This window comes from Thalassotalea sp. PLHSN55 (genome assembly GCF_052030545.1).
Classification (GTDB): domain Bacteria; phylum Pseudomonadota; class Gammaproteobacteria; order Enterobacterales; family Alteromonadaceae; genus CANMXU01.
In genome coordinates this window covers 266,192-496,877 of record NZ_JBPDIH010000004.1, presented here as the reverse complement: position 1 = coordinate 496,877, position 230,686 = coordinate 266,192, and the positions used below count along the sequence as shown (strand labels likewise).

Annotated in this window: 184 protein-coding genes and 3 tRNA genes; 133 read left to right on the top strand and 54 right to left on the bottom strand. The window is 40.0% G+C overall.

What is annotated here, in order from left to right; translation table 11 throughout:
• Window positions 1–19 precede the first annotated feature (19 nt).
• The 3 genes from ACRRSQ_RS10645 to radA form a co-directional block, all read right to left on the bottom strand.
• A complete protein-coding gene (locus ACRRSQ_RS10645; RefSeq protein ID WP_440875714.1) occupies window positions 20–2,245 on the bottom strand; it encodes a patatin-like phospholipase family protein in 2,226 nt (741 codons plus the stop codon).
• A gap of 74 nt (window positions 2,246–2,319) precedes the next feature.
• On the bottom strand, window positions 2,320–4,584 hold the full coding sequence (locus ACRRSQ_RS10640; protein ID WP_440875713.1) for a DPP IV N-terminal domain-containing protein: 2,265 nt from the start codon (window positions 4,582–4,584) through the stop codon (window positions 2,320–2,322).
• 239 nt (window positions 4,585–4,823) lie between these two features.
• Window positions 4,824–6,212: a DNA repair protein RadA gene (gene radA / locus ACRRSQ_RS10635; RefSeq protein ID WP_440875712.1), complete on the bottom strand. Its 1,389-nt coding sequence runs from the start codon at window positions 6,210–6,212 to the stop codon at window positions 4,824–4,826.
• 197 nt (window positions 6,213–6,409) lie between these two features.
• Here radA and ACRRSQ_RS10630 point away from each other — a divergent pair, with 197 nt between their 5' ends.
• Window positions 6,410–8,860 carry a PilZ domain-containing protein gene (locus tag ACRRSQ_RS10630; RefSeq protein ID WP_440875711.1) on the top strand — a complete coding sequence of 817 codons (2,451 nt, stop codon included), beginning with the start codon at window positions 6,410–6,412 and terminating at the stop codon, window positions 8,858–8,860.
• Here ACRRSQ_RS10630 and ACRRSQ_RS10625 read toward each other — a convergent pair.
• On the bottom strand, window positions 8,857–9,726 hold the full coding sequence (locus tag ACRRSQ_RS10625; protein WP_440875710.1) for an AraC family transcriptional regulator N-terminal domain-containing protein: 870 nt from the start codon (window positions 9,724–9,726) through the stop codon (window positions 8,857–8,859). The genes ACRRSQ_RS10630 and ACRRSQ_RS10625 overlap by 4 nt on opposite strands.
• A gap of 181 nt (window positions 9,727–9,907) precedes the next feature.
• Between ACRRSQ_RS10625 and ACRRSQ_RS10620 the strand changes: the two genes are divergently transcribed.
• Window positions 9,908–11,065: an iron-containing alcohol dehydrogenase gene (locus ACRRSQ_RS10620; protein ID WP_440875709.1), complete on the top strand. Its 1,158-nt coding sequence runs from the start codon at window positions 9,908–9,910 to the stop codon at window positions 11,063–11,065.
• Between the two features lie 109 nt (window positions 11,066–11,174).
• Here ACRRSQ_RS10620 and serB read toward each other — a convergent pair whose 3' ends face one another.
• Window positions 11,175–12,239, bottom strand: coding sequence for a phosphoserine phosphatase SerB (gene serB, locus ACRRSQ_RS10615; RefSeq protein ID WP_440875708.1), 1,065 nt, complete (start codon window positions 12,237–12,239; stop codon window positions 11,175–11,177).
• Window positions 12,240–12,350: 111 nt separating this feature from the next.
• Between serB and ACRRSQ_RS10610 the strand changes: the two genes are divergently transcribed.
• A complete protein-coding gene (locus tag ACRRSQ_RS10610) occupies window positions 12,351–12,977 on the top strand; it encodes an AhpA/YtjB family protein (protein ID WP_440875707.1) in 627 nt (208 codons plus the stop codon).
• A 120-nt stretch (window positions 12,978–13,097) separates the two neighbouring features.
• Here ACRRSQ_RS10610 and ACRRSQ_RS10605 read toward each other — a convergent pair whose 3' ends face one another.
• Complete coding sequence (locus ACRRSQ_RS10605; protein WP_440875706.1) at window positions 13,098–13,910, bottom strand: TatD family hydrolase; 813 nt, start codon at window positions 13,908–13,910, stop codon at window positions 13,098–13,100.
• A gap of 437 nt (window positions 13,911–14,347) precedes the next feature.
• On the opposite strand from ACRRSQ_RS10605, the gene ACRRSQ_RS10600 reads away from it, so the two are divergent.
• The 5 genes from ACRRSQ_RS10600 (at window position 14,348) to ACRRSQ_RS10580 (ending at window position 19,591) form a co-directional block, all read left to right on the top strand.
• On the top strand, window positions 14,348–15,961 hold the full coding sequence (locus ACRRSQ_RS10600; protein WP_440875705.1) for an ABC transporter substrate-binding protein: 1,614 nt from the start codon (window positions 14,348–14,350) through the stop codon (window positions 15,959–15,961).
• Window positions 15,958–16,899, top strand: a complete 942-nt coding sequence (locus tag ACRRSQ_RS10595; protein WP_440875704.1) for an ABC transporter permease — start codon at window positions 15,958–15,960, stop codon at window positions 16,897–16,899. Before ACRRSQ_RS10600 ends, ACRRSQ_RS10595 begins: the two co-directional genes overlap by 4 nt.
• Window positions 16,893–17,708 carry an ABC transporter permease gene (locus ACRRSQ_RS10590; protein ID WP_440875703.1) on the top strand — a complete coding sequence of 272 codons (816 nt, stop codon included), beginning with the start codon at window positions 16,893–16,895 and terminating at the stop codon, window positions 17,706–17,708. Before ACRRSQ_RS10595 ends, ACRRSQ_RS10590 begins: the two co-directional genes overlap by 7 nt.
• On the top strand, window positions 17,705–19,189 hold the full coding sequence (locus ACRRSQ_RS10585; protein WP_440875702.1) for an ABC transporter ATP-binding protein: 1,485 nt from the start codon (window positions 17,705–17,707) through the stop codon (window positions 19,187–19,189). The genes ACRRSQ_RS10590 and ACRRSQ_RS10585 overlap by 4 nt, the downstream gene beginning before the upstream one ends.
• A 216-nt stretch (window positions 19,190–19,405) precedes the next feature.
• Window positions 19,406–19,591 (top strand): hypothetical protein, encoded by a 186-nt coding sequence (locus ACRRSQ_RS10580; protein ID WP_440875701.1) that lies wholly within the window; start codon window positions 19,406–19,408, stop codon window positions 19,589–19,591.
• 158 nt (window positions 19,592–19,749) lie between these two features.
• On the opposite strand, the gene argS is transcribed toward ACRRSQ_RS10580, so the two are convergent.
• Together argS and prfC are read right to left on the bottom strand one after the other, a co-directional pair.
• Window positions 19,750–21,501 (bottom strand): arginine--tRNA ligase, encoded by a 1,752-nt coding sequence (argS, locus tag ACRRSQ_RS10575; protein WP_440875700.1) that lies wholly within the window; start codon window positions 21,499–21,501, stop codon window positions 19,750–19,752.
• Window positions 21,502–21,798: 297 nt separating this feature from the next.
• Window positions 21,799–23,379, bottom strand: a complete 1,581-nt coding sequence (gene prfC / locus ACRRSQ_RS10570; RefSeq protein WP_440875699.1) for a peptide chain release factor 3 — start codon at window positions 23,377–23,379, stop codon at window positions 21,799–21,801.
• Between the two features lie 293 nt (window positions 23,380–23,672).
• Here prfC and ACRRSQ_RS10565 point away from each other — a divergent pair, with 293 nt between their 5' ends.
• From ACRRSQ_RS10565 to ACRRSQ_RS10555, 3 genes are all read left to right on the top strand, one after another.
• Window positions 23,673–24,809 (top strand): DUF418 domain-containing protein, encoded by a 1,137-nt coding sequence (locus tag ACRRSQ_RS10565; protein ID WP_440875698.1) that lies wholly within the window; start codon window positions 23,673–23,675, stop codon window positions 24,807–24,809.
• Between the two features lie 138 nt (window positions 24,810–24,947).
• Window positions 24,948–25,424, top strand: a complete 477-nt coding sequence (locus ACRRSQ_RS10560) for an LEA type 2 family protein (protein ID WP_440875697.1) — start codon at window positions 24,948–24,950, stop codon at window positions 25,422–25,424.
• Window positions 25,425–25,550: 126 nt separating this feature from the next.
• A complete protein-coding gene (locus tag ACRRSQ_RS10555; RefSeq protein ID WP_440875696.1) occupies window positions 25,551–26,861 on the top strand; it encodes a DEAD/DEAH box helicase in 1,311 nt (436 codons plus the stop codon).
• Between the two features lie 120 nt (window positions 26,862–26,981).
• Here ACRRSQ_RS10555 and ACRRSQ_RS10550 read toward each other — a convergent pair whose 3' ends face one another.
• Window positions 26,982–27,236 (bottom strand): hypothetical protein, encoded by a 255-nt coding sequence (locus ACRRSQ_RS10550; RefSeq protein WP_440875695.1) that lies wholly within the window; start codon window positions 27,234–27,236, stop codon window positions 26,982–26,984.
• Between the two features lie 349 nt (window positions 27,237–27,585).
• On the opposite strand from ACRRSQ_RS10550, the gene ACRRSQ_RS10545 reads away from it, so the two are divergent.
• On the top strand, window positions 27,586–29,223 hold the full coding sequence (locus ACRRSQ_RS10545) for a M28 family metallopeptidase (RefSeq protein ID WP_440875694.1): 1,638 nt from the start codon (window positions 27,586–27,588) through the stop codon (window positions 29,221–29,223).
• A gap of 294 nt (window positions 29,224–29,517) precedes the next feature.
• On the top strand, window positions 29,518–30,321 hold the full coding sequence (locus ACRRSQ_RS10540) for a hypothetical protein (RefSeq protein WP_440875693.1): 804 nt from the start codon (window positions 29,518–29,520) through the stop codon (window positions 30,319–30,321).
• Window positions 30,322–30,368: 47 nt separating this feature from the next.
• Here ACRRSQ_RS10540 and ACRRSQ_RS10535 read toward each other — a convergent pair whose 3' ends face one another.
• Entirely contained in the window at window positions 30,369–31,187 is an 819-nt protein-coding gene (locus ACRRSQ_RS10535) for a hypothetical protein (protein WP_440875692.1), read from the bottom strand.
• Window positions 31,188–31,359: 172 nt separating this feature from the next.
• Between ACRRSQ_RS10535 and ACRRSQ_RS10530 the strand changes: the two genes are divergently transcribed.
• Entirely contained in the window at window positions 31,360–31,854 is a 495-nt protein-coding gene (locus ACRRSQ_RS10530; protein WP_440875691.1) for a cupin domain-containing protein, read from the top strand.
• Between the two features lie 37 nt (window positions 31,855–31,891).
• Window positions 31,892–32,869, top strand: coding sequence for a Kelch repeat-containing protein (locus tag ACRRSQ_RS10525; RefSeq protein ID WP_440875690.1), 978 nt, complete (start codon window positions 31,892–31,894; stop codon window positions 32,867–32,869).
• An 89-nt stretch (window positions 32,870–32,958) separates the two neighbouring features.
• On the opposite strand, the gene trhO is transcribed toward ACRRSQ_RS10525, so the two are convergent.
• The 5 genes from trhO to ACRRSQ_RS10500 form a co-directional block, all read right to left on the bottom strand.
• Window positions 32,959–33,966: an oxygen-dependent tRNA uridine(34) hydroxylase TrhO gene (gene trhO, locus ACRRSQ_RS10520; protein ID WP_440875689.1), complete on the bottom strand. Its 1,008-nt coding sequence runs from the start codon at window positions 33,964–33,966 to the stop codon at window positions 32,959–32,961.
• 259 nt (window positions 33,967–34,225) lie between these two features.
• Window positions 34,226–35,818, bottom strand: coding sequence for a protein adenylyltransferase SelO (locus ACRRSQ_RS10515; protein WP_440875688.1), 1,593 nt, complete (start codon window positions 35,816–35,818; stop codon window positions 34,226–34,228).
• A 1,687-nt stretch (window positions 35,819–37,505) separates the two neighbouring features.
• Window positions 37,506–37,751 (bottom strand): hypothetical protein, encoded by a 246-nt coding sequence (locus tag ACRRSQ_RS10510; RefSeq protein WP_440875687.1) that lies wholly within the window; start codon window positions 37,749–37,751, stop codon window positions 37,506–37,508.
• 113 nt (window positions 37,752–37,864) lie between these two features.
• Window positions 37,865–38,317 (bottom strand): ribosomal protein S18-alanine N-acetyltransferase, encoded by a 453-nt coding sequence (gene rimI / locus ACRRSQ_RS10505; RefSeq protein WP_440875686.1) that lies wholly within the window; start codon window positions 38,315–38,317, stop codon window positions 37,865–37,867.
• 1 nt (window position 38,318) lies between these two features.
• Window positions 38,319–38,690 carry a DNA polymerase III subunit psi gene (locus ACRRSQ_RS10500; protein WP_440875685.1) on the bottom strand — a complete coding sequence of 124 codons (372 nt, stop codon included), beginning with the start codon at window positions 38,688–38,690 and terminating at the stop codon, window positions 38,319–38,321.
• Between the two features lie 495 nt (window positions 38,691–39,185).
• Here ACRRSQ_RS10500 and ACRRSQ_RS10495 point away from each other — a divergent pair, with 495 nt between their 5' ends.
• The gene (locus ACRRSQ_RS10495) at window positions 39,186–40,031 is read left to right on the top strand and encodes a hypothetical protein (RefSeq protein WP_440875684.1); all 846 of its coding nucleotides are present in this window, start codon (window positions 39,186–39,188) and stop codon (window positions 40,029–40,031) included.
• 718 nt (window positions 40,032–40,749) lie between these two features.
• Here ACRRSQ_RS10495 and ACRRSQ_RS10490 read toward each other — a convergent pair.
• Window positions 40,750–40,826 (bottom strand) — tRNA-Trp (locus ACRRSQ_RS10490).
• A gap of 197 nt (window positions 40,827–41,023) precedes the next feature.
• Window positions 41,024–42,751: a bifunctional isocitrate dehydrogenase kinase/phosphatase gene (gene aceK, locus ACRRSQ_RS10485; RefSeq protein ID WP_440875683.1), complete on the bottom strand. Its 1,728-nt coding sequence runs from the start codon at window positions 42,749–42,751 to the stop codon at window positions 41,024–41,026.
• A gap of 275 nt (window positions 42,752–43,026) precedes the next feature.
• On the opposite strand from aceK, the gene queA reads away from it, so the two are divergent.
• From queA to secF, 5 genes are all read left to right on the top strand, one after another.
• Window positions 43,027–44,076, top strand: a complete 1,050-nt coding sequence (gene queA / locus ACRRSQ_RS10480) for a tRNA preQ1(34) S-adenosylmethionine ribosyltransferase-isomerase QueA (RefSeq protein WP_440875682.1) — start codon at window positions 43,027–43,029, stop codon at window positions 44,074–44,076.
• Window positions 44,077–44,193: 117 nt separating this feature from the next.
• Window positions 44,194–45,321 (top strand): tRNA guanosine(34) transglycosylase Tgt, encoded by a 1,128-nt coding sequence (tgt, locus tag ACRRSQ_RS10475; protein WP_440875795.1) that lies wholly within the window; start codon window positions 44,194–44,196, stop codon window positions 45,319–45,321.
• Between the two features lie 71 nt (window positions 45,322–45,392).
• The gene (yajC, locus tag ACRRSQ_RS10470; RefSeq protein WP_440875681.1) at window positions 45,393–45,728 is read left to right on the top strand and encodes a preprotein translocase subunit YajC; all 336 of its coding nucleotides are present in this window, start codon (window positions 45,393–45,395) and stop codon (window positions 45,726–45,728) included.
• 79 nt (window positions 45,729–45,807) lie between these two features.
• Window positions 45,808–47,655, top strand: coding sequence for a protein translocase subunit SecD (gene secD / locus ACRRSQ_RS10465; RefSeq protein WP_440875680.1), 1,848 nt, complete (start codon window positions 45,808–45,810; stop codon window positions 47,653–47,655).
• Window positions 47,656–47,668: 13 nt separating this feature from the next.
• On the top strand, window positions 47,669–48,616 hold the full coding sequence (gene secF / locus ACRRSQ_RS10460) for a protein translocase subunit SecF (RefSeq protein WP_440875679.1): 948 nt from the start codon (window positions 47,669–47,671) through the stop codon (window positions 48,614–48,616).
• A 141-nt stretch (window positions 48,617–48,757) separates the two neighbouring features.
• Here the strand turns inward: secF and ACRRSQ_RS10455 are convergent, their stop codons facing one another.
• The 6 genes from ACRRSQ_RS10455 to ACRRSQ_RS10430 form a co-directional block, all read right to left on the bottom strand.
• Window positions 48,758–49,039: a peptidylprolyl isomerase gene (locus ACRRSQ_RS10455; protein ID WP_440875678.1), complete on the bottom strand. Its 282-nt coding sequence runs from the start codon at window positions 49,037–49,039 to the stop codon at window positions 48,758–48,760.
• 296 nt (window positions 49,040–49,335) lie between these two features.
• Window positions 49,336–49,776, bottom strand: coding sequence for a hypothetical protein (locus tag ACRRSQ_RS10450; RefSeq protein ID WP_440875677.1), 441 nt, complete (start codon window positions 49,774–49,776; stop codon window positions 49,336–49,338).
• Between the two features lie 336 nt (window positions 49,777–50,112).
• Window positions 50,113–52,278, bottom strand: a complete 2,166-nt coding sequence (locus ACRRSQ_RS10445) for a malate synthase G (RefSeq protein ID WP_440875676.1) — start codon at window positions 52,276–52,278, stop codon at window positions 50,113–50,115.
• 307 nt (window positions 52,279–52,585) lie between these two features.
• Complete coding sequence (locus ACRRSQ_RS10440; protein WP_440875675.1) at window positions 52,586–53,299, bottom strand: LrgB family protein; 714 nt, start codon at window positions 53,297–53,299, stop codon at window positions 52,586–52,588.
• Window positions 53,289–53,675 (bottom strand): CidA/LrgA family protein, encoded by a 387-nt coding sequence (locus ACRRSQ_RS10435; protein WP_440875674.1) that lies wholly within the window; start codon window positions 53,673–53,675, stop codon window positions 53,289–53,291. Before ACRRSQ_RS10435 ends, ACRRSQ_RS10440 begins: the two co-directional genes overlap by 11 nt.
• Window positions 53,676–53,696: 21 nt before the next feature.
• On the bottom strand, window positions 53,697–54,635 hold the full coding sequence (locus ACRRSQ_RS10430) for a LysR family transcriptional regulator (RefSeq protein WP_440875673.1): 939 nt from the start codon (window positions 54,633–54,635) through the stop codon (window positions 53,697–53,699).
• Window positions 54,636–54,973: 338 nt separating this feature from the next.
• On the opposite strand from ACRRSQ_RS10430, the gene ACRRSQ_RS10425 reads away from it, so the two are divergent.
• Window positions 54,974–56,569 carry an isocitrate lyase gene (locus tag ACRRSQ_RS10425; protein ID WP_440875672.1) on the top strand — a complete coding sequence of 532 codons (1,596 nt, stop codon included), beginning with the start codon at window positions 54,974–54,976 and terminating at the stop codon, window positions 56,567–56,569.
• Window positions 56,570–57,057: 488 nt separating this feature from the next.
• On the opposite strand, the gene ACRRSQ_RS10420 is transcribed toward ACRRSQ_RS10425, so the two are convergent.
• The 6 genes from ACRRSQ_RS10420 to tkt form a co-directional block, all read right to left on the bottom strand.
• Entirely contained in the window at window positions 57,058–57,834 is a 777-nt protein-coding gene (locus ACRRSQ_RS10420; protein WP_440875671.1) for a DUF481 domain-containing protein, read from the bottom strand.
• Window positions 57,824–58,654, bottom strand: a complete 831-nt coding sequence (locus ACRRSQ_RS10415) for a mechanosensitive ion channel family protein (protein WP_440875670.1) — start codon at window positions 58,652–58,654, stop codon at window positions 57,824–57,826. The genes ACRRSQ_RS10420 and ACRRSQ_RS10415 overlap by 11 nt, the downstream gene beginning before the upstream one ends.
• 184 nt (window positions 58,655–58,838) lie before the next feature.
• Window positions 58,839–59,903 (bottom strand): class II fructose-bisphosphate aldolase, encoded by a 1,065-nt coding sequence (fba, locus tag ACRRSQ_RS10410; protein ID WP_440875669.1) that lies wholly within the window; start codon window positions 59,901–59,903, stop codon window positions 58,839–58,841.
• 439 nt (window positions 59,904–60,342) lie between these two features.
• A complete protein-coding gene (locus ACRRSQ_RS10405) occupies window positions 60,343–61,515 on the bottom strand; it encodes a phosphoglycerate kinase (protein WP_440875668.1) in 1,173 nt (390 codons plus the stop codon).
• A gap of 96 nt (window positions 61,516–61,611) precedes the next feature.
• Entirely contained in the window at window positions 61,612–62,625 is a 1,014-nt protein-coding gene (epd, locus tag ACRRSQ_RS10400) for an erythrose-4-phosphate dehydrogenase (RefSeq protein ID WP_440875667.1), read from the bottom strand.
• A 105-nt stretch (window positions 62,626–62,730) separates the two neighbouring features.
• Complete coding sequence (gene tkt, locus ACRRSQ_RS10395; protein WP_440875666.1) at window positions 62,731–64,719, bottom strand: transketolase; 1,989 nt, start codon at window positions 64,717–64,719, stop codon at window positions 62,731–62,733.
• Between the two features lie 336 nt (window positions 64,720–65,055).
• Here tkt and ACRRSQ_RS10390 point away from each other — a divergent pair, with 336 nt between their 5' ends.
• Window positions 65,056–67,764, top strand: coding sequence for a CHASE domain-containing protein (locus ACRRSQ_RS10390; protein ID WP_440875665.1), 2,709 nt, complete (start codon window positions 65,056–65,058; stop codon window positions 67,762–67,764).
• Between the two features lie 227 nt (window positions 67,765–67,991).
• A complete protein-coding gene (locus ACRRSQ_RS10385) occupies window positions 67,992–68,144 on the top strand; it encodes a hypothetical protein (RefSeq protein ID WP_440875664.1) in 153 nt (50 codons plus the stop codon).
• A gap of 101 nt (window positions 68,145–68,245) precedes the next feature.
• On the opposite strand, the gene ACRRSQ_RS10380 is transcribed toward ACRRSQ_RS10385, so the two are convergent.
• The gene (locus ACRRSQ_RS10380; protein WP_440875663.1) at window positions 68,246–69,649 is read right to left on the bottom strand and encodes an MFS transporter; all 1,404 of its coding nucleotides are present in this window, start codon (window positions 69,647–69,649) and stop codon (window positions 68,246–68,248) included.
• A gap of 159 nt (window positions 69,650–69,808) precedes the next feature.
• On the opposite strand from ACRRSQ_RS10380, the gene ACRRSQ_RS10375 reads away from it, so the two are divergent.
• The 9 genes from ACRRSQ_RS10375 (at window position 69,809) to ACRRSQ_RS10335 (ending at window position 85,840) form a co-directional block, all read left to right on the top strand.
• On the top strand, window positions 69,809–70,834 hold the full coding sequence (locus ACRRSQ_RS10375; RefSeq protein ID WP_440875662.1) for a LacI family DNA-binding transcriptional regulator: 1,026 nt from the start codon (window positions 69,809–69,811) through the stop codon (window positions 70,832–70,834).
• A 406-nt stretch (window positions 70,835–71,240) separates the two neighbouring features.
• Window positions 71,241–73,754 (top strand): glycoside hydrolase family 2 TIM barrel-domain containing protein, encoded by a 2,514-nt coding sequence (locus tag ACRRSQ_RS10370; protein ID WP_440875661.1) that lies wholly within the window; start codon window positions 71,241–71,243, stop codon window positions 73,752–73,754.
• A 10-nt stretch (window positions 73,755–73,764) separates the two neighbouring features.
• Window positions 73,765–75,282, top strand: coding sequence for an arylsulfatase (locus ACRRSQ_RS10365; RefSeq protein ID WP_440875660.1), 1,518 nt, complete (start codon window positions 73,765–73,767; stop codon window positions 75,280–75,282).
• A 127-nt stretch (window positions 75,283–75,409) separates the two neighbouring features.
• Window positions 75,410–77,008, top strand: coding sequence for a sulfatase family protein (locus ACRRSQ_RS10360; protein WP_440875659.1), 1,599 nt, complete (start codon window positions 75,410–75,412; stop codon window positions 77,006–77,008).
• Window positions 77,009–77,268: 260 nt separating this feature from the next.
• Entirely contained in the window at window positions 77,269–79,074 is a 1,806-nt protein-coding gene (locus tag ACRRSQ_RS10355) for an alpha-1,3-galactosidase-related protein (protein ID WP_440875658.1), read from the top strand.
• A gap of 108 nt (window positions 79,075–79,182) precedes the next feature.
• The gene (locus ACRRSQ_RS10350) at window positions 79,183–81,039 is read left to right on the top strand and encodes an alpha-1,3-galactosidase-related protein (protein ID WP_440875657.1); all 1,857 of its coding nucleotides are present in this window, start codon (window positions 79,183–79,185) and stop codon (window positions 81,037–81,039) included.
• Between the two features lie 8 nt (window positions 81,040–81,047).
• On the top strand, window positions 81,048–82,463 hold the full coding sequence (locus ACRRSQ_RS10345; protein ID WP_440875656.1) for a sulfatase: 1,416 nt from the start codon (window positions 81,048–81,050) through the stop codon (window positions 82,461–82,463).
• Window positions 82,464–82,472: 9 nt separating this feature from the next.
• Window positions 82,473–85,166: a hypothetical protein gene (locus tag ACRRSQ_RS10340; protein WP_440875655.1), complete on the top strand. Its 2,694-nt coding sequence runs from the start codon at window positions 82,473–82,475 to the stop codon at window positions 85,164–85,166.
• 305 nt (window positions 85,167–85,471) lie between these two features.
• Window positions 85,472–85,840: an STAS/SEC14 domain-containing protein gene (locus ACRRSQ_RS10335; protein WP_440875654.1), complete on the top strand. Its 369-nt coding sequence runs from the start codon at window positions 85,472–85,474 to the stop codon at window positions 85,838–85,840.
• Window positions 85,841–86,070: 230 nt separating this feature from the next.
• Here the strand turns inward: ACRRSQ_RS10335 and ACRRSQ_RS10330 are convergent, their stop codons facing one another.
• From ACRRSQ_RS10330 to ACRRSQ_RS10320, 3 genes are all read right to left on the bottom strand, one after another.
• Window positions 86,071–88,896 carry a hypothetical protein gene (locus ACRRSQ_RS10330; protein WP_440875653.1) on the bottom strand — a complete coding sequence of 942 codons (2,826 nt, stop codon included), beginning with the start codon at window positions 88,894–88,896 and terminating at the stop codon, window positions 86,071–86,073.
• Between the two features lie 115 nt (window positions 88,897–89,011).
• Window positions 89,012–89,557, bottom strand: coding sequence for a PEP-CTERM sorting domain-containing protein (locus tag ACRRSQ_RS10325; protein WP_440875652.1), 546 nt, complete (start codon window positions 89,555–89,557; stop codon window positions 89,012–89,014).
• Window positions 89,557–92,910, bottom strand: a complete 3,354-nt coding sequence (locus ACRRSQ_RS10320; protein ID WP_440875651.1) for a hypothetical protein — start codon at window positions 92,908–92,910, stop codon at window positions 89,557–89,559. The genes ACRRSQ_RS10325 and ACRRSQ_RS10320 overlap by 1 nt, the downstream gene beginning before the upstream one ends.
• Before the next feature lie 349 nt (window positions 92,911–93,259).
• Here ACRRSQ_RS10320 and ACRRSQ_RS10315 point away from each other — a divergent pair, with 349 nt between their 5' ends.
• A complete protein-coding gene (locus ACRRSQ_RS10315; RefSeq protein WP_440875650.1) occupies window positions 93,260–95,212 on the top strand; it encodes a sulfatase family protein in 1,953 nt (650 codons plus the stop codon).
• A 93-nt stretch (window positions 95,213–95,305) separates the two neighbouring features.
• On the opposite strand, the gene ACRRSQ_RS10310 is transcribed toward ACRRSQ_RS10315, so the two are convergent.
• The 5 genes from ACRRSQ_RS10310 to ACRRSQ_RS10290 all read right to left on the bottom strand — a co-directional run bounded on the left by ACRRSQ_RS10310 (window position 95,306) and on the right by ACRRSQ_RS10290 (window position 101,726).
• Window positions 95,306–95,908, bottom strand: a complete 603-nt coding sequence (locus tag ACRRSQ_RS10310) for a glutathione S-transferase N-terminal domain-containing protein (RefSeq protein ID WP_440875649.1) — start codon at window positions 95,906–95,908, stop codon at window positions 95,306–95,308.
• A 185-nt stretch (window positions 95,909–96,093) separates the two neighbouring features.
• Window positions 96,094–97,050: a sialate O-acetylesterase gene (locus tag ACRRSQ_RS10305; protein ID WP_440875648.1), complete on the bottom strand. Its 957-nt coding sequence runs from the start codon at window positions 97,048–97,050 to the stop codon at window positions 96,094–96,096.
• 65 nt (window positions 97,051–97,115) lie between these two features.
• Entirely contained in the window at window positions 97,116–98,729 is a 1,614-nt protein-coding gene (locus ACRRSQ_RS10300; protein WP_440875647.1) for a sulfatase family protein, read from the bottom strand.
• Between the two features lies 1 nt (window position 98,730).
• The gene (locus ACRRSQ_RS10295) at window positions 98,731–100,323 is read right to left on the bottom strand and encodes a sulfatase family protein (RefSeq protein ID WP_440875646.1); all 1,593 of its coding nucleotides are present in this window, start codon (window positions 100,321–100,323) and stop codon (window positions 98,731–98,733) included.
• Window positions 100,324–100,325: 2 nt separating this feature from the next.
• A complete protein-coding gene (locus tag ACRRSQ_RS10290; RefSeq protein ID WP_440875645.1) occupies window positions 100,326–101,726 on the bottom strand; it encodes a sulfatase-like hydrolase/transferase in 1,401 nt (466 codons plus the stop codon).
• Window positions 101,727–102,134: 408 nt separating this feature from the next.
• Between ACRRSQ_RS10290 and ACRRSQ_RS10285 the strand changes: the two genes are divergently transcribed.
• From ACRRSQ_RS10285 to ACRRSQ_RS10270, 4 genes are all read left to right on the top strand, one after another.
• The gene (locus tag ACRRSQ_RS10285) at window positions 102,135–105,842 is read left to right on the top strand and encodes a TonB-dependent receptor (RefSeq protein WP_440875644.1); all 3,708 of its coding nucleotides are present in this window, start codon (window positions 102,135–102,137) and stop codon (window positions 105,840–105,842) included.
• A gap of 63 nt (window positions 105,843–105,905) precedes the next feature.
• A complete protein-coding gene (locus ACRRSQ_RS10280) occupies window positions 105,906–107,702 on the top strand; it encodes a hypothetical protein (protein ID WP_440875643.1) in 1,797 nt (598 codons plus the stop codon).
• 192 nt (window positions 107,703–107,894) lie between these two features.
• Window positions 107,895–109,442, top strand: a complete 1,548-nt coding sequence (locus ACRRSQ_RS10275; protein ID WP_440875642.1) for a sulfatase family protein — start codon at window positions 107,895–107,897, stop codon at window positions 109,440–109,442.
• Between the two features lie 61 nt (window positions 109,443–109,503).
• Window positions 109,504–110,664 (top strand): aldose epimerase family protein, encoded by a 1,161-nt coding sequence (locus tag ACRRSQ_RS10270; protein WP_440875641.1) that lies wholly within the window; start codon window positions 109,504–109,506, stop codon window positions 110,662–110,664.
• Window positions 110,665–110,719: 55 nt separating this feature from the next.
• On the opposite strand, the gene ACRRSQ_RS10265 is transcribed toward ACRRSQ_RS10270, so the two are convergent.
• Window positions 110,720–110,796: transfer RNA gene (locus ACRRSQ_RS10265), tRNA-Arg, on the bottom strand.
• Window positions 110,797–111,119: 323 nt separating this feature from the next.
• Here ACRRSQ_RS10265 and nirB point away from each other — a divergent pair.
• The 7 genes from nirB (at window position 111,120) to ACRRSQ_RS10230 (ending at window position 119,359) form a co-directional block, all read left to right on the top strand.
• Entirely contained in the window at window positions 111,120–113,648 is a 2,529-nt protein-coding gene (nirB, locus tag ACRRSQ_RS10260) for a nitrite reductase large subunit NirB (RefSeq protein ID WP_440875640.1), read from the top strand.
• Between the two features lie 86 nt (window positions 113,649–113,734).
• Window positions 113,735–114,076, top strand: a complete 342-nt coding sequence (gene nirD / locus ACRRSQ_RS10255) for a nitrite reductase small subunit NirD (RefSeq protein WP_440875639.1) — start codon at window positions 113,735–113,737, stop codon at window positions 114,074–114,076.
• Between the two features lie 347 nt (window positions 114,077–114,423).
• Window positions 114,424–115,953, top strand: a complete 1,530-nt coding sequence (locus ACRRSQ_RS10250) for a SulP family inorganic anion transporter (protein ID WP_440875638.1) — start codon at window positions 114,424–114,426, stop codon at window positions 115,951–115,953.
• 63 nt (window positions 115,954–116,016) lie between these two features.
• The gene (locus ACRRSQ_RS10245) at window positions 116,017–116,319 is read left to right on the top strand and encodes a DUF1289 domain-containing protein (protein WP_440875637.1); all 303 of its coding nucleotides are present in this window, start codon (window positions 116,017–116,019) and stop codon (window positions 116,317–116,319) included.
• A 576-nt stretch (window positions 116,320–116,895) separates the two neighbouring features.
• Window positions 116,896–116,971, top strand: a tRNA-Phe gene (locus tag ACRRSQ_RS10240).
• A gap of 152 nt (window positions 116,972–117,123) precedes the next feature.
• Window positions 117,124–118,878 carry a flagellinolysin gene (locus ACRRSQ_RS10235; protein ID WP_440875636.1) on the top strand — a complete coding sequence of 585 codons (1,755 nt, stop codon included), beginning with the start codon at window positions 117,124–117,126 and terminating at the stop codon, window positions 118,876–118,878.
• Window positions 118,879–119,014: 136 nt separating this feature from the next.
• Window positions 119,015–119,359 (top strand): HopJ type III effector protein, encoded by a 345-nt coding sequence (locus tag ACRRSQ_RS10230; RefSeq protein ID WP_440875635.1) that lies wholly within the window; start codon window positions 119,015–119,017, stop codon window positions 119,357–119,359.
• Between the two features lie 104 nt (window positions 119,360–119,463).
• On the opposite strand, the gene ACRRSQ_RS10225 is transcribed toward ACRRSQ_RS10230, so the two are convergent.
• From ACRRSQ_RS10225 to ACRRSQ_RS10215, 3 genes are all read right to left on the bottom strand, one after another.
• Window positions 119,464–120,015 carry a PEP-CTERM sorting domain-containing protein gene (locus tag ACRRSQ_RS10225; protein WP_440875634.1) on the bottom strand — a complete coding sequence of 184 codons (552 nt, stop codon included), beginning with the start codon at window positions 120,013–120,015 and terminating at the stop codon, window positions 119,464–119,466.
• 200 nt (window positions 120,016–120,215) lie between these two features.
• Window positions 120,216–120,854 (bottom strand): PAQR family membrane homeostasis protein TrhA, encoded by a 639-nt coding sequence (gene trhA, locus ACRRSQ_RS10220; RefSeq protein ID WP_440875633.1) that lies wholly within the window; start codon window positions 120,852–120,854, stop codon window positions 120,216–120,218.
• A gap of 71 nt (window positions 120,855–120,925) precedes the next feature.
• On the bottom strand, window positions 120,926–122,059 hold the full coding sequence (locus tag ACRRSQ_RS10215) for a flagellar assembly protein T N-terminal domain-containing protein (RefSeq protein WP_440875632.1): 1,134 nt from the start codon (window positions 122,057–122,059) through the stop codon (window positions 120,926–120,928).
• Window positions 122,060–122,305: 246 nt separating this feature from the next.
• Here ACRRSQ_RS10215 and ACRRSQ_RS10210 point away from each other — a divergent pair, with 246 nt between their 5' ends.
• Window positions 122,306–122,950: a FlgO family outer membrane protein gene (locus tag ACRRSQ_RS10210; protein WP_440875631.1), complete on the top strand. Its 645-nt coding sequence runs from the start codon at window positions 122,306–122,308 to the stop codon at window positions 122,948–122,950.
• 11 nt (window positions 122,951–122,961) lie between these two features.
• The gene (locus tag ACRRSQ_RS10205) at window positions 122,962–123,435 is read left to right on the top strand and encodes an LPP20 family lipoprotein (protein WP_440875630.1); all 474 of its coding nucleotides are present in this window, start codon (window positions 122,962–122,964) and stop codon (window positions 123,433–123,435) included.
• Window positions 123,436–123,613: 178 nt separating this feature from the next.
• On the opposite strand, the gene ACRRSQ_RS10200 is transcribed toward ACRRSQ_RS10205, so the two are convergent.
• From ACRRSQ_RS10200 to flgA, 3 genes are all read right to left on the bottom strand, one after another.
• The gene (locus tag ACRRSQ_RS10200) at window positions 123,614–124,042 is read right to left on the bottom strand and encodes a flagella synthesis protein FlgN (RefSeq protein WP_440875629.1); all 429 of its coding nucleotides are present in this window, start codon (window positions 124,040–124,042) and stop codon (window positions 123,614–123,616) included.
• A 9-nt stretch (window positions 124,043–124,051) separates the two neighbouring features.
• Window positions 124,052–124,372 (bottom strand): flagellar biosynthesis anti-sigma factor FlgM, encoded by a 321-nt coding sequence (gene flgM, locus ACRRSQ_RS10195; RefSeq protein WP_440875628.1) that lies wholly within the window; start codon window positions 124,370–124,372, stop codon window positions 124,052–124,054.
• 72 nt (window positions 124,373–124,444) lie between these two features.
• Window positions 124,445–125,137 (bottom strand): flagellar basal body P-ring formation chaperone FlgA, encoded by a 693-nt coding sequence (gene flgA, locus ACRRSQ_RS10190; RefSeq protein ID WP_440875627.1) that lies wholly within the window; start codon window positions 125,135–125,137, stop codon window positions 124,445–124,447.
• A 168-nt stretch (window positions 125,138–125,305) separates the two neighbouring features.
• Here flgA and ACRRSQ_RS10185 point away from each other — a divergent pair, with 168 nt between their 5' ends.
• From ACRRSQ_RS10185 to fliD, 18 genes are all read left to right on the top strand, one after another.
• On the top strand, window positions 125,306–126,232 hold the full coding sequence (locus ACRRSQ_RS10185) for a chemotaxis protein (protein ID WP_440875626.1): 927 nt from the start codon (window positions 125,306–125,308) through the stop codon (window positions 126,230–126,232).
• Window positions 126,233–126,290: 58 nt separating this feature from the next.
• Entirely contained in the window at window positions 126,291–127,118 is an 828-nt protein-coding gene (locus ACRRSQ_RS10180) for a CheR family methyltransferase (RefSeq protein ID WP_440875625.1), read from the top strand.
• A 95-nt stretch (window positions 127,119–127,213) separates the two neighbouring features.
• Window positions 127,214–127,615, top strand: coding sequence for a flagellar basal body rod protein FlgB (flgB, locus tag ACRRSQ_RS10175; RefSeq protein WP_440875624.1), 402 nt, complete (start codon window positions 127,214–127,216; stop codon window positions 127,613–127,615).
• On the top strand, window positions 127,615–128,031 hold the full coding sequence (gene flgC / locus ACRRSQ_RS10170; protein ID WP_440875623.1) for a flagellar basal body rod protein FlgC: 417 nt from the start codon (window positions 127,615–127,617) through the stop codon (window positions 128,029–128,031). The genes flgB and flgC overlap by 1 nt, the downstream gene beginning before the upstream one ends.
• Before the next feature lie 13 nt (window positions 128,032–128,044).
• Complete coding sequence (locus ACRRSQ_RS10165) at window positions 128,045–128,731, top strand: flagellar hook assembly protein FlgD (RefSeq protein ID WP_440875622.1); 687 nt, start codon at window positions 128,045–128,047, stop codon at window positions 128,729–128,731.
• A 53-nt stretch (window positions 128,732–128,784) separates the two neighbouring features.
• On the top strand, window positions 128,785–130,167 hold the full coding sequence (gene flgE, locus ACRRSQ_RS10160; protein WP_440875621.1) for a flagellar hook protein FlgE: 1,383 nt from the start codon (window positions 128,785–128,787) through the stop codon (window positions 130,165–130,167).
• A 257-nt stretch (window positions 130,168–130,424) separates the two neighbouring features.
• Window positions 130,425–131,168 carry a flagellar basal-body rod protein FlgF gene (flgF, locus tag ACRRSQ_RS10155; protein ID WP_440875620.1) on the top strand — a complete coding sequence of 248 codons (744 nt, stop codon included), beginning with the start codon at window positions 130,425–130,427 and terminating at the stop codon, window positions 131,166–131,168.
• A gap of 21 nt (window positions 131,169–131,189) precedes the next feature.
• The gene (flgG, locus tag ACRRSQ_RS10150; RefSeq protein WP_440875619.1) at window positions 131,190–131,978 is read left to right on the top strand and encodes a flagellar basal-body rod protein FlgG; all 789 of its coding nucleotides are present in this window, start codon (window positions 131,190–131,192) and stop codon (window positions 131,976–131,978) included.
• 16 nt (window positions 131,979–131,994) lie between these two features.
• Window positions 131,995–132,675, top strand: coding sequence for a flagellar basal body L-ring protein FlgH (gene flgH, locus ACRRSQ_RS10145; protein ID WP_440875794.1), 681 nt, complete (start codon window positions 131,995–131,997; stop codon window positions 132,673–132,675).
• 30 nt (window positions 132,676–132,705) lie between these two features.
• Window positions 132,706–133,788, top strand: a complete 1,083-nt coding sequence (locus ACRRSQ_RS10140; RefSeq protein ID WP_440875793.1) for a flagellar basal body P-ring protein FlgI — start codon at window positions 132,706–132,708, stop codon at window positions 133,786–133,788.
• Between the two features lie 11 nt (window positions 133,789–133,799).
• On the top strand, window positions 133,800–134,786 hold the full coding sequence (gene flgJ / locus ACRRSQ_RS10135) for a flagellar assembly peptidoglycan hydrolase FlgJ (protein WP_440875618.1): 987 nt from the start codon (window positions 133,800–133,802) through the stop codon (window positions 134,784–134,786).
• 52 nt (window positions 134,787–134,838) lie between these two features.
• Complete coding sequence (gene flgK, locus ACRRSQ_RS10130; RefSeq protein WP_440875617.1) at window positions 134,839–136,809, top strand: flagellar hook-associated protein FlgK; 1,971 nt, start codon at window positions 134,839–134,841, stop codon at window positions 136,807–136,809.
• Window positions 136,810–136,825: 16 nt separating this feature from the next.
• A complete protein-coding gene (flgL, locus tag ACRRSQ_RS10125) occupies window positions 136,826–138,043 on the top strand; it encodes a flagellar hook-associated protein FlgL (protein ID WP_440875616.1) in 1,218 nt (405 codons plus the stop codon).
• 167 nt (window positions 138,044–138,210) lie between these two features.
• On the top strand, window positions 138,211–139,677 hold the full coding sequence (locus tag ACRRSQ_RS10120; RefSeq protein WP_440875615.1) for a flagellin: 1,467 nt from the start codon (window positions 138,211–138,213) through the stop codon (window positions 139,675–139,677).
• 72 nt (window positions 139,678–139,749) lie between these two features.
• Window positions 139,750–141,192, top strand: a complete 1,443-nt coding sequence (locus tag ACRRSQ_RS10115) for a tetratricopeptide repeat protein (RefSeq protein ID WP_440875614.1) — start codon at window positions 139,750–139,752, stop codon at window positions 141,190–141,192.
• 138 nt (window positions 141,193–141,330) lie between these two features.
• On the top strand, window positions 141,331–142,794 hold the full coding sequence (locus ACRRSQ_RS10110; RefSeq protein WP_440875613.1) for a flagellin: 1,464 nt from the start codon (window positions 141,331–141,333) through the stop codon (window positions 142,792–142,794).
• A gap of 121 nt (window positions 142,795–142,915) precedes the next feature.
• The gene (locus ACRRSQ_RS10105; protein ID WP_440875612.1) at window positions 142,916–143,311 is read left to right on the top strand and encodes a flagellar protein FlaG; all 396 of its coding nucleotides are present in this window, start codon (window positions 142,916–142,918) and stop codon (window positions 143,309–143,311) included.
• 28 nt (window positions 143,312–143,339) lie between these two features.
• Entirely contained in the window at window positions 143,340–144,764 is a 1,425-nt protein-coding gene (gene fliD / locus ACRRSQ_RS10100; protein WP_440875611.1) for a flagellar filament capping protein FliD, read from the top strand.
• 45 nt (window positions 144,765–144,809) lie between these two features.
• Here fliD and ACRRSQ_RS10095 read toward each other — a convergent pair whose 3' ends face one another.
• The 3 genes from ACRRSQ_RS10095 to fliS form a co-directional block, all read right to left on the bottom strand.
• A complete protein-coding gene (locus ACRRSQ_RS10095; RefSeq protein WP_440875610.1) occupies window positions 144,810–145,124 on the bottom strand; it encodes a hypothetical protein in 315 nt (104 codons plus the stop codon).
• A 130-nt stretch (window positions 145,125–145,254) separates the two neighbouring features.
• Window positions 145,255–145,587 (bottom strand): hypothetical protein, encoded by a 333-nt coding sequence (locus tag ACRRSQ_RS10090; RefSeq protein WP_440875609.1) that lies wholly within the window; start codon window positions 145,585–145,587, stop codon window positions 145,255–145,257.
• Window positions 145,588–145,986 carry a flagellar export chaperone FliS gene (gene fliS / locus ACRRSQ_RS10085; protein WP_440875608.1) on the bottom strand — a complete coding sequence of 133 codons (399 nt, stop codon included), beginning with the start codon at window positions 145,984–145,986 and terminating at the stop codon, window positions 145,588–145,590.
• A gap of 373 nt (window positions 145,987–146,359) precedes the next feature.
• On the opposite strand from fliS, the gene ACRRSQ_RS10080 reads away from it, so the two are divergent.
• Window positions 146,360–147,823, top strand: a complete 1,464-nt coding sequence (locus tag ACRRSQ_RS10080) for a sigma-54 dependent transcriptional regulator (RefSeq protein WP_440875607.1) — start codon at window positions 146,360–146,362, stop codon at window positions 147,821–147,823.
• Between the two features lie 104 nt (window positions 147,824–147,927).
• Here ACRRSQ_RS10080 and ACRRSQ_RS10075 read toward each other — a convergent pair whose 3' ends face one another.
• Window positions 147,928–148,506: a YfaZ family outer membrane protein gene (locus ACRRSQ_RS10075; RefSeq protein ID WP_440875606.1), complete on the bottom strand. Its 579-nt coding sequence runs from the start codon at window positions 148,504–148,506 to the stop codon at window positions 147,928–147,930.
• A gap of 362 nt (window positions 148,507–148,868) precedes the next feature.
• On the opposite strand from ACRRSQ_RS10075, the gene ACRRSQ_RS10070 reads away from it, so the two are divergent.
• From ACRRSQ_RS10070 to ACRRSQ_RS09915, 32 genes are all read left to right on the top strand, one after another.
• Window positions 148,869–150,041 carry a sensor histidine kinase gene (locus ACRRSQ_RS10070; RefSeq protein WP_440875605.1) on the top strand — a complete coding sequence of 391 codons (1,173 nt, stop codon included), beginning with the start codon at window positions 148,869–148,871 and terminating at the stop codon, window positions 150,039–150,041.
• Entirely contained in the window at window positions 150,038–151,378 is a 1,341-nt protein-coding gene (locus tag ACRRSQ_RS10065) for a sigma-54-dependent transcriptional regulator (RefSeq protein ID WP_440875604.1), read from the top strand. The genes ACRRSQ_RS10070 and ACRRSQ_RS10065 overlap by 4 nt, the downstream gene beginning before the upstream one ends.
• A gap of 200 nt (window positions 151,379–151,578) precedes the next feature.
• A complete protein-coding gene (gene fliE, locus ACRRSQ_RS10060; RefSeq protein WP_440875603.1) occupies window positions 151,579–151,902 on the top strand; it encodes a flagellar hook-basal body complex protein FliE in 324 nt (107 codons plus the stop codon).
• Between the two features lie 66 nt (window positions 151,903–151,968).
• Window positions 151,969–153,666: a flagellar basal-body MS-ring/collar protein FliF gene (gene fliF, locus ACRRSQ_RS10055; protein ID WP_440875792.1), complete on the top strand. Its 1,698-nt coding sequence runs from the start codon at window positions 151,969–151,971 to the stop codon at window positions 153,664–153,666.
• Window positions 153,659–154,708 carry a flagellar motor switch protein FliG gene (gene fliG, locus ACRRSQ_RS10050; RefSeq protein ID WP_440875602.1) on the top strand — a complete coding sequence of 350 codons (1,050 nt, stop codon included), beginning with the start codon at window positions 153,659–153,661 and terminating at the stop codon, window positions 154,706–154,708. The genes fliF and fliG overlap by 8 nt, the downstream gene beginning before the upstream one ends.
• Window positions 154,709–154,763: 55 nt before the next feature.
• Window positions 154,764–155,558 (top strand): flagellar assembly protein FliH, encoded by a 795-nt coding sequence (gene fliH / locus ACRRSQ_RS10045; RefSeq protein ID WP_440875601.1) that lies wholly within the window; start codon window positions 154,764–154,766, stop codon window positions 155,556–155,558.
• Window positions 155,559–155,587: 29 nt separating this feature from the next.
• Window positions 155,588–156,952 (top strand): flagellar protein export ATPase FliI, encoded by a 1,365-nt coding sequence (fliI, locus tag ACRRSQ_RS10040; RefSeq protein ID WP_440875600.1) that lies wholly within the window; start codon window positions 155,588–155,590, stop codon window positions 156,950–156,952.
• Between the two features lie 30 nt (window positions 156,953–156,982).
• On the top strand, window positions 156,983–157,423 hold the full coding sequence (gene fliJ / locus ACRRSQ_RS10035; RefSeq protein WP_440875599.1) for a flagellar export protein FliJ: 441 nt from the start codon (window positions 156,983–156,985) through the stop codon (window positions 157,421–157,423).
• A 125-nt stretch (window positions 157,424–157,548) separates the two neighbouring features.
• Window positions 157,549–159,678 carry a flagellar hook-length control protein FliK gene (locus ACRRSQ_RS10030; protein ID WP_440875598.1) on the top strand — a complete coding sequence of 710 codons (2,130 nt, stop codon included), beginning with the start codon at window positions 157,549–157,551 and terminating at the stop codon, window positions 159,676–159,678.
• Between the two features lie 80 nt (window positions 159,679–159,758).
• The gene (gene fliL, locus ACRRSQ_RS10025; RefSeq protein WP_440875597.1) at window positions 159,759–160,295 is read left to right on the top strand and encodes a flagellar basal body-associated protein FliL; all 537 of its coding nucleotides are present in this window, start codon (window positions 159,759–159,761) and stop codon (window positions 160,293–160,295) included.
• A 38-nt stretch (window positions 160,296–160,333) separates the two neighbouring features.
• Window positions 160,334–161,398, top strand: coding sequence for a flagellar motor switch protein FliM (gene fliM / locus ACRRSQ_RS10020; protein ID WP_440875596.1), 1,065 nt, complete (start codon window positions 160,334–160,336; stop codon window positions 161,396–161,398).
• A gap of 22 nt (window positions 161,399–161,420) precedes the next feature.
• Complete coding sequence (gene fliN, locus ACRRSQ_RS10015; protein WP_440875595.1) at window positions 161,421–161,813, top strand: flagellar motor switch protein FliN; 393 nt, start codon at window positions 161,421–161,423, stop codon at window positions 161,811–161,813.
• Between the two features lie 9 nt (window positions 161,814–161,822).
• Complete coding sequence (gene fliO / locus ACRRSQ_RS10010) at window positions 161,823–162,263, top strand: flagellar biosynthetic protein FliO (RefSeq protein WP_440875594.1); 441 nt, start codon at window positions 161,823–161,825, stop codon at window positions 162,261–162,263.
• Between the two features lie 41 nt (window positions 162,264–162,304).
• A complete protein-coding gene (fliP, locus tag ACRRSQ_RS10005) occupies window positions 162,305–163,063 on the top strand; it encodes a flagellar type III secretion system pore protein FliP (protein ID WP_440875791.1) in 759 nt (252 codons plus the stop codon).
• A 2-nt stretch (window positions 163,064–163,065) separates the two neighbouring features.
• Window positions 163,066–163,335, top strand: coding sequence for a flagellar biosynthesis protein FliQ (gene fliQ, locus ACRRSQ_RS10000; RefSeq protein WP_440875593.1), 270 nt, complete (start codon window positions 163,066–163,068; stop codon window positions 163,333–163,335).
• A 2-nt stretch (window positions 163,336–163,337) separates the two neighbouring features.
• Window positions 163,338–164,120 (top strand): flagellar biosynthetic protein FliR, encoded by a 783-nt coding sequence (fliR, locus tag ACRRSQ_RS09995; protein ID WP_440875592.1) that lies wholly within the window; start codon window positions 163,338–163,340, stop codon window positions 164,118–164,120.
• On the top strand, window positions 164,121–165,251 hold the full coding sequence (gene flhB / locus ACRRSQ_RS09990; protein WP_440875591.1) for a flagellar biosynthesis protein FlhB: 1,131 nt from the start codon (window positions 164,121–164,123) through the stop codon (window positions 165,249–165,251).
• Window positions 165,252–165,380: 129 nt separating this feature from the next.
• On the top strand, window positions 165,381–167,483 hold the full coding sequence (flhA, locus tag ACRRSQ_RS09985; protein WP_440875590.1) for a flagellar biosynthesis protein FlhA: 2,103 nt from the start codon (window positions 165,381–165,383) through the stop codon (window positions 167,481–167,483).
• A gap of 71 nt (window positions 167,484–167,554) precedes the next feature.
• Window positions 167,555–169,132, top strand: a complete 1,578-nt coding sequence (gene flhF / locus ACRRSQ_RS09980; protein ID WP_440875589.1) for a flagellar biosynthesis protein FlhF — start codon at window positions 167,555–167,557, stop codon at window positions 169,130–169,132.
• A 90-nt stretch (window positions 169,133–169,222) separates the two neighbouring features.
• Entirely contained in the window at window positions 169,223–170,065 is an 843-nt protein-coding gene (locus tag ACRRSQ_RS09975; protein WP_440875588.1) for a MinD/ParA family protein, read from the top strand.
• A 93-nt stretch (window positions 170,066–170,158) separates the two neighbouring features.
• On the top strand, window positions 170,159–170,842 hold the full coding sequence (locus tag ACRRSQ_RS09970; RefSeq protein WP_440875790.1) for an RNA polymerase sigma factor FliA: 684 nt from the start codon (window positions 170,159–170,161) through the stop codon (window positions 170,840–170,842).
• 115 nt (window positions 170,843–170,957) lie between these two features.
• Window positions 170,958–171,341, top strand: a complete 384-nt coding sequence (gene cheY, locus ACRRSQ_RS09965) for a chemotaxis response regulator CheY (protein ID WP_440875587.1) — start codon at window positions 170,958–170,960, stop codon at window positions 171,339–171,341.
• Window positions 171,342–171,373: 32 nt separating this feature from the next.
• Window positions 171,374–172,120 (top strand): protein phosphatase CheZ, encoded by a 747-nt coding sequence (locus ACRRSQ_RS09960; RefSeq protein WP_440875586.1) that lies wholly within the window; start codon window positions 171,374–171,376, stop codon window positions 172,118–172,120.
• Between the two features lie 13 nt (window positions 172,121–172,133).
• Window positions 172,134–174,251 (top strand): chemotaxis protein CheA, encoded by a 2,118-nt coding sequence (locus ACRRSQ_RS09955; RefSeq protein WP_440875585.1) that lies wholly within the window; start codon window positions 172,134–172,136, stop codon window positions 174,249–174,251.
• Window positions 174,252–174,303: 52 nt separating this feature from the next.
• Complete coding sequence (locus tag ACRRSQ_RS09950) at window positions 174,304–175,428, top strand: protein-glutamate methylesterase/protein-glutamine glutaminase (RefSeq protein ID WP_440875584.1); 1,125 nt, start codon at window positions 174,304–174,306, stop codon at window positions 175,426–175,428.
• On the top strand, window positions 175,421–176,167 hold the full coding sequence (locus ACRRSQ_RS09945) for a flagellar motor protein (RefSeq protein ID WP_440875583.1): 747 nt from the start codon (window positions 175,421–175,423) through the stop codon (window positions 176,165–176,167). The genes ACRRSQ_RS09950 and ACRRSQ_RS09945 overlap by 8 nt, the downstream gene beginning before the upstream one ends.
• Window positions 176,164–177,123, top strand: coding sequence for a flagellar motor protein MotB (locus ACRRSQ_RS09940; RefSeq protein ID WP_440875582.1), 960 nt, complete (start codon window positions 176,164–176,166; stop codon window positions 177,121–177,123). The genes ACRRSQ_RS09945 and ACRRSQ_RS09940 overlap by 4 nt, the downstream gene beginning before the upstream one ends.
• A 26-nt stretch (window positions 177,124–177,149) precedes the next feature.
• Window positions 177,150–177,926: a ParA family protein gene (locus tag ACRRSQ_RS09935; RefSeq protein WP_440875581.1), complete on the top strand. Its 777-nt coding sequence runs from the start codon at window positions 177,150–177,152 to the stop codon at window positions 177,924–177,926.
• Window positions 177,927–178,712, top strand: a complete 786-nt coding sequence (locus ACRRSQ_RS09930; RefSeq protein WP_440875580.1) for a chemotaxis protein CheW — start codon at window positions 177,927–177,929, stop codon at window positions 178,710–178,712.
• 101 nt (window positions 178,713–178,813) lie between these two features.
• Window positions 178,814–179,299: a chemotaxis protein CheW gene (locus ACRRSQ_RS09925; RefSeq protein WP_440875579.1), complete on the top strand. Its 486-nt coding sequence runs from the start codon at window positions 178,814–178,816 to the stop codon at window positions 179,297–179,299.
• A gap of 60 nt (window positions 179,300–179,359) precedes the next feature.
• Complete coding sequence (locus ACRRSQ_RS09920; protein WP_440875578.1) at window positions 179,360–179,821, top strand: DUF2802 domain-containing protein; 462 nt, start codon at window positions 179,360–179,362, stop codon at window positions 179,819–179,821.
• Between the two features lie 121 nt (window positions 179,822–179,942).
• Window positions 179,943–180,839: an MlaA family lipoprotein gene (locus ACRRSQ_RS09915; RefSeq protein ID WP_440875577.1), complete on the top strand. Its 897-nt coding sequence runs from the start codon at window positions 179,943–179,945 to the stop codon at window positions 180,837–180,839.
• A 74-nt stretch (window positions 180,840–180,913) separates the two neighbouring features.
• On the opposite strand, the gene ACRRSQ_RS09910 is transcribed toward ACRRSQ_RS09915, so the two are convergent.
• A complete protein-coding gene (locus tag ACRRSQ_RS09910; protein WP_440875576.1) occupies window positions 180,914–181,213 on the bottom strand; it encodes a DUF6170 family protein in 300 nt (99 codons plus the stop codon).
• Between the two features lie 556 nt (window positions 181,214–181,769).
• Here ACRRSQ_RS09910 and ribH point away from each other — a divergent pair.
• The 4 genes from ribH to ACRRSQ_RS09890 are packed head-to-tail and all read left to right on the top strand — an operon-like array spanning window position 181,770 to window position 184,131.
• Window positions 181,770–182,234 (top strand): 6,7-dimethyl-8-ribityllumazine synthase, encoded by a 465-nt coding sequence (gene ribH / locus ACRRSQ_RS09905; protein WP_440875575.1) that lies wholly within the window; start codon window positions 181,770–181,772, stop codon window positions 182,232–182,234.
• Between the two features lie 13 nt (window positions 182,235–182,247).
• On the top strand, window positions 182,248–182,664 hold the full coding sequence (gene nusB, locus ACRRSQ_RS09900) for a transcription antitermination factor NusB (protein WP_440875574.1): 417 nt from the start codon (window positions 182,248–182,250) through the stop codon (window positions 182,662–182,664).
• A gap of 29 nt (window positions 182,665–182,693) precedes the next feature.
• Window positions 182,694–183,665, top strand: coding sequence for a thiamine-phosphate kinase (thiL, locus tag ACRRSQ_RS09895; RefSeq protein WP_440875573.1), 972 nt, complete (start codon window positions 182,694–182,696; stop codon window positions 183,663–183,665).
• Complete coding sequence (locus ACRRSQ_RS09890) at window positions 183,658–184,131, top strand: phosphatidylglycerophosphatase A family protein (protein ID WP_440875572.1); 474 nt, start codon at window positions 183,658–183,660, stop codon at window positions 184,129–184,131. The genes thiL and ACRRSQ_RS09890 overlap by 8 nt, the downstream gene beginning before the upstream one ends.
• Before the next feature lie 125 nt (window positions 184,132–184,256).
• Here ACRRSQ_RS09890 and serA read toward each other — a convergent pair whose 3' ends face one another.
• The 4 genes from serA to ACRRSQ_RS09870 all read right to left on the bottom strand — a co-directional run bounded on the left by serA (window position 184,257) and on the right by ACRRSQ_RS09870 (window position 188,742).
• The gene (gene serA, locus ACRRSQ_RS09885) at window positions 184,257–185,486 is read right to left on the bottom strand and encodes a phosphoglycerate dehydrogenase (RefSeq protein WP_440875571.1); all 1,230 of its coding nucleotides are present in this window, start codon (window positions 185,484–185,486) and stop codon (window positions 184,257–184,259) included.
• Between the two features lie 99 nt (window positions 185,487–185,585).
• Complete coding sequence (gene rpiA / locus ACRRSQ_RS09880; protein ID WP_440875570.1) at window positions 185,586–186,245, bottom strand: ribose-5-phosphate isomerase RpiA; 660 nt, start codon at window positions 186,243–186,245, stop codon at window positions 185,586–185,588.
• A 218-nt stretch (window positions 186,246–186,463) separates the two neighbouring features.
• Complete coding sequence (locus tag ACRRSQ_RS09875; protein ID WP_440875569.1) at window positions 186,464–187,075, bottom strand: 5-formyltetrahydrofolate cyclo-ligase; 612 nt, start codon at window positions 187,073–187,075, stop codon at window positions 186,464–186,466.
• 212 nt (window positions 187,076–187,287) lie between these two features.
• Window positions 187,288–188,742, bottom strand: coding sequence for a peptide MFS transporter (locus ACRRSQ_RS09870; protein WP_440875568.1), 1,455 nt, complete (start codon window positions 188,740–188,742; stop codon window positions 187,288–187,290).
• Window positions 188,743–189,205: 463 nt separating this feature from the next.
• On the opposite strand from ACRRSQ_RS09870, the gene ACRRSQ_RS09865 reads away from it, so the two are divergent.
• From ACRRSQ_RS09865 to ACRRSQ_RS09715, 31 genes are all read left to right on the top strand, one after another.
• Window positions 189,206–191,935 (top strand): SLBB domain-containing protein, encoded by a 2,730-nt coding sequence (locus ACRRSQ_RS09865; protein ID WP_440875567.1) that lies wholly within the window; start codon window positions 189,206–189,208, stop codon window positions 191,933–191,935.
• 305 nt (window positions 191,936–192,240) lie between these two features.
• Window positions 192,241–194,706: an SLBB domain-containing protein gene (locus ACRRSQ_RS09860; protein ID WP_440875566.1), complete on the top strand. Its 2,466-nt coding sequence runs from the start codon at window positions 192,241–192,243 to the stop codon at window positions 194,704–194,706.
• Window positions 194,707–195,322: 616 nt separating this feature from the next.
• Window positions 195,323–196,030 (top strand): hypothetical protein, encoded by a 708-nt coding sequence (locus ACRRSQ_RS09855; RefSeq protein WP_440875565.1) that lies wholly within the window; start codon window positions 195,323–195,325, stop codon window positions 196,028–196,030.
• 157 nt (window positions 196,031–196,187) lie between these two features.
• Window positions 196,188–196,508, top strand: a complete 321-nt coding sequence (locus ACRRSQ_RS09850; RefSeq protein WP_440875564.1) for a GIY-YIG nuclease family protein — start codon at window positions 196,188–196,190, stop codon at window positions 196,506–196,508.
• Window positions 196,509–196,607: 99 nt separating this feature from the next.
• The gene (locus ACRRSQ_RS09845) at window positions 196,608–196,772 is read left to right on the top strand and encodes a hypothetical protein (RefSeq protein WP_440875563.1); all 165 of its coding nucleotides are present in this window, start codon (window positions 196,608–196,610) and stop codon (window positions 196,770–196,772) included.
• A 56-nt stretch (window positions 196,773–196,828) separates the two neighbouring features.
• Window positions 196,829–197,110 carry a DUF1778 domain-containing protein gene (locus ACRRSQ_RS09840; protein WP_440875562.1) on the top strand — a complete coding sequence of 94 codons (282 nt, stop codon included), beginning with the start codon at window positions 196,829–196,831 and terminating at the stop codon, window positions 197,108–197,110.
• Window positions 197,100–197,627, top strand: a complete 528-nt coding sequence (locus ACRRSQ_RS09835; protein WP_440875561.1) for a GNAT family N-acetyltransferase — start codon at window positions 197,100–197,102, stop codon at window positions 197,625–197,627. Before ACRRSQ_RS09840 ends, ACRRSQ_RS09835 begins: the two co-directional genes overlap by 11 nt.
• 702 nt (window positions 197,628–198,329) lie before the next feature.
• On the top strand, window positions 198,330–198,722 hold the full coding sequence (mntA, locus tag ACRRSQ_RS09830; RefSeq protein WP_440875560.1) for a type VII toxin-antitoxin system MntA family adenylyltransferase antitoxin: 393 nt from the start codon (window positions 198,330–198,332) through the stop codon (window positions 198,720–198,722).
• Window positions 198,715–199,131 carry a type VII toxin-antitoxin system HepT family RNase toxin gene (gene hepT, locus ACRRSQ_RS09825; RefSeq protein WP_440875559.1) on the top strand — a complete coding sequence of 139 codons (417 nt, stop codon included), beginning with the start codon at window positions 198,715–198,717 and terminating at the stop codon, window positions 199,129–199,131. The genes mntA and hepT overlap by 8 nt, the downstream gene beginning before the upstream one ends.
• A 757-nt stretch (window positions 199,132–199,888) precedes the next feature.
• Window positions 199,889–200,932: a Wzz/FepE/Etk N-terminal domain-containing protein gene (locus ACRRSQ_RS09820; RefSeq protein WP_440875558.1), complete on the top strand. Its 1,044-nt coding sequence runs from the start codon at window positions 199,889–199,891 to the stop codon at window positions 200,930–200,932.
• Between the two features lie 17 nt (window positions 200,933–200,949).
• Window positions 200,950–201,987, top strand: a complete 1,038-nt coding sequence (gene wecA / locus ACRRSQ_RS09815; RefSeq protein WP_440875557.1) for a UDP-N-acetylglucosamine--undecaprenyl-phosphate N-acetylglucosaminephosphotransferase — start codon at window positions 200,950–200,952, stop codon at window positions 201,985–201,987.
• A gap of 40 nt (window positions 201,988–202,027) precedes the next feature.
• Complete coding sequence (gene wecB / locus ACRRSQ_RS09810) at window positions 202,028–203,149, top strand: non-hydrolyzing UDP-N-acetylglucosamine 2-epimerase (RefSeq protein ID WP_440875556.1); 1,122 nt, start codon at window positions 202,028–202,030, stop codon at window positions 203,147–203,149.
• 116 nt (window positions 203,150–203,265) lie between these two features.
• Window positions 203,266–204,540, top strand: a complete 1,275-nt coding sequence (gene wecC / locus ACRRSQ_RS09805; protein ID WP_440875555.1) for a UDP-N-acetyl-D-mannosamine dehydrogenase — start codon at window positions 203,266–203,268, stop codon at window positions 204,538–204,540.
• A gap of 6 nt (window positions 204,541–204,546) precedes the next feature.
• Window positions 204,547–206,466 (top strand): heparinase II/III domain-containing protein, encoded by a 1,920-nt coding sequence (locus tag ACRRSQ_RS09800; RefSeq protein ID WP_440875554.1) that lies wholly within the window; start codon window positions 204,547–204,549, stop codon window positions 206,464–206,466.
• Window positions 206,467–206,489: 23 nt separating this feature from the next.
• A complete protein-coding gene (locus ACRRSQ_RS09795) occupies window positions 206,490–207,704 on the top strand; it encodes an O-antigen ligase family protein (RefSeq protein ID WP_440875553.1) in 1,215 nt (404 codons plus the stop codon).
• Window positions 207,697–208,842 (top strand): hypothetical protein, encoded by a 1,146-nt coding sequence (locus ACRRSQ_RS09790; protein WP_440875552.1) that lies wholly within the window; start codon window positions 207,697–207,699, stop codon window positions 208,840–208,842. Before ACRRSQ_RS09795 ends, ACRRSQ_RS09790 begins: the two co-directional genes overlap by 8 nt.
• 60 nt (window positions 208,843–208,902) lie before the next feature.
• Window positions 208,903–209,952, top strand: a complete 1,050-nt coding sequence (locus ACRRSQ_RS09785) for a glycosyltransferase (protein WP_440875551.1) — start codon at window positions 208,903–208,905, stop codon at window positions 209,950–209,952.
• Between the two features lie 3 nt (window positions 209,953–209,955).
• Window positions 209,956–211,107, top strand: coding sequence for a Gfo/Idh/MocA family protein (locus ACRRSQ_RS09780; RefSeq protein WP_440875550.1), 1,152 nt, complete (start codon window positions 209,956–209,958; stop codon window positions 211,105–211,107).
• The gene (locus ACRRSQ_RS09775; RefSeq protein ID WP_440875549.1) at window positions 211,107–213,227 is read left to right on the top strand and encodes a bi-domain-containing oxidoreductase; all 2,121 of its coding nucleotides are present in this window, start codon (window positions 211,107–211,109) and stop codon (window positions 213,225–213,227) included. The genes ACRRSQ_RS09780 and ACRRSQ_RS09775 overlap by 1 nt, the downstream gene beginning before the upstream one ends.
• Before the next feature lie 89 nt (window positions 213,228–213,316).
• Entirely contained in the window at window positions 213,317–214,987 is a 1,671-nt protein-coding gene (locus ACRRSQ_RS09770; RefSeq protein ID WP_440875548.1) for a heparinase II/III family protein, read from the top strand.
• Between the two features lie 2 nt (window positions 214,988–214,989).
• Window positions 214,990–216,213, top strand: coding sequence for a glycosyltransferase family 4 protein (locus ACRRSQ_RS09765; protein WP_440875547.1), 1,224 nt, complete (start codon window positions 214,990–214,992; stop codon window positions 216,211–216,213).
• 32 nt (window positions 216,214–216,245) lie between these two features.
• Window positions 216,246–217,346 carry a dTDP-glucose 4,6-dehydratase gene (rfbB, locus tag ACRRSQ_RS09760; RefSeq protein ID WP_440875546.1) on the top strand — a complete coding sequence of 367 codons (1,101 nt, stop codon included), beginning with the start codon at window positions 216,246–216,248 and terminating at the stop codon, window positions 217,344–217,346.
• Between the two features lie 118 nt (window positions 217,347–217,464).
• Window positions 217,465–219,162 carry a mannose-1-phosphate guanylyltransferase/mannose-6-phosphate isomerase gene (locus ACRRSQ_RS09755; RefSeq protein ID WP_440875545.1) on the top strand — a complete coding sequence of 566 codons (1,698 nt, stop codon included), beginning with the start codon at window positions 217,465–217,467 and terminating at the stop codon, window positions 219,160–219,162.
• Window positions 219,163–219,164: 2 nt separating this feature from the next.
• Window positions 219,165–220,613, top strand: coding sequence for a phosphomannomutase (locus ACRRSQ_RS09750; RefSeq protein WP_440875789.1), 1,449 nt, complete (start codon window positions 219,165–219,167; stop codon window positions 220,611–220,613).
• A gap of 634 nt (window positions 220,614–221,247) precedes the next feature.
• A complete protein-coding gene (locus ACRRSQ_RS09745) occupies window positions 221,248–222,414 on the top strand; it encodes a nucleotide sugar dehydrogenase (RefSeq protein ID WP_440875544.1) in 1,167 nt (388 codons plus the stop codon).
• Between the two features lie 178 nt (window positions 222,415–222,592).
• Complete coding sequence (gene galU, locus ACRRSQ_RS09740; RefSeq protein ID WP_440875543.1) at window positions 222,593–223,492, top strand: UTP--glucose-1-phosphate uridylyltransferase GalU; 900 nt, start codon at window positions 222,593–222,595, stop codon at window positions 223,490–223,492.
• Window positions 223,493–224,098: 606 nt separating this feature from the next.
• Window positions 224,099–225,709: a glucose-6-phosphate isomerase gene (gene pgi / locus ACRRSQ_RS09735; RefSeq protein WP_440875542.1), complete on the top strand. Its 1,611-nt coding sequence runs from the start codon at window positions 224,099–224,101 to the stop codon at window positions 225,707–225,709.
• 154 nt (window positions 225,710–225,863) lie between these two features.
• Window positions 225,864–226,763 carry a sulfate adenylyltransferase subunit CysD gene (gene cysD, locus ACRRSQ_RS09730; RefSeq protein ID WP_440875541.1) on the top strand — a complete coding sequence of 300 codons (900 nt, stop codon included), beginning with the start codon at window positions 225,864–225,866 and terminating at the stop codon, window positions 226,761–226,763.
• Window positions 226,764–226,817: 54 nt separating this feature from the next.
• Window positions 226,818–227,162 (top strand): four helix bundle protein, encoded by a 345-nt coding sequence (locus tag ACRRSQ_RS09725; protein WP_440875540.1) that lies wholly within the window; start codon window positions 226,818–226,820, stop codon window positions 227,160–227,162.
• A 57-nt stretch (window positions 227,163–227,219) separates the two neighbouring features.
• Window positions 227,220–228,629 carry a sulfate adenylyltransferase subunit CysN gene (cysN, locus tag ACRRSQ_RS09720; protein WP_440875539.1) on the top strand — a complete coding sequence of 470 codons (1,410 nt, stop codon included), beginning with the start codon at window positions 227,220–227,222 and terminating at the stop codon, window positions 228,627–228,629.
• Between the two features lie 58 nt (window positions 228,630–228,687).
• Window positions 228,688–230,415: an SLC13 family permease gene (locus ACRRSQ_RS09715; protein WP_440875538.1), complete on the top strand. Its 1,728-nt coding sequence runs from the start codon at window positions 228,688–228,690 to the stop codon at window positions 230,413–230,415.
• Window positions 230,416–230,686: the final 271 nt, after the last annotated feature.

The window sequence follows — 230,686 nt, the reverse complement described above, 5'->3', positions numbered from 1 at the left end:
TGAGCTGTTCGACTTTTTACTACCAGCTTTTGCCAATAGATAAGAAAAAGGAATTTTGACCTTTTTCAGCATAACCAAAACCTAAGGCGACCGGGCCCATACTGGTATCTGTGCCTAAAAACAAACTACTGCTATAAATTACATCGTCGACATTAATATGCTCTGCAAGCGTCCAGACATTACCTGCCTCTAAGCTGGTGCCTAAATACAGCGGAAAATCCGTTAAACCTAAGGTATCGCGTCCTAAGTCATAGTGATAAACCAAAGCGCCAAACAGTTTATGAGCGCCAACCAGTTCATTACGCTGATACGCTGAAAGGTTAAGAAATCCGCCTAGTTCAGAAACATGTACGGTATAGTTATTTTCACTGTTCACTTTCGCGTATGAAGCTATTCCCACTAAAGTGTGGTGTTCTAGTGAGATAGCGCCGCGCCAATTAATGTCATATTTAATGGATTTATCGGTGTTGGCATCAAAATAAAACTGGTCGTATTGATCATTACCAAGGCGTAAATCAAACGATAATTGATTGCCTGAAGTCGGGAAATTAATGCTATTTAAGTTGTCGTAACCTAAATGAAAGAAAAAACCGTACGAGGCAAAGTCCGCTTCGTCATCTGTCCAGTTCTTATAGGAAATATTACCTTTTTCGGCAATTAAACCGAGCTCGGCAATGCCATTGTCGAAAATGTTGTAACCTAAACTCATGCTCGCTTCGAGCGAGCGTTTAACGAGTTCATCGCTTAAACCTTCTTGGTTTTCACCGCCCCAGTCATGCTGATAAAATTGCAAACGTGCGCGTGAGAAAAAGCTATGTTCAATGTCGAGTGGTTGATAAAACTCGGTCGCAAATTTCTTTTCGTAGCCTATGGTTAAGTCGTTACGCCAACTACCGCCATTGATGGTAATATCGGTTAATACATAGGAGAAATCGAGTAATACTGTGGTGTCTTGTGAAAAGTTGTCTTGCATACTAAAGCCAACATTAATGTAGTTGGGGCCCCACGATTTTGCTCGGGTAATTAATGTTAGCACGCGACCGTTTTCGTCGTCGGTAAATTCAGCGTCAACGTATTCAAATTTATCTAGTGCGTAAACGCGATCAATAGCTGCTTTTAGTGCTTGCTGATTTAACACTTGACCAACTTCAACGGCAAAGCTGTTTTTAATAATGGTATTATTTACTTTTGACTGGTTAGCAAAATGAATAGCGGTAATTGGTTTTTCAATGGGGGAAAACCATTTTAAGCTGCGTTGTTTTTTCTTCGCTTGGTATTGCGCGAATGCTTCATCAGATAGGCTAAGTGCTTGCAATTGTTTGCTATGCAATAAGGCGGCTTGTTCACCTAAGACTAATGCCTGTGGCAAAATCGACCAGTCGGTGGTACTTAATTGGCCAACATCGGGTCTTATTAGTATATCGCCTGGTTGTAATAGCTTTTTCTGCGCTTCCGATGTGGCATTGGTCAAAAATGTCGATAATTGATTCAATACGTCGATGGTCATCTTGATTTGATCTTTTGAACTCAATGAAGAGCCAATATCAACGGCAATAACGATATCTGCGCCCATTGCCTTAACCACATCAATAGGCATGTTATTAGCTAAGCCACCATCAACTAACATCATGCCGTTAATATCTATGGGTTGAACAGCGCCAGGTACTGCAGCAGAGGCGCGCATGGCATCAACTATGCTGCCTGAGTCTAAAACAACCGCTAAACTGGTTACCAGATCGGTTGCTACGGCGCGATAGGGGATCGCGAGGTTGTCGAAGCTGTCGAATTCAGCAACCAGATCAGTCGACTCTTTTAGTAATTGCGCTACAGTTTGACCAACTAAAAAACCACTGGTTGTTTTTAATTCTTCCTCGCTATAACCAAACTTTAACGGAATGTTGTATTGATCTTTACGTTGCTTTTCTTCGTAATGCAGCGACTCACGTGGAATAGTGTCTGAATAGCCTGCATCCCAATCAAGCGTGAGCATGCGTTTTTCAATTTCTTCAACAGAGTAGCCAAGTGCGTACATGCCGCCCACATAGGCGCCAATACTGGTGCCGGTAATGTAATCGACGGCAATATTATGCTGTTCGAGCACTTTTAAAACGCCAATATGGGCAGAGCCTTTAGCACCACCGCCACTAAGTACCAAGCCTATTTTGGGCGGCGTGTTGGCATAAGTTACCTGACTAATTAATAAGCATATTAAAGCGAGAAAATATCGGTGTAATGGCATGGTCATATCGGTTTTATTGGTTTATTTATCGATAAAAAAACGATCCGCAAGGGATCGTTTTCGTTAAAGTTTTTACTGTGTTATCGACTGATTTGCTCTTCGTCGACAGTTAGCTTTTCATTTTTAAAGTGGCGGTCAAAAAAGCTCATAATGGTATTGTTTAAATGAACTTTGACTTTTTTACCACGCATACTGTGTTTGCTGCCGGGATAAGTCATTAATTCAAATTGCTTATTTTGATCTTGCATTGCTTTGATCAACTTAGTGGTATTGGTAAACAAGACGTTATCGTCTGCCATGCCATGATAAACCATCAACGGACCTTGCAAGTCTTTAATGTAAGGGAATACGCTGCTGCTTTGGTAACCGTCGGCATTTTTTTCTGGATGATTTAAATAACGCTCGGTGTAGTGGGTGTCATATAACATCCAGTCGGTCACTGGGGCACCAGAAACACCAGCTTTAAAATATTCACCCGCTTTGAACATATTCATTAGCGCCATGTAGCCGCCATAAGAGTGACCAAAAATGCCAATACGCTCTGGGTCTACATAAGGCAAGCTATGTAAAAACTTCACGCCGCTTATTTGGTCGTCAACCTCAACCGTTGCTAAATTTTGATAAATTGGAAATTCAAATGCTGTGCCGCGATAATTAGAGCCACGGTTATCTAACTGAAATACCACGTAACCTTGTTGCGCCATATATTGCATCATATCGCCACCTTGCCAGCGGTTGGTAACGCGCTGAGCATGTGGTCCGCCATAGACTTTGACGATCACAGGGTATTTTTTACCCGGCTGCATATTGCTAGGTTTATACAACTTGTAATATAAATTTGTACTATTGTCGTCGCTTTTTATTGACCCAAACTCTGGTTGGATCAACTGTTCAAAAAATGGTTTGATTGGGTGACTATCGTTAACGGCATTTTCTTCTAGCCAAGTCAGTTGTTCACCACTGCTAGCGTGCAGGCTGACTTGTGTTGGGGTATTTATATTCGAGAACTTGTCGATATAGCTGTTGCTGTCTTTTGAAAATACAATGCTATGAGTACCATTTCTTTTTGAAACACGCACGACATTTTCTGGAGATTTACCAGTTAACGGTACTTTATACAGATGACGCTCAAGTGGCGTATCGGCACGGCCAGTAAAGTAGAGCCAACCGTTTTCTTCATCAATATTTTCAATTTTATCAACGACCCAAGCGCCTTTGGTGAGTTGACTGATCAACTCTCCGTTTTTATTAAATCGATATAGGTGTTTAAAGCCATCGCGCTCTGAAGCCCAAATAAAGTCACCGTTGTCGAGAAAGTACAAATCGTTGTGAAGATTTATCCAATAATCAGATTGCTCGGTAAGTAATGTTTTTTGCTTACGAGATTTTAGCGAATATTCATTAAGCTTTAATGTTTGTTGGTTGCGGCTTTGCCATTGGTAACTGAGTTTATCGCCTTTAGGTAACCACTGTACCCGTGGTAGATAAATGTCTTTGTCTTCGCCAGTATCAATAAAGCGAATCTTTTTACTTTTTAGTTCAACCGTCGCTAACTTAATATCAACATTGTTAGTGCCTGTTGCCGGGTAGCGCTGCTCGATAAGCTTAATTTCTTCTGCATAAATTTCATTGCGAATAACAACGTCGACCGGGCTTTCATCGACCTTTAAAAACGCGATGTGTTTTTCATTTGGTGACCACCAATAACCTGTCATGCGATCCATTTCTTCTTGCGCGACAAATTCAGACATGCCATTTTTGATGACACCGCCGCCATCAGTGGTTAATTGCAGCTCTTTTCCGCTGTCAATGTTCAAGGCATACAAGTTTTGTTCACGAATATATGACACATAGTTGCCTTTCGGAGAGAACTTACTATCCGTTTCAAATGCTGGCGTATTGGTTAAACGCTTAGCGCTTTGCTGAGCCAAATTGTAATAAAACAAATCGCCATTGATTGGGAACAGCAAAGCACTGCCATCGGCAGAAAATTGATATTCCATAATGCCAGAGCCGTATACACGTTGACGCTCGCGACGTGCTTTTTCTTCGTCTGACAATTGCTCGGTGCCACTGAATATATCAAGGGAGTCGACCAAGAGTTTGTTTTCTTTTTCCGCTAAATTATATTCCCATAAATCGTATTGATTGAGGTTGTCTTTTTTAGCTTGTAAATAAGTGACGCGGCTGCCGTCGGGTGAAAACTTTAACGACTTTGGTGTACTGCCATTTAACGAAGGCGCGCTGAATATTCGATCAATGGATAATTGCTCTGTAGCCGCGGCAAAAGGAGAAGCGATAATAGCGAGTACGGGGATTAATAGTGGTTTAAGTAGTAATTTCATTAAGCGCCTATTACTTGAAAATTAGGGTATAAATGCCGTGTGGCACATTTGTATCATAATGTTAGCAATACTAACATGCTGTAATTCATTACGGGGATTTTTTGTTTTACTTGTGTCGTTTTTTAAAGGGTAAATGCGCACAATTTTTGTAACATACTTTGTGCGCCTAGTAACACCAGTATTGGTAAATATGTCAGTCACTGGTTTAGCGACTATGCGCACAAATAGATGTTTAAACTTTACCTGATCAGTTCAATAAGCTCGTGAATGGTTTTTACTGGCGTAATTTTGGCGCCAAGTCCTTCCATCGATTTGTGATAATTTCGATAAGGAATAAATATTTCATCAAAGCCATGTTGCGCCGCTTCTTTAACACGAGGCACACCACTGTCTATAGGGCGCACATCACCATTAAGGCTTAACTCACCCATAATGCATGTAGTACGTGGCACAACAAATTCATTTAAACTACTCAGTAGCGCGGTGACTAAGGCTAAATCAATACAGGTTTCCGACTCATCAATTTTTAAACCGCCAACAATATTAAAAAAGGTATCGTGAAAAATTTTGGTTTTGGTGTGCTTACGTAATATGCCGGTTAGCATTTTAATGCGATTCATATTTAGGCCTACACAAACACGCTGCGGAAATTCCGCTTCAGTTTCTGTGGTTAAACACTGAATTTCTAACAATAAATTTCGGTTGCCTTTGCGAATACAGGTAATAGCTGAGCCGGGTGAATCTGTGGTTGAGCCAGATAAAAATATCTCGCTTGGGTTATCAACACTGAGCATGCCTCGCTCGCACATTTTAAATATGCCCACGGTGTCGATATCACCAAAACGGTTCTTATTAGCGCGTAAGGTGCGAATTTGTCCGTCGTTAGTATCAATATGCAAAAGCGCGTCAACAATATGCACTAAGGTTTGTGGGCCGGCAATTTCATTATTTTTATTAACATGGGCGATAATGAACATAGTGACATTATTTTGCTTACAATATTGCGTTAACGCCTGCGCGGCACTTTTAACTTGTGACGGAGAGCCGGGGCTACCATTGGCATTTTCGGTCACTACCGCTTGAATTGAATCGATAACTGCAAATTTGATTTTGTGAGCATCAAGTTCTTCTATAATCGCTTCGACACTGGTTTCTGATAACAAATATAAATTATCTTCGTTGTATTCTAGCTTTAAGCGCTGCACACGGTTTTTAAACTGCGATAAAGACTCTTCTGCCGTACAGTAAAGCGAGGCTTTTTCTTGCGACATTCGTGCGACCAAATCAGACAATAACGTGGTTTTACCTGCACCTGGGTCACCTGAAATAATGTTAACTGAGCCCGTGGTAACGCCACCACTTAATACTCGGTCAAGTTCGCCAATGCCGGTTAAGTTTTTTTCTGCTTCGGTACTGGTGACATCATGAATCTTTTTAGAACCACCACCAACGCCGCCAGCATAACCTGCAGTTGCCGTTCGTGTTGACGCTGTTGTTTTGCTTTTACTGGCTGATATTTTCATTTCTGCCAGTGTGTTCCATGCGCCACATCGACATTGACCTTGCCAGCGGGTGTAATTCATACCGCAATCGGTACAGACAAATTCTATTTTTGGTGCTTTTGCCATGGGGCTATTTACTCGTTTCAAGGTACTGCGTTATTTTGGGTATAATAATTGCTTTCATTTTATAAATGAAATTTATTGCTAACTTATTGGCGAAAATCATATAAATGTAATCGAATTGTTGTGTCAAAAATAGAATTCGATTAGGTTAACATTATCTTATTTTTATTTAGCGTTATTGTAGTGACATATAGGTTTAAATGACTAAAGATTTTTCACAACATCAGGAAATTATTTCTAAGTTCAGGGGGCAGGTTTCAAAAAGTGATTTTGAAGCTAAATTTGCTACTGCGACTAAGAAAATCCCTAAAACGGAACGTTTTTTGTTGAAGATGGAACTTAAACGATTAGCGGGCGAGTGTACACGCTTAGTTGATTTGCGCGGTCATGTTGATGGTGATTGTCGTGCGTATGAGCATGACAGCCGAGTACATTATCTTGACGATGTCGCCATTAAAGCTTTTGAAACTAATATTAAAGCCTACGGTAGTTATACGTTTGGTGTTTATGAAGCGGTCATGAATACTGAGAATAATTTTCGGGTGATTTATCAACGAGAAAAAGCGGGTGTTAAAACTCCGGCAACTGCTGATAACCCGAAAGTGTATGAGAAAACCCAATACCCGGCAAAGCTTTACGAATTTGGTCATTATTTTGACCGCAGTGAAGAGCGAATGAATTTTGCCATTGCTGTTTTAGTGGCTGACGGCAACTTTAAAGAAGTTGAGGCCGTAAGCTCTGATATTAGTATTAATGGCTGCCGTTTGCGCCTAAAAGGGTTTTCTGAGGTGAAAATAGGGCAAGTATTAGACATTCAGTTTACTGGCTTTGCTCAAGAATTTGAGTTTGGCAAACAAAATACCTTCAGTTATGAAGTACGTAATTTTCAAAATTTAGAAGGTATTCAGCTTGTTGGCTTGCAACGCGTTTATACCGGTAATAGCCAAAACGACGCCTTTAAGCGCTTTTTAAAAGGCTACATTCAAGGCAATAAACGCCGATATAAAATTAATCTTGATAATACCATTGCGGCATTGCAGTCGAGACACCTAGAAACATTCACCATCGCCAAACTTAATGAATTACCTGTTTTTATTGAACAACAAGGTAAATTATTGGCGGCTAAATATGCGCTGACTTGTTCAAATAATCAAAATGTATTTCAGTATTGGCAAAATGAGAAACGACATTCAACCTTAAGTTATTTGATCAGCCCAGAACGAATTGAAAAGCTACTTAAAGCGAGGCGTTTAGGGCGCTCATTTATTGTCTATAGCTTTGTTCATGAAAGCCAAGGAAAAAGTTATTTTTATAGTGCTGACGAAGTAGAGCTTAAAGAAGATAAAGCCTTTATGTCGCAATTTTTGGGCTTTGCTGCATCGAAACCTAATTTTGCCATTTTTGATTTAAGCCTAATCGATGTGCAACCAAGTGATGCGCATTCACCGTTAACTTTGTCCGATACCTTAACTAAGAAAAATGAATATTTAAATACGCCGCCTTCTGAAGAAGTTAAACAGCTATTAGCTAAAATTCCTTACATCGTGGTAGTGCAAGATATTACCCATCCGCAACTGTTGGAAAATTATCAAGCGTTTGCTTTTGAAGACATTAATATCAATCGCATAAAACGCTTTGGACATAAACCGGTGGAGAGTCTGCCAAGGGTAGATGAAGTCGGCATCAATTATAAGAACCAACGCCAAGAGCCGCGCTTTAAATATAATACCCCTGTGGTTGCCACCTCTGACGGCGTGCAATGGACCGGACGTTCACATGATTTTTCAACATCAGGTTTAAAAATTGAAATTGATAAATCAACAGTGTTAAAAAAAGGCGACGTGGTTAACTTAACGTTTCCTAATTTGCAGAAAATCACGTCATCTTTTGAACTCAAAGATTTGCCCTATGAAGTGATGCGGATCAACCGTAAAAAAACCATTGTCAATTTACGTGTGATTGTTGAACAACATCAGCATATTGGTCGCTCGTTTTTTAGGTTGCTTATTGATAAAAATCGCGACAAATTAACGCCAGATGAATATGCCTTGATCACACCAGGTATGGCCAAAGCACTGCGTAATATTTATAGCGCGAGTTTAAATATTGCCAGTTTTATTGTGCAAACCAGTGGTAGCCGTTATAAAACGGAATGTATTACTGGCAGGGGAGAGCACGGTAAGTTATTACCCACTTTACAAGGTTTAAGTGATAAACGTGGCCATTATAATTTGTATCCGTTTTTTGGTGAGCAGAGCCTGCAAAATCAAATTATGACCAGCTTGAAGAAAATGCAGCCAAGCGATTTTCCTGAAAACTACATTGTTTATATCGCTATCGACCATAGCCAAGAAGAATTAGAAGATAAAGTCAGTGTTCGAACCGACAGCCAGTTAAAAACCTTAAAGTTACAACAAATGTTTATTTCAACGGCATTGAAAAAAGGTGACTTTTTTGCGGTGCAGTTAAAAATGTCGCGTGCTGATGAGCCTGATATGGATCATTTAAACCCTGAACTTAGCTATATTAGTTCTTATGCGATTCACCGCGGTAAGCAAATAGAGAAAGACATTTGGAGTGTCGCGGGCATTATCGAGCTTTACGACATTACCCACGAAGTTTTGTTAAGGCGACAAGCACAGCAACATTAGCTGCGATGGAGCTCGCTGGGTGTTTGACCAAAGTATCGACTAAACTCGCGACTAAATTGGGTTGGGCTTTCATAGCCCACCTGCGCTGCAGCTTGTTTTACTTTTAACCCTTGATCTAATAATAATTCTCTGGCGCGATTTAGGCGTATTTTCTTAATGTACTGTATTGGCGACGATGCCGTTACCTGTTTAAAAACGCGATGAAACGTTGAGCTGCTCATGTTCGCCATACTGGCAAGTTGTTCTACGTCGATGCTATTCTCATAATGAATGTGCAAATGTTTCAACACTCGCTCCATTTTAGATAAATGCGTATTGTGGGCAACGAGCGCAAATAACGGCGCGGCGTGTTGGCCTTGCAATACATGAAAAAACAACTCTCTCACTAAACCTTTACCAATCACTTCACACTCAATTGTGCTCGTCAAACAATCGGCCAGTCTGCTAACAACACAGGCAAAGGCTTCGCTGCCTTGGCTAACAAACAAGCCTTTATTATCAGCAATATTATTATGCTGATTCACATAGCCATGATCGTCGAATATGCGTACTAGCTCATTTAACATCGCTAAATCAAAATCGACAATAAGTGATAATAAAGGCTCGCCGGGTGTCACTATGGTTTCGCATTCCGCCGCAAGCGGCAAGGTTAACACTAAGTAGTTATTGGCGTTGTAGTCGTAGCTTTGTTTATTAAAAAACACCCGCTTATGACCTTGCACAACGATAATAATGCCTTGGCTATAGCATAGTGGAATTCGGCCAGTTGAGTGGCTAGCCTTAAAAACCTTTACACCGTTTAAAGGTGTGTTGTTAATACCTTCGTTAAGTGCAAGTTTTTTTATATGTGTAATTAAACTATTCACCGGTAATTTCCATCGCGTATTAATGAACTATTATCAATGGAGCAAAGTATAACTATTTATATAAGCTAGATCTTGTCTTTTTGTTAATGGTGATAGTTTTAGGCATGATATTGCGGCTTTTGTTTGTTTTATAGTGTATTTGGTTTGGTAAAATGTACCCATATTAACACGAGGGCAAATTATGCAAGATTTTGATTATTACAACCCAACTCATATTGTTTTTGGGCAAGACCGTTTAGCCGAGTTAGATAAATTAATTCCTGAAAATGCCAAAGTGATGGTGTTATACGGTGGTGGTAGTGTTAAGCGTTTTGGCACGCTTGAAAAAGTTACCAAGCAATTAGGTGACCGTCAGGTGATTGAATTTGGTGGCATTGAAGCTAACCCTGAATTTGACACCTTAATGAAAGCGGTTGCAGTGGCAAAAGCTGAACAGGTAGACTTTTTACTAGCTGTTGGCGGTGGCTCGGTAATGGACGGCACTAAATTTATCTCGCTAGCTGCGACTATTGATAGCGATCATAGCAGTTTATTGTTTCATGGTTTTAACCCAGTACCACTTAGTAGCGCTATACCGCTTGGCTGTATTGCTACTTTACCGGCCACAGGCTCTGAAATGAATAGCTTTGGTGTTGTTACTTTTAATGAGCAAAAATACCCATTTACCACGCCGCTGGTGTTTCCTAAGTTTTCATTATTAGATGCAAACTTTACCTTTACCTTGCCAAAAGAGCAGATAGCTAATGGTGTTGCAGATGCCTTTATCCATGTTATCGAGCAATATTTAACGTACCCAGTGAATGCTAAAATTCAAGACCGTTTTTCTGAAGGTATTTTAAAAACCTTAATTGAAGACGGCATTGTCACTTATCAAGATAACGATAATGTTGAAGCTCGCAAAAACTTTATCTGGTCGGCAACATCGGCATTAAATGGCTTGATCGGTATGGGGGTGCCACAAGATTGGTCTACTCATATGATAGGTCATGAATTAACGGCAAGTTTTGGTATTGCTCATGGTCGTACATTGGCGATTATTTTGCCAAGCTTATTACGGGAAAGAAAAGCGCATAAACAGGCAAAACTGGTGCAATTTGCTGAACGTGTTTGGGATATTGATGAAGGTAGTGATGATGAGAAAATTGATTTAGCGATAAATAAAACTGAACAGTTTTTTAATTCGCTTGATATTGTCACGTCACTTAGCCATTACGGTATCGATGATAGCGGTATCGACAAAGTAGTGAACAATATGGAAAAAATGGGGCTAACTCAGCTTTCAGAAAGTGGCGATTTAACCTTAGACGTGGTGCGTAAAATTTTAGTCGCCGCGAAGTAAAACGGCATTAATGGTTAAGTAACACTTTAGCCTGACAAATAAAAAGCCCTGCTTGGTTTAACCGAGCAGGGCTTTTAAATTTTCTATACGGGTTTTAGCCTATGCTAGCCTAAGCTAGCCAATGCAACATACAATCCAGTCCTACGTGGCTAATACTGGTGTCTGCTTGTTCAAGTACAATTGGTTTCGCGTGATACGCGACGCCTAAATAAGCGGCGGCCATCATTACTAAATCATTGGCGCCGTCGCCCATGGCAACAGTTTGATTATGCGCAATACCATATTGCTCACTTAAAATGGCTAAGCTGTCGGCTTTGGCTTGAGCGTCAACCACGTCACCTAATACCTTACCGGTAAGTTTGCCGTCGATAATTTCTAACTGGTTGGCAAAGGTGCGGTCAAGGTCAAGCATGCTTTTTAAATGTTCAGAAAAATAGGTAAAACCGCCAGAGGCTATCGCCACTTTCCAGTTATTTTCTTTTAATACTTTGATGAGCGGTTTTAGGCCGGGCATTAACGGGATGTCTTTAGCTACTGCGGCTAATATTGATTCAGGCGCATCTTTTAAGGTGGCAACACGCTGATGTAAACTTTGCGCAAAGTCGAGTTTACCTTGCATGGCTAGCTCGGTAACTTCAGCAACTTCTTCACCAACACCAGCAAGGGCGGCAATTTCATCGATACATTCAATTTCAATGGTGGTTGAGTCCATATCCATGACCAATAAACCCGGCTGTGCAAGCTTAGGTGCATTTTCCAATAAAGCTGCTTCAATATTATTCGCTAACGTAAAACCTGCTAATGCGGCACGTGCTTGGCTAAGATCAGCAACCGACACTTCAAAACGAATACTAGTTTGTTGATTGCGCAGGTTAATCGCGTTAATTGCTGAAACCGTTAACTGACAGTGCTTCGTTAATTCAATGAATGTTTCAACTGTGATGGTGTCAAAAACCACTAAGGCAATATTTTCTTGAGCATTAAGCTCAGCCACTTTGTCTAGTGTGGCAACTTCGGCGACATTACATGGCAATTTGCTATCAATAAGTAGCTCGTCATTATTGATTTGACAAAAATACGGAAAAGCTGATTTGGCTTCTGCGATTGAAAATGTTTGTGCTAGGCTCAAGCTATTAACTTCAGCAATGGCTATTTTTTGAACGCTGGTCGACACGTGAAATCCTTGAAAATCATTAATATAAGTAATTAACTGCATGCCAGCATTTAAAAAAAACGTATAAAGCTCTATAGTGACAGTATATGTAGCTTAATAAACACTGTTTTCATGACGCAATCAGAACAGCCTTTATACCCTAAACTATCGTCGATTTATAATAAAATTATGCAATTAGCTATAGCAATTGCGTTGATCATCGTTTTGCTCAGCATTTTAGTTTTTAACCAGCAAAGCAATAGCGACAATATTGAACAACACTTTAACCATGTTGCTCATGAATATAGCGGCCAAGCGGCCTTGGCAATATCGGCTTTATTAGTTAAGAAAGACAACCAGGCATTGCAAGATTATATTGATGAACTGGCGTTATCATCAGAGGTGATCCACAACGTTCATATTTATGGCGTTTCAGGGCAATTATTATTTAGCTCAGATGCTGCGCAGTCTATCCGTGCGCTTTATGGCATTGAGCAGCACAAAATTAACAACGGCGAATTATATATTCCGTTTGTTGAAGAGTTACGTGCGGACAATTTGCAAGGCTATTTACGCTTAACCCTAGTGAAAGAGCAGCTAGTGACTCGGCTTAATCATGCTAATAATGAATCATCAGAGATGTTTCGCATTATGCTAGCTCTAGCGGGCATTGTTGGTTTTTTACTAACCCGTGGTTTAAATCGTTTTAGTCGTCAAGGTTATCGTTTAGCAAAAGAAACGACTAACAAGGCAACTTAGTTGTATTGGCCTTGTGTGTCGCTTAGCTAATACCTTTTAGCTAATACCTTTTAACTAATACCTTTTAGCTAATGCCATTTAACGAATACCGTTTAACTAATGTCGTAAAATTATCGTGATTTACGCGCCCGCAAAAAATAGCTGCTCAATGTTTTGCTCAATTATCGCGGCTATTTCTTCTTTCGACTCGGGTCTTATTTGGCATAGCTGCTCAAAAATATTAATTAACCTGAGCGGTGAATTACTTTGTCCTTGAAAACCAAACAGCGGCATTGATGGCGCATCGGTTTCTAATACTAAACTTTCCAGCGGTAACCGTTTTATCGCTTTAAGGGTTTTTTCGGCTCTTGGGTAGGTAATTGTGCCGCCAATGCCAAGTTTAAAACCTAAATCTATATACTGACACCCTTGTTGGTAACTGCCTGAAAAAGCGTGAATTATGCCGCCTTTTGATAATTGTGCTTTTTTTAACATCGGCATAATGTTTTGATGTGATCTGCGATGATGCACAATGATTGGCAAGTGATACTGCTTAGCAAGCTGCAGCTGATAGTCAAAGAAAGTGATTTGCTGAGCAAGGTTATCTTGTTCTTTTACGATTACGCCATCGATACCGGCTTCACCAATGGCCACGAGCTTATGGCTATTTTGAGCAACTTTATCGCTTAGTTTTTCAAGCGCCTGCTGCGTTAAATCTTTTAAATACCAAGGATGAATACCTAACGCCGCATAACATTGAGCTTTTTTTACTTTTGGTGTTGGTTCTACAACGTCATTGGCGTTGCAGAAGTTAAGCACACTTTGCCAATTATCGGGAGATACAGACGGTACGATAATTTTATCAATATGCTGTTGATAGCATTGTTCAAGTAACTGCTCGTCACTGGCAAGTTGCTCAAAATCAATATGGCAGTGGCTGTCGGTAAAGTTCATCAAAGTGTCATACTGTCCATGTTGTTATCGCGCTAGTGTTATTGTAATTAAAACATAATAGAAAAAATTCTTCAGTTAAGGGAACTAAATTATAAAATTTATCTCTATAAGCTGCTTGTCATTACTTTTCCTCGATGCTTCGCCTAATTTTGATGTGAGTTGTATTTTACATCACTGCAATTTTAAAAATAGAGTTACATTTGCTTTGATTTTGTTATTAACACAAAATCAGTGGCTTACGTGTAAATGTAAAAGGCGTAGTTACATTTTAAAACGCATTTCAACGCTTGCTTACAGATAGTTTTGCTAAGGCTAGTTACAATTTGCACAAGTAAATTTATTGATATTTTTTCGAGCCAAATGAGCTTTAGCATCAGCTAGCCATTACCTTGTTGACAATATTGGTAGTAGCCTTTGTATTTAGTGAGTAGCCTACTATGACTAAACCAGTAAGACCTTCTTTTAAAAAGAAAACCAGTATCAAGAGAAAAATTGGCATGATCGTCGGCATTGTTGCTGTTGCAACCGCTGCTTTTCTGAACAGCCTGCCTGCCAGCGACAACCCCCTTGCTGAAGACAACCTTCCGAGCAAAGCTAATACCATTTCGGTGGCTGGAACGTTTGAATTTACCAGCCAAGACCCGTCGCTACATGGCTATGTTTATACTCGCATGCAAGTGATGGAAACCTTATTAAATGTTGATAAGTATGGCCAGTTAACCGCAGGCTTAGCAAACAGCTGGCAGGTCAGCGAAGATGCGCTTACCTGGACATTGAATTTACGCCAAGATGTGAAATTTCACGATGGCACGGCAATGAATGCACAAACGGTGCAAAATAGTTTGTTATTTGCTATTGCCAAACACGGTCCGATTAACAATGCACCGATCAATGACGTAATCGTTAATGATGAATTTAGCCTGTCTATTACTCTTGAAAAACCTTACAGCTCATTAGGAAGTTTACTCGCGCATTACTCGACGTCAGTATTAGCTCAAGCCTCTTTTAATATGCAAGGTTATGTAAATCATGCCATTGCCACTGGCCCTTACCAAGTATTTGAATTTGCGCCACCTCATAAACTTGTTGTGGAGCGTTTTAATGATTATTGGGGCGAAGTCGCACACGTAAAATATGCCAGCTTTTTAACCGGACATCGCGCAGAAAGCCGTGTTTTACAAGCCAAAAGTGGTCAAGCAGATATCGTTATTGTGCTCGATCCGGCAAGCCTTGAGCAACTTGATAACGCCAGTAATGTTAATGTGCATACCGATGTAATTCCTCGCGCCATTGCTTTGAAATTAAACAGTGGTCATCAATTTTTAAATGAATTAAATGCCCGTAAAGCGCTCAGTTTAGCCCTTGATAGAACCGGCATTGCCGAGTCGATTTTCCGCACGCCAGGTATTGAAGCTTATCAATTATTACCGGAGTCGATGAGTAACTGGCATTTAGCTAATTTACCGAAAAAAACGCAGTCAATTTCAAAAGCCAAGCAACTGTTAGCCGATTTAGGTTGGCAAAAAAATGCCGATGATATTTTACAGCGTGGTGATGAATTATTTGAGTTAACCTTAGTCACCTACGCTGACCGCCCAGAATTAGGCATTGTCGCCACTGCAGTACAAGCACAATGGGCTGAGCTTGGTGTAAAACTTAACATCGATATGGCCAATTCAAGTGCTATTCCAATGCAGCACCAAGATGACAGCTTAGAAGTTGGCTTAATTTCAAGAAACTACGGCTTTTTATCTGAACCTTTAGCAACCATTACTAGCGATTTCGGTGAAGAAAGAGGTGGTGATTGGGGCGCAATGAACTTTACCGATGCGCAACTTGTACAAAACCTTAATCGATTACAAAGCGTGGTTGAACGCAATGAATATCGACGTTTGGCTCAACAGGTGGCAGAGATTATTTATCAAAGTCATTCGGTTTTACCTGTGGTGTCTTATACCCAGCAAACGGCTGTAAATGAACGCATTACCGGTTTTAGATTTGACCCATTTGAGCGCAGTTACTTTTTAAATGAGATGGACTTTAAAAAATGATCAAAGACTTATTAATTAAACGGCTGATCCAGCTAGTTACGGTTATTTGGGGCGTAGGCACCTTAACCTTTATTATTATGCGTAACTTACCCGGCGATATGGCGTACCGCATTGCGGCAGGTCGTTATGGTTACGACAATGTTAACCAAGAGGCGGCGGCGTTAGTTACGCAAGAGCTTGGCCTTGATAAAAGTGCTTTTAGCGCGTATTTAAACTGGTTTGCGGATTTACTGCAGTTTAACTTTGGTAACTCGTTAGTGAGCGGCGAACCTGTGATTGACGTGGTTCAGCATCAATTAGGCCATTCAGTTATCTTAGCTTTTGTTGGTTTGTTTGTTTCGTTATTTATTGCCATTCCATTAGGGCTAATGGCCGCACGTGGCAGTAAACGCCTAGATAACTTTTTATTGGTACTATCAACGTCGGTTAGAGCAATGCCGGTATTTGTGATTGGCTTGGTGCTTATTCTCATTTTTTCACTTGAGCTTAACTGGTTTCCTGTGGCTGGCTTTGGCAGTGCCTCACACGTGGTATTACCGGCATTTACCTTAGCGTTATGTCTTGCGGCGACATCAAGTCGGGTTATTCGTGACGCGGCTAAAAAGGTATTTAACGCCTCGTTTTATCAATTTTCTAAAGTCAAAGGCTTAAGTAATAAAGCCACTTTTTTCCGTCATGGCGTACGCAATATTACCGTACCGGTATTGGCTTTTATGGGCATTCAACTGGTGACCATGATCGAAGGCATCGTGATGATCGAGTCGTTATTTTCATGGCCGGGTATAGGGCACGGTTTAGCGCATGCTATTTTTGCTCGCGATATCCCAGTTATTCAAGGAGCCGCGCTTTGTATGGGCTTTATGTTTGTGGTGCTAAATACCTTAATTGATTTAGCTTGTGCCAAGGTTGACCCGCGCTCAGGAGTTGAAAAATGCTAACCGCTCTTATTTCAAATAACTTTTTAAACAAGCTTAAAACTGGCCAGAAAATTGGCTTGTGCATTTTAGTAAGCTTAGTGATTTTTGCCGGCGTTGAACCGTTTATTTCAACTTTGTCACCTTATACTCAAAACCTAGATCAAGTATTAATGGCCCCAGGGAGTGAACATCTTTTAGGCACCGATCATTACGGTCGTAGCATGCTTAGCCGCATGGGTGATGCTGTGCGTTTATCCTTTATGCTCGGTGTTATTAGCGTGGTAACGGCAGCCGTTATTGGCACAACGCTAGGCGTGTGGGCTGCGTGGGGCAATGCCCGTGTTGCCCAAGGTTTAGACATTATTGTTAATATTTTATTAGCGCTACCGGGTCTTGTTGTGGTGTTGATGTTTACCGCGATTGTACCGGGTTCATTTTTAATGATTTATATCGCTATTGCGCTGGTGCAGTGGATTGAATATTTTCGCGTAGTGCGCGCTATTAGCCAAACGGTTATTCATAGTCCGCAGCTGCAATCGTCAGCCATGATGGGATTTGGTCGTTGGTATTTATTTAAACGCCATATCTGGCCAGAAGTATCGGGGTCGGTATTAACCTTAGCCGCCTTTGGCGCTGCCCATGCCATTTTAACTATGGCCAGTTTAAGCTTTGTTTATGTGGGATTACAGCCGCCAACCGCTGAGCTTGGCATTATGATTGTGGAATTATTTCCGTATTACCAAGAAGCGCCGTGGGCATTGGCTCAGCCGCTAATTGTGGTCGCGTTAATGGTATTAGGCTTTCACCTGTTAGCGGGAGAAAAATCATGAGTGTATTAATTAAAATTGAAAATTTAAGCATCTTTGCCAAAGTAGAGAGTGCCAAAGTAGGAAGTGCAAAAACAGAAGGTGCTGATAGTAAGGATACCTTACTTGTTGAAGGTTTATCACTTGAAGTATTTCAAGATCGCCCACTGACTATTTTAGGGGAAACCGGCGCAGGCAAAAGCCTATTAGCACAAGCGATTATGGGCTTATTACCAGAAGGATTATACGCCACGGGTAAAGTCTGGCTTTACGGACAGTTGCTTGATGATTTATCTGCCGATGCGATGCGTGGTTTTTGGGGCAAACAAATGGTGATGTTGCCGCAAGAACCGTGGAATTCCCTTGACCCATTAATGCAAAGCGGTCAGCAAGTGGCAGAAGTACATGAACTGGTTCACGGTTTAGCGCCGCACCTTGCTAGTGAAAAAGCGTATGACGAGTTAACTGAGCTCGACCTTGAAGCCAGTTATTTTAAGCGCTCTGGGCAATTATCTGGCGGCATGGCACAACGTGTTGCAATAAGCGCGGCAACGGCAGGTGGCGCAAATTTAATTTTAGCTGACGAGCCAACTAAAGGTCTTGATGTTAACCGCCGCGATACCGTGGTTGATTTATTACTTAAGCGTAGCGCCGGTGGCGCGTTATTAACTATTACGCATGACGTTGATGTTGCCAAGCAAATTGGCGGCGACTTAATGGTCATGAAAAAAGGTTTATTGGTTGAGCAGGGCAGTTGTGAAGATATTTTAGCGACGCCAAAACATGATTATACACAGGCATTAATTAATGCTGACCCGAGTCAGTGGCAAGCAAGTGCTAGCCAAACAAGCCAAGCAAAGTCGCCACAAGATGAAATACTCGCGGTTGAAAACTTAACCCTGCGCCGCGGCAATCAACAGCTATTTCAAAACTTATCATTTAACTTACACAAAGGCGAAGTACTTGGTGTAGTGGGTGATAGCGGTAGCGGAAAAAGCTCGTTAGGCGATATCATTTTAGGTTTATTACCTTATCAAAAAGGTCAAATTAAACGCACGGTTAACTCTACTAAAGCGTCTAATTCAGCTGGAGCAGGAAACCATCAATGGCTTAAGTTATTTCAAGATCCGCCGTCGGCGTTTTCTAAAGCGGTAACCTTAGGCACCTTATTAGAAGACTTGGTTGAACTTCATCATATTGATCGCAGCCGAATTTCGCCATTAATGGCGCGCTTAAAATTACCTGAGCAAATTTTAACGCGCTTTTGCACTGAAGTATCTGGCGGCGAATTACAACGCTTTGCCATTTTACGAGCGCTTTTACTTGATCCGGTATTTTTATTTGCTGATGAGCCAACCTCAAGGCTTGATCCGATCACCGCACAAGAAGTGATTAATTTATTAATTGAACTCGCGCAAGAGCAGGGCTGCGGCGTATTGCTAGTGAGCCATCACCCTGAGCTAGTGAATAAAGTTTGCGACAGAGTGATAACGATTGCAGCATAGCTAGGAGATTTGATAAACAAACAAGTAACAATACTTGCCGCTGTTCGCTACGCGATAGCGGTATGATGGGCAAGGAGTAGCTAATTGATAAAGGACTAACAAGTGCAGCGATATTTAAGATTAATTAACACTGTTTGGTTAATAGTGTTAATTTATTGGCCATTTTCATGGTCGATTGGCTTTTTTTTGACTGATGATATGACAAGCAATCATTTCTTGTGGTTTTATTTAAAGTGGTCGGCATATTTATATCCAGGCTACTACTTTATCAGTTTATTTGCGGGAGCTAAATTAGCCAAAGCATCTGCGCCAGTATGGGTAAAAGTATTTATTTCACTGCTACCAATGCTGAGCTTTACTCCTTATACCGCGTTATTTTTGTTTTTTGCTTTTAGCTCGTAAATCAAATTATTAAGACATTAAAAAAGCCGATATTATTAAGATAATATCGGCTTTTTAATGTTTGCTTGTCGCCTGAAGCTTTTAGCTTGTTACTTACAACTTCCCGCTTTTAGCTTGTTACTTGTAGCTTTTAACTTACAGCTTGCAACTTTTATTAGCTACATTCTTTCCATCACTTCAATGCCTAAAATATCTAAACCTTGCTTTAAGGTGTCAGAAATTAAGGCGCAAAGCGCTAAACGTGATTGCTTAACATCATCAGAAATGCCGTCTTTTAAAATTGGGCAGGCTTCGTAGAAGGTCATGTATAAGCTAGCAAGTTCGTATAAGTAGTTACATAACAAGTTAGGCGTACATTCGCTGATCACAGCATCAATAACATCTTCAAGTTGTAATAACTTTAACGCGAGCGCTTTTTCTTGTGGTTCAACTATCGAGATAACACCCGTGCTGTTGGTATCAAATTCAGCTTTGGTGAAGATACTTTGAATACGAGAATAGGCGTATTGTAAGTAAGGGGCGGTAGCGCCTTCAAAGCTCAGCATGGTTTTCCAGTTGAAAATATAATCGCTGGTACGGTTTTTTGATAAATCGGCAAATTTCACCGCGCCAATACCGACTTTCTCAGCAATTTCGCTTAATTTTTCAGGGCTGTAATCTGGATTTTTCTCAGCAATTAAATCGCTAGCACGGCTCACTGCTTCATCTAATAATTCTGCCAGTTTAATGGTGCCGCCAGTACGAGTTTTAAATGGCTTACCGTCGTCACCCATCATCATGCCAAACGGGCAGTGATCGTAACCAACGCGCTCTGGTAAGAAACCTGCTTTACGAGCAACCATTTCAACTTGTTGGAAATGCAGCGCTTGGCGAGCATCGGTGAAAATAATAATGCGATCAGCATTTAATTCACCGCTACGGTAACGACAGGCTGATAAATCGGTAGTGGCATATAAATAGCCGCCGCCAGATTTTTGCACGATAAATACCGAAGGGTCGCCATTTTTGTTGGCCATTTCTTCAATGAAAACTACGCGTGCGCCTTGATCTTCAACGGCGATATTTTTTGCCATTAACTCGTCAATCACTTTTGGCAAGTCAGGGTTGTAGGCACTTTCACCCATAATGTCGTCACGAGTTAAGGTAACATTTAACTTTTCGTAAATGTCTTCGCTGTGCTTGATAGAAATGTCGATGAACAGTTTCCACAATACTAAACAGTCTTTATCGCCGCCTTGCAGTTTTACGACAAAATCACGGGCGCGATCGGCAAAGCCTTCTTCGTCGTCAAAACGAATTTTAGCTTCACGGTAGAAGTTTTCTAAATCAGCTAATGCCGTTTCAGCTACTTCATTGGTGCTTAACTTGTCGCTTAAATGCGCGAGTAACATACCAAATTGTGTGCCCCAATCGCCCATGTGGTTTTGACGAATAACCTTATCGCCACGAAACTCTAAGGCGCGCACAACTGCGTCACCAATAATGGTGGAACGTAAATGGCCGACGTGCATTTCTTTAGCAAGGTTTGGCGCAGAGTAGTCAACCACGACGTTTTGAGCTTTGGCTTGGCCTTCAGACCCGCGCTGAGCAACACCTAATTTTTCATCGCCGCGAATATTGGCTAACTGAGCAGCTAACCAGCTTTGATCAAGGTGAATATTAATAAAACCAGGACCTGCCAATTCAACTTTTTCAGCAATGCCGTCTAAGTCTAGGTTTTCAACAACCTTGGTAGCTAATTCGCGTGGGTTAGTTTTTAATTTTTTCGCCGCGCCCATTACGCCATTGGCTTGGTAATCACCAAAGTTTGGTCGGCTAGAAAGGCTAACCGCAGGGTTAGTATCTTCTGGTAAACCGGCTGCAACCATGGCAGCAACGACTCTTTCGGCAAGTATTTCTTTAATATTCATTTCAATAACTCTTTTTCATTGTTATTTGGCCCAAACTTCGCATCAGTAATACTCACATGCCGTGCATGCTCCGTGTTACTTCTTTAAGTTTGAACCAACTAACTGCGACAAAGAAGTTATTTCGCAGCTAGTTATAAAATTTAATTTTTGTCTTTATAAAAGTACTTTATATCATTTGGCTAAGTAAATGATGTTTTAGCAAAGCATTTTAATATTTTTGTGTAGGAGCTTAGTTCACTAAGTGACAAACAAAAAGATTAAAATAATGCCGATAAAACGAAATTTACAACGCCAAATTTAGTGCTCACGTGTTTTGTGGAAAGTGATGTCAGGATGACGCTCCTGCGCCAACGACAAATTCACCATAGTTGGCGCAATATAAGTTAAGTTATCACCACCATCTAACGCTAAGTTATCAGACGCTTTCTTCTTAAACTGATCTAAGGTGCGTTCATCATCACAGGTACACCAGCGCGCTGTTGCCACACTTATCGGCTCGTAAATCGCATCAACGTTATATTCTGTTTTTAAGCGCTGAACAACTACTTCAAACTGCAATACACCAACGGCGCCAACGATCATGTCGTTATTGGCCATTGGACGAAATACTTGCACGGCACCTTCTTCTGATAACTGAATCAAACCTTTTTGCAATTGCTTGGCTTTTAACGGGTCGCGCAGGCGAATACGGCGGAACATTTCAGGGGCAAAGTTTGGAATGCCGCTAAATTTCATATTTTCACCGGCGGTAAAGGTATCGCCAATTTGAATACTGCCGTGGTTATGTAAACCAATAATATCACCCGCAAAGGCTTGTTCTACGTTAGAACGATCGCCGGCCATAAAGGTAACCGCATCGGCTATTTTTACGTCTTTGCCAATGCGTACTTGTTTCATTTTCATGCCTTTTTCATACTTGCCCGAACAAATACGCATGAAAGCAATACGGTCACGATGTTTCGGATCCATATTGGCTTGAATTTTAAAGACAAAACCTGAGAACTTTTCTTCTTCAGCTTTTACTTCGCGGGTATCAGTCATACGCGGTAATGGCTTAGGTGCCCACTTTGTTAAACCATCTAGCATATGGTCTACGCCAAAGTTACCTAATGCGGTACCAAAAAATACCGGCGTTAATTCACCTTTTAAAAACTCATCAAGGTCAAATTCATGAGAAGCGCCTTGCACAAGCTCTAACTCTTCACGAAAATCGTCGGCGTAATTACCAATCGCTTCATCAAGCTCTGGATTATCAATGCCTTTAATAACACGCTTTTCTTGAATGGTGTGGCCTTGGCCGGTTGCGTATAAAATGGTTTCGTCGGTTAATAAGTTGTACACGCCTTTAAATTCTTTACCCATGCCAATTGGCCAAGTAATAGGGGCACACTTAATTTTTAATACGTCTTCAACTTCGTCCATTACTTCCATCGGATCACGCACATCGCGGTCCATTTTGTTCATGAAAGTAATAATGGGCGTATCACGCAAGCGAGTAACTTCCATTAATTTAATGGTACGTGCTTCAACACCTTTTGCTACGTCAATCACCATTAAGCATGAGTCTACCGCGGTTAAGGTACGGTAAGTATCTTCCGAGAAATCTTCATGGCCTGGAGTATCAAGTAGGTTCACTAAACAGTCGTTGTAAGGGAACTGCATGACCGAGGTGGTAATTGAAATACCACGGTCTTTTTCCATTTCCATCCAGTCAGACTTGGCATGTTGGCCTGATTTTTTACCTTTTACCGTACCGGCTTTTTGCAAAGCTTGACCAAAAAGTAATACCTTCTCGGTAATGGTGGTTTTACCCGCATCCGGGTGAGAAATAATCGCAAACGTTCTACGTAAGTCGACTTCCTGCTGTTGTACAGACATGCTAGTTACCTGTTGAAACTGGAGTTAGTGGCTATTCGCTTGATAAGTTTATTATGCTAAGCAAACGCGGAAAAATTAAAGCGCGATATTATAGCGAACTATTCGCTTAAAGTAATGAGCCGAGGGCGATTTAATTGAAATTGTTTTTAGTGATTGTGATAGCTTTTGTTTCAGTACTGGCAAAGCGCTGACAGCTTATATTTTGTATCTCAATCGACCAAGGCTGCTCGGCAGTTGATTAATGCACCTATTTGATTTATGTTGCATAACTCAAATAATTACAAAGGCTTAGTATGGAAGCTCTCCAGCCTATTGAACGCCCCCGATTACCCTATTTAGATTTTCTTAGAGGCATTGCGGTACTTGGTTTGTTAACCATGAACCTTGCTTATATGGGCTTATTAGATCCTGAAGCGCCATTTCCGGTCGATTCTACTTTTGATGATTGGGTATTAGCACTACAAGCGGTATTACTTGATGGCAGGTTTCGCAGTTTGTTTTGTTTGCTTTTTGGCATCGGCTTGTATTTACAGTTTACCCGTTATCAACAGCGAGGTTTGAATGCTGTATTGACCTTAAAATCGCGATTACATTGGTTACTCGTGTTTGGTCTTAGTCATTGTATTTTTATTTGGTCGGGCGATATTTTGATCCTTTATGCGTTAGCCGGGCTAGTGGTGATAAAACGCCTTGAAAATAGCACTGAACAGTTATTTAAACGAGGCTGTGTATATTTTGCTATTGGCATGATAATTCAAATTTTACTGGAGCTGCTTTTATGGTGGGTGACGACATACTATCCGGAAGATGAAAGCCTTGTCGCTATACTTAGCTTGCAAGATGTGTATGCACAAAACATCGGTTATGCCTTCATTTATATTATTACTTTTCCATTGTTATCTATGTTTTATATTTGTGGGCTAATGTACATCGGCATAGCTTTGTATAGGCAAGGTGCCCTGCAGCATGGCTTTAGTAAAAAGCAGCTTATAAATTTAATGTTGGCAACGTTCGTATTTTCTTTGGCGGATTTGTTAGTGACACTTGATGTATTTACTACCGGAATTATGACCGATGTTTTGTCGTCAATTTCTGGGCTGGCGATGGCCTTGTTATTTTGGCATTGGTTGCTTAAATCAAAATACTATATCAGCGCGAGTTGGCTGGTGCAGTCGGTTTCGGCATTAGGCCGTAAAGCGCTGACTTTTTATATCTTTCAATCGTTAGTGATGACGACGTTATTGCGTTTTATTTTTCCACAGTGGAATAACGAATTTGCTTTGGCGCATTACTTCTTATTAGCGCTGGCATTTATTCCTGTGCAATTGGCACTTGCTTATTATATTGATAAATTTTTCAGCCAAGGACCACTCGAGTTTTATTGGCGATACTTGGTTACTAGAAAATCACATAAGATTGAAGCTCAGTAAATGTGTCGATTTCCTTTTCCATTTTCTTTTCGATTTTAGGGGAAGCACTTTGATGGAAAAGAATACTAATTGCTTTATTTATACGTTAAATTGAAGGCGATAATTAAAGCGAATTAACATCAGTTTAAGGAATAAAAAATGCCCCTAGCTAAAACATTGGTTCTCGTTTGCTATGTTGTTATATCACTGTGGATATTAAGTGGCTGCGCGTCGATGAACTTAGACTATAAAGAGCCTAGTGTTGAGGTAACTTCATTTAAAATGCTGCCCGCTAATGGCTTTGAACAAAACTTTGAAATTGGCCTAAAGCTGACCAATCCTAATAATTTTGAATTGCCGATTAATGGTATTAGTTATCAATTAAATGTTGCCGGTGAAAGTTTAGCGCATGGCGTCGCTGCTGATATTCCCACCGCAGCAGCCTTTGGTGAGTCGCGTTTTGTTGTGCCAGTTTCCACCAGTTTATTTGGTGGTTTTAAAGTGCTGCGCTCGCTAATGTCTAAACAAGGGCAAGATATTTCGTATCAATTAAAAGCTGATATTGATATCGATATTCCGTTTATGCCAACCATTACCGTGACCGAAGACGGAGCGATCCCGCTAGGTAAAAAATAAGCTAAAAGTCATTTGGAAATAAAAGTTAATCACTGATACCGACACTTTCGAACGATTTAATTAACGTAATGGCAGCGAAACACGCTAAAATAGCGACCACTATTTTTGCTTTTAACGTTGTGATTAATGACTTCTGACCCTACTGTAAATAAATCGCCTGCCAGTTTTAACGAGCTTGGACTTATTGAACCCTTGCTAGCGCGATTAACAGAACTTAACTATCAACAACCAACGCCGATTCAAGCGCAAGCCATTCCTGGCGTATTAGCTGGCCGTGATTTAATTGCCGGTGCCAATACCGGCTCAGGTAAAACGGCGACTTTTGCTTTACCTTTGTTGCAACAGATAGATAAATTATCAGCGCGCCAAAAAGCTACCGATAAAACTGATAAAGGCAATTATGTTACTGGACTTGTTTTAGTGCCTACACGTGAACTGGCCAAGCAAGTGGCTGATAGCATTAAATCTTATGCGGTTCATTTTAACGGCGCGATTAAAACTTTGGCGGTGTTTGGCGGGGTATCAACTAATAAACAAATGTTAGCGTTACGCGGTGGTGCCGACATTGTTGTTGCAACGCCGGGTCGTTTACTTGATTTAATTTCAAGTAACGCTGTTAAACTCGATAACGTAAAAACCTTAGTGCTTGATGAAGCAGATCGCATGTTAAGTTTAGGTTTTACCGAAGAGCTAACAGAGCTTTTGGCTTTGCTACCCAATGCTAAACAAACGCTATTGTTTTCAGCTACTTTTCCAGAAAAAGTTAGTGCATTAACACAAAACTTACTCAATAACCCGCTTGAAGTTCAGGTGCAAAGTCGTGATGCTAGCACGCTGGTACAACGTGCTTTCACAGTAAATAAAGGGGAGAAAACACAAGTACTTGCCCATTTAATTCAAACCAATTTATGGCGACAAGCGCTTATTTTTGTGAATGCGAAAAATAGCTGTAAACACCTTGCTGAAAAACTGGCAAAACGCGGCATTATCGCAGAAGTTTTTCATGGCGATAAAGGCCAAGGCGCACGAAGCAGGGTGCTTGATGGTTTCAAATCAGGGGAAATTGACGTACTTATCGCCACCGATATCGCTGCCCGTGGTTTAGATATTGAAAAATTACCTGTGGTGATCAACTTTGATTTACCACGCAGCCCGTCTGATTACATGCACCGCATTGGCCGAAGTGGCCGTGCTGGTGAAGTTGGCCTAGCCATTTCATTACTTGATTATGAAGACTATAATCATTTTAAAGTGATTGAAAAGAAAAATAAAATTCGCCTTGAACGCGAGCAAGTTGAAGGTTTTGAAGTGGATGAAATAATCACGGCAGAGCTTTTAAAAGCGCTTAAACCTATGGCAAAACCTGAAGGTAGCGGTAAGAAAAAACGTAAAAACTTAAGCCAAGCAAATATCGATATTTGGTTAAACAAATCTTAAGTCGTCTCTTCGTGCTGAGCCTAGTTTACCTGAGCTAAGTTATCCCGAGCCTAGTTAATCCGAGCTAAGTTAACCCTAGCTGAGTTAACTAAGCTAGGGTTTATTGTTAAACCATTAACGTTAATGACTGTTTTTCTTTCTTAACGCTATTTTTGCGGTAAAGGTTAATACCACCCCGGCAACAAGTGATAACATCGCGATGCCAAACATCGCATTATCATGACCTTGAAAAGCTAACAGAGCAATACTTAACAAAATACAAAACACACCTATACCTATGAATGCTTGTGGATGTGAAGAAATCATTCCCGGCTGTTTTTCAACTTTCACATGATGATGAGCTGTAGCTTTGCGTTTGTGTTTAGTCGTTGGCATAGTTCATTCCTTTTACCGTAATGCGCCTTTAAATTGGCTGATCATATATCGTTAACATAGCAAGTAAAATGAAACAAACCAAGTGAGTAAACTTGTTAAATGTTATTGCTATTTATCAATAACATTTAACCGCTAAATCAATGTTACTTCTATGATATCAATCAATTATTGTATGTTACCTTGTGCGAAAGCTAAGGTAAGCGAAGTGATTTTACTTGTGTGCCTGTAAAGCTGAGTTTGCGGCTAATGGCGTTTGTGACACGAGTATAACAACTGAAAGTATTAAAACCACAAAATATTCGTTTATACTCATTACCTTCACGTTAACTAGAATTAAAGCATCAATATAATGAAAAAAATTATAAGTTTATCTTTGCTTGCAACTGCAGCGTTAACAGGTTGTGGCGCGGGCGATACCACCGTAAGCCAAAACAGCGCGGCTGACATTACTGCAAGCTATAACAGCATTAACAAAGAGCAACTTGCTGAGCACATTAAAGTGCTTGCTTCAGACGAATTTGAAGGGCGCGCACCTTCAAGTAAAGGCGAAGAGCTAACGCTTGATTATTTAACCAAACAATTAACGGCAGTTGGTTTTGAGCCGGGCAATGGCGATAGCTTTTTGCAAGCCGTGCCTATGGTATCAATTGAAGCATCACCTGATATGACGTTATCTATTGGCGGTAAAGACTATCAATATGGTCCTGAAATGGTGATGGGCTCTAGCCGCATTAGCGAATTCGAACAGCTAAAAGATTCAGAATTAGTCTTTGTTGGCTACGGTGTTAACGCACCAGAGTATAACTGGAATGACTACCAAGGCTTAGATGTAAAAGGTAAAACCGTGGTGATGTTAGTTAACGACCCAGGTTTTGCTACCGAAGATCCAGCTATCTTTAATGGTAAAGCGATGACCTACTATGGCCGCTGGACCTACAAATATGAAGAAGCTAGCCGCCAAGGCGCAGAAGGTGCGATTATTATTCATGAAACCGCGCCAGCTTCTTATGGTTGGGGCGTGGTTGAAAATTCGTGGAGTGGCGCGCAATTTGGTTTTGTTCGTGAAGATAAAAACAAAGGTCGCGTTGCTGTTGAAGGTTGGGTAAATAGCGATGTTGCCAAAGAGTTATTTGCTAAAGCGGGTTTGAACTTTGAACAAGCCAAAGCCAAAGCCGCCCAAGGCAGTTACCATGTTGATATGGGCGATTTAACTGCATCGGTTACCGTGAAAAACACGGTAAAAGAGTCGGTATCATACAATGTTATTGCTACTTTACCGGGCAGTAAAAAAGCGGATGAACACATTATTTATACTGCCCATTGGGATCACCTAGGTATAGATAAAAGCTTAACCGGCGATCAAATTTATAACGGCGCAGTCGATAACGCCTCAGGTACGGCAGCGTTAATTGAAGTGGCTGAAGCGTTTGCAAAACTGCCGGTACGCCCAGAGCGTTCAATTACCGTATTAGCGGTAACGGCTGAAGAGCAAGGTTTGTTAGGTTCTAAGTTTTATGCCGCTAACCCGATTATTCCAGCTGCAAAAACCGTGGCTAATTTGAACATGGATGCCTTAAATGTTGATGGCGCCAGTAAAGATGTCTCTGTTTATGGTTTAGGACAATCAGAGCTTGATAACTACTTAACGGTTGCTGCAGAAAAACAAGGTCGTGTGATTGCTGGCGACCCTCGTCCTGCAGCCGGTATTTATTATCGTTCTGATCACTTTGCTTTTGCTAATATTGGCATTCCAGCCCTTTATGCTAAAAGCGGTAAAACGCCTGCCGATGAAGCGACAAAAGTGCTGCGCGAAAAAATAGGTGCCCGTTTAGCTAAGTGTTATCACAACCTATGTGATGAATACAGTGACGACTGGGACTTATCAGGTGCGGTGCAAGATATGCAGGCATTTTTTGAAATTGGCTATGAGCTTTCAAAAGAAAATGTGTGGCCTAAGTGGAGCGAAAGCTCTGAATTTAGTCGCTAAATTAGAAGCCTCAAGCTGCAAGCGAAAAGCCTTAAGTTATAAGCCATAAGTTTGAAGCTGCAAGTTCAAAGCTAGCTGATGCAATATTAGCTAGCTTTTTATTATCTTTCATTCCTTTTAAACACGGCAATTACCCTTCAAATTATTAAGCAGCGCTCTTTCATTCATATTTGCTAACGTTTTAAATAGAAATACTAATTATTCGCATGCTACTCTCTTGTTTATGCTTTAAAGGCTCATGCTTATAGAGCTTATACACAGCAAAAATTGAATAATAACGACAGCAGGCGGTTTATGAAAAAAGCATGTGCAAATTTACTTACCTTAACCACGTTTTCGCTAATTTTTAGTGCAGGTGCTGTTGCCGATGGATTAACAGATTTACAGTCAGCATTAACAAAATTAACCGGCACTGTGCCGGTTTCAGCTGAACTTGAGTCAGCCTTTACCAGGCACAGCGGTAAAGCCAAAAAACTTAAAACCACCAGCGGTTTTGTGCAAGTGGCATTAACCGACAATGCCAATGGCTTACAAATAAACTATTCCAATCAAACCATAAATGCAATTGAGCAAGAAGCTAACGCCAAAGAAAACGACGAAGAGGTAAATACCCCGACGTTAAATGCTCTTGACGGTATTCAAGCGAGCAATTTACGTAATATGTTATCGGCAGCAAATGATGTCGCCCGAACATTAAAAAAAGCAGAATTTATTAGTGAGCAACCAACAACTACACCTGATGGTAAACTTGCCCGCTTGCTCAACTTTACTCTGCCATTAGAAGCAATTGTTGATAATAAAGAAGTGCGTGGTTACGTCGATGATTTTACTGGTAATTATAGCGTCACTATCGATGAAAACGGTGTACCGCTTAGCGCGCAGTTATCGTTTGAAGGCAGCGGCAGGGCCTATATTATTTTCTCCTTAGACATTGCTCAAACCAATACCGCGCAATATCAAGTTGTTGGCGATAGGTTGATTAAAGTGCATGAAGAGTTCGATCGAAAACAAAATTCCACTTTTGGAAAACGTGACTCATCAGGCTATAAAACCTTAACCTTAAAACCTGATGAATCGTTAGTGGCGTTTCAGCCCTAATTTATTCGTTTATTAGTTGAGTAGCGGCACAATTTATCTCAGCTTATTTATGAATCGCTATTAAGCCATAGTGTGAAACTATTGATGTCAGTTACTTCATCTATGGCTAAGATCCAAATTAATTCACTGGTGTCTGAAAAATCGAGGCCGTCATCAGCAATGACTTTATTTAAATAGCGACCATTTAATCCGTTATATTTATTCGCTATTTCAATGGCGAGCTGCCAACTTCTTCCCCACGTGTTATGTTTTTTAAGTGTTTCTAACGCAGTTCTGTTCACTTTATTAAAACCGGCACTACCATTATTTGTTGCGTTACCGTCAGGAATTTTTTGATAACTGGTCGCGTGTTTCACAAACGCTAAACTGGCTTTTCCAGTATGCTTTTCGTTCCATTGGCTATGTTGAATAACATGCACACGTGATTTAATTAATTCAGGTGTTACATGCTCGCTTATCGCTAAAATCCAAGCAGCGGTAAAGTCTGATTGCCCCGCTTCCATTACCCAAACACTGCCGCCTTTATTTAACTGATGTGTGACTTTATCGGCAACATTGCTAACAGCGTGCTGATAATGCTTATGCGCATCAAGCCAGTTTTTGCCAAAAGCACTGTTAAATAATGCTGGCGATGGCACATAAAGCCCATTTTGCGTGCCGTAAGCACCGGCAACAGCAAGATAATTAATTTTAAGGTGATCTAAGCGCGCCAGAATACTATGGGTTGCGGCAATGGTGTGAAGATCGTCAACATCGGTTTTACTGTCAAATTGCAGCAACAGTAAGTCTTCTTTTGCATTAAAAGTGTTTGCTAAGCTAACGGTTGAAATAAAGCTTAACAGTATAATTTTAATTAAAAATTTCATTATTATTGACCTAATTATTATCTTGAATGGGCATACAAAATGCTCTCTGTTAGTGCCTAGTTAAACCATCTATTAATGTATTTGTCAAGTTGACAATAAGGTGGGTTGGGGATACTTTATCAATCGAAGTAAAAATACCTTCGAGCAACGACAGATAATTTATGGAGTAAAAATGAGCCTACACAAAGCGATAGTTTTAATGTTTATTTGGCTAATAACGATAAACTGTTACGCGTTTACAGAAAATGTTAATCAGGTGAAAGTGAGCCAGGCGAAGCTGTCCCAGGAGCAGTTGATCCAGACAAAGGTAGTTCCAGCAAAAGAGGCACATGTTACTCATTATCAGGGCAGTCACTTTCTAACCTATTTTATTGGCGAAACGCTTGGTACAAAAAATGCGATTGCTGGTGTGGCAACTATTGAGCCGAACAATGAAATTCACCCTGCCCATCGTCATAATGAAGAGGAGTATTTAATGATCCTTGAAGGAAGTGGGCTATGGACAATTAACGATGAAACGTTTGCAGCCAATGCTGGCGATATTTTATATGCGGCTCCCGGGGATTTACACGGCTTGTTTAATAATGGTACAAAAACAATGAAATTTGTTGTTTTTAAATATCAGGCAAAACCAATACCTAAAACCAAGGCTGAGCCTAAGCGCTAAAACAAGTACTAAAACATGCACTACAACAGGAAAAATAATGAAAACTATTTTGGGATGTATAACATTAATTTTGTCACTTGCTGCGAATGCTCAGTGGCAAATGATCGAAACACAAAATGCGGCAACTCCGCGGCATGAAAATGGTTTTGTTGCTCATAATAAAACGCTTTACTTAATTGGTGGCAGAGGTGACAAACCCGTTGAGCAATTTGATATTGCGCAGCGCTCGTGGTTAAAAAAAGCGAATACACCGCTTGAAATGCACCATATTACGCCGGTGTCGTTTGGCGAAAGTATATTTGTAGTGACAGGTTTAACAGGTAAGTATCCTGTAGAAAGTCCGTTAGCCTATGTTTATCAGTATCAACCTAAAACAGATACTTGGTCGATGCCATTTGAAATACCGCTAGAGCGTCGTCGCGGCGGCGCGGGTGTCGTGGTACATAATGACAAAATCTATATTGTTGGCGGTATTACCAATGGGCATACCAGCGGCACCAGTAAATTATTTGATGTGTATGATCCTAAAAACAATACCTGGCATGTATTAACCGATGCGCCTAATATTCGCGATCATGCAAATGCGGTGATTTTATCGGGTAAATTACTCGCTTTAGGCGGGCGAAATACCAGCTATCATGAACCGGATAACTTTACTGCTTTTATGGATAAAGTAAGCAATAAAGTCGATGTTTATAATTTTGATAAAAAAGCGTGGCACACATTAGACGTTAATTTACCTGTGCCCACAGGCGGTGGTGGCGCGGCAGTACTTAATAATACCCTTTATTATACGGGCGGAGAAACCGGTGCATTGCCTGCTAATCATAAAACTGTTTCATTTAGTTTTAATAACATGCGCTGGCAAGACGAAGCGCCACTTAATCGAGGTCGTCACGGCAGTAATTTAGTTGTTGTTGATAACAAATTATATATTGCCGCAGGTAGCGGGCAACGAGGTGGTAAGCCTGAATTAAGCTCAATTGAAGTTTTCCAAAAAGGCGTTAAAAAATAACAGGTGCTTTGATTTTTAAAATACCCTGTAACGCATTTAAAATATTTGCGTTACAGGGGCTTACTTTACAGTGTTTTGGCGAGCAAAGCTTATTTATTACCCGCTTGCGCTTTTTCACGTTGCAGTTTTTTCTGCTCGCGCTTTTTCTCTAGTGCGACTTTAATGTCGCCACCAATATGTTCATCACCACGAGCTTTCGCTAAGTCGATTTGGCGTTGACGCTCAGCAAAACGGGCTTTTTGTTCATCACTCATTTTGTCATGACATTTAGGGCAGCTAATGCCTTTAATGTAGTGCTCACTTTGCTTTTCTTCTTCGGTTATTGGGAATCGACAAGCAAAACATTGGTCGTACTGGCCTTTTTCTAAGTCGTGATTAACCGCAACGCGACCGTCAAACACAAAGCATTCACCTTCCCATAAGGTTTCTTCTTTTGGTACTTCTTCAAGGTATTTTAAAATACCGCCTTCGAGGTGATAAACCTCTTCAAACCCTTGCTCTTTCATGTAAGCGGTCGATTTTTCACAGCGAATGCCGCCAGTACAATACATGGCAACTTTTTTGTGTTTGGTTTTATCTAGGTTTTGTTCAACGTATTCTGGGAATTGACGAAAGTTTTCGGTATTTGGATTAACCGCATTTTTAAAGGTGCCAATTTCAATTTCGTAGTCGTTACGGGTATCAACTAATAAAACTTCAGGATCTGAAATTAACGCGTTCCAGTCTTTCGGTTTTACATAAGTCCCCACCACTTGCAGTGGGTCGATACCTTCAACGCCCATGGTGACAATTTCTTTTTTCAATTTCACTTTGGTGCGTTGAAAAGGGTTTTCTTGATGATAAGAAAATTTATATGAAATAGGGTTTAAGCGTTCATCGTTTTGTAAAAACTCAAGCACTGAGTCAATCGCTTTTTGGCTACCGGCAATGGTGCCGTTGATGCCTTCGCTTGCTAGTAAAAGTGTGCCTTTTACGCTTTGGCTTTCCATATGAGCTAATAATGGCGCTTTAAGATCTTGGTAATTGTCGAGACGGACAAATTTATATAGTGCACAAACGACGGTTTGTTTGCTGTGTTGCTGATGTTGTGTTGTCATTTTTTACCCATTGAGCTGTCCGTAACGTAAATACGGCGCTGTAGATTAAGTGGTTATTGTAATGTTTATTTATCGTTCAAACGTACTTAATTGATGCTTGAGCAATAATTCGCCGCGCATTCTAGCAACAAATGTGAAATAAGTCACATTTGTTGCTTTTGGCTCTTAACTTTTAATTTTCAACTTGTGGCTTTTGACTTAAAGCTTCTCGCTTGTAGCTTTAACTTTCAGCTTAAAGCTTCTTGCTTGTAGCTCGTTATTAAGAGCTACACGAGAGCATAGAGCAGCCGGCTTTATTTCTAGCCCAATCAGGGCGCTTTTGTGCGTAGCGTTCAAATTCTGGCTGTTCATCGTATGGGCGTTTTAACAGTGCTTGCAAGGTATGAAGTTCGCTGTAATCACCTTGCTCTGCTTTGTCGATAGCTTGCTGAGATAGATAGTTTCTAAGCACATATTTAGGGTTAACTGCATTCATTTTGGCGATGCGTTTGCTGTTATCAAAACCTTGCTGGGTGAGTAAGCGCTCGCAATAAGCATTTAACCAAGTGGCTAATTCTGCTTTGTACTCAGGCGTTATTTGCTCACTCTGATAATAACAATCGGCAAAATGAAGCGCTGGCTGTTCAAGGGCTTTTTCGCTGATGTTGATCGTGGCCAGTTTTCGGTAAAACAAGGTCATGTCAGTTTCTATGCTTGCCAGTAACTCTTCAAGCTGGCTAAAAATCGCTTGGTCAGAGGCCTCAACATACTCATTAAAACCGAGCTTTTCAGCCATCATCTCTGCCCATTGTTGTTGATAATTGTCACTAAATTCATCGATGCATTGCTGCAGTGGTTTAGCATCATTAATTAATGGGTAAATGGCATTGGCGAGTTGGCATAAGTTCCAACGACAAACTTGCGCTTGCGCGCCAAAACGATAGCGTTTTCCTTGCGCGTCGGTGGTATTGGGTGTCCAGTCGGGGTCAAAATCATCAACCCAACCATACGGGCCAAAGTCGATGGTTTCACCTAATATTGACATGTTGTCGGTATTTAATACGCCATGGACAAAACCGATACGCATCCAGTGCACTACTAATTTGCAAGTGCGTTGGCACACTTCATTAAACCAATTAGCATACACCTCAGGCGAAAACGTTTGTGTTTGGTCGAGTAAATGCGGGAAGTCGGTTTTGATGCAATATTGCGCTTGTGCTTGTAATAAAGCGCCGTCGCTGCGCGCTGATGGTAATTGAAAACTACCAAAACGGGTAAAAGAAGACGATACTCGGCACACCACAGCGCCTAGTTCATATTTTGCGTTGCCATCGTAAAACATATCACGACGAACATTATCGCCGGTTAAACATAAACTTAATGCTCGCGTGGTTGGTACACCTAAATGATACATCGCCTCAGAGCATAAAAACTCGCGTATTGACGAGCGCAGCACGGCTAAACCATCGGCAGTTCTTGAATACGGGGTAGGGCCAGCGCCTTTAAGTTGTATGGTTTTATGACCAAAGTTTTTAGTTTGAATATCACCTAAATTAATTGCACGACCGTCGCCTAATTGGCCAGCCCAACCACCAAATTGATGGCCGCCATAGCACATCGCATATGGCTGCATGCTTGTTGTAAGCTGGTTGCCGGTAAGTAGCTGCGCAAGTTCATCTTCATCGTGCTCACTAAAAGAAAAATCGAGTTCATTGGCAACATCGTCATTAAAGGCAATTAACTTTGGCGCAGCAACACTTTTTGGCGTCGCAAAAGAGTAGGCGGCATGTTCAACCTGACGCGGATAATTTTCAGCTAAGCTGTCGCCCGGCAAATGACTAATATATTGATTTACAAAGGTAAGGTTTAACATGATAACAGTAAGCGCGCTTAATGATTAAATGAGAATAACAATCATTTTATGGCATTTGCTGAAATTAAGACATCATTGATTTGCGCCAATTTTTTCTTACTTATCGTTAAAAGCTATGTTGCGCCTGAGGATTTTATATTTTAAGAGGTTATTTTGGGCTGAATTAACGTTTACGTCTTTTAATTCCCTATGCTTCGACAAGCTCAGCATGAACGGGAATTATTGGAAAACTGGGGTCGGTGACAAAAAATAAGGAAGAAAGTAGTCGGCATTTGCCATTTGTATAAATGTCACCGACCCCTTTTCCAAACAAACGGAAATTATTGCGCATGGACTCATTTAGATAAATTCACCGCCAAACCGCTAGTCCTGAGCCTGTCGAAGGAAGCTTGTCGAAGGAAGCGCGAAGCGTCTATAACATCACAGGGGGCGGTGACAAAAAATAAGGAAGAAAGTAGTCGGAATTTGCCATTTGTATAAATGTCACCGACCCCTTTTCCAAACAAACGGAAATTATTACGCATGGACTCATTTAGATAAATTCACCGCCATGCCGTTCGTCCTGAGCTTGTCGAAGGAAGCTTGTCGAAGGAAGCTTGTCGAAGGAAGCGCAAAGCAGTCGAAGTAACCTACGTTCTGCAGGCTTCACTCTTTTTCATCCATGAAATCGTGACTATAGGCCGACGTTTATTTTCGTCCATCAAACTAAGCAACCGAGCATCCTGAGCGCGAAGCAGTCGAAGGAACCTACGTCCTATAGGCTTCACTCTTTTTCATCCATGAAATCGTGAATTACCTATTTCCTATAGGCAAAAAAAAGCGCATTCAAATGAATGCGCTAAAAAAACATGAAACACTAAGGGGATTAAAACTCTCGTAAAGTAAGAGCGGCTGGTTTTGATTTAGTTCAAATTTATTTTAATTTTGATGAATTTAATTTGAAAAGCATCGTTCGGGAGAGCATGGGGGCGGTGATAAAAGAAGCAAGAAGATCTGCGGGATTAACCGTATGTACATGTTATCGAACCAGTTTCAGCTCAAAAGCAGAGAAAGATAGTTCACATAATTTCCTATACTTCGACAAGCTCAGCATGAACGGAAATTATTGCGCGTGGACTAATTTAGATAAATTCGCCACCAAACCGTTCGTCCTGAGCTTGTCGAAGAAAGCTTGTTGAAGGAAGCGCGCAGCACCTAAAAAAACACTGGGGACGGTGACAAAAATAAGGAAGAAAGTAGTATAGATTAGCCATTTGTTTAAATGTCACCGGCCCCTTTCTACAGATGAATTCAACTTCAAACCGCTCGTCCTGAGCTTGTCGAAGGAAGCTTGTCGTACTTCGACGGTCGACTCGTTCCTCATCTGCTCAGTACGGACGGGAAAATAACAAGTGCTGTTTATCCTGAGCCTGTCGAAGGGCCTATAGGTCTGCGTTTATTTTCATCCATCAAACTAAGCAACCGAGCATCCTGAGCGCGAAGTAGTCGAAGGAACCTATTTCCTATAGGCTTCACTCTTTTTCATCCATGAAATCGTGAATTACCTATTTCCTATAGGCAAAAAAAAGCGCATTCAAATGAATGCGCTATAAAAACATGAAACACTAAGGGAAACAAAACTCTCACTTACTATGAGTGGTGTTTACTTGATTAGTTCAAATTAATTTAAATAAATTAAAAGTATTTGTTAGTTTTCTTTGAAAAGCTGACCAATAAAGTCAGTTTCATGGTGAGTAATAATGTCGTTAACATTAGAAGCTGGTGCTTTCGTCTCCGTAGAGCCAATTAGCTGTTGTTTAACTAATTTTTCACAAGCGTTCTGGGCCAGCCCTGTTAATTGTGCAATGTGTGCAATAGCTTCCGCCATAACTAATTGTGTTATGTCTTGTGCGGTTATTTCAGTCTCTGTGGGTAATGTAAGTTGGCTGAACATAAATCACCAAAGCTATTGATTAATAATGGTGATTAAATATTAGTCGTTAATTGTGCAGTAAAATAGCAAGATGGTGTTGCTAAATGTATAACTTTGTAACCAAGTGGCGAAAGTTAGCTTAATACAAGCGACATAACAATCGCATCTTCATAGCCAAAGCCAGAAGCACTAGGGTAATAACCCGTTCTGCGGCTAATTTCACAAAAACCGTGGTTCATATAAAGCATTTGAGCACTAATGTTTTTTGCCCTAACTTCAAGAAATACTTTGTTGTTATTTAGCTTTTTACTTTGATTAATAAAGTGGCTGAGTAACTTATTACCGTAACCTTTGCCTTGATGCTCAGGTGCGACACAAATATCCATCAATGTCGCTTCACCGGCAACATGTTCACCAATATAAAAGCCGACAATGTCATCTTCAATTTTTAAATAAAACCCAAAATACCGACCGCCGATGCAGCTACTAAAGGTTTTTTCTGTCCAAGGGTGTGAATGACAGGCGTTTTCTATCGCCATTAAATGGCTGACGTCTGCATGACTTACAGGTTCAAAGGTAAAACTCATCTTAATGATTACTATAAAGGTTGTGTTCGCAAAAAATTTGCCACAGTTGTTGCTTGAGCTTTGGGGATTTTTGCAATGTGTTAAGTGAAGGTGTGGTTAATAAATTATTGTTGAAATTAATTCCATTGTCTTTGCCAAACTGCCAATTGAATAAACCCAAATTTAATTGCTGCTCACTATAAGTGACTTCACCAATTGATAGGTTTAGACAGATTAAAATATCTGAAAATAATGTTAACTGGCTAACTTCATCAAAATGAATGTTTTCACAAGGTGTCTGTGTCTCTGAAGTATTATCGAGCTTAGCTTTTGAGCACCATAAGTTAATGCCCATTTCGGTTAAATAATCAAATTGTCGAGTTGATAATGGCATGATGAAAATTAAGTGCGCAATGATACAACTATGATGACAGAAATAGATGAAAACTGGAACCTCGCAACAATGTCTTACCGGTATTTTTTAATGAGTAAGGTTCTAGCTTGATTAAAAGTGTAGTTAAAGGGTTAACCAATGACGTAGTTAAAACATGCAGTCAAAAAGTAGGGTTAAAAAAGTAGTTGAAAGGCGTTTACAAACGGCTTTGATTATCTCTAGCGTTTGGTAAGCTGATGATTAATAAAGATAAATTTAATGAGGTAATGTTTGTAATCTAAGCTTGGTTTGTATCTACTAATAAGTTTTACCTCAGATAAATACCGCCAACATTGTTAACTATTATTTAACATTCGTGGCAATATTGATACAAATCCCCGCACGAATTAAACACGTCTCTACTTTATAGTTATTCCAATAACCAATATGCATTACGAACATTACATTTGTAGCTAAGCCTTTAGCTTGATGTGAAATTAAAAGTAGGAATATACCATGAAAAAAAGTATGAATTTAGCCTTAGTGCTTACACTAATGTCAGCGACTGCATTTGCTGCAAATGAAGCTCCTGAAGCACCAGTAAAATCTGAAGCTGCACAAGAAGAGCAAGAAATTCAGGATATGTCTGATCCTCTTGCCATTTTTACTCAAGTAGGTGCAGGTGTAACTGATCGTGGTATCAACCTTAAAGTTGGCCAAACCTACGATACAGGTGAAGATACTACTGCTGGCATGAATGTTTATGAAATTAAAGGCATTCAAGGTGAAAACTTAGGTTTTAGTGACTCGCCTGCGCGTGATAACTCGATTGACTTTTTACGTTTAAGACAATTCGAAGTAGACCTAACCAATGGCCGTGGTAAGCAACTTGATATTAACGTTAACTTTGATGGTACTCATTTTGCTGATCAAACAATTGATGCTTCTTATTCAATAATCCAAGCGCTTCCTAAAATGGGGCCGGTAAACTTATTCCCATTAGCGGGTGTTGGTGCAACCTTTGGTAATAACGTTGTTGACAGCTTTGAAAATGAGCAACCTGTGATTGATGATGGTTTCTCAGGCTTTGGTGCATACACAATTATTGGTATGTATTCAAAATTAGCCATTACCGACAAGTTATGGTTAAACTACAACCCGTTCTACTTACAAAGTTTAGGTGGTTCTGATTTATATAAAGCACATGCTTTTGGTATTGAAACAGACAGCGTATTGTTACACGAATTCGCAGTTAACTACCAAATTTCGCCACGCTTAAATGTTCGTTACTTTGCTAACTGGACTGAAAATGTAGACTTTAAAGACGGTGAACACCGCATTGAATTTAACTACCAATTATAGTAGTTAAACGCTAACGAATTGATGAAAAATGGAAGCCTAGCTTCCATTTTTTTTACCCTTGAATTTATTGTTTTGGCATAAACACTATTATGCTTTTATGGGAGGGTTACCGTATGATCTGTCCTATGAACATACCTAGCTACACCCTAAGGCTCCCTTTTAGCCATATCTAAATTTTTTCAATTAAACTTTAACGACCACTACCCGTGATATTTCAAACCTTGGTGTGCTGTTTTAGCTCCGTATCAATATATTACATTCGAAAGATATAGCCGCCATCGTTAGGCTTTGTTCTGTAATTTTTATTTGATGGCTTTTGTTTATGAATATTAGTTAGGGGGAATCGAGCTAGCGTAAATAAGCGTAGGCGTTTTATACTAAACTGATGAATAATATGATCAACTCAGCGCTATTTTATCGGTGCAAGAACTCGCTAAATCTTTACTTGGATAGTCATTCTATATCAGAGAATTTTACACTGTAACTAGGGCGTTGTTACTTATTTTTGAAAGGGAATAGCCTTGCTAAAAACAAGCGTCTTACACTAAAGCGTTTTATCTCAAGCTAAGTGTTCATTTATTTAATCAAACTGGTATTACACGTGCTTTTAAATAAACAACAAGCTGACGTTCTGTGAAAGTAGCACAATACTGGTGATGTAATAATTGATAAATAAGATAATAACTTGGGATATATAAAACGAGGCATAGAAAAGAAATGGCAGGGGTGGAGAGATTCGAACTCCCAACCGTCGGTTTTGGAGACCGCTGTTCTACCAATTGGAACTACACCCCTGCAACGGATTCGAATTATACTGATGAACGCCCAAAGGTAAAGGGTTAATTTAAAAAAAAAGTTTGTTCGCACATTTATTGCGCAAAAGGCGTTAAAAACACCCATTGCGCAATGTTTGCAAGTAAATGTTCGCTAGTAAATGTTCGCTAGTTTTAGTTGCCTGCTAATTCATTGCTACAGTAGCTACTTTAGATGTATTAGCTCGCATGTAAATTACAAAAGCGTATTTCATCCGGGTAGGGATAAACATCTTCAAATACACCGTCAGCAACATTTTTCTGACATTGCTGCCAGTATGAAGCTTCTAACAGTTCAGGGTGATGTTTTAAAAATGCTTTACGATATTTTGGATTCGCTAAGGCAAAAGTGGCTAACTCTTCCGGAAACATATCGCCGGGCTCAACCGAATACCAAGGCTCGGCTGCGTAAATTTGCTCTTCGGTTTTTGGTTCGGGTTTTACCCTGAAATTCACTTCATCCATGTAGGTAATTTCATCGTAATCATAGAAAATGACGCGGCCATGGCGAGTAACACCAAAGTTCTTCAACAGCATGTCTCCAGGGAATATATCAGCGGCGATCAGTTGTTTAATTGCTTTGCCATATCCGTACATGGCATTGTCGAGATCTTCTTCGTTAGCATCGGCTAAGTATATGTTTAATGGCACCATGCGGCGTTCGATATACATGTGTTCTATGATCACTAAATTGTCTTCAAAGCGGATAATTGACGGTGCAACTGTGGTGAGCTCTTCTAATAGTTCATCAGAGAATCTGTCGCGTGGAAAAGCCACTTCTGAATATTCCATCGTATCAGCCATACGGCCGACGCGGTCGTGTAATTTCACCAAACGGTATTTGCCTTTAACATCTTTTTTGGTCATGTTTTTACTAGGCGCAAATTTATCTTTAATAATTTTAAAAACATACGGGTAAGACGGCAGAGTAAATACCGACATCACCATGCCTTTAATACCTGCAGCAAGTTCAAGTTTATCGTCGCTATTGGCCAAGTGATGTAAAAAGTCGCGATAAAATTGTGTTTTCCCTTGTTTGTGAAAACCAATGGCGGAATATAAGTCGGCAGTCGTTTTATGCGGAATAAGGCGCTGTAAAAAATTCACCAATGCATGTGGGTGTTGGCAATCTACAAAGAAATAAGCACGGGCAAAACCAAAAACAACTGCCATACTCTCGCTGTCTGAAATAAGCGCGTCGATGTATAAGCCGCCTTTTTCATTGTTTAATACGGTCACTATGAATGGGGTTTCGCCACCTGGCGATAAAACCCTGCCGATAATATAAGCGCCTTTATTTCGGTAAAAAACAAAGTTCAGAATATCGAATTGTAACTCTTCTAAGCGATATAAGGTTTTGTGAGCTTGCTTGCGAAATACTTTAATGAGTGTAGCAACATCACGTCTTAAGTCTTGATATGGCACGTCCATTTTATGGCTTAACATGATCTCCATAATGGTTTGTGCCAAGCCTTTTTCAGCCGGATTATAGCTAGTAAATATTTCAGCAGGATGATCGTTCAATCGATCAGCGGTGCTTTCAACAAAAATAAAGTCGTTATGGTAGTACTTACGTTCAAATAGCTGACAGAAAATTGAGTTGTAAAAGCTTTCTGCTAACTCGGGTTGGTTGTGGGTTGATAAAAGATCAACATAATATTGTTTCACTTCACGCCACAGCCTGTCGTCAAGTGAACCTACGTAAAAGTCTTGCTTAATTTTGGCTAATGCTTCAGCGACACGTTTGTCGTAAAAGTCGGTACGTGCCTTGGCAGCTTTTTGTACTTCACTCCACTGACACTGCTCAAAACGTTGTTTGGCCGACTGGGTAATTTCAGCATACAAATTTATATGGTGTTCAAAGCCATTTAAAATAGTTCTAGCGATGGCAAAAGCAAGATTATCCATAGTAGTCACTTCTTAATAAACATTTGATCAGCATACGATAAAAATTGAATTTTGTAAGGACATTTTTGGGAAATGACCAACATAATTTAACTAAATAATGATCAAGCGCATGTCACTAAAATTGCAAATAATTGGTAATCGTAAAAGTTGTAGTGAAATATGAACGCTAAAGCTTGGCCTCTGGGCGAGTTTTTACTTGCTATTAAGGCGCCTCAGCACTAGAATTGCGCGGTTATTTTAGCCTAAATTGTTACCTTCAAAATAGACCATCAAAAATGCGTGTAGCCGACTTCTCATTTAACTTGCCCGAAGAGCTTATAGCTCGTTACCCAAAATCAGACCGCACCGCCAGTCGTTTAATGACCTTAAATGGCGATAGCGGCGAAATTACTGATAGCCAATTTTTAGCGATTGAGCAGCAGCTTAATACTGGCGATTTGCTGGTATTTAATAATACGCGAGTGATCCCTGCACGTATGTTTGGGCAAAAAGCCAGTGGCGGAAAAGTGGAAGTATTAGTTGAACGTTTATTAGATGAACACAGCGTACTTGCCCATATTCGCGCCAGTAAATCACCAAAAGTGGGCAATGAAATTACCCTAGAAGGGAAAGTTAAGGCGACCATGGTGGCTAGACACGGTGCTTTATTTGAACTTAAATTTCACGGCGAACAATCGGTGTTACAAGTGCTTGAAGACGTTGGCCATATGCCATTACCGCCTTATATTGACCGCCCTGATGAAGACAGCGATCGTGAACGTTATCAAACCGTTTACAATGAAAAGCCGGGGGCGGTTGCTGCACCTACCGCAGGCCTGCATTTTGACGATGCGTTACTTGAACGATTAAAAGCGAAAGGCGTCGAGCTTGCTTTTGTTACCTTGCACGTTGGCGCAGGCACCTTTCAGCCGGTAAAAGTGGATGAAATTGCCGATCACATTATGCACGCGGAATACGTAGAAGTGCCTGATGAAGTGGTGGAGCAAATCAATCGCACTAAAGCTAAAGGCGGGCGAGTAGTGGCTGTTGGCACAACATCAGTTCGTTCAATTGAAAGCGCAGCAAAAGTGGCAAAAGCCAAAGGGCAAGCCTTTGCAAGCTTTTATGGCGATACTGACATTTTTATTACCCCAGGCTATGAATTTGAAATTATCGACGCGTTAATTACTAATTTTCATTTATCTGAGTCAACCTTATTAATGTTAGTCAGTGCATTTTCAGGCTATGAAAATATTATGAACGCATATCAACATGCTGTTACTGAAAAATACCGTTTTTTCAGTTATGGTGATGCGATGTTCTTAACAAAAAAATCAGCAAGTTAATGACTATTTTTTGTAAGTAGTCGTTATTTATTTAGAAAAAGCCGCTAGCCTGTTTCGCTAGTGGGCGCAGGAAATCTTATGACAGAGACAAAAAAAGCAGATGATAGCCGCAGTAGAATGAAGTTTGAGCTACTTGGCAATGACGGCAAAGCTCGTCGTGGTCGTATTACCTTTGACCGTGGCACGATTGAAACACCAGCTTTTATGCCGGTTGGTACTTACGGTACGGTGAAAGGCATTAAAACTGAAGAAGTAAAAGAAATTGGCGCTGAAATTATTCTTGGCAATACTTTTCATTTAATGCTGCGCCCCGGCACTGAAATTATTGAGCAACACGGTAGTTTGCATGGTTTTATGAACTGGGATAAGCCAATCTTAACTGACTCAGGCGGCTTCCAAGTTTTTAGTTTAGGCAAAATGCGTAAAATTACCGAAGAGGGCGTTAAGTTTAGCTCGCCGGTAAATGGCGAAAAAATCATGTTAACGCCTGAACGTTCAATCGATGTTCAACGTAGCTTAGGTTCAGATATTGTGATGATATTTGACGAATGTACGCCTTATCCTGCAACGCACCAAGAATCAAAAGAGTCGATGGAGTTATCACTTCGTTGGGCACAGCGCTCTAAAGACGCACATGGCGATAACCCATCAGCTTTATTCGGCATTGTGCAAGGCGGCATGTATGAAGACCTGCGTGAAGTATCTGCTGCAGGCCTTCGAGCGATTGAATTTGATGGTTACGCCATTGGTGGATTATCGGTCGGCGAGCCAAAAGAAGATATGATCAGAATATTAGATCATACTACCCCCTTGATCCCTGAAAATAAGCCCCGATATTTGATGGGAGTAGGCAAGCCTGAAGATTTAGTAGAAGGTGTGCGCCGTGGTATCGACATGTTTGATTGTGTTATGCCAACGCGTAATGCCCGAAATGGTCATTTATTTGTTAATAACGGCGTGATTAAAATTCGTAATGCCCGTCATAAAACAGATACCGGACCATTAGATAGTGAATGTGATTGTTACACCTGTAAAAATTATTCACGTGCTTATTTGCATCATTTAGATAAGTGTAATGAAATTTTAGGTTCACAGTTAAATACAATACATAACTTACGTTTTTATCAAAAAGTTATGCAAGGTTTGCGTGATGCGATTGCAGCAGGTAAATTAGATGACTTTGTTAGTGACTTTTACGCTTTGCGTGATTTACCTGTACCGCCATTAGCTGGTAGTAACGAGTAAATTTAGTGTTTTTGAACCGCGTATTGGTTCGTAATTTATAGCAGTTTTTCAATATATAATAAGAGGATTTTATGAGTTTATTCATTAGTAATGCACATGCTGCAGCAGCGCCAGCTCAACAAGGTGGTGGTATGGAAATGATCATCATGCTATTGGTATTTGGTTTGGTTTTCTATTTCATGATTTACCGTCCACAAGCTAAGCGTGTAAAAGAGCATAAAAGCTTAATGTCTGAATTATCAAAAGGTGATGAAGTATTAACGCAAGGCGGCATTGTTGGTAAAATCGTAAAAGTATCTGACGAGAAAGATTTCATTGTAGTGAGTCTTGCTGAAAATACTGAAGTAACGCTGCAAAAAGCTGCGGTTTCAGCTGTATTACCAAAAGGCACAATGAAAAACCTTTAGTAATTTATCGCCTGTTTATCTTGTATAAACAGGCGATTTGCTTTTAGGTAGTTGATAAATTAAATAGTAGGATGACATTGTGTTAAACAAATATCCCCTTTGGAAATCACTGATGGTACTTTTTATAGTTGCCTTCGGTGCTTTATACGCCTCGCCAAATTTGTATGGTGAAGATCCAGCGGTACAAATTTCAGGTCTCAGAGGGGTTGAAATTACTGAAACCTCTTTAGATTCAGTAAAATCGCAATTAGACCAAGAAAGTATTACTTATCAAAGTATTGCTCTTGAAAACGGACAATTATTGGTGCGTTTTCAAAACACAGAATCACAACTTAAAGCGCGTGACTTACTTGATGAGTCGTTGGGCGATAAATATTCTGTAGCCTTAAACTTAACACCTGCAACGCCAGACTGGCTTGCAAGTCTTGGTGGTACACCAATGAAGTTAGGTTTAGATTTAAGTGGCGGTGTGCATTTCTTAATGGAAGTGAACATGAACGAAGCCATTATAAAAGCACAAGACGGTATGGTTGGCGATTTTCGTAACGACCTACGCGGCGAAAAAATTCGCTACCGTAGCGTGAAAAAAACCTCAGACGCTATTGTTGTTCAGCTACGTAATGAAGAAGACCTTGCTAAAGCTGAAAGCTTTTTAAGTAAACGCTACCGTGATTTCTTATTTGACGACGATAGCGACAGCTTAACGCTTAAAGCGAGCATGACCGAGCAAAAGCTAAAAGAAATTCGTGAATACGCACTTCAACAAAACATTACCATTATTCGTAATCGTGTTAATGAATTAGGTGTAGCAGAGCCATTGGTGCAGCGCCAAGGTCAAAAACACATTGTGATTGAATTGCCAGGTGTTCAAGACACAGCAAAAGCGAAAGAAATTCTAAACGCAACAGCAACTATTGAATTTAGAATGGTTGACCAAGAAAATGACATTAGCAATGCCTTAAATGGTCGTGTACCTGCGAGTTCACAGTTATTGTCAGACAGAGATGGTCGTCCATACTTAGTGAAAAAGCGTATTATGCTTACTGGTGATCACATCATTGATGCTAACTCAGGCTTTGATGAAAACGGCCGTTCACAAGTTAATATTACCTTAGACTCGCCAGGCGGCACAAAATTCTCTAATGCGACCAAATCAAATATTGGCAAGCCAATGGCGTCGGTATTTATTGAATACAAGCCAACGGATCGTAAAGACCCGCAGGGCAATACCATATTTGAAAAACAAGAAGAAATTATCTCAGTGGCGACCATTCAAGCTCGCTTAGGTAAAAGCTTCCGTATTACTGGATCAGATTCTCCTGCTGAAGCACATAATTTAGCGTTATTATTACGTGCGGGTGCCTTGATTGCGCCAATTCAAATTGTTGAAGAGCGTACAGTTGGTCCAACGTTAGGTGCTGAAAATGTCCAGTTAGGCTTTCAAGCTATCTTGATGGGCTTTGGATTAGTCTTTGTTTTCATGATTGTTTACTACCGCGCTTTTGGTATTGTGGCTAATTTAGCACTTGGTGCTAACTTGGTATTAATTGTTGGTGTAATGTCGATGATCCCAGGCGCTACCTTAACGTTACCAGGCATGGCGGGTATTGTTTTAACTGTTGGTATGGCGGTTGATGCCAACGTACTTATATTTGAACGTATTCGTGAAGAAATGCGCGCAGGTAAATCCGTTCAGCAATCGATTCACCAAGGTTACGACGCAGCATTCTCAACTATTATTGATGCAAACATTACAACGTTAATTGCCGCTTTAATACTATTTGCTGTTGGTACTGGCCCTATCAAAGGTTTTGCCGTAACACTTTCTATCGGTATTCTTACCTCAATGTTTACTGCTGTCATTGGTACACGTACAGTTGTTAACGCCGTTTGGGGCGGTAAACGTCTCGATAAATTATCGATATAAGGTTGATTAAATTATGCAAATTTTACAATTGAAAAAAACAGTCGACTTTATGAACTATCGCAAGATAGCCATGATATTTAGTATGTTATTAATGGCCGCGTCTATTGCGTCATTAGCGGTAAATAAATTAAATTTCGGTTTAGACTTTACCGGCGGTACTTTGATTGAAGTAGGCTTTGAACAAGCGGCTGACTTAACCAAAATCCGTCAAGTTATGGACACTAACGGCTTTGAAGATGCGGTTGTGCAGCTTTATGGTAGCTCACGTGATGTCGTGATTCGTTTAGCGCAGCGCGATGGTGTTGAAGCGAAAATGATCGGTAACCAAGTACTGGAAGTATTAGAACAAGGTACTGGTCAAGCGGTTGATATGCGCCGTATTGAGTTTGTTGGTGCAAGTGTTGGTGACGAATTAGCGGAGCAGGGCGGCTTAGCCATGCTAACTGCGTTAATTTGTATCTTAGTTTATGTTGCATTTCGCTTTGAATGGCGCTTTGCTTTAGGCTCTGTATTCGCACTATTTCACGATGTACTGCTGACCCTTGGTTTATTCTCTGTTTTACAATTAGAGTTCGATTTAACCGTACTAGCTGCAATACTGGCGGTAATTGGTTATTCACTTAACGATACGATTGTTGTCTCGGATCGAATTCGTGAGAACTTTCGAAAAATACGAGAAGGTGGTCCGGCTGAGATAATTAATATTTCGTTGTCACAAACCTTAAGCCGTACCTTTATTACCTCAATTACAACGCTATTGGTATTGGCGGCATTATTCTTTAAAGGTGGCGCATTAATTCATGGTTTTGCCACTGCATTACTATTAGGTGTTTTTGTTGGTACCTATTCTTCGATCTACGTAGCAAGTTCAATTGCCTTGTCGTTAGGTATTTCAAAAGAAGACCTGATCCCTGAAGTGATTGAAAAAGAAGGCGCTGATCAAGAAGCAATGATGCCATAATGACCTAGCTACAAGCTACAAGCTACAAGCTACAAGCTACAAGCTACAAGCTACAAAAAAGCGCTTCAAATTGAAGCGCTTCAAATTGAAGCGCTTTTTTTATGTCTATTGCGTACTGTTTTTATAATGATATAAAGCGGTTTACTCGGTACGGTTAGTGACTTCTACTAAGTGATAACCAAATTGTGTTTTTACCGGTCCTTGTACTTTATTTAGCTCAGCGCTAAATACTACTTGATCAAATTCTTTAACCATTTGACCTCGACCAAATGAACCTAATGCGCCACCTTGCGCTTTTGATGGGCAGTTTGAATGCTGTTTTGCTATTTCTGCAAAATCGGCACCTGACTCAATTTCTGTTTTTAAATCTAAACATGCTTGTTCAGTGTCTACTAAAATATGACGTGCTGATGCTGTTACCATGTAATTTTCTCTACCTATTGTGGGAATCTACGCCAACAGTAAACTAATTTTTAATGACTTTGAAGCAAGAATTTTAAATTTCTTACTTGTGTTAAGAACTTGTTAATGCTGTGTGAGCAATATGTTTTTTAAATAGTTATGGAACAGATTGGTAGGTGTTGTTGATAACGTATCAAGAGAAATGAATGAGCTGTGAAATAGGGGTAAGAGGTGTTGCTGTATTATCAAGAATGGGGAATAAACGGCAATCACTGGAGCGAGCTGAATTCAATAAACTCAAACTATTTATGAATGTACTAGTTGATCACTTTGCAGTTATCTACGCTCGCAACATTATTGTTTTGATCCATTACTTTTGCCGTTTCTGCGTGGGCATTGCTAAAGATGAATCGTGAAAATGCAGCAAGAAATTGCTGTAACTTATCATTAAAAATAATGGCTATGTCAAAGATATTGTTGTGCGTTTGACCATCACCTTTTACTTGGTGCGGCTTTTCTGCTGGGGTATGTAGATCAGGCTGCTGGTTAGTTTTTATGACAACTTGTTGTGTCACAAAGTTGGGAGAAATATCAGATATACCTGTGTATACCACCGCTATGGTAGCGTTATAAGAACTTGTTTGCGCAGCTTGAGCCGGTTGGACATTGACTTTAGTCCAAGCAGGAAGCGCCGTACAGCTAACAGCAATTAGACCAGATAAAGTTAAAACTTTTAATGATTTTGCTAGTTTGTTCATAATAACTCCACACTTAATCCGTTGCCTGTGATGAAACAATTCTCATTTGTAACCAAATTGTACGAATGTTAACTATATGTTGCAAGCTATTTAACGTCGAGTTTAATAAGCCGGAATGTCAAATTTTTGCGTTAAGCTGCTGCATTTCGAATAAATGAGCCGAAATATTGCCATTCTTGCTAATTTAAAACTCGCTTAAAAAGCCAATAGTAAAAACATATAAAAATAAGAACGGATGAAGTTATAATAACTTTCATCCGTTACTTAATATATTGTTACGAATATTAGCACTGATAGGTTATTTATGTGCTTACTTGTATAGTTCACTAACTAAAACTAGCTCGCCTTTTTGTCTATACGGTATTGATGTAATAAAGGTTCAGTATAGCCATTAGGTTGAACATCACCTAAAAACACCAAATCGCATGCGGCTTTAAAAGCGATGCTGTTGTCAAAATTTTCAGACATTGCTTGATATAATGGATCACCAGCATTTTGTTGATCAACAATTGCTGCCATTTTCTTCATACTCGCCATCACTTGCTCTTTAGTGCAGATGTTATGCTCAAGCCAGTTAGCTAAATGTTGACTAGATATGCGCAAGGTCGCTCTATCTTCCATTAAACCGACATCATTAATATCAGGTACTTTTGAACAACCGATGCCTTGGTCAATCCAGCGTACAACATACCCTAAAATACCTTGTGCATTATTATCTAGCTCTTGGCTTATTTCTTCCGCACTCCAATTTGTATCTGGTGCTAGCGGTATGGTTAAAATATCATCAATATTGGCTGTGGTGCGAGTTTTTAATTCTTGTTGTAGACTGAATACGTCAACGCGATGGTAATGTAATGCATGCAGTACTGCCGCTGTTGGTGATGGTACCCAAGCAGTATTTGCACCGGCTTCCACGTGGTTAATTTTGGTGGCTAACATGTTCGACATTTGATCTGGAATTGGCCACATGCCTTTACCGATTTGTGCTTTACCGCTAAAACCACATGCTAAACCAATATCAACATTATTGTCTTCATATGCACCAATCCAAGGTGTTAACTTTATATCGGCTTTACGCGCCATTGGGCCGGCTTTCATTGAGGTATGAATTTCATCACCGGTGCGATCTAAAAATCCGGTATTAATAAATACCACGCGATTTTTTGCGCTGTTAATACAGGCTTTTAAGTTAACACTGGTGCGGCGCTCTTCATCCATAATGCCCATTTTTATGGTATTGGTTGCTAAATTAAGCGCTTGCTCGACACGTGCAAATAATTTGTCGGCAAAGGCCACTTCATCTGGGCCATGCATTTTAGGTTTTACGATATAAATCGAGCCTTGGGCGCTGTTGCCTTGGGTACCTTTTTGCAGATCGTGCAATGAAATGAGTGACGTGATCATCGCATCCATTATGCCTTCAGGCACTTCATTACCGTCTTTATCTAAAATCGCGTTGTTTGTCATTAAATGACCAACATTTCGCACGAACATTAAACTTCGCCCTTTAACTGACAAGGTTTGGCCACTTACGTTGTGATATTGGCGATCGGGGTTCATGGTACGATCGAATTGTTTACCACCTTTATTAATGGTTTCTTTTAGGTCGCCTTTGATTAAGCCCAACCAATTTTTATAGGCAATCACTTTATCTTGGGCATCAACAGCGGCGACTGAGTCTTCACAATCCATAATCGTTGTCAGTGCCGCTTCAATGATAATATCGCTAACGCCTGCTTTATCAGCTTTTGCGATAGTGCTGCTTGGATCAAAAGCCACTTCAAAGTGCAAGCCGTTGTGTTTAAAGAGTAAACCAGTAGGCTGGTTAATATCACCACTAAAGCCGATGAAAGCGGCAGGGGATAGCAGTTGTGTTTGTTGACCATTTTCTAATTCAACGATCAAGGTTTGGTCGATAATTTTATATTGATTTGCATTAACGTGAGAGCCAGACTGTAACGGAATACTTTGGTCTAAAAAGTCTCGGGCAAATGCAATAACTTTTGCACCACGCACTGGGTTATATTGACTACCTTGCTCTGCGCCACCTTCATCGCTGATAGCATCGCTACCATATAATGCATCATATAAGCTTCCCCAACGCGCATTTACTGCATTTAACGCAAATCGTGCATTCATTACCGGTACAACTAGTTGTGGACCTGCCATAGTGGCTAGTTCGGCGTCAACGTTATTTGTGGTAATACTGAAGTCTTCTACTTCAGGTACGATATAATTAATGTCTTTTAAAAAGCTTTTGTAGGTAGCAAAATCAAAATTTTCACCTTGGTTTTGAGTATGCCATTGGTCGATTTGTTGCTGCAGTTGATCGCGAGTGGCTAACAAACTCTTATTCTCAGGACTTAGCTGGTGAACAATTTGTGAAAACTCGTTCCAAAAATGGTGAGTGTCAATACCGCTGTTAGGTAATACCTCTTGCTCAATAAAGTTATAAAGGCAGGTAGATACACGTAAATCAGCTATTTCAATTCGTTGACTCATAAATCCCTCGAATATTATGTATAGGTTGGTAAAAGTTTTCATTATGGAAAACTTGTTTATTAAGATGAAATGTATTGCCTAAAAGTCGTTGTTGCAATAGCGCCATAACGCCTAGTTGGCGACAAAAGGAATATTAGTCGTATAAAACAGCCATATAACTCTAGGTTCTTTTGAGTAATATTCTTAAATAACAATTAGTTAGTTTGTTGTTATTTTTCAAATTAATACAGGATTATAAAAATATTGTAAATAGTGATAGTAGGTATAGTTTTAGTGAATGGTAGGTCGGTGGTGGTATTGGTAGTATTTATGTGGCCGTTGCGTAATAAAGTACTAAATTATCGACAATTAGTGGACCGATAAGCGCAGTTATTACCGCCGATACAATTAATGCAAGCGAGCCATATGCGCCATGCTCGTAGCTGATTTTACTAATGCTTGATGTACCAAGGGCATGACTACCTGCGCCAATGGCAAGGCCTTGTGCTTTGGCTGAGGTTACACCGATATGCGTTAGCCAGCTTGGCCCTAATAATGCGCCAAATAATCCGGCAAGAATAATGGCGAAAGCTGTTATTGCACTGTTGCCGCCCGAGGCGTCGGTAAGCGCAATGCCTATTGGTGTCGTGACTGATTTATATGACAAAGCAATAGCCACTTCAGGAATATAAAAGAGCGCCATACTGAGAATGAAACTGACCAGAATAACAATGATCACGCCTAGCGTTAAAACGCTAGCAAACATTTTCCAATGATATCGAATGGTTTTTAAATGTTGATATAAGGGGTATCCAAGCGCAACAACTGCTGGCTCTAATAAATTGCTAAGCGCTTGAGTATGTTTGAAATAAAATTCAAATGACGTGCCTTGCCAGAGCATTATTGGAATAATAACCGCAATAGCAACTAGCATAGGATTTAACCAAAGTGCTGCTACCTTTCGTTGTATAACTACCGCAATTTGATATATTGCGATGGTTGAAATAATAAGCAGGGCAGAGGTTAAAATATCAGTCAACATGTGCTGACCTGATACTCTTAGCTTCACACTTTTGTACTGCGAAGCCGACGAAGGTGATCAAAACCATAGTGCTGATGAAAATAACGCTAACGATAGCAAGACCATGTTTAGCGACTAAGTCAAAATGGTTAATAATACCAACGCCTGCGGGCACAAAACACACACCCATATTTTGAATCACCCATTCAATTGTCGCTTTTATTCTATATTGGTCGACTAACTGAAAATATAACAAGAGGTTTAAAACAATCATGCCGTACAAGCTACCGGGCAGTCCACCAAAATAATGGTATATTGCCTTGCCAATAGCTAAACACAGCATGATCGCTAAAATGCTATAGATAATGTCGATGTAAACTCGTTTTGCTTTGCTCATAACCTAGCTAAATAGTGTTAGTTAACGAGTTGCGTTTGCTGTTTCGACGACAAGTTGTCTAAACCAAATGTGACTCGCGTCGTGGTGTAACAGCGGGCTCCAAATCATTTTTAATTCGATATCTGGAATGTCAAAAGGCGGTTTCAAAATTGTATAATTTGGATCGTGTTCATGAAGCATAGCAGCGCGTGTAGGCAATGTGGCGATCAAACCATCTTCATAAGCCAGTTGCATGGCAACATGGTAGTTTCGACTGAATACTTTTATATCACGCTTTTTGCCTAATCGTGCAAGTGCTTCATCTACCCAGCCTAGCTTTTGTACGTCTTTAGGATCCATTCCAACACCAACACCAAAGCCGGTTTTAGATACCCAAACATGTTTAGAAGAAAGGTATGAATTTAAATTAAACTTAGATACCACAGGGTTGTCAGCACTTAACAAACAGGAAAACGAATCACGCCATACCGTTTTTTGGTGGAAAGACTGCGGTAGCTCGTCAAAACGGTTAATGGCCATATCAATTTTACCGGCTTCTACGTCATGAAAGGTAACGTCTGAAGGTGTCATAATGTCGATAGTGACATTAGGCGCTATTTGATTAATGCGTTTAAGTAGGCCTGGAAGTAGGGTGGAGGCAGCATAATCACTGGCCATTAAACGAAATACACGTTGGCTATTTTGTTCATTAAACTCTTCTTCACCTTGCAGTGCCTCTTCAAGTTCCAATAATATTTTTCTGATCACCGGTGACAAGCTTCTTGCTCGTTCAGTTGGCACCATGCCGTCAGAAGTTCGTACTAATATAGGATCATTAAACAGGGTACGCAGGCGTTTTAAGCCATTACTCATTGCTGGTTGGGTAATGTTAAGTTGGCTTGCCGCGCGTGTAACATTCTTTTCTCTTAATAAAACATCTAGATAAATAAGTAGGTTAAGGTCAACTTTAGAAATATTCATGAGTTTAATGAATCCCTTGAAAGGTATAATTGAAATATATATAAGCTAAATTATGAACTTGTTCAACCGTTTTTATTAATTAGTATTACTTTAAAAAATAGTTTTGTAGGTTGCTGTTTGTTTATCTTGCTGAATTTGTTGTTAAAAATATTATTTTTACGATTGTTTTTGACCGTTTTCTCTTAGTATTTCCTGTGTGAATGTCGGTAATAGTAATTATATATTTACTAAATACTGGGTGGTTGTACTATTATTTTTGTTGTTCGGTATGACAGCTTACTTAACGACTTTCATACTTAAATTATAAACACAGTGACACAACATTCTTGGAGAGCGATATGTCTAACTATCAAAGCGCAATAGAAGCAGTTAAAGCAATTAAAGAAAAAGCAGGAAGTTCTTGGGATGCGATTAGCCCTGAATCTGTCGCTCGTATGCGAGCTCAAAATAAATTCAAAACTGGTCTAGAAATCGCTCAATATACAGCCGATATTATGCGCGCTGATATGGACGCATTTGATGCTGATAAAACGAAGTACACCCAATCACTTGGTTGTTGGCATGGTTTTGTTGGTCAGCAAAAACTGATTTCAATTAAAAAGCATTTTGGTAGTACTAAAGGTCGTTACTTATACCTTTCTGGTTGGATGGTTGCAGCGCTACGTTCTGAGTTTGGTCCACTTCCTGATCAGTCTATGCACGAAAAAACAGCCGTTGCTTCATTAGTTGAAGAGCTTTACACCTTCCTTCGCCAAGCCGATGCGCGTGAATTAGGTATTTTATTTGGCGAGTTAGACAAAGCAAACGAAGCTGACGATCAAGCTAAAGCGAAAGAAATTCAAACCGCTATCGACAACTTCGAAACACATGTTGTGCCAATTGTTGCAGATATCGATGCTGGTTTTGGTAATGCTGAAGCAACTTACTTAATGGCTAAGCAAATGATCGAAGCGGGTGCTTGTGCACTGCAAATTGAAAACCAAGTAGCAGATGAAAAACAATGTGGTCACCAAGACGGTAAGGTGACTGTTCCACATGCAGATTTTCACGCGAAAATTCGTGCATTACGTCATGCATTCCTAGAGTTAGGCATTGATAACGGTATTATCGTTGCACGTACTGACTCTGAAGGTGCAGGTCTTACAAAAGAAATTGCTGTGGTAAAAGAGCCAGGTGATGAAGGTGATATTTACAATTCATATTTAGATGTTGAAGAAATTGATGTATCTGAAATGCGTGAAGGTGATGTTTGTTTAAATCGCGATGGCAAGCTAGTTCGTCCTAAGCGTTTACCTTCAGGTTTATATCAATTCCGTGAAGGCACTGGCCATCAGCGTTGTGTATTCGATTGTATCGGTGCACTAAATGCAGGCGCAGATTTACTTTGGATTGAAACAGCCGTTCCTACTGTTCATGAAATTAAAGGTATGATGGATGATGTTCGCAAAGTACATCCTAATGCGAAACTGGTTTATAACAATTCACCATCATTTAACTGGACGCTTAACTTCCGTCAACAAGCTTATGATGCTTGGGCTGAAGCAGGTAAAGACGTATCGGCTTATGAGCGCGCTGACTTAATGAATGCGAAGTATGATGATTCTGAATTATCGGCAGAAGCAGACGAGCGTGTACGTACCTTCCAAGCGGATACTTCACGTGAAGCGAATGTATTCCATCACTTAATTACGTTACCAACTTACCATACAACGGCGTTATCGGTAGATAACTTAGCAAAAGAATACTTTGGTGAAGCAGGTATGCTTGGTTATGTTAAAGGTGTACAACGTCAAGAAATTCGTCAAGGTATTGCCTGTGTTAAACATCAAAACATGTCAGGCTCTGACATTGGTGATGCGCATAAAGAATACTTTGCTGGTGAAAATGCACTTAAAGCTGGTGGCGCGAAAAACACCTCTAACCAGTTCTCATAATGTAGACTCGGAACTGATTGCAAAAGCCGCTTAATTGCGGCTTTTTTGTGCGTGATTGAATTAGTTACAAGTTACAAGCGGCAAGTAATCAGCGGAAAGTTACAAGCGATAAGTAGCAAGCGGTAAGTAGCAAGCTATAAGTTACAAGCGGTAAGTAATAAGCGGAAAGTAATAAGCGGTAAGCGGTAAGCAGCAAGCGGAAAGTGACAAGTGGTAAGTAATCAGCGGTAAGTGACAAGCGGTAAGTAATCAGCGGTAAGTGACAAGCGGTCAGTAATCAGCAGTCAGTAATCAGCGGTCAGCCTCAGGGATGCGTTTTACATGGTAAAAAGAAGATAAACTGAAGAGGAAAAGTAAGCTGTATGATTGGTTAACAGATACAGCCTAGAGCTATCACTTTATCTATGTGAAAAACGGCATAAAAAAACCAGTAACTAAGTTACTGGTTTTTTTCTTTTCCTATCAGAAGTATTTAACTAACCCAATAATTAAAAACCGTACACAAGCGTTACCGCTGTTTGTGTATCTGTATTTTCAGTATCGTCATCAACTTCAGTATTGTAATCAACCGTAAAAGAGAACTTTAACTGTAATGTTGAGATCAGTTTAGTGGTAATGCTAGATTCAGCTTTATAAATGCTGTTTTCATCACTTCTTACCGCATACTTAGCACTGAACGTTTGTTTAAACTCAACATTTTCATTTAGTTTACGTAGGTATAATGCTTGCGCCTGAATAATGAAAGCTGACTGAGTGTGCTCAGCTACAGTATCGGTAGCTTTAACGACATCACGTTTATAACCCGGACCAATATCAGCCCATAATGACGCTTTCTCATTTTTATACCAATGACGACCCCAACCTGCTGAGAACGAGCTTTGGTTGTTGAAGCTATTAAAGTCATTATCTTCATACCAAATATTACCGTACATGTAGTTCTTTTCACCTTCTAAGGTGTAGTTAGTTTGTGAGGTAATATTCCATTTTTGGTCTGTCGTTATAAAGTGCGTTTCACCTTCGGCATCTTTTACATCGCTCTTCTTTTTCAAGAAGTTAAAATCGAGAAGGCTTAACCATTTACCTTCTTCATAACGTAAATCAAAACCTGTTTTTAAATCGCCGCTATGAGTATTACCTGTTTTATATAACAAGCCTAACTCTGCAGAGCCGGTTAAGTTTGATTTTTCTTCTTCAACGGCTGCATCTTCCGCAAATACTGATAGTGGAAGAGCTAAAAGCCCGGCTATGGCTAGCTTACGATTCATGATTTTCCTCTTTGTTTACATGTAAAGATAATTGTGGATATGGTATTTCGATATTATTTTCATCAAGTGTCACTTTAATTTGTTCAAGTAAATCAAAGTACACAGGCCAGTAATCTGATGATTTAACCCAAGGGCGCACAACTAAGTTAACTGAGCTGTCTGCTAATTCGCTTACGCCAATAGTGGTAGTTTCGTCTTGTAATACCAACGCGTGGTTACTGGTAATGGTTGTTAAAATTTCTTTAGTTTTTGCTAGATCGGCATCATAGCTAACGCCAATGACTAAATCGATACGGCGTTTTGGCTTAGTAGAGTAGTTGGTGATACTGCTACTGGTAATTGAATTGTTTGGCACGATAACTGTTTTATTGTCACCCGTTCTAAACTTAGTTGAAAAGATATGGATCTCTTCAATTATGCCCGCAACACCAGCAACTTCGACAAAGTCGCCATTTTTAAAGGGTTTTAAAATAATTAATAGCACGCCAGAGGCAAAGTTAGATAATGAACCTTGTAAGGCTAAGCCTATCGCTAAACCGGCGGCACCGACGATTGCAACAAGAGATGATGTATTAAAACCTAAGTGTGAAATCGCGGCGATAATGGCGACAAAAAAGGCAATACCGTAAACGATACTTGAGATAAAACTGATAACGGCAGGATCAACATTCTTATGTGCCATTACTTTTGCCGTTGTGCTACTAATTAATCGAGCGACAAGCTTACCGACGATAATTATTACAATAGCGATAGCAAATTTAATTAAAAAGTTTTGGATCATATCTTGGTTGTCAGAAAACCATGACACTATAGCGTCCATAAATCCCCCTGGATTATATTGAGTTACATAATGTTGCGTAAAAACACATTATATAAAACATTTTTAGCTTAACCCAGTGAAAAATTAATAATGTTATAAAAATGTAAAATAATTAGGAGGGGGGAAATAAAAAAGGAGCCGAGGCTCCTTTATAAAAATGATGTCATTTTGTTGTGCACTAGTGCTACTTTATCAGCGCATTTAACTTACCAGCTTCGTATAAGTTGAACATTTTCTCTAACGAAATTGGTTTAATTTTACTCGCATTACCTGCGGTGTTAAAAGCTTCATAACGATCTTTACAGATGCCGTACATGGCTTCAGTCGTTTTGGCTAAATATTTACGAGGATCAAATTCACTGGTGTTTTGCGCTAAAAATCGACGAACAGCACCTGTTGACGCCAAACGTAAATCAGTATCAATATTGACTTTACGCACACCATTTTTGATGCCTTCTTGAATTTGTTCGACAGGTACACCATAAGTTTCTGGAATTTCACCACCAAACTCATTAATAACCGCTAACCAATCTTGTGGTACTGAAGACGAACCATGCATCACTAAATGCGTATTTGGAATTCGTTGATGAATTGCCTTAATGCGATCAATAGCAAGAATATCGCCGGTAGGCGGGCGGGTAAATTTATAAGCACCATGTGAGGTGCCACAAGCAATTGCTAAAGCGTCAACTTGGGTTTTGTTAACAAAGTCTGCTGCTTCTTCAGGATCGGTTAGCATTTGATCTAACGTGAGTTTGCCAACCGCGCCAATACCATCTTCTTCACCCGCTTCCCCGGTTTCTAAAGATCCCAAACAACCTAGTTCACCTTCAACTGAAACTCCACAAGCGTGCGCCATTTCTACCGTGCGGCGTGTTACATCGACATTATATTCATAACTTGAAGGCGTTTTACCGTCTTCACCTAAAGAGCCGTCCATCATTACTGACGAGAAGCCAAGTTGAATAGAGCGTTGGCAAACGCTTGGTGAAGTACCGTGATCTTGATGCATTACCACTGGGATATGTGGGAATTCTTCAATGGCTGCTAATATAAGGTGACGTAAAAAAGGAGCACCAGCATAAGTGCGAGCACCTGCACTTGCCTGCAAAATAACCGGACTATCGGTATCATTTGCTGCCATCATAATGGCTCTAACTTGCTCTAAGTTATTCACATTAAAAGCTGGAATGCCGTAACCAAACTCAGCCGCATGATCAAGCATTTGTCGCATAGAAACCAATGCCATAAAACTACTCCTAGTAAAAATTTTAAGTAATGAATTTGTTAAATATTGAAAGCTTTTGTTGCTGTGTGTGAAAGCTTTCTTGTCTCTTTCTGTATTGTAGCAGGGAATTTAAACGAAATGCACCGATTAAAAGCCAATTGCTGACTTTTATTTACTTTGACGTCAATATGAAAGCTAATAACGAAAATTAATAACAACGAGATATGTGAAGGTGAATTGTTTGCTATTAAATTGTTTGGTTGTTGGTTTTATCTTATTGATTTTTATGTTTTAAAATTGAATTTTGTTTGTTTATGAAGTTTTTGTGGCAGATTTGTCTATCTAGTGAGGGAAGTCTTATTTTAGTAAAGTAACTTCAAGTGCGAAAAATTAAATTCTCGCACTTGGAGCTAATTTTACAGATTTGTACGTTTTTGAGCTGGTAAGCGCCTTTGAAAGTTTACTTGGCGCGTTGCTCTAAAATTTCGACAGCAGGTAATACTTTGCCTTCTAAAAACTCTAAGAAAGCGCCACCACCGGTTGAAATATAAGAAACTTTATCAGCAATGTTGTACTTATCTACTGCCGCTAAAGTATCGCCACCGCCTGCGATAGAAAAGGCATCGCTTTCTGCGATTGCATGAGAAATAACTTTGGTGCCTTTGGCAAACGCGTCGATTTCAAATACGCCACAAGGACCATTCCATAAAATGGTTTTTGCTGACTTCAAAATTTCAGCCACTTTTGCCGCACTTTCTGGACCGTAATCAATAATATCATCGTCAGCTGAAATATCTTTAAGCTGCTTAATTTCTGTTGCTGAGTCATGTTTCCAGTCACTAAAACCGACCTTGGTCACGGTTACGTCTTGTGCAAATACCACGTCTGTTTCTTTACATAAACGCTGTGCTTCTGGAATAAGATCAGCTTCATATAATGAATTACCCACTTCGTAGCCCGCAGAGGCAACAAAGGTATTTGAAATTCCACCACCAACAACTAAGGTATCAGCAATTTTTGATAATGAGTCGAGTACCGTTAATTTAGTTGATACTTTAGAGCCACCCACCATCGCAACTAATGGACGGGCTGGGTTATCAAGCGCTTTGGTTAATGCGGCAAGCTCAGCTGATAATAATGGTCCAGCAGCGGCAACAGGGGCAAACTTAGCTACGCCGTGAGTACTCGCTTGTGCGCGGTGAGCTGTGCCAAATGCGTCCATAACGTAGATGTCACATAATGCCGCTAATTTTTTCGAAAGCGCATCGTCGTTTTTCTTTTCGCCAACGTTAAAGCGAATGTTTTCAAATACCACTAATTCGCCTGCTGCTACATCTACACCATCAAGGTAATCGGCAACTAATCTTACAGGGTAGTTTAAAGCTGCGCTTAAATAGTCGACTACTGGCTGCATTGAGAAGTCAGCGTTAAATTCACCTTCGGTCGGGCGTCCAAGGTGAGACATCACCATCACTTTAGCACCGGCTTCTAAGGCAATTTTTAATGTAGGTAATGCTGCACGTAAGCGCGCATCAGAAGTGATTTTACCTTCTTGAATAGGTACGTTCAGATCTTCACGGATCAATACACGTTGTTCGGCTAATGCCAAATCGGTCATTTTAATTACAGACATTTTGATTCTCCCTTAAGAGCGTTATCATTTTTAAACTTAATTGATGTCATATTTATAACATCAATTTATTATGAGTTATTTAAGCAAGGTTGTTATTTACGATGCCTTGTGCATTGCTACGGCAGTATCTAGCATGCGGTTGGCAAATCCCCATTCATTGTCACACCAAATAAGTGTTTTGATTAATCGTTTATGGCTAACACGAGTTTGACTGCCATCAACGATGCAAGAATGCGGATCGTGGTTAAAGTCGACCGAAACTAGTGGCTCTTCGGTATAATCGAGTATGCCATTTAGGCCATTGTTTTTAGCCGCAACAATGGCCTGATTAACCTTTTGTATATCTACTTCACAATTAATGGTGAGGCTTAAATCCATAGCCGTAACATTAATTGTTGGTACACGCACCGCGATGGCCTCAAATCGCCCAGAAAATTGCGGTAAAATTCGCTCTATACCTTGTGCGAGTTTTGTATCGACAGGAATGATCGATTGACTCGCTGCACGTGTTCTACGCAAGTCACTATGGTAAGCGTCGATGACTTGTTGATCATGCATTGATGAATGTATGGTGGTAATTGTGCCACTTTCAACGCCAAAAGCGTCATCTAATGCTTTGATCACAGGAACAATACAGTTAGTTGTGCAAGAGCCGTTGGATACGACGATGTCTTCACTTGTTAAACTTTGGTGATTAACGCCATAAATAATGGTTGCATCAACATCAGAGGCACCAGGGTGGGAAAACAATACCTTTTTGGCACCTTGCTTAATATGGGTTAAACCTTCACTTTTACTACCAAACATGCCAGTACAGTCTAGTACTAAATCAATTTGATGTGCTTGCCACGGCATTTGATGCAAGTGTTTTTCATGGCTTAGTACGATCTCGTCTTCGCCAATTAACAGGTTGCCACCTTTTAAACTTACTGGATATTTAAAGCGACCATGAGCGGTATCGTATTTCAATAAATGAGCGATGCCCTCGGGCGATGCAAGCTCATTAATAGCAACGACTTTTATTTCGTCACGATAGTTATTTTCATATAAAGCGCGAACGACATTACGGCCTATGCGGCCAAAGCCATTGAGTGCGATTCTTATTGTCATCTTAAAACTATCATTTTAGATTGTATCTTTTTATTAGGGGTTATTAAAAACAAAAACAGCCGAGCGAACCTTGTTCACTCAGCTGTAATTTATTAACCGGCTAAATTATAGGCTGTTTACTGTGTCTATTACGTTTTCTACCGTAAAGCCAAAGTGTTCCATAAGTTTTCCACCAGGTGCTGATTCGCCAAATGTTGTCATACCAACAACTTTGCCTGCAAAACCAACGTATTTGCACCAGAAATCGACATGAGCGGCTTCAATTGCGACACGTTTAGTAATACTTGAAGGTAATACAGACTCTTTGTATTCAGCAGACTGAGCATCAAAGGTATTGGTTGAAGGCATAGAAACAACACGTACGTTTTTGCCCGCTTCTGTTAGTGCCGCTGCAGATTTAACTGCTAGCTCAACTTCTGAACCCGTTGCAATTAAAATCACGTCAGGAGTTGCTGCACAATCAACTAATACATAACCGCCTTTGGCGATATCAGCAACTTGCGCTTCAGTACGAGGCATAGCCGGTAAACCTTGGCGTGAAAATACTAAAGAAGTAGGTCCTGTTTTACGCTCAACCGCTGACTTCCAAGAAACAGCAGATTCGGTTGCATCACATGGACGCCATGTATCCATATTTGGCGTAGTACGAAGGTTGGTTAATTGCTCAATCGGTTGGTGAGTTGGGCCATCTTCGCCTTGACCAATTGAATCATGAGTGTAAACAAAAATATTTTGAATACCCATTAGTGCCGACATACGTACAGCGTTACGCGCGTATTCCATGAACATCATGAAAGTTGCGCCATAATTAATGAAACCACCATGTAGAGAAACACCATTCATGATGCCGCTCATACCAAATTCACGTACACCGTAGAAAATGTAGTTACCGGCAGGATCGGTTTCAATGCCTTTTGAACCCGACCATAAGGTTAGGTTAGAGCCGGCTAAATCGGCTGAACCACCTAGCAGTTCTGGTAAAATGCTACCGAAGGCTTCAATGGTATTTTGTGATGCTTTACGCGAGGCGATGTTCTCACCTTTTGCTTGGCTTTCTAAAATAAAGGCATTGGCTTTTTCTTCAAAATCACTTGGTAAGTCGCCTTTAATGACACGACGTTCATATTCAGCGGCAAGCTCAGGATGCGCTTGTTGGTAAGCGGCAAATTTTTCAGCCCAAGTTGCTTGGCTTTGTTGACCTTTTTCTTTTTGATCCCACTGTGCGTAAACATCTTCAGGCACTTCAAAAGGCGCATGTGGCCAGTTTAAAAATTCACGTGTTGCTGCCACTTCGTCATCACCTAATGGTGCACCGTGACAATCGTGAGAACCTGATTTATTTGGTGAACCAAAACCGATAATGGTTTTACAACAAATCATACTTGGCTTGTCGGTTACCGCTTTTGCTGCTGCAATTGCAGCGCTAATTGCTTCAGGATCATGTCCGTCAACACTAATGACGTGCCAACCGTAAGACTCAAATCGTTTTGGTGTATCGTCGGTAAACCAACCTTCAACATGGCCATCAATTGAAATGCCATTGTCATCCCAAAACGCAATTAACTTGCCTAAGCCTAATGTACCCGCTAAAGAACAAGCTTCATGCGAAATACCTTCCATCAAACAACCGTCACCTAAGAAGCAGTAAGTGTTGTGATCAACAATTTCGTGACCGTCACGGTTAAATTGTGCCGCTAAGGTTTTTTCAGCAATTGCCATACCTACTGCGTTAGAGATACCTGCGCCTAGAGGACCTGTGGTTGTTTCAACGCCTGGTGTGTAACCATATTCTGGGTGACCTGGTGTTTTTGAATGAAGCTGGCGGAAATTAGCTATCTCTTCAATCGGTAAATCGTAACCACTTAAATGTAACAATGAATAAATTAGCATTGAACCATGACCATTTGACAAAATAAAACGGTCACGATCAGCCCAGTTAGGGTCTGTTGGATTGTGTTTTAAGAAATCACGCCATAGTACCTCAGCGATATCTGCCATGCCCATAGGGGCGCCAGGGTGTCCAGACTTTGCTTTTTGCACGGCGTCCATGCTTAAAGCTCTTATGGCATTTGCCAAATGTTTACGCGAAGGCATAACTGCTCCAAATATTGTTGTAAGAAAAGGGGTCCAGTGACAAATAATACTGTAACTGCTTGCGACTAAGCAGGCTAAATTATAGTTATTTTTGTATTAGAAATTATGTGTCGGTATTTTCACCTAGACAGCACCTTAACTGCAAATTTTTTCTGTTATTTCTTATTATTTTTTATGATTTAACAAACATTGTTCATTTTTCCGTAGTTATCTTGGTAGTATAGAAATGTTAAAGTGACTTAACAGACTGTCTTGTGTAGTTAATTTAACTTTAACCTTGTTATTAAAATAATTTCAATAATGTCCAGTATTGTAAAATAAAGGTTTAGCCTGTTTATGCCATTTCGGATGAGTCAATTCTTCATTGCAGTTTGCCTGTATTTAGCAATATGTATTATTGCCAGTACAGCAATTGAACCATTTTCGATTGTCAATTATGTTGGCCCAGCAGCAGGTGTTACTGGCGCGTTAATTTTATTATGGGGCGCGAGCTCTTTATTAGCGGTGTTACTAGGCACGATACTCTTTAATTGTTTTGTGTATTTCTACTTTGACTACCAAGTCGAGCTAGCGATCACTCTAATTAGTTTTTTAGCGATAACCTTACAAGCGTTTTGGACCAAACAGCTTACTTATAAATACGTTTATAACCAACAATGGCTTAATAGTCGTGCCTTGTTGTTTGTTTTTCTTGCTAAAATTGGTCCGCTAGCCGGGCTAGTTTCTGCTAGTGCCACAATATTGGTTGCCGTGTTAGATGCAAAAATATTAGCCGGTTCGCTTATTTATGCATTTTTTAGCAGTTGGGCAGGCAGTATTTTAACGGCTGTTTTTATTACGCCTTCATTGTTATTAACCCAAGGCGAGCAAAAGCTTTCTTTTATTAAGCGCTTCTTTGTTGTTATTGCGTCAGCGATGGGCTGTATCGCCATTAGTTTGTTATTTGTTTTTTCTCAAAAATCAAATCAGCATCATCGCAACGATGGATTTGAAGACGCAACCACACTGATAACTAACTCTATTAATCAAAAAGCGAGTCAAATAGCATTTCAGGTAAATGCACTTGCGGCACTATTAAGTGCCAGCGATGAAGTTACCGAGCATGAATTTCGTCAGTTTGCGCAAAGAGTTTATCTGCCTGAGTCAGGTATTAAAGCACTTGAATGGGTACCCGCTGTTACGCAAAAAAATAAAGCCAGCTTTGAAAAAATGGCGAGCGAAGAGCATAGTTTTCCTTATGCTATTTATGAACCTTCAATGATGGGAGATTTAATTAAAGCATCACCTAGGGCGTTGTATTTTCCTGTGCTTTATATTTATCCCGCTGAAAATAGGCGTTCGATTTTCGGTCTCGACTTTATCACGCACCCCGATAAATATGCCGCCATGAATCAGGCTAAAAAAACCGGGGAAATTGTTGCCAGTGCGCCAATCACCCTAGTTCAAGATAATTTTGAACGTCCGGGCTCGCTGATTTTTTTTCCTATATACAATAGTGGTTCTGCATTGCACTTTGGTGAACAACGCAGTAGTAATTTTGTCATTTCGGGTTATGTATCTGCCGTTGTCCAGTTCGATGATTTTTTTCAGAATTTAGCGTCTACTTTACAAGAGCAAAATATTCAGTTTTCTATTTTAGATAATAGCAATAACGCGCCTTATATTTTGTATGGTCAAGAAAGTGTTTATCAAAATCGTTTAGTGCAAAAATTGACGATGGATTTGTTTTCCAGACAGTGGTTAATTTCGGTTTCTGAAATAAAACCTTGGGATGTGCAGCAAAAGTCTTGGCAGACATGGGGGCTTTTATTAGGAGGAACTCTTGGAGGCATTTTCTTCCAAATCTTAATTTTAATGATGGCTGCTTATTCTACTGAACTGAGCAACCAAGTGATGTTAAAAACACGCGAGTTAATTTTAGCTAAAGAGCAAGCCGACCAAGCAAACTTTGCCAAAACAAAATTTCTATCGACGTTAGCACTAGAGTTAAAGTCGCCATTGTTGGCGGTAAAAACATTTTTAAACAGCTATCGAGACAAAAAGCTGCCAGAAGTATCAGCCAACGCAATTGGTAGTGTGCGCAATGCAAGCCAATCGATGGGCCATTTAGTTGACCATCTTCAAGATCTCAATAGTATTGAGTCTGGCAAGCTAACCTTAAACACCAATAAAGTCGATTTGCATGATTTTGTTTTACAGATTGAAGCTACCTTGAAGAATACGGCTCGTTTAAGAGGACAATCGGTCAAAGTTTTACTGGGTAAAAACGTGCCTCAGTTTGTTGATGTTGACGAATATCGACTTAGGCAATTACTTACCATTATTACAGATAACGCTTTTTCTTTATTACAAACCGATGTACTTAGGGTTTCGATTAAAGCGCATTTGCATAAAGTGGCAAGCACGTCGTTATTTTTTGTGTTTTCTGCTGATGAAACACTAATTAGCGAGCAAAATAATTTATATATTTTTGATGATGAAAACAGTGAATTAGAAAGCCATAGTACCGCGATGACTATGGTAAAAGAGCTTAGCCAGCTATTAGGAGGAAACGCTAAAGTAGTTCATTTACCTTCAGGTAGTTCGGTGATCAGTATTTCTATTTTGGTGCAATTACCAGCAGTTAACCAAACGGTTGAGTCTCAGTTTGAAATGGACTCTATTACTTATAAAACCTTATTAACCAATAAAGATGTTTTACTCGCAAGTTGTGATGAAGAACTGGTTAATGAGATAGGCGTGTTGTTGAATCAGGTAACACGTAAATTTGACGTTACCTATTCACAACAATCAATATTTGAAGTCGTTCATCAACACCGTTATAAATTAATGATCATTGACGGCGACGATGTTTTGATTGATGCAGTGCATGTGGCGGAGCAAATAAGGCGAGACAATAAGCATAATGAACTCGTGATTATTGGTTTATTTTCACAGCAACTGTCTCCCGAAAAGCTGCTAACCATAAAAGGCACCATGAATGGTTATTTGCAAAAACCAATTAATGTCGAAAAATTAAAATATTACCTGTCTCAAACTGGTTAATGCTTAAACTGAACTCAGGTTAGTTATTGTGCTAAATCAAAAATATGAACGCTTTTAATGAAAAAATAATGCAATTGTTAATGTTTTGTCATAAATGCGGTAAAATATTGATGTTTATTCGATAAATTCGTTTAAACAGCATTGAAATGTTTGTTTTAATGCTTTAAATTTGTACTGTTTTAAGTTTGGTAAAAAATAACAACAACAACTAAACCTTTGGAAAAGTAATGCGTAAATCACCTTCAGGTAGTAGTGGGATCAAGCTAACTACAGTAATACTCGCAGTGTTTGTGCTTGCTGTATCAGCACTTATGAGTAATGCATCAGTAGCAGGTGACATGGAAGTGACAACAGAAATAAATAAAAAAGAAGTGGTGTAATAAAACTTCCTTTTATATGAAATAGACAAACCTCACCTCGGTGAGGTTTTTTTTGCTTTAAATTTTTTAACCTTAAATCGTTGAACGTTTAATTGAGTCTTTTATTTGCTTATAATTTCCATAAAAGCTTGTTCATCTAAATCATATTGTTTGATCAACCAATAGCCAATTAGTGCCGAAACGACTGTGCCAGCGACAAGAAATACGCGCATAGCCGTAATTGAAAAGTCCGTTTGTATTGAACCAAGCAGGGCATCAAAACCGATTAAGTTTAAGGCAAATCCTGCTCCTACCGCAGAAAAAACATTAGCGGCAGCAACAACCCAAGCTTGTAAAGAGACAAAAAGCCCTTCGCGGCGAATATTACTCGCACAATGGTCAACATCAATTTGATCGGCGATCATCGAGGTAATAATTACCGCCATAGAACCCCATATGGCGGTACACATAATGGCGTCTAAAACTAACCACCAATTGGCGCCCGGCTGATAGATAAACCATTTGCACAAGCCGCCAACAATGGTTAAGCGATAAACCCATTTCATAGTATTAATTTTGCCAATTTTGACTGAAACTTTAGCCAATACCGCAATGGCGATCATACCGGCAATGGCATACGACGTCGATAGTACGCCTTTCCACGTTGCCCCTGCGCCAATATCACCATCGTTCATATAATAAACCAGTACATAATAGTCCATGCTGGCAGCAAAACTGCCAAGGGTTAGCTGGGTGAATATGATGGCCAATAAAATCTTCATATTGCGATTTTTAACAATGGCGGATAAGCCCTGTAATAACGATATTTTTGGCGCGACAGTGGTTTTTTTAAAACGACGTTCTTTAAGAAAAATACCGGGTAACATGCCAAATAAACCTAAAAATATAAGCGCTACGCCCCAGCCAACAAATTTCATTCCAATGATAATGCCGCCAAAGAAACTGAGCTGCGCAATAGGAAAAACCCAATGATAAAATATCGCACCAAATTTAAAGAAGTAGGTAACAAAGGCCATAACGCGGGTACGTTCGTGGTGATCTTCACTGGCCTCATAGGCAAGGCATTTCATTGGAACCATCCAGCAGGTATTAAAGACATAAAAAATTAATACCATAATGGCAAAGTAGGTCAGCTGTGTATCGCGATCCCATTCGGCAGGAACCATCCAAATCAACCCAAAAATGACACACGAAAACCAAGGGAAAACAAAAAGAAAAGGGCGCCGACGGCCAAATGATGATTGATAACGATCCGACCATTGGCCAATAAATGGTGCAAGAAAACTGGCAACAAAAACCGGTATTTTCATCGCTAAGGCTAATAGTACCGGATCAACACCTAAGGTCATTTGATAATAAGGCGTTGCTAAAATACCGACACCTTGGTTAGCAAAAAATATCGCCATAAAGCCGATGCCAAGGAAAAGCTTTTGCTTAAATAAAACACGCTCACAAGTGTGGTTTGACGAAAGTAGCATGGCTTGAATTTTTAGAGTTGTTGTCAAATTATTCTCGTTGAGCACCGAGGGATAGTAAAGGGAAATTTGTTTTTTTTTATTTTCTCAATTTTTCAGTAATGCATTGATTGAAAAGGGCTGCTAATTGGGATAACGTTACAACTTATATACATATTTATGTCACTATTGAAAAGAGTTTGAACAAAAATGGTTACCATTAAAGATGTTGCTCGCGAAGCTGGTGTTTCGCCATCAACGGTTTCTCGTGTTGTTAGAGGGCAAGGTAAAGTTGGTAAAAAATGCCGTGCTAAAGTGCAAAAAATTATTGATGAAATGGGCTATCGGCCAAATACCAATGCCCGTGCTTTAGTTAGCCAACGTTCAGAGTTAGTGGGTATTGTTACCCCAGCATTGCATAAGCCTTTTTTTGGCAGCATCGCTTACGGCGCTGAAAAAGCGGCAAGGGAAGTCGCTTTTCATGTGATGATGCGTAACTCTCAAAATGAACCCGAAGCTGAAATCGATGCGATCAATTCATTGCGTGAGCATGGCTGTGAAAATATTATTTTACACAGTAAGTTTGGCGATCCTGATACGTTAAAAACCATGGCTGAAAAAATATCGGGCTTAGTTTTTATCAACCGATTTTTACCCGATCTCGCCTCCCGCTGCATTTGGTTAGATAATGTCTCTGGTGGTAGAATGGCGGCAGATTATCTTTATAAACAAGGGCATAAAGATATAGCTATTGTCAGCTTTATTCGCGAAAACGAAGATCAAAGAGATCGTATTAATGGCGTTAAGCAAAGCTTTGCCGGCCACGGTTTAACCATTCCAACTGAAAATATTATATTGCGTGAAGATGCCGGAACTGAGGTGAGTAACATGCAAGAGTATTGCACTTATGCCGTGAAAGAGCTGCTTTCTCGTGATATTCGCTTTACGGCGGTTATTGCTTACAACGATGAAATGGCCATCGGTATTATGAATGCACTGTTTGATATGGGTAAAAATGTCCCTGAAGATATTTCGGTTATCGGTTTTGATGATTTAGATATCGCGCAAAAATGTCGACCGTCATTAACTACTGTGCATTATCCTATTGTTGAAATGGCTGAATATGCCACCAAACTTTCACTGCAAATGACCTTGGAAAAAAGTGAAGCACCGGGCAGAACACACTTGTTTATGCCGTCAGTGATCGAGCGTAAGTCAGTGAAAAACATCAATTAGCCTAGCTCAATTGCCGCTTAAGCGATAACCTTATGTTGTTGTCGCTTAAGTTCGTTCGCTCCAGTGAATAAAATACAATTCTTTCAACTCTTACTTCTAGCTTTCAACTTTTAGCTTCTAACTTTCAACTTTCAACTTATAGCTTATAGCTTATAGCTGGTTACTCCCTTAACCCTAGCCAATAACTGCGCCTGTTTGCATTATGCGGGGAAGATCACCAAACAATAGCGTTTATCGCCCGAAAAGATATTTTTCTCGGTGTTAACACTCATCACTTTAAAATATCTCGGATAGTTTACCGTTCTCCTTGTATGTGATTATAATTTTATTGACACATTTGTAATCAAAGGTTATTTTGTAAGGAGAACGTTATCCCTTTTGTTTTCAGGATCAGTCAGGAACAGATATGTTTAGAAATAAAACGTTATCAGCGATGTTGTCATCGCTAGGTAAGTTAAGCAAAGTTGTCGCGCTGTCGACAGCCGTTTTCAGTAATAGCCTTTGGGCGATGGCAGAGCGCAGTAGCTTTAATAGCGACTGGTTATTTTTAAAAGGCGATGCGCAGGGCGCTCAGTTGGTAGAACATGCTGACAGCCAATGGCGAAAGCTCGATTTACCACACGATTGGGCGATTGAAGGACCATTTGATAAAGCCTACAGTGCCCGAAATGGCGGCTTACCGGTATTTGGTACGGCTTGGTATCGCAAGCATTTTACCTTAGCTAACAGTAGCCAAGGAAAACAGGTGTCGTTAACGTTTGATGGTGTTATGTCAAATAGCCAAGTGTTTGTAAATGGTCATAAAGTTAATGAAAGGCCGTTTGGTTATATTGCTTTTAATGTTGATATTACGGCTTATCTGAAAAAGCCGGGTGAGCAAAATGTTGTTGCTGTGAAACTAGCCCCTGAAAACTACTCGGCTCGTTGGTACCCAGGAGCGGGGATTTACCGAAATACTTGGCTTGAAATCAACGACAAGGTTCACGTGAAAAAGTGGGAAACCATCATTTCTACGCCGCAAGTATCAGCTGAGCTTGCCAAGGTGAATTATCAAACCACCATTGAAAATAACGACTACCTTTCGCAAAAAATTGATGTCATCACCGAAATCGTTTCGGCCAAAGGAAAGCTTATCAGCCAAGTTGAAAAGTCGATAAGTATTGAAGGTCACAGCGAGGCAACCCTTAGCCAGCAACTTGAAATTGACCAACCTAGATTATGGGATGTTAACGACCCTTATCGTTATAAAGTGATCACCACCTTAGTGCGTGAAGGCAAAGTCATTGATGTTGAATCTGAGCCACTTGGCGTGCGTCATATTGAATATAAAGCTGACGATGGTTTTTGGTTAAATGGTCGCCGCGTGCAAATTCAAGGGGTTTGTTTACATCACGACAACGGACCACTGGGCGCAATCGTTAATAAACGCGCAATTGAGCGAAAATTTGAAATTATGCAAGAAATGGGCGTTAACTCAGTACGTACCTCGCATAATCCACCATCGCCTGAGTTAGTTGAATTGGCTGATAAAATGGGAATTTTATTGCAAGTTGAAGCCTTTGATATGTGGGAGCTAGAAAAACCAACCGTGGTGAACGGCTACCATAAAGACTTTCCACAATGGCACGAAACTGACCTAAGAGATATGGTAAAGCAATACCGTAATAACCCGTCGGTGATCATGTGGAGTTCAGGTAACGAAGTGCATGAGCAAAAAGAAGACGAAGGTTGGAAATTAGCGCGCCGCCTTACCGACATTATTCATGATGAAGACCCAACACGTTTGGTCACTCATGGTATGAGCATGTACCCGTACCCGGTAGAAAATGGCTTTGCTGAGCAAATCGACATTAAAGGCTTTAATTATAAAGCTTATAAATACTCAGAATTAAAAGAAAAACATCCTGACTGGATAATGCTAGGCACAGAAACATCATCAGTGGTGAGTACGCGCGGTGTTTATCATTTTCCGTTAGAAAAATACCGTAAACATACCTCTAAATATGTCAGCAGTTTTGATTTGATCACACCACCTTGGGCGTACATTCCTGATATTGAATTTGAGCATCTGAAAAACACCCCTGCGGTAATGGGCGAATATATTTGGACCGGCTTTGACTACATTGGTGAACCAACGCCATACGGCGGTCGCGATCACGGTAATCGCTTTTACTGGAACAGTGATTGGCCAGCACGTAGTTCATCTTTTGGCGCGGTAGATTTAGTTGGCTTTAAAAAAGACCGCTTTTATTTATATCAAAGCCAGTGGACTAAAAAGCCAATGGTGCATGTATTGCCGCATTGGAACTGGCCAAATCATGTCGGTAAAACCATTCCGGTAATGGCTTATACCAATGCTGAAGCAGTGGAACTGTTTATTAACGGTAAGTCGATGGGCAAAAAAATCAAAGGCGTTGATAAGGTAAGATTACCGGTGTCGCTGCGTTATGATAACAGCGTAAAACATTTTGACTCGCCATATCGTCTACTTTGGAATGTTGACTACCAACCGGGTGAATTAAAAGTGGTTGCCTATAACAAAGGTAAAGTGGTTGCGGAAAAAGTGATTCATACCGCCGGTGTTGCCGCGCAGTTATCACTAACGCCAGATCGCACCGAAATTAGCGCTGACGGAGAAGACATTTCTTATATTAGTGTTGAAGTTCAAGATAAAAACGGCAATATGGTGCCTAACGCTGACCACATGATCCAATTTAATGTGCAGGGCGCCGGCGTTATTGCCGCTGTCGGTAATGGCGACTCTGCAACCACAGCGCCATTTCAGGCAGATTATCGCCGTGCATTTTATGGCAAAGCGATGCTGATTGTGAAAAGTAAAAAAGGTGAAAAAGGCAAAATTACTATTTCTGCCTACGCCGATGACTTAGCCGTTAAACCCGTGACTATTTACGCCAAATAAAGGAAAGAACATGCTTCATTTATCTAAAATTGCAGTCACCGTTGGTTTGATCTTTTCAGTGTGCGCATGCTCTGTTAGTGAAGAATCAAGCTCAGCTAACTCACAAGTAAGTAGAGATACAGCAAAACCCAATGTTATTTTTATTATGGTTGATGACATGGGCTACGGAGAACTTGGCAGCTATGGTCAAAAAATTATTCGTACCCCACACCTTGATCAAATGGCAGAAGAGGGCATGAGGTTTTCTCAATTTTATGCCGGCAGTGCTGTTTGTGCTCCATCAAGAGCGTCATTAATGACAGGTAAACATACTGGCCATAGTCAAATTCGTGGTAATTACGACATGGGCGGCGGCTTTGACGCCGAAACGGAATACGGGCAAATGCCTTTAAAACCTGGTACCACAACCATAGCGACGGTGATGAAAGATGCAGGTTATGTTACCGCTGCTATCGGTAAATGGGGCTTGGGCGGGCCAGGTTCGCAAGGTGAGCCAAACAAACAAGGCTTTGATTATTTTTTTGGTTATTTAGACCAACGCCAAGCGCATAATCACACGCCAACTCACTTATGGAGCAATACCCAATGGGTAAAGCTAGATAACGACCCCTTTAAAATGCATCATTTAAAGTTAGAAAATTTCGATTATAACGACGCGTCAAGCTATCAACGTTTTAAGCGCGATGACTTTGCTCAAGACCATTTAAATAGCGCCGCGTTAGACTTTATTGAAGCGAACAAAACCCAACCGTTCTTTTTGTACTTATCTTACGCGATGCCACATGCTGCGTTGCAAGCGCCCGATGAAGAAATAGAGCAATATTATTTCGATATTGACCCGCCAGCAAAAGAAGATTACTACATGCCAACCCACAAGCCTCGCGCTACACGTGCCGCGATGGTTAGCTATACCGACAAACATATAGGGCAAGTTTTTGCCAAGCTCAAATCATTAGGGCTAGATGAAAACACGCTTGTTATTTTTACCAGTGACAATGGCGCAGCGCCAGAAGGTGGCGTAGACATGGCTTTCTTTGATACCAATGGTCCGTTAAAAGGCCACAAACGACAGTTATATGAAGGTGGCATTCGCATGCCAACGCTTGCTTGGTGGCCGGGTAAAGTAGCGCCAAACAGTGTTTCTGATCATATTGGCGCCTTTTGGGATGTTATGCCAACGCTTGCTGATGTGGCAGGGCAGTCACAAAATAATGCTAGCGATGGAATTTCGTTTTTACCGGCATTAGTTGGCAGTCAACAACCCGAGCATGACTATTTATATTGGGAGTTTCCGCACGGTAAAAAAGCCGCGCAAGCGATACGTGATGGCCAATGGAAAATCATTCGCTTTTTCAAAGGCAGCCGCTTAAAAGGCTATCAAGAAGTTATTGAACTGTACGATTTATCGAAAGATATCGGCGAAACCGATAATTTAGCAAGCGAACAGCCCGATTTGGTTAACAAATACCTCAAGCTGATGGACGCAAGCCGTACACGTTCAGATATTGATAAATGGAATTTTAATTAAATTGTGCAAATCCCACCTAGTGTGGGATTTTTTCTAAGGTCTTTAGTTTAAATAACTGAATTCGTTTAGGCGATATTGCGCTAATGGGTTCGCTAAAGACTGCTCTACTGATATAAAAAAGGCATTTATGATGTGGTCAAAATTAATAAGCTGTGCAGCCTTGGCGCTACTTAGCGCTTGTGTTAATCAAGAAGCAACAACCGTAAGCGGCGATAATAAGCGAGTTGTTCCAAGTCGTCCTAATATTTTATGGATTTACATGGAAGATCAAAATGCATGGAATAATGCGTGGGGCGACTACACAGTACAAACACCAAACATTAAAAAATTAGCCGACTCGGGCGTGCGTTTTACCAATGTCCATCAGCCCGCGGCAGTATGCTCAGCAACACGCTCGGCGCTCATAACCGGTCAATATCAAACCAGTTTAGGCTTGCATCAGCACAGATCAAATCGCAGCAGTTATAACGGGAAATTCTTACCACAAGGCTATAAAACCGTACCTGAGCTATTTGTTGATGCCGGTTATAAAACGTTTAATATTGGCAAAGACGATTACAACTTTAAGTACGATCGTAGCCGTTTATACAACGCCCATTCAGGCATTAAAGGTTTTCAGGGCGCACACGACGGGGAAAAGTTTGACTGGGCGGCAGAGCTGAAAAACACCCCCTTTTTTGGTCAAATTCAATTGCAAGGCGGTAAGCATAATAAAATGCAAGCCAAAGGCGTGCCTAAAGTTGACCCAAGTAAACTGACCTTACCGCCATATTACGCCAATACTCCAGCAACACTAAAAGAGTGGGCAAGGCATTATGAAACACAAGTAATGTCGGATATTGAACTTGAGCACATTTTGGCGCAGCTAAAAGCTAACGGTTTATTAGAAAATACGGCTATTTTTTGGTTCTCTGATCACGGCATGGGGTTATTGCGCCATAAACAAGAGCTTTACGAAGATGGCGTAAAAGTGCCGTTAATTGTTAACTGGCCACAGCAAAAACAGCAGTTAGCCAGTAAAGGTGCGGTGCGCTCAGAGTTGGTGAGCGGCTTAGATATTCCGGCAACATCACTCGCTTTAGCAGGAATACCTATTCCTAAGCACTTTGATGGCAAAAATATTTTTGCAAACAGTTTTGTTGGGCGAAACCATGTTATCTCAGCAAAAGATCGCATGGATTATACGTTTGACCGTGCCCGCACTGTTCGCACAGAAAACTATCGTTATATTCGTCAGTTCCATCCTGAACTGTCACGTTCTCAGCCGCAATATCGAGACAAAAAACGCTACTCAACCGAATATAGAGCGCTTTTTGAACAAGGTAAATTAACCCCAGCACAAGCTCAATACTTTGCCAAAACCAAACCGCAAGAAGAATTATACGATTTACGAAATGACCCTCATCAAATTAATAATCTAGCAGAAAATATGCACTATAAAGAAGTATTGCTCACTCACCGACAATTACTTAATCGTTGGATCAGCGCAACAGGCGATCAAGGGGCTTTGCCTGAATCTGATACCGCCATTAAAGAAACCTTAGATTTATGGGGTAAAGACTGCGTTAGTGTGCAATGTGAAAATTACCGTAAACGTCATGCTGATACCTTACATTTGCCAGGCGATGAAGTTTACCCAGCGTTAGTGTGGCCAGAGCACATGCCAAAACCACAAGATAGTTATTACCAACCAATGGAAAATATTTATCGCGAAAGTTTCCAATAAAGGTGACTTCGCCGCGGTTCCTTGCCTAGGTAGATTGACCGATATATTTACCACGTCGCTAAGTTGTTATTAATAAAGGTATTAGCTTTCGTATCTGGTGTAAAGAATACGTAAAGAAGCAATATAAACTGGACATTAAACAGCCTGAACTATAGTATTTTAACAAAAGGGGATAACGTTATCCCTTTTGTTTGGGTAAATATTAAAACTCAAAAATAATGATGCCTAAGCAAGAAATAAAAGAATAGAAAAGGGATAACATGACATTTAAAACATACGGCAAAGCACTATTTGCATGCATATTAACGGCGGCTGCTGCGCAGGTTTTTGCTAAACAAACCATTGTTTTAAGCCCAAGCGCCGAAGATATGACACCTGTTGTGCGTCAAATGTTAGCGGGCGTTACTGACGATGAAGTGAAAATTATCTTTAACCAAGGTACCTATAAGTTTTTACCTGAATATGCGCACTCGCGTTACAGTACGGTAACTAACCACGGCAATGGCGTGAAAAAAGTGATTTTTGCGTTAGACAACTTCAAGTCAGTAGAAATAGTTGGCAATAATTCTGAGTTTATTTTTCATGGTCAAGCTGCACCATTTCAAATCTACAATAACGACAAGGTTACCATCCGCGATTTAACCATTGATTGGGATATTCCGTTTACCTTTGTTTCAGAAATTATCAGTGTGAATGAAAAAGAGGGTTACCGCGATGTTAAACCTTGGACGGGCTCTCACCAGTGGTCGATAAACAAAGGGCAAATTCAATTTCCCAATATTGATGGTTTTAGTTTTTCCGAGTTAGGCTCTACTTTAGCGTGGACAAAAGCTGAAAAACGCCCCGTTCATGGCGCTTTAGATGGCAAAAGCCGCCCCGATAAAGTGGAAAAATTAGATAACGGTTTATTGCGTATTCATGAAAAATTAAAACATTACCCACCGGTTGGCTCATTAACAAGCTCTAAGGGCGACCGCCATTTACACCGATATGCGCCAGCTTTTCAAACAAAAAATTCACGTAATATCGTTATTGATAACGTAGTAGTGCATCACGCGTTAGGCATGGGCTTTTTATTTGAGCGTAGTGACAATATTAAAATTTTAAATTCTGGCGTGCACCTGCGAGATGGCGCGCAGCGTTTAATTTCAACCATTGCTGATGCCACTCATTTTGCCAACTGTAAAGGTGATATTCTTATACAGAACAGTCGTTTTGAAAATATGCTTGACGATGGCACTAATGTGCATGGCACCTACACTATTGTTGATGAAGTGGTAAATGCGAATACTGTACGGGTTAAGTTTGGCCATTTTGAACAAACCGGCTTTGAGTTTGCCGGCAAAGGTGATGAAATTTGGTTTATTCATCAACCTAATGTTGAGCGTGCAAATGTTGCAACGGTAAAGTCGGTTAAACTTATTAATGAAATGTATACCGAGCTTACGTTTAACAAGCCTTTACCTAAACAGTTAACGCAAGGTGATATTTTAGAAAATAAAACGTGGAACCCAGTCTTTACTATGCGCGGTACCACCATTCGCGATCACCGAGCGCGCAACGTTGTGGTTAAGTCACCGTTAAAAACCGTGATTGAAAATAACGACTTTTCGTCAATGATGTCTTCTATTTTACTGCGTGGCGAAACCTACTTCTGGTTCGAGTCTGGCGCGGTTGAAGATGTCACCATTGCCAACAATACTTTTAATTACGTTGCCTCTGCCGGCAAAGAGCATGCAGCGTTATATATTACTCCGCGTTTAGGTGCGAGTTTTGATCAAAACCAAACTTACGACAGCAACATAAAATTTATTAACAATACCATTAATAACTTTAATACCCGTATTGTTTGGGCCGATCGTGTTGATGGCTTACTGGTAGAAGGTAACCGCATTTTCCAAAATATCGACGCGCCAACGTTGCACCCAAACCGGCCGCTATTTGAATTTATCAATAGCCAAAACGTGCAATTAAAAAACAATCGTTTTGTTGGTGAAAAACGTACTGTGGTGGTGGCTGACAAAGTATCAGCTAGCACCTTAAAAGACGATGGTTCAATTCAATAATCTGTTTTTAATAAGCTGTTTTAAAAATAAAAAATAATGATCCTTGAGCTTACGTAAAAAACTCTACTTAGATTCAAGGGTAAACAAATGAAAAACAAGGCATCACTTATGTTAAAAAATAAACGTAATAGATTTGCGCAACTCGCTTTTGCTTTTGGCTGCGCTATTAGTAGCCAAGTACTCATGGCTAAAGCTGTGATCAACGTCAATGAGTTTGGCGTGCAAAGCAATAATGGCTCAGACAGTACTTATGGCGTTTTTGAAGCGATAAAAGCGGCTAAAGCACAAGGGGCAACTAAACTTATTTTTGATAAAGGCCGTTATGATTTTTATGGCGACAGAGCAACAGAAAAGCTGGTTTATATTAGTAATAACGACCCAGGTATTAAACGGATTGTTTTCCCACTTGAGGGGATTAAAGACTTAGAAATTGACGGCCAAGGCGCTGAGTTTATTTTTCATGGTGGCATTAACCCGTTTGTTATTGACCAAAGTCAGCAGCTAACGTTTCGTAATTTCTCTATCGACTTTGAGCGCAGTTTTCATTCAGAAGCCACTGTCTTAGCCGTAGGCAAAGGCTATGTTGACTTGCATATTCCGGCGCAATTTCCCTATAAAATTACAGATGCAGGCTTACTAAAATTTCAAGCTAAAGCGGATGATCAACCTAATAAAATTACCATTGAAAAACTAGAGCGCCGTAAAGCGTCTGTTAATGAAGTGAATTATCAATATAAACGCGTTTTAGAGTTCGACGTGAATAAGCGTGAGCCTGCATACCAAAAGAAAGATATTTCTACAGGTAACGGTTTACCGGCAAAAAAATTAGCGGGTGAGCGCAATGTGCGAGTATTTCATCCAAAAATTAATGCCACTGTCGGCAATGTGTTAGTTTTTCAATTTAAGCACCGTAGCTTTCCGGGCTTTGTGATTTCCGACAGTGCCGATGTTACCTTAGATAATGTCACCATTCATCATGCCGGTGGCATGGGCGTATTAGCACAGCGCAGCCACAACGTAACCGTGCAAAACTCTAAAGTAACGCCAAGTGCAGGGCGCATGGTCAGCGCAACGGCAGATGCAACTCACTTTGTTAATTGCACCGGTAAAGTTCAGCTGATTAACAACCTGTTTGAAAACCAAAAAGATGACGCCACCAATATTCATGGCATTTACGTTGCGGTAGATAAAATTCTTGATGATAAAACCATCGAAGTGCGTTTGCAGCATCCCCAGCAATACGGTTTCGACTTTATTGATGCCGGCGATACTTTAGAGCTAGTACATGCGCCGAGTATGTCGACTTACAACACAGCAAAAGTGGCGAGCAGCCAGCGTATTAGTAATGAAATTACCCGTGTGGTTTTTGAAGCGCCGTTTGATACTCGCTTACAAGCGGGTGACTCTATCGCCGAAGTGCGTGATTACGCGCAAGTCTTAATTAAAGGTAATATTATTCGCCGAAATCGCGCCCGTGGCATGTTATTAAATAGCCGTGGCAAAACCATTGTTGAAGACAATTATTTTCACGCGCCCGGTTCAGCGATTTTATTCGAAGGCGATGCCAACTTTTGGTATGAACAAGGCGGCATCAGCCACGCCATTATTCGCAATAATGTTTTTGAAAACAATTTTTATACCGAATGGGGCCGAGGCGTCATTGCCGTAGCTGCCGGTATTGATGAAAAATATCAAGAAAGTTCACGCTATAACCACAACATTTTAATCGAAAATAATCTCTTTAAAGTGTTTGATCATGCTCCCGTGCTTAACTTGTTTTCAGTATCAGGCTTAACCTTTAAAAACAATACCATTGAAAAAACGAATGCCTATCCTGAGCGTGCTAAATTCAACTCGTTATTTGTGGTAAACCATAGCAACAATGTCAGCATTGAAGCCAATAACAAAGTGATTGGTTTTAACCAAAGCCAAAAGCAATTATTAACCCCAACCAACAAGCTGTAGGATAAATCATGACTCGTTTTACTGTTCCCTTTTTTTCTCTAGCTTTAGCCTATGGCGTGGGTCTTGGTACCAGCCTTGGTACTAATTTTAGCGCGCAAGCCGCTTCAATGGTTAAGGCGAAAACCGAGCAACCTAACGTTGTATTATTTTTTGTTGATGACATGGGCTGGGCATCACGTACTGTGCGTGATGAGGTTTATGAAACGCCAAATATCGATCAAATTTCAAAAGACGGATTAGAATTTGAAAGTGCTTATATTGCAACGCCTGCTTGTAGCCCAAGCCGTGCAACATTAGTTACTGGCCAGCATCCGGCGCGTATTGGCATGCCACGTCATATTCCTCATAAAGCCAAATACGGTTTTGACAAATTTGGTCGTACCGAAAAGCAGTTTAATTTCTGGGAAAAAGATCCCGCCAAAGTGCCAAGCGTTAACTGGTTAGATACCAAGTACACCACTTATGCTGAAGCATTAAAAGATCAAGGTTATTACAATATTTTTATCGGCAAGTGGCATTTAGGCCATGAAGGTTATCACCCGATTGACCAAGGTTTTGATGAGCAAATTGGCGCGACAAACTGGGGACACCCAGATTCTTATTATCCACCGTATTTCAAGCATACCGAGGTTTATAAAGACGTTAAAGAGCGTTACTTAACCGATAAATTAACCGACGACGCCATCGACTTTATTGAAGGTTACGATAAAGACAAACCGTTTATGTTATCGATGTGGTATTACGCCATTCATACCCCATTTCAAGGACGAGAAGACTTAGTTAAACACTTTCAAGAAAAAGGGCTTACCGGAAATCATGCCCACCACGCGGCCTTAGTCAGTGGTATTGATGAGTCGGTTGGCCGTGTTCGCGCGGCGCTTAAACAACAAGGAATGGCTGACAATACCGTCATTATTTTCTTATCAGATCAAGGCGGTATTTTAGAAAACAACCCGTTTCATGGCGGCAAAAAAGTTGACACCCTTTACGAAGGTGGCGCACGAGTCCCGTTTTTGGTGAGCTGGCCGGGCGTAACAACACCGGGCAGTAAAAATAATACGCCAATTCAGTCGTTAGACATATTCCCAACACTGGTTGAATTAGCAGGCGGCAAAGTCGCTGACTATGAAAACCTAGATGGCATCTCGTTAATGCCTGCGATTAAACACCAACAAGATCTTGAGCGTGATGCGCCGCTATTTGGCTACCGCGCTTATGAAGACCTTTATGCCTCAGTGCGTGACGGCGACTGGAAATTGGTCGCGCATCGCAGCGGCACAGTTAAGTTATACAACATCAAACAAGACATTGGCGAAAAAACTGATTTAGCAAAATCTCACCCTGAGCGTGTATTTGAAATGAAAGCCAAGTTAATTAATTGGGAGAAAAGCATGCGAGTTGAAAAGTACTCAGGCGTGCAATAGGAATTGATGATGAAAAAAATAATAACAACATTAAGTGCATTCGCACTGACAAGCATGGCCTGTATTAACGCCTTTGCAAGTAGCAATAGCACACCTCAGGCTTTAATTACTGAAGGTAATAGTTTGCGTAAAACGGTGGCCGCAACGGTGAAAAATCAACCGGTGCTATATACCGGTGAATTAAGCGGTACAGTCGCAAGTTATAGCCTAACAGGAGAAAAACTCTGGCAAAACCAAACCGATAATAAAGCGGTATTATTTGAGATAAACGCCGCTGATATTGACGGCGATAACAACGATGATTTACTGGCTGCCAGTGCAGACGGCAATATTTATGCGTGGGGATCAAATGGCGTTTTGTTATGGCAATACCGCCCTGAAAATAAAGTGCGATTTAATGCCCTGACCGTGACCAAAGTGGCAGATGAGCTGCGTATTTACGCCGGTGGTAACGATCAATATTTATATGAACTAAATGCTAACGGACAGTTTATCTCGAAAACTAAGTTTGATGGCACGATTCGCACAATTAAAGCTGGAAACTTTCTATCAAAAAATCAAAGCAGTTTATTTATTCACACCTACGGCCACGACAAATACAAATGGCAATTCATGGGATTTATCGACCCTGTGAGTAAAAACGTATTAACTCAGGTCAGTACACAAGATAAAAAAGTTAAAGCCTTGGTTAAAAACTTTATGGTGACTGACATGGATGTTGCTGATTTAAACCAAGACGGTTTAGATGATATTCTCTTTTTTGGTGGCGGAAAAGCCGCTGGCAATTCCACGGGCAGTTTTTCAGCCTTTGATGGTCAGTTTAATCCACTGGCAAATTACACCATTAGTGGAAAAGACAAACAGCGTTACGCGCATATCTACGGCGCCTCACTATTACCTGTTCGCAATGAAGTGATGTTTCAATTTGGTGGTATTCGCTATTTAGTTGACCATAAAGGCAAATTAATTCAAACCCTTGGTGAAAAGTACAAAGGCTTAATTTACAACGACTTTACCTTAGTGCCAGCGGCGAAAAAGTTATTTGCTGCCGGCCAAATAGGTGGCGGCAATACACTTTACAGTTTTGATTTAACCGATAAAAACTGGCTAGCGACGGAGCATAAATTAACCGGCAGACTCGCTGATGTTGAACAAAATATTGAAACCCTTTATCAACAAGCCCTTAAGTTTGAGATACCAAGTTACCAGCAAAAATCTGAAAAACCTTGGGTGATGATCACCAGCGCCTTGCCAAATGCACAGGTACAAAAATTGGACGGCGCTGAGCTAAAAATTGTTAAGCAAACCAATTGGAAAGAAAACATGGACCGCCGCGATATGGTGGCAAAAATCGGAAAAGTTGCACTGAAAAAAGACAAACGTGGCAAATATGATTTAAGCCGTAAGCAAATTATTGCCATGGCAAAAGACTTTGAAAAGAACAACCAGCCTTTTGTCGTATGGGCAGGGCATGTAACCGACCCGTTTTACATGCATATCGATACCTTAGAAGCGATATTGGAAGTTGCGCCTAATACCGCCTATGGCTTTATTTACGCTGAAATGTATAACCCGAAAGATCCGCGTGTTGTTTATTTCATTGATGAATATGTACCGCGTTTAGCGAAAGCGATGCGCAAACATGGCAAAGCAAAAATGTATTTCCGTTATAAAAATGTATTTTGGGCGGCAAGCTCGCATCAGCAGCCGTGGAAAGACATGTTTTTCTCAGGAGAATATGCTGACGTTCTCGTGCCGTCATCAGAAGATACCTCTTCACGTACCCAAGACATTAATTTAACCGGACGTATCGGTATGTTTGCCGGCGGTTTTGTTGACGACTTTGCCATGCGCTTAGTTGACGATAACCCGACTAGCTGGCGTCCATTTTCTCCGGGCGGGCAACGTAGTATTTCCCCTTACTTACGCCAAGGTACCATGATGGCGGCCTATGGCGCGCGCATGGGCATATTGTTTAACAGTCAATACACCGACCAACCTGGCGTGAATATTTTATATGCGCTGATGAAATCTGGGGTGCTACCGATTGTTGAAAAAGAAGATATTCAGTCAATTAGCTCATGGATGTTAACCGAAGATATCAACGAAGACTTAGTGCACAGCATAGATGATCACCATAAGTTAACTAATTATCAAAGTGACGACGACAATGCGCTGATGTCAGTGGCGCAAATGCATTGGGCAGGTACCAATTTACCCGAGCATGACTATTCAAAGGCAGCACTAGGGGGTGATTACCGTTGGTTAAATTACATTCCAGAACTGCCTAATGGCATGGTGCCCATTGCGCCAAGTGAAGCCCATAAGCAGTTACAAAAAGCACAAGTACCGTATTTTTTAACTGATGGTAAACATGGTGTAGTAGCAGGTAAAAAAGTAGCAGCTAACACCTTTAAAAAGCACATGGACAATACCCTTAGCCAAGGGGTGAAAAAACTGCCAATTGTTGTTGAAGGCGCGGCATGGAGCGTGATTAAGCTTGATGAAAATCACTCTCGCATTGTTTTAATCGACCAAGGTTATGTTGAACCTCAAGATCGTAATGTGACGATTCGTTTTCAAAATCGCCACGCAAAAACGGCGGTAGATATTTTATCAAAACAAGCGCTTAACATAGAAAAGCAACAGCTTAAATTAACTGTGCCAGCAGGTTCGATGCGCTTTATTGATATCGCCTACTAAGCTTTTAACTCATTTGTTTTGCTGACTATGTTGTAGACATTCAGCGTTAATAATGACTGAGCCTCTATTTCGATAGAGGCTTTTTTGCTTTTTTTATAAAATATTTTTTTAATTTAGTATATTTAATCATTTTCCTTTATAGTCGTTTTATCGTTTTGCTCAATATTATGCTTTTCGAGAATGTAGTTAACTAAGCTTTTACTAGTTTTAACTAAGCGTTAATCAAGATAGTTAAGGCCTGTATAAATTAGTTTTATTCAAATAATATAGCGGTGGTTTGTGTGCAGGAACATGGCACTTTTCAAATGGAGATTATCAATCAAACATTGATCGTTAGATGTTTCGACTCTTGGAATATCGAAACTGTATTAAGACTTTGCAGAGAATATAAAGAACTTGTCGAGCAGATTAATGATAAGCCATGGGCATGTTTAGTTGATTTGAGCGAGTGGGAACTAGCAACGCCTGATATGTGGGATGAAATTGGTAAGCTTAATGAATGGGGCAATAGTCATAATCAACGGTTTGAAGCGGTGATTTGTAGTATGTCAATTCAGCAAATGCTAATGGAAGAAAGTCACAGTGTTTTAACCAATGTTGAAACAAAATTTTGCGATGATATGAAACAAGCGCGCGCATGGTTGAAAAGCGTTGGGGCATTATCAGCAGGCTGATTAAAGCATAATAACAGCCTATTATCTTTAGTTATTCGTCAGCTATTATTTAAATAGTTAATGAATTTTCTGGAAAAAAAATAGCCACTTAAAGTGGCTATTTTTTTGTTTAAATTAACAATATCTGCTGCGAACCAAGATGAAGAGTATCGTCAACAGGAACAGGCTAATAGTCAAAGTCTCTGACACGGTTTCCCCTTGGCTTGGAATTTATAAAACATCGGTAAGTTCTATAACGCATGGCTTAATTCAATATCGATAAACCTAAATAAGCCGGTCGGGATCTGAATTTCAGCGCTATTATCTGTCACGCTAAAGGTTTCGTTATTTAAGATATCGGTTATTTTTGTTGGCTTAACGGTATTAAACTTAACGTTTACTTTAGCCGATTGAGGGTTGATATAACCGCCGTCTATCAGTGTTAACCTAAGTGTTTTAGGCGCTGTTTGCGCGACTACCCAAGCGGCGTTACCCGTAACAGTGATTGGCAATAATTGACTTTTTTCCTCAATAGTTTTTGCTATTGCCGGCGCGAAGGTTTTGGCTGAATAGCTTGTTTTACCATCGGCAGAGAAATAGTCTTTACCGTCGGTAAAATATTCAGTCATGATGTTTTGATAGATAGGATGCAAGTTATCTTTTAGCGCATTTCTATGCACTTTTGGCGCTGCAAATACACCGTTTTGTGGTGGTGTAATTAAAACCATGCCATAAGGTTGCGGCGGCAAATAGTTTAAGCGGCGATCTTTAACCCCTGAGGCAAACGTTGAAAAGTCCCACTCGTTAACTGGAGCGCCCGGCCATGTGCCGTTCAGGCGGCTAAAAACCATAGCTGTATTGTCTTCTACTTCTTGATCAAAGAAGTTTAGCCATTTAACGTTATTTCCTTCATCAATGTAATGCTCGTTAGGGGCGAGCATGCTTAAATGCACCGGCGAATAGCTTAAAATTTGTGAAGGTTTCGGCACATAGATGGCACCCTTACCTATGAGATCCCATAAAACATAAAGGTAGTCATTGGCATAAGCAAAGTTGTTAATGTAGGTGGCACCATTAGCAAGATGGTAAACAAACTGCCTTAAGGCAAGGTTAGGTATGTTTTGATGAGAATGCTGCCTTAAGCGATCGAAGCTAGTATTATCACGTGAAAAGCGTGTGCCCCATTGATTAACCGAACCGCTTGCCCATAAGCCTGTGCGTGCTGATATGCTTAGATCCATCGATTTATCCGTAGTTTCTTCCATAGCCGGAAGAAATACATCAGCATATTCACCTGAAATTAAACGTGACCAGCCGGGCTTATACACCATCGATTGCCAAAAGGTATGTTTGTTTCTGAGGAACATTTTGGCATCGGCTTTTTGAAATTCATCGGCTAACGGAAAGATAAAACTGTCTAAAACATACTCAAAGTCTTTGTCGTATTTTGCCATTTCAGGAAAGATCATCACGGTTTTTTTATCACCGGCGAGCGCGAGGGTTTTCTTGTGGGTATCAAAGCTTCTAAAGTAAGGATCATTTCCATGTCCGCCCCAGTATGACGCACCAGAGTTACCTTGATATAAGGCTTGCGCTTTTTTCAATATTTGCGCTTGGGTTAGTGAATATTTTTGACGTTTATCACGTTTATTTTTATAAACCTCGTTAGCAATTTCACTACGGTCCCATTGCTCACTTTGCAATGAGCCATAACCTAAAAATACCGGTGATTGATAATTTTCATGTACTTTGTGTTGAATGTCTTTTGGCGTTTTACGATAGTCAGACATTAAATACACAGGGTTGATTTTTTGGTTTTTATCATAATCTAAAGCCGCAACCTGCGCTTTTAAGGTTGCGGTATTTGTGAGCATTTTTGCTAACTTACCCGTAGGCTCTAATGATTGATAAGCTTGTAACCAGGCCGGCTGCGCGGTATCAATAATATGAAAGTTACTACCGCCACTTTGGGCGCTGGCCAGAAGAATTTTATCTGTGCCAGGTATTTTCCACATATCATTATAAGAGTATTTGTTGCGGTATATTGACGCTTTTGCCGTTTCAATAGACGAGGTTGGTACTAAGCCAAGTACGTCGCCATATAATACTAATAATGTTGGCTTTTCTTGGTGTGTTATTACTTCACTTTGGGCAACGCGATAGCCAAATGCCTTAAAAGCAGCATGCATTTTAGCTAACGGCAGTAAAGTTAATTTATCTTTTGTTAAATTAAAAATAGCGACGCTTTGATGTTTCATTTTAGTGCTACCTAATAAAACATCGTCATGGCCATCGTTGTCGTAATCTGCAATGCGTAAATCTCCAACTGGGCTTTTATTTTTTTTCAAACTAACCGTTTTAAAAGGTTTACTCGCTAATGGTTTGAAAAAGTACAAGGTACCGCTTGATTGCATTGAGTTCATAGTGCTGTGAACAACAACAATATTATTACCGTTTTTATCGAGCATAGGGCGAATAAAATTGGCAATTTCTTTACCTTTTTGTGGCGTTCGCTCACTTAGGTTTTTAGCTTTTTTTGCCCAAGGTATTGTTGATGAATAGTTGCTTGAAGGGAGGGTATTAACCAATTTACCTTGGTTATCTAAAGTATAAATATTCGTATCTAAGCTACCAGCAACCACATAAGCTTGCTTGTTTTTTTGAGTAACGGTAACGGAATACATTGGCGCATCGTTGGTTTTAAATTTCCACAACAATGCCCCTGTTGCGTCAATGCAGTAGATATGACCATCGGCATTGGCAGTCAACACCTCATCTAGGCCATCGTCATTAATATCTGCAGTCCAAATATCATGGTTCATAAAACCTGACAGCGGGTTTTGCCATAACAGCTCACCAGTTAAATTATGAGCAAGTACAGTGCCTTCATAACTCGAGCTAATAATCACCGTTTTGTGCTTATTGTTGGCAGCTCTGATTTTCGTTAGCGTATGAGCGGTGTCGATACTTACGATGCTCTGCGATTTTGAACTCTGCGATGCTTGAAGCGCGAATGAACTGAAACAGAGTAAGGTTATCGCCAAATAACCCGATAGTTTTATAATGTTAACTAGCATTTTGTCTCTTTATTTAAATAATTTATCGGTGACGTGTTTTAAACATTTGCTACAGTGAGATAAAACCATATTACCACTTAAAGCTTGCTTTAAGTGGTAATGATGCGCTTATCAGTTAAACCGTGTTAGCGAGTTTTTTTCTACCCAATATAATAAGCAGGCCGATTAGAATTAGGCTAATGGTCATGGGCTCTGGCACGGTTTGAACCCCTTGGCTTGGAATGGTATTACCCAAGGCATCGGTTACCGCTAAATAGCCAAGTGATGCATAAGCTTGGCTATCTGCTAAGGAATAAAAGCTGGCTTGACCAAGTACAAAAGAGCCACCTAAGTTGTGATACCAACCCTCAATAAATTCAACACTAACGGTCAGTGGTGCTGCGCCCCAAAAGTCATAAGCGTCGGCGTAATAACTGTTGTTAAAAACACTTTGGCTAAAGTTAAATTGCTCGATCATAAACAAGGTGTCGTCAAAATTAATGTCAAAGTCTAACCACGACATTTCTGTATTGGCATTATTAATAACAATATCAACAAGCACAGTGTCATTTTCATCATAACTGGCTTGATCAAAGTCTGTGGTAATTAACGCGCCAAAGGCAAGGTTGGGTAACCAAGCCAATGTCGCAATAAGGGCTAATTTTTTAACAAGGTGTTTCATTATTTCACTCCGCAGCGGTTGTAGGTACATAATTTTGTTAAGCTTCTAACATCGAGCCTGCTTATTGTGCCGTCACCATTTAAGTCGTATTCAGGTAATAGTTCTGTGCCTGCTCGCAACGCAGCATTAAAGGCGCGAATATCCATTGCGTCGATATCTAAATCAAGATCTAAATCGCCTAATAAGCCGGTGCTAGTATCAAGTACTCTTAAGTCTTGGCTGTCTAATACGCCGTCGTTATCGTCATCCGTATCGGCATTGTTGCCAATGCCGTCGCCATCGGTGTCTAACCATTCACTTGCGTCAAATTTAAAAGCGTCGTCTTTATCGAGTACGCCGTCGTTGTCGTCATCGTTGTCGGCTTTATTGCCAATACCGTCGCCATCAAAATCAAACTTTTCAGTTGGGTCTAGTGGAAAGGCGTCAAGTTCGTCTTTTCGACCATCATTGTCATCGTCAGGATCGGCGTTATTGCCGATGCCGTCATTATCTGTATCTACCGTTTCCGTTGGATCACTAGGAAACGCATCAAGCTCATCAGCAACGCCATCACCATCACTGTCAAGGATGTCGTTCCCGCACTCGCTTGTTGTTGACTGATTGGCTCCGGAGTTATCGGCTCCGGCGTCGCAGGGCGTATTACCATCAGAGCCGTCGTCGGTCTCTGTCTCATTGTTATTTGATTCTGACAATGGTGTTGCTAATTCAATATCAACTAAACGTATTGAACCGGCAGGCACTTCTATTTGCATGTCAGTGCCACTGTGAGATAACACTTCTTTGCTTAAAATATCGGTGACTTTATTTACCTCGATACCTTGAAAGTTGACTTGTGCTTGTCGCTGCTGCGGATCTAAATAACCTTGGTCCATTAGCACTAAACGAATATGAGTGCTGTCGATTTTGATGGCTGACCAAGCTGCGCCTTTAACCACGACGGGTAATCGGCTTTCACCTGCCGTTACTGTGGCAGAAAATGTTGCAGCGAAGTCTTTAGCAGGGATTTTTACACCATCGACTATGCCTTGTTTTAAATCCGTAACCACATAAGGCACACCTTGTTCAGCTAAAGTGTTGGCAAATTCTGAGGTCATAATTGGCACCATGCCGTGTGGCAGTTCAGGAATGTAATTTGCCCAGCGGTAATTAACCCCTAAAGCGAGCTTAGAATAGTCATGTTCGGGTAGGTCGGTGCCGGTCCAATTGTTTTGACCATATGAAAATATAGCATCGCCGGCCTGTTCATCGTATTGCAGCATATTATGATGATCTTCAATGCTTTCTGTTAAATGCACGTCAACATTTTCAGTCAGTAACCACGAACCAATCGACAACATATTTTCGCGTTTTACTTGTGGCAACGCACCTGAAGCCATTAACGCGTATAGGGCGTTAAAGCCAGGTTGTTCAAAATATTTTATGTCGAACAGTAATCCGGTACGTGAACCGTGGGTCATCATCATGGCGGCTTGGCGTAAGTACGGTGAAACGCTGCGCTGTCCGCCCGGAGACAATGGACGCCATGTTGCCGGGTTATCGTCAACTAAGCGGGCGGCAAAATCATCAACGGCGCCTGAGGCAAACATACCAATGCGACCCGTTAAGTTAATATCTTGGGTACGAGAAGAGGTATCTTCTGAGGCGGGCACTAAAATATCGGCGTATTTTCCAGAGTAGAACATCTCTTTCCACGGGTAAACGTGCGAGCTACCACCCCAAAAAATATTTTTGTAGCGAAAATAGAGTTTAGCTTGTGGAGCGTGTTCTCTGATCGCAGCGGCTAAACGTGGTACATAGTTTTCTGCAAAGTATTGATAACGTTTATCTTCTGGATTATGCATTTCAGCATAAGTAAAACCGTAACAAGTACTTGGCGCGACTTTTAATATTTCTTCGAGGGTTTCTATATGTAGGTAAAAAGGATCGTTTCCATGTCCGGCCCAAAGTGTAAAAGGTGTGCCTGCCGCTTCAAGCGCTTTAGCTTCTTCAACAAGTTCAGCTCTGGTTTTTGTGTATTTACCGCGAGAATCTCGGTTGTCAGCTTCAGGCCCAATGGCGGCAATTAAATCGCTTCGGTCGGTATTTTCATACCAAGTTTGTTGGCTGATATACAACACTTCTGAACCCGTTAAGCTTTGTACATCGTTATTGGCTTCTGGCCCTATCATTACCCAAGGTTTATCATCTTTGCTTTGATAACTGGGTAATTCAAACGTTAATGCTTGTTGATATAGCTGGTTAATGTTGCTTTCTACTTCAGCCATTCGCCCTTGCAATGAATGTTGAGTTTGTAAATAGTCTGACTCGGTTAAGTCGTATTTGTATACGCCATTGCCACCACCAACTTGACCTGCGCCAATCAATAAACTCTCTTGTGGTAAGGTTGTTAAGCTGTGATAAATTTCTTCACCATAACGACTGCCTGATTTTTCGAGTAAATTGCCGTTGGCATCTAATCGATAAAGATAACCGCCAAATTGCATCACCACTTCATTGGTTACGGGAAGTAACGAGGTGCCTTGAATATGCGCATATCGTTGCTTGTCGGTTTTTGGCACCGCATAACTGGCCAGTAAGTTTGCTTGGCCATCAACAGCAACAAAGCCGCCACCGCCTTGCTGTTTACCTACGCCAAAAGCGAGGACATCGTCTAAACCGTCGCCATTAATATCGGCAATATCAAAACTGGTTGGCATAAAGCTTTTTAACGGCGTTAATGTTTTGGCTTTTTGGCTATTGTCTTGCACCACCGAATTGGTTTTAGGATCAAAAATACCAAAAAATTTCCAGTTGTATTTATCGTGCGCAAAGGTCCATACAAATATACTGTCGGTGCCGTCTTCAAGAAAATCACCTGTTTCCATTTTACGAATAACGCCGCCGACTTCGGTCGCTGATAAAATGTTGCCGTTTTTATCTATTTCATAAAGCTTATAGTCATTACCGCCAGCATAAATACGTTTTTCGCCATTGACATTAACAACGGCGATTTCTGAAAAGCGCACTTTGTTAGCAGGCGCTGTTTTCCAGATAAGTTCACCATCGCTATTCCACAAATAAATATGGCCGTCAGCGCTCGCGCCAACTAAATCGTCATTACCGTCACCAGTGATATCAGCCGCTTCAATTTCAAAGAGGACTGCTTGCTGATCGGTTTGGTTACTCCAGCGTTTTTCACCATCAAGCGTATAACTGGCTACTGCACCATCTAACTCAGAAATAAAGAGAACGTTTTCCTCGTTATTTGTCGCAGTGATAATGTTTCTAATACCATTTCCGTCGGTATTAAAATTAGCTGCTGCACTGGTATTAATACCAATGGCTATCGCAATTGCAGTAAGTTTTTTATACATATTGTTCAATCCCCGCCTTTGTTTGTAAGGTTTTTTTGTTTATGGTTATTCTTTTTTTTATTGCTTGTTTCTTATGATTTTTATTGGTTTATCACAACAGTATTTTAAGTGTTTAAAAATCATTCAGCTTGGCGATGTTAGAATAACGAAATAAAAAGGTCAAACGTTTTCCTTTTTGTTTTTTTTATAGTATTGTTGGCTTCTATCGTATAAATACATGCAATAAAACAGAACAAAGCACGACTGTTATAAAGTTGTAAATGGCGAGATTACTTGCTTATGATTAGTAAGGTTTAGCCGCTTATTGGTTTACAATGTGCAAATGTAATTGCCCAGCATAGGAAAAAGAATGATAAAGCCGTTCAATGTAAAAAAGGCGACTTCTCAGTTAGCATCACTAGTGAGCGTATTGGTGTTATCAGCATGCCAAAACGCCGAAACCTTGGTTGAAGATAAGAAAGTAGAGCCAATTAAAAAACCAAATTTTGTTTGGTTAGTCTCTGAAGATAATTCAAAAAAATACTTAAGACTTTACAACCCCAAAGGGGCTGCTATGCCGAATATTGAAGCATTAGCTGAACAAGGTTTGGTATTTAATAATGCGTTATCAAACTCTCCTGTTTGCTCGACCGCACGAACCACTTTGGCGTTGGGAGCTTACCCTGCAAGACTCGCAATGGAATATCATCGTCCATATCAACGTATTTCCTTATCAGAAGGTATTACTACGGTAAGTGAGTACTTATCTCAGGCAGGCTATCACACTACAAATAATCATAAAGAAGACTACAATTTTATTGAGCCAGAAGGCCATTGGTTTAAGTCTGAAAAAGGTGCTGACTGGCAAGATAGACAAGAAGGGCAGCCATTTTTCCATATGCAAAGTTGGAACACGACCCATGAGCATAAATTACATTTTCCGGCATCTGATGTAGAAAAAAAGCCAACTAAAAATAACCCAGCGTCTGTCGACTTAGCGTCAATTTATCCTGATACGCCCTTGTTTCGTTATACCCATGCAAGGTATTTAGATCAACATGAAAAAGTTGACCAAGAAATCGGTGTCGTAATCGACAAATTAAAAGCTGAAGGGTTATTAGAAGATACCTTTATTTTTTATTTTGGTGATCATGGTGGCGTAATGCCGGGTAGTAAAGGCTATGCTTTTGAACGCGGCTTAAATACACCGTTAGTGGTGCGCGTGCCCGAAAATTTTAGGCACTTATTACATGACGACTTACAAGCAAAAACAGAAACCCGTGTTGATGGCTTTGTGAGTTTTATAGATTTTGCGCCAACCTTGTTGAAACTTGCGGGAATAGAGGAAGTTGCAGGGCATGACGGAGAAGCCTTTTTAGGTAAAGACATCAGCTTAGCTAAGCTTAACAGCCGAGACAGCCATTTTGCCTTTGCTGATCGTTTCGATGAAAAATACGACATGGTACGCACGGTACGAAAGGGCAAATATAAATACATGCGTCACTACTTGCCATTTAATCCTGATGGACTCTTTGCTAACTACCGTTACAAACAAGCGGCGTTTAGACAATGGCGTGATTTATTTAATGAAGGTAAGTTAACGCCACAGCAGGCGGCATTTTTTGAAACTAAGCCGGTAGAAGCGTTATATAACTTAGAATTAGACGGCCTAGAAACAAACAATTTAGCTGATGATCCTGCGCATCAAGCAATACTTGAGTCAATGCGCAGGCAGTTAACAGATAAATTACAGCAATTGCCTGATCTAGGTTTCTATCCTGAATACCATTTGGTTAAACATGCGCAAAATGATCCGGTGTTATTTGGGCAGCAGCACCAGGCTGAAATCGCACAATTAACTGAAATTGCTAACCTACAGTTACTCGATTATGGGTTAGCTAAAAATAAACTGAAACTGGCATTATTGTCTGATAATGAATGGCAACGATACTGGGGGCTTAATGCAGCTTTAGCTTTTGGCGAACAAGCAATTGAATTAAAAGCCTTGTTGACTCAAATAAAAGATAATGACACTAATGCATTAAACCAAGCACGAGCAATTCAATATTTAGCTTTATTTGATGCTCAGCCAGCACAACAAGCACTAACTGATGTTATTGCTAATACAACGGATACCGCGCAGGTATTGGCTCTGTTAAATATTGCCACGCAATTACATGATGTTAACGGCGAAACCTTTGATATTCCGTTTAGAAAGGCATGGCAAAAACCGGGTAAAGAGTTAACCGACCCATTAGAAATTTGGCGACAACGTACTATTCATACGTGGTTTAAAGCGCGGGTGACTTATTTAAAATCATAAATAGTAAAATTATAAACAATTAGGTGTTAATTATTTCACTATAAGACAGTAAAAAAGCGACAAGGATGTCGCTTTTTTTGTCAATCTTTCCTCTTAGTCAATGCTCTTCCAATCTTTCGCTGTTGCGATTGCCTGTTTTAAATACGTCCACTCTAATAGACTTTGTTGGTACTGACCTGCATGTCCTTTAAGCTTTATGCCATATGCATTTAACCTAAATGCCAGAATTGCATAAAATGCATCAACTACACCTGCACAGCTAAACATAAAAGGAAAGTTAGCTGCTGAAAAAATGTCTTGAATACGTGCTAATTCATTCTCAATTTGACGATTATATGTTAACAGGGGAGAGACAGGCTCCGTGGAAAACGGGCATTGCGATCTCAGGTTTAAAAAGCCAGCGTGTAACTCTGCGCACAAGCTACGAGCCAAGGCTCTTTCTGAGCTTGAGCTAGGGAAAAGCGCACCATCAGCGCACTCATTTAAATATTCAGCAATCGCTAATGAGTCATACACAGTAAAAGTACCCTGATTTAAAGCAGGAACTAAGCCAGTGGGTGAATGTTTAAGTATGCGAGATTTATACGCTGGCTGAGTTAAATCAATAACCTTAATACTCACGTTTGCTTGTGTTAATTGGCAACATATCCAAACTCTCAAAGACCAGGTAGAGTCGGTACCTACAGTTAACTCCATTGACTTGTTTCCTTATGATCACTTTATATTAGCTAACGAAGTAAACGGCTAGGCTAATAATTTTTGATTAACTGAGGTTAATATCTCATAACCTCATTAGATAGGAAACTAAATGGCACTAATGGCGGTTTATACTGATTGATGCAGATTGTTGAAACTAGCGTTAGTAAGCTAGCGTTCGAAAGCTATTTAGTTATATTTATCAGGGTATTAGCGAATACTTTCCCTAAGCGCGTTTGCCCTTGAGTATTGTAATGCACGTTGTCGATATGTTTAGGAAAGTCTTGCCAAGTGCTGTTGGTTGAAGTGGTAATTAAATAAACATTTGAGTCTGTTTCAGCCGCTTGCTTTTGGGCGTTACGCACCATGGCTGGGCCTTGCGGGAAGTTGCCATAGGTTGAGTTAATCTGACCAATAAGCACAGTTAAGTTTGGCGTTTTAAGCTTGTGGCGATAAGCGCTAATTAACGCGGTTAAATTATCATGATAATGGCGGGCACGTAGCTCACGAGCAGCGTCGTTTTCACCTTGTAACCAAACTAGCGCACTGATTTTATATCGCTGTTGGTTTTTTTCTAGTTGCGCTAAAACCTGCTTGGTTTGGTTAATGTGCTGTGAGAATAATTTTAGTTGTTGTTTATGACCTTTCTCTGCCGTGTTGGCTTTTTCTTGGCTCCAATTAGGATTCCACGCCCCTTGCAAAGACGTGCCTCCTACCGCGGTTTTAATAAATACGTAGTGCTGCTTTGGATTTTGCTCTGCCAAAGTCAGCGCCATATAAAGTTCAGGGCCAAAGGTTTCACCAAAGCCATATTTTTTCAAATGGTGGTCTGAATAGGTATAGCTGAGCGGTTGTAATGGCGAGTTATCCACACTGATAGTGACGCGATCTTGAATAGCTTTTATGCGCTTAATGGTATCAACAGATAACGCATTGTAATTACCCGCACCAGCCATATTAGATTGTCCTGCTAATAACACGATATTTATCGGCGGTTTAGTTTTTGAATTAAAACCTACGATGCAGCCCGATAAGCAGCTAAGCATAAATACCAATAAAAGCAGATTGATGATGCTGGTTTTAGCGTTTATTTGGGCAATGACATTATAGGAATTAGTGTCGCTACTATATAAAGTATGCATAATTTTCTCTTATTTATCATAAAGCCCTGAATTTTCATTCAAGGCTTATTGAGGAGGAAGGGAGGTTATTTACCTAAGTTGAGCAAAAAGGTATGCCACCAAGCGAGATACGTATCGTCGTCAACTTGTGGTGATAAGCCTCGACTGGCCATTTGTTTTTGATAATGTTGCTGATAAAAATTATCCCAGTCGTTTTTTACCTTTTCATCTTCGGGCAACATGCCTTGATCGCCAGTACTTTTTTGCCAATGCGCTAATTGTTGACGCATTTTAGTGAGCACATTCTTATATTGTGCATTGGTCGCTAAGTTGTGTACTTCATCAGGATCGTTCACTGTGTCGTAAAGCTCTTCCGCTGGGCGAGTGTTAGCATAAAAGGATGCTTGTTCAGGCGTTAATTTACCTTGCTGATGTAGTTTGTGCATTAAAGTAAATACTGGATATTGCAGTTTTTTATAGGTATTAAAGTCGGTATAAGGTTTTTCTGGCCAGAAATTTCTGATGTATTTAAATTGTTGATCGCGCACTGCTCGCACGCGGTCGTCGGTTTCATCACAGCGATCTTTATGCGCGTAAATATAGTCTCTGCTTTCACTGTTTTTACCTAAGAATACTTTTCCTTCAATATAATCTGGCACAGCAATGCCTGCTAAGTTCATACTGGTGGGCATAATATCTATCAGGCTGATTAACTGATCGCTCACTTTGCCTTTGGCTATACCTTGCCCCCAGACAATTAACGGCACTTCGATGCCGCCATCGTATAACCATTGCTTGTCGCGAAGCATTGCCCGGCCGTGATCACCAAAAATAAAAATAATGGTATTTTCTAAGGCGCCAGCGTGCGCTAAGTCAGCCATTAATTTGCCAACTTTTTGGTCAACGGTTTGCACGGTTTCTAAATACAATGCCCAATCGCGACGGGTAATGTCGTGATCAGCGTAATAGCTAGGTAAATTTACTGTGGCGGGATCTACAGGGTTTTGCTTATCAGAAATAAAAGTGCGGTGTGTTTCGCTGTAATTAATTTGCGCAAAAAACGGTTTGCCTGAAAATTCACTGCGGTATTTTTGCCAAGCAGGGCGGGTGAGTAGGTTAATGTCGATTGGCGCATGGGTATATGCGCCGCCAGAGTATTTTATCTCGCCATCTTGAGCGTCGAATACCGGCCCTTGATGGTCAAAATTAAAGTCTGTTTTTTGTTTCGGCCCCATTAACAAGTTAACGTAGCCAGCATTGCGCATGTAATCAGACATCAGTTTGACATGCGCTGGCAGTTGGTAATTGTCGCTTATGTGGCTGCGGTGATGATGCGCGCCAATGCTAGTTGCGTGCATGCCTGTGAAAAATGCCGAACGAGAGGTTGAACACACGGCTGCCGTAGCAAATGCTTTGTTATACCGAATGCCTTGGTTTGCTAGGCGATCAAGGTTTGGTGTTTTCACCTTTTGTTCACCGTAAACAGCTAAATCAAGCGAGATATCTTCAAGCACCAGCCAAATAATATTAGGCTTATTGATATCGCGATTAATTTTACTTAGCTTAGTTTCTACTTGTGACTTAGGTTCAAGCGCTAGGTTAACGGCTTTTTTAACGTTGGTGGTTGCGCTCATGCTATAAGTTGAAACTAATAGACTACTTAGCAGACAGATATTTTTAAGTGCATGATTAAATTTCATTTTATTTACCTGTCATGTTACGTTGACTACGTTTTTCTATCGCTTGTAACTGCTGCTCCATTAATGTGACCTTATCCGGCATTTCTGCGGCCAGATCGCGAAGTTCAGCAGGATCATCATTAAGGTTATAAAGTTGCGGTAGTTTGCTCGTGCCAGGGTCAATGTTCTTTTTCGCTTTGACAAAAGCAGGCGTGCGTTTTACTGGGCGAATATATTTCCACTCATTCATGCGCAGCGCTTGTGCATGCGGGGTTTCTTCTGCTAACCAAGTTCTGGCTGGCAAGGTAGGGTTCATTAATGGCGCTAATTGGTCTTCACTGTCAATGGCTTCATCTTGGCTAAGGTCAATATTGAGTAATTTGGCTACCGAGGCATAAATATCAATTTGGCTAAATAAACTGTCGCTAACGCCGGGTTTTATTTTTGCGGGGTAGTGCGCAATAAACGGCACACGGGTGCCCCCTTCAAAAATACTGTATTTTCCGCCGCTATACGGACCATTCATTTTATGATCGCCAATTAGCGTTAATGCTTGATCATCGTAGCCGTCGGTTAATACCGCGCCATTGTCACTGGTGAAAATAATTAAGGTATTTTCAAGTAAGTTAAGCTTTTTCAGGTGATTGGTTACTTGACCGGTGATCCAGTCCATTTGCACGATGGCATCGCCACGCACGCCCATATCCGTTTTGCCTTGAAACATTTTATTAGGCAGACGCGGTACATGAATATCATGAAATGAAAAGAATAAGAAAAAGGGCTGATCTTTACTGGCACTAATAAAGTTATTCGCTTTTTCGGTGGTTACGGTATGAAATTCTTCATCGACCCATTCGGCGCTTTTACCGCCTTGCATCCAACCAATACGGCTAATGCCATTAATAATGGTTTTATCGTGTTGGCTGTCGGCCGCTTGTCGAAGCAGCTCTGGGTTTTCATAACCGGTTGGTCGCGAACCAACTTTTTCTTGGTAGCTAACATATAAAGGGTCGTCAGCACTTAGGTTAACCACATGTTGGTTTTCTAAATAGACCGCAGGTACACGATCGCCTGTTGCCGGTAATAAAAAACTATAGTCAAAGCCTATATCTAACGGCCCTGGTGTTACCGCGCTATTCCAATCAATTGGGCTATTGCCATCGCCTAAACCTAAATGCCATTTACCCACAACCGCGGTTTGATAACCTACTTTTTTGAGCATTTTTGGCAAGGTTTTTTGATCAGGTGAAATGACCATGGCGGCATCACCTTTTAAAATTTTCACTTGTTTACGAAACGCATGCTCACCGGTTAATAAGGAATAGCGAGACGGCGTACAAGTTGCCGCTGAGCTATGAGCATCGGTAAAACGAATGCCTTGATTGGCTAACTGATCTACATGCGGGGTTTGCACTTGGCTTGCCCCGTAGGCACTTAAATCGCCCCAGCCTAAATCGTCGACATAAAAAATGACGATGTTAGGTTTGCTGCTATTGTCTTTGCTAATGTTTGTGTTGTTATCCTCATAACGCTTGTTTTGTTCAGAGCACGCCAATAACAGTGAGCAGGCTAATGTGATAGCCGTTAAGGTTTTAAAATTATTTTTCATCACCATTCCTACTTTGCTTGGTGAGCAAACGGAAAGTGCTCGGTATAAGAGGTTGATGCGTTAAATAGCTCTTTATAACGGGCAACTTTTTGCGGATATTGACTGGCAAGGTTATTGGTTTCGCGCACGTCATCTTTAAGGTTGTAAATTTCCATTTCACCGGCAAGCCCAACTTGTACAGCTTTCCAGTCACCTTCGCGGATAGCGCGAATGAGTGATTTATCAGGGTTTTGATTGCGTTGTTCTTCCCAATATAAATACTCGTGCTGTTGTTGCTTGTTAGCTTGGCCTAAATAGGTCGGTAAAATTGAAATACCGTCCGTTATTTCTGGCACGTTAATTTGTGCAACTTCTGCTAACGTTGGCATAAAGTCTTGAAAAGAGCCGATATGTGCTGATGTGCTGCCGGCCTTTATTTTATTTGCCCAAACGGCAAAGTGGGGTACGCGAATACCGCCTTCATATAAATCGCGTTTAAATCCGCGCAAAATACCATTGCTGTTAAAGAACTTATGATCATGCCCCATGGCGCTGTGGCCGCCGTTGTCACTTGTGAAAATAATTAAGGTATTATCTAATTCGCCAATGGCGTCTAAATGGTCAATTAATCGGCCGACTTGTTTGTCCCATAAGGTAATTTTACGTGCGTGATGCTTTTCTGCTTCGGCCCAGTCTTGCTCAGCAAATAAGGTTTTGTTACGCAGCATTTCTTCGTGTGGGTGCGGGGTGCGATAAGACATAAATAAGAAAAACGGCTGCTCGTTTGACTTAATGGTGTCTAAATATTCAAGGGCAAAGTTGGTGCGAAATTCGTCGATATTGTCCCATTTTTGGTGGTCGTATAACTTTTTGTCATTCACACCATTGATCCAATGGGTGGTTTTATCAAAATATATTTTACTGTCGGCACGTTTCCATTGCTCTTGCACCGCATAGTCAAAGCCGCGCGCATACGCCCATGTGTCAAGGTTATTAGGATCTTCTAAATGCCACTTGCCAATAAATGCAGTTTGGTAGCCGGCATTTTGCATCATGTTGCCTAACGTGAGCTCATCTTCTTTTAACGACACTCGGCCCCAGCGGTTGGTTTCTTGAAAAAAACCTTTATTACCACGAATTGTCGCATTGCCAGCGTGTTTTCCAGTCATTAACACCGCGCGAGAAGGGGCACATACGGCATTGCCTGCGTAAAAGTCAGTAAAACGCATACCTTGAGCGGCAAGGTTATCTAACTGTGGGGTTTTAATGGTTTGTTGACCGTAAGAGCCTAATTCGCCATAGCCTAAATCGTCTGCTAATAAAAAGACGACATTAGGCTTTTCTGTTGCGGTAACGGCTGCGGTAGAAAGGCTACTTAACCCTAAAATTAAACAGGTGAGGTTGGTGCGTATAGTTTGACTAAACAGCATCATATTTCCTTAATCACTGACTGAATTCATATTATGGCATTTATACTATTTCAGAAAAACACTGGTTGCAAGAAAAATGGCAACGTTCTCCTTTTTTATCTTTTTTAATGCGGTTTTGTCAGTTTTATGTAAATATTTTTAACTGGTAGGATGAGTTTGTGCAGGCCTTGTATTCAAAGGTGTTTCGCCGAGTGTGTATTTGGTAAAACCCATTTAGGGAGATCGTTTTAGTTAAAATTGTTGGAAATTGTAAATGATATTGGGTAGTCTTTACTCAATCGCAAGGGAGAACGTTATTCCTTTCTTGTCTTTGAAATCGATTTTTTTTGTGCAGTTTTGTGCAATAATGCGGTATTCGATTCAATTCAATTAATAAGAATTACAACATCAAATTGATGGGGAACGAACATGAAGAAGAATTTTAAGTTAACGGCAGTTTCAGCCGCTATATTGACAGCTTGCTTGTCGAATATAGCTTATGCTGAAGAGCAAACTGCTAAAGAGAAAGAGCAAGAGCAACTTGCCAAAGAAGTTGAGGTGATCACTGTTACCGGTATTCGTGGCAGTATTCAACGGTCAATTAACTCTAAACGCTTTGGCGATGGTGTTACCGATTCTATTCATGCCGAAGATGTGGGTAAATCAACCGATCAAAATATTGCTGATGCGCTGTCACGCGTGACTGGTGTTACCGTACAGGAAGCTGATGGTGAAGGTACTCGTATTTCTGTGCGTGGCGCAGGGCCATCGCTAAACCAAATCTCCATGAATGGTGTGGCGTTAACCAGTGGTTTAAGCGGTAATAGCGGTAATCCAGCTGCTGATCAAGGTGTTGATTTAAGTTCGTTCTCTTCAGATATTCTCTCGTCAATTGTTGTAGAAAAAACCGCAGCCGCTGATCAAGACGAAGGCTCTTTAGGGGCAAACGTTGTATTAAAAACAGTCAAACCGTTATATTTAAATAAACCTAAGCGCAATTTTGAAGTGCAAGGCAGGTATAACGATTTTTCTGATGAAACCGATAGAAAAATTGGTTTTAGTTTGTCAGATAAATTCTTTGATGAAACCTTAGGTATTATCGTCACCGCGTCTGATGAAACGCAACATACTCGCAAAGATGAATTTAAAGCCAGTTGGCATGAAGCCTCTACTCAAATTGCTGACGGTAAAGCGCGCGATGCTAAAACGGGCAAAATAATTCGCATTGTTGATGCTGCCTTAGATACGCCGGATTTTGACCCGAGTGTCGCAATTCCTGGTTTTGACAGTGAAGATGAAATTGTTAATTTTGGTGATTTACATGCCTTAACCATGTCTGATGGCAGCATGATATTGAATTTGAATGAACGTAATCGTCAGTCAATTTCAACCGGCATTCAATATGCACCAACATCAGAAACTGATATTCAGTTAGATTTGACCCACACTAAGCAAGAAATTATTGAAGATAACCAAAACTACAATATGCAGTTTGGTTTGTTAGAGGCGGATAACCCAACCGACCCAACGCATGATTGGTGGACGGTAAACCGTGATAACCAAACCATTGAAAAACGTTATGCTCGACATGCCAAAGGTCGTTATTATCGAAACCAAGGTGGTTATGATCAAGAAACCAATGTTGCGACATTAAATGTTGAACATTGGCTAACTGACGATTTTAAAGCAAGCTTTTTAGCCGGTTATTCAAGTACCGATTCTGAAAGTAAAGACAACGTGGGTATTTTGATGACGCCAAATGGTGTTGGTAATGTCACTATGTCTGATATTCCATTAACATCAGATGATCCAAACGTGATCACGCTAGAGCCTGCAGGTTACGACTGTACAGGCAGCAAGTGTATGATTGAAATGGCCACGTCGATGATGCAAGCGGTACCAGGCGATGAAGTCACGTTAAATAAAGCGCCCAGTTTAACCAATATTTTAGATCCACAACTGTTTCGCGCGAAAAACTTATTTAAATACGATAATCGCAATAGTGATACCAACAAGTCGTTGTTTTTAGACTTTGACTGGTCGATTGATTATGCCGGTTTAACCGCGATTGAATTTGGTGGTAAATACACCAACCGAGTTAAAGATGTTGTTACCCAAAGAGATACCTTCTCTGATGGCTCTACGGTATTTAACGAAGCGGGTGAAGAAGTTGCAATTAATGGTGTTACTTCAATTACCTTAGGCGATATTATTGACGATCAGCCTTTCCCAGTAAGCGATTTTATGGACGGCATATTAGGTGGGCGTGATCAAGCGTATATGTCTGGTTGGCCAACCGTGGATGCCTTTAAAGCCATGGAAATGGTAACACCTTCAAGTGGCGCTGGTGGTAAAGACATTAAACTGAAAATTGATAATTCAGGTTCACGTAAAATAGAGCAAGATGTTCAAGCGTTATACGGTAAGTTAAGTTTTGAGTATTTTGATGGCCGCTTAACAGGTAATGTTGGTTTACGTTATGTGAAAACCAAAACTTATGCAGAAGCGTACACCAAAATTAACTTCCAAGGTGGGGCAAATACTTACGACCCACAACATTTAATACAGTTTGCTGATACCAGTAAAGCCCAATGTGATGGGCCAGTTTGGCTTGAAAACCCAGGTGGCGGTGACGATAAAAACAGCTACCCAACCAATATTCAAGCACCAGGTTCATGTTCGTTATATCAGCTAACACATAACTTTAATCAAAAACAAAGTGACACTGAGCTTGTTGGCCCAGGCGAGCATTTATCTGATGCCGACCGAGATCCTAACAACGAAGACTATATTTTACAGGTAGTTGATGAAAACGGTAATTTAGTGGTTGTTCGAAACGAAGGTAACCCTAACGGTAATAATGGTCGTTTTAGTAACGTAGGTGAAATTAAGGCACTAGCTGACAGAAGTACTAATGATAAAACCGTCAACAATGCTGAGGGTGAATTAGTTAATGAAGGTGAACAACTAGGCAATATTGCTCGGTTACGTACGGTATTTGTTGCTGATGAAGCTGATAATGAAGTGTGGTTACCCAGCTTAAACCTAAACTATCGTTTCACAGATAATTTTATTGGCCGTTTCTCTGCCACTAAAACGATGGCTAGACCTAAATTTGACTCAACTACGCCGGCGGGCTCTATTAACGAAAGTGCTTGGGAAATTCGCGGTGGCGGTAAAGTGAATAACGTGGCGTTAAAGCCGCTTGAGTCTGAAAACTTAGATATTTCATTAGAGTGGTACTTTAATGAGTCGGGCATGTTGTCGATGGCGCTGTTTCATAAAGACATGACAAACTTTGAAGAAACCGTCAGTGAAGTGTATTTGTGGAAAGACCTGCGTAACAATTATGACATGGACGGCGTCAGTTCACTTGATGATATCTTAACGGTGCCGACTCAAGCCCTAGATAGTGAAGGTAATCCTGTTGTGAACAGTGAAACAGGCTTAGCCGAGTGGCAAGAAACCCCACAGAACTCTGACTGTATGCCTGATCGTATGATGCATAAGCAACTACAGAACCCATTAACGTTAGGATGTCACGCACTAAATATTGATGTGGTCAGAAATGGTAAAGGCGCAGTAACGCAAGGTATTGAGCTAACATATTCGCAAAACTATGACTTTTTACCGGGCTTTCTTTCTGGGCTAGGGGCGAGTATTAACTACACCTATGCTGATTCAGAGTCAGATGCTGAAATTTCTGCAACCACAGGTCAAGAAATTCAACCTCTGCCACAACCTTATACGCCTGAGCATTCTGCCAACGTAACTCTATTTTGGGAAAAAGATGGCGCCATGCTTCGTTTAGCTAATCGCTATAACTCAACCCAATTGGTTAATCGTGGTTTAGCCAGTGGCGCATCGTGGTTAGATGCCACCAATCGCCTAGACTTAAGTGGCTCTTATGATATTACTAAGAACATTTCAGTAACGTTCCAAGCGTTAAATATTACTGATGATACTAGCCGTACTTTCTATACCAGTACTCGAACGGTAATGGGGCTTGCCGCCGATGGCACACCGATTGTGTTTGACGAAGGTAATGCAATGGACGGAGAAGGCAGTACAAGCCGTGTAATAAGTGAATACAAAACCGGACGTCAATACCGTATTGGCATTCGCGGCACTTTTTAATCCCCCTTATCAGTATATATAAAGTACCTGTTCAAAGAACAGGTACTCACTTGGAGATGTGAGATGAAAACTAACTTACTAACAAAAGCCCTATTTTTATCAATTGCCTCATTAGCCCTAAGCGGTTGTGGCAGTGACCAAGAAGGCGCAGACTATTCTGTTTCAAGCGATAGCGCGTTAAATTTTGACAGCGACGTACTAAGTATTGCTGTTGATGAGTCGCCAGTGGTTGACGGTTTTGATGATGTGATGTCGATAAACTTGCTTGATGGCGCTTCAATGGACGGACAAGCGCTAGCGATAGATGCTACCAATGTCATTATTCGTCATTTTTCAGAAGCCGTAATAGAAACGAATTTGCAAACGCCACGCGAGGTTGTATTTGATAATGAAAATCAACCGCCTGTGCGAGTAACTGGCAACCAATTATTGCTTAATCGCACTGCGTTTGTTGATTTAATTAATAGCCATGAATCGATAACACTGCGCTATCAATACTGGATTGATAACGGCTTTGAATATAGCTGTGCAAACGATTTGCAGCACCCCGCTAATTGTACTGACGAAGAAAATGCAGCAAACCCTAACTTAAGAAATCTTGAGATCACGGTAAATGCTGTTGACGATCCATTAACGGCGATTGAGATCGCTAATTTTAGTGTCGGTGTCGATAATTCGATGATGGCGCCGTTAGGTGTGCAACCTGTTTTTGCAGCCGAACAAGACTTTGCCACTGATTTTATTTGGTCCACGGCTGATAGTTCTATTGCCACTGTCGAAAACGGTATGGTGACCGGTATTGCGCTAGGTAACACAACCTTAACGGTAACCTCTGTCGCTGATGAAACCTTAACGGCAACCGTTGACGTTGAAGTAAATAATCCGCCGCAAAACGTACAGGGTTTTGCCTTTAAAACCTTAGCAGATACTGAAATTGCCGACACTATATCCGTGCCAACATGTACCAGCTATGAGTTTATGTTATCTGCAGAAAAGCTTGATACAGCGGCAGACTTTGGTGGCAACTTTGTTTATAGCGTAACGTCAACCAATGGTAACTTTGCTATTGAAGGTTTTGCTGATAATTCAGGAGCAAGTCAAGTAGGGCGTTTATTACCTAATGCGTTAGACTTCTCAACGCTATCATCACATGCCGATATCGCACAAGTGACCTTAGAAGGCTTTGCAGGTGAAAGTATTTCTGCTGATGTCGTGGTGAGCGAAAACGTGCTATGTACTTATATCGCGTCAACCTCAGGTGTGGAAAATAGTTTAAACGAAGATTACAAAATTTACTGGAATGGTGGTGGTAACTCTCGTGATGGTTGGGGCGTGGCGACTTTCATTCAAAATGGTCAAGGCGATAATGCAACCGCAGATGCTACAACCGCGTATCAAGTCGTTGCGGGCATTGGTAAAGACGGTAGTGCCGGGTTAAATGTTACCGCTGATGGTAGCGATCGCAGTGCAATTTTTAGTTATCACAAAAATAATACGCGTCATCTTGCTTACCCAATGGTTGCTGGTGGCATATTTAAAGTCTCTTACTGGGTAAAAAATAATACTCAGCATGCTGTTTCTATTGATACCTCTTTTATTAATAGCAACAACACCAAGTTAGTAATACCAAGTGCAGGTGAATTTGATGAAAGCTCATTAAAAACTTCGCCAACAGTTGAATTAGGTGCTAACTCAAGCTGGACGTTAATCGAGTTTGATGTTGATGCCTCTGCAGGAACACCTAGCACCCAGCGAGGGCCTAAGTGGGAAATTATTCTTACTCCTAGTCAAACAAGTGGCGAAGGAAACCCAATAGATATCGTTATTGATGACTTTTCGATTACACCAATTACTGAGTAACCCCTATATTAATAAGTATTGGTTTTAATCCAACCGGCCTTAATCGTTTTAAGGCTGGTTTTTTCATATTATTTAAAGTAAATAGGTGTGATAATTATGATAAATAAGTTATATCTATATTTTATCTATACGTTTAAGTCTTTATCGTCAAAATAAGACAAAAATCCCTTAATTTTTTAAAGAGTAATATTTATGAAGTTTAATTTGTCCTGGTTAAAGTGTGCAGTACCTGTGGCCACAGCTCTAAGCTTAAGTGCTTGTGGTGTGCCTGAGGAAACAGTTGTTGAGTTAACAGAACCTAACCAACCTAATATTGTCATTTTTTATGTGGATGATCTTGGTTACGGTGATGTTAGTAGTTATGGCATGACCGCAACTACAACGCCTAATATTGACGCCTTAGCAAAAGACGGTATTCGTTATACCGATGCGCACAGCTCAGCGGCAACTTGCACACCATCACGTTACTCTATGTTAACTGGACAATGGGCCTTTCGAAATAACGCCGCTATTTTACCTGGTGATGCGCCGTTAATTATTGACCACACCAAACCGACATTGCCAAAAATGCTTCAACAGGCCGGTTATAAAACTGCGGTAGTGGGTAAGTGGCATTTGGGCTTAGGTGACGGTTTTGTTGATTGGAATAAAGCAGTAAAACCAGGGCCAATTGAACTGGGTTTTGATTACAGCTTTTTATTGCCGGCAACGGGTGACCGTGTTCCTACGGTATATTTAGAAAATCATCATGTGGTTAATTTAGATCCAAACGATCCTATTACGGTTGATTATACAAAACCAATTGGTGATCGCCCAATAGGCACTGAAAGCCCTGAACTATTAAAACAAGGTGCTGATTTACAACATAGCGCTACTATCGTAAATGGCATTTCGCGTATTGGTTATATGGCTGGTGGTAAAGCGGCAGAATGGAAAGATGAAGATTTTCCTTTTGTATTTACGGATAAAGCTAAAACATTTATTCAAGACAATAAAGACCAACCTTTCATGTTGTTCTTTCCATTCCATGACATTCATGTACCTCGCGTACCAAATGAAATGTTTGCCGGGAAGTCAGGCATGGGACCACGAGGCGACGCTATTTTACAAATGGATTGGATGACAGGACAAATCGTTGCTGAGTTGAAAAAACAAGGTGTGTACGACAACACTATTATTTTATTTTCAAGCGATAACGGGCCAGTGATGGACGATGGTTATGCTGACCAAGCGGAAGAGTTAAAAGGCTCGCACGATCCTGCCGGTGGTTTCCGAGGTGGCAAGTACAGTGCTTATGAAGCCGGAACACGTGTGCCAATGATCGTTACTTACCCTAATGGTATGACAAATAAAGGTGATAGCGATGCGCTGATCAGCCATATTGATTTTTATCGCTCATTGGCTGAATTAGTGGGCGCTGAATTAGCCCAAGGTGAAGCTAAAGACAGTGAAAACTTATTACCAGCATTATTAGACAGTCAGGCTGATGGCCGAGATCAAATGTTGGAAGAGTCGTTCACGTTATCGTTACGCAGTGGTAAATGGAAATATGTAGAACCGTTTAACGGTACAACGCCAGACTGGTTAGCGAATAAAACAGCAATCGAAAATGGTTTAATGACAACAGCACAGCTTTTTGATCTTGAAAACGATCAAAAAGAACGTGTTAATGTTGCTAACGAACACCCCGACGTTGTCGCGCGCTTACAAGCAGCGCTTGACGAAATTAAAGCAAAATAAAACCTTAAGTTGCCTACCTGTCAAATATAGGTAGGCAAATTCAATCAGTAAAAAGTCTACTATGTCTTTAATCAATTGTTCAATTATGTTGTTGGTTTTACCGCTAGTTTTGGTTGCCAACGTATCAGCACAAGTGGAAAGTCATTATCAATCAAAAACCACTCCTAAAATAACGGTACGTGAATACGGACAGTTATCAACCGGCGAACAAGTTGATCAGTATACGTTAACCGCCCATGGCATTACGCTGAAAACCATTAACTATGGTGGCATAATTACTCATCTTGAAGTACCAGATAAAAACGGCATTTACGCTGATGTTGTTTTAGGTTACGACACGCTTACCGACTATGAACATAAAAACCGTTACTTTGGCGCGCTCGTTGGTCGTTATGCCAATCGAATAGCGCAAGGTAAAGCCAAAATTGGTCAGCAGCTATTTCAATTAGAACAAAATCGTCCGCCGCATCAACTGCATGGCGGTTCAAAAGGCTTTGATAAAGTGTATTGGCAAGCAGAAACTGAAGTCAGCCAAACTGCAGCCAAAATCCATTATACCTATACTAGCCCAGATGGGGCAGCTGGATATCCGGGCCAATTAAAGGTAAAGGTAAGTTATATTGTTAGGGCAGGTGGCAAGCTTGAAATTCAATACCGCGCTAACACTAATAAAGTCACCATTTTTAATCCAACCCAGCACAGTTATTTTAATTTATCGGGTCAAGATAATAAGCAAGTGCTTGATCATGAGTTAACCATTTACAGTCAAGAAATTGTTGAACTGGATAATCAGTCGATTCCAACCGGAAATTTTATACCGGTAAATACTACGGCGTTTGACTTTTCCCAGCCAACAAAAATAGCTAGCAACCTTGCTAAAACACACCCTCAATTAACGATTGGTAAAGGCTATGATCACTACTATGTCGTACAAAAATCGCGAGGTGAATTGACTAACATTGCACAATTATTTGAAGCAAACTCTGGGCGGAAGTTAACGATCAGTTCGACAGAAAGCGGCGCACAAATTTACAGTGCTAATTATTTAAATGAAACAGTGATTGGCAAAAGGGGCGTTGCATATCAAAAATACCAAGGAATTTGCATTGAAACTGGTCAGTTACCCAATGCGCCTGCCATGTCTACATTTCCCACTTATTTGCTAAAACCCAATCAAGAATATTTATCAACCACTATTTTTGACTTCACCATCAAGCGCTAGTTTGTCGTCGCGATTGATAATTTAAAAGAGAAGCGAGTATGCGCCAATAGGTAATTGGCGCTCCGAACAGGAGTCGAACCTGTGACCTACCGCTTAGGAGGCGGTTGCTCTATCCAGCTGAGCTACCGGAGCATCATTTAAATAATAATTTACTTGTTACACTTATCTTCGTCAATTACCTCGCTTTTTTCTTATAAATTTGTCGTTATGGTTTTCACCATAAGGTGCTTATTATCGCGGTGCATCTTCAAGCCATTTAGTCGAAAATCTGGCCGAAATATGTGCACCAATTTCAAACAATGCGCACTACAATAATGCAACTTTCTTTGTTTTTAATTAGTTGAATAATTAAAAATCCCTTATCTAACATATGGTTAAAATAATATCCCTACTTGGTACATGGGTTGCAGTTACCTTGTCGTCTATCCCTATTTAGCAAAGTATCAGGAAATCGCATGAGCACAGTAAGTAATATCGTTGTCATTGGAAATGGCCCTGTAGGCCATAACTTTTTAGAGTTTTTAGTAGCAAGTGGCAAAGCTGACAACTATAACGTAGTCGTGTTTGGCGAAGAGCCTAGACCTGCATACGACCGTGTACATTTAACGGCATGGTTTGAAAATCGCGATGCAGAAGATATCAACATGGTCAAACCTGGCTTTTATGAAGAAAATGGCTTTGTACTTCATACCCACGATAAAGTGGTAGCGATTGACCGTAGTAAAAAAACAGTAACTTCTGAAAAGGGTGTTGAAGTTGCTTACGATAAAATTATTCTAGCAACCGGTTCTTATCCGTTTGTACCGCCAGTATCAGGACATGATCGTGATAACGTTTTTGTTTATCGCACCATTGAAGATTTAGAAGCCATGACCGCCGCGTCAGAAAAAGCTAAATCAGGTGCTGTTATCGGTGGTGGTTTATTAGGTTTAGAAGCAGCAAAAGCATTAAAAGATTTAGGTGTGCAAACTCACGTGGTTGAATTTGCGCCGCGCTTAATGGCGGTTCAAGTAGATGATGGCGGCGGAAAAATGCTGCGCAATAAAATTGAAGATTTAGGCGTTGCTGTTCATACCCAAAAAAATACCCAGCAAATTATTGATGGCGAAGGCGCTGTTCACAAAATGTGTTTTGCTGACGGTGAAGAACTTGAAATTGATATGATTGTTTTCTCTGCTGGTATTCGCCCAAGAGATGAATTAGCAAAAAGTTCAGAACTTGCTATGGGTGAACGTGGCGGCGTAGTCATTAACAATAACTGTCAAACCTCAGACGAAGATATTTATGCTATTGGTGAAGTTGCCCTTTGGGATAACAAAATTTTTGGTTTAATTGCCCCAGGTAATGCCATGGCGCAAGCAGCATGTGATCACTTAACCACCACCGGTGGTAGTGAATTTGCTGGCGCAGATATGAGCACCAAATTAAAACTGATGGGCGTAGATGTTGCCTCAATTGGTGATGCGCACGGTAATACCCCAGGTTGTCGCAGTTATACTTACGTGAATGAGCGTGAAGAAGTTTATAAAAAATTAGTTGTTAGTGAAGACGATAAATATTTATTAGGTGCGGTATTAATAGGTGATGCGGCTGAATACGGCACGCTTTTACAATACATGCTTAATAAAATGGAATTACCGGCTGAGCCAGAAGGCATGATTTTACCGCATACCGACGGTGAAGCGACAGGCCTTGGGGTTGATGCACTTCCTGATACCGCCCAGCTTTGTTCTTGTTTAAATGTATCTAAAGGCGATATTGTTAGCGCAGTTGCTGATGGCGCAACCTGTATGAGCGAGATTAAAGACACGACCAAAGCCGCGACAGGTTGTGGTGGTTGTGCAGCGTTAGTTACACAAGTACTAAATAGTGAATTAGAAAAACTTGGCGTAGAAGTTAATACCGATCTTTGTGAGCATTTCGCTTATACCAGACAAGACTTATTCAACATTATTCGTGTTGAAAACATCCGAAGCTTTGACGAGCTTATTGTTAAACACGGTAAAGGTTTAGGTTGTGATATTTGTAAACCAACCGTGGGCTCGTTACTTGCAACTTGTTGGAACGATTACATCTTAAAAGACAATTTACAATCGCTGCAAGATACCAACGATTACTTCATGGGTAACATGCAAAAAGACGGAACTTACTCTGTTGTACCTCGTGTTGCTGGTGGTGAAATCACCCCTGAAAAACTTATCGTATTAGGTGAAGTTGCTAAAGAATACGACCTTTACACCAAAATTACTGGTGGTCAACGTATCGATTTGTTCGGCGCACGTTCAGAGCAGTTACCTGCCATTTGGAAGCAATTGATTGATGCTGGCTTTGAAACAGGTCACGCATACGGTAAATCACTACGTACCGTTAAATCATGTGTGGGCTCTACTTGGTGTCGTTACGGCGTACAAGACTCAATGGGCATGTCGCTGATCCTTGAAAATCGCTACAAAGGTTTACGCTCGCCGCATAAATTAAAAATGGCCGTTTCAGGTTGTACGCGTGAATGTGCTGAAGCGCAAAGTAAAGATGTGGGTGTTATTGCCACCGAAAACGGTTGGAACATGTATGTATGTGGTAACGGCGGTATGAAGCCACGCCATGCCGACTTATTCGCCTCTGATTTAGACGATGAAACTTTGCTGAAATACATCGACCGTTTCTTCATGTTCTATGTGCGCACCGGTGATCGTTTACAACGTACTTCGGTTTGGATGGACAACATGGAAGGCGGTTTAGATTACCTTAAGTCGGTCATTATCGAAGATAAACTAGGTGTTTGCGCTGAATTAGAAAAAGATATGCAACACATTGTTGATACTTACCAGTGTGAATGGAAATCAACCATTGAAGACAGCGAAAAAGTGAAACGCTTTAGTCACTTCATTAACAGTGATGAAGCCGATAACAATGTTAAGTTTGAACGTGAGCGTGACCAAATTCGCCCTGCGAGCAAAAACATTGAAATAGTTGAAGTTAGCTAAATTGAACTAACACAAGTTAAATTTAGCTTTAACTTGTCCCGTTTTTAATGAACCAGATTTGAAAGAAAAAATTTATAGGAAACATCATGAGTAATTGGGCTGATATTTGTAGTATTGATGAAATTTTACCTAACATGGGCCGTTGTGCTTTAGTTGACGGTGAGCAAGTGGCAATCTTCCGAGTTAAAGCGATTGGACAAGATATTGACGATCAATTTTATGCCGTCAATAACTATTGTCCGTTTAGCGATGCCAACATTATTTCTCGTGGCATTGTTGGTAGTTTATCTGATCAAATCGTCGTGGCTTCACCACTTTATAAACAACATTTTGATTTAGTATCAGGTAAGTGCTTAGAAGACGAAACGGTGAGTTTAAAAACATACCCGGTTCGCATTGAAGGCAATAAAATTCAGTTAGCGGCTTAGCGTTAAAGCGTCGATTCAACCTGTTAACCCTGCTGAGATTATTAATTTCAGCAGAGTTGCTTTCCTGTCTTAAACGTCACCTGTAAAAGAGCAACATCGTATTGCCTGAATATTTAGCTCGCGAATAAAAGTATGACGCTGCTTCCTTATCAATAATCTTTAAAAATCAATTAAATAACTAGAAAGTTAGGCTGGTTGAATATTAAGCGCTTATTGACTTTTATCACACCATTGACTAGAATTTCGCGCCTTAAATAACAAGTCACATTCTTTTACTTGTTAAAAATCTATAATTAGCACAATAGCCTACACTTAGCTGGTCTGCTAAAAAACAACGCGAGATAATAATGTTTGAATTACATGCCAGTAAAGTGGCAAATATGAAAAATGATGTGCTGTCAGGACTTACGGTGGCTTTAGCCTTAGTACCTGAAGCAGTTGCATTTGCCTTTGTTGCTGGAGTAGAGCCTTTAGTGGGTTTATACGCAGCCTTTATGGTTGGCTTAATTACCTCTATTTTTGGTGGCCGCCCAGGTATGATTTCTGGCGCAACTGGCGCTATGGCGGTGGTTATGGTGAGCTTAGTTGCCATTCACGGGGTGCAATACCTGTTTGCAACGGTGGTGCTAACTGGGGTTATTCAAATACTGGCAGGTGTGTTTAAACTGGGTAAATTTATTCGACTCGTACCACACCCTGTTATGCTCGGCTTTGTAAATGGCTTGGCGATTGTTATTTTCCTTGCTCAGCTTGGTCAATTTAAAGTTGAAAATGCGGCAGGCGAAATGGTGTGGATGGAAAATAATGCCTTAATGATGATGTCAGGTTTAATTGTATTAACCATGGCGATTATTCACTTCTTCCCAAAACTGACCAAAGCAGTACCTTCAACTTTAGTGGCTATTGTTGCCGTGTCTTTATTAGTTATCGCTTTAGGTATTGATACCAAAACCGTTGGTGATATTGCTTCTATTGCTGGTGGCTTGCCAACATTTGCCATTCCAGATGTGCCGTTTACCTTTGAAACCTTTAAAATTATCTTACCATTTGCTGTTGTACTAGCGGCGATTGGTTTAATTGAATCGTTATTAACCCTGACCTTAATCGATGAATTAACCGGTACTCGTGGTCGTGGTAATAAAGAATGTATTGCACAAGGTGCTGCAAATACAGCAACTGGCTTTTTTGGCGGTATGGGTGGTTGTGCCATGATCGGACAATCAATGATTAACGTTAACTCAGGTGGCCGTGGTCGTGCCTCAGGTATAACTGCAGCATTAGCTTTACTGGCGTTTATATTATTTGCTTCTGGCCTCATTGAACAAATTCCTTTGGCAGCACTTGTTGGGGTAATGTTTATTGTGGTTATTGGTACCTTTGAATGGTCAAGCTTCCGCATTATGAGCAAAGTACCAAAGGCTGATGCTTTTGTGATTATTTTAGTTTCAGGCGTTACTGTAGCGACTGACTTGGCCGTTGCTGTGGTTGTTGGTGTCATTGTTTCAGCGCTAGTATTTGCTTGGGAACATGCTAAACATGTGCTGGTTACTCGCACTGTTGATGAAAACGGTTCAACCATTTATGAAGTTAATGGCCCATTATTTTTTGGTTCAGTATCAAGCTTTTTAGATCAGTTTGATATGGATAACGATAGTGATGACGTAGTAGTTGAGTTTAAACACTCACGCGTGGCCGACCATTCTGCCATTGAAGCGATCGATACACTTGCTGAACGTTATTTATCTCGTGGTAAGAAAATTCATTTAAAGCACTTAAGCAAAGAATGTCAGCTGTTATTAACTAAAGCGGGTGATTTGGTTGAAGTGAATGTAATTGAAGACCCTGATTACCATATTGCTACCGACAAACTGGCATAAGTTAGTTATTCAATAAGGCACCTAGTCATGTATACTGAAAGTAGGTGCCTTTGAGTTTTATTTATGCAATTAGAGTTTTTTGATGTTCCCAGCCCATGTATCGGTGTTTGTCAGTCTGATGACAAAGGCTACTGCATGGGATGCTTTCGAACCAGAGACGAAAGACAAACTTGGATAAATCTCGACTCCGATAATAAACAGAAAGTGATCAAGCGCTGTTTAGCACGTAAAAAACGTAAAGAACAAGGTGTTAAACCTAAAGTGGTTGAGCCTATTGAAAATATTCAACAACCTTCCTTGTTAGATCCACAACCCAAAATACAAAAAGATAATTCTGATCTCGACTTCGGCGATTTTGAGCTTTAACTAGGGACTGTTGAGCTTTCGTATTTATTTTTGCAGCAGTTTATCGGTATTTAGACAAAGCATTGCAATTGCTATGTGGTTATTCCACATTAAAGCGCAATAATGATGAATAAATGCCTAGAAACGCAGCCCTTTGGGGTCAACTAAACGCCATTTCTTCATCGTTGTTCACAACTTACATGGAACAACCATGCGTGTAGTTCACGCCTTGAACAAAAAGCGTTTACTTTGAACAAAAGTTAACCTCGAAAGATCAACAGACCCTAAGCTTTTTGTTTACCGTTATCCCTTTCTTATATTCTGATTACCTCAGCACACCACAGCCTTTGGCAATACGGGTTTATTCTATAAACTACCAATTTCATTGGTTATAACTAAGAGCGAATTAGTCCTTTTCTCAGCTTGGTTTACTTGTCAAAATTAGCTCTTAATCAACAAATTGTTCAAGGATTAAACCTTTGCGCACATTCAAGCGAAATAAAGCTAAAAAGTTGTTGCGAGGTCGACGTATTAACTATATTATACGCGCTCTTTGATAAATCGCCTTCAACAAGTAAGCCGGTTTTGTTGAGAAATGCCTTGATAGCTCAGTCGGTAGAGCAGAGGATTGAAAATCCTCGTGTCCCTGGTTCGATTCCGGGTCAAGGCACCATATTTAAGAAAAAGCCCAGCATTCGTGTTGGGCTTTTTTGTTTCTATTTTTTATGTTTTGTTTAAAAAATACTCAAGAATAACAATTTCCAGCCGATATGCTGTTATACACCTTTAACTAAAATATTTAAGTTATTGGTTTTATGGAGCATTATGTTAACGCTTAATACCAACGTCACGAATTTATTTCTGCAAAGGCAGCAAACGAAGGTTTCTAATGATTTAGAAACAACGTTTAGCCGCCTTTCTTCTGGCATGCGTATTAATTCTGCAAAAGACGATGCTGCCGGTCTGCAAATTTCAAATCGATTAACTTCCAATATCAGTGGTCTTGCTGTTGCAGCGAGAAATGCAAATGATGGTATTTCTATGGCGCAAACCGCCGAAGGTGCCTTAGATGAAGTGACTAATATTTTATTTCGCATGCGTGATCTTTCCTTGCAAGCCGCTAATGGCTCAATGGCAGATGAAGATCGCACTGCATTAAATAAAGAAATGGTGCAGTTAAGCGAAGAAATAAATCGTATCAATCAAACAACTGCTTTTGGCGGTAATTTATTATTTGATACCCAAGCGTCAACCCCGATTGTTGATGCTAATGAAAGAACCATTTTACGCACTTTGCAAAGTGGTGTTTTAGCAGAGTCTGAAGATATTATTAGTGCTGAGCTAGGGTTAATTGGCAATGGCGCAACATTCAAAATCAATTTAGAAAATATGGATGGTGCAAATGGGGTGCTAGCCTCAGTGAGTTATCTAGCGCCTGCCGGCACAAACATAATGATGAATATCGACTTAGATGACTTTAATAGCGCCGATGCGGATAAAATTAGTCAGCTAAAAAGCACGATTTTGCATGAAATGGTGCATGCGGTCATGGCTAATAACATGAATTTAAGTAGTACACCGACTTGGTTTGCAGAAGGTACGGCAGAAGCTATTAGTGGTGCCGATTCACGACTCGCTTCTGATATCACCAATTATGGTGTGAGCACCATCAAATCAGATCTTAATGGCATTTTTACGAATACCAACGCACCTACAGGTACGGGGCAACAAGTTGCCGCGGTTTATTCTGGTGGTTATGTCGCGATGCGTTATATGCATAATCAATTAGGCAGTGGCGGCATACAATCGTTAATGTCGGCGTTAAGCGGCGGAGCCAGTTTTGATGCGGCATTAAATACTGCTTCTGGTGGTACTTATGCTAATGCTGCTGCATTTCAAACAGAACTGATGGGCGGAACGGTTTTTGAAGACTTTGTTAGTAATAATATGGATTTAACCAACGCTGACAATGGCGCATTTGGCGGTCAAGATGCATCCGGTAAAACTAGTCGAGCAGAAACAATTGTTGGTGCAAGCTCTGCATCAACGACAACAAATTTTAGCACCACCTTTGTTTCAGGTGATGACGATACTGATAACGCTGATTTTACTTCAGCTGTGAATTACGGAGCTACTGGGTTAACTGAAGTTGCTCTATCGAGTTATGATCCGGCTCTTGATGAAAATGCTGGCAAACGGGTTTCTTTTCAAGTTGGTGCCAATGCCAACGAAACCATTGATATGGTACTTGGCGGCTTTTCAACCACGGTACTTGCCTTAAATGACCTTGACTTGGTTGGCGATCCGCAAACCGGCATTTATGCGATTGATGATGCATTAAGGTATGTTGATTCACAACGGGCAGGTTTAGGGGCTTTTTCTAATAGAATGGAACATACCATCAGTAATTTAACTAATATTGAAGAAAATTTAAGTGCCAGTCGCTCTAGAATTCAAGATACCGATTATGCCATTGAAACTGCTGAACTGACTAAATTGCAAATCCAACAGCAGGCGGTTACCGCTATGATGAGTCACAGCATGCAGCAATCTCAGCTGATCATGCAATTACTTGGCTAACTAAAAACTTTCCTTTTGCTTCTTCTTTCGTACGAAAAAATTTAACTTAATTATTCTTTTTATCAATTTAGCCTAACTTACTTTTTAAGTTATCATGCACGCAGTTCATTTATTTTCATCACAGAAAAGGTTTTACATGCATACTGCAGATTTACTTAAGCAACTTGAATCATCTCCTGAAACGATTGAATTTTCACAGGTCATGGCAACAATTGAAAACGATTATATCTATACGCCGACCACCTTTACCAATGGCAATGTTGTTAACGATGCTGGCACTAATGAAGGGTCATGTAAACTGTTTGCTTTTGCTCAGCTTAATCAACTTACCGAGCAACAAACATTAAATTTGTTTGGCGCTTACTATCGCGAAGATGTTTTACAAAACCCGAAAGGGACTGATCATGCCAATATCAGAAACTTTATTTTAACAGGTTGGCAAGGGGTTGAACTTGCAAAGAATGCTTTAACTGTTAAATAAAATTATTTAGTTAAAACTTATGTAAGGCGAGTAAATATCAGGCATTAAAAAAGCACCATGTTAAATGGTGCTTTTTAGTTACTAGGCTGCAAGCTTCAATTTAGTTAACGCTTAAATCGACGAGCAGCAAAGGCCAATATGCCTAAAGCAAAAATAGCTAAGCTAGATGGCTCTGGTACATCACGAGGCGGTTGACTTAACTGGCCTCTTACTAAAAAGGTTTCTGCTATACTGCTACCAGATTGAGGTGCCCATGCAATGGGAGCGCCTGATACATAGCCCGCGCTGACATCGCCTTCGTCACAATAGCTGTAGGTGCCACCAAAGTATGGCGCAGCACATATCAGCGCATCAGATGCGCCATTTTGTGTATCAAATGCGGTTATTAAGTCTTGCAGCGAGCTAAAGCTTGCGTTCCATTCAGTAAGTGAAGCAAACCTAAAGCCATCAATTAAGCTTAACGGGGAACTACATGAACCGCTAGGGTTGATATCGGTGGCACAAGGTGATGCGTAAACCCATTCTAATCCGTTACCCACCTCATAATAGGTGTAGTAGTCAGGTTGAAAAATAAGTCCGGCAGTAGCGGTGCTGATAAATCCGCTAATCGAGAGGGTTAGTGCTAGGGCTAGTTGTTTAACTACTTTAAGAGTCATTTCAATCTCCTGTTTTACAAAAGGTGATTATTACGATTACAACAAATTTTTAAGGTTTCCGTTTTAATAAATGCAACCAATGTGCCTAAAAATCAATCAACATATAAATCAACTGGTTGATGAGTCTGGGTTGGCTAGAAATAATGAAAGTGTAAAGTATGCTGACAATAATTCACCTATAAACACTAGGGTTTTAATCATTATAGATATAGCCAAACCATAGTAAAGTGGCAGGCCGCCCCTGCTAATACAAATAAATGCCAAATAGCATGATTATATGGAATGCGTTTATTGATATAAAAAATAACACCTAAAGTGTAGATGGCGCCGCCAATGGCCAGTAATTGTATCGCTTCGCTAGGGAGGTGAGTCGAAAGTTCACTCATTAATGGCAAAGAGATAAAACCCATGCCAAGGTATGACAACAAGGAAAGCTTTTTATGTTTATGACCGTATTTTACCTTCAATACGATCCCTGATAATGCAATTGCCCAAACTAAAGCCAACATGCTGTAGCCAAGCGGTCCTTTTAAGGTAAGTAACATGAGTGGTGTATATGTGCCGGCAATCAGTAAATAAATCGCACAATGATCAATAAGTTTGAATAATTGTTTAAGCTTAATTGCTACCGCGTAGTGATAAATAGTCGAGGCACTAAATAAGAGAATTAAGCTTGCACCATATATACTAAAGCTAGCAATACGCGTTGAATTATCTAGGTTCTCGGGAACAGATAACAACAGCACAATAAGACCAACAACACTTAATAGTGCGCCAATCGCATGTGTTAGCGTATTAGCGATTTCTTCTTGCGGGCTATAGGGAGTGGCATAAGACATGTTAAAATTATTCAGTGTACAAGTGTACGCTGAATAATAACAGGTTGTACCAGTTTAACAAGTAATAATATTTACTCGTGGCGTACTGCTATATCGTTAATTTGCACACTTCCTAATACTTCACCGTTAATACTATAAGCTCTAGCAGTTTGATTTGTGACTTGATCAACTTTTACTTTATATGGGCTAATGTTATAACCTGCATAGACTTTTCCATCGTCGGCGGTGAAATTATTCAGGTGTAGTAATGAAAACTCGTCTCCAATTTTAACCCCTTGATCGCGGCCTAAATTAATTGTGACAGCACCATTATTTATACGAACAATTTTTCCTCGAGCTTGGCGGCACATCATATTTTCATCAATATCTTTAATTAATTTATCTAAGGTTTGCTCGATATTAACGCCAAAAGGGCTACGCCAAAACGTATCGCTATTAACATAAACCTGTTCACGCTTGTCGAAGGTCCATGGTGCGCTACTGGTATAGTGTTGCTCAAACACAGATTCACCATTTACGCCGTTATAAATAAAGACAGACAAATTAAAGTGACGGTCGAAAATATCAGACTGCCAAAACTGCCAATCATTGTTTGCTTGCTTGGCAAACGAAATATCATTAATTTCAGAAAACATGATGTATTGACTGTTGGTAAGTGCTGACAATGAAATGCTCAGTTGCTTGATTTTTTCTGCTTGAAAACTATTACGTAGACGCGAAAACTCAGTTTTGTTTTGCGAGGCTAATTTAACATCAATAAATTGACTATCGTTATTAAGCTTAGAAGAAAGTTTTTTTCCTGCGGCTACATCTAAGTCATAAATTAAACCGACATTGGCTTGTTCACGGTGAACAATGTTAGCGCGGGTAACTAATAGGGTTTTTCGGTAGTCAGCCGAACTACATTGGTGTTGCTGCGGGAAAATATCTGCACGTATATTAACGGTCACAATATCGTCAATATAAGTTTCGCTGATCAAATCGAGTGAATTGACAATGCCGCTTGCACGAATACTAATTTCATCTTGTGTCAATAAACCATTCACTACCTGTTGAATGCTTGATACTGATGCACCTGCTACCAATAAAGCTTTTTGAAGCGCTTCTTCCATCGCTTTTTTACGAGCCGTTTGTGTATCTGTGCCTTTAGTAGACGCTTGTCCTTGCGACTCATACCATTGGCATATCGAAGAAAAGCTAGTCATAAAAAGGCATAAAAACAAAAACAGTGATCGCATAATCATTCTCGTCGTCAAATTGGTTTGTTATCTGCATACCTATACTTATATGCTTAGACATAAGAACAGGTGCAGAAATAGTAAAAAGTGAATATGCATGTTTTGTGCCTGAAAAATAATAATGACGACAAACACGTCGCTAATCTGAATATTGGCGCGATATATGCTTTGAATTATTCAACAAAACTTATGAACTCGGGTAAGGGGAGCTCAATGAAAAAGTGGCTTATACCAATGTTGGTGCCGGTGTTGTTATCCTGTGCATCAGATCCAGAAGAAAATTTTTATAAATCTACCCAAGTAGATAAGGGTGAGATTGACAGCTTTAACCTACCGAAACATGCAATTAACGATGTGGTAAAAGGGCTTGCATATCAAATGCTTGAAAGTAGCTCTTTTGTTAATCCGAAAACACCCATTGCCGTTGCTTCGTTTGTTAATTTAAAAGATCTCGAGTCAACCAATTGGTTAGGCAATCAACTGTCTGAGAACTTTGTCCATGAATTACAGCGCCATGGTTTAGTGGTTATCGACTATAAAACTACTGGGCATATTCGGGTGACTAAAGATGGCGACTATGTCTTTAGCCGTGATTGGCAAGAATTGCCGGAACGTCAGATTATTGACTACGTGGTAACCGGAACCATGATGGAACAAGAGTCAGGTATTCTTATTAATGCACGAATGATCGGTATGCAGTCGCGTGTTGTTGTTGCTACAGCGCAATCGTTTATTCCTTCTTGGGTAATTGGTGAAGAAATCAACCCCAATCAAAACGTGAAAATGAAAGACGGTTTGATCATTCGAGACAGTGCTATGTTAGTGGATGACGAGCGAGCAGTCGAAATTCAAAATTAGTGGTGATGCAAATGAACATAAAACAATGGGCTAAAGTACTAACCTTAATCGTCAGTTGCGTTGTTGGCTTATTTGGCTGTTCAACAGTTTATGATAAACATGTTCAGTGGCAGCCGGTCGAACCAGAAGAGTTTCCCATTATTACCGCTATTGGTTATGCACCGATTAGTTTGCAAAAGTCTGAGCATAAAACACAGCGGATGTTAATGGCCATTAATGCATCAAAAATTGCCGCTTATGCTGAATTAGCTGAGCAAGTTTATGGTCAACAGCTTGATGCGAATGTAACAGTTGCTAATTTACTCGTAGAAAACCAACACTTGTCTGCATCGGTTAAGGGGATTATTCGCGGCGCTAAAGTGGTGAAAAGCTACCCGATGGGTGACACCTACACAACTGAGTTACGCTTAGACTTTAAAGATGTTTACCAAATTTATTTAGCTAATTTTAATAATAAAGAAATACGAAGTGTTGAATATTTTTAAACAATAATATTGCAGCTAATAAGATGAAAAAATAATTTTAAACGTCTACTTTGTTAGGCGTTTTTTATTACCTGTCAGAAATGAGTTTATTAATGTTGTCAGCAGAGAATGCGGTTTTATTAAACGCGCTCTATCAGTAGTTTAATGTACAGCAGAGTTATTTTAAATTTAAGAAGGGTTAAGCTTTAATACCAATACTGGATAAACCGCCGCTTTTTTTACCTTTGTTGTCGTAGGTAACCGAAGATTTATTATTACTTTCGAGTAAATTGGTTTTCATGCGTTCAACGGCAAGTTGAGAATGTTGAATGATCATGCCATTAACTTGATTTTGTTTTTTACAAGCAGATAAAAGGTGTTCTATTTCTGCCAAGGTTTCATCAAATGCGCCTGTCGCTTTTTCAGCAACAAAGCCAGCATGTTGACCTATGTGTTGATCAAGGGTTTGAATGGCTAGCAGCAAGTCGTTTTTTTGTGCGGTAATATCGTTTAACGCATCCGGTTGATGCTGTTGAAGAATTTCATTTTCTTGAGTAAGCAAAGTCTCTAGCGCTGAAAGTTGGCTGTGTTGTTGAGCTAATAATTCGGCGGCAGTTGCTGTACCCATTCAATAATCCTAAGCTTTGTTTAATTCAAATTCGAAGTCAGCAATATTAGCGGCTAATTTTTCTGGATTGATTTTATACTCACCAGAGGCAATTGCTTTTTTCAACTCATCAATTTTCTTTTGATTAACAACTGGCTCATCAGACGCTTTTTTCTGTAGCTCACTTAATTGTTTTGCTTGTGGCGTTAACGACACAGAGTCTTGGCGAACTGATTTAGCTTGTTCACTAGTTGCAGCTGTTTTTACCGCATCTTGTTTAACTTGTGTTTGGTTGTCAATTTTTTGTTTTATGGGAGTATTGTTTCCCATGTTATTGATATTTATAGCCATAATAATATCCTACCGGCAAATAATTCTATTACTAAATTGTTATCGGCAAATTTTAATTAATCTTTAATAAAATTATAGCGTAACAACAACTTTATTTATCGCCATCACTTGTGCTGAAACGGTACGACCTGAGCTGACATTTTTTACACTAACTTGATCGCCCGAACTACCACTGCTCAATGCTATGCCAGCCGTCTTTAAGGTAAAGCTGTTTGATTTAGCAATTATAGTAACGTTTTCTCCTTTGCATACCAAGCAAATATTACGTTTAGTAATTGCCGCGCCTTTATTAATATTACGTTTAGTTTTAGCGCCAATCATACCTGCGGTATTAGCAATCGTTTCGCCGCGCAATGTTGATTGGTCTTTAAGTATCACTTTAATATTGCTGTCATCTAAGATTGAACCTTTGTTGATACGCGTGGTAGCGACCAATACTGGCAGCATGGTTTTTACTTTTGCATTAATGTAGATATGCCAGGGTGTTGAATCAGAACAACTTATTTTCACATTTACATTTCTACTGTTTCGCTTTTCAGGTATATTTGCCACTAACGGTGATTGGCAAGGTTTGATTACAATTCTTGGGTCTAATGTTGAAACACTAATTTCAACTTCGCCATCGTCCGGCGTAGCAATTTGTTGCGTTAAATAATTCTTGGCAAAATTTTCAATATACGCGCGATCTAGCTCTGCAGCATGAGAAAATGAAGGCAGTAAGAGCAATGAGAACAATAATTTCGCTAAATTTTGTATATTAATCATAAATTTTGTTATCTATATGTTTAGAGAATTCAAATACTAGACTATGCTTAACTTAAATTGATAATTACTATCAGTGTCAAAAGTTAGGCGTTAGCTTTTATTAACTACAAGTACTATCAAGAAATGTGCCTTTATTAAGAAATTAGCACAGACGACAATGAGGTTTGTATGGCAGGAATTTTAGACTCAGTAAATCAACGCACACAGTTGGTTGGGCAAAATAGACTTGAACTTTTACTATTTAAGTTAGTAGGAAGGCAAACATTTGGCATTAACGTGTTTAAAGTACGTGAAGTATTACAATGTCCGCGCCTATCTTCTTTGCCAAAACAAAACGACTATATTAAAGGTGTTGCCCATATTCGTGGTCAAACCATATCGATAATCGACTTAAGTAAAGCAACCGGTGGTTCTGAAATCGTACAAACTGATGATTCGTTTATTATCATCGCCGAATACAACCGAAGTGTTCAGGGCTTTTTAGTTGCAGGGGTTGAACGAATCGTTACCTTAAGTTGGAAAGACATTATGCCGCCGCCAGAAGGTGCGGGTAAGTCGAGCTATTTAACAGCGGTAACTGAAATTGAAAACGAAATGGTATCAATTTTAGATGTTGAAAAAATACTTAATGAGATCAGCCCAGTTTCAACTGATTTAAGTGAAGGCATTGCCGATACAACCGTGGGTGAAGATTTAGGTGAGCGATTGGTGATGATCGCTGACGACTCTACGGTGGCACGTAACCAAGTAAAACGCGCCTTAGAGCCACTGGGTATTAAAATGGTCTTAGCAAAAAATGGTCATGACGCATTAGAGCAACTAAAAGAAATTGACTCCCAATGTCAAAACAAAATAACCGAACGTGTAGCCTTAATGATTTCGGATATTGAAATGCCAGAAATGGACGGTTACACCTTAACCGCTGAAGTTAAAGCCAACGAACGTATGCGTGAAATGCCGGTTATTTTGCATACCTCTTTAAGTGGTGTTTTTAATAATGCGATGGTTGAAAAAGTTGGTGCGGAAGACTTTATTCCTAAATTTCATCCCGATGAATTAGCCACAGCTGTGAAAAAATGGTTAAAAATGGACTAATAGCTAAACCTAGCTTTAGTTATTAAACGTAAACTTAAAAAACTGTGAGTATATACTAGTGTCAAGAGAACTTGATGATAAAAGTTACCATCAATTTAGGACGTTTCTCGAGCAGCAATGTGGCATCGTGTTAGGTGAGAATAAGCAATATTTAGTAAAAAGTCGCTTAGCTCCCCTAATGGCCAAATTTGACGTTGCCACCTTAAGCGATCTCGTTACGCAAACCCTAGTACCTACTCAGCGTCAGCTTAGGGCGGCAGTAATTGATGCCATGACCACCAACGAAACCTTGTGGTTCCGTGACGACTACCCATTTGAATTACTCAAAAATAGAATTTTACCGGAATTAGCTAAACGCTCTAATTCTCTAAAGATTTGGTCGGCGGCCAGCTCATCAGGGCAAGAGCCGTACTCTATTGCCATGTCGGTGCAAGAATTTAAAATGAAAAACCCAGGTGCATTTAAAGCGGGGGTTCAAATTGTTGGTACCGACATTTCAACCACTATGCTTGAGCATTGTAAATATGCTCATTACGACAGCTTAGCACTGTCGCGTGGTTTGTCCGCCCAGCGTAAACAACAGTTTTTTGAGCCGGGCGATAATGGCATGTATAAAGTAAAAGACTCGGTTAAACGTATGGTGAGCTTTAGACCATTAAACTTATTGAACAGCTACAGCTTAATGGGACGTTTCGATTTGGTTTTTTGTCGCAATGTTTTAATTTATTTTGCACCCGAGATAAAAGCGCAAATTATTTCGCAAATTCATGGTGTACTTAATAAAGACTGTTACTTATTCTTAGGTGCGTCTGAATCAATGTCAGGGCTTAATCAAGACTTCGACATGGTGCGTTGTAATCCGGGTATTGTTTACCAAAAAAAATAACTCTTCCTTCCTAATTTGGCGCTAAATCGTCAGCGTCAAATAATCCACTGGCATATTTCTTGAATAGACACTTTCAATAGATTGGAGGTGTCGTTATGGCCATTAGTTTCGAAAAAGCATTTGGGCTTCACCAGCAGGGCATGTTAGTACGTGCCAAGCGCGCAGAAGTGATCGCCAGTAATATTGCCAACGCTGATACGCCCGGCTACAAAGCCAAAGGCATGAATTTTCAAGAAGCAATGCAGCAAGCTACGTTAAAGCAGCAAGGCGGCATTGCCCGTACCCACGAAAAACACTTTGATATTAAGAGCAGTATTCAAGCAGAAGTTGAATATCGTGTGCCAAATCAACCTGATACAGGTGATGGTAATACGGTTGATGTACAAGTGGAACGAAACTTGTATCTAGAAAACTCATTAGAGTATCAAGCAAGTGTGCAATTTCTAACAGGCAAGATTAAAGGCTTGAAAAAAGCCATTACTGGAGCGCAAGGCTAATGAGTTTATTTAACGTATTTGACATTACAGGTAGCGGCATGAGCGCACAATCGCTACGCCTTAATACTACCGCTAGTAATATCGCTAATGCTGACAGTGTTAGCAGCAGTATTGATGAAACGTATCGTGCTCGCCATCCAGTTTTTGCCGCTGAGATGCAAAAAGCTGCCGCAGGGCAAGAATCGTCGGTTGGCGTACAAGTTTTAGGCATTGTAGAAAGCGACGCACCACTGAATAAAGAATACTCTCCTGAACACCCAATGGCAGACAAAGAAGGTTTTATTTATAAACCGAATGTTAATGTTATTGAAGAAATGACCAATATGATTTCGGCATCACGCTCGTATCAAACCAATGTGCAGTTGGCGGAATCAGCAAAAAATATGCTTAATAAAACCTTAATGCTTGGTAAATAAGTAGGGAATAATTATGACGACAATTAATGGTGGTAGTGCCCTAGATGGTCTGCATTGGCAAAAGGAAGAAGTTGATATTGCCGATGGCTCAAATGGCATGCTTACCCAAGAAGACTTTTTTGCCTTATTAACGCAGGAGCTTGCCCAGCAAGATCCAACAAAGCCGGTTGATAATAATGAAATGATCTCGCAAATGACCGCGTTTTCAACAACCGATGGCGTTAGCCAACTTAACAATCAGTTTGAAGAATTTGCCTCGTCAATGACGTCAAGCCAAGCACTACAGGCCTCGTCATTAGTTGGTCGCAGTGTTTTAGTTGACGACAATGTCTTTGGCATGGCAGAAGGCGAGCAAGTTAAAGGCAAAATCGTCACCGACCAAGCGGCAAGTAATGTCTCTATTTACGTGGAAAATACCGCCGGTGAAGTGATTCAAACCGTGCCTGTTGGCAGTGTAGCAGCCGGCTCTGCGACCTTTACTTGGGATGGTCAAACTTCTGACGGTGAACCGGCGCCAGAAGGTGCTTACCGTTTTAGAATCGTTGGTTTAGTCGGCGGAGAGGCACAAGAATTGCAAGCTCAAACATATCGTAAAGTAGACAGTGTAACGTTAGCAGGCGCTGGCGGAAGCATTTTACTCAACCTTAATGGTGGCAGCTCAATGGCGTTAGCCGATGTTGTCGAAGTATCAGAAGGTTAAGCTAGGATAAATCAGTTTTAGCCAGCTAAAAAAATTTTTAAAGAGGTGTCATTATGTCATTTAATATCGCACTAAGTGGTTTAAACGCTGCTCAAAAAGATCTCGATGTAACATCGAATAATATTGCTAACGTTAATACAACAGGTTTTAAAGAGTCTCGTACTGAATTTGTTGATGTTTACGCTGCGTCGTTATTAGCATCAGGTAAAACAAAAGTTGGTGACGGTGTATTAACCGCCGATGTTGCTCAGCAATTTTCTCAAGGTAGTATTCAGTTTACTAATAACGCACTCGATTTAGCGATCACAGGTAACGGCTTTTTTGCGACAGTGCCAGAAATTGACAGCTTAGAAACATCTTATACTCGTGCTGGTCAGTTTAAATTAAACAGTGATAATTTTGTGGTAAATTCGCAAGGTGAACATTTACTAGGTTTTCCGGTAAACCCAGATGGTAGCTCAGCCTCGGTGAGCTTAAGTACCGCTGAGCCTATTCGTATTCCAACCGCATCAGGTGCGCCAACGCAAACCTCAGAAGTTGATATTCGTATGAATTTGCCAGCAGGCGATGCTTATATTTCTTCGGCACCGGGTAACTTTGATCCAGATGATCCATTAACCTTTAACCATTCCACTTCGGTAACTATTTTTGACTCATTAGGCGATAGCCATATCATGACCTACTTCTTTGTTAAAGATGATCCTGCTGTAAATCCAAATAGCTGGATGATGTTTGCTGCAGTTGATGGTGAGGTTATTGATATTGATGACAGTGGTGTACCTGCAGTTCCAGGGTTACCGGTTGGTGGCGGGATATCAGGACCTTTACAGCCAACGGGCGGGGTTAGTGGTGCTAGGTTAACTTTTAATGCCTCAGGTGATTTTGTTAGTCAATCACCAACACCGGCAGAAGGTGGTATTGTAACAGTTGATTTTACTAACCATTTACCAAATGGTGCTGATACCGATCAAACTGTAGAAATAGATTTTAACTTGGACGTTCTAGCGCCAAACCCAAATGAACCAACGCAGTTTGCGTCAAACTTTGAAGTAACAGCGCTTAATCAAAACGGTTTAGCTGTAGGGCGATTAACGGGTATTGATATTGGTACTGATGGTTTAGTGCGAGCTACTTATTCAAATGGTACTTCACAGCCACTATCACGAATTGCTTTAGTGAATTTTGCTAATGAGCAGGGCTTAACCCAAGTGGGCAATACTGGTTGGAAAGAAAGTATTTCCTCTGGTGAAGCATTAGCTGGTGAAGCAGGTTCAGGTACATTTGGTACCATTAACTCGTCAGCACTAGAACAAGCGAACGTTAACTTAACCACTGAGCTAATTGACTTAATTTCAGCGCAGCGAAATTTCCAAGCGAACTCGCGAGCGTTAGAAGTGGATAATCAGTTAAATCAGACTATCCTTCAAATACGATAGTAAGAGCAGCTAGAAGCTAGAAGCTAGAAGTGACAAGTGGAAAGCTAAAAGCTAGAAGTTAAAAGCTAGAAGCGAAAATAAAAAGTTTAAAAATACCCGTCGAAGGTAAAGCAGTAGGCTAGGTGAGCACAAGGTGTTCACCTAGCTTTTTTACTTATTAACACCCTTAATTCCTCACCCGCCAAAACCTTATCACCACCACTCTGGCACCTTACTTGCATTTCCATACTATAGATTTTTAATAGGTAGGATTCATTATGGATAAGATGCTTTATATCGCGATGAGCGGTGCCAAGCAAAACATGCATGCCTTATCAGTGAATGCAAATAACCTTGCCAATGCTAAAACTACGGGGTTTAAAGCAGATTTAGCGCAAGCACGTTCAATGCAAGCCTTTGGTGAAGGCATGCCTAGCCGCGTATTTTCAATGACTGAGCGCTCTAGCCAAAACTTTGACAGTGGTGCTTTACTCTCTACTGGTCGCGATTTAGATATTGCTATTGAAGGGGAAGGCTGGTTTGCCGTGCAAGCAAAAGATGGCAGCGAAGGTTATACCCGAAGTGGTCATTTACGCTTAACAGAAACTGGCGCGCTTGAAACCAATTCTGGTGAACTTGTACTCGGCGAAGTTGGGCCTATTTTCTTACAACTACCAGTTAGAAATATTCAAATTAGTCGAGACGGAACCATTATGGTTCAGCCTGAAGGGGCGGCCGCTAATATTCAAGACGAAGTTGCGCGAATTAAGTTGGTTAACCCCGAGCACCGCATGCTTGAAAAAGGCAGCGATGGATTATTCAGACGCAAAGATGGCAATACCGAGCCGGCCGATATTTTAGTCAATGTTGCCAGCGGCATGCTTGAGTCGAGTAATGTTAATACTGTCAGTGAAATGACCGACATGATCGCATTGCAGCGACAGTTTGAAATGCAATTAAAACTTATGAAAACCGCTGAAGAAAACGATAGCGCTGCTTCGTCTTTACTTCGTGCTTTCTAATTTAACCAATTGAGGTGACTTATGAACCCAGCATTATGGATCAGTAAAACCGGCTTAGATGCACAAACTAAAGATATTGCCGTAATTTCAAATAACTTAGCGAACGCAAGTACCGTTGGCTATAAAAAAAGCCGCGCGGTATTTGAAGACTTACTTTATCAAACCATCAACCAACCGGGCGGACGTTCAGCACAAGACACTGAAATGCCATCAGGTTTAATGTTAGGTGCGGGGGTTAAAGTTGTCTCGACGCAGAAAATTCATTCACAAGGGGATATGTTAACCACAGATAACCCGCTTGATATCGCAATTCAAGGTGATGGTTTTTTTGAAATTTTAATGCCTGATGGAAGCTCTGCTTATTCTCGCAATGGTCAATTTACCATGGATGAAGAAGGCAACATGGTCACCCCAGGCGCAGGTTATTTATTGCAGCCACAAGTGACTATTCCAGAAGATGCACAAAGCATAATTATTTCGCAAGACGGCGAAGTTTCAGTGTCATTGCAAGGGCAAGCCGAACCGGCAGTTATTGGCCAAATTAATACCATTAACTTTGTTAACCCAACAGGCTTACAACCGGTAGGGCAAAACTTATACGTTGAAACGGCGGTAAGTGGTGCACCACAAGAAGGTGTACCTGGCCTTGAAGGCTACGGCATGTTAGTGCAGTCAGCACTTGAAACGTCAAACGTCAATACTACCGAAGAGCTGGTCAACTTAATTGAAAGTCAGCGCGTATATGAAATGAACTCTAAGGTTATTTCAGCGGTTGACCAAATGCTAAGTTACATCAATCAACAGTTGTAAGGTTAGGAGGCGTATGATGAAAAATTTATTGATAGGATCGTTGATCGTTTGCCTAAGTGCTTGTGCCACTATTGAAGAAGCGCAAGTATTACCTAATGATCCTGATTTTGCCCCTATTCTACCGGAAGAGGAAGAAGTCTCGGTAGTACCAACGGGTTCATTGTTTCGCGCAAACTACGTTAATAACATTTATTCAGACTCAAAAGCACATCGGGTTGGCGATATTATTTCGGTGGTCTTAAGCGAAAGCACGCAAGCCAATAAAAATGCCAAAACGGAATTGAAAAAAGAAAATGGCAGCACCTTAAATCCGGTTATCGGCTTAGGCGGCTCACCAGTTACGATTAATGGTCAGTCGTTGCAGTTTGGTGTTGATCAAGAATCTGAGTTTAAAGGTGACTCGAAAGCGAACCAAGGCAATAGTTTGCAAGGTAATATTTCGGTTCATGTTTTAAAAGTATTGCCCAATGGCAACTTGATGATCCGCGGTGAAAAGTGGATGACACTAAATAATGGCGATGAATACATTCGCTTAACCGGCATTATTCGTTCTAAAGATATCTCTTCAACCAATACTATTTTATCAAGCAAAGTCGCCAATGCTCGCATTCAATATGCAGGCACAGGTACTTTTGCGGATGTAAACGAGCAAGGTTGGATTACCAAATTCTTCAGTAGTAAGTGGTGGCCTTTATAGGCGCCGAAGGTGAATTTTATGAAAACGTTCATGCGAGTAGCTGTTTTATTTTTAGGTTTGCTGTTATTAGGTCAAGCCAATGCGCAACGTATTAAAGACTTGGCTGATGTTGCCGGTGTGCGCACCAACCAACTTATTGGCTATGGTTTAGTGGTGGGTTTACCGGGAACGGGCGAGCAAAGTCCGTTTACTGAGCAAAGCTTTAAAACCATGTTAAGTAACTTTGGCATTACCATGCCTGAGAACTTAAAACCGAAAATCAAAAATGTCGCGGCCGTTGCGGTACATGCCGAACTGCCGGCGTTTATTAAGCCGGGGCAAACCATAGATGTAACCGTATCTTCTATGGGCAGCGCGCAAAGTTTACGTGGTGGCACTTTAGTACAAACTATTTTAATGGGTATTGATGGTAACCCTTATGCGGTTGCTCAAGGTAGCCTAGTTGTTAGTGGCTTAGGCGCAGAAGGCTTAGACGGTTCAAAAGTGTTAGTGAATACACCCACTGTTGGTCGCATAGCCAATGGCGCAACGGTTGAACGTGAAGTATTATCACCGTTTCATACCGGTGAGCACATCACCTTTAATTTACGCAATGCTGATTTTACTACCGCACAGCGCTTGTCTGATGCGATTAATAACTTCATTCCTGGCTCGGCAAGAGCGATTGATTCGACCTCGGTAAAAGTGACGGCGCCACGAGATGCTGCTGATCGAGTGAGCTTTTTAGCATCATTAGAAAACTTAGAGTTTGAACCGGATACTCCAGCGGCGAAAGTGATTGTGAATTCACGCACGGGCACCATAGTCATTGGCGCAGATGTGCGATTATTGCCGGCAGCTATTACCCATGGCGGCATAACAGTAACGATCAACGAAATTCAAGATGTTTCACAGCCTAATGCTTTCTCTGAAGGCGAAACCGCGGTAACGACTCAATCAATTATCGATGTTAATCAAGACGACAATCGCATGTTTGTTTTCAACCCTGGGGTTACCTTAGATACCTTAGTACGCGCGATTAATGAAATTGGCGCAGGTCCGGGGGATGTGATGGCGATTTTAGAAGCTTTAGAGCAAGCTGGCGCATTGCGTGGCGAGCTAGTGATCATTTAGGGAGCTTGACTATGGTTGCTAAGCTGGCAGATGCCAATAACTTTCTTGATATTAATGGCCTAAATAATATTCGCCATCAGTCAAAACAAAGTGATCAAGCGTCAAAAGATGAGGCGCTTGATCAAGCGGCAAAACAGTTTGAAGCCATCTTTATGCAAATGCTGATGAAGAGCATGCGTAGTGCCCAAGATGTGCTTGCCTCTGACAGCCCATTTAATTCTCAGTCGACTAAATTTTACCGTGATATGCACGACCAGCAAATGTCGTTAGAGCTATCGAATAATGGCAGTTTAGGTTTATCTGAACTTATTAAAAGGCAACTTAGTGGCGGCGACGAGAATTTTACGCCAAGTTCTATTATTCGTAACGACGGTACATTAAGTGCGCGAGTTGGCGCAAATACGACAGAAATCGATGCATCGAAAGTCAATTTGAGCAAAGAAAATTCTGATGCTCGAGTGTCAAATAATCGTCGAGTTGAACTACCACCAGTGAGTCAACAAGCAAATAATAATTTAGCGCCATCATTTGAACAGCCAAAAGATTTTGTAACCGCGCTGGTTGAGCCGGCGAAAAAAGTACAAGAAAAGTTAAAAGTGCCGTTTGAAGTGGTTATTGCACAAGCTGCGTTGGAAACTGGCTGGGGTAAAAAAATCATTCAAACTGAACAAGGCCAAAGCTCAAACAACCTCTTTAATATTAAGGCCGACCGCCGCTGGCAGGGGGATAAAACCTCAAAAGAAACTTTGGAATTTGAACAAGGTAATATGGTTAAGAAAAATGAACCTTTCCGTGTTTATCAATCTATTGCTGACAGCGTTAATGACTATATCGACTTTCTTTCTAGCAACGATCGTTACCAAGGTGCTTTGCAGCAAACTAATAATGTGGAGCAGTTCTTGCAAGGGTTACAAAGTGCGGGTTATGCGACAGATCCTAACTACGCAAACAAAATAATGGGTACGTTAAAGAAAGTGACCCAACTGATTCAGCAATAATTTTTCAATAATGCGTTGGTAAAATCGACAGCATTATTTAGGGGTATTTTTCATGTCTGTTAACTTATATCAAACTGGGGTTAGTGGTTTACTTGCCGCGCAGCAGCAGTTGGCAACAACAGGCCATAATATCTCTAATGTTAATACCGATGGTTATACACGCCAGCGCGCGGAACAAAATGCGTCGATGGGTATTTCTAACGGTACCAATTACATTGGCTCGGGTACCTATATTCAAGACATTACCCGTATTTACAACCAATTCTCTTATACCGAACAGTTAAATAGTCAAAGTAGCTTAGGTTATGCCAAAGCCGCTTTTGAAAAGCTTGACCAACTAAATGAAACCATGAGCCTAAATGGCGGCGCTATTCAAACATCGATTGAGCAATTTTACCAAGCCGTTAACGGCATGGCTGACAACCCAAGTGATATGGGCTTAAGAAATATTGCCCTTAGCCAAGCCGAAGTTTTAGCCAGTGATTTTCGTTCAATTAACCAAAGCTTTGATCAACTGGAAAAAGCCACAAACGGTGAAATTGACCAAATCGCACGAAATATTTCTGAGATATCTACACAACTTGCTGCCATAAACGAGCAAATTTTAACGAGCCAAGGCGGCAGCCAAGTAGGGCAAGCCAACGACTTATTAGATAAGCGCGATCAATTAATCACCGAACTAGGTGAATATACCAAAGTACAAACTGTGACTGATAACAATGGGGTTATGACGGTAATGATCGGGCAGGGCTCGACACTTGTTGCCGGTATTACGCCACTTTCTATGACAGTGGTGGCTGGTGACCCAGATCCATTGCAAACTCAGTTACGACTTGCCGGCCCTAATAGCACAGTCGCACTTCAAGGCTCTACCTTGGGCGGCTCATTAGCGGCTAAGTTTGATTTTCGTGACAATGATCTTATGCAAGTGCGCGCTGAAGTTAACCGCTTAGCGGCAGGTGTTGCTGCCACACTGAACGATGCGCAAAGTAATGGTTTAAATTTAAGCCAGCAGCAAGGTGAAAATATTTTCACTGATTTAAATACGACGCAAATGCAGCAAGGACGAGTATTAAATAGCGCCAAGAATAATGGCGATCTGCAAGGTCGCGTTAATATCAGTGATATTTCTTTGGTACCTACCGACGAATTTGAAGTACGCTTTGATGGTACCAACTATCAAATGACTAATTTAACGGATAATTCTACCGTTACACTAGGTATGCCGGGGACAGGCCCATTTGCTACCGCGCACGGCTTTGAATTTATTGAAGACTCGGGCACACCGTCGACTAATGACGTATTTCGTATTCGCCCGATGGAAAACAGCGCTGCCTTAATGGATGTAACCTTAAACGATGGTGCTGGCTTTGCCGCCAGCTCTCCCGTTGCTATTACGCCATCAGATAATAATGTCAGTAGCGGTAAAGTTGAAATAACGTCCATGTTAGACCCAGAAGGTGCTCGTGCGGCTATGCCAATGCGTATTGACGTGTTGGAAAACCCGCCAGGCACATTTACCTATACCTATACCGATAGCAGCAATGTCACGTCAGCACCTATTCCATACGTGCCGACTGCGCAAACGATCGATTTACCGCCGTCACCGGCTACTGCGTTATTTCAAATTGAAATTACCGGCATGCCATCGGGTTCAGCGACACACGCCCCTGAGCAGTTTTTTATTGATGACGCTTATGGCTTAGGTAATAGCACAAATATGACCGCGATGGCGTTAACGCAAGAACAATCGGTATTAAATGGTAGTCGCGAAACTTTCAGTGAAAGTTTAGCGATATCAACGTCTGATATTGGTTCTAAAGCCAGTACGGCAATGTTAAACAGCGATACATCGCAGGCGCTTTATACACAAGCGTATAACCGAAATCAGGCAACTTCGGGTGTAAATTTAGATGAAGAAGCGGCTAACTTATTGAAATTTCAACAAGCATATCAAGCGGCTTCACAAATTATCTCAACCGCCAATACTATTTTCGACACGCTATTAGCGGCTGCTCGTTAGCGCTTAGGAGAGAATTATGCGCGTATCTACTGCTCAATTTTATTTTCAAAATGGTTTGCAAATGTCAGACAAGCAAACCACGCTCAGCGAACAGTCGGCTTACTTATCAAGCGGCAAACGTGTACTTACTGCAAAAGATGATGCGGTTTCTTACAGTGCACTGGCCGGTTATAAAAATGAATTGTCAAATATTGAAAAATACCAACGAAACATTACCCAAGCCGAAAGCCGCAATAATTATCAAGAAGTCGCGTTTTCTAATACCACTAACATTTTAAATGAACTGCGCGATTTATTGTTACAAGCCAATAACGGTGTTTATGCTGAAGCAGATCTGGCATCTATTTCTCAACAAGCGACTAATAGCCTTAAACAGGTACTTGATATTGCTAATACCAAAGATGAAACGGGCGGCTACATTTTTTCGGGTTTTCAAATCGATAAACAACCTTTTGCCCTGCAACCCGACAATTCAGTAAATTATCATGGCGATAATGGCGAACGTGAATTACAAATCGCCAAAAATGTCATGGTAGGAACGAATGTTTCTGGTGAACAGGCTTTCGAAAAAGTCGCCAATAATATTGGTGACTTTTCCGCGCAATACAATGCTAATACGTCGGGGATTTTTGTTGAACATGCTGTAATAGCACGCCCGGGTGATAATGACACTTCAGCAGGCGCAGGTTACCCGACACCTTATAATTTTTCGTTTGCTTCTGAAACTGACTTAACTATTACTGATAATGACGGCGACGTTATGTTCACCACAACGACATATACACCAGGCGAGCTTATTAGCCTACCAAACGGTGTCGATGTGCAACTAGGCGGCAACCCATTGCCGGGTGATGATTTTGATTTATTGCCGCAAGAAACGATCAGTGTTTTTGATACGATAAAAGCTGCTATAGATTGGATTGATGTTGGTACGTCACCAGTATCAGAAGTACAGCATCAGGTTGATTATAGTACAGTTTTAGGTCAACTTAACCAAGCATTAGACCACATTTCTTCTCAACGTGCAGATGCCGGTATTCGCTTGCAACTAACCGACCGTCAAAAAAATAACCACTTAGATACTGAGCTTTATTTAAACAGTAGTCGTTCAAAAATTGAAGACTTAGATTTTGCTAAAGCTATTTCAGAGTTCGAACAGTCGCAAATGGCGTTACAAGCGGCTCAGCAGACATTTACTCAAATTCAAAATTTAAGTTTGTTTAATTATATTTGATCACTTTGTTTATTATTTAAGTGATTGGCAAGAGTTTTGCTAGATATCTAGTAGAAAAATTTAAGTTACCGGAGTGGAGTGACTCAAGGTTAACTTAACAAGAGTAAAAGAGGCTTTAGTAAAAAAAGCTTCTAATAAATACAGTTATAAACATTAGGAGTTTTATTATGGCTTTATCCGTAGTAACCAACACATCATCATTGAACGCTCAGCGTAACCTAACTAAATCGGGTGAAGGCTTAGCAACTGCAATGCAACGTTTGTCGTCTGGTATGCGTATTAATAGCGCAAAAGATGACGCGGCCGGTTTACAAATTTCAAACCGTTTAACTTCACAAATTAGTGGTTTAGGTGTTGCGCAACGAAATGCTAATGACGGTATTTCAATGGCACAAACTGCTGAAGGCGCGATGCAAGAGTCAACCAATATTTTACAGCGTATGCGTGAACTGTCTTTGCAGGCAGCTAATGGTTCAAACTCTGCGTCTGACCGTGAAGCACTTCAAAAAGAGGTGTCAGCACTGCAAACTGAATTAACCCGTATTGCTGATACGACATCATTTGGTAGCACCAAGTTACTTGACGGTACTTATGGTACGAAGCAATTCCAAGTAGGTGCTAATGCGTATGAAACCATTAGCGTGTCGCTATCAAGTGTTAAAGCGGCGCAAATTGGCTCGCAAACATCTGATTTAGCAAGTGCTACTGTAGCGGGCTTTGGTCAAGTTGCAGCAACAACAGCAACAGCAACCGCTGCGTCGGGGACTAATGGCGTTGCAGCAGGGACATTAACATTAAGTGGTAAAAACACGACGCCAGAAGTTGTTACCGTTGGTGCGAATAGTTCAGCAAGTTCTATAGCAGCTTCAGTTAACAGTAAAACCGATATTACCGGTGTTGCCGCAGATGCGCGTACAGAAGTGCAATTATCGGCTCTTTCAGGAAGCTCAATATCGTTTGAGCTAAATGATGTGGTTGTTTCAAGTACTGGTAATTTTTCAGATATTGCTAATGCAATTAATGAAAAATCAACACAGCATGGTGTTACTGCTGAAATTGATGGTAATAACTTAAAACTGACTGATGAAGTGGGCAATGATATTCGCATAGAAAACTTTGCCGGTGGTACTGTGGTAATGAAAGGTGCATCATATGATGGCACAGTAGCAACTCCTTCAGCAACATTAGGTGCCGCAACTGGTACTGATTCTATGGTAGTAGCAGGTACAATACGTTTAAGTTCGACAGAGACTTTCTCATCTACCGCTTCAGATTTAACCATTGGTGCAACTACAGCGGCAACAGCTTCTACATTGGAGGCGGTAAGTACTGTTGATATTGGTACAGCGACAGGAGCTCAAAATGCACTTTCAGTAATTGATGGAGCGATAGCGAGTATTGACGCTCAGCGAGCTAGCTTAGGTGCGATTCAAAACCGTTTCAGCCATACCATTAGTAACTTAGCAAACATTCAAGAAAATGTATCAGCATCGCGTAGTCGTATTCAAGATACTGACTTTGCAGTAGAAACTGCTAATATGACCAAGAACCAAATCTTGCAACAAGCAGGTACTTCAATCTTGGCGCAAGCTAACCAAATACCACAAGCGGCGATTAGCTTAATTGGTGGTTAACTTTTAGTGACAAACCATGATAAAAAAGGAGACCTAGTCTCCTTTTTTAATTTTTAGTAGAAGGTATTAGTTATGAATATAAAAAATGCACTTAATAGAGCCGCTGTTTTTTACAAGGATGGTAGTTTTACTGAATCACTGTCACTTTGTGACAAAGTATTAGCTAAAAAAAGTACGGTTCAAGAAGCCATGTATTTGCTTGCCTTAAATTATCAAGGGATGGGGCGTTATGATCAGGCGATTACTGCATTTGAAAAGCTACTAAAAGTTCATGGAAACAATGCAGACGTTTTTAACGCTATTTCAAATACCTATATTTGCCTTAAAGATTTTTCAAGTGCGGAAAAATATTGCCAAATGGCATTAAAATTTGAGCCGAATTTCGCCGAGGCACATAATAACTACGCTATTTGCGCGCATAATACCCAACAAATAGAGCTTGCCGAAAAACATTATAAACAAGCGATTTTACTTAAAGGCGATGAATTAGTTTTTCGTTTGAATTTAGGAAAGCTTTATAAAGAGTTAGGGCGATTTGAACACTCTAATGAAACCTTATTGAAGCTCATGGAGTTTAATGGCGATAAGTCCGCTGTATATTTCAATATTTATGATAATTTCATGTACATGCATCAATACCAAAATGCGCTAGAAGTCGCTGACATGGGTTTGGTTAGCCAGCAACTTAAAGATATCGACTTGATCGAATTGTTGGTTGGTAAAGCGATATTATTTTGGTTATTTGACAATGTTGATGAAGCAGAACAAGCAATTCAGTTGAGTGAGGGGGTATACACATACCCTGAAGGAAATTATGAAAACCTAACCAATTTAAAAGTTTTTCATGGTTACTTAAAAAGGCTTATTGCCTTTTACCGAGAAAATGAATCTTTATACACCGAAAGGCAGCAAGATTTATATTTCATCTCTGAAAGCCATGGTTTTGCGCCTAACAATATGCGAGTTACTTTTGAGCAACAAAACTTTAATATTCGCTCGTTATTCGTCAAAGGCGCGAAAGTTTTTCACTTTTCTCAACAGCAAAACAACCGCTTTAAAGAAAGCCTTAATCGCGTGATGACTGGTTTACCTGAAAATAGCGCCGTGGTGTTTGCTTTTGGTGAAATTGATTGCCGTTATAACGAAGGCATACTCAAATATTGTTTAGCGCATGATGCTGATTATAAAAATATTATCGATAAGATGTTAGCGAGTTATATCGACGCATTAATCACACAAGGACAAAAAAAGAAGTTTAAGGTTATTATATATGGCGTGCCTGCGCCACATGCAGATCAGCTAAAATTCCTATCAGAAGAACATCAAGTAATCTTAAAAAATATTATTCAGTACTTTAATGAAACCATAAGAGCGCTGTGTAAGAAAAATGGTTTGGCTTTTCTTGATGTTTACCAGTTAACTAATTTAGCGGGACAGAGCAATAATAAATACCATATAGATGATATTCATGTGCATCCATCTGTTGTGCCAAAACTGTTTGAAAAACTCAATTAAATATTTTTTTAAAAAAAAGATTAAAGATAATTTTAAAACTGCCGTTAAAGGTTTTGAACGGGGCTTGATGATGAAAATGATAGTTCCTAATTTAAAAACTAATAGACAAATTACATTTTTGTAATCGGGAGTTTTAAAATGGCTATTTCAGTAAATACTAACGTTGCATCATTAAATGCTCAACGTAACTTAGGTAAATCAGGTGAAGGCTTAACCACTGCAATGCAACGCTTGTCATCAGGTATGCGTATTAACAGCGCAAAAGATGATGCTGCTGGTCTTCAAATTTCAAACCGTTTAACGTCACAAGTAAATGGTCTAGGTGTTGCACAACGAAATGCTAACGATGGTATTTCAATGGCACAAACAGCTGAAGGTGCAATGCAAGAGTCTACCAGCATCTTACAACGTATGCGTGACTTAGCACTACAATCAGCTAACGGCTCTAACTCAGCATCAGATCGTGAAGCACTTCAAAAAGAAGTTTCTGCGCTTCAAACAGAATTAACCCGTATTTCAGATACAACAAGCTTTGGTAATACCAAACTACTTGACGGCTCATTTGGTACTAAATCTTTCCAAGTGGGTGCTAACGCGAATGAAACCATTAGCGTTTCGTTATCTAGTATTGCTGCCGCTGATGTTGGTAGACAAGGTCGTGACCTTGGCAGTGCGACTGTTGCAGGTCTTGGTCAAGCAGCCGCAACAACGGCAACAGGTACTGCAGCAGCTGGTACCAATGGTGTCGCTGCCGGTACATTAAGCATTAGTGGTAAAAACACAACTGCTGAATCAGTGACTATTGGCGCAAATAACAGTGCGGCAACTATCGCTGCGTCAGTAAACAGTAAATCAGATGTAACGGGTGTTACTGCTGACGCACGTACAGAAGTTGAGTTAAAAACTCTTACGGCAACAGGCTCAGTATCGTTTGAACTAAATGACACTGTTATTTCAGCCTCTGGTAACTTTACCGATATTGCCAATGCAATTAATGAAAAATCAACACAGCATGGCGTAACTGCTGAAATCGACGGTACTAACTTACGTTTAGTTGATGAAACTGGTGCTGATATTCGTATCGAAGATTTTGCTGGTGGTACTGTAGTAATGGGCGGTGTTAACTACGCAGGTACAGCTTCTGCGGTAACAGCAACTTTAGGTGCTGCAACTGGTACTGACTCAATGGTTGTCGCTGGTACAGTTCGCTTAACGTCAACTGAATCATTCTCTACTACTGCTTCAGATGCTACCTACGGTGCAACTGCTGCAACAGCTTCTACATTAGATGCTATTAGCACGTTAGATATTGGTACGGCGACAGGTGCGCAAAATGCACTAGCAGTTATCGATGGTGCTATCGCAAGTATTGACTCTCAACGAGCAAGTTTAGGTGCGATTCAAAACCGTTTCAGCCACACAATTTCTAACTTGGCTAACATCCAAGAGAATGTTGCAGCGTCACGTAGTCGAATTCAAGATACTGATTTTGCTGTTGAAACTGCTAACATGACTAAGAACCAAATCTTGCAACAAGCAGGTACTTCAATCTTAGCTCAAGCTAACCAATTGCCACAAGCGGCATTAAGCTTAATTGGCTAATACAGCTAGCTGATGGAAGTAATAAAAGGAAGGAGCTGTAATGGTCCTTCCTTTTTGTGTTTTATATTTTGATGTTTATTAATGTTGTTTAACATTGAAAATAATAACCAAGGAGCTAATAATGAGTGTAGTGCAAAATAACCCTGAAATTGCTTTAAACGGTATTTCTACGGAAGTTAAGCGCAATAATGAGTCAGCTATCAGTGCTGAATCGTTAGAAAAAGCTCGGGCGCTTAGTGAGCAAATTAAACAGGTAGAAGTTAATAAAAAAACAGAAGAATCTGCGGTGTTAACCCCTCAGCAACTTGAAAAGGTGGCGCAACAATTGCAGGATTTTGTTGGTGAAATGAATCGTGGTTTAGAGTTTTCTGTAGATAAAGACTCTGGTCGAGATGTCATTAAAGTGATTGATAAAAACAATGGTGAATTAGTTAAACAGTTTCCTTCGGAAGAAGTGTTAACTTTGGTTGCTAAGTTATCTGAAATGGTTGGCGGTTTTATTGATACTAAAGTTTAATCGTTAATTTTTAACAAGTGGTGGTTTTATGCCGAGTATATCATTTCCAGGCTTAGGCTCTGGTTTGCAAGTTTCAGAGATTGTGAGTGCAATTGTTGGCGCCGAACGAGCTCCGTTTGAGTCAAGACTTAATCAGCAAGCAGGAAAAATTACCACTGATATTTCAGCTGTCGGCGCGTTAAAATCAGCACTAGAAGATGTGTCAAACTCAATTACTTCATTAGGTGACAGTGACAATTACCAAACACGAACAGCCTCTGGTTCGGATGACTTTTTATCATTAACTGCTTCAAAAGATGCCCAAGTAGGCAATTACGCTGTTCAAGTTGATGCTTTAGCTGCCAGTCACAAACTTTCATCTGCGTCCATTGATTCCGCTGAGGCTATTGGAGAAGGTACATTAACCTTTAACTCCGGTAGCAATAACTTTGATATTGCTGTATCAAATACAGATACCTTGAGCGACATTCGTGATGCCATTAATGATTCTGTTGATAACGAGTCAGTATTAGCGACCATTATTACCGATGATACTGGTGAACACCTTGTATTAACAAGTAAAGAAACCGGTGTTGCCAATGCCATAACGATTACCGTGGATGATGTTAGTGATGGCAATGATACTGATAACCTTGGCTTGTCGCGCTTAGCCTATGATCCTGCGGCACTGCCTACAGCGATCACCAATTTAACTCAAGTACAAGCGGCAACCGACGCTCAAATTACCATCGATAACACCATCACAATAACCAGTACCACCAATGAATTTAAAGACGTTATTGACGGCATAGATATTACCGCTAAAAAAGTACATGATATTGATGACGATGATAGCCAAATTGCAATTAGCGAAAATAATAACAATATTGCGGCTGGGCTAAATACTTTTATTAAAAGCTACAATGAGTTACTTGAATTGAGCAATAGTTTAGGAAGTGTCGGCGATGCAGGTGTAGGGCCCCTTGCTGGCGACTCTTTGCTTCGTGGCGTGATGAGTAAACTGCGTAATGAGTTAAGTGAAGCTTTTGATAGTGGTAATGGCGAAACGCTAACTCTGTCTCAACTTGGCGTTACGGGCGACCGGTATGGTGTGTTAAGCCTTGATAGTGAAATTCTTAACGATGCAATAGATAATGATGTTGATGCAGTACAAAACTTTTTTGTTGGTGTAAGTGATGACGGTGATGGTTTTGCTGGTGGACTTGATAATTTATTAGGCTTTTATACCGAATCAGATGGCATTATCCAAGGTCGTTTAGATAGCAAGGAAGACCAATTAGACCGTTTAGATGAAGATCGAGAAACCTTCACTCGTAAAATGGAATCATTAGAAGCTAGGCTTTACGCACAATACAATGCGATGGATTTATTGGTTGCTGGCTTAAACTCAACCAGTACTTACTTGATGGCGCAATTAGAAAATATGCCGGGCGTCGTTAAGAAAGATAACTAAAATAACTAAATCAATCAAAACAGCAGGTGGTAGCGAAGTCAGCGGTTATAATAAGCTGGCAATTTTATTATAAAGCTCAGTTGCCTGTTGGTTGGTTAAGTTTCCCATCGACTTTGCTTTACCAATACTTGAGCTAATCCGGATCACTTGGCTGGCAATATCTTCAATTTTTCGTGTCGCTTCAACTTGTGTTTCTTTGGCTAATTTTTCTTGGGCGAGACTAGATATTTCAACAACGTCGGCTGAAAACTCTTTAAGATCAGGTTTTAACGGCTTTTCTTTTGCAAGACTAACCGAGCTTAATTCAGGCTTTACTTTGGCAATATCACTTGCTGCAGTCAAAGGATTGGCGACTGACATGCTTACCTCAACATCATTTGATTAACTAGAGTATAGTCAAAAAATGAACATAGGTAATAGTCTGGGAAAACAATAAGGGCAGTTGATGCGTTAACGCATAACAGGCTAAGTTTGATTTAATCTTGTCGACTTAATATTTTTGGTAGGATTTTACCGCTTTTTGGCTTTTCTTTAATTTACTAAGTTTATCTTTAGAATCCGTTTTTTGTTGATTTGCTTGGCTAACTAACCTTTGGTCTAACTGAACGATATGCTCGATTAACTTGCTGTGCTCAGCTAATTCTTCTTGGTTATAAGTATTGAAGAGTAATTCAAACTTTTGTTGGCGAGAAGACACAATAGTATTAATTTCTTGGTTACCTAATTGTGACAAGTCGTAGTTTTCATCACTGCTAAGCAGCAACAATAACTGTTGCGACTCAGCAATAATATCATCTAATAGAACTTGGATATTTTGAACCATTTAAAAGCTAACTTCGTTATGCTTGTCGGTTGGAATTGAATCCCAGCCTGCCTTTATGGGTAATAATATATCAATAACCTCAGTTAATAGCTCTGCGTTGTTATTTACGTTTGCTTCTAATAACTTTTCAGCACTAAATTGATAAAGACCGGCAAGGTTATTTGAAACATCACCGCCGTTTTCAAAATCAAGAGAGCCTTCTAAAACACCAATAATGGTAATAGATTTTGAAATAAGCTCGCCTTTTTTGGCAAGATCATTTTGTTCTATCGCACCTTTTGCTGCCGCTATATTTCCTAATAATTCTTGAAACAACATAGCAACCAATTGATAAGGTGTAGCTTCCTTTGCTGCGCTAACGGTTGTTTGTTTATATTTTTTAAGTGATGCGTGTGTCATAAATAACTCCAAAGCTCAGTTCTACTAGACGTTAACCATTAAGCAAAATTTTAAGGTCTTACTGTCAGTGTATGTAATAGTAAATTAATTGTCACATTATTGCGTGATTAATCTCTGCCTGAACTGTTTGCATAAATTGTGCCTAACTTAAATTGCTGCTTATGTATTTTAAAAATTTTCAAACAAAACCAACAACTAACAATGTATTGATTATTTAACTGCATGGTTTGTTTTCTAGATTATTGACGGGCTTAGCAAAGAGTCAAAATGTTGTCGTAAAATGTATCAAAACGTCAATTAATTGTTGCTAAAATTATGGTTGTCGCTAGAATTAACAAATAACACTTATAAATGAACGGTATATCATAGTCTTATGCATGGTCTTAAACGTATTCTTGTAGTTGACAATGACAATGCTCGACGTCATCAAATAGAAACAGTGTTGTCTTTTGTTGGCGAGCACTTCGAACTATGTACGCAAAGTGATGTTGCTGAGCATCTCAAAGATGATAGTCACATTCTTACAGTCATTTGTTGTGGTCAGTTATCATCATTGATGATTGACATTGTTAAGCAAAACCCAACCTGCCCATTTCTATTTCATGATGTACCCGACAAAGAGGCGGTTGACGGTTTAGTTAATGTTATTGGCGAATTAACTGTGCCACTTAACTATGCTCAACTAACTGAACTTATTCATCATTGCCATCAATACCATAATAAACTCCCTTCGAAGATTGCTAAAAATAATGGGCCGAATCCGTTATTTCGCTCACTCATTGGCGTGAGTGATGCGATGCAAGAGGTGCGATTTTTAATTGAACAAGTTGCTAGCACTCAAGCAAACGTATTGATTTTAGGGGAATCTGGTACCGGTAAAGAAGTGGTTGCCCGTAATATTCATAATTTATCAGAGCGCAGTAAGGCACCATTTGTTCCGGTAAACTGTGGCGCAATTCCCGGCGAGTTATTAGAAAGTGAATTATTTGGTCATGAGAAAGGTGCATTTACTGGCGCAATTTCTACCCGCAAAGGGCGCTTTGAACTTGCCGAAGGTGGTACGCTATTTTTAGATGAAATAGGTGATATGCCGCAGCCGATGCAGGTAAAACTATTAAGGGTATTACAAGAGCGCACGTTTGAGCGAGTAGGTGGTGCTAAAAGCATTAAGGCTGATGTTCGTATTATTGCCGCAACACATCAACATTTGGAAAAAATGATCGACACCAATGATTTTCGTGAAGATCTTTATTATCGCTTAAATGTTTTTCCAATAGAAACGCCGGCACTTCGTGATAGAAAAGAAGATATTCCGTTGTTGTTACAAGAGTTAATTTCGCGTTTCGAACATGATCAGAACCAATCTGTGCGCTTTACCGAGCAAGCCATACTTTCGTTACAGGAACATCCTTGGGCGGGTAATGTTCGTGAGCTATCTAATTTAATTGAACGTATGATCATTATGTACGCTGATCAAGTCGTTAATGTGAGTGAACTGCCGGTAAAATATCGTCATATCGATGTTGAAGAATACACGCCAGAGTATCCTGAAGAATTACAAGAGCGTGAAGCAATTAATGAATTGTTTGCTGGCTTTGATTATTCTGACGAAGAAGAAGATGAAGAGCCCGCGGTTAGCGACAATAATTCAAGTTTATTACCTGAAGAAGGGTTAAATCTGAAAGAGCATTTAGCTGAGCTTGAAATTTCATTGGTCACGCAAGCGCTTGATAAAACAGACTGGGTTGTTGCTAGAGCGGCAGATTTATTAGGTATGCGACGCACAACCTTAGTTGAAAAAATGCGTAAATATCAGCTACAAAAAGAAGTCGATTAAATAATCTATTCGTTAATAAATTATTGATAATAAAAAGCTAATGTTCAACTTTGTTGCACATTAGCTTTTTTATTTGGGGTGATAACTTAAAACAGGACTTGTGCTTAGAAGTGAAAAGCGACGCCAAAGACTAAACCGTCTTCTAACGTCATTGTATTTAAGTTGTCAGTTTCAATTTCTACATGGCTAAAAGCAATTGAGAAATCACCATGCTCAATTATTTGTGCTTTAATACCTAACGTGAATTCTTCATAGCGTTCTAAGTTGTCGAATGCCATTTTACTATTTGCAAATGAACCAGACATGTAAGTCGTTAATTTTTCTGATAATGGAAATTCCATTTTAATCGCCAATGCAACTGCGCCACCTTCATAACCATAATGATCGCTTTTTACATAGACTGCTTTAGGGCCGACTTTAATGGCCATGTCACCTAAATGTGGATGTTCTTTGTCGCGCTCAATCGCGTCAACGTAAATGCCCGCGCGATATAAATTAAAATGATCTTCTGCAAAGTACTCTAAATCAGCAGATGAATGTGGCGTAATTTCTTCAACTTCAGCGCCTAAACCTAGATTGTTATTACTAAGGCTTAGGTGTAAAGAGTTTGCGTTTGCGGCAGTTGCTAACAATAAGCTACTAAGCGCGACAATAGTAATGTTAATGATTTTTGAAAGTTTCATTTTAAATAGCCTGCTTTACGTTGAAATAAACACCTAAGCACTCAATTTGTCAAAAGGTGTACAGATTTTATATAGCGTAAGATAGCAAATTATCCAAAGTGTAAATATGTACATACTCGGTGAAAAATGTAGCGATTAGTAACTGTGGGCTTTTGTAACAACTCAAGTCGACGTGATATAAGTAATAGGGTGTTTTTTTCTGTGTTAATTTGCTAAAAATCTTATATTTATTCTCTTTTAGGCCAATTAATTGACAGTGAGTTATTTTGCCTTCCTTGTCTATCTATTTGTAAAATATATGTTTTTATCTGGCATGGTAAATGCTTTAACCTAATTAGCAATTGTTAATTGAGTAATAGCATATGGCGCTAGCATTATATTCTGAAACAGAAACACCATTTTCTTCTTCACAACTTGGATCGCAAGACTTTCCTGAGCAAGGGCACACTCATGCCAGTGAAGCCTATCCAGGAGAGTTAGCGTTACTGCGTCAGCAAAGTAATCAATTAAACCAAATTATTGAAGTTATGCCGACAGGTATGGTGATGCTTGATGGCAACGGCATTGTGATCAAGGTAAACCGCATCGCCAGCCAATTATTGGATGAACCTATATTAGGGCAACCTTGGTTTGACGTTATTAAACGATCTTTTAAACCAAGAGCTGACGACGGGCATGAAGTGTCATTAAAAAATGGTCGTCGAGTAAAACTTGAAATTACCGCACTGGGTAATCAACCGGGTCAGTTGATCATGATCACCGACTTAACTGAAACACGAATAATGCAAGATAAAATTGCGCAGTTACAGCGCTTGTCTTCATTAGGGAAAATGGTTTCAACTTTGGCGCATCAGATCAGAACGCCTTTATCTGCGGCTATGTTATATGGCGCTAATTTAAAAAACAGCAACCTTGAACCTAGTGCACGTGAAAACTTCCAAGATAAATTAATGACCCGTTTAGGCGATCTTGAACAGCAAGTTAACGACATGCTGTTGTTTGCTAAAAGTGGCAGTCAGCAAGTGGTGGAACCTTTATCCGTCAACCAAATCATTGAAACAAGTATTCAAGGCATCGAGCCGTTAATCAATAAAGCACAAGCTTGTGTATCAATAGTGACTTGCCCAAGCGATTGTAAAATTTTAGCTAATCAAACCGCCATTACTGGCGCAATTGAAAACTTAGTTAATAATAGCCTAGCCATTATTCAAGAAAATGCACAAGTCACCATTCAAGCGAGTTGCGGTGATGATTATGCCTATATTAGTGTCGTCGATAATGGTCCCGGCGTTGATGCAACGATAGCGGACAAAGTCTTCGAACCTTTTTACACCGCAAGAAAACAAGGCACAGGTCTAGGTTTAGCGGTTGTTAAAGCGGTGGCCAATGCTCACCACGGTGACGTGCAATTATTGAGTAAACCAGGTCAAGGTGCACATTTTTGTATGCGCATTCCGTTAATTAATTCACACGCAAATAACGATACGCAAGTTGCCAAGCAAACTAAGCAACCTGTTGTTGGAGACAAATTATGACTATCAGTAAAATTTTAGTGGTTGAAGATGACGCAGGTTTACGTGAAGCCTTAGTTGATACCCTGCAATTGGCTGGTTATCAATGCGTTGAAGCTGAGTCGGGTGAAGAAGCACTTATTAAGCTAAAAAACCAGAAAGTTAACTTAGTGGTAAGCGATGTGCAAATGGGTGGAATGTCCGGCTTGTCGCTATTAAAAAACATTAAAAATAACGACGCTAATATGCCGGTATTGATAATGACCGCCTACGGTACCATTGACGACGCCGTACAAGCGATGCGTGACGGTGCCTGTAATTATATGGCTAAACCTTTTGCTCCTGAAGTATTGTTGAACATGGTTAGCCAGTATTTACCGCTGAGTCAAAATAATAGTCAAACACCTATAGTTGCTGATAAAAAAAGTATAGAGCTGCTAACACTGGCGAAAAAGGTAGCCACTACTGATGCTTCTGTGATGATTTTAGGACCAAGTGGTTCAGGCAAAGAAGTATTAGCTCAATATGTTCACAACCAGTCAGCAAGAGCCGATAATCCTTTTGTTGCCATTAACTGTGCCGCTATTCCTGAAAATATGCTTGAAGCTACCTTGTTTGGCTACGAGAAAGGCGCGTTTACGGGGGCTATTCAAGCATGTCCAGGTAAATTCGAACAAGCGCAAGGTGGCACAATTCTACTCGACGAAATAACCGAGATGGACCTAAACCTTCAAGCAAAAATATTACGCGTATTGCAAGAGCGCGAAGTAGAGCGCTTAGCGGGAAGAAAAACTATTAGTTTAGACGTTAGAGTGATAGCCACCAGTAACCGAGATTTAAAATCAGCGGTACAAGAAGGCGTATTCCGTGAAGATTTATACTATCGTCTAAATGTTTTTCCATTAACTTGGTTGCCACTGTCGGAGCGAGCAGATGATATTTATCCACTCGCGAAACACCTTGTTGAAAGAGTGTGTCAAAAAAGTGGCGATCCTATGCCAGAGTTTACAGCCGCAGCGCGGAGTAAATTAGTGGCATACCAATGGCCTGGTAATGTGCGAGAACTTGATAACGTGATCCAACGCGCATTAATTCTGCACAGTAATAATCTTATTGATGCTGAAGATTTATTGATTGAAAATTTCGATACGCCTAATATTGCCCATGAGGTTGAAGCCAATACAAATGAAGATAAACTGGGTAATGAGCTAAAACTACAAGAGCACCAAATTATATTAGATACACTTCATGCCTGTCATGGCAGCCGTAAAGCTGTTGCAGAGCGCCTTGGGATCAGCCCAAGAACCCTACGTTATAAAATCGCTAAAATGCGCGATTGCGGTATTCAAATTCCTGCATAATAGCCTACAAGCTACAAGCTACAAGCTACAAGCTACAAGCTACAAGCTACGAGCCATAAGTGATGAGTAAATTGTGTAAATACTCTCGCTTATGGCTTTCTAATTTCTACTTTCTCGTTATTTTACTTTTCTTGGCATCATGCTTGCAGTTCCCATGTCAGAGTCTTTAAAAGCAAAAAATTGACACAAGCGAGTAAGTTATGGATATCAAATCAAATTCTTTATATGCGCAAATGCAAAGCATGAGTTTAGATGCCATTAAACCGCGTAATGAGCAAATCCCCGCAGTAAATACGTCAAGTAGCGACTTTGGTAATTTACTTAAAGACGCCGTTAATAAAGTTAACGACATCCAACAAGAAGCTGGTCAGCTTAAAACCGCATTTGAATTAGGTGATCCTAAAGTATCTCTTGGTGAAACCATGATAGCGTCGCAAAAAGCCAGCGTGGCTTTTGATGCAACGGTACAAGTACGAAATAAGTTTGTTGAAGCTTATAAAGAAATTATGAGTATGCCTGTTTAGGTAACCAGCTAGTTAAAACGTTTTAAGCGGAGAATTTACGTGGCAGATACAGCAGATTCAACCAGTATGGTAGCAGCTGATAACAGCAATGACATGATAGTTAATGATCATGACCATGATGACGTTGCTGAGCAAAAATCAGGCTTTGCTTCTATCATGGGTAACGTTGATGTATTGCGTCAACTGACCTTAATTATGGCACTCGCGATTTGTTTGGCGATTGCTGTTTTTGCTATTTTATGGGCGAACCAGCCTGAGTATCGTGTTTTGTCTAAGCTGCCGACCGAGCAATTAATCAAAACCATGGATTTTCTTGATGCCAATAAAGTGGAATACCAACAAGAAAATAATACAATTTCTGTACCTGCTGATGAATATCAAAACGTAAAATTACTACTTGCTCGAGAAGGTTTATCCGACGAACCTGCCTCTGGTAACGAAATACTAATGCAAGATATGGGCTTTGGTGTAAGCCAACGCCTTGAAAGTGAAAGATTAAAACATGGCCGCGAACAACAACTTGCGCGTACCATTGAAGAGTTACAATCTATATCGCGTGCTAAGGTTTTATTAGCCGTGCCACGTGAAAATGTATTTGCACGTAAAGAAAAAACACCGTCAGCAACGGTTGTACTTACCCTAAGACGTGGCAGATTATTATCTGAAGAAGAAGTTGATGCCGTCGTTGATATTATTGCCTCAGCTGTTCACGGCTTAGATCCTAGCCGCGTAACCGTTACCGATCAAAACGGACGACTATTAAATTCAGGTTCACAAGATACTGTTTCATCTCGCTCACGCAAAGAATTTGAAATTGAACAAAAGCGTGAACACGAGTACATGGATAAAATCGCCTCGATCCTTATTCCTGTTGTTGGTTTAGGTAACTACACCTCGCAAGTCGACGTGGCAATGGACTTTACCAATACTGAAGAAACGCAACGCCGTTATAATTCCGACCTACCTGCGCTACGCAGTGAAATGAAAGTGGAAGATAGTACAATCGGCGGAGCCTTAGGTGGTATTCCAGGCGCACTAACTAATCAACCTCCGCTTGACTCGAATATTCCTGAAAATGCAGTTGGCAATGGTCAGAAAAAAGCGATGCCAAGTCGTAAACATACCGAATCAACTAAAAATTATGAGCTTGATGAAGCGATCAGCCATACCAAACAACAAACCGGAGTTATCCGCCGTATTAGCGTTTCGGTGGCACTTGATTATGTTGGTTCAGTTAATGATGCTGGCGAAGTAACAGCGACGCCGCGTTCTGCAGCGGAACTTGCGAATATTCGCAGATTATTACAAGGCAGTATTGGCTTTGACATGCAACGAGGTGACATTTTAGAAGTGATCACCTTACCATTTTCTAAAGACGATTCAGATGTTGTGGTTGAAGTGCCATTTTACCAACAGCCATGGTTTATGGAAGTGGTGAAAATGAGCTTAGCATTTTTACTTATCGTGATTTTATTTGTCACCGTAATGCGTCCAATGATCAAGCGTCTTATTAATCCAGCTGAAACACCAAATGATTACGGTGATAAGTCGTTAGACTCGCATATCGATTTAGGTGATGAAACCATGGATATGCTGACCACAGATTTTGATGCGGGCGCGGTTGGTTTTGCCCCTGATGGCAGTTTGCAATTGCCAGACTTACATCGTGATGAAGATGTACTAAAAGCTGTTCGAGCGCTTGTTGCAAACGAGCCAGAACTATCGTCTCAAGTAGTGAAAAGTTGGTTAAACGAAGATGAGTGATGAAAGCCAAGAATTGGCCCCAATGCCGGAAGGCTTTGATGTTGAAAAGCTAGATGGTGCAGAAAAAGCTGCGATTTTATTACTGAGCTTGTCAGAAGAAGATGCCGCGCAAATTTTAAAACATCTTGAGCCGAAGCAAGTACAACAAGTGGGCATGATCATGGCCGCGATGGAAGACTTTACTCAAGAAAAAATTACCGCAGTTCACAAACAGTTTATTAATGAAATTCAAAACTTCAGTACCATAGGTTTCCAATCTGAAGAATTTGTTCGTAAAGCACTAACAGCAGCATTAGGTGAAGATAAAGCGGGTAACCTAATTGACCAAATCGTCATGGGCAGCGGTGCGAAAGGTTTAGACTCGTTAAAATGGATGGACTCGAAACAAGTTGCCAATATTATTCGCAACGAGCATCCTCAAATTCAAACTATCGTTTTATCATACTTAGATCCCGAGCAGTCAGCGGAAATTATGAGTCAATTTGCTGAAAAAGTACGTCTTGATCTGATGATGCGTATTGCTAACTTAGAAGAAGTACAGCCAGCAGCATTGCAAGAGTTAAATGAAATTATGGAGAAACAGTTTGCCGGACAAGCAGGCGCGCAAGCTGCGAAAATGGGCGGCTTAAAAGCGGCTGCTGACATAATGAACTACTTAGATACTAATGTTGAAGGCATGTTGATGGACTCGATTCGTGAACACGACGAAGAAATGAGTCAACAAATTCAAGACCTAATGTTTGTCTTTGAAAACTTGGCTGATGTTGACGACCGAGGTATTCAAGCGATATTGCGTGAAGTACAGCAAGACGCATTAATGAAAGCGATCAAAGGTGCTGACGAAGCGCTTAAAGACAAAATTTTATCTAATATGTCTAAACGTGCGGCTGAAATGTTGGCGGATGATCTTGAAGCCATGGGCCCTGTACGTATTAGTGAAGTTGAAGCGGCGCAAAAAGAAATTCTATCGATTGCACGTCGTTTATCTGATGCCGGTGAAATTATGCTGGGCGGTGGCGGTGGTGGCGACGAGTTCTTATAGCATTCATTGTCATTAACAATTTCACCAATTACGTTATTTTTTTGAGGCCAACTTAATGATCAAAGCTTCTACCAATAATCCACCTATTTTGTCAGCAGAAGAATTGTCTGATAGCGAAGTTTGGCCATTGCCACATGTTGAACCTAAACAAGCTGTTGACGATGGTAAAACCAATGCACTTGGTCAAAAGAATACCTGGAAATATGAGCCACCGGAAGAAACTGAAATAGCAGAACCTGTGCCGTTAACGGCTGAAGAAATTGAAGAAATTCAAAAAGCGGCCTTTGAAGAAGGGTTTAACCAAGGCAAAGAAGAAGGTTTTGCTAAAGGTTTTGACGAAGGCAAAGTGAGTGGTCATGAAGAAGGGCTGAAAACCGGCCATGAAGAAGGCCTTGCCAACGGCATTGCCGAAGGTGAACAAGTGATTAACGAGCAACTTGAGCAGCTTAAAGCCTTAGTAGGTAAACTTCACAAACCACTTGAAAAAGTAGAAAAAAATGTCGAAGAACAGCTACTACATTTAGTTGTACAGTTAACAGAAGCGATCACGCTTGAAGAAGCTAAAACCAATCCTGATATTGTCTTATCTGCCATTACTAATGGTATTAAAGCGCTGCCTTGCCAAGAAGATAGTACCCAAATTTTATTAAACCCAAATGATATTCGCTTAGTCGAAGAAAAATTGGGCGGTGATTACTTGCAAGAGCAAGGCTGGCGTTTATTACCTGCGCCACAATTAGATCAGGGAAGTTGTCAAATTGAAAACAGTATTTCGAATATCGATTTGCAAGTGAAGTCTCGCATCAGGGAAGTATTGGACTCATTTTTGCAGGAAGCTCTACATCAGTAATTTTCTAATAAAAGCGTCATAAATACATTATGGTAGATCAAACACGCATTGCACAAAGACTGGCAAACTCGCAACACTTTATTCATCCACATAAAGTGTCTGTGGCGGGTCGTTTGGTGCGTGTGGTTGGCTTAACCTTAGAAGCCGTTGGTGTAAAAGGTTATGTTGGTAGCCAATGCTTAGTTGAAACGGCCAATGGCGACTTAATTGCAGAAATAGTCGGATTTTCTCAAGATAAAACCTACCTCATGCCAGAGCAAAGCTTACAAGGTGTTGCCCCCGGTGCACGTGTTATTCCGCTAAGTAAAAAATCTAGCCTGCCTTTTTCAATGGATTTATTAGGGCGAGTTATTGACGGTGTTGGTAAACCACTTGATGGTTTAGGCCCCATTAAAATTACCGACGAATATCAGCATAACAGTAAGCCTATTAACCCGTTATCACGCCGCGCAATTACAGAACCACTTGATGTTGGCGTTCGCTCGATCAACAGTTTTTTAACGGTTGGAAAAGGTCAGCGTATGGGACTTTTTGCAGGCTCCGGTGTAGGTAAAAGTGTATTACTTGGCATGATGACGCGTGGCACAACTGCAGATGTGATTGTTGTTGGTTTAGTGGGTGAACGTGGCCGAGAAGTAAAAGAATTCATCGAAGAAATTTTAGGTGAACAAGGGCGAAAGCGCTCAGTTGTTGTTGCAGCGCCAGCCGATAACTCCCCACTTATGCGACTAAAAGGCTGCGAAACAGCAGTGCAAATTAGCGAATATTTTCGCGACCAAGGTTTAAACGTTTTATTGCTTATCGACTCGGTGACACGATATGCGCAAGCACAGCGTGAAATTGCCTTAGCAGTAGGCGAGCCACCAGCGACCAAAGGTTATCCACCTTCAGTATTTTCAAAATTACCTCAGTTAATCGAGCGAGCAGGCAATGGCGGTGATGGCCAAGGTTCAATTACCGCATTTTTTACCGTATTAACCGAAGGTGATGATTTACAAGATCCCATTGCCGATGCGGCTCGGGCAATTTTAGACGGTCATATTGTCTTATCTCGAGAACTCGCGGATGCAGGTCATTATCCTGCGGTAAACATTGAAGGTTCCATTAGCCGAGTTATGCCAATGGTGACCAGTGACGAGCACCAGCAATTAGCAAGGCAACTCAAGCAAGTTTATGCGCTTTTCCAAGAAAACAAAGACTTAATATCGATTGGCGCGTATAGCAAGGGCACAGATCCTCGAATCGATCAGGCAATTACTTTGTTACCAGTGATCAATTTTTTCTTGCAGCAAAAAATGAATGAAGTTATTCCATACGATCAAAGCTTGTCTCAGCTACAAGAAATTTTATCAGCGGCCGAAGCACATGCTGCGGCTCAAGGACAAGTAGCTTAACAATATCAATTATCTGCTAGGAGTTAAGCGATGGCGATGAAGCAGTTAGATACGCTCTTCAAATTTGAAAAAAATAAAGAAAATGCCGCAGCGCAAGCACTGCAAGCGGCAGAGTTTGACTATCAACAAAACTTACAGCGTTTATCGAGTGTGGGTGAATACCGCCTTGAATACATGAAACGCCTTGAGCAGCGCTCTCTAATTGGTATTGATAGTGCTACCTACAGCCATTTCCATGCCTTTATCGCCAAGCTTGACCATGCCTCTGAGCAAATGGAAATAGCCATTAAACAATCGAAGGCCCTGCTAGAGCAAAAAAAACAGCAGTGGTTAGCGCAGCGTCAAAAAATTCAAGCAGTTGAATTACTGCGTGAGAAACAATTACAACTGGCAAAAATAAAAGCCAATAAACAAGAACAAAATATGTTTGACGAAATTGCCACTCAGCAATTTGTTCGTCGCAATCGTTAAGCGAGAGCCTGTTCAATATACTAACAAATAAGCGAATGGTTCAATTTTTGCATTGTTTTAAGAAGTTCAGGTAATCATCGCAACATGTCTTTTGTGTTGCCCATACATAATAAGTTAGGTGTTTTATGCCCACAGTCAGTTTATTATCAATCGATCTTGCCCAAGGTGCTGAAAATAAAAGCCCTTTAGCTAATGGTGCTGACGATAATAATCGTTCAGAACAACCATTTTCAACACTGATGGATAAACATATGTCGTCAGATACTGGTGGCAATAGTTCGGAAAAAGCGGCAGGTCAAAGCGGCAATACAACTGAAAATCCTGAAAAGTCAGCGGCTAAAACTGATCAGGAATTAGCTGATAATCCTCACAGCACTGATAAAAAAGATCACCACGAAATTAGCGATTCAGGGACAGAACAAACTCAAAAAACAACTGAACAATCGTCTAGCTCTGCAAATAGTGACGCAGCTCATAAAGTTGCTAACGAGAGTAATCCTTCAATAAAAAGTGAGCTCTCTGAATCAGAACAATTATTATCTATGTTAAGCGGTTCTGAAAAACTCCTTACGCAAACTCCCGCTGTTGATATAGAAAAAAGTGATGCGGTAAATTTTGCAAAAACATTAACAACACAAGCATCATCAAAGGAGCAAACCATCACGTCTGTGAACGCTAATCAATTAGCATCTAACGAAAGTGAAACAAGTTCAGATGCACAAATTGCTGCACAACAAGGTGCTAAAACAAAATTAACCGCTGAGCAAGAAATACAAAAAGCTTCAGCCAAACTTACCGATAATAAATTAATTGACCACGCTATAAATGGCAGTCGAAATAGCGCGATAAATGATGCTTTGGCCAAAGAGCAGCAAGGGGAAAGTGCTGCAGCATTAAAAGCCGCTAGCGCGAAAACACAAGTTGCAACTGAAACCATGGTAAATGGCCAGCTTGCAAAAGGCGAGCTTTCCAATGAACAATTAAAAAATGCAGGGCTAACTGCGAGTGACAATGGTGAGAGTGAATTGAGTGGTGAGCAGCTTAGTAATAAAGCGCTTAGCGAACAGCAAAAAAATGCGATTTTAAAGCAAGCTGCGGCTTTACAAGCTAATCAAGACGGACAGCTAGCAAACGACGATAAAGCGCTAGGTAGTGACGACTTAACGGCAGCTAAACAAAGCGAGCAACAGCAAAGCTTAATGAGCCAAATGGCCAATGATGTTAAAAATAAAGAGGGCGTATTTACAGCCTCTGCAGAAGATCGCATCGCTAATCAAGCGGCCAAGCCATTAAATAGTCAAAACGTTAGCGGTGTTGCTAACGATATAACTGGCAAGGCAGGCGAGTCGGGTGTTGATGCGTCAATTAAGCTTGCTCAGCAAAAGATCAGCACTGATGGCGCTAATGCAGTAATTGATACCGAATTAACACCACTAGCTAAAGTTTTTCGCGATACGCTAGCAGCAGCCGATGGCAATAAAAATATAGATAATCAGCCACAAAGCGCGCAAGCAAGTGCCAAAGTTGCTATTAATGGTGCCAACGTAAGTGAAGAATTTACTAAACAAGAGCACGCACAGCAACAAGCACAGCAAGGCAAGCAACAAGAGCAAAACTTAGCGGGATTAACTGCTGAAAAAAGTGCCGAGTCTGCGTTTAAAGTTGCACAAGCAATGACATCGTCGGCGCAGTCAATATTTTCTACGGCAAGCGAAAGCTCAACAGAACGTGTTTCATCGACAACTGCTGAACAGTTACTTGGCGCATTAAGCAGTCGGGTCGTTACAGACAATGCCCAAGTGCAAAAAGTGCAAACTAACGCCATGCAAGAAACCATTGCTATTCACCACAAAGACTTTAGCCATGCAGTAAAAGAAAAAGTCATGCTAATGGTTAATCAAAAACTTCAACAAGTGGATATTCGATTAGATCCGCCTGAGTTAGGTAGCATGCAAATTAGAGTGAATTTGCAAAACGAACAAGCGGCGGTAAGTTTTACTGTGCAAAATCAACAAGCCAAAGAGGCGTTAGAGCAAAATTTAACTAAACTTCGAGAGATGCTTGCTGAAAGTGGAGTTGATGTTGGCGATGCAAATATTAACCATCAGCAACAATCTGACCAACAAGAAGACGAATTTGCGCAGCACAATGGTCAGGCTCAATCTCATCAAGCTGAGCAAGAAGATGTTCAAATTGCAACTTTAGACGGCAATTTGTTCAAAGCTTCAGCAAATGGCATTGATTACTATGCATAAATAGATAAAAGCGATTGGCTCAACGGGTATTCAAGGATATAGTTTACCTATAGTTACAAATAAAGAATAAAGGCTAAGAAATGGCAGACGAGCAGGAAAGTGAATTAGAACTTGATAATTCAGGTAAAAAGAAAAAATTAATTATCATCATTATTGCAGTTGTTGTTTTATTAGGCGCAGGTGGTGGCGGTTATTACTTTTTCATGATGGGCGATGCTTCACAAGAAGAAGTTGATGCGACGCTAAGTGGTGGTGACGAAGCGCCAGCAGAAGCAGCTGAATCATCGGCATCAACAGGATCTGCCTTGTATGTTCCTATGCCTAGACCGTTTAGGTTTAATGTGCCCGGAGCTGCACGTGATCGCTTTGTTGAAATTCGTGTGCAATTGCTCGTAAGAGGTTCAGACGATGAAGAAGAAGCGAAAAAACACGTGCCGCTGATTGAAAGCACCTTATTAAACGTATTTTCACTGTCGAACGCTGATGACTTAGCCACAAGTGCTGGCAAAGTGTCTTTAAAACAAAAGTCGTTAGCTGAAGTACAAAAAACCATGACCGACATTGCCGGTCGTAAAGTGGTTGAACAAGTGTTATTTACTGGCTTTGTTATGCAGTAACGCGACATATAGACGTTATAAAATAAAGAGTATATCGAGTGAGTGATTTATTATCCCAAGACGAAATTGACGCGCTACTCCATGGTGTTGATGATGTTGAAGAAGAAGAGATAGAAGAGGATTCTCCCCAGACGGAGGGAATGTCTGACTATGACTTTTCATCACAAGATCGTATTGTTCGAGGTCGTATGCCGACCTTGGAAATGGTTAATGAACGCTTTGCTCGCCATATGCGCATTAGTTTATTTAACATGATGCGTCGTACCGCGGAAGTGTCTATCAATGGCATTCAAATGATCAAGTTTGGTGAGTACGTACATACCTTATTTGTCCCGACAAGCTTGAATATGGTGCGCTTTAGACCGTTAAAAGGCACTGCGCTTATCACCATGGAAGCGCGTTTAGTCTTTATTTTGGTTGATAACTTTTTTGGTGGCGATGGTCGCTATCACGCTAAAATTGAAGGTCGCGAATTTACGCCAACCGAGCGTCGTATTATTCAAATGTTATTAAAGCTTATCTTCGAAGATTATAAAGAAGCTTGGTCGCCAGTGATGGATGTATCGTTTGAATACCTCGACTCTGAAGTTAACCCATCGATGGCAAACATTGTTAGCCCGACCGAAGTTGTCGTGATCAGCTCATTCCATATTGAACTTGACGGTGGTGGTGGTGATTTTCACGTCGCATTGCCTTATTCAATGCTAGAACCTATTCGTGAATTACTTGATGCCGGTGTGCAAAGTGATAAAGAAGATACCGACATGCGTTGGTCAAAAGCACTGCGCGATGAAATTATGGATGTTCCTGTTGCGTTAAGTACTAAATTTTTAGATGTTGACCTACCACTACAGCAAGTGATGGATCTTAAAGCGGGCGATATTATTCCAATTGAAATGCCTGAGCACATCACCGTATTAATTGAAGACTTACCTAGCTTTAGAGCGAAACTGGGTCGTAGTCGCGATAATGTTGCACTGAAAATATCTGAAAAAATTAAACGACCAGAATCGGTTAAATCTGAGCTGACCATATTAACCAAAGGCGGTAAACGTTTAGACAGCGACGCTGAACTTCATCTTTTAGAAGATGATTTAGATTAATTAGAAAATTGAGGCAAGCAGTATGAGTACTGACAACGAAGACGATTTAGGTATGTGGGATGAGGCGATGGACGAGCAAGCAAATGCTGAAGCCGCTGCCCAAAATGTTGAATTAGAAGAGCTAGAAGAAGAAGCGCCAATAAGCGGTGAAGAAAAGCGTAAGCTTGACGCTATTTTAGATATTCCCGTCACCATTTCGATGGAAGTAGGGCGTAGCCATATTAGTATTCGAAATTTATTACAACTTAACCAAGGCTCGGTGGTTGAACTTGACCGTGTTGCTGGTGAAGCACTTGATGTACTGGTTAACGGTACCTTGATAGCTCACGGTGAAGTAGTCGTTGTAAACGACAAGTTTGGTATTCGTTTAACCGACGTTATTAGCCAAGTAGAACGCATTAAAAAGCTTAAGTAATGGGATGTTATGAATAAACTCATCAGTCTATTGTTATTATGCGCGTCATTTGAGGTATTTGCTCAAGAAGATATGCCTGAAGTGGGTAAGCATGTTGCCTCCACTAATATGGACGCGATGAGTATGGTGTTATCCCTGCTATTAGTCTTAGGTGTTATCGTTATTTCCGCGTTGGTATTAAAACGTTTTCAACCCGGTTTAAAACAAGTACAAGGTTTAAAAGTTGTCACCAGCTTACATTTAGGCGCAAAAGAGCGCATTGTGGTCGTGGAAGTTGGAGACAAACAGCTGTTATTAGGTGTTACTGCTCAACAAATTTCTTTATTAGAAACCTTACCTGAAAAGTTACCGCAAAATGCGCCACTTAGCGCTGACTTTAGTCAATCAATTCTATCGGTACTTAAAGGGAAAAATATCAGCACGCCCGCTAGTCCAACTAAAGAGTCTTGAGCGTTATGAAGTCATATTTTACGGCAATTACAAAAACTAAAATGACCGCCTTTGCATTGATGGCTTCCATAGTTGGAAGCCTTTTGCTATTTAGCCAACCTAGCTTTGCGCAAGACTTAGGTATGTCGGCGTTAAAGCTAACGACCAATCCTGACGGCTCGCAAGAGTACTCGGTAACGCTGCAAATTTTGATTTTTATGACCGCGTTAAGCTTTATTCCTGCTGCGGTGATCATGATGACTTCGTTCACCCGAATCGTGGTTGTTATGGCGATTTTACGACAGGCGTTTGGTTTGCAGCAAACACCGTCAAATCAGGTTATTATTGGTTTAACCTTGTTTATGACCTTGTTTATTATGACGCCGGTTTATAACAAAATTAACGAAGATGCCATTCAGCCATACCTTGCAGAACAATTGACCTCTGTTGAAGCGATAGATAAAGCCAAAGTGCCACTGCGCGCCTTTATGCTTGAGCAAACACGGATAAAAGATTTAAACACGCTTGCTTCGATGGCAGGTATTGAAAGTGTTGATAAACCAACCGACTTGCCGATGACGGTGATCATTCCATCGTTTGTCATTAGTGAATTAAAAACTGCTTTTCAAATCGGCTTTATTTTATTTATTCCCTTTTTGATTATTGATTTAGTTGTTGCGAGTATTTTAATGGCCATGGGTATGATGATGCTCTCGCCGATGATTGTTTCTTTACCCTTTAAATTAATGCTGTTTGTTTTAGTCGACGGCTGGAATTTAGTTATCGGTACTATCGCGACCAGTTATGGTATGGGGAGTTAGCGATGAGTCCTGAGGTATTTGTTGATATTTTACGTGACGCACTTTTTCTGGTTATTGTATTAGTGTGTGCGGTTATCGTACCTAGCTTAATAGTTGGCTTAATGGTCGCTATATTTCAAGCGGCTACGTCTATCAACGAACAAACCTTGAGTTTTTTACCTCGTCTAATCGTAACTTTACTTGCCTTAATTTTGGGTGGGCATTGGCTGGTACAAAAGCTGATGGACTATACCATTCGCCTCATTAGTAGCATACCGAGCGTGGTTAGCTAACAATGGAGTTTACCGAGTCAGTTATTAATCAATATCTGGCTGATTTTCTGCTGCCATTATTTCGTGTTTCGGCGCTCATCATGACCATGGTTGGTTTTGGCGCACGTACCATTCCGATGCGGGTGAAATTCTTTTTGTGCTTAACGGTAACGGTTGCCATTATGCCAGCCATTCCGCCAACGCGCGTTGATAATCTATTTTCGTTTGCCACCTTCTTGTTAGTGGCTGAGCAAACCATCATTGGCATAATGATCGGCTTTGTCACCATTTTAGTGGTTGATACCTTCACCTTGGCCGGTCAAATTATTGCGATGCAAACCGGTTTAGGTTTTGCTTCATTAGTAGACCCCGCCAGTGGCATGAATGTACCTGCGGTTGGTCAGTTTTTTCTGATTTTATCTTCGTTATTATTTTGGGCGATGGACGGCCATTTAGCGTATTTGCAATTTGTTGCCGCAAGCTTTGATACTTTACCTATTCCACTTGAAAGCTTTGACGCAGTTAAATTTAAAGAGCTGGTCTTATGGGGCAGTTGGATGTTTGCTACCGCACTTTCACTAGCACTAGCGCCACTTACGGCGATGTTACTGATTAACTTTTCGTTTGGTATTATGACGCGCGCCGCGCCGCAGTTAAATATTTTTGCCATTGGTTTCCCTATTACGATGTGCTCAGGTTTACTGATCATGTGGTTAACCATGGGCAACTTTATGACGCATTTTGAGCTACAGTGGCAACGCGCATTAGACTTTAGCTGTTACCTGATTGATTGCGGGGTACCTTAAATGGCAGAGTCTGATAGCGGTGAACGCAGCGAAGAACCCACGGCGAAAAAACTTTCCGACGCCCGAAAAAAAGGTCAAATAGCACGCTCGAAGGAACTCGGTACCATGTTTGTCCTGGTTGGGACTGCGGTCGCCATTGTCATTGTTGGTGATTTTCTCGTTGATGCCATGTCTACAATGATGAAGCGTTTATTTAGTCTGAGCCGAGCAGAAGCCATGGATATTCACGCCTTGTACAATGTGGTGCGCGGCAGTATAGGGCAAATTGTTGTTCCGATGATGTGGATTTTCTTTATTATTATTTTTGCAGCATTTGTTGGCAATACCATGCTTGGTGGTATGAGTTTCTCGTGGGATGCCATGAAACCCAAAGCAAGTAAATTGTCACCAATTGCCGGCTTTAAACGCATGTTTGGTGTGCAAGCAGCGGTAGAGTTATTAAAATCGTTAATGAAGTTTTTTGTGGTATTTATCGTCGCCTTTTTACTGCTGACCAGTTTATTTGATCAAATATTAGGCTTAAGCCTTGAAGCCATACCGCTTAATTTTGCCCATGCGGTAAAACTGTTACTGGGCATGTTTATTACGCTGAGTTTATCGCTGATTATTATTGCCATTGTTGATGCGCCATACCAAGTATGGAATCATAATCGACAGCTAAAAATGACTAAGCAAGAGATTAAAGACGAACATAAAAATACGGAAGGTAGCCCTGAAATTAAAGGACGTATTCGCCGCACTCAATATGAAATGTCGCAGCGACGTATGATGTCTGAAGTGCCGGAGTCTGATGTGGTGATTACCAATCCGACTCATTATTCGGTTGCGTTAAAATACGACGCCAAAGTTGGCGGAGCACCTGTAATGGCAGCCAAAGGGATTGACCAAATGGCGCTGCATATCCGCACTATTGCTAAAGAGCATAATATTGAGATTATTCAATCGCCAGCACTAGCGAGATCGCTTTATTATACGGCCGAGGCTGGTGACGAAATACCTGAAGAATTATTTGCTGCTGTCGCGCAAATATTGGCGTTTATTTACCAATTAGAACAGCATAAAAAAGGTCGCGCTAAAAAACCTATTCCGGTTGCTAAAAACTTACCCATCCCAGAAGACTTTCGCTATTAACTAAGTTAGTTATCAATTTCGCTGATATCCGGTTTGCTGTTAATTTGAACACTTAAATTGATTAGCTCTTACTTTGGTCTGGTTTTTGCTGATTATCAGTTAGTGTCAAAAAAACGTTGTAGATAAAACATGCAATTAGCCGGTTATTTTAATCAGTTTAATAAAAACAAAATGTCTTATATATCAGGGATTGGTACGCCATTTTTGGTAATGGCTGCTTTAGGTATGGTCATTCTTCCCATGCCGGCCTTTTTGCTCGATATTTTATTTTCATTCAACATTGCTCTGTCGTTAATTGTTTTACTTATCACGGTTTACACCCTAAAACCGCTCGAATTTGGCTCTTTTCCCGCGGTATTATTAATTGCAACCATATTGCGTTTAGCCTTAAACGTAGCCAGTACCCGTGTGGTATTACTTGAAGGTCATGAAGGCCCTGATGCTGCAGGTAAAGTTATTGAAGCATTTGGCTCGGTGGTTATTGGCGGTAACTACGCAGTTGGTTTAGTTGTTTTCTTAATTCTTATCATTATTAATTTTATCGTGGTTACCAAAGGTGCGGGGCGCATCTCTGAAGTAACCGCACGTTTTACCTTAGATGCCATGCCAGGTAAACAAATGGCAATTGATGCCGACTTAAACGCTGGCTTTATTAATGCTGAAGAAGCACGTGAGCGCCGTAACGAAGTGACCAGTGAAGCGGATTTTTATGGTTCTATGGACGGTGCTAGTAAATTTGTTAAAGGTGATGCTATCGCCGGTATTTTAATTTTATTTATTAATATTATTGGCGGCTTCATTATTGGCATGGTTCAGCACGACTTAAGTTTTGATGAAGCGGTTGAGATTTATACTTTATTAACCATAGGTGATGGTTTAGTTGCACAAATTCCTGGCTTGTTGTTATCGGTGGGTACGGCGATTGTGGTTACTCGTCAAAATACCTCACAAGATATGGGCGAGCAGGTTAGCAGCCAGTTAGGTCAAGAAAAGTCGTTGTACATTGCTGGTGGTGTGATGTTTGTGATGGGCGTTATTCCGGGCATGCCACATGTTGCGTTTTTATTGTTTGCTTTTTTAATTTTTGGAATCGCATTTTTTGGCAGCAAATATAAAATTGCTAAAGCGAAAGAGATTGCTGATAAAGCACAAATAGCGCAAGTTGAAACCCAGCAGCAAGAAGCTGAAGTTAAAGACTTAGGTTGGGACGATGTTAACCACGTTGACATTATTGGTCTTGAAATTGGCTACCGCCTTATTCCGTTAGTTGATAAATCCCAAGGCGGTGAATTATTAAACCGCATTAAAGGTGTACGTAAAAAGTTATCACAAGAGTTCGGTTTTTTGGTACCCGCTGTGCATATTAGAGATAACCTCGATTTAGATCCCAATACGTATCAAATATCACTGATGGGGGTAACTGTCGGTGAAGCTGAAATTCGTCATGACCAAGAGCTAGCCATTAACCCAGGCCAAGTGTTTGGTAAGTTAGAAGGAAATGCAACCAAAGACCCTGCTTTTGGTTTAGATGCGGTTTGGATAAACAAAAACCAACGAGAACATGCGCAATCTTTAGGTTATACCGTGGTTGATTGCGCTACTGTGCTGGCAACGCATTTAAGTCAAATTCTTACCAATAATGCCGCACAATTATTGGGTCACGAAGAAGTTCAAAACCTACTAGATATTCTCGCTAAAAACTATCCGAAACTTGTTGAGGGCTTAATTCCAGATCTATTGCCGTTAGGTAGTGTGGTAAAAGTTTTACAAAACCTAATGAACGAAGGTGTTGCGGTACGTGATATGCGCAGCATAGTTCAAACGTTGGTTGAGTATGGTGCTAAGAGCCAAGACACCGATATATTGACCGCTGCAGTGCGTATTACGTTGCGTAAATTTATTATTCAGGAACTCGTTGGCCCTGTCTCTGAAGTACCCGTCATTACTTTGTCACCTGAGCTGGAACAAATGTTGCATCAGTCTATGCAAATGGCAGGTGATGATGGCGCTGGCATAGAACCAGGATTAGCTGAGCGTTTACAGAAGTCGTTAACCGACGGGGCTCAGCAGCAAGAAATGGCAGGTGATACACCAATATTGTTAACGTCAGGAATTTTACGTTCGGTGTTAGCAAAATTTGTTAAGTACACGATTCCGGGTTTACGGGTAATTTCTTACCAAGAAATTCCAGACGACAAACAAATTAAAATTGTTAGCGCTATTGGTCAATAACATACGAATTAGCAAGTTGATGTCACTATCAACAACAAGAAAGTTAGCTGAAAAGCACTAAGGGGTTATAAGTGAAAATTAGACGTTTTGTAGCCAAAGACATGAGAACTGCGCTTTTACAAATAAAAGAAGAGCTAGGCGCTGATGCGGTAATAATGTCGAACAAAAAAATCCCTGAGGGTGTCGAATTAATGGCGGCGGTTGATTATAGCCAATCGGTTAGCGAAGGCGACGCTGAAGCACCTAAAAAGCCTGTTTCTCCTGAGCCAAGTATTATGATCAAGCGCAGAGTTAATGAAGACAAAGTAAGCCTTAGCCAAACGCCAAAGCAACCGTCTATTACTGAACAAGTGGCTCAGCCTGAAAATACTGTGCCAGCAAATGATAGTTTATCAGCGCTACTTAATCGAAAAATTCAGCAAGCTCCTGTACAACCTAGTGCAGAAGTGGCAGAGAATAGTCATCAAGTTGCTGCTCAAGAAGATGATATTGAAGCGCAATTTAAAAGCTTTACTGAGCGTTTGCAGCAATCTGCACCGTCTGCGCCACACAGCGCTCAACAACGCAGTACCCAACAACAAAATGCGCAACCACAACGTACTACAGCAACAGCGCAAAGTGTTGACCATAACCACCTTTCAGATGACTTACATTTTCAAGCCCCGATTAATGACATGCCAGATGCAATGAACATTGGAGTAGTAAATCAGCACAATGCTGATGAAATGGCACAAATGAAACAAGAAATGGCGTCGATTCGTCAATTACTGGAACACCAGTTATCGGGCTTAATGTGGCAAGATATGGCACAAAAAGATCCGTCTCGTGCGTTATTAGTTAACCGTATGATGGCGTTAGGACTGACCGAACAAGTCGCTGATCAAATAGCCGGTTATGTACCTAATCATATCGACGAGCAAGACAGTTGGGAGCAAGCACTCGCGCTTGTGGCTGAGCAGTTAAATACTACTAATAACGACATTATCCAGCGTGGTGGTGTTGTCGCTTTAGTTGGACCTACCGGGGTTGGTAAAACCACAACTGTGGCAAAATTGGCTGCGCGATTTGCCCAAATTCATGGCGCGGATCAAGTCGCGATGATTTCTACCGACAGTTATAGAATTGCAGGTTTTGAGCAACTGGTCACTTATGGTCGTATTATTGGCTGCCAAGTAAAACTTGCGCAAGACAATCAAAGCTTAGATGCATTGCTGCAACAGTTTAGCCAAAAGAAATTGGTGTTAATTGATACTGCAGGCATGGGACAAAGAGATATGCGCTTAGCTAATCACTTGTCAACGTTGATCACTAATGCCAGAGTTAAAATTCGTAATTATTTAGTATTATCAGCTAATACCCAACAACGGGTTATGCAAGAAAATGTAGAAAGATTCAAAAAAGTGCCGTTATCAGGCTGTATTTATACCAAACTTGATGAAAGTTTAAGTGTTGGTGAAATAATTTCCACTTCGATCCAAAATGGTTTACCTATTGGTTATCTTACTGATGGACAAAGAGTTCCAGAAGATATAAAAGTTGCAAATGCTGTCAAGTTGGTTACTCTTGCAGATAAGATGTCTGCAAAAAATTCAATGAGTCAATCTCAAGGGTGGAATAATGTTTCACCGAGTGCGATGAATGTGGCATAACACTTTTGTTTGTAGGTAATATAAGTTAGTTTTGCGTATACTTTTTTCTGCGTTTGTAAAGTAGAGCAAGGCTTTTTGAGAAGAATATAAATGATAGATCAAGCAAGTGGCTTAAGAAAAATGAATCAAGCACATAAAGTTAAAGTCATAGCCGTTTCAGGTGGTAAAGGTGGAGTAGGTAAAACTAATGTTTCATTAAATACTGCTATTGCACTTGCCCAACAAGGCAAGAAAGTGTTGGTATTAGATGCCGATTTAGGCTTAGCAAATGTTGATGTTATGCTTGGCCTTAGAGTTCAACGTAACTTATCGCATGTGATGTCTGGCGAATGTGAACTTGATGATATTATTATTGAAGGCCCCGCAGGAATAAAAATTATTCCGGCAACATCTGGCACGCAAAGCATGGTGGATTTAACCCCATCAGAGCATGCGGGCCTGATACGTGCTTTTAGTGATATGCAGACCGAATTCGATGTGCTAATTGTTGATACTGCGGCTGGCATTTCTGACATGGTATTAAGTTTTACCCGCGCAGCTCAAGATGTATTGTTAGTCGTTTGTGACGAACCAACCTCGATTACCGATTGTTATGCCTTGATGAAGTTACTCAGTCGCGATCATGGCGTTTATAAATTCAAAGTCGTTGCCAATATGGTACGTAGTGCGAAAGAAGGGCAACAGTTATTTGCCAAACTATCTAAAGTTACCGACCGATTTTTAGATGTAGGTTTAGACTTAGTTGCCGTTATTCCATTTGATGAAAACATCAGAAAGTCGGTACGTAAACAACAAGTGATTGTAGAAGCGTTTCCAGATTCTCCTGCTGCACTCGCTTTTCAAGACTTAGCCGCTAAAATTGGTTTATGGTCAATTCCTCATCAACCATCAGGGCACTTAGAGTTTTTTATTGAGCAATTATTAGATAATTAGTTTTGATTGTTTAACCCTGTGCGAAAAAACTAAAAGAAGACAACAAGCGGAGCTAATGTGGTTAAAGCCAATGCTTACAGTACTAAAACCGATATGAATGTGCTTATTGAACGTCATAGTGTTTTAGTCAAAAGGATCGCTTATCATTTACTTGCACGTTTACCTGCAAGCGTTATTGTTGATGATTTAATTCAGTCAGGCATGATTGGGTTGTTAGAAGCAGCTAATAATTTTGATGCAACCAAAGGGGCAAGTTTCGAAACGTTTGCCGGCATTAGAATTCGCGGTGCAATGTTAGATGAAATGCGTCGTGGCGACTGGACTCCCCGTTCAGTTCATAAAAATAGTCGTATGATTTCCGAAGCGATTAACCTCTTAGAGTCAGAACTTGGACGTGACGTAACCGATATAGAAGTTGCTGAAAAACTTGACCTTTCTTTAAATGAATACCATCATATCTTAAGTGAAGTTAATGCCGGTAAAATTATCGGTATTGACGATCTCGGCGTCAGCGAAGATATTTTAGGTCAATCTGATGATGAAGAAAAAAACAATCCGTATTACAATATGGAACAAGTTGTTTTCAAAAAATCACTGTCAGATTGCATTTCTGCTTTACCCGAGCGTGAAGCTTTAGTACTGTCGCTTTATTACGATGAAGAATTGAATTTGCGTGAAATAGGTCAAGTACTTGACGTAAGTGAGTCGAGAGTCAGCCAAATTCACAGCCAAGCAATGCATCGCTTAAAAGCCCGTATGCAATCGTGGCAAAGCTAAGAATATCAATAATCATAATAAATTGATCAAAAACAGAAAAATGCGCAGAAATTTATTTTGATTGGTATAAACTATAATTAAACAGACCTTTAGAATGTTCTCACCGGAGGGTGCCTTGGATAAAAATATGAAAGTACTTGTTGTTGATGATTTCTCAACAATGAGACGTATAGTGAAAAATTTATTACGTGATTTAGGGTTCACCAATATTTCAGAAGCTGACGATGGCAGCACTGCACTACCTATGTTACAGGGTGGTGATTTTGACTTTGTAGTCACTGACTGGAATATGCCTGGAATGCAAGGTATTGATTTGCTAAAAGCAATTCGTGCTGATGCCAGTCTTGCTCATATACCGGTTTTAATGGTTACCGCTGAAGCGAAAAAAGAGCAAATCGTTATGGCAGCGCAAGCAGGTGTAAATGGTTATATTGTTAAACCTTTTACTGCAGCAACATTAAAAACTAAACTCGATAAAATTTTCGAACGTTTAGGGTAATGTTTTTTTGCTTAAAATAATAAGGGTATAACATGGCAATGTCATCAAAGTTTCATGTTTCTTTAGAGCAAGCAAAACAGCTAGTAGAGTTTTTAGAAACTGGCCAACAAGAAAAAGCAGATGAGTTAATTGCTGAAATTCAAAACCCAATAAATTCGGAGTTGTTTGCAGAAATTGGTAAGTTAACGCGCCAATTACACGACTCGTTAATGAATTTTCAATTGGACTCACGCTTGAATGATTTGGCAACAGCTGATATTCCAGATGCTAAAGAACGCTTGAATTACGTTATTGCGCGCACGGAAGAAGCGGCGAACAAAACCATGGATGCAGTCGAGTCAATTTTCCCTGTTGTTGATAATATTCAGCAACAAATTGCTTCGGTAAACCCACTTTGGTCTAAGCTAATGAATAACGAGCTTGAATTACCTGAGTTTAAAACCTTATGTCATGATATTGACTCTTTGCTGATAACGACAAACAAAGAAACTGCTCAAATGCATACGTTAATGACCGATGTTCTGATGGCTCAAGACTTTCAGGATTTAACTGGGCAGGTTATTCGTAAAGTTATCGACTTGGTTAGAGAAGTTGAAGACAGCCTAATTGGAATGTTAACGGCGTTTGGTATTTCTTCAGATCAAGCTCAAGGGCAAGTGAGTACCCCAAAAGTGGGTGATAACTTGGTTGAAGGGCCAATTGTTAACAAAGATGAAAGAGATGATGTTGTCGCGGATCAAGATGATGTTGACGACCTTTTATCGAGTTTAGGATTTTAACGGGAGTTGCTGAATGTCTTTTGAAGCAGATGAAGAAATTCTTCAAGATTTTTTAATTGAAGCAGGTGAAATATTAGAAGCGCTTTCAGAGCAACTCGTTGAACTCGAAAACGACCCTGATAATTCTGATCTACTTAATGCTATTTTCCGAGGCTTTCACACGGTTAAAGGTGGTGCAGGCTTTTTAGGGCTCAATGAATTAGTCGACGTATGTCATGGCGCAGAGAATATTTTCGATTTATTGAGAAACGGCCAACGTTCAGTTAATTCAGAACTTATGGATATTATTTTACAGGCCCTTGATACTGTAAATGATATGTTTGTCTTAGTACAAAACTCTGAACCGTTAGAAGCCGCTGACCCAGAGTTATTAGCAGAGTTGCATCGTTTAAGTCAGCCAGAAGGTGCAGAAGAAGCAGCGCCAGTTGCTGAAGTTGTTGAAACGGTTGTTGAGACGCCTGTTCAAACACCGGCTGACGCAACACCTGCGTCTAACTCGTCTGATGAAATGACAGAAGATGAATTTGACCGTTTACTTGATGAATTACATGGCAGTAAATCTCCAGAATCTGCTCCTTTCGTATCAGAGCCTGCAGCAACAAGCTCTGACAGTAATGAAATTTCAGATGATGAATTTGAGTCTTTATTAGATGAATTGCATGGCCAAGGGGCGTTTTCAGCGGATGTTGCAACTAGTGCTCCTGCGCCAACTGCTAATAATTCTGACGAAATTGATGATGACGAATTCGAGAACTTGCTTGATCAACTTCACGGTCAAGGTAAAGGCCCTCAATCTGCACCTAAAGCGCCTGCTCCTAAGGTAGAACAGCCAAAAACCGCCGTACCTGCACCCGCTGCAAAAGCTGCAGCACCGGCTAAGCCTGCGGCAAAACCTGCAGCAGCTAAAAGTAAAAAGCCAGCTAAACCAGCAGCAACGCCTCAAGGTGAAACGACAGTTCGTGTTGATACTAAGCGCTTAGATCAAATTATGAATATGGTTGGGGAGTTGGTATTAGTTCGAAACCGATTAACCACGTTAGGCATGACCAAAGAAGATGAAGAGCTGACCAAAGCTGTGTCAAACCTTGACGCTGTCACTACAGACTTGCAAGGTGCGGTGATGAAAACCCGCATGCAACCGATTAAGAAAGTCTTTGGTCGCTTCCCGCGTGTTGTTCGAGATCTAGCTCGTAGTTTAAATAAAGAAATTAAATTAATTCTTGAAGGTGAAGATACCGATTTAGATAAAAACCTTGTTGAGGCATTAGCTGACCCGTTGGTGCATTTGGTAAGAAACTCTGTCGATCACGGTATTGAAGAGCCTGATGCTCGTGAAGCCAATGGTAAACCGCGTGAAGGTACCGTTGTGCTATCCGCGTCGCAAGAAGGTGATCATATTCTGCTTACTATCAGAGATGATGGCGCAGGTATGAATGCAGAAAAATTAAAGTCTATCGCCATTGAACGCGGAGTTCTAGACGCAGATACTGCGGCAAGAATGCCAGATTCAGAAGCATTTAATCTAATTTTTGCGCCAGGATTTTCAACCAAAACCGAAATCTCTGAAGTTTCAGGGCGCGGTGTTGGCATGGATGTTGTAAAAACCAAAATTACGCAATTAAATGGTGCGGTTAATATAGATTCTGAGTTAGGCGTTGGTACCGTATTAGAAATTAAAGTACCGCTTACCCTTGCGATATTACCTACCTTAATGGTTGAAATTGGTGAGCAAACTTTTGCATTGCCACTGGCAGCAGTAAATGAAATTTTCCATTTAGATTTAACCAATACCAATATGGTCGATGGGCAATTGACAATTATTGTTCGTGAAAAAGCAATCCCTTTGTTTTACTTAGACCAGTGGTTGATCAGAAACTACGTAGATAAGCCTAGAGACAAAGGCCACGTTGTTATAGTACAACTTGGCAACCAGCAAATAGGTTTTGTTGTTGACCGACTTATTGGCCAAGAAGAGGTGGTTATTAAGCCTCTAGATCGCCTGCTACACGGTACTCCTGGTATGGCAGGGGCAACGATTACCAGTGATGGCGGTATTGCACTAATTATTGATGTTCCTAACATGCTGAAATATTACGCCAAAAAAGCAGTCGTAAACAAAAAACTGCGTTAAGCAGAGATGGTTTACTAAGTTAGTTATGTTGTTTGAACAGAAAGGAAAATAAATGGCCTACAAGGTTTTAGTGGTTGATGATTCCAGTTTTTTTCGACGCCGTGTTACTGAAATTATTAATCAAGATAAGAATCTTGAGGTTATTGATGTGGCCGTTAATGGCATAGATGCTGTTGAAAAGGCGGTCGCATTAAAGCCTGATGTTATTACAATGGACATTGAGATGCCATTACTTAATGGCATCGAAGCTGTAAAGCAAATCATGGCGAAATCGCCTACCGCTATTTTGATGTTTTCTTCGTTAACTCACCAAGGAGCGCGTGCAACCTTAGATGCACTCGATGCTGGCGCGTTAGATTTTCTGCCGAAAAAGTTTAATGAAATCGCTAAAAATTCTGAAGATGCAGGTAGCTTGCTTAGACAACGTGTTACCCAGCTGGCAAGGCGAAAAGGCTTTGCCGTTCGCAAGCCTGTAGCTAGAGCTTCTTCGTTAACTCAACCTGTAACCACGAGATCTACTGATCATAAAAAAGTGGTTAAACCTGCGCCAACGGCAGGTGCCACTAAATCGTCGGCAAACTTTAGAAGCTCCGGAAAAAAATACAAATTGTTGGCGCTAGGTACGTCAACTGGCGGCCCTATTGCATTGCAAAAAGTACTAACAAAACTTCCCGCAGATTTCCCTCTGCCCATTATTATGATCCAACACATGCCCGCTGCATTTACCAATGCTTTTGCTAACCGTTTGAATACATTGTGTAAAATTTCGGTAAAAGAAGCTGAAGATGGTGATGTATTAAAACCAGGTTGTGCTTATTTAGCGCCAGGTGGTCGTCAAATGATTGTCGATGGTACAGAAAATGCAGCGAGACTAAAAATACTGGAAGATAATTCTGAACGAATTGCGTTTAAACCCAGTGTTGATATTAGTTTCGGCTCTGCTGCTAAAATCTTTAACGGATCAGTCTTAGCAGTCGTGCTGACCGGTATGGGTTCTGATGGTAGGGAAGGGTCTAGAATGTTAAAAGGTAAAGGTGCCACTATTTGGGCACAAGATGAGCAATCATGTGTGGTTTATGGTATGCCGCAAGCGGTAACAGTGGCAGGGTTAAGTGAACTCTCACTCGATATTAATGATGTTGCACCCTCGGTGTTAAAGGAAATTAACCATGGATAAGCTAAGTCTTGCCGGACTTATTATTGCTTTTCTTGCGGTTTATATTGGTTTTAGTTTAGATGGCGGCGGTATTGCTGCGTTATTTGAATTACCTGCATTTATTATTGTCTTTGGCGGTACATTGGGTGCCGTAATGTTGCAGTCGTCAAAAGAGCAGTTTTTTCACGCAATGACACTCCTAAAATGGGTGTTTTATCCGCCTAAATATGATGTTGAGCAAGGAATTGAAAAAATTATTTCTTGGGCTGAAGTCGCGCGCGAGTCGGGTTATTTGGCACTTGAAGATACTGCGGCTGACGAAGAAGACAGTTATACCAATAAAGGTTTGAATCTTCTAGTTGATGGCGTAGAAGTTGACAATTTTAAAGTTTCATTAGAATTGGATCTTGAGTTATACCGCGAGCATAACTTGCGTTCAGCCAATATATTTGAATCAATGGGCGGTTATAGCCCTACAATCGGTATTTTGGGCGCTGTGTTGGGGCTTATACATGCGATGGGCAATTTAACCGATCCTAGTATGCTTGGCCAAGGTATTGCGACTGCATTTGTCGCCACGATATATGGTGTTGGTTTTGCAAACCTGTTTTACATCCCGATTGCCAATAAAATTCGCAGTGTTATCCATCAGCAAACCATGTACCGCGAAATGATGCTAGAAGGGTTGGTATCAATCGCTCTCGCTGAGAATCCACATGCTATTGAAAACAAACTGTCGGCTTTTAGGCTAAAAGAATGACTAGGATCCGCAGAAGAAGACACACAGTTGAGCAAGATAATGTGCATCGCTGGCTAGTGTCTTATGCTGATTATATGACCTTATTATTTGCGTTATTTGTGGTTTTATATGCAATGGCAATGGTCAATGAAAAAAAGTTTGAAAGCATTACCGAATCAATTGGCAAAGTATTTCAAGCAGATAAAGATAAGCCAAAAAATCGCGGCCATGGCGACGATATTTTACCGGTTAATCGCTCTAAAACGACTAAAGCGTTATACGGAAATCACATCTTAGATCAAGCAGGGCCAGAGCTGGTCGACGGCGAACCCGTATTATCGAATGTTGAAAATAGTGAAGTTGGTACTAACTTAACGTCACTGGAAAAAGAATTACACACAGCCTTATACGATGTTATTGAGTCAGGGTATGCGCAATTACAAATTGACGGTGATTGGCTTGAAATAGAGCTTAATAGTGGTTTGTTATTCCCAAGTGGCTCAGCGTCGCCAACCAACGCCGCATCGGCAATATTGGCGGTTATCTATGAAGTTATTGGCTCTGCCACAAACTATATTCGAGTAAGAGGCTATACTGATAATCAACCGATAAATAATGAAATATTTTCGTCAAATTGGGAATTGTCAGTTTATCGTGCCACCGCGATTTTACACTTACTTGAAGATTTATCATTAGATTCTGCAAGAATGGCGATTGAAGGGTATGGTGAATATTACCCAAGTGCTAATAACGCAACGCGCGATGGCCGAGCGCTAAATCGTAAAGTTGTTATCGCTATTTCAAAATATGGTTTGGAAAAATCCAACCTATTAGATACACCGACGATCAGCGTAAAAGATGTTGAAGCGATTAAGAAAATAGATCCAGCTGATGAAAGTCAAGAAATTAGAGTTATTCAGTTAGAAAATGGTGGCATTAGAATTACCACGCGTAATGAAAATGAAACAGATAACTAACATTGATTAAAAACTAGGGAAATCCTTTGGTAGTTTGGACGATAGCGAATCAAAAAGGTGGTGTTGGTAAAACCACAACAACCATTTCTTTAGGCGGTTTATTAGCAGGCCTAGGTCATCGTGTCTTATTAGTTGATACCGACCCTCATGCATCATTAAGTTATTATTTTGGTATTGAATCTGAAGATTTAGAGCTTAGCGTATACGATTTATTTGTACAGGTATCAACCAAAGAGCAAATAATGCAAAGCTTATGTCCTACCGCTTATAAGAACATTGACATATTACCGGCAACAATGGGCTTAGCAACGCTTGATCGCTCTTTAGGTAGTAAAGGTGGTATGGGCTTAGTATTAAAAAAAGCCATTAACCAATTAAAAGATGAATACGATTATGTGCTTTTAGATTGTCCACCGGTTTTAGGTGTATTAATGGTTAATGCGCTAGCGGCATCAAATCGCATTATTGTGCCTGTGCAAACAGAGTTTTTAGCCCTTAAAGGTCTAGATCGCATGATGAAAACGCTGGAAATTATGCAGGGAGAGCAGGAAAAGCAATTTAACTTTACCATAGTGCCGACCATGTTTGATAAGCGTACCAAGGCATCATTACTTGCGTATAAGAAATTACAAGAATTGTACCCTGAAAGTGTTTGGCAAGGGGTGATCCCGATAGATACCAATTTCAGAAATGCCAGTGTCGCACAAAAAGTTCCCTCTGATTATGCCAATTCGTCTCGTGGTGTCTATGCTTATAATAGTTTGTTAACGCATTTGATTAAAATGCAATCGGTGAAAAAGTAAATGTCAAAGTCTTTAGCGGCAAGTAAAACGTTAATGAAAAATTATCTGTCGGAATTACTGACAGAAGATGAGCCCTTGCCAGAAGTTAAATCATCAAGACCAGTAAAAGAAAAAGTCGCCGACGAAAGTAAGCTTGAAAAGCTTTTAGAAACAGTAAGCGTACCTGTCGTTGAAGCAAAGCCGGTAATCTCTCGCAAATCTACCAATATTGAACCGGTCGCAAAAGAAACCATAGCAACACCGGTAATAGCTAAAGAGCCCATCGTTGCTGAAAATACCGTTTTAGAAACGAAAAAAAGCAAAGCTCAAAGCATAGTTGAAAAAGGAAACGATTATAGAAAAGGTAGTTTTCAAGCGATGTTTTTCGATGTCGCCGGTTTAACGGTTGCGGTGCCATTAATCGAATTAGGTGGCATTCATAATGCAGAAAAAACCAACTCGTTAGTTGGAAAACCTGATTGGTTTAAAGGCGTTATGGTGCATCGAGAAGAACAAATTAATGTGGTTGATACTGCACTTTGGGTTATGCCAGAGAAATGCGATCAAGCATTAAAAGAATCACTAGACTATAAATACGTGATTATGTTGGGTAGCAGTCAATGGGGACTTTTAGCTGAAAACTTAATTGATACCGTTACTCTAGAGCAAGAAGACGTAAAATGGCTCGCACAGGGGGGAAGGCGTCCTTGGCTTGCTGGATTAGTAAAAGATCGTATGTGTGCCTTGCTAGAAGTTGATGCTTTTATTCAGCTATTAAACGATGGCTGCAATGTAAATCAGATCTAATCTCAATAAAAACGAATTTAATTGTACTAATAAGTTGATAAAACAAGATATTCGTTAAATAATTAGCGAGTAGAACAAATAAAATATAAGAGGCAAGCTGTATGTCTGACGAAAGACGTAATGCAAGTGGTGACAACGATGAAGTACTTCAGTGGGTCACTTTTAAACTAGATAGTGAAACCTATGGCATCAATGTAATGCAAGTGCAAGAAGTGCTGCGTTATACTGAAATTGCCCCGGTTCCGGGCGCGCCGTCTTATGTCTTAGGGATTATAAATTTACGCGGTAATGTTGTTACTGTAATCGATACTCGCTCTCGTTTTGGCTTAGTATCAACCGAGGTTACCGATAATACCCGTATTGTGATTATTGAAGCGGAAAAACAAGTTATTGGCATATTAGTCGATAGCGTTGCAGAAGTGGTTTATTTAAAAGCTTCTGAAATTGATATTGCACCAAATGTTGGCAACGACGAAAGTGCTAAATTTATTCAAGGCGTATCAAACCGAGAAGGTGAGTTACTGATCTTGGTTGATTTAGATAAGCTTCTTTCAGATGAAGAATGGGATGAATTAAAACAATTTTAGTTGTTTTTAATTTCCTTAAAGCCTGCACAGTCAGGCTTTTTTTATGAGTAGGATACAAGAATGTTAACCACACCATTAATTGTACTTGTTGCGGTACTGTTTTTTTTACTGGTTTTGTCGGTTGTTGTATTTTATTACAAAAAAATCTCTCACCAGTTAAGCCTATTTCAAACTGAACTTTCGTCTAATCAATTATTTATTGACGAATTACAATTACGTTTGTCAGCCGAAGTCGATAAACAACAAAAACAAAGTGAAGAACTAAAAGACCTTGGTCTTGAAAATCAGCAGGTAACCAAGCAATTAGAGCATCGAATTAAAGTTATTCAGCAGCAACAAACTCAGCTAGAACAACTGATTAGCCAAATTGAGCAGCAACAACCTGAAGATAAACTTTACAGCCGGGCGTCTAAACTGGTTGAGCTTGGTGCTGATATTGAAGAAATTATGCGTGAGTGTGATATACCAAAAGCTGAGGCGGAAATGTTAATATCAATTCACCGCAATCGTATTAAAAGCTAGCTTTTACTCGCAACATCATTTGTCACGCAATAATTTAGTGAATTAAAAGTGGTTATCAACTAAGTGATAACTTGCTATTGTATGCGTCGAAAAATTTATGCGTGTTTTGCAAGGAAAGAAATTGTTTAACTATTTTAAAGCTAACCGTTCACTGCGCCTGCTACAAGTTATCTTGTTTAGCGCGATTTTATCAGCATGTGCAACGACTAATTCACCAGAAGCCACGGATGCTGAAACTGCTCAGAATACTTATGCAGACCCAAGAGATCCACTCGAGCCGTTAAACCGTAAATTATGGACTTTTACTTGGGACTATACTGACAAATACATCACGCGACCTGTGTCTCTTTTCTACGGTAACGTAATGCCAGAGTTCCTTCGTGAAGGTTTATATAACGTAGCGACCAATTTAAATGGTCCTTCTACCATCATCAATCAGTTATTGTTGCTGCAATTTGATAATGCCGCCAAAAGTACCGGGCGATTTTTGCTTAACACCACCATAGGTTTAGCGGGCTTTTATGATCCTGCAAGTGATTTTGGTTGGGCTAAAAATGAGAAAGAATTTGGTGAAGTGCTAGGTAAGTATGGCGTTAGTGATGGCCCGTATTTTATCATCCCAGGTATTAAGCCTACCTCGGTAAGAGAAGAAGTCGGTGATTATGTTGATAAGTATTATTGGCCGTACACTTTATTAGGTTTTTGGCCGTCGTTTACACGTTGGGCGATTGAAGGTATGGAAACCCGCATTCAATTGGTTGAACAAGAAGAATTGCTTAATGAGGCGATTGACCCATACGAATTTGTTAAAAATGCTTACTTCCAAAATATGGAATATAAAGTTTGGGACGGTAATCCACCTCTTAAAGTCGATGAAGAAGAAGAAGCAGATTTTGATGCGTTTCTAGATGAATTTGACGATTATCAAGATGAGCTTGACGAGGCATCTGCTGAGCCCGAACCAGAGCCTGAACTTAAAGGTGAACAGCAAGCACCGCAAAGTGAACAAATTGATTAAAAATAGATTGCCTAAGAGTAAATAGACTAAGAGAAATTAGTTAATTTTTAAAACCATTCTATCAAGCCATTAAGCTAAAAATCACTTTGCTTAATGGCTTTTTCAATATATTTCTCTGCAAAAGATAAGCTAATAGGTTTCATAATAAAAAAGTATGCCAATAGCACGGCAACCACCGAAACAAAAAACCAACCACTTTCTAAATTCGCTAACAGTAAAAATGGTGGAATTAACATTAATAATTTGATCACATTAATCACAAACTTCTCTGGTGCCGTGAGCTTTTCCATTGCAAGGTTTACAATCGCTTGTCGTTGTTGAACCGAGTAGTTACGTAATTGTGGAATTTGATTGGTTGAAAAGTAAAGAGCCATAGGTTTTAGGTGTCTATTTTAGTGTTTGTGAGTTAGGTTGTAACCAAGTCATGGTATGGTGATGATTAGTTTACGCGATTAACAAGTATGTAATGTAAATCGTGAAAATAGGCTTTTTATCTTAACCTAATTCATATAGTTCTTAAATAATAATCACTAAGTTTCACCTCATCGCATAGTATCTTTTTCCTCGTTGCTTTAGACATTTCTTGGCAAATACCGTCGTTTTAACTAATAATTATTTTTGATAATAAACCAGAGTCTGTTGAGCTTTGATGTATATTTTTGCAGTAGTATATTGCGTGTTTATACAAGGCAGTGCCTATGCAGTTGTTCCACAAATAGGCGATACCCTAGTAGAAATACGCACAAAACGCTGTCATTAATATTTGAACAAAATTTATACCGCAAAGGGCAATATGCTCTAGTGTTTTCAATAACACGCGCTAATTTCACATCAGGTTGCATTTCATTGCGACAAATATGTACAAACGAGTACCTAACTTCCTTTGGATTTGTTAGAATGCGGCAATTTTTTTATGTAGGTGATTTATCCATGAATGTAATCGAAGCTAATTTCGAAGCATCAGGCAAAAAATTTGCAATTGTTGTTTCACGTTTTAATAGTTTTATTGTTGAAAGTTTACTTGAAGGTGCCGTTGACGCCCTTAAACGTCATGGCAATGTAGCTGATGACGATATTACCGTTATTCGCGTACCAGGTGCTTACGAGCTTCCTGTGGCAGCTAAGCGTATTGCGGCAAAAGGCGATTACGACGCTATTGTTGCAATTGGCGCTGTAATTCGTGGTGGTACACCTCATTTTGATTTTGTTGCTGGTGAATGTAACAAAGGTTTAGCACAAGTGGCTATGGATTACACAATGCCTGTAGCATTTGGCGTAATTACCACTGATACTATTGAACAAGCCATTGACCGTGCTGGTACTAAAGCAGGTAATAAAGGTGCAGAAGCAGCATTAAGCGCCTTAGAAATGGTTAACGTTCTAGATAAATTATAAGTCGGAGATCTAAGTGAAACCATCACCTAGAAGAAAAGCCCGTGAATTGGCAGTGCAAGCTGTTTATTCATGGCAGCTTAGTCAAAACTCGGTAAGTGACATTGAAACTAATTTTTTAGTAGATAACAGTGCTCGCCGTTTTGACATTGATTATTTTCAACTACTTTTTCGTGGCGTAACGTCGCATTTAAGCAAGTTAGACCAAGTGATTGTGCCTTTTGTCGATCGCCCAGTTGAAGAAATTGACCATGTTGAAAAGTCAATTTTACGTGTTGCGATTTACGAATTAAGTGACTGCCCTGATGTGCCTTATCGTGTAGTGATTAATGAAGCTATCGAATTAGCCAAATCATTTGCTGCTGACGATAGCCATAAATTTGTGAATGGCGTATTAGATAAAGCGGTGAAAGAACTTCGCCCAGAAGAGTAATTACTCTCCTTAGTTTAAATGACAAAACTATGAAAGAATTTGATCTGATCAAACACTATTTTGCCCAGCAAGGCCTTAACCGTAAAGATGTGGTTTTAGGTATTGGTGATGACTGTGCGTTAGTGCAAGCCGCTGAACGCCAACATATTGCCGTAACCACTGACACCTTAGTTGCCGGTGTGCACTTTCCTGTGGAAACCAGTGCGCATGCTATCGGTCACAAAGTTGTTGCGGTAAGCTTGTCTGATTTGGCAGCTGTTGGCGCCGAGCCCGCGTGGATATCGCTTGCGATAACGTTGCCAAGCATCGATGAAGCTTGGGCAAAGGAGTTTTGTCGTGGCGTATTTGAACTGTGTGAATTTTATAATGTTCAGCTTATTGGCGGTGATACCACTCAAGGACCAATGAGCGTTACAGTGACAGCACAAGGCATAGTACCTTTTGGTAAACATATTTCACGCACTGGTGCGAAAGCGGGTGACTGGTTATATGTGACGGGTGAAATTGGTGATGCGGCACTTGCCTTGCAACACGTGTTTGGCAATATCAAATTAGCTCAGCCATTTGTTGAAAATAGTTTGAAAAAGTTAAACTATCCTAAGCCTAGAGCGCTTGCAGGTCAGGCATTGCGTGAATATGCAACGTCAGCTATCGATATTTCCGATGGTTTACTGTCTGATCTTGAACATATTTGCCAAGGCTCAAAAGTTGGCGCCAATATCGTATTAGACGACTTACCTATCTCTACCGCTATGTTTGAAACCTTAGGGCAAGAAGCTGCGGTTGAAATGGCGTTAAACGGTGGTGACGACTATGAATTATTGTTTACGGTATCGCAAGACAATAAAGTCGGTATGGAAACAGCGCTCGCGAATGTAGGTGTAACGGTAACTTGTATTGGTCAGTTAAACCCTTCTGAAAAAATCACCACTACGTTAAATAGCAAACCTGTGCTTATTGATAAAAAAGGCTTTGAGCACTTTTCGGAAAATAATGTCTAAGCGTCAATCCACCGAAAATTTTAAATTAAGCGATCCGATCCACTTTCTTGCGTTAGGCTTTGGCAGTGGTTTGTCACCTAAAGCGCCGGGTACTTTTGGTACGCTTGCAGCCATTCCTGTGTTTTTACTGATGTCGGGCTTATCGTTAGAGGTATACGGCGCAGTTGTGGCAATAATGAGCTTGTTTGGCATCTATATTTGCGGCAAGGCAGCGACGGATGCTGGTGTTCATGATCACGGCGCAATTGTCTGGGATGAAATTGTGGGTTACCTGATCACCATGCTTATGTTGCCTGTTACTTGGCAAACTGTCGTGGTTGGTTTTATTCTATTTCGTATTTTCGATATTTTTAAGCCATGGCCAATTTCATTTATCGATAAACATTGTCATGGCGGCTTTGGCATCATGCTAGACGATATTATCGCGGGCTTTATGGCGCTTGGCTGCATGCATCTTATTTTCTAATTTTATTTGAACGTTTATACGTTATTGCGTGTGCTTAAATAAAGACGCTAATAAAAAACGGCAAGTCAGTAATGACTTGCCGTTTTTGTATTTACTTTATTGTCGCTATAAACGAGCGTGGTGAATTAGTGCAGTATTCTTGCTCTAATGGTACCGTCGATAGCTTTTAACGCTTTTAACGCATTTTCACTATGCTCAGTTTCAACATCAATAACTACGTAACCAATTTGGTCGTTGGTTTGTAAGTATTGCGCTGCGATATTGATATTATTGTCAGCAAACGCTTGGTTAATTTGCGTCAAAATACCGGCTTTGTTTTTGTGAATGTGCAATAAGCGGCTAGTACCTGCATGTCCTGGTAATGATACTTCAGGGAAGTTAACCGCTGAAAGCGTAGAACCATTGTCAGAATATTTAGCAAGCTTGCTTGCTACTTCTAAACCAATGTTTTCTTGTGCTTCTTTGGTACTGCCACCAATGTGTGGCGTTAAAATAACATTGTCTAAGCCACGCAGTGGAGAAACAAATTCTTCGTCGTTGCCTTTTGGTTCAACAGGAAATACGTCAATGGCTGCACCGCCAATTTTCTTTTCACGAATTGCTTCTGCTAGCGCGTCAATATCTACCACGGTACCGCGAGAGGCATTTATAAATATGGCGCCTTGCTTCATTACATCAAACTGAGCTGTGCCCATCATGTTTTGTGTTTGCAATGTTTCTGGTACGTGTAAACTTACTACGTCTGCTTCTTCAAGTAGCGCATTCAGAGTCGAGCTTTGGCTAGCGTTGCCTAAGGGTAATTTGGTTTCTATATCGTAAAAACGTACACGCATACCTAAGGTTTCAGCAATAATACCTAGCTGAGTACCAATATGGCCGTAACCAATAATACCTAAAGTTTTGCCACGCGCTTCAACAGAGCCAACAGCAGATTTGTTCCAAACACCACGATGCGCTTGTGCACTTTTTTGTGGAATGCCACGTAACAATAATAATGCTTCACCTAACACTAATTCAGCTACCGAGCGGGTATTTGAAAATGGTGCGTTAAAAACAGGAACACCGGCAATTTGTGCCGCTTTTAAATCAACCTGATTAGTACCAATACAAAAACAGCCAATTGCCACTAGCTTTTTAGCATGTTTGATCACGTTTTCATTTAATTGTGAGCGTGAGCGAATGCCAACAAAATGCACGTTGGCGATTTTTTCAATTAGCTCGTCTTCAGCAAGGGAAGTTTTAAGGTATTCAATACTGGTATACCCTTGAGCTTTTAACTCTTCAACGGCACTTTGGTGCACGCCTTCAAGTAATAATATTTTAATCTTCTCTTTTGCTAATGAATTAGTGCTCATGGTGCCTAATATTCCTGTTAAAATTTTATTTAGATGGCTAGATGCCTATAGTTTGACTATAAACTAACATATAGTGCTTAAACTCTAAAGTGTTTTTTATTAGCCTGAAATGACTTTTGCGCCTTCTGGGCTACCAATGATCAAGGTATTCGCACCGCGATGAGCAAACAAGCCATTAGTTACAACGCCTACAATGGCATTGATGTTAGTTTCCATGGTTAATGGATCAATAATATCTAAGTTATACACATCAAGAATGACGTTGCCGTTGTCGGTAATTACGCCTTCACGGTAAACCGGATCGCCGCCAAGTTTTACTAGCTCTCTAGCAACATAACTTCGCGCCATAGGAATAACTTCAACAGGTAATGGAAAACTGCCTAATACGTCCACTTGTTTTGAACTGTCTGCGATACAAATGAATTCTTTGGCAACTGCAGCAACAATTTTTTCGCGAGTAAGTGCCGCGCCACCGCCTTTGATCATATGCATGTGCTTAGTAATTTCGTCTGCGCCATCGATATAGACATCTAGTACGTCAACGCTATTTAAATCAAATACTTCAATGCCGTGGGCTTTTAGTCGCTTGCTTGACTCTTCAGAGCTTGAAACTGCGCCTTGTATTTTGTGTTTAATGCCTGCTAATGCTTCAATGAAATGGTTAACAGTCGAGCCGGTACCAACGCCAACTATTGAGTCGTCAGTTATATAGTCAAGCGCTTTAATTGCCGCCGCTTTTTTCATTTCATCTTGGGTCATGATTGTGCCTATAAAGTAATAAGAGGGTACTAAAAATATCTGGCTATTATAACAGCGATTACAGTTAGCTGTAATGACAGATGTGTGATTACAGCAAAAGTTTTAGCGTATTTTTGAAATGAATAATCGAAACTCTTTATCGAGTGTTATCCGGCGCCTCATAAAGAGCGTTATGCAAGGGCGTGGTATATCGTGCCATACCGTGCAATGGCAGAGTTTTAAAACAGAGTGATTTTTTGACTTGGCGTTATAATTTTAGGTAGCGGAATATCCCAATGTGCTGATGGTATTTGCTCAACTTGCTGGCAGTCATGTGCTAGCGCAATAGGGTAGGGCTTAATGTGAGTTACTTGCTCAGGTGTTTGTGTTAACTTTTGATGCCAGCTTGCAAGGGTTCTATCGTAAAAACCGCCTCCCATCCCCAGTCGAGCGCCTGTTTTATCAAAAGCCACTAAAGGCGTGAATATAATGTCGAGTTGTGAACTTAGGCACACTTTAGTTACGTTGAGTTTGGGTTCTTGAATATTAAAGCGATTTCTCACCATCGGTGTGTTTTCTTCATATCGTATAAACAATAAATTGCCGCTACTAAACGGGTGAATAACCGGTAAATAAACATGCTTGCCTTGTTGCCAACACCACTTAATGAATGTCTCGCAATTTAGCTCGCCATCGTTTGCCAAATAAATGGCAAGCGATTGCGCTTTTTTTACGAGAGCATCGTTTATAAGCTGCTCTAATAAGGCATCACTTGCTTGTTGTTGTTCAAGCAATGTAAGTGCTTGGCGTTTTGCACGAGTTTGCTTTCGTAAATGTTGGCGACTGTTCATATAGCGATGAAAGTTTATGTGTGTTAGTTACAATAGTTAAGATATTGTACTGATATTAAATATTAAGGCTAGGGGCTGTTGAACTTTCAGAATAGAATTTTATAGCACGCTAGAGCTGAAACTATAGTAAAAAATAAATGCCAAAAAGTAAAAAAGCCAAAGTTTAACAAACTTTGGCTTTTCATATTTTAGCTGTTAATGCTTAGAGCAAATTAAGAGCTATGTTTTTCCGAAATGGCTTCGTGGGTACCAGTAATGCCAATTTCTTCTTCTAGTTTTTCTTCGAAGTTAGTAGGGCTAGCATCTTCAGCGCCATGCATCCAATCAACTAACTTGTCTCTTAATAGGTATAAACAACCACCAGCAACAAATGCCATAATTGCTACGCCAGCAAATGTAGATAGAGGACCAGCTTCACCTACTAACTTACCAATTTGAGCGGCCGCCATGTTACCAACGCCAGAGAAGAAGAACCACATACCCATTAATAAGGAAGTGTATTTAAGCGGTGCAAGTTTAGTTACCATAGATAAACCAATTGGTGATAAACAAAGTTCACCCATAGTGTGGAATATATAAGCCATTACTAACCAAATTACGTGAGCGCGTGCACTTGAATCGTCACCAATTTGTAGCGCAGCACCAACCATGCTGATAAAACCTAAACCTAAGAACAGCATACCCAAACTAAATTTGACCGGCGAGTTTGGCTCTCGGTCGCCGAGTTTAAGCCAAATGGATGCAAATACAGGTGCGAGTACAATAATAAAGATTGGGTTAACGGTTTGTAGCCAACTCGCTGGCATTTCCCAGCCAAAGAAAACGAGGTCTGTTTTATGTTTAGCAAAAAGTGTCATTGAACCAGCAGCTTGTTCAAAACCTGCCCAGAAGACAACAGTGAAAAAACTCATGATCAAAATAACTTTAACGCGGTCGCGCTCTTCAGACGTTAACGGACGGTTAGCTAATTCATTTTCAGCAGTACCTTTTTGTTTTGCAGAAGGTACTTTACCAATATCGCCTAAGTATTTGTTACCCATAGAAAGTTGGAAAATTAAACTTAATGCCATACCAACACCAGCAGCAATAAAACCGTATTGATAGTTAATTTTCTCACCAATAGAGCCTACAACTAAGTAACCTAAAATTGAACCTAAGTTAATACCCATGTAGAAAATAGTAAATGCAGCATCACGACGTTTGTCGCCATCTTCATATAAGTCGCCAACCATAGTTGAAATGTTTGGCTTGAAGAAACCGTTACCAATAATTAGCAAAGTTAAACCAATTAATAAGAAGGCTTTTTCCATACCGGCGATATATTCATGGGGTGTACCTAGCGCAAACTGGCCAAGCATCATAAAGACACCACCAACAATTATCGATTTACGTTGGCCCCAGACGTTATCGGCCATCCAACCACCTAATACCGGTGTGATGTAAACAATCATTGCATACCAACCTAAGTAGCTTAGCGCGTTAGATTGCAGTTCTAGTTCGGTCATGTGGCCCCAGCCCATAACACCGGCGGTTGCAGCTGTTGTTAAATATAAAACAAAAATGCCGCGCATACCGTAGTAGCTCATGCGTTCCCACATTTCTGTGCCAAATAAAAGGAACAAACCTTTCGGGTGGCCTAAGAGGTTACCTGGAGTAGGTCGTGTCATAAAATCTATCCTGTATTCGAGTTACTTATAATGATTAACTTGTTGATTAAAAAATTATTATTATCAATTAAACGTTTGTAATTTGAGTTATTAGATATTCAAATGCGTTATAGTCAGCGGCAAGTTATACCTGTGCTTTACGTCAAAGGCAAGTTTTCGGGATAAAGTGACTGTAAGTTAAGTTGAAATGTTTCTTTACAATGTAAAAAGGCGTTATGTTAAGTAATGAAGTGTAATGTCAGTAAAAGGAGTTGTAGAGCTTTGACGCTTCTTGATAGAATAACCCGCGTTTTTCTCTTGTTGGCGGTATAAATAGCCAAGGATCAAAACAAGTAAAGTAAATTCATCTTGGTTATTTGTCTAATTATTACCAAGTAAGTATGAATTTGTCGGTATTAATTCATAGTAATAGTTTGATTCATTGATGAAACTATCAGCTATTTTCTTGGAAAATTAGGTTTAAATGAAAAATCTTCTTAAATTGTTCGTCTTAATTGGAGTCTTTATTTCAATTAGCTCATCGGCTGCCGGTATTTCCGCTGCGCAAATCAAACAGTTTCAAAGTATGCCTAGAGCACAACAGGAAGCCTTAGCCCGTACAATGGGTGTTGATATTAAAGATATTGAAGGGCAACTGTCGGGCATGAGTGGTAGTTCAAGCACTGAAGCACCGGCTACAACACCTGTTTACCCGCGAGGTACCGTTTTTGATGAAAGCGGCAGTGCGAGTGTCGATGCAACTTCGCAGTCTGGCGAAGATGAATTTTACGAAGATGAAGACCAAGAATTACAACCATTTGGTTACGATATTTTTGCTAACGAACCGTCAACTTTTCAGCCTATTCATGCCATTGCCATTCCTGAAGGTTACATCATCGGCCCAGGCGACGTGGTATCTATCGAATTATATGGTAAAGAAAGCGACAGCTTTGAATTAACGGTTTCTCGCGAAGGGAAAATTGTTATTCCTGAGCTTGGCCCTTATAAAGTCGCTGGTTTGTCGTTTGATGAAATGAAACGTTTTTTGGTTAAACGCATCGAAGAGCGCATGTTAGGTGTTGACGCTATTGTTAGCGTTGCCGAAATGCGTTCAATGCGAATTTTTATTCTAGGTGATGCCTACAAGCCGGGTCCTTATACATTAACGTCGCTTTCAAGCGTCACTCATGCCATTTTTGCCGCGGGCGGCATTAACGATGTTGGCTCTCTTCGAAATATTCAATTAAAACGTGCCGGTAAATTAGTGACCACGTTAGATTTATATGACTTGCTGATCCACGGTGACTCGTCTAACGATGTGTTATTGCAATCAGGCGATGTAGTATTTGTTGCGCCTGTAGGTGCTCGTGTATCGGTTGACGGCGAAGTAAAAAGACCAGCAATTTATGAGCTTGCCCAAGGCGAAACCTTTGAAGATGCAATAAATATGGCGGGTGGCGTTTTACCTTCAGCCTATTTACAGTCAACTCGAGTAGAGCGTTTTAGTGTTAATAACTATCGCGCTGTGTTAGATGTTGATTTAACTAACCAAGACGAACTGCAGCAAAAAGCACAAGCCGGTGATTATATTCGCGTTAAAAAATCAACCGATTTATTTGAACAATCAGTAACGGTTGTCGGTGCGGCAACCTTGCCGGGTAAATATCAATGGCGAGCAGGAAAAACTGTCGCTGATTTATTCCCTAATATCGATTCGCACTTGTTAAAACATGCTGACTTAAATTACAGCTTAGTCGTGCGTGAGACTGATAAATCACGAAATATTGAAGTATTGCAGTTTAGCCTAGAGCGCGCTATCACGAATGTTAATGGCCCTGACAATATTGAGCTAAGCCCAAATGACAAAGTAGTGATTTTTTCATTGGCAACGACCTTAAGTGAAGAGAAGATCACATTAGACTCATTAGCTTATACGCAAGAAGAGCTGTTTAGGCTGGAACGTAAAATTGCCAAAGAAAAGCATAAAGCGAAGCAGTTTTGGAAAAAATATGGCGAAAACTTAGCGCAATACGATGTGAATGATGAAAATGCCGAACGCCGTGAGATGATCAACAATACCATCGCACAAATGTCAGGTGGGGAAGTTGAAGAAGTGGTTAATGTGCGCGAACTGGCGCTGTTTTCTCGTCAACGCTTATTGATCCCTATTTTGAAAAAACTGCGCGAACAAGGCAATAACGGCGAGCCGATTCAATTGGTGGAAATAGACGGCGAAGTTAAATTTCCGGGTATTTACCCATTAACAAAAAATGCGCGCGTGCAAGATTTAGTAGTTGCCGCAGGTGGCATAAAAGAGTCGGCATTTTTATCACGCGCGGAAATTACGCGTAATCAAATTGAAGGTATTGAAGCGAGAAAAACATCAAAAAATATTCAGTTAGCCAGCGCCTTAAAAGGTTATGCTGACGATAATATTTTGCTTGAAAGTAAAGATCGCTTAAATGTCCATAAAATACCATCTTGGAGTGAAAACCATGTGGTTGAACTTAGAGGTGAATTTGTTTTTCCTGGCAAGTACACCATTCGCCGTGGTGAAACCTTAGCCGATATTATCAAAAAAGCCGGTGGTTTAACTGACTATGCGTTTGCCGAAGGTTCGGTATTTTCACGCCAAAAATTGAAAGAATTAGAGCAAGAAAACCTACTTAAACTGACTAAAGATTTACGATTAGACATTGCCTCTAAATCGTTAACTGATAACCGTAGCTCTGCTTCTTATGCTGATTTACAAAAGCTATTAACCGACGTTACGCAGTTACAGCCGATTGGTCGTTTAGTTTTAGATTTACCTAAGGTGATTGACGATAATGACTATGATGTATTACTTGAAAACGGCGATGTGTTATATGTACCCGTGAAAAGTAATGCGATTAATGTGATGGGGCAAGTACAAGTGAGCTCGTCGCACATCTTTAATAAGTCGATGGATGTCTATGATTACATTAATCAAAGTGGTGGTATTCGCAAACGCGCTGACGATGAACGTATTTATGTAATTGCAGCTAATGGCGGTATTAAGCTGGTAGATAATTCAAGTTGGTTTACTAGCGATGCAACAAGTACTTTACAACCAGGGGATACCGTTGTGGTGCCATTAGACTCTGAATACATGAGTAGCATTACATTATGGGCTGAATCGAGCCAGATTGTTTATCAAATAGCGGTAGCGTTTGCGGCAATTAGTGGTATTTAACTAAGGCTGTTTATATTTAACACGTTATTTGAATCAAGGGCTGATATTAATCAGCCCTTTTTTGTATGTGATTTTGATGTTTTATTATTGATTTACATTCAAAATGTGAAATTTATTGTTGAACAGGCCAAATTATCTATTTATCAACTAGTTTGGTGTGCTAAAGTATGGCGCTAACAAATAGGTTACAAAAAACACGTAATTTCATTTAAGTTTTATAAAAAGCGCGTATAAGTGTCATATCTATTTGTTATATAATAAAAATAGTAAAGTGTTTCACTGTAAATCAAGGATTGTGTCGACATATGTTTAATCTTTTTAAAGCGCTATCATTCGCTTTTTTCTTCTGTTCATTTTCTTTTTCTCTTTATGCAACCAATATAACGCAACAACAAATTGATCAATTTACGAACTTACCGCCTGCGCAGCAAGCTGCATTGGCGCGTAGCATGGGTGTTGATTTAAATGATATCAAAAGCCAGATAAATGGCGCGAGCAGTCAAGCTAATGTTGAAGTAACACCGACAGAGCCAAGAGAAGTAGAGCTTGCTGCTGACAACGAGCTTACTTCTAAGGTAGAGCAAAGCGATGGCGAAGATTCAGAGCAGCTTCAGCCTTTTGGTTACGATGTTTTTGCTAATAATCCACAAACGTTTGCTCCTACTACTGATGTTGCAATTCCGCTTGGGTATATTGTCGGCCCTGGCGATGTGGTCTCTATTCAAATGTTTGGTAAAGAGAATTTATCAGCTGAAATTCCAATTAGTCGAGAAGGGCAGTTAGTACTACCTAATTTAGGACCTTTTTCTGTATCAGGCTTATCTTTTGTTGAAATGAAGCAACTGCTTAAATCAAAAATCAAAGAAAAAGTAATTGGCGTAAATGTTGTGGTTGGGTTGTCTACCTTACGTACCATGCGCGTATTTGTATTAGGCGATGCTTACAAACCAGGACCGTATCATTTAAGTTCATTATCTAGCATTAGCCATGCATTATTTGCCGCTGGTGGTATTCGCACTATTGGCTCATTAAGAAATATTCAGCTTAAACGCGCAGGAAAACTGATTAAGCAGCTCGATTTGTATGAATTGCTAATCAATGGTGATTCAAGCAACGATATTATGTTGCAGTCAGGTGATGTGGTATTTATTCCTTCTGTTGGCAAGCGTGTTAGCGTTAGTGGTGAAGTGCGTCGCCCTGCAATTTATGAACTTAATCAATCAGACACTTTTGCCAAGGTTATTGCTATGGCGGGCGGCCTGTTACCATCAGCTTATAGTCCTTCTATTGTCGTTGAACGATACCAAGCAAATAGTTCACGCCAAGTGATTAATCTAGACGCCAATAACGCAAAAGCGCTTAACGCTTCGGCGCAGGCGGGCGATGTTATTAAAGTTGCTGCTAGCTCTGCCATGTTTGCACAATCGATAGAATTATCGGGTGCAGTGTTAAGAGCCGGCAATTTTCAATGGCAACAAGGCATGAAAATTAGCGATGTTATTCCAAGTATCGATAGCCACCTAGAAGAAAACGCTGACTTGTCTTATGGCTTAGTGGTAAGAGAAGTCAACATAGCAAAAGAAATTGAGGTATTACAATTTAGTCTAGTTAATGCTATTTCTCAGCCCGATGGTATAGACAATATAACTTTAGAAGCAAATGATAAAGTGGTGATTTTTGGTGATGATCAAGAATCACGAGATGAATTGCTCGCGCCTGTTATTGAAAAACTAAAACACCAAGGGCGCTCAGGGAAACCATTACAGCTTGCTGAAATTACAGGTGAAGTAAAATACCCAGGTACGTATCCGCTAGCGAAAAATAATAAAGTGTCAGATCAAATTACTGCAGCAGGTGGTTTAAGTGAGTCAGCTTACTTAGCGCGAGCGGATATTACCCGTGATAGTGTTGATGCAAAACAAGCATCGAAACAGTGGTTGACGATTGATTTGGGTAATGCATTGGCAGCAGATGCGAAGCCAAGCACCGATAACCTAACCTTGCAAAGCAAAGATCGCATCAACATTTATAAAATTCCTAAATGGAGTGAAAACCGCGTAGTTGAACTTAAGGGTGAATTTGTTTTTCCTGGTCATTACACTATTAGACGTGGCGAGAACTTAAGCGATTTAATTGAGCGTGCTGGTGGCTTTACTGACTTTGCTCACCTTGAGGGTTCAGTGTTCACTCGTGTTAAATTACAAGAGCTTGAAAAGAAAAACTTAGTTAAGCTTTCTGAAGACTTACGCATAGAAATAGCTTCTAAATCATTATCTAATGAAGGCAATAACCAGACATTTGATGAAATGCAAAAAATGCTCGACCAAATTAACAAGCTCGAACCTGTTGGGCGTTTGGTAATTGATTTACCCAAAGCCTTAGCAAGTAATAGCTATAATATTGCGTTAGAAGATGGCGACGTGCTTCATGTACCAACTTTGAATAACTCGGTGAATGTGATTGGCCAAGTACAAGTAGCCTCATCACACATGTTTGACGAAGGTTTAACAGCCGAAGATTACTTAAAACAAAGTGGCGGTAGTAAAAAGCGCGCAGATGAAGAGCGTATTTATATTATTTCAGCTAATGGTAGTATCAAAATGTTAGAAAGTAATTGGTATGCAGTAACACAGCACAGCAATATGCAACCAGGCGATACGGTTGTTGTACCGCTTGACGCTGAATACATGAGCGATTTATCACTTTGGACCAGCGCGACAACAATATTATATAACACCGCTGTCGCCATTGCCGCCATCAGTGGCATTTAATTTAATCGTTAAAAAGCAACGTTTATTGAACTTTTCGAACGGATTGGGCTGAATGCATAGGGGTCGGTGACAGTGAATGCATAGGGGGCGGTGACAGAGACAAAATAGTTTGGCACTAATAGCAGAACCTATCTCAAAAATAATAAGCTGTCACCGACCCCTAAAGTTTATACGACTAAACTCATCAGCTAACAGTTCGCCCAGAGCAAGCCAACCTTGAGCTCGCCAAAAGGTCGAAGGAAGCGCGAAGTCGTCGAAAATTCAAATATCCGTTCGTCCTGAGTAAGCCAGCCTTGAGCTCGACGAAAGGTCGAAGGAAGTCTGTCGAAGGAAGCTATCAAGTTCGCGCTTCAAAGAAAACCAATTAATTTCAGATACTTCGACAAGCTCATCATGAACGCATGTTAGTATGAATAAATCGACCACCAAACCGTTCGTCCTGTCCGTCCTGAGTCTGTCGAAGGGAGCCTGTCGAAGGGAGGCTGTCAAGGGGAGAAAGTTGCAGAAAGCACTAACTCAAAAAATTAAAATAAATGTACAAAAAAATTAGACAGCTAAAAATTCTCTGCTATATTTTTTTAAATCACAGGACGTGACTCAAATATAAGGAATTATTATGCTTAAAACTACTCCCTCCTCAATCATCATACTTGCCACTCTATTTATATTTATTCTGTTAAACAGCAGTAAAATAAACGCGACTCCAATCACCAATGTCTTTATTAACGAAATTCATTATGACAACACTGGCAGCGATCAACATGAGTTTGTTGAACTAGTGGGGGAAGCCGGTATTAACTTACTCAATTGGTCACTTTATTTTTACAATGGCTCAAACGGTGAAGTGTATAAAACGTTCACATTTGATCACTGGCTGCTTTTCGACGAAAACAATGGCTTTGGTGTTGCCACAGCAGAAGTTTCAGGCATTCAAAACGGTTCGCCAGATGGCATAGCATTGGCAGATAGCGACAACAAGCTAATTCAATTTCTATCATATGAAGGTACTTTTACTGCAACAACAGGTATCGCGGCTGGTTTATCTAGTGTAGATATCGGTGTAAGCGAGCTGACAAATACGCCTGTGGGATTTTCATTACAACTTAGTGGATCAGGTAATTCATATAACGACTTTACTTGGAGCGAAGCCTCATTAAACACTTTTGGTGATATAAACAATCACCAAAACTTTATAAGCACACCAATAGAAACAATCACAGTTAACGAGCCATCAAGCATTTTCATCTTAATAATCGCATTACTTTTTCTCTGCATACGAAATTCTTATAAACAGACATTTTTGATATCCAATTTATCCACTTGAATTCTCGAAATATTATATGCTTCATCCGTTCGCCCTGAGTAAGCCTGCCTTGAGCTCGTCGAAAGGTCGAAGGATCCGTCCTGAGCCTGTCGAAGGAAGCTGGCATAATTCGAAGAAAGTTAGGAACTCATACAAACCACTTTAACAAGGAAGAAAAGTGTTTTACGTTTACATATTAAAGTGTAATGACGGAAGTTATTATACTGGCCAAACTGAAAATATTGATCAAAGATTGCATCAACACCATATGAGACAAACACCTCATTGCTATACCGCCAAACGCTTGCCAGTAAAACTGGTTTATCAGCAAACTTTTTACCAAAGAGAAGAAGCGCTGATTGTTGAAAGGCAAATTAAAGGTTGGAGCCGTAAAAAGAAGCAAGCGTTAATAAACAATGATTGGACTGAAATATCTAAATTAGCCCGTTCATTTACTAACATTCATATATTAAATCGTAAAACTCCCCGTTCGCCCTGAGCGCGTAGCATTCGAAGGGAGCTTATGAATTAGTAATGCTTAGGTTAACTCATTCACCAAACCGTTCGCCCTGAGCGCGCAGCAGTCGAAGGGAGATTAGTGAAAATTGCAAAAGGGCGAGGTGAAAAAGGCGCCGTTCTTGGAGTTTTGAAGAACACTGAAGCCCCTCAAGTAATCAGTGATAAGAAATCATTAAGTGGTCTATTGAAGAATACTTTTCGTTTTAAAGGAAAACCAGAAATACGTACAACAAACGTATGTTGAGTTTCATGGGCGAAGTCACTATACTGTACGTATGTTAAACGTATAAGGGGTTTGATATGGTAGCCTTAACACTGAAAAAAGATGCGCGATTAGATTTAAAAACAACTATGCAAAATAAAGAATTGCTTGCACAAGCTGCAATGTTGCGCGGTGTTGATTTGACTACATTTATTATGATGCCGGCTTTAAAAGCGGCAAGAGAAGTTGTGGCGCTGAATGAAAAAGCACAACTTGATAAACAAGAGCAACATGCATTATTTGCAGCGTTATCTAAACCGGCTAAGCCTACTGATGCTCTGAAAGAACTACTATCAGCGGGTACGTTTAGTGAGCGATAATCAATTTGTAATTGAAAATTTTGAGCCAAAAAAATCATATCATCAGCAAAAGAAGTTTGATTGTGGCAACAAAATTATAAATAAGTTTGTTCATTCTTCATTAAAAAAGCAGGTAAATCAGAATTTCTCACAAGCCTATGTATTGCTTGACGCACACGAGAATGATCGGTTTTCTGCTTTTTATACATTAACTTCATTTAAACTTCAGGTTGATGAATTAGAAAAGTTATCTAAAGGTAGTTTACCCAGAGATATTCCATGTGTTCGCTTGGTCATGCTTGGTGTTGACTTGTCACTTCAAGGGCAAGGAATCGGAAAAAAAATGATGTCAGATGCATTACATCGAGTGCATAGAGCATCAAAAGAAATTGATATATATGGCTTATATCTAGATGCCGCTCCCAACGCTACGGATTTCTATTTGAGTTTAGGATTTACACGCTTAGATAATGACGGAAATGATAAAATTGCTAAAATGTTTTTAAGCATTGATACAATAAATCAAGTATTGGGTTAATAATAACACTTTTGTTGACCTATATTTAGTAGCTGCAATTATGGATGTTTTAGAGTATTAAAGATAGAAGTGCATTGATATGCAAATATGAGCGATAGGCAAAAAGGCTCGGTAATACATAAATGATTAATTCCACATACTTTCTGCGCCTGGTTTCAAAAATGTGTGAATCATTTCGCATACTTCGATATGCTAAACATGAACGGAAATTATTAAGTATAAACTCACCACCAAACCGTTCGCCTTTTAAGCAAGATTCTCTATAGTTAAAATTAAAACCAAACCGTTCGCCTGTTGAGTAAGATTCTTTATGCTTAAAATCACCACCAACCGTTCGCCCTGAGCCTGTCGAAGGGAGTCTTTTTAAAGCGTATAAAACCGCCGTGAATTAAAAAACATCTGTTCACCATGAGTAAGCCTGCCTTAAGCTCGTTAAAAAATTGAAAGAAGCATGAAGCAGTCGGACATTAAAAAAACACCCGTTCGTCCTGAGCGCGAAGCAGTCGAAGGGGGTTTTTAAAGGAAACTCACCACAATAAAAAGTAGCCCAAACATAAAAACTACAAGCATTTCATTTCGCTAAATTGAAATAATGTTTATCGAAAATATAACCCCCCTAAGAAAAACACGCTTTCGAAATTACCTTGAAAGCATTATGTTATGTTAATATTTCCGATAGATTAACTAGCGAGTTGGCAACTGATGCATACTCAAGAAAAAATGATGAAACGTATCATAGAACTTGCAACTAATAATACCGATATTGAAGTAATGTGGTTGTATGGTTCACGAGCTAGAAATACGCACAATGAAGAAAGTGACTATGACTTGGCTATCGCTTTTAAAGAATATATAAGTGACCCAGTTGAAAGGCGGTTACGGCCTGAATTATTAGCAATACAATGGCAAAAACAACTTAACTTGGATTTATCTATCATTGACATTAACCAAATACCACTGCCTTTAGCGTATTCAGTGGTTCAAGATAATACGGTGGTATTTTCTTGTAACGATTATCGCTTAATGACAGAAGAACAAAAGATCATGTCAAAATGGGAAATTGACCATCAATACCACAGGAAACACTATGCTTGATAGTTATGTAGATGCAATACAGCAACATGTGAATGAAAGCATAGAAGATCTTGAGTTGCTCAATGAACTTTTAAAAGATAGAAATTGGACTCGTGTTGAGCGTAAAGGCGCAGAACGATTAATTCAAACATTAGTTGAAGCGTGTATTGGTGTTTCAAAACACTGGCTAAAAAAACAAAAAAAAGTATTACCAAGTGATGCATATTCAGTGTTTGAAAAACTGATGGAACTTGGCTTAATTTCTCATAAAGACGCTGGCGAATGGCAACGAATTATTGGCATGAGAAACGCGATAGTTCATGATTACTTAAATTTGGATGAAAAATTGATCAGAGCAATAGTTGAAAATAAAATGTATCTAAAACTACAAACCTTTGCATTAGACATAAGCAACCAATTACGCCTATAACTTCATCACATAACTACTCTTTAGTGCTAGTGTTATCAATTTTGTGACAAAAGCACTTTGAGTTACAAGTATTTCATCATTCCGTTCGCCCTGAGCCTGTCGAAGGGGCCGTCCTGAGCCTGCCGAAGGAAGCGCGAAGCAGTCAACATAAAAAAATACCCGTTCGCCCTGTCTGTCCTGAGCTTGCCGAAGGAAGCCTGTCGAAGGGAGTTTTTCTAAAGCGAACAAAACCGCCGTGAATTAAAAAACATCTATTCACTATGAGTAAGCCTGCCTTAAACTCGTGAAAAGATCGAAAGAAGCATGAAGCAATCGACATAAAAAAATACCCGTTCGCCTGTTAAGTAAGATTCTCACCACCAACCGTTCGCCCTGTCTGTCCTGAGCTTGCCGAAGGAAGCTTGTCGAAGGGAGTTTTTCTGAAGCGCACAAAACCGTCGTGAATTTGAAAACATCCACACTCCCTGAATAGGGCAGTCTTGAGCTCGTCGAAAAGCCGAAGGAAGCGCGCAGCAGTCGAAGGGAGCTCACTTAAATCAAATAAACAGTGACACCCAAAAACTCGCAGCCTAAATTCCAATCACAATGTTCAAACTTAAAACAAGCACATAACAAAAGGCATTAAATCATATAAATATAACGGCATTATTTACAAATAACTTACCTCAATATGCCATTTTCCACTGTTAATCGATAAATAAAAAATGCATAATACGTCAGCTTTCGTCGAACAAAAAATATTGGATATTTAGTAAACGTGGAAAACAACAGTAATCAAGGAGTGAATACTTCGCAACAGCAGTATATAACCATTCCTGCTAACTCCTTATTCCCCCAGCAACAAAATAATGATGATGAAATAGATCTTGCTGAACTTTGGCGCGCCATATGGGCGGGAAAACTAACTATAATAGCTATTACCTTCATATTCGCCGTTGCATCTGTTATCTATGCTATAAGCCAACCAAATATATATAAAGCTTCAACTGTACTTGCACCTGCTAGCTCTGATGGCGGAGCTGGTGGCTTATCTGCCCTCGCTGGTCAATTTGGCGGCTTAGCTAGTATGGCAGGCATTAACCTTGGTGGTGGAAGTACTGATAAAACAGGTTTGGCATTAGAAGTACTGAAATCACGTGCTTTTCTTGAAAAATTTATTAATAAGCATAAATTGCTTTTGCCACTAATGGCTGTTGAAAGCTGGGATATTCATAACGATAAGCTCATTTTCGATAAAGACATTTACAATGAGCAAACCCATGAATGGGTTCGCGATGTTACCTTTCCTAAAACACCTAAGCCTTCTGCATGGGAAACCTTTGAAGCCTTAAAAGAAATACTTTCTGTTGCCACAGATAAAGAATCAGGAATGATTAGTTTATCAATTGAATATTACTCACCTGAACTAGCAAAACAATGGTTAATACTATTAGTTAAAGATTTAAATAAAGAAATGCGCGAAAAAGATAAAAAAGAAGCTCAAGAGAGTATTAACTTTTTAACAAATAAGTTGGAACAAACTCAATTAGCAGATATGCAAACTGTATTTTATCAACTTATAGAAGAACAAACTAAAACCATGATGCTAACAGAAGTATCAGAAGAGTACGTTCTTAAAACAATTGATCCTGCTAATGCCCCTGATGAAGAAGCAAAACCTAAACGTGGTTTAATTTGCGTTCTTGGTACTATGCTAGGTGGAATATTAGCTGTGTTGATTGTTCTAATTCGATATTTTACAAACTCATCAAGGTCTACTAAACCTAATGAAAGCATTCAAACTGAAACTCCTAGAATATAGGTAAACAGGACTTTTATATGGATATTGTAATACCAGTATTTACCTCCTTTATATTTGCCTATGTTGCGATTAAGTTTTTTAAGCCTATTGCTATAGAAGTGGGTTTAGTCGATAAGCCAAATGAAAGAAAGCACCACGCAGGACATATACCATTAATTGGTGGCATATCTATTTTTGTAGCTGTTTTGATGGCAAGTTTAATTTGGCTACCAAACACACTAGAGCTGAGAATGTACCTTATAGCCTCAGCTATGATGGTGTTTATTGGTGCGCTTGATGATAAATACGACCTGCGTGTACGAGTGCGCATTGTTGGGCAAATAATTATTGCAAGCTTAATGATATACGGCGTTGGTGGTTACATATCTAATTTAGGTGATTTATTTGGTACGGGAGACGTATCATTAGGTCCGCTAGGCATTTTGTTTACTTATATTGCAATCATTGTAGTCATTAATGCTTATAACATGGTTGATGGCATCGACGGTTTAGTTGGCAGCTTGAGCCTAAATACTTTTGTATCAATTGCAGTGTTATTTATGCTTAGTGGTAACACGTCATATTTAAGCTATCCATTAATTATTGCAACGGCAACACTCCCTTACTTATTTTTTAATCTTAATGTTTTTAAGAAAAGCACAAAAAAGATATTTATGGGTGATGCAGGTAGTATGTTTATCGGTTTGAGTGTTATGTGGTTACTATCTATGGGTACACAAGGTGAAAATGCCTCTTTTAGACCTGTGACAGCCCTTTGGATTTGTGCTGTGCCATTAATGGATATGTTAGCGATTGTTTACCGCAGGGTAAAAAAAGGAAAGTCGCCTTTCAAACCTGACAGAGATCATTTACACCATATTTTACAACGAGCCGGTTTTAATTCTAGGCAAACCTTGCTCATCATAACAATATTTTCAATATTAATGTCTTTAATCGGCATTTTAGGAGAGCATTTTGTTGTAGCTGAAAGTACTGAGTTATTTTTGTTTGTATTAATTTTTATAATATACAACAAATATGTAAGGCACTTTAGTTGGAAGTACAACAGCTTGTAACTTTCTTTTATTCTTGTAAAAATCTATTTTGAAGTTGAATATGAAAAAAAAAATATTAACAGTTTTCGGTACACGGCCTGAAGCAATTAAAATGGCCCCATTAGTCCACTCTCTTGCTGCCGATGAACGCTTTGAAGCAAAAGTTTGTGTTACAGCACAACATCGAGAAATGCTTGACCAAGTGTTAGAGTTATTTGAAATAACGCCTGATTTTGACCTTGACCTTATGAAAGAAGGCCAAACCCTGAATGAAGTAACTGCGCGTATTCTTATCACTCTAAAGCCTATTCTTCAAGAGTTTAAACCTGATGTTGTATTAGTGCATGGTGATACAGCAACCACTTTTGCCGCTAGTTTAGCAGCATACTACGAGCAAGTTGCAGTAGGGCATATTGAAGCAGGCTTACGGACTGGGAATATTTATTCACCTTGGCCTGAAGAAGGAAATCGTAAATTAACAGGGGCATTAACTAAATACCATTTCGCCCCTACTGAGAACTCAAAAGAAAACTTGCTTTTAGAGAACTATCCATCAGAAAACATACATGTAACAGGTAACACTGTAATTGATGCTTTATTGATGGTTAATAATAAAATAGAAAACGATGCCAATTTAAATAAAACTTTAGCTAAAAATTTTCCAATGCTTGATGAAAGCAAAAAGCTAATATTAGTGACTGGTCATCGAAGAGAAAGTTTTGGTGGCGGATTTGAAAGGATTTGTGAAGCTTTAGCTATTACAGCTAAACGTTACCCAGATGCTCAAATATTATATCCAATGCATTTAAATCCCAATGTACGAGAGCCTGTAAACCGTATATTGAAAAATATTCGGAATATTTATCTTATAGAGCCACAACAATATTTACCATTTATATATTTAATGAGTAGATCATACATCATTTTAACTGATTCAGGTGGTATTCAAGAAGAAGCGCCTAGTTTGGGTAAGCCGGTCTTAGTCATGCGTGATACAACTGAACGCCCAGAAGCTATTGAAGCTGGTACAGTAAAATTGGTAGGAACAAATGTCGATGTTATGACACAGGCCATTAACGAATTAATGGATGATGAAAATGCATACCAAGCGATGAGCTTTTCCCATAATCCATATGGCGATGGTAAAGCATGTAATAAAATTTTAGATGTTCTTTCAAATTAAAAGAATTAAAAAAATAGTATCATCGCCCGTTCCAAGTAGCTTGTCGAAGGGGCGAAGTGTTAGATTTAAGTAGTGTTTTTATATAACAACAAAGATAGTAAATAATAGAGAATAAAATGTCATTTGAAACAATATCAGTAATCGGTTTAGGTTATATAGGTTTGCCTACAGCAGCTATGTTTGCAGCATATGGAAAAAATGTTATCGGAGTGGATGTAAATCAACATGCGGTTGATACTATTAATCGCGGCGAAATACATATTGTAGAGCCCGAACTTGATGCTATAGTTCATAAAGCTGTTACTGATGGCAAGCTTAAAGCTGTGTTAGTTCCAGAATCCGCAGACGCTTTTTTAATCGCAGTGCCCACTCCTTTCTTGCAAATCGAAAATGATGGTGACATCCCTCAACCCGATTTAAAATATATTCAAGCTGCAGCAAAAGCGATTGCTCCAGTATTAAAAAAAGATGACTTAGTTATTCTGGAATCTACATCTCCTGTTGGTGCAACTGAGCAAATGGCTAATTGGTTAGCGGAATATAGAAGCGATTTAACCTTTCCTAAAACTCATGGTGATGCATCTGATGTTCGAATTGCACACTGTCCTGAACGTGTTTTACCTGGTCATGTTGTGCGAGAATTAGTTGAAAATGATCGAGTAATAGGAGGCATGACAGCTAAATGTTCAGAGTTAGCAGTGGAACTTTATAAGACTTTTGTGAAAGGTGAATGTGTTATAACTAATGCACGTACTGCAGAAATGGCAAAACTTACCGAAAATAGTTGTAGGGATGTTCAAATTGCATTTGCAAATGAACTTTCTATTATTTGTGATGAATTAGATATTAATGTATGGGAACTAATATCATTAGCAAATCGCCACCCTCGTATTAATATTTTGCAACCTGGACCAGGTGTAGGTGGGCATTGCATAGCAGTAGACCCTTGGTTTATTGTTTCTAAAACACCGGAACAAGCACAAATTATTCATGTAGCACGAAAAGTCAACGACGCTAAGCCTAAATGGGTCATTAATAAAGTTAAAGTTGCTATTGCGGAGTTTTTACAAGAGAACCCTACAAAAACGGTAAAAGATATTACGATAGCCTGCTTCGGACTTGCTTTTAAACCTGACATTGATGATTTGCGTGAAAGTCCAGCATTAAATATTACTAAGGAAGTTGCTAAACTGCATAGTGGTAATGTAATCGCAGTAGAGCCCAATATAGCTAAATTGCCCAATTCATTATCTTCAGTTACTGAACTAAAAGATTTTCAGCATGCTATTAGAGAAGCTGATATAGCTGTAATCTTAGTTGACCATAAAGAATTTAAAGATATAAAATTTGTATCAAGTACCAAAGTAATTGATACAAAAGGTATTGTATAAAATCTAATGGCAACGAAGTTTAATGCGAGAAGATTAATATATGTGGTTAGGCGATTAAAAGAATCGCCTATTCAATTTTTAATACGTAAAATTTGGATACTTTTTGGTAAAAAAATAGCTTTTTTACCCAAGTCACCTTTATTGTCATTATTTCAATATATTGTTACTTATAGGCTCGTAAAACACTCGAAAAAGCTCAATGATTTGGACTTAACTATTGGTGCGTTTTCAGCTGAAAGCGAACTTAAAATAGTCAACTTAAAAAATGAAGTCGAAAATGGTACCTACCAATGTTTAGGTTATGGTTCTGTTGATATTATAGGTGAAAACACATTTCATACCGATTGCATTCACGGTTACACATGGCCCAACAAGCACTTTTCTAAAATTGATTTTGTTTGTTCAGACATAAAAGCTGACGTTAAGATCCCTTGGGAAAAAAGTAGGCTGCAATGGTTACTTGTTCTAACCTCATACCATAGCTCACACGGTAGTCTTAGAGAGTATAAAACAGAAGTTTTAAAGCACATCTTTCGTTGGAAAAAACAGAATGAATTTCTAATGGGCGTGAATTGGTGTAGCTCGATGGAAGTAGCTGTTCGTGCTATTAATATTGTTTTAATTTATCGACTTTTATTGCCCCATCTAACGAATACAGAAAAAAGTAAGATATTAGAAAGTATTGCTCAGCATAAAATTTACCTCTATTTATTTCCTGAAATTAGTGACATACCAGGAAATCACTACTTAGCAACTGAAGTTGGCGCTTTTATAACTGGTACGCTGATAAATAAAAGTGAAAAACAATTAGCAAAAAGAATGTTGCATTTAAATAAAGTGTTTGCGCAGCAGTTTAATAGTGATGGTATGCATATTGAATTTGCACCTATGTACCATAGATTGTGTCTTGATTTTGTTTTAGTGTCTTACCTTTTTGCCGCAGAACAAAAGGTTCCTCTTCAGGAGCTTGAAAAAATTGAAGGTACAATTAAAAAAGCTGTGGAAGCACTGAAAGTGGTTTCTAGTGAAAATGGTAAAATTGCAATATTCGGTGACAATGATAGTGGCCAAATTTTATGGTTTGGCCAAGATGCCCGTGACGCTAGTTTGTATGTTAAAGGCAAGAATAAAGAAAAAGTACTTACCAGTTGTTGTTTGCTGAAAGAGTTTTATTTTTATTCCTTTCCCGATGCTCTAACAAACATAGAGTCTTTAATTACAATGTTAAATAAAGAGAAAACAGAACGGTATTCTGCCTACCCTTTTCATACGATTAATGCGGGTAGTTTTAAATTGATTACTCGTGTTGGTAAGTTAGGTTTGGGGGAGCGAGGTGCCCATGATCATGATGATAATTTATCTTACTGGGTATTTGATGAAGATGACGATGTTATTATAGAGCAAGGCTGTGCACCTTATACGTTATCCGTTGAAGAAAGGGAAGCTTGTATTAGCTCTAGCGCACATAATGTAATTACCCCTCGAAAAGGTGAAAGATTCAACTTGGTTGATGGTTCGATCTTCAAAACAGTGAGAGGGGCTAAAGTATCAACAATTGTGAGCCAAAGTGACAGTGCTATACATGGGCGAATGACCATAGAAAACTATAGTCATGAAAGGATTTTTTCATCCTGTGAGCAGACTTTAGTTATTAATGAGCGCGTAAAAGGTGAAAAACAACATTTAGATAGTTACATTTACATTTATTCTCGTGCCGTAAAGGTTGAACCTTGCGGAAAATTTAGCTTTACATCTTTAAAGGGCAAGGAGTATTTTCTTGATTTTGGAAGTGTCGAAGACAAAAATATTGAAATACTGGATTCATATTACTTTCCTAATTATGGTGAAACAGAGTCAATCATTGTGTTGAAGTCACTATTTAATTTCGGCACTCCCAGATTAGAATTGAAAATATCTAAAGCATAGTAATTATATGAACAGTTTTTTAAATGAGTAATTTTTTATCCAATCGATCTTGGAAGATTTTATATCTTTTAATGGTCACTTCAGCTGTTTTTGCCTCAGATTTACCAAAAGAGAATATTTTTGCGTTTGTTATCTCTATAGGTGCTTTCATCTTACTTTTTTTAAGGTGGTTATTTTTTCTAAAATTAAAAAACACTTATTCTACTATTTATTTAGTGGTTTTTTTTGCTGTTTTAGCTATATCATTGCCTGCGGCAATGATTAATAGTGTTAGCTTTAGAGATTGGTTTTTTAGAGGCGTTTTTCCTTTTATCTTTCTTTTAGTGTTTCTATTTTTACCAATTAAGACAAGAGCGGATGCTGAGTATTTAGTTAAGGTATTGCTTTTCATATGCTTTATATGGACGTTAAAAATACTTTTTGCACTGTTTTTTGTGTCCGATAATATTTTTGTCCGTTGGACTGAGATATCCAGAGATTTGTTATTCCCCTACAACCTTGTAGGTATAGGGCTCTTATTATTTTCGAGTTGGGGGTTAAAGCCTGTATATAGAATTATAATACTTGTCCTGATGTTAGGTATGACAGTAGGTGGAGGATATAGGATGCAATTTATTTTATTGCTATGTCTTATGTCATATTTTATCTATTTAAAGGTTCTGCAAAGAAAGTTCATTCTTCCAGTCCTCATTGTGTTTGCCTTAGCTTCAGCTGGTTCGTATGTCCTATCAACAAAACTAGGAGATTTGATTATCGAACGAGTTACTGAATTAAAGAGCGAGGGGGACTCTAGTAGAGTGAAAGAAATAAAGTTTGCTTACAACAAATTTTTAATGAGTCCTGTTTTTGGGAACGGTTTAGCTACCCCAATTCCTTTAGAGGTTACTTTTTATGGCAGAGAAAACTATGTTAAAGGTGTAGCAAGTAATTATGATGGTAAATATACACATGTAACCTATATGCATAATATATTTATGTATCTGTTAATGTCTACTGGTCTCATTGGTTTTATTAGTTATTTAGGTTTTGTTTTTTCGCCTTTATTTAGTTGCTTGACTAATAAATGCTCTTTTTTAAATAGAAATGAAAAAAGAAGTGTAGGCTCTGCCCTTTTGCTAATAATCTTTTTTAATGCTAGTGCTGCCACATTTACACTCTTTCAATATCAAATACTGGTAGCTACTTTGGTAGCCATTTTAAGTGGAAGTTTTTTCAAAGAAAGAGTTACTAATGAATAAGTTAAATAATTTTATTGGGCAAGCGTTGTTAGCTTTTTTACCGGCTTTATTGGTTGCTGTTACTTCACATTATAACCTTTTGCTAAGCGGACAGTTTTCTTTTTCTTTTGCTGTGGTCGGTGTTTGTTTTTCTATTTTTTATATGGGGCAACGCGCTTATATTGCTATTAATGGTGCTCTAGAAGGTTCACTTTATAAGGAGTTTGTGTTTCGCAATATTAATTTGTTTCTTGCTTGTTTAGTTTCAACCATCTTGTGTTTGATATTAGATGTAACGTTATGGTTAGCTTTTTGCGCAATGGCTATCAAGCTGTCAGAATCACCTATTGAACTGCACAACGGTATAGCTATAAAATATGAAGGTAGTAAAAAAGCTGCTCAAAAATTGTGCGTAGCATCAGTTGTGCGAGCTATTTTTATTGTTGTGCCATTCTTACTAATCCCACCAAGTAACGAAGACGTTATCAAAATATATACATGTTACTATTTGTTGCTGAGTGCTTTTGTATATTGGTTATACAAACATAAAGTGAGTCGTTTAAACAATTCAGCCATGAAAGTAAGGGTTAACTACTTTAAAAATTTAGGAAGGTTGAAAGTTTTTGCCCTTGCAACTATTGCGTGTAGTTTACTTTCGGCTTTACCTCGTTTAGTTACTTCACCTAGTGGTAATGAAAATAGTATTATTCTTATTGCGTTGTCTGTTTCCCCTGCGCTTGCTGTCATATTTCAAGCAATATGGTTAGCAAATATTAATAAATTAAATCATAAAAGCTTTAAGTCTTTAGTGTTTTTTTATCTCGAAATATTAGCTATTTTCGTTGTTATAATAATCAGTTTGCCTATTTGGTCGCTATTAATACCAATTGTTTATGGTGTATCAACATCGTCTGAAGTTGAAATATTTGCAGACGTTGTTGTTGCTATGTGTTTGTTTTTTTCCGCGATGACGTTAATGAACTGTTTTAAATTTTACACTCCTAAGTTGGAAATGGTCGCTTATATAGGTTCATCATTAGTGCTGTTGTTATCATCATTTTCTAATGTTGAACTTCTGACTAGCCTCTATTACTCAGCTTTTATTATGTTTATTTTCTCACTTATACCACCTTTAATTCATTTAAAAAATAGAGTTTAATTAATGAAAAAGTTTATTTGTTTAAGAACGTCATCGAGACCAATTCCTAGAGTTATTAGAATGATGACTGTAGCAAAAGATATCGGTTTAAATGCTATCTTTATCGGTGCTAATAGAGAAAGTGACTTACCCTCGAAAGATTCGTGGGATGGTATGGAGGTTAATCGTGTAGGGCAGTTTTATCCGATGTTAAATGGCTCTGCTTTTTTTACTTATTTAAGAGGTGTTTTCTCGTATAACGTAAATTCTTATAAGTTCTTAAAAAAGGAACGACCTGAATTAATTCATGTATCTGATGTTGAATCATTCCCTGCCGCGTTTGTTTATAAACTCTTCAACAGAACTGCATTGCTCTATAATATTCATGATAATCTAGCGCAACGTTATGCGCTTCCAAGAGCAATAAATGGCGCTTTAAATATTCTTGAAGGACTTATTGTTAAGTATGCAGATGCAACCTTAGTGCCTGAAGTTTTTAGGGCTACCTCATTACCAAAGTTTTGCCAAAAAAAGATTAGCGTAATTAGAAATACACCAATTGATCCAGGTAAGGAACCTCCTCGTGAAAAAGATGACACTATTAGAATAGTGTTTGCTGGTTGGTTAGATTCTGGCCGAGGGATAGATACGTTGTTAGAACTTGCGAATTTGATGCCTAACGTTCAGTTATTAATTGCTGGCGAAGGCGATGATGAGATAGTAAAAAAAGTATCTTCTGTTCCTAATTGTAAGTATTTTGGTTTTTTAGATCATGAAAAAGTTTTGGAATTAACTAAAAGTGCTGATTATGTTTTTGCTCATTATAGCCCTCATCGCATAATAAACAGATATGCCGCCCCAAATAAACTCGCAGAATCGTTAGCTGTTGGTCGCCCAGTGATCATCAATAAAGAGGCTTTGGTAAGTCGTTTAGTTGTTGAAAGTAATTGCGGCATAGTAACAAAATATGGCGATGCTGAAAGTATAAAACAAGAAATTTTAGCTTTAGAAGATAATGAGTTCGATTGTATGTGCGAAAGGGCAAGAAATTTATTTGAAAAGGAATATAGCTGGGAAAAAGTTAAGCTAGCGTCCCAACAGGTTTTATTAAAATTGTTAGAGAGAAAATAATAAATGGATTACACAAAAGAACCGATAGGTTTCAAATTAAAGAAGGTTTTTCGATATGTACGAATGTACGGTCCTTCTAGAACGGTTATTAAAGTTAAGTCACAGCTACATATGAAAAATACTGAAGTATTTGATGATGAACGTTGGATTAACCCTAAGGGTAAACAGCACGGCGATGTTGCTATTGTTGGTTGTGGTAATTTTTCTTTTTCAACAATTGCTTATTATGTAACGAAGAAAACGGCTGGAAAAATTAAATACGCATTAGACGTTGATAAGTCTAAGTCATTGTCTTTAGCTAAAACTTATAATGCTTACTGCGCCACTAATGATTACCAAGATATCTTAAATGATAGTGACGTTAAAATAGTGTACATTGCTTCAAATCATGCAAGCCATGCAGAATATGCAATTGAAGCAATAAAACACGGTAAGTCGGTTCATATTGAAAAGCCTCATGTTGTTCGTGAAGAACAAATGGAAAGGTTAGAGCAGGCTATGCTTGAGAACCCCACAGCGAAGGTGTTTTTAGGTTTTAATAGACCACAAAGTAAATTGTTTAAAATTTTGAGTCATGAAATGAGTCAACAAAGTGGTAACTCAATGCTTAACTGGTTTGTCTCAGGGCATGAAATTGAAGATGGTCACTGGTACTTTTCAGAAGAAGAAGGTGGGCGTATTTTAGGCAATTTGTGCCATTGGTCCGATTTGTGTATTCATTTGGTTGGTAAAGATAATGTCTTTCCATGTACAATTAACCCTGCCAATTGTCAAAATGAAAAGTCTAATTTTTCATTAACGATAAATTTTAATGATGGGTCTCAAGCGGCGATTACGTTTTCAGCCAAGGGCCATACATTTGAAGGCGTTCGAGAGTATTTAAATGTACATAAAGGTGATTTATTAGCATCTTTACAAGACTTCCATTCTTTAACTACTGATGTGGTTGAAAAGAAAAATAGCTATAAACTTCTATTTAGAGACCATGGCCATCAAGAGAATATAGTGTCTTCTTATATCAACACTATAGATGCAAAGCAAACTGGTGAAGACCTTAGTTATATTAAAGGTAGTGCTTTACTCGTATTAAAAATTAAAGAAGCAGTTGATACTGGTAAAGTCATTAATTGCACATTGAACAGTGAGAATCCATAGTGAAACAAATATTTCAAAACTTAAAAGATGGGCAAATTTTACTTGAAGAGCTTCCATCGCCAAAACCAGTTAGTGGTCAAGTTATTATTGGAACAAGAAAAACTCTTGTTTCAGTGGGCACTGAACGAATGCTTGTTGATTTTGGTAAAGCTGGTTGGATTGAAAAAGCTCGATCACAACCAGATAAAGTTAAAATGGTTCTGGATAAAGTTAAAACTGATGGCTTGGCTCCTACTATTGAGGCTGTAAAGTCTAAATTAGATCAGCCGATGCCATTGGGTTACTGCAATGTAGGAACTGTTTTAGATTCTGGAGGTACCACTTTCGAAGTTGGACAAAGGGTTGTTTCTAATGGTAATCATGCTGAAATGGTAAGGGTACCTAAAAATTTAATTGCTAAAATACCAGATGATGTTGATGATGAGTCTGCTTCTTACACCGTTTTAGGGGCAATTGCCCTGCAGGGTATTCGCCTTATTAAACCAACACTAGGTGAAGTAGTTGTTGTTACAGGTTTAGGACTAATTGGCTTACTTGCAGTTCAAATGCTTAAAGCTAATGGTTGTAGAGTAATTGGGGTTGACTTCGATTCATCTAAATGTGAACTTGCTAAAAGTTTTGGTGCTGAGGTTGTTGATTTATCAAAAGGGGAAGACGTTCTTCAAGTTGCTAATAAATTTACACGTGGTAACGGGGTAGATGCTGTACTTATAACAGCTAGCTCAAAAAGTAATGATATTATGCACCAAGCTGCAACCATGTGCCGAAAAAGAGGCCGCATAATATTAGTTGGTGTTGTAGGCTTAGAGCTTAGTCGCGCTGACTTTTACGAAAAGGAATTAACTTTTCAAGTTTCATGTTCATATGGCCCAGGCCGCTATGATGAAGAGTATGAACAAAAAGGAAAAGACTACCCTTTTGCTTTTGTACGATGGACTGAGCAGAGAAATTTTGAAGCCGTATTAGATTTAATGAGTTCAGGCATGCTTGATGTCAAGCCTCTAGTTAGCCATCGCTTCGAACTTGAAAAAGCGGAAGATGCTTATAAAAAGCTAGATGATAAAAGCTCATTAGGGATTATTTTATCTTATAAAAACAAAACAGTTGATGATCTAACTACTAGAACAGTTGCACTGTGTGATTTACCTAATAATCATGTTCCTTCTAAAGGAAATTTTGCTTTTATTGGTGCAGGTAATTATGCGTCTAGGGTATTGATCCCTCAGTTTAAAAAAGCTGATGCAAATTTAGTTTCACTTATTGCTAGTGGTGGGGCTAGTGCTGTTCAACATGGTAAGAAAAATGGTTTTCTAGAGGCATCAACGTCGATAGATTCTGCTTTTACTGAAAAAGTTGATTCTGTTGTTATTGCGACCCAGCATAACCTGCACGCTGAACAAACGATTCAAGCTATTAATGCAGGGAAAAATGTTTTTGTTGAAAAGCCTTTGGCATTAACTCACGTTGAGTTAGACGCTATTGAATCAGCATATAATGACAAACATGGCGCTTGCCGTGTAATGGTTGGTTATAATCGCCGCTTTGCCCCTCATGTTATTAAAATGAAATCTTTACTTGCTAATGTAGCTGAACCTAAATCGTTTATTATGACCATGAATGCTGGCGCTATTCCTGCTGATCATTGGACCCAGGATCCTCAAGTTGGTGGCGGACGTATTATTGGTGAGGCATGCCATTATATTGATTTAATGCGTTTCTTAGCAGGCAGTGAAATAACAGGGTTTACCGCTACATCAATGGGCAAAGCTGATGGTGTAGAAGTAACTGAAGATAAAGCGTCAATTACATTAACCTTTAAAGATGGTTCGTTCGGTACTATTCATTACTTAGCCAATGGCGGTAAAGCGTTTGCTAAAGAACGAATTGAAGTATTTGCAAATGATGGCGTGCTTCAATTAGATAACTTTAGAAAGTTAACTGGGTATGACTGGAAAGGCTTTAATAAAGATAAATTAATGTCTCAGGATAAAGGGCAAGCCAATTGTACAAAAGCTTTTGTTGACTCAATTAAGCAAGGTGAGCCTTCACCGATTCCTTTTGAAGAAGTCATGGAAGTAGCTCGCTTGTCTGTTGATATTGCTCAATCATTAAGGCAATAACTCTAGGTTTTTTCTGATAAGGGCTTTGGCTGAATTTTATAAAATTTCAGCTAGGGCCCTTTCTTATTGGTTAACACACTGAATTAACAATGAAGTTTAAAATAATGTCAAAATTTTTTCTTTATTTTCACACGTTAAAATACCTTAAATTTACTCAAATATTTCATCGAGTATTAAAAAAAATCCGCCACCCTAAAGCACGGACTATTCAGGGGAATGTCGCGAATGTTACTGGCAACTGGATCCATCAAGAGCTATATCCTAGGAAATTTATTAGTGAGTCTGATGTTAACTTTTTAAATCATAAAGGGAGTGTTAAGTGTAAAGAAGATTGGAACGATATTAACCAAGAAAAGCTTTGGTTATATAATTTACATTATTTTGATGATTTAAATTCTGAACGCTCTGAAGCACAGCAAAAACTTCAGCTTAGCTGGATTAAACGTTGGATTATTGAAAATCCCGCTAGTGATGGAGGGAATGGCTGGGAAGCTTATACATTATCACTACGTATAGTTAACTGGATTAAGGCTTTTCTTTCGGGTGTAGAATACGATAAAGAAATGCAGAATAGTTTGGTACAGCAAGCAGATTTCTTAACTCAAGACTTAGAAAAGCACTTACTAGGCAATCATTATTTTGTTAATTTAAAGGCTTTAATTTTTGCTGGGTGTTTTTTTCAAGGGAAAGCCTCTGATCGCTTTTTGGCAATAGGGCTAAAAGACTTTGAAGTACAGCTAAAAGAACAGGTGTTAAATGATGGCGGTAGCTTTGAATTAACCCCAATGTATCATGCTATTATGCTGACAGATTTATTAGATCTTGCTAATTTATTCAAAGCCTTCCCTGGTAATATACCAAATAAAACCGTTGAGTTAGTAAATAAAACCATTATCAAGATGTTTGGTTGGTTAGAGGTGATGAGTCATGGTGATGACAAGGTCAGTTTTTTTAACGACTCCGCTTTTGGTATAGCACCAGACAATAGAGTTTTACGAACCTACGCTCAAAAGCTAGGTTTTTCACTTAATAGCTTAGAACATTTTGAAGACCGTTTAACTGTATATAATTTACAAAACTCTGGCTATGTCTCAGTAAAAAGTGCTGATATAAGTTTAATTGCGGATCTTGCGAACGTAGGACCAAGTTACATACCCGGTCATGCACATGCCGATTCTTTATCTTTTGAGCTGTCATTAGGTGACCTGAGGTTTTTTGTAAATTCAGGAACGTCAGAATATGGTATGAAAGCGGAGCGTTTAAGACAGCGAGGAACAGCAGCGCATAATAGTGTGGTGATAAATGATATTAATTCTTCTGAGGTTTGGAGTGGCTTTCGAGTTGCAAGGCGTGCAGAAATAGGTAATCGACAAGTTGGTAATGTTTCTTCAAATCAAACGGTTGAATTTTCAGCAGCTCATAATGGCTATAAAAAGCAAGGGATCAATTGTATTCACCACCGTGCTTGGCATGTTTCTCTTGATGAATTATCTATTGACGATGTGCTTCAAGGTGAGTATGAAAATGCAGTAGCTTATTTTCATTTACATCCAAATGTAAATATTAAAAATGCAAGCAATACACAAGTAGTATTGCTTGTTGATGGTTATGAATTGCATCTTGAAGTTCTGGGCGGTGAATTGGCTGTTGAAAAATCAACATGGCATCCAGAATTTGGTGTTGTGATCCCATCAGAGAAATTAAAGGTTCAGTTTTTATCATCTCAAGTTTGTTATAAAATAAGTTGGAATAAAATTTAATTATGCATATTTTGTTTTTAACCGATAATTTTCCACCGGAAGGAAATGCACCTGCTACAAGAACTTTTGAACATGCTAGAGAATGGGTGAAATTAGGGCATAAGGTTACAATTATCACAGGAGCACCTAATTTTCCGGAAGGAAAAGTTTTTGAAGGATACCAAAATAAATGGTATCAAAAAGAATACATTGAAGGTATAGAGGTAAGACGAGTTAAAACCTATATAACGGCTAATGAAGGTTTTGCTAAGCGAATTCTCGATTTTATGTCTTTTATGGCGACTAGCTTTTTTGCCGGTTTATTTGTTAAAAAGCCCGATGTCATTATTGGTACTTCCCCACAATTTTTTACTGCTGTAAGTGCTTGGGCGCTTTCAGCTATTCGATTTAAACCTTTTGTTTTTGAGTTAAGAGATATTTGGCCTGCTTCTATCACTGCTGTTGGTGCTATGGGACGAACCTTACCAATTCGAATTTTAGAAAAAGTAGAGATGTTTCTTTATCGTAGAGCAAATAAAATAATATCAGTAACACATAGCTTTAAGTCTGAGTTAATTGAGCGAGGTGTTGATGGCAATAAAATTGATGTGATTTTAAATGGTGTTGATTTATCAAAATATATCCCTGTAACTAGCAAAGATGAAGCTTTTGCGAAAGCATATGACCTCGAAGATAAGTTCGTTGTGGGGTATGTCGGAACACATGGCTTAGCACATTCTTTAGACAAAATAGTAGATGCCGCAGAGTTAGTTAAAGACTTTACTGAGGTAAGGGTTTTGTTTGCTGGCGGTGGAGCTGCAAAAGAACAAGTTGAAAGCTTAGTTAAATCAAAAGGTTTATCAAATGTTGTACTTATTCCTCGCCAGCCAAAGTCTGAAATGCCAAAGCTTTGGAGTTTATGTGACATTTCGTTAGTAAGTTTAAAAGATACACCATTGTTTAAAACTGTAATACCTTCAAAAATTTTTGAATCAATGGGAATGGGTTTACCGATGTTAATGACATCTCCAGGCGGGGAAGCATCGGAAATTATTAGAAAGACAAAATCAGGTGTTATTGTTCCTCCTGAGTCGCCTGAGCAGGTTGCTGATGCAATAGAAAGGATGTACCGAGATAAAGAGTTAATGAAGGAGCTATCACAGAATAGCGTTAATTCTGCGGTTAACTTCGATCGTGAAAAGTTAGCTTTATTAATGTTGGAAAAATTAGAAGAAGTCGTTAATTAACTTAAAGTGTGAGTTTAAATAGCAGGTAGTTGATGAAAATCTTGTTAGTTACGGGAGGTGCTGGTTTTATTGGTGCTAACTTTGTTCATTATTGGCTTCAACGGTACCCAGCTGACAAAGTGGTGGTTTTAGATGCATTAACTTATGCAGGTAATATTGCTAATTTAGACACTGTAAAAGGCAATGAAAATTTTACTTTTGTGCATGGTAATATTTGTGACCAATCGTTAGTAGAATATTTATTAGCTAAACATGAAATTGACACCGTAGTTCATTTCGCGGCTGAATCGCACGTTGATCGTTCAATTACGGGTCCTGACGCTTTTATTGAAACAAATATTATTGGCACTTATAGTTTATTAAAAGCAGCTAAAAAAGTATGGTTAGATGGAGATGCTGTACTTGAAGGTCATCGCTTTCATCATGTTTCAACAGACGAAGTTTATGGTACATTATCAGCAACTGATCTTGCATTTACTGAAGATACCGCATATGCACCAAACTCTCCTTATTCTGCTAGTAAAGCAGCAAGTGATCATTTAGTAAGGGCGTATCATCATACTTTTGGTTTAAATGTTACTACTAGCAACTGTTCAAACAATTATGGTCCGTTCCACTTTCCTGAAAAGTTAATTCCTTTAGTTATTACGAATATTTTGCATAATAAGGCTTTGCCTATATACGGTGATGGACAGCAAATTAGAGACTGGTTATATGTAGAAGATCATGCCTATGGTATTGATTTAGTATTACAAAATGGCCGTATTGGAGAGAACTATAATATTGGTGGTAATAATGAGTGGGCTAACATAGATATTGTAAAAACCATCTCAAAGTTAGTTGAGCAGGAATTTATTAATAATGAGGAATTAGCTAAGCGTTTTCCTACTGCTATAGCGGCTATCGATAAAAATACGGAGTCTTTGATCACTTATGTTAAAGATAGACCTGGGCATGACAGACGTTATGCAATTGACGCAACTAAAACAAATGATGAATTAGGCTATCAACCGAAAGAGTCATTTGAAAGTGGCATTGCTAAAACAGTGCAGTGGTATTTAACGAATGCAGCTTGGTGGCAGAGCGTGATAGATGGCTCTTATCAAAGTTGGATTAAAGAGCAATATTCTTAATTAGCTTTCCCCTATATAGCGTTAATAACTCTAATTAACGCTATATTCTTTAACATTTATCCCTTAGAATCATGTTCATAAAATTTACTATCGCATAGTTGATGAATAAAGGATTTACATGATTTTACCCGTAATTATGGCTGGCGGCTCTGGTTCGCGTTTATGGCCACTTTCACGCCAACTTTTTCCTAAACAGTTTCTAACGCTTCATGGTGAAAACTCTATGTTGCAAGCTACTGCATTACGATTGTCGGGTATTGAACATCAAGCGCCTATTGTTATTTGTAATGAAGAGCATCGCTTTTCGGTTGCAGAGCAGTTTCGTACCAATAATATTGACAATAGCGGTATCATTTTAGAGCCTGTTGGACGAAATACCGCTCCTGCTATTGCCTTGGCTGCATTTGAAGCCTTAAAAAAAGGTAATGATCCTTTATTACTTGTACTTGCAGCCGATCATGTTATTAAAAATGAGCAAGCGTTTTGTAACTCGGTTGAGCGAGCAGCGCCGTATGCAGAGTCTGGCAAGTTAGTGACTTTTGGCATTGTACCAACGGCTGCTGAAACGGGTTATGGTTATATTAAAAAGGGTAACCCTTCGACAAGCTCAGGGCGAACGGATGGGGCGGAAATGGAAAACCCTTCGACAAGCTCAGGGCGAACGGTTGGGGCGGAAATGAATAACTCTTCGACAAGCTCAGGGCGAACGGTTGGGGCGGAAATGAATAACCCTGCGACAAGCTCAGGGCGAACGGTTGGGGTGGAAATGAATAACCCTTCGACAAGCTCAGGGCGAACGGTTGGAGAGGGAATGCAAAACCCTTCGACAAGCTCAGTGCGAACGGCTAGTGCGGAATTGGAAAATCCTTCGGCGGGCTCAGAACAAACGGTATTAAATGGTTTCGATGTGGCAGAGTTTGTCGAGAAACCGGATTTAGCTACAGCTGAGAAATATTTAGCAAGTGGTGACTACTACTGGAACAGTGGTATGTTTTTATTTAAAGCCAGTTGTTATTTGGCAGAGCTAAAAGCGCATCGCCCTGATATTTATGAGGCATGTGAAAAGGCTATGGCAACTACTTCCAACGATATTGACTTTATTCGTGTGAATAAAGCAGCATTTGAAGCATGCCCTGACGACTCAGTCGATTATGCGGTGATGGAAAAAACCTCACAAGCTGTTGTTGTGCCCATGGATTGCGGTTGGAGTGATGTTGGTAGTTGGTCAGCGCTTTGGGATATTGAGCAAAAAGATAGTGATGAAAATGTACTTAAAGGCGATGTCATCAGTATCGACAGCTCTAATTCGTATGTTAACGCACAAGAGAAGTTAGTTGCTCTTGTAGGTTTAGATGATGTTGTTGTTGTTGAAACTAAAGATGCGGTTTTAGTTTCTAAAAAATCGCAGGTGCAAAAAGTTAAAAACGTTGTTAATCAACTAAAAGCTGAACAGCGCCCTGAGTTTAAATTACATCGTGAAGTATATCGCCCATGGGGTAAATACGACTCTGTGGATAATGGCGAACGTTTTCAGGTAAAACGCATCACGGTAAAACCTGGCGCTAAACTGTCAGTACAAATGCATCACCATCGGGCAGAGCATTGGATTGTTGTTTCTGGTACCGCCAAAGTCACCAATGGCGAGAATGAAATATTGCTTACTGAAAATCAATCGACTTATATTCCTATTGGCGTCGTTCATGCGCTTGAAAACCCAGGAAAAGTGGATCTAGAGCTTATCGAAGTACAATCTGGCTCATATTTAGGTGAAGACGATATTGTTCGTTTCGAAGATAAATACGGTCGAGTAAAATAATGATGTCTGTAAATAATGATACAGAAAAAAATAGCCAACAAATACTTGCTAATAGCGGCGTAGCTTTTGGTACTAGTGGCGCTCGCGGTTTGGTTGAACAATTCACTTCAGAAGTGTGTGCAGCTTTTACGCTTGCCTTTGTGGAATCAATCAAATCACAATTTGCTTTTGATACGTTAGCTATCGCGATTGATAACCGGCCTAGCAGTTATGCAATGGCACAGGCTTGTAGTGCCGTATTAAGGCAGCAAGGTATTAGTGTATTATATTACGGCGTTATTCCTACCCCCGCACTGGCTAGTGCGGCCATGCAACGAAATATTCCTTGTATTATGGTTACCGGCAGTCATATTCCCTTTGATCGCAATGGTTTGAAGTTTTATCGTCCAGACGGTGAAATATCAAAAAGTGATGAGCAAGCAATTTTAACTGCTCAAGCATTAGTGTCAGATTTAGGCGTGTTGCCTGAGCTAGAAGTTGATAACAATGCAGCTAACGAATACATCGAGCGTTATACGCGCTTATTTCCGCAGCCGATTTTATCGGGTAAGCACATTGGTATTTATGAGCATTCAAGTGCCGGGCGCGATTTATACCAAAGCTTATTTGAACAACTAGGCGCACAAGTAACCTCTCTTGAGCGCAGCGATGTATTTGTGCCAATTGACACCGAAGCCGTATCTGAAGAAGATAAAGCAAAAGCTAAAGCATGGTCACAAAAGTTCAAATTTGACGCGATTTTTTCAACCGACGGTGATGGCGACAGGCCATTAATAGCGGATGAAAAGGGTGATTGGTTACGTGGTGATATTCTTGGGCTTTTATGTGCGAAAGCACTCAATATAGAAGCATTGGCAGTGCCTGTTAGTTCAAATACCTCAATTGAATTGTCAAGTGCCTTTAAACAAGTAGACCGCACCCGCATTGGCTCACCGTATGTGATTGCTGAATTTGCGCGCTTATCTGAAAAATATAATGCCGTTGCCGGTTTTGAAGCTAACGGCGGCTTTTTACTTGGTAGTGATGTCGTTATAAACAACCAAACTTTAACCGCCTTGCCGACGCGTGATGCAGTGTTGCCTGCGATAATGTTACTAGCGGCGAGTATCGAAAGTGACAATGGGAACATCTCATCACTGGTTGCTGAGTGTTCAAAACGCTTTTCAGCAAGCGACCGAATTAAAAACTTCGCAACCGAAAAAAGCCAAAACATAATTAAAACCTATCGTGACAATGCTCAGCAGTTGATTGAATTATTAGGTTTTGACGAAATAAATGTTAATAACGTTGATGTAACAGACGGTTTAAGAATGACCTTATCTAATGATGATGTTATTCATCTACGCCCTTCTGGAAATGCACCTGAATTGCGCTGCTATGCAGAGTCGGTTGATGAAAATACCGCACAACAGCTAGTGGTTAAAGTTTTGAGTAATGTTGTTAAGTTGTAGTGAGTAACTTTATAAATTTTGCTCAGGGCGAACGGATTGGGAAAAGATTAATTAAGTAAATATTAAATGAACAAACTCCCGTGCATGCTGAGCTTGTCGAAGTATAGGGGGTTGTAAGGTGAAAAATGGCAGCGCTCCCTTCGACAGGCTCAGGGCGAACGGATTGGTAAAAGATTAATTAAGTAAATATTAATTGAACAAACTCCCGTGCATGCTGAGCTTGTCGAAGTATAGGGAGTTGAATTACTAGAACTCCCGTGCACGCTGAGCTTGTCGAAGTATAGGGAGCTGAATTGTTAAAACTCCCGTTCATGCTGAGCTTGTCGAAGTATAGGGAGTTGAATTACTAGAACTCCCGTGCATGCTGAGCTTGTCGAAGTATAGGGGGTTGTAAGGTGAAAAATGGCAGCGCTCCCTTCGACAAGCTCAGGGCGGCCCCTTCGACTGCTTCGCGCTTCCTTCGACAGGCTCAGGACGGACAGGGCGAATGGATTAATAAAAATTAATTGAGCAAACTCCCGTTCATGCTGAGCTTGTCGAAGTATAGGGAGTAAAACGGAAGAAATTTAAAATTAAGCAAGTAATTTTATTGTGGTCAATAAAATGCAGATGAATACACGTGATAAGGATTGAAATGAATATTACCATCGCCGGTACTGGCTATGTAGGTTTATCTAATGCGATGTTGCTTGCGCAGCACAACCAAGTGATTGCGGTTGATATTATTGAAGAAAAAGTTGCATTGCTAAATGATAAAAAATCACCAATTGCAGATAAAGAAATCGAAGACTTTCTTGAAAACAAAACGCTGAATTTTGTCGCAACTACCGATAAAGAGTTTGCCTACAAAAACGCTGATTATGTTGTTATTGCGACTCCTACTGATTACGACCCTGTAACCAATTATTTTAATACATCGTCTGTTGAAGCCGTTATTCAAGATGTTCTGGCAATCAATCCAAAAGCGGTTATGGTGATAAAATCTACGGTTCCGGTTGGTTATACGCAAAGTATCAAAGAGCAACTTAACTGCGACAATATTATGTTTTCGCCCGAGTTTTTGCGTGAAGGAAAAGCACTTTACGATAATCTTCATCCTTCTCGCATCATCGTTGGCGAACAATCTGAACGAGCAGAAGTGTTTGCAAGTTTATTAGCGCAAGGGGCAATTAAAGAAAACATTCCAACACTTTTTGCTGACTCAACCGAAGCTGAAGCGGTTAAACTTTTTTCAAATACTTATCTTGCCATGCGAGTTGCTTTTTTTAATGAGCTCGACTCATATGCTGAGTCTCACGGCCTAGACAGTAGGCATATTATTGAAGGTGTTGGTTTAGACCCACGCATTGGCGATCATTACAATAATCCCTCTTTTGGCTATGGTGGCTATTGTTTGCCAAAAGATACTAAGCAGCTTAGAGCAAACTATAAAGATGTGCCTAATTCTCTTATTGGCGCCATTGTTGATGCCAATACCACGCGTAAAGATTTCGTCGCAGATTCTATTATCGCCAAGCAACCTAAAGTGGTTGGTATTTATCGACTGATCATGAAAACAGGCTCAGATAACTTTAGAGCATCAAGCATTCAAGGGATCATGAAACGTATTAAGGCCAAAGGCATCGAAGTTGTTATCTATGAACCTGAGTTAAAAGAAGCTGACTTTTTCAACTCAAAAGTCATTGCTGACTTAAATGAGTTTAAACAAATCTCTGATGTGATCGTATCAAACCGTATGGCAAATGATATTAAAGATGTCGCTGATAAAGTATATACACGTGACCTTTTTGGTAGTGATTAAAATCTAAAGTGAAATACATATAAACTATTTAAGAGCATTAAACGACAGTCAAAACACTGTCGTTTTTTATTGGTTGTAATATAAATGTAAAAAAAATCATCTATAAACCCATGACAAGTATTTGAATAGCCCATAGAATAGAGCTAAGCAAATTAAAGTAGGGTTATTAAGGAAGAAAATGTCTAAACAAATTAGAAAAGCAGTTATCCCAGTTGCCGGTCTAGGTACTCGCATGTTACCAGCAACAAAAGCCATTCCTAAAGAAATGCTTCCAATCGTTGATAAGCCTCTTATTCAATACATTGTTGATGAATGTGTTGCCGCAGGCATTACGGAAATTGTACTTGTTACGCACTCTTCTAAAAATGCTATTGAAAATCACTTCGATAAATCATTTGAACTAGAAACCACTTTAGAAAAGCGCGTAAAACGCCAACTTTTAGACGAAATTCAAGCGATTTGTCCGAAAGATGTAACTATATTGCATGTGCGCCAAGGTGAGGCGAAAGGCCTCGGTCATGCGGTATTAAAAGCGCGCCCAATTATTGGTGAAGAGCCCTTTGTTGTTGTTTTGCCTGACGTTATTTTAGACGATGCTTCAGCCAATTTAAAAACTGAAAATTTGGCTGCGATGTTAAATCGCTATAATGAAGTAGGTGGTTACAGCCAAATTATGGTTGAACCTGTACCTATGGAGCAGGTGAGCAGTTACGGTGTTGTTGATTGTGGCGGTGCAGACTTAACGCCTGGTGAATCAAAATCGATGACTGCCGTTGTTGAAAAACCACCTGTTGATGAAGCTCCATCGAATTTAGCGGTTGTTGGTCGTTATGTTTTATCAGAAAAAATTTGGCAGCTACTTGAATTTACCCCTCCAGGTGCTGGTGATGAAATTCAATTAACTGATGCTATTGCTAGCTTGATGAAATTAGAAACGGTTGAAGCATTTCATATGACAGGAAAATCGCACGATTGTGGTTCAAAACTTGGTTATATGAAAGCGAATGTTGAATACGGTTTACGCCATTCAGAACTTGCTGAAGACTTTAAAGCCTATATTTCGAGCTTGGATTTATAATTACTCCTAAAGTCGGAGGGATTAACTTGATCAAATTCCCGTTCATGCTGAGCTTGTCGAAGTATAGGGCGTTGAGAAGTAAATCAAAGTGTTGCTTCCTTCGACAGGCTTCCTTCGACTGCTTCGCGCTCAGGACGGACCCTTCGACTGCTTCGCGCTCAGGGCGAACGGTTGGTGGGGTATTAAATCGAGCAAACTCCCGTTCATACTGAGCTTGTCGAAGTATAGGGAGTTGGAAAGTAAATAATTGTATTGCTTCTTACGGCAGGCCCAGGACGGACCCTTCGACAAGCTCAGGGCGAACGGTTTGGTGGAGTATTAAATTGAGCAAATTCCCGTTCATGCTGAGCTTGTCGAAGTATAGGGAGTTGTCATAGCCGGGCTTCCTTCGACAGGCTCAGGACTGACCCTTCGACTGCTTCGCGCTTCCTTCGACAGGCTCAGGACTGACAGGGCGAGCGGATTGGTGGGGTATTAAATTGGGCAAACTCCCGTTCATGCTGAGCTTGTCGAAGTATAGGGAGTTGCGACTTAAAAACTAGCGTATATAAATAACGAATCAATCATAACCTTAATTATTTAATTTCATGCAAACAGGCTTAATAAATGGATGTTAATACACTAATACCGTTAGCAGAAAACGCAAAAAATCGAGACATTACCTCATTATTTTCAGAGTCAAAACGAGCGCAGAAATATTCGGTTAGTGCCGCAGAGCTATTTCTTGATTATTCAAAGCAAAATATTAACGAGCAAGAATTTTCTTCACTTATCTCTCTAGCTAAATCAAATAACTTATCTTCCCAAATTAATAGCCAATTTAGTGGCGAAATTATTAACAATACCGAGCAGCGAGCGGTATTGCATACCTTGCTGCGTGCGCCTAATCAGCAAAAAATTGCCATATTAAAAGACCAGGCCGACGAGGTTATCGCCACAGAGCAAAAAATGGCGGATATTGTTGAAAAAGTCAGCTCCGGCAAAATTACGAGTAGTACTGGTGAAAAGTTTACCGATGTGATTGCAGTGGGTATTGGTGGCTCGTTTTACGGTGTTAAAATTGGTTTGTCTGCGCTGCAACCATATCTGCGTACTGGTTTAAATGTTCATGTTATTGCTAATGTCGACGGCGGCGCTCTTGCCGAGAAACTTGCAAGACTAACCCCTGCAACAACGTTACTCGTGGTTATTTCAAAAACCTTTACCACGCAAGAAACGCTATTAAATGCCAAAGCGATAAAAGCCTGGCTATGTCAGAGTTTGCCAAAAAACTGTATTGAAAAACAATGTTATGCGGTAAGCAGTAATGTTGAAAAAGCGACGGAGTTTGGTATTGCCAAAAACAACATCTTGCCAATGTGGGACTGGGTTGGTGGTCGGTTTTCGTTATGGTCAGCCGTTGGTTTACCTTTAGCATTGGCAATTGGCAATGATAACTTTGCGCGATTAAAGCAAGGTGCATTCAATATGGATCAACACTTCCAAAACGCACCTTTTGAGCAAAATATGCCGGTTATTATGGCGCTGCTAGGTATATGGAATAGAAATGCCCTAGGTTACCCGAGCTTAGCTATTTTACCGTATCAGCACTCGCTACGTGCGCTACCAGGCTATTTGCAACAAACAGATATGGAAAGTAACGGTAAGTCGGTATCAACAGGCGGTGAAAAACTTGCTTGGCTAACTGCGCCCATTGTTTTTGGTCAAGAAGGCACTAATGGTCAACATGCTTTTATGCAGTTAATGCATCAAAGTGATGACATTATTCCAACTGATTTTATTGTTAGTCTTAACGGCGACAGTGAATATACCTCTCACCATCAGGTGCTGGTAGCAAACTGTTTTGCCCAAAGCGAAGCATTAATGCAAGGTAAAACCTTAGCCCAAGCTAAACAAGAGCTGCAGCAAGCGGGTTTAAATGACCTACAAATTAGTCAATTAGCGCCACATAAAACCATGAAAGGCAATACCCCAAGTAATACCTTGGTTTGTCAAAAGCTTAGCCCTGAATCACTAGGCGCTATGTTAGCGCTTTATGAACACAAAATTTTTGTACAAGGCGCGCTATGGCAGGTGAATTCGTATGATCAGTGGGGTGTTGAATTAGGTAAAGTGTTAGGAAAAGACATTCTTAGTGCCATGCAAGGAAATAAAATCAGCGGTTTGTCTTCATCAACTGAATTTTTGCTTAATAAGTTTCAACAGGGTGATATTTAACCTTAATTTATCGACACTTTATACGCACGAGTGTTATTAAGTTATTTTCATATTACTTTTTGTTATATAAATTCTTTTTCTAATATGGAACAAACTTGCTTTTTCTGGCACTATAAATCCATCTTACTAATTATTAACAATTGTAGTCGATTCAATGAACTTAACTCATTTAAAAAAGCTGGAAGCTGAATCCATTCATATCATGCGTGAAGTCGCAGCAGAGTTCGATAACCCTGTTATGCTTTATTCAGTCGGTAAAGATTCTGCCGTATTATTGCACTTAGCACGTAAAGCCTTCGCACCTGGGAAAATTCCATTCCCGTTATTGCATGTTGATACCGATTGGAAATTCAAGGAAATGATTGAATTTCGTGATCAAATGGCGAAAGAGTATGGCTTTGAATTATTAGTGCACAAAAACCCTGAAGGTTTAAAAATGGGCGTAGGTCCGTTTACTCATGGCAGTGCAAAACACACCGACATTATGAAAACACAAGGCTTAAAGCAAGCCTTAGATAAATACGGTTTTGATGCGGCATTCGGTGGCGCACGTCGAGATGAAGAAAAATCTCGTGCAAAAGAGCGTGTTTATTCTTTCCGCGATAAAAACCACCGTTGGGATCCTAAAAGCCAACGTCCTGAGCTATGGAATATTTACAATGGCCAAGTAAACAAAGGTGAAAGCATTCGTGTATTCCCATTGTCTAACTGGACCGAGCTAGATATCTGGCAGTATATTTACCTAGAAAGCATTAAAATTGTACCGCTTTACTTATCTGAAAAACGCCCTGTCGTTGAGCGTGACGGCACACTTATTATGGTTGACGATGACCGCATGCCACTTGAGCCAGGCGAAAAACCTGAAATGAAGAGTGTGCGCTTTAGAACATTAGGCTGTTACCCGTTAACCGGCGCAGTTGAGTCAGAAGCGGCAAGTTTACCTGAAATTATTCAAGAAATGTTATTAACCAAAACGTCTGAGCGCCAAGGTCGAGTGATTGATCATGATTCTGCTGGCTCGATGGAAAAGAAAAAAATGGAAGGTTACTTCTAAGCGACAAGAAATCAAGCTTCAAGAATTCAAGTAACAAATACTCAAGGATGAGAGATGAATTTTGAAAATTTAGCAGTTTGGCAAAGAGCAACTGGGTTATCTGTTGCTACTTATAAAGCATTTGCCATGCACAAAGACTATGGATTTAAAGATCAAATTACGCGAGCTAGTTTATCGATAGCCAGTAATATTTCCGAAGGAATGGAAAGGCAAACATCTAAAGAGAAATGCCAGTTTTTGTATATTGCTAAAGGTTCTTGTGGTGAATTGCGAACACAATTATATATTGCTAAAGAAATTAACTATCTTGAGCGTTCTTTTGCTGATAACTGCATTAGTGAAACAACCGAAATTTCCAAGATGTTAATGGGGTTAATTAATAAAATCAGAGAGAGTTAATTGGGCTTAAAGCTTGTTGCTTACAACTTGTAGCTCTAACTTTCAAAAGGAAACAACATGAGTCACCAATCAGACTTAATTGAACAAGATATTCAAGCTTATTTAAAGCAACATGAAAATAAAGAATTAGTACGCTTTTTCACATGTGGTAGCGTTGATGACGGTAAAAGTACCTTAATTGGCCGTTTATTACATGACTCAAAAATGATTTTTGAAGATCAACTAGCGGCTATTGAAAACGACAGTAAAAAGTCGGGCACTACAGGTGAAGAGGTTGATTTAGCCTTACTCGTTGACGGTTTGCAATCAGAGCGTGAGCAAGGTATCACTATCGATGTTGCTTATCGCTATTTCTCGACAGATAAGCGTAAGTTCATTATTGCCGACACTCCAGGTCACGAACAATACACCCGTAACATGGCAACTGGTGCTTCAACGTGTGAGTTAGCAATTATTCTAATTGATGCTCGTCATGGCGTACAAGTGCAAACACGTCGTCACTCGTTCATTTGTTCATTGCTTGGTATTAAGCATGTACTCATTGCTGTAAACAAAATGGACTTAGTTGATTATAGCCAAGAGCGCTACCAAGAAATCAAGAAAGATTACCGTGAATTCGCCGAATCATTAAACTTTAACGATGTACGTTTTGTGCCTATTTCAGCACTTAATGGCGATAATGTTGTTGAAGAAAGTGAAAACATGTCGTGGTACCCAGGTGCCACCATGATGAAACTTTTAAACACCATTAAGTTTGAAACTGATGAGCAGTTCACCCAATTTAGATACCCTGTGCAATATGTCAATCGTCCGCATTTAGATTTTCGTGGTTTTTGTGGCACCGTAGCCTCTGGTCATGTACGTGTTGGCGATACCATCGTTGCTTTGCCATCAGGCAAAGAAAGTACGGTTAAATCAATCGTGACTTTTGACGGTGATATTGAACGTGCTGAAAAAGGCATGGCGGTTACGCTTACCTTAGAAGATGAAATTGATATTAGCCGTGGCGAAATGATTGTTAAGAAAGACAGTCTACCAACCAGTGCCAAAAATATTAATGCTACTGTGGTTTGGATGCATGAAGACGAGCTAGAAACTGGCCGTGAATATTACATCAAACATGGTACAAAAATGACCACAGGTCATGCGAGCAAAATTGTTAACCGTATTAACGTTAATACCATGGAAAAAGCAGATGCAACGCAATTACTACTGAACGAAATCGGTTCTGTTGATTTTGAAGTGGCAGAAGCGTTGCATTTTGACCCGTATAACGACAATGCAGGCACAGGTGCATTTATCATTGTTGACCGCTTAAGCAATATTACGGTTGGCGCAGGTATGATCAACAATGCACTTGCAGATCAAGACAAGCAAAGCTATTCAGAATTTGAAGTAGAATTTAACGCGCTAGTACGTAAGCACTTCCCACACTGGGGCGCTCGAGACATTCTTAAAGCTCAATAGTTACAATAACGCTTGTTGGTGAATGCCAACAAGCGTTTATTGCTACAAGGAAACATAAATGTCGGCGATACAATGGCTTATGTTATTGATATTTTTTGCTACGTTTTTAGGTTTGCTAAAATATCAAAAACATCCTGAAAGAATATTTGCTGGCGCTACGCTTGTTTGCTTGGCGGTTTCTTTTGTCTCTTCAGACGACATACTGCGCAACGCAGTTAACCCCGGCTTAATCACCTTAATTTTACTAGTCTTTTGTTCATTTACCTTTGAGCGAACCAGTATTTTAAGGCGTTTATCAGGGTTAATGATCAACGGTTCTAAATTTAAAATCACTTTAAAAACGCTTATTAGCACTGCAATAGCCTCGGCATTAATGAGCAATACAGCGGTGGTTGCGACATTAATAGGCACAATAAAAGCTAACACCGTTATCAACCCAGGGAAATTATTACTACCCTTATCATTTGCTGCTATTTTAGGTGGCACGTTAACGCTGGTGGGCACATCAACCAATCTTATCGTTAACAGTATGTTGATAGAGCAAGGAGAGCAGGGCTTAGGCTTTTTTGATTTTACCCTTGTTGGTGCTTGTGCATTATTTGCTTGTTTTTTTGTGATAATTGCCAGAATTTATAAACTGCCTAATATGAAAGGCAGTAAACTTGAAACCCAAGATTATTTGCTTGAAGCTGAAGTACAAGCGGATTCGAGCATGATAGGTAAGTCGGTTGAAGATAACGGCCTGCGTAATCTCGACAGCTTATTTTTAGTGGAAATTGTTCGTCGCGGGCGCTTAATTTCACCGGTGGCACCGGATGATTATATTATTGCTGGTGATAAATTGATCTTTACCGGCGATATTTCTAAAGTCCTTATTTTGCAGCAATTTGATGGTTTAACCTTATTTGCGGAACAAGATGGCTTATTGCGTGATAACTTAACCGAAGTTTTAATCAAACCTGATTCAGCCGTTATTGGAAAAAGCTTAAAAAGCGCCGGTTTTCGCGCACGATTTGACGCAGCGGTTGTTGCCATTCGCCGAGAAGGTGAACCCCTTTCCGGTAAGCTTGGTGAAATTGTGATTCAATCAGGTGACTTTCTCGTATTAGCGGTTGGCCAAGATTTTGCCTCTCGAACCAACTTAAGTAAAAACTTCTTTATTCTTTCCGGTCACAAGCCAGACAATATGCTTAGTGGTTGGCGTGATCATATGACCATTTGGGGCTTTTTTGCGGTGATTGGCGTTTCAGTCTTTACTGAAATCACCTTATTGAAGTGCCTGATGTTTTATATTGCTCTGTTGGTGATGACAGACTGTTTAACCGTCAACGAAATTAAGCGACGTTTTCCATTAGAAATATGGATGATAGTATTAAGTGCATTAACCCTAGCAACTGCATTGGAAAATACCGGTTTAGCGAGCTTGTTAGCGGGGGGGTTAGAAACTGTTATGCAAGGGCAAAGCGCGTTTTTTGCCTTAGTGGTTATATTTTTTATTACCTTAATAGTGACCGAATTGGTGACCAATAATGCGGCAGCCGCGTTAGTTTTTCCGATTGCTTACAATATTGCTCTTGGTCTTGGCGTAAGCCCAATGCCATTTGTTATGGCGGTCGCATTTGGCGCAAGTGGCAGTTTTATCAGCCCATTTGGCTATCAAACCAATGTTATGGTGTATAGTGCCGGTAACTACAAGTTAACTGACTTTATTAAATTTGGTATCCCAGTCTCACTCACCTACAGTGTGGTGGTGTTGACTATGATACCGATAATATTTCCGTTTTAATGCTTCGACAAGCTCAGCATGAACGGCTAGGGTAAAAATTACATAATACTGTTCGTCCTGAGCTTGTCGAAGGAAGCGCGAAGCAGTCGAAGGAAGCCTGTCGAAGGAAGCACGAAGCAGTCGAAGGAAGCGCGAAGCATTAGAAGGAAGCCTGTCGAAGCTGTCAGTAGTCAGGGAATTATGAATAATTCAAGCTTGATGAGTTTTATTATGGCGAACCGCCGTTTTAATACTTCGACAAGCTCAGCATGAACGGCTTTGATTATACGTT

Coding starts and splice junctions, on each gene's coding strand:
- ACRRSQ_RS10645 (WP_440875714.1), bottom strand. CDS start 2,245: ATGACCATGCCATTACACCGATATTTTCTCGCTTTAATATGCTTATTA.
- ACRRSQ_RS10640 (WP_440875713.1), bottom strand. CDS start 4,584: ATGAAATTACTACTTAAACCACTATTAATCCCCGTACTCGCTATTATC.
- radA (WP_440875712.1), bottom strand. CDS start 6,212: ATGGCAAAAGCACCAAAAATAGAATTTGTCTGTACCGATTGCGGTATG.
- ACRRSQ_RS10630 (WP_440875711.1), top strand. CDS start 6,410: ATGACTAAAGATTTTTCACAACATCAGGAAATTATTTCTAAGTTCAGG.
- ACRRSQ_RS10620 (WP_440875709.1), top strand. CDS start 9,908: ATGCAAGATTTTGATTATTACAACCCAACTCATATTGTTTTTGGGCAA.
- ACRRSQ_RS10610 (WP_440875707.1), top strand. CDS start 12,351: ATGACGCAATCAGAACAGCCTTTATACCCTAAACTATCGTCGATTTAT.
- ACRRSQ_RS10605 (WP_440875706.1), bottom strand. CDS start 13,910: ATGAACTTTACCGACAGCCACTGCCATATTGATTTTGAGCAACTTGCC.
- ACRRSQ_RS10600 (WP_440875705.1), top strand. CDS start 14,348: ATGACTAAACCAGTAAGACCTTCTTTTAAAAAGAAAACCAGTATCAAG.
- ACRRSQ_RS10595 (WP_440875704.1), top strand. CDS start 15,958: ATGATCAAAGACTTATTAATTAAACGGCTGATCCAGCTAGTTACGGTT.
- ACRRSQ_RS10590 (WP_440875703.1), top strand. CDS start 16,893: ATGCTAACCGCTCTTATTTCAAATAACTTTTTAAACAAGCTTAAAACT.
- ACRRSQ_RS10585 (WP_440875702.1), top strand. CDS start 17,705: ATGAGTGTATTAATTAAAATTGAAAATTTAAGCATCTTTGCCAAAGTA.
- argS (WP_440875700.1), bottom strand. CDS start 21,501: ATGAATATTAAAGAAATACTTGCCGAAAGAGTCGTTGCTGCCATGGTT.
- prfC (WP_440875699.1), bottom strand. CDS start 23,379: ATGTCTGTACAACAGCAGGAAGTCGACTTACGTAGAACGTTTGCGATT.
- ACRRSQ_RS10565 (WP_440875698.1), top strand. CDS start 23,673: ATGGAAGCTCTCCAGCCTATTGAACGCCCCCGATTACCCTATTTAGAT.
- ACRRSQ_RS10560 (WP_440875697.1), top strand. CDS start 24,948: ATGCCCCTAGCTAAAACATTGGTTCTCGTTTGCTATGTTGTTATATCA.
- ACRRSQ_RS10555 (WP_440875696.1), top strand. CDS start 25,551: ATGACTTCTGACCCTACTGTAAATAAATCGCCTGCCAGTTTTAACGAG.
- ACRRSQ_RS10550 (WP_440875695.1), bottom strand. CDS start 27,236: ATGCCAACGACTAAACACAAACGCAAAGCTACAGCTCATCATCATGTG.
- ACRRSQ_RS10545 (WP_440875694.1), top strand. CDS start 27,586: ATGAAAAAAATTATAAGTTTATCTTTGCTTGCAACTGCAGCGTTAACA.
- ACRRSQ_RS10540 (WP_440875693.1), top strand. CDS start 29,518: ATGAAAAAAGCATGTGCAAATTTACTTACCTTAACCACGTTTTCGCTA.
- ACRRSQ_RS10535 (WP_440875692.1), bottom strand. CDS start 31,187: ATGAAATTTTTAATTAAAATTATACTGTTAAGCTTTATTTCAACCGTT.
- ACRRSQ_RS10530 (WP_440875691.1), top strand. CDS start 31,360: ATGAGCCTACACAAAGCGATAGTTTTAATGTTTATTTGGCTAATAACG.
- ACRRSQ_RS10525 (WP_440875690.1), top strand. CDS start 31,892: ATGAAAACTATTTTGGGATGTATAACATTAATTTTGTCACTTGCTGCG.
- trhO (WP_440875689.1), bottom strand. CDS start 33,966: ATGACAACACAACATCAGCAACACAGCAAACAAACCGTCGTTTGTGCA.
- ACRRSQ_RS10515 (WP_440875688.1), bottom strand. CDS start 35,818: ATGTTAAACCTTACCTTTGTAAATCAATATATTAGTCATTTGCCGGGC.
- ACRRSQ_RS10510 (WP_440875687.1), bottom strand. CDS start 37,751: ATGTTCAGCCAACTTACATTACCCACAGAGACTGAAATAACCGCACAA.
- rimI (WP_440875686.1), bottom strand. CDS start 38,317: ATGAGTTTTACCTTTGAACCTGTAAGTCATGCAGACGTCAGCCATTTA.
- ACRRSQ_RS10500 (WP_440875685.1), bottom strand. CDS start 38,690: ATGCCATTATCAACTCGACAATTTGATTATTTAACCGAAATGGGCATT.
- ACRRSQ_RS10495 (WP_440875684.1), top strand. CDS start 39,186: ATGAAAAAAAGTATGAATTTAGCCTTAGTGCTTACACTAATGTCAGCG.
- aceK (WP_440875683.1), bottom strand. CDS start 42,751: ATGGATAATCTTGCTTTTGCCATCGCTAGAACTATTTTAAATGGCTTT.
- queA (WP_440875682.1), top strand. CDS start 43,027: ATGCGTGTAGCCGACTTCTCATTTAACTTGCCCGAAGAGCTTATAGCT.
- tgt (WP_440875795.1), top strand. CDS start 44,194: ATGAAGTTTGAGCTACTTGGCAATGACGGCAAAGCTCGTCGTGGTCGT.
- yajC (WP_440875681.1), top strand. CDS start 45,393: ATGAGTTTATTCATTAGTAATGCACATGCTGCAGCAGCGCCAGCTCAA.
- secF (WP_440875679.1), top strand. CDS start 47,669: ATGCAAATTTTACAATTGAAAAAAACAGTCGACTTTATGAACTATCGC.
- ACRRSQ_RS10455 (WP_440875678.1), bottom strand. CDS start 49,039: ATGGTAACAGCATCAGCACGTCATATTTTAGTAGACACTGAACAAGCA.
- ACRRSQ_RS10450 (WP_440875677.1), bottom strand. CDS start 49,776: ATGAACAAACTAGCAAAATCATTAAAAGTTTTAACTTTATCTGGTCTA.
- ACRRSQ_RS10445 (WP_440875676.1), bottom strand. CDS start 52,278: ATGAGTCAACGAATTGAAATAGCTGATTTACGTGTATCTACCTGCCTT.
- ACRRSQ_RS10440 (WP_440875675.1), bottom strand. CDS start 53,299: ATGTTGACTGATATTTTAACCTCTGCCCTGCTTATTATTTCAACCATC.
- ACRRSQ_RS10435 (WP_440875674.1), bottom strand. CDS start 53,675: ATGAGCAAAGCAAAACGAGTTTACATCGACATTATCTATAGCATTTTA.
- ACRRSQ_RS10430 (WP_440875673.1), bottom strand. CDS start 54,635: ATGAATATTTCTAAAGTTGACCTTAACCTACTTATTTATCTAGATGTT.
- ACRRSQ_RS10425 (WP_440875672.1), top strand. CDS start 54,974: ATGTCTAACTATCAAAGCGCAATAGAAGCAGTTAAAGCAATTAAAGAA.
- ACRRSQ_RS10420 (WP_440875671.1), bottom strand. CDS start 57,834: ATGAATCGTAAGCTAGCCATAGCCGGGCTTTTAGCTCTTCCACTATCA.
- ACRRSQ_RS10415 (WP_440875670.1), bottom strand. CDS start 58,654: ATGGACGCTATAGTGTCATGGTTTTCTGACAACCAAGATATGATCCAA.
- fba (WP_440875669.1), bottom strand. CDS start 59,903: ATGGCATTGGTTTCTATGCGACAAATGCTTGATCATGCGGCTGAGTTT.
- ACRRSQ_RS10405 (WP_440875668.1), bottom strand. CDS start 61,515: ATGTCTGTAATTAAAATGACCGATTTGGCATTAGCCGAACAACGTGTA.
- epd (WP_440875667.1), bottom strand. CDS start 62,625: ATGACAATAAGAATCGCACTCAATGGCTTTGGCCGCATAGGCCGTAAT.
- tkt (WP_440875666.1), bottom strand. CDS start 64,719: ATGCCTTCGCGTAAACATTTGGCAAATGCCATAAGAGCTTTAAGCATG.
- ACRRSQ_RS10390 (WP_440875665.1), top strand. CDS start 65,056: ATGCCATTTCGGATGAGTCAATTCTTCATTGCAGTTTGCCTGTATTTA.
- ACRRSQ_RS10385 (WP_440875664.1), top strand. CDS start 67,992: ATGCGTAAATCACCTTCAGGTAGTAGTGGGATCAAGCTAACTACAGTA.
- ACRRSQ_RS10375 (WP_440875662.1), top strand. CDS start 69,809: ATGGTTACCATTAAAGATGTTGCTCGCGAAGCTGGTGTTTCGCCATCA.
- ACRRSQ_RS10370 (WP_440875661.1), top strand. CDS start 71,241: ATGTTTAGAAATAAAACGTTATCAGCGATGTTGTCATCGCTAGGTAAG.
- ACRRSQ_RS10365 (WP_440875660.1), top strand. CDS start 73,765: ATGCTTCATTTATCTAAAATTGCAGTCACCGTTGGTTTGATCTTTTCA.
- ACRRSQ_RS10360 (WP_440875659.1), top strand. CDS start 75,410: ATGATGTGGTCAAAATTAATAAGCTGTGCAGCCTTGGCGCTACTTAGC.
- ACRRSQ_RS10355 (WP_440875658.1), top strand. CDS start 77,269: ATGACATTTAAAACATACGGCAAAGCACTATTTGCATGCATATTAACG.
- ACRRSQ_RS10350 (WP_440875657.1), top strand. CDS start 79,183: ATGTTAAAAAATAAACGTAATAGATTTGCGCAACTCGCTTTTGCTTTT.
- ACRRSQ_RS10345 (WP_440875656.1), top strand. CDS start 81,048: ATGACTCGTTTTACTGTTCCCTTTTTTTCTCTAGCTTTAGCCTATGGC.
- ACRRSQ_RS10340 (WP_440875655.1), top strand. CDS start 82,473: ATGAAAAAAATAATAACAACATTAAGTGCATTCGCACTGACAAGCATG.
- ACRRSQ_RS10335 (WP_440875654.1), top strand. CDS start 85,472: ATGGAGATTATCAATCAAACATTGATCGTTAGATGTTTCGACTCTTGG.
- ACRRSQ_RS10330 (WP_440875653.1), bottom strand. CDS start 88,896: ATGCTAGTTAACATTATAAAACTATCGGGTTATTTGGCGATAACCTTA.
- ACRRSQ_RS10325 (WP_440875652.1), bottom strand. CDS start 89,557: ATGAAACACCTTGTTAAAAAATTAGCCCTTATTGCGACATTGGCTTGG.
- ACRRSQ_RS10320 (WP_440875651.1), bottom strand. CDS start 92,910: ATGTATAAAAAACTTACTGCAATTGCGATAGCCATTGGTATTAATACC.
- ACRRSQ_RS10315 (WP_440875650.1), top strand. CDS start 93,260: ATGATAAAGCCGTTCAATGTAAAAAAGGCGACTTCTCAGTTAGCATCA.
- ACRRSQ_RS10310 (WP_440875649.1), bottom strand. CDS start 95,908: ATGGAGTTAACTGTAGGTACCGACTCTACCTGGTCTTTGAGAGTTTGG.
- ACRRSQ_RS10305 (WP_440875648.1), bottom strand. CDS start 97,050: ATGCATACTTTATATAGTAGCGACACTAATTCCTATAATGTCATTGCC.
- ACRRSQ_RS10300 (WP_440875647.1), bottom strand. CDS start 98,729: ATGAAATTTAATCATGCACTTAAAAATATCTGTCTGCTAAGTAGTCTA.
- ACRRSQ_RS10295 (WP_440875646.1), bottom strand. CDS start 100,323: ATGGTGATGAAAAATAATTTTAAAACCTTAACGGCTATCACATTAGCC.
- ACRRSQ_RS10290 (WP_440875645.1), bottom strand. CDS start 101,726: ATGCTGTTTAGTCAAACTATACGCACCAACCTCACCTGTTTAATTTTA.
- ACRRSQ_RS10285 (WP_440875644.1), top strand. CDS start 102,135: ATGAAGAAGAATTTTAAGTTAACGGCAGTTTCAGCCGCTATATTGACA.
- ACRRSQ_RS10280 (WP_440875643.1), top strand. CDS start 105,906: ATGAAAACTAACTTACTAACAAAAGCCCTATTTTTATCAATTGCCTCA.
- ACRRSQ_RS10275 (WP_440875642.1), top strand. CDS start 107,895: ATGAAGTTTAATTTGTCCTGGTTAAAGTGTGCAGTACCTGTGGCCACA.
- ACRRSQ_RS10270 (WP_440875641.1), top strand. CDS start 109,504: ATGTCTTTAATCAATTGTTCAATTATGTTGTTGGTTTTACCGCTAGTT.
- nirB (WP_440875640.1), top strand. CDS start 111,120: ATGAGCACAGTAAGTAATATCGTTGTCATTGGAAATGGCCCTGTAGGC.
- nirD (WP_440875639.1), top strand. CDS start 113,735: ATGAGTAATTGGGCTGATATTTGTAGTATTGATGAAATTTTACCTAAC.
- ACRRSQ_RS10250 (WP_440875638.1), top strand. CDS start 114,424: ATGTTTGAATTACATGCCAGTAAAGTGGCAAATATGAAAAATGATGTG.
- ACRRSQ_RS10245 (WP_440875637.1), top strand. CDS start 116,017: ATGCAATTAGAGTTTTTTGATGTTCCCAGCCCATGTATCGGTGTTTGT.
- ACRRSQ_RS10235 (WP_440875636.1), top strand. CDS start 117,124: ATGTTAACGCTTAATACCAACGTCACGAATTTATTTCTGCAAAGGCAG.
- ACRRSQ_RS10230 (WP_440875635.1), top strand. CDS start 119,015: ATGCATACTGCAGATTTACTTAAGCAACTTGAATCATCTCCTGAAACG.
- ACRRSQ_RS10225 (WP_440875634.1), bottom strand. CDS start 120,015: ATGACTCTTAAAGTAGTTAAACAACTAGCCCTAGCACTAACCCTCTCG.
- trhA (WP_440875633.1), bottom strand. CDS start 120,854: ATGTCTTATGCCACTCCCTATAGCCCGCAAGAAGAAATCGCTAATACG.
- ACRRSQ_RS10215 (WP_440875632.1), bottom strand. CDS start 122,059: ATGACTAGCTTTTCTTCGATATGCCAATGGTATGAGTCGCAAGGACAA.
- ACRRSQ_RS10210 (WP_440875631.1), top strand. CDS start 122,306: ATGAAAAAGTGGCTTATACCAATGTTGGTGCCGGTGTTGTTATCCTGT.
- ACRRSQ_RS10205 (WP_440875630.1), top strand. CDS start 122,962: ATGAACATAAAACAATGGGCTAAAGTACTAACCTTAATCGTCAGTTGC.
- ACRRSQ_RS10200 (WP_440875629.1), bottom strand. CDS start 124,042: ATGGGTACAGCAACTGCCGCCGAATTATTAGCTCAACAACACAGCCAA.
- flgM (WP_440875628.1), bottom strand. CDS start 124,372: ATGGCTATAAATATCAATAACATGGGAAACAATACTCCCATAAAACAA.
- flgA (WP_440875627.1), bottom strand. CDS start 125,137: ATGATTAATATACAAAATTTAGCGAAATTATTGTTCTCATTGCTCTTA.
- ACRRSQ_RS10185 (WP_440875626.1), top strand. CDS start 125,306: ATGGCAGGAATTTTAGACTCAGTAAATCAACGCACACAGTTGGTTGGG.
- flgB (WP_440875624.1), top strand. CDS start 127,214: ATGGCCATTAGTTTCGAAAAAGCATTTGGGCTTCACCAGCAGGGCATG.
- flgC (WP_440875623.1), top strand. CDS start 127,615: ATGAGTTTATTTAACGTATTTGACATTACAGGTAGCGGCATGAGCGCA.
- ACRRSQ_RS10165 (WP_440875622.1), top strand. CDS start 128,045: ATGACGACAATTAATGGTGGTAGTGCCCTAGATGGTCTGCATTGGCAA.
- flgE (WP_440875621.1), top strand. CDS start 128,785: ATGTCATTTAATATCGCACTAAGTGGTTTAAACGCTGCTCAAAAAGAT.
- flgF (WP_440875620.1), top strand. CDS start 130,425: ATGGATAAGATGCTTTATATCGCGATGAGCGGTGCCAAGCAAAACATG.
- flgG (WP_440875619.1), top strand. CDS start 131,190: ATGAACCCAGCATTATGGATCAGTAAAACCGGCTTAGATGCACAAACT.
- flgH (WP_440875794.1), top strand. CDS start 131,995: ATGAAAAATTTATTGATAGGATCGTTGATCGTTTGCCTAAGTGCTTGT.
- ACRRSQ_RS10140 (WP_440875793.1), top strand. CDS start 132,706: ATGCGAGTAGCTGTTTTATTTTTAGGTTTGCTGTTATTAGGTCAAGCC.
- flgJ (WP_440875618.1), top strand. CDS start 133,800: ATGGTTGCTAAGCTGGCAGATGCCAATAACTTTCTTGATATTAATGGC.
- flgK (WP_440875617.1), top strand. CDS start 134,839: ATGTCTGTTAACTTATATCAAACTGGGGTTAGTGGTTTACTTGCCGCG.
- flgL (WP_440875616.1), top strand. CDS start 136,826: ATGCGCGTATCTACTGCTCAATTTTATTTTCAAAATGGTTTGCAAATG.
- ACRRSQ_RS10120 (WP_440875615.1), top strand. CDS start 138,211: ATGGCTTTATCCGTAGTAACCAACACATCATCATTGAACGCTCAGCGT.
- ACRRSQ_RS10115 (WP_440875614.1), top strand. CDS start 139,750: ATGAATATAAAAAATGCACTTAATAGAGCCGCTGTTTTTTACAAGGAT.
- ACRRSQ_RS10110 (WP_440875613.1), top strand. CDS start 141,331: ATGGCTATTTCAGTAAATACTAACGTTGCATCATTAAATGCTCAACGT.
- ACRRSQ_RS10105 (WP_440875612.1), top strand. CDS start 142,916: ATGAGTGTAGTGCAAAATAACCCTGAAATTGCTTTAAACGGTATTTCT.
- fliD (WP_440875611.1), top strand. CDS start 143,340: ATGCCGAGTATATCATTTCCAGGCTTAGGCTCTGGTTTGCAAGTTTCA.
- ACRRSQ_RS10095 (WP_440875610.1), bottom strand. CDS start 145,124: ATGTCAGTCGCCAATCCTTTGACTGCAGCAAGTGATATTGCCAAAGTA.
- ACRRSQ_RS10090 (WP_440875609.1), bottom strand. CDS start 145,587: ATGGTTCAAAATATCCAAGTTCTATTAGATGATATTATTGCTGAGTCG.
- fliS (WP_440875608.1), bottom strand. CDS start 145,986: ATGACACACGCATCACTTAAAAAATATAAACAAACAACCGTTAGCGCA.
- ACRRSQ_RS10080 (WP_440875607.1), top strand. CDS start 146,360: ATGCATGGTCTTAAACGTATTCTTGTAGTTGACAATGACAATGCTCGA.
- ACRRSQ_RS10075 (WP_440875606.1), bottom strand. CDS start 148,506: ATGAAACTTTCAAAAATCATTAACATTACTATTGTCGCGCTTAGTAGC.
- ACRRSQ_RS10070 (WP_440875605.1), top strand. CDS start 148,869: ATGGCGCTAGCATTATATTCTGAAACAGAAACACCATTTTCTTCTTCA.
- ACRRSQ_RS10065 (WP_440875604.1), top strand. CDS start 150,038: ATGACTATCAGTAAAATTTTAGTGGTTGAAGATGACGCAGGTTTACGT.
- fliE (WP_440875603.1), top strand. CDS start 151,579: ATGGATATCAAATCAAATTCTTTATATGCGCAAATGCAAAGCATGAGT.
- fliF (WP_440875792.1), top strand. CDS start 151,969: ATGGTAGCAGCTGATAACAGCAATGACATGATAGTTAATGATCATGAC.
- fliG (WP_440875602.1), top strand. CDS start 153,659: ATGAGTGATGAAAGCCAAGAATTGGCCCCAATGCCGGAAGGCTTTGAT.
- fliH (WP_440875601.1), top strand. CDS start 154,764: ATGATCAAAGCTTCTACCAATAATCCACCTATTTTGTCAGCAGAAGAA.
- fliI (WP_440875600.1), top strand. CDS start 155,588: ATGGTAGATCAAACACGCATTGCACAAAGACTGGCAAACTCGCAACAC.
- fliJ (WP_440875599.1), top strand. CDS start 156,983: ATGGCGATGAAGCAGTTAGATACGCTCTTCAAATTTGAAAAAAATAAA.
- ACRRSQ_RS10030 (WP_440875598.1), top strand. CDS start 157,549: ATGCCCACAGTCAGTTTATTATCAATCGATCTTGCCCAAGGTGCTGAA.
- fliL (WP_440875597.1), top strand. CDS start 159,759: ATGGCAGACGAGCAGGAAAGTGAATTAGAACTTGATAATTCAGGTAAA.
- fliN (WP_440875595.1), top strand. CDS start 161,421: ATGAGTACTGACAACGAAGACGATTTAGGTATGTGGGATGAGGCGATG.
- fliO (WP_440875594.1), top strand. CDS start 161,823: ATGAATAAACTCATCAGTCTATTGTTATTATGCGCGTCATTTGAGGTA.
- fliP (WP_440875791.1), top strand. CDS start 162,305: ATGACCGCCTTTGCATTGATGGCTTCCATAGTTGGAAGCCTTTTGCTA.
- fliQ (WP_440875593.1), top strand. CDS start 163,066: ATGAGTCCTGAGGTATTTGTTGATATTTTACGTGACGCACTTTTTCTG.
- fliR (WP_440875592.1), top strand. CDS start 163,338: ATGGAGTTTACCGAGTCAGTTATTAATCAATATCTGGCTGATTTTCTG.
- flhB (WP_440875591.1), top strand. CDS start 164,121: ATGGCAGAGTCTGATAGCGGTGAACGCAGCGAAGAACCCACGGCGAAA.
- flhA (WP_440875590.1), top strand. CDS start 165,381: ATGCAATTAGCCGGTTATTTTAATCAGTTTAATAAAAACAAAATGTCT.
- ACRRSQ_RS09975 (WP_440875588.1), top strand. CDS start 169,223: ATGATAGATCAAGCAAGTGGCTTAAGAAAAATGAATCAAGCACATAAA.
- ACRRSQ_RS09970 (WP_440875790.1), top strand. CDS start 170,159: ATGAATGTGCTTATTGAACGTCATAGTGTTTTAGTCAAAAGGATCGCT.
- ACRRSQ_RS09960 (WP_440875586.1), top strand. CDS start 171,374: ATGGCAATGTCATCAAAGTTTCATGTTTCTTTAGAGCAAGCAAAACAG.
- ACRRSQ_RS09955 (WP_440875585.1), top strand. CDS start 172,134: ATGTCTTTTGAAGCAGATGAAGAAATTCTTCAAGATTTTTTAATTGAA.
- ACRRSQ_RS09950 (WP_440875584.1), top strand. CDS start 174,304: ATGGCCTACAAGGTTTTAGTGGTTGATGATTCCAGTTTTTTTCGACGC.
- ACRRSQ_RS09945 (WP_440875583.1), top strand. CDS start 175,421: ATGGATAAGCTAAGTCTTGCCGGACTTATTATTGCTTTTCTTGCGGTT.
- ACRRSQ_RS09940 (WP_440875582.1), top strand. CDS start 176,164: ATGACTAGGATCCGCAGAAGAAGACACACAGTTGAGCAAGATAATGTG.
- ACRRSQ_RS09930 (WP_440875580.1), top strand. CDS start 177,927: ATGTCAAAGTCTTTAGCGGCAAGTAAAACGTTAATGAAAAATTATCTG.
- ACRRSQ_RS09925 (WP_440875579.1), top strand. CDS start 178,814: ATGTCTGACGAAAGACGTAATGCAAGTGGTGACAACGATGAAGTACTT.
- ACRRSQ_RS09920 (WP_440875578.1), top strand. CDS start 179,360: ATGTTAACCACACCATTAATTGTACTTGTTGCGGTACTGTTTTTTTTA.
- ACRRSQ_RS09910 (WP_440875576.1), bottom strand. CDS start 181,213: ATGGCTCTTTACTTTTCAACCAATCAAATTCCACAATTACGTAACTAC.
- ribH (WP_440875575.1), top strand. CDS start 181,770: ATGAATGTAATCGAAGCTAATTTCGAAGCATCAGGCAAAAAATTTGCA.
- thiL (WP_440875573.1), top strand. CDS start 182,694: ATGAAAGAATTTGATCTGATCAAACACTATTTTGCCCAGCAAGGCCTT.
- ACRRSQ_RS09890 (WP_440875572.1), top strand. CDS start 183,658: ATGTCTAAGCGTCAATCCACCGAAAATTTTAAATTAAGCGATCCGATC.
- serA (WP_440875571.1), bottom strand. CDS start 185,486: ATGAGCACTAATTCATTAGCAAAAGAGAAGATTAAAATATTATTACTT.
- rpiA (WP_440875570.1), bottom strand. CDS start 186,245: ATGACCCAAGATGAAATGAAAAAAGCGGCGGCAATTAAAGCGCTTGAC.
- ACRRSQ_RS09875 (WP_440875569.1), bottom strand. CDS start 187,075: ATGAACAGTCGCCAACATTTACGAAAGCAAACTCGTGCAAAACGCCAA.
- ACRRSQ_RS09870 (WP_440875568.1), bottom strand. CDS start 188,742: ATGACACGACCTACTCCAGGTAACCTCTTAGGCCACCCGAAAGGTTTG.
- ACRRSQ_RS09865 (WP_440875567.1), top strand. CDS start 189,206: ATGAAAAATCTTCTTAAATTGTTCGTCTTAATTGGAGTCTTTATTTCA.
- ACRRSQ_RS09860 (WP_440875566.1), top strand. CDS start 192,241: ATGTTTAATCTTTTTAAAGCGCTATCATTCGCTTTTTTCTTCTGTTCA.
- ACRRSQ_RS09855 (WP_440875565.1), top strand. CDS start 195,323: ATGCTTAAAACTACTCCCTCCTCAATCATCATACTTGCCACTCTATTT.
- ACRRSQ_RS09840 (WP_440875562.1), top strand. CDS start 196,829: ATGGTAGCCTTAACACTGAAAAAAGATGCGCGATTAGATTTAAAAACA.
- mntA (WP_440875560.1), top strand. CDS start 198,330: ATGCATACTCAAGAAAAAATGATGAAACGTATCATAGAACTTGCAACT.
- hepT (WP_440875559.1), top strand. CDS start 198,715: ATGCTTGATAGTTATGTAGATGCAATACAGCAACATGTGAATGAAAGC.
- wecA (WP_440875557.1), top strand. CDS start 200,950: ATGGATATTGTAATACCAGTATTTACCTCCTTTATATTTGCCTATGTT.
- wecB (WP_440875556.1), top strand. CDS start 202,028: ATGAAAAAAAAAATATTAACAGTTTTCGGTACACGGCCTGAAGCAATT.
- wecC (WP_440875555.1), top strand. CDS start 203,266: ATGTCATTTGAAACAATATCAGTAATCGGTTTAGGTTATATAGGTTTG.
- ACRRSQ_RS09800 (WP_440875554.1), top strand. CDS start 204,547: ATGGCAACGAAGTTTAATGCGAGAAGATTAATATATGTGGTTAGGCGA.
- ACRRSQ_RS09795 (WP_440875553.1), top strand. CDS start 206,490: ATGAGTAATTTTTTATCCAATCGATCTTGGAAGATTTTATATCTTTTA.
- ACRRSQ_RS09790 (WP_440875552.1), top strand. CDS start 207,697: ATGAATAAGTTAAATAATTTTATTGGGCAAGCGTTGTTAGCTTTTTTA.
- ACRRSQ_RS09785 (WP_440875551.1), top strand. CDS start 208,903: ATGATGACTGTAGCAAAAGATATCGGTTTAAATGCTATCTTTATCGGT.
- ACRRSQ_RS09780 (WP_440875550.1), top strand. CDS start 209,956: ATGGATTACACAAAAGAACCGATAGGTTTCAAATTAAAGAAGGTTTTT.
- ACRRSQ_RS09770 (WP_440875548.1), top strand. CDS start 213,317: ATGAAGTTTAAAATAATGTCAAAATTTTTTCTTTATTTTCACACGTTA.
- ACRRSQ_RS09765 (WP_440875547.1), top strand. CDS start 214,990: ATGCATATTTTGTTTTTAACCGATAATTTTCCACCGGAAGGAAATGCA.
- rfbB (WP_440875546.1), top strand. CDS start 216,246: ATGAAAATCTTGTTAGTTACGGGAGGTGCTGGTTTTATTGGTGCTAAC.
- ACRRSQ_RS09755 (WP_440875545.1), top strand. CDS start 217,465: ATGATTTTACCCGTAATTATGGCTGGCGGCTCTGGTTCGCGTTTATGG.
- ACRRSQ_RS09750 (WP_440875789.1), top strand. CDS start 219,165: ATGTCTGTAAATAATGATACAGAAAAAAATAGCCAACAAATACTTGCT.
- ACRRSQ_RS09745 (WP_440875544.1), top strand. CDS start 221,248: ATGAATATTACCATCGCCGGTACTGGCTATGTAGGTTTATCTAATGCG.
- galU (WP_440875543.1), top strand. CDS start 222,593: ATGTCTAAACAAATTAGAAAAGCAGTTATCCCAGTTGCCGGTCTAGGT.
- pgi (WP_440875542.1), top strand. CDS start 224,099: ATGGATGTTAATACACTAATACCGTTAGCAGAAAACGCAAAAAATCGA.
- cysD (WP_440875541.1), top strand. CDS start 225,864: ATGAACTTAACTCATTTAAAAAAGCTGGAAGCTGAATCCATTCATATC.
- ACRRSQ_RS09725 (WP_440875540.1), top strand. CDS start 226,818: ATGAATTTTGAAAATTTAGCAGTTTGGCAAAGAGCAACTGGGTTATCT.
- cysN (WP_440875539.1), top strand. CDS start 227,220: ATGAGTCACCAATCAGACTTAATTGAACAAGATATTCAAGCTTATTTA.
- ACRRSQ_RS09715 (WP_440875538.1), top strand. CDS start 228,688: ATGTCGGCGATACAATGGCTTATGTTATTGATATTTTTTGCTACGTTT.